Source organism: Streptomyces sp. NPDC096311 (assembly GCF_044763085.1).
Taxonomy (GTDB): Bacteria; Actinomycetota; Actinomycetes; order Streptomycetales; family Streptomycetaceae; genus Streptomyces.
The window spans coordinates 112808-342159 of sequence record NZ_JBIWFN010000014.1 but is presented as its reverse complement, the minus strand read 5'-3'; the positions used below and the strand labels follow the sequence as shown (position 1 = coordinate 342159).

The 229352-nt window shown below is 70.1% G+C and carries 207 protein-coding genes, 2 tRNA genes and 2 pseudogenes (1 of these 211 cut by a window edge); 77 read left to right on the top strand and 134 right to left on the bottom strand.

What is annotated here, in order from left to right; translation table 11 throughout:
• Positions 1-172 precede the first annotated feature (172 nt).
• From def to ACIRA5_RS33460, 8 genes are all read right to left on the bottom strand, one after another.
• Positions 173-823: a peptide deformylase gene (gene def, locus ACIRA5_RS33495; RefSeq protein ID WP_054228148.1), complete on the bottom strand. Its 651-nt coding sequence runs from the start codon at positions 821-823 to the stop codon at positions 173-175.
• 128 nt (positions 824-951) lie between these two features.
• Positions 952-1932 carry a hypothetical protein gene (locus ACIRA5_RS33490; RefSeq protein WP_054228149.1) on the bottom strand — a complete coding sequence of 327 codons (981 nt, stop codon included), beginning with the start codon at positions 1930-1932 and terminating at the stop codon, positions 952-954.
• Between the two features lie 153 nt (positions 1933-2085).
• The gene (locus ACIRA5_RS33485) at positions 2086-3366 is read right to left on the bottom strand and encodes an HD-GYP domain-containing protein (RefSeq protein WP_403697210.1); all 1281 of its coding nucleotides are present in this window, start codon (positions 3364-3366) and stop codon (positions 2086-2088) included.
• Entirely contained in the window at positions 3363-4799 is a 1437-nt protein-coding gene (locus tag ACIRA5_RS33480; protein ID WP_403697207.1) for an HD-GYP domain-containing protein, read from the bottom strand. Before ACIRA5_RS33480 ends, ACIRA5_RS33485 begins: the two co-directional genes overlap by 4 nt.
• A 155-nt stretch (positions 4800-4954) precedes the next feature.
• Positions 4955-5257, bottom strand: a complete 303-nt coding sequence (gene rsrA / locus ACIRA5_RS33475; RefSeq protein WP_054228151.1) for a mycothiol system anti-sigma-R factor — start codon at positions 5255-5257, stop codon at positions 4955-4957.
• Positions 5254-5937, bottom strand: coding sequence for an RNA polymerase sigma factor SigR (sigR, locus tag ACIRA5_RS33470; protein WP_054228152.1), 684 nt, complete (start codon positions 5935-5937; stop codon positions 5254-5256). Before sigR ends, rsrA begins: the two co-directional genes overlap by 4 nt.
• Before the next feature lie 255 nt (positions 5938-6192).
• On the bottom strand, positions 6193-6825 hold the full coding sequence (locus ACIRA5_RS33465) for an alpha/beta family hydrolase (RefSeq protein ID WP_403697254.1): 633 nt from the start codon (positions 6823-6825) through the stop codon (positions 6193-6195).
• Positions 6826-6838: 13 nt separating this feature from the next.
• The gene (locus ACIRA5_RS33460; RefSeq protein WP_351432272.1) at positions 6839-7654 is read right to left on the bottom strand and encodes an SOS response-associated peptidase; all 816 of its coding nucleotides are present in this window, start codon (positions 7652-7654) and stop codon (positions 6839-6841) included.
• A 50-nt stretch (positions 7655-7704) separates the two neighbouring features.
• Between ACIRA5_RS33460 and ACIRA5_RS33455 the strand changes: the two genes are divergently transcribed.
• The 5 genes from ACIRA5_RS33455 to ACIRA5_RS33435 all read left to right on the top strand — a co-directional run bounded on the left by ACIRA5_RS33455 (position 7705) and on the right by ACIRA5_RS33435 (position 11485).
• A complete protein-coding gene (locus ACIRA5_RS33455; RefSeq protein WP_352045971.1) occupies positions 7705-8427 on the top strand; it encodes a M50 family metallopeptidase in 723 nt (240 codons plus the stop codon).
• Positions 8424-8609, top strand: coding sequence for a hypothetical protein (locus ACIRA5_RS33450; protein ID WP_403697203.1), 186 nt, complete (start codon positions 8424-8426; stop codon positions 8607-8609). The genes ACIRA5_RS33455 and ACIRA5_RS33450 overlap by 4 nt, the downstream gene beginning before the upstream one ends.
• A 39-nt stretch (positions 8610-8648) precedes the next feature.
• Positions 8649-9989: a 3-phosphoshikimate 1-carboxyvinyltransferase gene (gene aroA / locus ACIRA5_RS33445; protein WP_054228155.1), complete on the top strand. Its 1341-nt coding sequence runs from the start codon at positions 8649-8651 to the stop codon at positions 9987-9989.
• Between the two features lie 16 nt (positions 9990-10005).
• On the top strand, positions 10006-11016 hold the full coding sequence (gene rsgA / locus ACIRA5_RS33440; protein WP_403697200.1) for a ribosome small subunit-dependent GTPase A: 1011 nt from the start codon (positions 10006-10008) through the stop codon (positions 11014-11016).
• Positions 11017-11161: 145 nt separating this feature from the next.
• Positions 11162-11485, top strand: a complete 324-nt coding sequence (locus ACIRA5_RS33435; RefSeq protein ID WP_352045968.1) for a multidrug efflux SMR transporter — start codon at positions 11162-11164, stop codon at positions 11483-11485.
• Between the two features lie 105 nt (positions 11486-11590).
• Here the strand turns inward: ACIRA5_RS33435 and ACIRA5_RS33430 are convergent, their stop codons facing one another.
• Positions 11591-12196: a TetR/AcrR family transcriptional regulator gene (locus ACIRA5_RS33430; RefSeq protein ID WP_403697196.1), complete on the bottom strand. Its 606-nt coding sequence runs from the start codon at positions 12194-12196 to the stop codon at positions 11591-11593.
• A gap of 232 nt (positions 12197-12428) precedes the next feature.
• Between ACIRA5_RS33430 and hisN the strand changes: the two genes are divergently transcribed.
• Positions 12429-13229, top strand: coding sequence for a histidinol-phosphatase (gene hisN, locus ACIRA5_RS33425; protein ID WP_403697193.1), 801 nt, complete (start codon positions 12429-12431; stop codon positions 13227-13229).
• Between the two features lie 37 nt (positions 13230-13266).
• Here hisN and ACIRA5_RS33420 read toward each other — a convergent pair whose 3' ends face one another.
• From ACIRA5_RS33420 to ACIRA5_RS33390, 7 genes are all read right to left on the bottom strand, one after another.
• Positions 13267-14502: a tyrosine-type recombinase/integrase gene (locus ACIRA5_RS33420; RefSeq protein ID WP_403697190.1), complete on the bottom strand. Its 1236-nt coding sequence runs from the start codon at positions 14500-14502 to the stop codon at positions 13267-13269.
• A gap of 180 nt (positions 14503-14682) precedes the next feature.
• On the bottom strand, positions 14683-14886 hold the full coding sequence (locus ACIRA5_RS33415; RefSeq protein WP_403697187.1) for a hypothetical protein: 204 nt from the start codon (positions 14884-14886) through the stop codon (positions 14683-14685).
• Between the two features lie 243 nt (positions 14887-15129).
• Positions 15130-15402, bottom strand: a complete 273-nt coding sequence (locus ACIRA5_RS33410; protein WP_403697184.1) for a helix-turn-helix transcriptional regulator — start codon at positions 15400-15402, stop codon at positions 15130-15132.
• A gap of 26 nt (positions 15403-15428) precedes the next feature.
• Entirely contained in the window at positions 15429-16892 is a 1464-nt protein-coding gene (locus ACIRA5_RS33405) for a phage/plasmid primase, P4 family (protein ID WP_403697181.1), read from the bottom strand.
• Positions 16889-17323: a hypothetical protein gene (locus tag ACIRA5_RS33400; protein ID WP_403697178.1), complete on the bottom strand. Its 435-nt coding sequence runs from the start codon at positions 17321-17323 to the stop codon at positions 16889-16891. The genes ACIRA5_RS33405 and ACIRA5_RS33400 overlap by 4 nt, the downstream gene beginning before the upstream one ends.
• Complete coding sequence (locus ACIRA5_RS33395) at positions 17320-18213, bottom strand: bifunctional DNA primase/polymerase (RefSeq protein ID WP_403697175.1); 894 nt, start codon at positions 18211-18213, stop codon at positions 17320-17322. The genes ACIRA5_RS33400 and ACIRA5_RS33395 overlap by 4 nt, the downstream gene beginning before the upstream one ends.
• Positions 18210-18908 (bottom strand): DNA methylase, encoded by a 699-nt coding sequence (locus tag ACIRA5_RS33390; RefSeq protein WP_403697251.1) that lies wholly within the window; start codon positions 18906-18908, stop codon positions 18210-18212. The genes ACIRA5_RS33395 and ACIRA5_RS33390 overlap by 4 nt, the downstream gene beginning before the upstream one ends.
• On the opposite strand from ACIRA5_RS33390, the gene ACIRA5_RS33385 reads away from it, so the two are divergent.
• The gene (locus ACIRA5_RS33385) at positions 18887-19411 is read left to right on the top strand and encodes a GNAT family N-acetyltransferase (RefSeq protein WP_403697172.1); all 525 of its coding nucleotides are present in this window, start codon (positions 18887-18889) and stop codon (positions 19409-19411) included. The two genes, ACIRA5_RS33390 and ACIRA5_RS33385, sit on opposite strands and share 22 nt — an antisense overlap.
• 79 nt (positions 19412-19490) lie before the next feature.
• On the opposite strand, the gene ACIRA5_RS33380 is transcribed toward ACIRA5_RS33385, so the two are convergent.
• Positions 19491-20174, bottom strand: a complete 684-nt coding sequence (locus tag ACIRA5_RS33380) for an alpha/beta hydrolase (RefSeq protein WP_403697169.1) — start codon at positions 20172-20174, stop codon at positions 19491-19493.
• A gap of 866 nt (positions 20175-21040) precedes the next feature.
• On the opposite strand from ACIRA5_RS33380, the gene ACIRA5_RS33375 reads away from it, so the two are divergent.
• The 4 genes from ACIRA5_RS33375 (at position 21041) to ACIRA5_RS33360 (ending at position 23567) form a co-directional block, all read left to right on the top strand.
• Entirely contained in the window at positions 21041-21553 is a 513-nt protein-coding gene (locus tag ACIRA5_RS33375) for a hypothetical protein (protein WP_403697166.1), read from the top strand.
• An 883-nt stretch (positions 21554-22436) separates the two neighbouring features.
• The gene (locus ACIRA5_RS33370) at positions 22437-22880 is read left to right on the top strand and encodes a hypothetical protein (RefSeq protein ID WP_403697163.1); all 444 of its coding nucleotides are present in this window, start codon (positions 22437-22439) and stop codon (positions 22878-22880) included.
• A gap of 4 nt (positions 22881-22884) precedes the next feature.
• Positions 22885-23181, top strand: coding sequence for a pentapeptide repeat-containing protein (locus ACIRA5_RS33365; protein WP_403697249.1), 297 nt, complete (start codon positions 22885-22887; stop codon positions 23179-23181).
• A 47-nt stretch (positions 23182-23228) separates the two neighbouring features.
• The gene (locus tag ACIRA5_RS33360) at positions 23229-23567 is read left to right on the top strand and encodes a pentapeptide repeat-containing protein (RefSeq protein WP_403697161.1); all 339 of its coding nucleotides are present in this window, start codon (positions 23229-23231) and stop codon (positions 23565-23567) included.
• A gap of 425 nt (positions 23568-23992) precedes the next feature.
• On the opposite strand, the gene ACIRA5_RS33355 is transcribed toward ACIRA5_RS33360, so the two are convergent.
• Both ACIRA5_RS33355 and ACIRA5_RS33350 read right to left on the bottom strand, forming a co-directional pair.
• Positions 23993-24772, bottom strand: coding sequence for a hypothetical protein (locus ACIRA5_RS33355; protein WP_403697158.1), 780 nt, complete (start codon positions 24770-24772; stop codon positions 23993-23995).
• Between the two features lie 111 nt (positions 24773-24883).
• On the bottom strand, positions 24884-26017 hold the full coding sequence (locus ACIRA5_RS33350; RefSeq protein WP_403697156.1) for a helix-turn-helix domain-containing protein: 1134 nt from the start codon (positions 26015-26017) through the stop codon (positions 24884-24886).
• Positions 26018-26795: 778 nt separating this feature from the next.
• Between ACIRA5_RS33350 and ACIRA5_RS33345 the strand changes: the two genes are divergently transcribed.
• Complete coding sequence (locus ACIRA5_RS33345) at positions 26796-27188, top strand: cyclic nucleotide-binding/CBS domain-containing protein (RefSeq protein WP_067368643.1); 393 nt, start codon at positions 26796-26798, stop codon at positions 27186-27188.
• 101 nt (positions 27189-27289) lie between these two features.
• Here ACIRA5_RS33345 and ACIRA5_RS33340 read toward each other — a convergent pair whose 3' ends face one another.
• Positions 27290-28759 (bottom strand): catalase, encoded by a 1470-nt coding sequence (locus ACIRA5_RS33340; protein WP_403697153.1) that lies wholly within the window; start codon positions 28757-28759, stop codon positions 27290-27292.
• A gap of 135 nt (positions 28760-28894) precedes the next feature.
• On the opposite strand from ACIRA5_RS33340, the gene ACIRA5_RS33335 reads away from it, so the two are divergent.
• On the top strand, positions 28895-29311 hold the full coding sequence (locus ACIRA5_RS33335) for a Fur family transcriptional regulator (RefSeq protein ID WP_352045944.1): 417 nt from the start codon (positions 28895-28897) through the stop codon (positions 29309-29311).
• Between the two features lie 110 nt (positions 29312-29421).
• On the opposite strand, the gene ACIRA5_RS33330 is transcribed toward ACIRA5_RS33335, so the two are convergent.
• From ACIRA5_RS33330 to ACIRA5_RS33315, 4 genes are all read right to left on the bottom strand, one after another.
• Positions 29422-29495, bottom strand: a tRNA-Met gene (locus ACIRA5_RS33330).
• Positions 29496-29733: 238 nt separating this feature from the next.
• Entirely contained in the window at positions 29734-31557 is a 1824-nt protein-coding gene (locus tag ACIRA5_RS33325; protein ID WP_403697150.1) for a sel1 repeat family protein, read from the bottom strand.
• Positions 31558-31822: 265 nt separating this feature from the next.
• A tRNA-Met gene (locus ACIRA5_RS33320) sits at positions 31823-31896 on the bottom strand.
• Between the two features lie 144 nt (positions 31897-32040).
• On the bottom strand, positions 32041-35022 hold the full coding sequence (locus tag ACIRA5_RS33315) for a UPF0182 family protein (protein ID WP_403697246.1): 2982 nt from the start codon (positions 35020-35022) through the stop codon (positions 32041-32043).
• A gap of 163 nt (positions 35023-35185) precedes the next feature.
• Between ACIRA5_RS33315 and ACIRA5_RS33310 the strand changes: the two genes are divergently transcribed.
• Positions 35186-35728, top strand: a complete 543-nt coding sequence (locus tag ACIRA5_RS33310) for a PPA1309 family protein (protein ID WP_403697147.1) — start codon at positions 35186-35188, stop codon at positions 35726-35728.
• A gap of 92 nt (positions 35729-35820) precedes the next feature.
• On the opposite strand, the gene ACIRA5_RS33305 is transcribed toward ACIRA5_RS33310, so the two are convergent.
• The 4 genes from ACIRA5_RS33305 to ACIRA5_RS33290 form a co-directional block, all read right to left on the bottom strand.
• On the bottom strand, positions 35821-36918 hold the full coding sequence (locus tag ACIRA5_RS33305; protein WP_403697144.1) for a PDZ domain-containing protein: 1098 nt from the start codon (positions 36916-36918) through the stop codon (positions 35821-35823).
• Positions 36919-37002: 84 nt separating this feature from the next.
• The gene (locus ACIRA5_RS33300) at positions 37003-37209 is read right to left on the bottom strand and encodes a hypothetical protein (protein ID WP_403697258.1); all 207 of its coding nucleotides are present in this window, start codon (positions 37207-37209) and stop codon (positions 37003-37005) included.
• A 150-nt stretch (positions 37210-37359) separates the two neighbouring features.
• Positions 37360-37821, bottom strand: coding sequence for a molybdenum cofactor biosynthesis protein MoaE (locus ACIRA5_RS33295; protein ID WP_403697142.1), 462 nt, complete (start codon positions 37819-37821; stop codon positions 37360-37362).
• A 586-nt stretch (positions 37822-38407) separates the two neighbouring features.
• Complete coding sequence (locus tag ACIRA5_RS33290; RefSeq protein ID WP_403697139.1) at positions 38408-39523, bottom strand: SDR family oxidoreductase; 1116 nt, start codon at positions 39521-39523, stop codon at positions 38408-38410.
• Between the two features lie 191 nt (positions 39524-39714).
• On the opposite strand from ACIRA5_RS33290, the gene ACIRA5_RS33285 reads away from it, so the two are divergent.
• A complete protein-coding gene (locus tag ACIRA5_RS33285) occupies positions 39715-41157 on the top strand; it encodes a zinc-dependent metalloprotease (RefSeq protein ID WP_403697137.1) in 1443 nt (480 codons plus the stop codon).
• Positions 41154-41681, top strand: a complete 528-nt coding sequence (locus tag ACIRA5_RS33280) for an NUDIX hydrolase (RefSeq protein ID WP_403697134.1) — start codon at positions 41154-41156, stop codon at positions 41679-41681. Before ACIRA5_RS33285 ends, ACIRA5_RS33280 begins: the two co-directional genes overlap by 4 nt.
• Before the next feature lie 150 nt (positions 41682-41831).
• Here ACIRA5_RS33280 and ACIRA5_RS33275 read toward each other — a convergent pair whose 3' ends face one another.
• The 4 genes from ACIRA5_RS33275 to ACIRA5_RS33260 all read right to left on the bottom strand — a co-directional run bounded on the left by ACIRA5_RS33275 (position 41832) and on the right by ACIRA5_RS33260 (position 45706).
• A complete protein-coding gene (locus ACIRA5_RS33275; protein ID WP_060900241.1) occupies positions 41832-42587 on the bottom strand; it encodes an AIM24 family protein in 756 nt (251 codons plus the stop codon).
• A 16-nt stretch (positions 42588-42603) separates the two neighbouring features.
• Complete coding sequence (locus ACIRA5_RS33270; RefSeq protein ID WP_403697131.1) at positions 42604-43284, bottom strand: AIM24 family protein; 681 nt, start codon at positions 43282-43284, stop codon at positions 42604-42606.
• An 11-nt stretch (positions 43285-43295) separates the two neighbouring features.
• The gene (locus ACIRA5_RS33265; protein WP_403697129.1) at positions 43296-44972 is read right to left on the bottom strand and encodes a TerD family protein; all 1677 of its coding nucleotides are present in this window, start codon (positions 44970-44972) and stop codon (positions 43296-43298) included.
• Between the two features lie 137 nt (positions 44973-45109).
• Positions 45110-45706, bottom strand: a complete 597-nt coding sequence (locus ACIRA5_RS33260) for a M48 family metallopeptidase (protein WP_352045935.1) — start codon at positions 45704-45706, stop codon at positions 45110-45112.
• A 217-nt stretch (positions 45707-45923) separates the two neighbouring features.
• Here ACIRA5_RS33260 and ACIRA5_RS33255 point away from each other — a divergent pair, with 217 nt between their 5' ends.
• Positions 45924-47105 (top strand): TOMM precursor leader peptide-binding protein, encoded by a 1182-nt coding sequence (locus ACIRA5_RS33255; protein ID WP_352045934.1) that lies wholly within the window; start codon positions 45924-45926, stop codon positions 47103-47105.
• On the top strand, positions 47098-48474 hold the full coding sequence (locus ACIRA5_RS33250) for an ABC1 kinase family protein (protein ID WP_403697123.1): 1377 nt from the start codon (positions 47098-47100) through the stop codon (positions 48472-48474). Before ACIRA5_RS33255 ends, ACIRA5_RS33250 begins: the two co-directional genes overlap by 8 nt.
• Before the next feature lie 30 nt (positions 48475-48504).
• Here ACIRA5_RS33250 and ACIRA5_RS33245 read toward each other — a convergent pair whose 3' ends face one another.
• The 5 genes from ACIRA5_RS33245 to ACIRA5_RS33225 form a co-directional block, all read right to left on the bottom strand.
• Entirely contained in the window at positions 48505-48729 is a 225-nt protein-coding gene (locus tag ACIRA5_RS33245; RefSeq protein WP_129592095.1) for a hypothetical protein, read from the bottom strand.
• A 118-nt stretch (positions 48730-48847) separates the two neighbouring features.
• Entirely contained in the window at positions 48848-49171 is a 324-nt protein-coding gene (locus tag ACIRA5_RS33240; RefSeq protein WP_054228177.1) for a hypothetical protein, read from the bottom strand.
• Positions 49168-49536: a WhiB family transcriptional regulator gene (locus ACIRA5_RS33235; RefSeq protein ID WP_054228178.1), complete on the bottom strand. Its 369-nt coding sequence runs from the start codon at positions 49534-49536 to the stop codon at positions 49168-49170. Before ACIRA5_RS33235 ends, ACIRA5_RS33240 begins: the two co-directional genes overlap by 4 nt.
• 175 nt (positions 49537-49711) lie before the next feature.
• On the bottom strand, positions 49712-50035 hold the full coding sequence (locus ACIRA5_RS33230) for a hypothetical protein (RefSeq protein WP_403697118.1): 324 nt from the start codon (positions 50033-50035) through the stop codon (positions 49712-49714).
• A gap of 164 nt (positions 50036-50199) precedes the next feature.
• Entirely contained in the window at positions 50200-52395 is a 2196-nt protein-coding gene (locus tag ACIRA5_RS33225; protein ID WP_403697115.1) for an ATP-dependent DNA helicase UvrD2, read from the bottom strand.
• A 226-nt stretch (positions 52396-52621) separates the two neighbouring features.
• On the opposite strand from ACIRA5_RS33225, the gene ACIRA5_RS33220 reads away from it, so the two are divergent.
• Positions 52622-52864 carry a mycoredoxin gene (locus ACIRA5_RS33220; protein ID WP_054228181.1) on the top strand — a complete coding sequence of 81 codons (243 nt, stop codon included), beginning with the start codon at positions 52622-52624 and terminating at the stop codon, positions 52862-52864.
• Between the two features lie 129 nt (positions 52865-52993).
• Here the strand turns inward: ACIRA5_RS33220 and nudC are convergent, their stop codons facing one another.
• From nudC to ACIRA5_RS33195, 5 genes are all read right to left on the bottom strand, one after another.
• Complete coding sequence (nudC, locus tag ACIRA5_RS33215; RefSeq protein ID WP_403697112.1) at positions 52994-53944, bottom strand: NAD(+) diphosphatase; 951 nt, start codon at positions 53942-53944, stop codon at positions 52994-52996.
• Between the two features lie 119 nt (positions 53945-54063).
• Positions 54064-55476 carry a dipeptidase gene (locus ACIRA5_RS33210; RefSeq protein ID WP_403697109.1) on the bottom strand — a complete coding sequence of 471 codons (1413 nt, stop codon included), beginning with the start codon at positions 55474-55476 and terminating at the stop codon, positions 54064-54066.
• Positions 55477-55486: 10 nt separating this feature from the next.
• Positions 55487-59122, bottom strand: a complete 3636-nt coding sequence (locus tag ACIRA5_RS33205) for a UvrD-helicase domain-containing protein (protein WP_403697106.1) — start codon at positions 59120-59122, stop codon at positions 55487-55489.
• 141 nt (positions 59123-59263) lie between these two features.
• Positions 59264-62659, bottom strand: coding sequence for an ATP-dependent helicase (locus ACIRA5_RS33200; RefSeq protein ID WP_403697103.1), 3396 nt, complete (start codon positions 62657-62659; stop codon positions 59264-59266).
• Between the two features lie 302 nt (positions 62660-62961).
• Positions 62962-63327: an MGMT family protein gene (locus tag ACIRA5_RS33195; RefSeq protein WP_403697100.1), complete on the bottom strand. Its 366-nt coding sequence runs from the start codon at positions 63325-63327 to the stop codon at positions 62962-62964.
• Positions 63328-63513: 186 nt separating this feature from the next.
• On the opposite strand from ACIRA5_RS33195, the gene ACIRA5_RS33190 reads away from it, so the two are divergent.
• The 3 genes from ACIRA5_RS33190 (at position 63514) to ACIRA5_RS33180 (ending at position 69639) form a co-directional block, all read left to right on the top strand.
• Positions 63514-66312 (top strand): YbhN family protein, encoded by a 2799-nt coding sequence (locus tag ACIRA5_RS33190; protein WP_403697098.1) that lies wholly within the window; start codon positions 63514-63516, stop codon positions 66310-66312.
• 99 nt (positions 66313-66411) lie between these two features.
• Complete coding sequence (locus ACIRA5_RS33185; protein ID WP_403697095.1) at positions 66412-67956, top strand: alpha/beta hydrolase; 1545 nt, start codon at positions 66412-66414, stop codon at positions 67954-67956.
• A 135-nt stretch (positions 67957-68091) separates the two neighbouring features.
• Positions 68092-69639: an alpha/beta hydrolase gene (locus tag ACIRA5_RS33180; RefSeq protein WP_403697092.1), complete on the top strand. Its 1548-nt coding sequence runs from the start codon at positions 68092-68094 to the stop codon at positions 69637-69639.
• Between the two features lie 239 nt (positions 69640-69878).
• On the opposite strand, the gene moeZ is transcribed toward ACIRA5_RS33180, so the two are convergent.
• From moeZ to ACIRA5_RS33120, 12 genes are all read right to left on the bottom strand, one after another.
• A complete protein-coding gene (gene moeZ / locus ACIRA5_RS33175) occupies positions 69879-71057 on the bottom strand; it encodes an adenylyltransferase/sulfurtransferase MoeZ (protein WP_403697089.1) in 1179 nt (392 codons plus the stop codon).
• 63 nt (positions 71058-71120) lie between these two features.
• A complete protein-coding gene (locus ACIRA5_RS33170) occupies positions 71121-71870 on the bottom strand; it encodes a spherulation-specific family 4 protein (RefSeq protein ID WP_403697086.1) in 750 nt (249 codons plus the stop codon).
• Positions 71858-72817, bottom strand: coding sequence for an NAD-dependent epimerase/dehydratase family protein (locus tag ACIRA5_RS33165; RefSeq protein ID WP_403697083.1), 960 nt, complete (start codon positions 72815-72817; stop codon positions 71858-71860). The genes ACIRA5_RS33170 and ACIRA5_RS33165 overlap by 13 nt, the downstream gene beginning before the upstream one ends.
• A 156-nt stretch (positions 72818-72973) precedes the next feature.
• Entirely contained in the window at positions 72974-74167 is a 1194-nt protein-coding gene (locus ACIRA5_RS33160) for a hypothetical protein (RefSeq protein ID WP_403697080.1), read from the bottom strand.
• Positions 74167-75909, bottom strand: a complete 1743-nt coding sequence (locus ACIRA5_RS33155) for a DUF3492 domain-containing protein (RefSeq protein WP_403697078.1) — start codon at positions 75907-75909, stop codon at positions 74167-74169. The genes ACIRA5_RS33160 and ACIRA5_RS33155 overlap by 1 nt, the downstream gene beginning before the upstream one ends.
• A 189-nt stretch (positions 75910-76098) precedes the next feature.
• A complete protein-coding gene (locus tag ACIRA5_RS33150) occupies positions 76099-77679 on the bottom strand; it encodes a dipeptide ABC transporter ATP-binding protein (protein WP_403697075.1) in 1581 nt (526 codons plus the stop codon).
• The gene (locus tag ACIRA5_RS33145; protein WP_403697072.1) at positions 77676-78674 is read right to left on the bottom strand and encodes an ABC transporter permease; all 999 of its coding nucleotides are present in this window, start codon (positions 78672-78674) and stop codon (positions 77676-77678) included. Before ACIRA5_RS33145 ends, ACIRA5_RS33150 begins: the two co-directional genes overlap by 4 nt.
• A complete protein-coding gene (locus ACIRA5_RS33140; protein ID WP_403697069.1) occupies positions 78671-79804 on the bottom strand; it encodes an ABC transporter permease subunit in 1134 nt (377 codons plus the stop codon). Before ACIRA5_RS33140 ends, ACIRA5_RS33145 begins: the two co-directional genes overlap by 4 nt.
• A gap of 4 nt (positions 79805-79808) precedes the next feature.
• Positions 79809-81527, bottom strand: a complete 1719-nt coding sequence (locus tag ACIRA5_RS33135) for an ABC transporter substrate-binding protein (protein ID WP_403697066.1) — start codon at positions 81525-81527, stop codon at positions 79809-79811.
• Positions 81528-81707: 180 nt separating this feature from the next.
• Positions 81708-81800, bottom strand: a complete 93-nt coding sequence (locus ACIRA5_RS33130; RefSeq protein WP_312639156.1) for an Ms4533A family Cys-rich leader peptide — start codon at positions 81798-81800, stop codon at positions 81708-81710.
• A 68-nt stretch (positions 81801-81868) separates the two neighbouring features.
• Positions 81869-83437: a DUF3152 domain-containing protein gene (locus ACIRA5_RS33125; protein ID WP_403697063.1), complete on the bottom strand. Its 1569-nt coding sequence runs from the start codon at positions 83435-83437 to the stop codon at positions 81869-81871.
• Between the two features lie 8 nt (positions 83438-83445).
• Entirely contained in the window at positions 83446-84435 is a 990-nt protein-coding gene (locus ACIRA5_RS33120; protein WP_403697060.1) for an alpha/beta fold hydrolase, read from the bottom strand.
• Positions 84436-84635: 200 nt separating this feature from the next.
• Between ACIRA5_RS33120 and ACIRA5_RS33115 the strand changes: the two genes are divergently transcribed.
• The 4 genes from ACIRA5_RS33115 (at position 84636) to ACIRA5_RS33100 (ending at position 86588) form a co-directional block, all read left to right on the top strand.
• A complete protein-coding gene (locus ACIRA5_RS33115; RefSeq protein ID WP_403697058.1) occupies positions 84636-84857 on the top strand; it encodes a hypothetical protein in 222 nt (73 codons plus the stop codon).
• A gap of 198 nt (positions 84858-85055) precedes the next feature.
• On the top strand, positions 85056-85697 hold the full coding sequence (locus tag ACIRA5_RS33110) for a TetR/AcrR family transcriptional regulator (protein WP_054228200.1): 642 nt from the start codon (positions 85056-85058) through the stop codon (positions 85695-85697).
• Positions 85698-85875: 178 nt separating this feature from the next.
• The gene (locus ACIRA5_RS33105) at positions 85876-86103 is read left to right on the top strand and encodes a DUF3107 domain-containing protein (RefSeq protein WP_028801993.1); all 228 of its coding nucleotides are present in this window, start codon (positions 85876-85878) and stop codon (positions 86101-86103) included.
• Positions 86104-86318: 215 nt separating this feature from the next.
• Complete coding sequence (locus tag ACIRA5_RS33100) at positions 86319-86588, top strand: hypothetical protein (protein ID WP_403697055.1); 270 nt, start codon at positions 86319-86321, stop codon at positions 86586-86588.
• A gap of 96 nt (positions 86589-86684) precedes the next feature.
• On the opposite strand, the gene ACIRA5_RS33095 is transcribed toward ACIRA5_RS33100, so the two are convergent.
• Positions 86685-87446, bottom strand: a complete 762-nt coding sequence (locus ACIRA5_RS33095) for a ferritin-like fold-containing protein (RefSeq protein WP_075028978.1) — start codon at positions 87444-87446, stop codon at positions 86685-86687.
• 472 nt (positions 87447-87918) lie between these two features.
• Here ACIRA5_RS33095 and ACIRA5_RS33090 point away from each other — a divergent pair, with 472 nt between their 5' ends.
• Both ACIRA5_RS33090 and ACIRA5_RS33085 read left to right on the top strand, forming a co-directional pair.
• Positions 87919-90375, top strand: a complete 2457-nt coding sequence (locus ACIRA5_RS33090; protein WP_403697052.1) for a DEAD/DEAH box helicase — start codon at positions 87919-87921, stop codon at positions 90373-90375.
• A 239-nt stretch (positions 90376-90614) separates the two neighbouring features.
• Positions 90615-91484 (top strand): alpha/beta fold hydrolase, encoded by an 870-nt coding sequence (locus ACIRA5_RS33085; RefSeq protein ID WP_403697049.1) that lies wholly within the window; start codon positions 90615-90617, stop codon positions 91482-91484.
• 31 nt (positions 91485-91515) lie between these two features.
• On the opposite strand, the gene ACIRA5_RS33080 is transcribed toward ACIRA5_RS33085, so the two are convergent.
• Positions 91516-92412 carry an NYN domain-containing protein gene (locus tag ACIRA5_RS33080; protein ID WP_403697046.1) on the bottom strand — a complete coding sequence of 299 codons (897 nt, stop codon included), beginning with the start codon at positions 92410-92412 and terminating at the stop codon, positions 91516-91518.
• Between the two features lie 226 nt (positions 92413-92638).
• Here ACIRA5_RS33080 and ACIRA5_RS33075 point away from each other — a divergent pair, with 226 nt between their 5' ends.
• Positions 92639-92791, top strand: coding sequence for a hypothetical protein (locus tag ACIRA5_RS33075; protein ID WP_095852725.1), 153 nt, complete (start codon positions 92639-92641; stop codon positions 92789-92791).
• Between the two features lie 120 nt (positions 92792-92911).
• Here ACIRA5_RS33075 and ACIRA5_RS33070 read toward each other — a convergent pair whose 3' ends face one another.
• The 3 genes from ACIRA5_RS33070 to ACIRA5_RS33060 all read right to left on the bottom strand — a co-directional run bounded on the left by ACIRA5_RS33070 (position 92912) and on the right by ACIRA5_RS33060 (position 95472).
• The gene (locus ACIRA5_RS33070) at positions 92912-93517 is read right to left on the bottom strand and encodes a MarC family protein (protein WP_403697043.1); all 606 of its coding nucleotides are present in this window, start codon (positions 93515-93517) and stop codon (positions 92912-92914) included.
• A 218-nt stretch (positions 93518-93735) separates the two neighbouring features.
• Positions 93736-94593 carry a PHP domain-containing protein gene (locus tag ACIRA5_RS33065; RefSeq protein ID WP_403697040.1) on the bottom strand — a complete coding sequence of 286 codons (858 nt, stop codon included), beginning with the start codon at positions 94591-94593 and terminating at the stop codon, positions 93736-93738.
• Positions 94594-94830: 237 nt separating this feature from the next.
• Positions 94831-95472, bottom strand: coding sequence for a DUF6758 family protein (locus ACIRA5_RS33060; RefSeq protein ID WP_403697037.1), 642 nt, complete (start codon positions 95470-95472; stop codon positions 94831-94833).
• Between the two features lie 189 nt (positions 95473-95661).
• On the opposite strand from ACIRA5_RS33060, the gene ACIRA5_RS33055 reads away from it, so the two are divergent.
• On the top strand, positions 95662-96915 hold the full coding sequence (locus ACIRA5_RS33055) for an MFS transporter (protein WP_403697034.1): 1254 nt from the start codon (positions 95662-95664) through the stop codon (positions 96913-96915).
• 96 nt (positions 96916-97011) lie between these two features.
• Here the strand turns inward: ACIRA5_RS33055 and ACIRA5_RS33050 are convergent, their stop codons facing one another.
• On the bottom strand, positions 97012-97596 hold the full coding sequence (locus tag ACIRA5_RS33050; RefSeq protein ID WP_067368516.1) for a suppressor of fused domain protein: 585 nt from the start codon (positions 97594-97596) through the stop codon (positions 97012-97014).
• A 549-nt stretch (positions 97597-98145) separates the two neighbouring features.
• On the opposite strand from ACIRA5_RS33050, the gene ACIRA5_RS33045 reads away from it, so the two are divergent.
• Together ACIRA5_RS33045 and ACIRA5_RS33040 are read left to right on the top strand one after the other, a co-directional pair.
• Positions 98146-99258 (top strand): magnesium and cobalt transport protein CorA, encoded by a 1113-nt coding sequence (locus tag ACIRA5_RS33045; protein WP_054228210.1) that lies wholly within the window; start codon positions 98146-98148, stop codon positions 99256-99258.
• A 43-nt stretch (positions 99259-99301) separates the two neighbouring features.
• Positions 99302-99847 (top strand): hypothetical protein, encoded by a 546-nt coding sequence (locus tag ACIRA5_RS33040; protein WP_403697030.1) that lies wholly within the window; start codon positions 99302-99304, stop codon positions 99845-99847.
• A gap of 28 nt (positions 99848-99875) precedes the next feature.
• Here the strand turns inward: ACIRA5_RS33040 and ACIRA5_RS33035 are convergent, their stop codons facing one another.
• Entirely contained in the window at positions 99876-100634 is a 759-nt protein-coding gene (locus ACIRA5_RS33035) for a hypothetical protein (RefSeq protein WP_403697027.1), read from the bottom strand.
• A gap of 341 nt (positions 100635-100975) precedes the next feature.
• Between ACIRA5_RS33035 and ACIRA5_RS33030 the strand changes: the two genes are divergently transcribed.
• The 3 genes from ACIRA5_RS33030 to ACIRA5_RS33020 are packed head-to-tail and all read left to right on the top strand — an operon-like array spanning position 100976 to position 104149.
• Entirely contained in the window at positions 100976-102397 is a 1422-nt protein-coding gene (locus ACIRA5_RS33030; RefSeq protein WP_403697024.1) for a magnesium transporter MgtE N-terminal domain-containing protein, read from the top strand.
• Positions 102387-102971, top strand: a complete 585-nt coding sequence (locus tag ACIRA5_RS33025; protein WP_403697021.1) for a DUF1003 domain-containing protein — start codon at positions 102387-102389, stop codon at positions 102969-102971. Before ACIRA5_RS33030 ends, ACIRA5_RS33025 begins: the two co-directional genes overlap by 11 nt.
• A gap of 44 nt (positions 102972-103015) precedes the next feature.
• The gene (locus tag ACIRA5_RS33020; protein WP_403697018.1) at positions 103016-104149 is read left to right on the top strand and encodes an Mrp/NBP35 family ATP-binding protein; all 1134 of its coding nucleotides are present in this window, start codon (positions 103016-103018) and stop codon (positions 104147-104149) included.
• A gap of 174 nt (positions 104150-104323) precedes the next feature.
• On the opposite strand, the gene ACIRA5_RS33015 is transcribed toward ACIRA5_RS33020, so the two are convergent.
• The 5 genes from ACIRA5_RS33015 to sigE all read right to left on the bottom strand — a co-directional run bounded on the left by ACIRA5_RS33015 (position 104324) and on the right by sigE (position 109482).
• Complete coding sequence (locus tag ACIRA5_RS33015; RefSeq protein WP_403697015.1) at positions 104324-104980, bottom strand: hypothetical protein; 657 nt, start codon at positions 104978-104980, stop codon at positions 104324-104326.
• 180 nt (positions 104981-105160) lie between these two features.
• Positions 105161-105619, bottom strand: a complete 459-nt coding sequence (locus tag ACIRA5_RS33010) for a sec-independent translocase (RefSeq protein WP_403697012.1) — start codon at positions 105617-105619, stop codon at positions 105161-105163.
• Between the two features lie 216 nt (positions 105620-105835).
• Positions 105836-107665 carry a trypsin-like peptidase domain-containing protein gene (locus tag ACIRA5_RS33005; RefSeq protein WP_403697010.1) on the bottom strand — a complete coding sequence of 610 codons (1830 nt, stop codon included), beginning with the start codon at positions 107663-107665 and terminating at the stop codon, positions 105836-105838.
• 138 nt (positions 107666-107803) lie between these two features.
• Positions 107804-108784: an anti-sigma factor family protein gene (locus ACIRA5_RS33000; RefSeq protein WP_403697007.1), complete on the bottom strand. Its 981-nt coding sequence runs from the start codon at positions 108782-108784 to the stop codon at positions 107804-107806.
• Positions 108781-109482, bottom strand: coding sequence for an RNA polymerase sigma factor SigE (gene sigE, locus ACIRA5_RS32995; RefSeq protein WP_054228218.1), 702 nt, complete (start codon positions 109480-109482; stop codon positions 108781-108783). Before sigE ends, ACIRA5_RS33000 begins: the two co-directional genes overlap by 4 nt.
• A 414-nt stretch (positions 109483-109896) precedes the next feature.
• On the opposite strand from sigE, the gene ACIRA5_RS32990 reads away from it, so the two are divergent.
• Complete coding sequence (locus tag ACIRA5_RS32990) at positions 109897-110421, top strand: O-methyltransferase (protein ID WP_403697243.1); 525 nt, start codon at positions 109897-109899, stop codon at positions 110419-110421.
• Between the two features lie 143 nt (positions 110422-110564).
• Here the strand turns inward: ACIRA5_RS32990 and ACIRA5_RS32985 are convergent, their stop codons facing one another.
• Positions 110565-110732 carry a DUF3117 domain-containing protein gene (locus ACIRA5_RS32985; protein WP_003966491.1) on the bottom strand — a complete coding sequence of 56 codons (168 nt, stop codon included), beginning with the start codon at positions 110730-110732 and terminating at the stop codon, positions 110565-110567.
• A gap of 144 nt (positions 110733-110876) precedes the next feature.
• Complete coding sequence (locus tag ACIRA5_RS32980) at positions 110877-111041, bottom strand: hypothetical protein (RefSeq protein ID WP_352045896.1); 165 nt, start codon at positions 111039-111041, stop codon at positions 110877-110879.
• Positions 111042-111106: 65 nt separating this feature from the next.
• Between ACIRA5_RS32980 and ACIRA5_RS32975 the strand changes: the two genes are divergently transcribed.
• On the top strand, positions 111107-111910 hold the full coding sequence (locus ACIRA5_RS32975) for an enoyl-CoA hydratase/isomerase family protein (RefSeq protein WP_403697004.1): 804 nt from the start codon (positions 111107-111109) through the stop codon (positions 111908-111910).
• An 81-nt stretch (positions 111911-111991) separates the two neighbouring features.
• On the opposite strand, the gene ACIRA5_RS32970 is transcribed toward ACIRA5_RS32975, so the two are convergent.
• Together ACIRA5_RS32970 and ACIRA5_RS32965 are read right to left on the bottom strand one after the other, a co-directional pair.
• Positions 111992-112573, bottom strand: a complete 582-nt coding sequence (locus ACIRA5_RS32970) for a DNA-3-methyladenine glycosylase I (RefSeq protein ID WP_403697001.1) — start codon at positions 112571-112573, stop codon at positions 111992-111994.
• The gene (locus ACIRA5_RS32965; protein WP_403696998.1) at positions 112570-112920 is read right to left on the bottom strand and encodes a DivIVA domain-containing protein; all 351 of its coding nucleotides are present in this window, start codon (positions 112918-112920) and stop codon (positions 112570-112572) included. The genes ACIRA5_RS32970 and ACIRA5_RS32965 overlap by 4 nt, the downstream gene beginning before the upstream one ends.
• A 192-nt stretch (positions 112921-113112) precedes the next feature.
• Here ACIRA5_RS32965 and folP point away from each other — a divergent pair, with 192 nt between their 5' ends.
• Positions 113113-113973 (top strand): dihydropteroate synthase, encoded by an 861-nt coding sequence (folP, locus tag ACIRA5_RS32960; protein ID WP_403696995.1) that lies wholly within the window; start codon positions 113113-113115, stop codon positions 113971-113973.
• A 30-nt stretch (positions 113974-114003) separates the two neighbouring features.
• Here folP and ACIRA5_RS32955 read toward each other — a convergent pair whose 3' ends face one another.
• Together ACIRA5_RS32955 and dapE are read right to left on the bottom strand one after the other, a co-directional pair.
• Positions 114004-114762 (bottom strand): TIGR00730 family Rossman fold protein, encoded by a 759-nt coding sequence (locus tag ACIRA5_RS32955; RefSeq protein ID WP_054228224.1) that lies wholly within the window; start codon positions 114760-114762, stop codon positions 114004-114006.
• Positions 114763-114871: 109 nt separating this feature from the next.
• A complete protein-coding gene (gene dapE, locus ACIRA5_RS32950; protein ID WP_403696992.1) occupies positions 114872-115951 on the bottom strand; it encodes a succinyl-diaminopimelate desuccinylase in 1080 nt (359 codons plus the stop codon).
• Between the two features lie 97 nt (positions 115952-116048).
• Here dapE and ACIRA5_RS32945 point away from each other — a divergent pair, with 97 nt between their 5' ends.
• The gene (locus tag ACIRA5_RS32945; RefSeq protein ID WP_352045890.1) at positions 116049-117035 is read left to right on the top strand and encodes a heavy metal transporter; all 987 of its coding nucleotides are present in this window, start codon (positions 116049-116051) and stop codon (positions 117033-117035) included.
• 350 nt (positions 117036-117385) lie between these two features.
• Entirely contained in the window at positions 117386-117829 is a 444-nt protein-coding gene (locus ACIRA5_RS32940) for an ATP-binding protein (RefSeq protein WP_403696989.1), read from the top strand.
• A gap of 188 nt (positions 117830-118017) precedes the next feature.
• On the opposite strand, the gene ACIRA5_RS32935 is transcribed toward ACIRA5_RS32940, so the two are convergent.
• Both ACIRA5_RS32935 and fdxA read right to left on the bottom strand, forming a co-directional pair.
• Positions 118018-119112 (bottom strand): bifunctional succinyldiaminopimelate transaminase/glutamate-prephenate aminotransferase, encoded by a 1095-nt coding sequence (locus ACIRA5_RS32935; RefSeq protein ID WP_403696986.1) that lies wholly within the window; start codon positions 119110-119112, stop codon positions 118018-118020.
• Between the two features lie 154 nt (positions 119113-119266).
• Positions 119267-119587 carry a ferredoxin gene (gene fdxA, locus ACIRA5_RS32930; RefSeq protein ID WP_018089397.1) on the bottom strand — a complete coding sequence of 107 codons (321 nt, stop codon included), beginning with the start codon at positions 119585-119587 and terminating at the stop codon, positions 119267-119269.
• Positions 119588-119727: 140 nt separating this feature from the next.
• Here fdxA and ACIRA5_RS32925 point away from each other — a divergent pair, with 140 nt between their 5' ends.
• Complete coding sequence (locus ACIRA5_RS32925) at positions 119728-120768, top strand: GNAT family N-acetyltransferase (RefSeq protein ID WP_403696984.1); 1041 nt, start codon at positions 119728-119730, stop codon at positions 120766-120768.
• 17 nt (positions 120769-120785) lie between these two features.
• On the top strand, positions 120786-121637 hold the full coding sequence (locus ACIRA5_RS32920) for a tetratricopeptide repeat protein (RefSeq protein WP_403696981.1): 852 nt from the start codon (positions 120786-120788) through the stop codon (positions 121635-121637).
• A gap of 109 nt (positions 121638-121746) precedes the next feature.
• Here the strand turns inward: ACIRA5_RS32920 and ACIRA5_RS32915 are convergent, their stop codons facing one another.
• The 8 genes from ACIRA5_RS32915 to ACIRA5_RS32880 all read right to left on the bottom strand — a co-directional run bounded on the left by ACIRA5_RS32915 (position 121747) and on the right by ACIRA5_RS32880 (position 129428).
• Positions 121747-122361, bottom strand: a complete 615-nt coding sequence (locus ACIRA5_RS32915) for a response regulator transcription factor (RefSeq protein WP_352045885.1) — start codon at positions 122359-122361, stop codon at positions 121747-121749.
• The gene (locus ACIRA5_RS32910; protein ID WP_403696979.1) at positions 122358-123533 is read right to left on the bottom strand and encodes a sensor histidine kinase; all 1176 of its coding nucleotides are present in this window, start codon (positions 123531-123533) and stop codon (positions 122358-122360) included. The genes ACIRA5_RS32915 and ACIRA5_RS32910 overlap by 4 nt, the downstream gene beginning before the upstream one ends.
• A complete protein-coding gene (locus ACIRA5_RS32905; RefSeq protein WP_403696975.1) occupies positions 123530-124270 on the bottom strand; it encodes an ABC transporter permease in 741 nt (246 codons plus the stop codon). The genes ACIRA5_RS32910 and ACIRA5_RS32905 overlap by 4 nt, the downstream gene beginning before the upstream one ends.
• The gene (locus tag ACIRA5_RS32900) at positions 124267-125193 is read right to left on the bottom strand and encodes an ABC transporter ATP-binding protein (protein ID WP_403696972.1); all 927 of its coding nucleotides are present in this window, start codon (positions 125191-125193) and stop codon (positions 124267-124269) included. Before ACIRA5_RS32900 ends, ACIRA5_RS32905 begins: the two co-directional genes overlap by 4 nt.
• Before the next feature lie 155 nt (positions 125194-125348).
• Complete coding sequence (locus tag ACIRA5_RS32895; RefSeq protein ID WP_403696970.1) at positions 125349-127613, bottom strand: peptidoglycan binding domain-containing protein; 2265 nt, start codon at positions 127611-127613, stop codon at positions 125349-125351.
• A gap of 160 nt (positions 127614-127773) precedes the next feature.
• Positions 127774-128193: a DUF6113 family protein gene (locus tag ACIRA5_RS32890; RefSeq protein ID WP_403696967.1), complete on the bottom strand. Its 420-nt coding sequence runs from the start codon at positions 128191-128193 to the stop codon at positions 127774-127776.
• A complete protein-coding gene (mshB, locus tag ACIRA5_RS32885; RefSeq protein ID WP_403696965.1) occupies positions 128193-129164 on the bottom strand; it encodes an N-acetyl-1-D-myo-inositol-2-amino-2-deoxy-alpha-D-glucopyranoside deacetylase in 972 nt (323 codons plus the stop codon). Before mshB ends, ACIRA5_RS32890 begins: the two co-directional genes overlap by 1 nt.
• Before the next feature lie 69 nt (positions 129165-129233).
• Positions 129234-129428 (bottom strand): hypothetical protein, encoded by a 195-nt coding sequence (locus ACIRA5_RS32880; RefSeq protein WP_054228237.1) that lies wholly within the window; start codon positions 129426-129428, stop codon positions 129234-129236.
• 176 nt (positions 129429-129604) lie between these two features.
• On the opposite strand from ACIRA5_RS32880, the gene ACIRA5_RS32875 reads away from it, so the two are divergent.
• Entirely contained in the window at positions 129605-131737 is a 2133-nt protein-coding gene (locus tag ACIRA5_RS32875) for a prolyl oligopeptidase family serine peptidase (RefSeq protein ID WP_403696962.1), read from the top strand.
• A 151-nt stretch (positions 131738-131888) separates the two neighbouring features.
• Here ACIRA5_RS32875 and ACIRA5_RS32870 read toward each other — a convergent pair whose 3' ends face one another.
• From ACIRA5_RS32870 to ACIRA5_RS32810, 13 genes are all read right to left on the bottom strand, one after another.
• On the bottom strand, positions 131889-132938 hold the full coding sequence (locus ACIRA5_RS32870) for an ABC transporter ATP-binding protein (RefSeq protein WP_403696959.1): 1050 nt from the start codon (positions 132936-132938) through the stop codon (positions 131889-131891).
• Complete coding sequence (locus ACIRA5_RS32865) at positions 132931-133944, bottom strand: ABC transporter ATP-binding protein (protein WP_403696957.1); 1014 nt, start codon at positions 133942-133944, stop codon at positions 132931-132933. Before ACIRA5_RS32865 ends, ACIRA5_RS32870 begins: the two co-directional genes overlap by 8 nt.
• 5 nt (positions 133945-133949) lie before the next feature.
• Positions 133950-134933 (bottom strand): ABC transporter permease, encoded by a 984-nt coding sequence (locus tag ACIRA5_RS32860; RefSeq protein WP_403696955.1) that lies wholly within the window; start codon positions 134931-134933, stop codon positions 133950-133952.
• Complete coding sequence (locus ACIRA5_RS32855) at positions 134926-135849, bottom strand: ABC transporter permease (RefSeq protein WP_403696952.1); 924 nt, start codon at positions 135847-135849, stop codon at positions 134926-134928. Before ACIRA5_RS32855 ends, ACIRA5_RS32860 begins: the two co-directional genes overlap by 8 nt.
• Before the next feature lie 74 nt (positions 135850-135923).
• The gene (locus ACIRA5_RS32850; protein WP_403696949.1) at positions 135924-137552 is read right to left on the bottom strand and encodes an ABC transporter substrate-binding protein; all 1629 of its coding nucleotides are present in this window, start codon (positions 137550-137552) and stop codon (positions 135924-135926) included.
• An 88-nt stretch (positions 137553-137640) separates the two neighbouring features.
• Positions 137641-138033, bottom strand: a complete 393-nt coding sequence (locus tag ACIRA5_RS32845; protein WP_403696947.1) for a VOC family protein — start codon at positions 138031-138033, stop codon at positions 137641-137643.
• Between the two features lie 83 nt (positions 138034-138116).
• Entirely contained in the window at positions 138117-139262 is a 1146-nt protein-coding gene (locus ACIRA5_RS32840; RefSeq protein ID WP_403696945.1) for an ABC transporter ATP-binding protein, read from the bottom strand.
• The gene (locus tag ACIRA5_RS32835; protein WP_054228245.1) at positions 139255-140316 is read right to left on the bottom strand and encodes an ABC transporter ATP-binding protein; all 1062 of its coding nucleotides are present in this window, start codon (positions 140314-140316) and stop codon (positions 139255-139257) included. The genes ACIRA5_RS32840 and ACIRA5_RS32835 overlap by 8 nt, the downstream gene beginning before the upstream one ends.
• Positions 140317-140327: 11 nt before the next feature.
• Complete coding sequence (locus ACIRA5_RS32830) at positions 140328-141275, bottom strand: ABC transporter permease (protein WP_403696942.1); 948 nt, start codon at positions 141273-141275, stop codon at positions 140328-140330.
• On the bottom strand, positions 141268-142200 hold the full coding sequence (locus tag ACIRA5_RS32825; protein ID WP_099920803.1) for an ABC transporter permease: 933 nt from the start codon (positions 142198-142200) through the stop codon (positions 141268-141270). Before ACIRA5_RS32825 ends, ACIRA5_RS32830 begins: the two co-directional genes overlap by 8 nt.
• A 154-nt stretch (positions 142201-142354) precedes the next feature.
• Complete coding sequence (locus ACIRA5_RS32820) at positions 142355-143980, bottom strand: ABC transporter substrate-binding protein (RefSeq protein ID WP_403696939.1); 1626 nt, start codon at positions 143978-143980, stop codon at positions 142355-142357.
• 720 nt (positions 143981-144700) lie between these two features.
• Complete coding sequence (gene typA / locus ACIRA5_RS32815; protein WP_403696936.1) at positions 144701-146608, bottom strand: translational GTPase TypA; 1908 nt, start codon at positions 146606-146608, stop codon at positions 144701-144703.
• Positions 146609-146802: 194 nt separating this feature from the next.
• A complete protein-coding gene (locus ACIRA5_RS32810) occupies positions 146803-149055 on the bottom strand; it encodes an ABC transporter family substrate-binding protein (protein ID WP_403696934.1) in 2253 nt (750 codons plus the stop codon).
• Between the two features lie 395 nt (positions 149056-149450).
• Between ACIRA5_RS32810 and ACIRA5_RS32805 the strand changes: the two genes are divergently transcribed.
• From ACIRA5_RS32805 to ACIRA5_RS32795, 3 genes are read left to right on the top strand one after another with little or no spacing between them, the layout of a single operon-like run.
• Positions 149451-149741: a hypothetical protein gene (locus ACIRA5_RS32805; RefSeq protein ID WP_099920808.1), complete on the top strand. Its 291-nt coding sequence runs from the start codon at positions 149451-149453 to the stop codon at positions 149739-149741.
• A gap of 24 nt (positions 149742-149765) precedes the next feature.
• The gene (locus ACIRA5_RS32800; RefSeq protein ID WP_403696931.1) at positions 149766-150587 is read left to right on the top strand and encodes a hypothetical protein; all 822 of its coding nucleotides are present in this window, start codon (positions 149766-149768) and stop codon (positions 150585-150587) included.
• Between the two features lie 18 nt (positions 150588-150605).
• Positions 150606-152549, top strand: a complete 1944-nt coding sequence (locus ACIRA5_RS32795; protein WP_403696929.1) for a fumarate reductase/succinate dehydrogenase flavoprotein subunit — start codon at positions 150606-150608, stop codon at positions 152547-152549.
• On the opposite strand, the gene ACIRA5_RS32790 is transcribed toward ACIRA5_RS32795, so the two are convergent.
• Positions 152515-153777, bottom strand: coding sequence for an RNA-guided endonuclease InsQ/TnpB family protein (locus ACIRA5_RS32790; RefSeq protein ID WP_403696927.1), 1263 nt, complete (start codon positions 153775-153777; stop codon positions 152515-152517). The two genes, ACIRA5_RS32795 and ACIRA5_RS32790, sit on opposite strands and share 35 nt — an antisense overlap.
• A gap of 78 nt (positions 153778-153855) precedes the next feature.
• Here ACIRA5_RS32790 and ACIRA5_RS32785 point away from each other — a divergent pair, with 78 nt between their 5' ends.
• Positions 153856-154647 (top strand): succinate dehydrogenase/fumarate reductase iron-sulfur subunit, encoded by a 792-nt coding sequence (locus tag ACIRA5_RS32785; RefSeq protein ID WP_403696924.1) that lies wholly within the window; start codon positions 153856-153858, stop codon positions 154645-154647.
• On the opposite strand, the gene ACIRA5_RS32780 is transcribed toward ACIRA5_RS32785, so the two are convergent.
• The 3 genes from ACIRA5_RS32780 to ACIRA5_RS32770 form a co-directional block, all read right to left on the bottom strand.
• A complete protein-coding gene (locus ACIRA5_RS32780) occupies positions 154622-154963 on the bottom strand; it encodes a hypothetical protein (protein WP_403696922.1) in 342 nt (113 codons plus the stop codon). The genes ACIRA5_RS32785 and ACIRA5_RS32780 overlap by 26 nt on opposite strands.
• On the bottom strand, positions 154960-155271 hold the full coding sequence (locus tag ACIRA5_RS32775; protein WP_403696919.1) for a hypothetical protein: 312 nt from the start codon (positions 155269-155271) through the stop codon (positions 154960-154962). The genes ACIRA5_RS32780 and ACIRA5_RS32775 overlap by 4 nt, the downstream gene beginning before the upstream one ends.
• 146 nt (positions 155272-155417) lie before the next feature.
• A complete protein-coding gene (locus ACIRA5_RS32770) occupies positions 155418-156629 on the bottom strand; it encodes a hypothetical protein (RefSeq protein WP_403696917.1) in 1212 nt (403 codons plus the stop codon).
• A gap of 106 nt (positions 156630-156735) precedes the next feature.
• Here ACIRA5_RS32770 and ACIRA5_RS32765 point away from each other — a divergent pair, with 106 nt between their 5' ends.
• Entirely contained in the window at positions 156736-158280 is a 1545-nt protein-coding gene (locus ACIRA5_RS32765) for a hypothetical protein (protein WP_403696915.1), read from the top strand.
• Between the two features lie 37 nt (positions 158281-158317).
• Here ACIRA5_RS32765 and ACIRA5_RS32760 read toward each other — a convergent pair whose 3' ends face one another.
• The 6 genes from ACIRA5_RS32760 to ACIRA5_RS32735 all read right to left on the bottom strand — a co-directional run bounded on the left by ACIRA5_RS32760 (position 158318) and on the right by ACIRA5_RS32735 (position 165390).
• Entirely contained in the window at positions 158318-161161 is a 2844-nt protein-coding gene (locus tag ACIRA5_RS32760) for a SpoIIE family protein phosphatase (protein WP_403696912.1), read from the bottom strand.
• A gap of 404 nt (positions 161162-161565) precedes the next feature.
• Positions 161566-161997: an ATP-binding protein gene (locus tag ACIRA5_RS32755; protein WP_099920816.1), complete on the bottom strand. Its 432-nt coding sequence runs from the start codon at positions 161995-161997 to the stop codon at positions 161566-161568.
• A gap of 259 nt (positions 161998-162256) precedes the next feature.
• On the bottom strand, positions 162257-162664 hold the full coding sequence (locus ACIRA5_RS32750) for a (deoxy)nucleoside triphosphate pyrophosphohydrolase (protein WP_403696909.1): 408 nt from the start codon (positions 162662-162664) through the stop codon (positions 162257-162259).
• 101 nt (positions 162665-162765) lie between these two features.
• On the bottom strand, positions 162766-162948 hold the full coding sequence (locus tag ACIRA5_RS32745; protein WP_101400465.1) for an SPOR domain-containing protein: 183 nt from the start codon (positions 162946-162948) through the stop codon (positions 162766-162768).
• A 339-nt stretch (positions 162949-163287) separates the two neighbouring features.
• Positions 163288-164040, bottom strand: a complete 753-nt coding sequence (locus ACIRA5_RS32740) for a GntR family transcriptional regulator (RefSeq protein WP_054228262.1) — start codon at positions 164038-164040, stop codon at positions 163288-163290.
• A 147-nt stretch (positions 164041-164187) separates the two neighbouring features.
• Positions 164188-165390 (bottom strand): DUF4190 domain-containing protein, encoded by a 1203-nt coding sequence (locus ACIRA5_RS32735; protein WP_403696905.1) that lies wholly within the window; start codon positions 165388-165390, stop codon positions 164188-164190.
• A 223-nt stretch (positions 165391-165613) separates the two neighbouring features.
• Between ACIRA5_RS32735 and ACIRA5_RS32730 the strand changes: the two genes are divergently transcribed.
• Positions 165614-166720 (top strand): pyridoxal-phosphate dependent enzyme, encoded by a 1107-nt coding sequence (locus ACIRA5_RS32730; RefSeq protein ID WP_403696903.1) that lies wholly within the window; start codon positions 165614-165616, stop codon positions 166718-166720.
• Positions 166721-166770: 50 nt separating this feature from the next.
• On the opposite strand, the gene ACIRA5_RS32725 is transcribed toward ACIRA5_RS32730, so the two are convergent.
• The gene (locus tag ACIRA5_RS32725) at positions 166771-168978 is read right to left on the bottom strand and encodes a DEAD/DEAH box helicase (RefSeq protein WP_403697242.1); all 2208 of its coding nucleotides are present in this window, start codon (positions 168976-168978) and stop codon (positions 166771-166773) included.
• Between the two features lie 45 nt (positions 168979-169023).
• Here ACIRA5_RS32725 and ACIRA5_RS32720 point away from each other — a divergent pair.
• A pseudogene (locus ACIRA5_RS32720) lies at positions 169024-169527 on the top strand (Uma2 family endonuclease); the annotation flags it as partial.
• 222 nt (positions 169528-169749) lie between these two features.
• Here the strand turns inward: ACIRA5_RS32720 and ACIRA5_RS32715 are convergent.
• From ACIRA5_RS32715 to ACIRA5_RS32700, 4 genes are all read right to left on the bottom strand, one after another.
• Positions 169750-170436 (bottom strand): DUF234 domain-containing protein, encoded by a 687-nt coding sequence (locus ACIRA5_RS32715; RefSeq protein WP_403696900.1) that lies wholly within the window; start codon positions 170434-170436, stop codon positions 169750-169752.
• A gap of 15 nt (positions 170437-170451) precedes the next feature.
• A complete protein-coding gene (locus tag ACIRA5_RS32710) occupies positions 170452-171231 on the bottom strand; it encodes an SDR family NAD(P)-dependent oxidoreductase (protein ID WP_403696898.1) in 780 nt (259 codons plus the stop codon).
• Between the two features lie 169 nt (positions 171232-171400).
• Positions 171401-171682, bottom strand: a complete 282-nt coding sequence (locus ACIRA5_RS32705; RefSeq protein ID WP_403696895.1) for a hypothetical protein — start codon at positions 171680-171682, stop codon at positions 171401-171403.
• Between the two features lie 134 nt (positions 171683-171816).
• Positions 171817-172770, bottom strand: coding sequence for a LysR family transcriptional regulator (locus ACIRA5_RS32700; protein WP_403696893.1), 954 nt, complete (start codon positions 172768-172770; stop codon positions 171817-171819).
• A gap of 213 nt (positions 172771-172983) precedes the next feature.
• Here ACIRA5_RS32700 and ACIRA5_RS32695 point away from each other — a divergent pair, with 213 nt between their 5' ends.
• Genes ACIRA5_RS32695 through ACIRA5_RS32685 form a run of 3 tightly spaced genes read left to right on the top strand, consistent with a single transcriptional unit; the run spans position 172984 to position 175798 of the window.
• Positions 172984-174018, top strand: coding sequence for an alcohol dehydrogenase catalytic domain-containing protein (locus ACIRA5_RS32695; RefSeq protein WP_403696890.1), 1035 nt, complete (start codon positions 172984-172986; stop codon positions 174016-174018).
• Positions 174015-175220: a flavin monoamine oxidase family protein gene (locus ACIRA5_RS32690; RefSeq protein WP_403697240.1), complete on the top strand. Its 1206-nt coding sequence runs from the start codon at positions 174015-174017 to the stop codon at positions 175218-175220. Before ACIRA5_RS32695 ends, ACIRA5_RS32690 begins: the two co-directional genes overlap by 4 nt.
• Before the next feature lie 44 nt (positions 175221-175264).
• The gene (locus ACIRA5_RS32685; RefSeq protein ID WP_403696888.1) at positions 175265-175798 is read left to right on the top strand and encodes a DinB family protein; all 534 of its coding nucleotides are present in this window, start codon (positions 175265-175267) and stop codon (positions 175796-175798) included.
• Positions 175799-175933: 135 nt separating this feature from the next.
• Here ACIRA5_RS32685 and ACIRA5_RS32680 read toward each other — a convergent pair whose 3' ends face one another.
• Both ACIRA5_RS32680 and ACIRA5_RS32675 read right to left on the bottom strand, forming a co-directional pair.
• Positions 175934-177352 carry an ATP-binding protein gene (locus ACIRA5_RS32680; protein ID WP_403696886.1) on the bottom strand — a complete coding sequence of 473 codons (1419 nt, stop codon included), beginning with the start codon at positions 177350-177352 and terminating at the stop codon, positions 175934-175936.
• 796 nt (positions 177353-178148) lie between these two features.
• The gene (locus ACIRA5_RS32675) at positions 178149-179117 is read right to left on the bottom strand and encodes a carboxylesterase family protein (protein WP_403696883.1); all 969 of its coding nucleotides are present in this window, start codon (positions 179115-179117) and stop codon (positions 178149-178151) included.
• Between ACIRA5_RS32675 and ACIRA5_RS32670 the strand changes: the two genes are divergently transcribed.
• On the top strand, positions 179094-179684 hold the full coding sequence (locus ACIRA5_RS32670) for a hypothetical protein (RefSeq protein WP_403696881.1): 591 nt from the start codon (positions 179094-179096) through the stop codon (positions 179682-179684). The genes ACIRA5_RS32675 and ACIRA5_RS32670 overlap by 24 nt on opposite strands.
• 220 nt (positions 179685-179904) lie before the next feature.
• On the opposite strand, the gene ychF is transcribed toward ACIRA5_RS32670, so the two are convergent.
• Positions 179905-180993, bottom strand: a complete 1089-nt coding sequence (gene ychF, locus ACIRA5_RS32665; protein WP_099920832.1) for a redox-regulated ATPase YchF — start codon at positions 180991-180993, stop codon at positions 179905-179907.
• A gap of 176 nt (positions 180994-181169) precedes the next feature.
• On the opposite strand from ychF, the gene ACIRA5_RS32660 reads away from it, so the two are divergent.
• Positions 181170-181754 (top strand): DUF6542 domain-containing protein, encoded by a 585-nt coding sequence (locus ACIRA5_RS32660; protein ID WP_403696878.1) that lies wholly within the window; start codon positions 181170-181172, stop codon positions 181752-181754.
• A gap of 225 nt (positions 181755-181979) precedes the next feature.
• Here the strand turns inward: ACIRA5_RS32660 and ppgK are convergent, their stop codons facing one another.
• Positions 181980-182726: a polyphosphate--glucose phosphotransferase gene (gene ppgK, locus ACIRA5_RS32655; protein ID WP_403696875.1), complete on the bottom strand. Its 747-nt coding sequence runs from the start codon at positions 182724-182726 to the stop codon at positions 181980-181982.
• Between the two features lie 29 nt (positions 182727-182755).
• Complete coding sequence (locus ACIRA5_RS32650; RefSeq protein ID WP_403696873.1) at positions 182756-183781, bottom strand: 4-hydroxy-3-methylbut-2-enyl diphosphate reductase; 1026 nt, start codon at positions 183779-183781, stop codon at positions 182756-182758.
• Positions 183782-183876: 95 nt separating this feature from the next.
• Here ACIRA5_RS32650 and ACIRA5_RS32645 point away from each other — a divergent pair.
• The 4 genes and pseudogenes from ACIRA5_RS32645 to ACIRA5_RS32630 all read left to right on the top strand — a co-directional run.
• A pseudogene (locus ACIRA5_RS32645) lies at positions 183877-184314 on the top strand (hypothetical protein); the annotation flags it as partial.
• Between the two features lie 193 nt (positions 184315-184507).
• Complete coding sequence (gene xseA / locus ACIRA5_RS32640; RefSeq protein ID WP_403696870.1) at positions 184508-185716, top strand: exodeoxyribonuclease VII large subunit; 1209 nt, start codon at positions 184508-184510, stop codon at positions 185714-185716.
• A gap of 9 nt (positions 185717-185725) precedes the next feature.
• On the top strand, positions 185726-185983 hold the full coding sequence (locus ACIRA5_RS32635; protein WP_067368332.1) for an exodeoxyribonuclease VII small subunit: 258 nt from the start codon (positions 185726-185728) through the stop codon (positions 185981-185983).
• A 260-nt stretch (positions 185984-186243) separates the two neighbouring features.
• A complete protein-coding gene (locus ACIRA5_RS32630; RefSeq protein ID WP_352045849.1) occupies positions 186244-186834 on the top strand; it encodes a malonic semialdehyde reductase in 591 nt (196 codons plus the stop codon).
• A 150-nt stretch (positions 186835-186984) separates the two neighbouring features.
• Here ACIRA5_RS32630 and ACIRA5_RS32625 read toward each other — a convergent pair whose 3' ends face one another.
• Positions 186985-187503 (bottom strand): DUF4245 domain-containing protein, encoded by a 519-nt coding sequence (locus ACIRA5_RS32625; protein ID WP_403696866.1) that lies wholly within the window; start codon positions 187501-187503, stop codon positions 186985-186987.
• A 125-nt stretch (positions 187504-187628) separates the two neighbouring features.
• Here ACIRA5_RS32625 and glpX point away from each other — a divergent pair, with 125 nt between their 5' ends.
• The gene (glpX, locus tag ACIRA5_RS32620) at positions 187629-188663 is read left to right on the top strand and encodes a class II fructose-bisphosphatase (RefSeq protein ID WP_403696864.1); all 1035 of its coding nucleotides are present in this window, start codon (positions 187629-187631) and stop codon (positions 188661-188663) included.
• Positions 188664-188868: 205 nt separating this feature from the next.
• Here glpX and ACIRA5_RS32615 read toward each other — a convergent pair whose 3' ends face one another.
• Positions 188869-189240: a WhiB family transcriptional regulator gene (locus ACIRA5_RS32615; RefSeq protein ID WP_075028724.1), complete on the bottom strand. Its 372-nt coding sequence runs from the start codon at positions 189238-189240 to the stop codon at positions 188869-188871.
• A gap of 199 nt (positions 189241-189439) precedes the next feature.
• Positions 189440-190132, bottom strand: a complete 693-nt coding sequence (locus ACIRA5_RS32610) for a DUF1707 domain-containing protein (RefSeq protein ID WP_403696860.1) — start codon at positions 190130-190132, stop codon at positions 189440-189442.
• A 177-nt stretch (positions 190133-190309) separates the two neighbouring features.
• On the opposite strand from ACIRA5_RS32610, the gene ACIRA5_RS32605 reads away from it, so the two are divergent.
• The 8 genes from ACIRA5_RS32605 (at position 190310) to ACIRA5_RS32570 (ending at position 201153) form a co-directional block, all read left to right on the top strand.
• Positions 190310-191980, top strand: a complete 1671-nt coding sequence (locus tag ACIRA5_RS32605; RefSeq protein ID WP_403696857.1) for a fumarate hydratase — start codon at positions 190310-190312, stop codon at positions 191978-191980.
• Between the two features lie 323 nt (positions 191981-192303).
• Complete coding sequence (locus tag ACIRA5_RS32600) at positions 192304-192819, top strand: SH3 domain-containing protein (protein ID WP_403696854.1); 516 nt, start codon at positions 192304-192306, stop codon at positions 192817-192819.
• Between the two features lie 325 nt (positions 192820-193144).
• Entirely contained in the window at positions 193145-193966 is an 822-nt protein-coding gene (locus tag ACIRA5_RS32595) for a DUF2690 domain-containing protein (RefSeq protein ID WP_403696851.1), read from the top strand.
• 109 nt (positions 193967-194075) lie between these two features.
• Positions 194076-195476: a class II fumarate hydratase gene (locus ACIRA5_RS32590; protein ID WP_403696849.1), complete on the top strand. Its 1401-nt coding sequence runs from the start codon at positions 194076-194078 to the stop codon at positions 195474-195476.
• A gap of 126 nt (positions 195477-195602) precedes the next feature.
• On the top strand, positions 195603-196295 hold the full coding sequence (locus ACIRA5_RS32585; RefSeq protein ID WP_403696846.1) for a DUF402 domain-containing protein: 693 nt from the start codon (positions 195603-195605) through the stop codon (positions 196293-196295).
• A gap of 378 nt (positions 196296-196673) precedes the next feature.
• Positions 196674-198839, top strand: coding sequence for a SpoIIE family protein phosphatase (locus tag ACIRA5_RS32580; protein WP_403696843.1), 2166 nt, complete (start codon positions 196674-196676; stop codon positions 198837-198839).
• Positions 198840-198973: 134 nt separating this feature from the next.
• Entirely contained in the window at positions 198974-200437 is a 1464-nt protein-coding gene (locus ACIRA5_RS32575) for a catalase (RefSeq protein ID WP_403696839.1), read from the top strand.
• 113 nt (positions 200438-200550) lie between these two features.
• Positions 200551-201153 carry a hypothetical protein gene (locus ACIRA5_RS32570; RefSeq protein WP_403696836.1) on the top strand — a complete coding sequence of 201 codons (603 nt, stop codon included), beginning with the start codon at positions 200551-200553 and terminating at the stop codon, positions 201151-201153.
• Positions 201154-201227: 74 nt separating this feature from the next.
• Here ACIRA5_RS32570 and ACIRA5_RS32565 read toward each other — a convergent pair whose 3' ends face one another.
• Positions 201228-205604 (bottom strand): hypothetical protein, encoded by a 4377-nt coding sequence (locus ACIRA5_RS32565; RefSeq protein WP_403696833.1) that lies wholly within the window; start codon positions 205602-205604, stop codon positions 201228-201230.
• Positions 205605-205948: 344 nt separating this feature from the next.
• Positions 205949-208249 carry a transglycosylase domain-containing protein gene (locus ACIRA5_RS32560; RefSeq protein WP_403696830.1) on the bottom strand — a complete coding sequence of 767 codons (2301 nt, stop codon included), beginning with the start codon at positions 208247-208249 and terminating at the stop codon, positions 205949-205951.
• 355 nt (positions 208250-208604) lie between these two features.
• Between ACIRA5_RS32560 and ACIRA5_RS32555 the strand changes: the two genes are divergently transcribed.
• The 5 genes from ACIRA5_RS32555 (at position 208605) to ACIRA5_RS32535 (ending at position 213997) form a co-directional block, all read left to right on the top strand.
• The gene (locus ACIRA5_RS32555; RefSeq protein WP_403696827.1) at positions 208605-209570 is read left to right on the top strand and encodes an SPFH domain-containing protein; all 966 of its coding nucleotides are present in this window, start codon (positions 208605-208607) and stop codon (positions 209568-209570) included.
• On the top strand, positions 209567-209827 hold the full coding sequence (locus ACIRA5_RS32550) for a hypothetical protein (protein WP_403696824.1): 261 nt from the start codon (positions 209567-209569) through the stop codon (positions 209825-209827). The genes ACIRA5_RS32555 and ACIRA5_RS32550 overlap by 4 nt, the downstream gene beginning before the upstream one ends.
• A 617-nt stretch (positions 209828-210444) precedes the next feature.
• Entirely contained in the window at positions 210445-210969 is a 525-nt protein-coding gene (locus tag ACIRA5_RS32545) for a PadR family transcriptional regulator (protein WP_067368291.1), read from the top strand.
• The gene (locus ACIRA5_RS32540; protein WP_403696821.1) at positions 210966-211652 is read left to right on the top strand and encodes an ABC transporter ATP-binding protein; all 687 of its coding nucleotides are present in this window, start codon (positions 210966-210968) and stop codon (positions 211650-211652) included. Before ACIRA5_RS32545 ends, ACIRA5_RS32540 begins: the two co-directional genes overlap by 4 nt.
• Positions 211649-213997: an ABC transporter permease gene (locus ACIRA5_RS32535; RefSeq protein WP_403696818.1), complete on the top strand. Its 2349-nt coding sequence runs from the start codon at positions 211649-211651 to the stop codon at positions 213995-213997. The genes ACIRA5_RS32540 and ACIRA5_RS32535 overlap by 4 nt, the downstream gene beginning before the upstream one ends.
• Before the next feature lie 22 nt (positions 213998-214019).
• On the opposite strand, the gene ACIRA5_RS32530 is transcribed toward ACIRA5_RS32535, so the two are convergent.
• Positions 214020-214973 carry a LysR substrate-binding domain-containing protein gene (locus tag ACIRA5_RS32530; protein WP_403697237.1) on the bottom strand — a complete coding sequence of 318 codons (954 nt, stop codon included), beginning with the start codon at positions 214971-214973 and terminating at the stop codon, positions 214020-214022.
• 215 nt (positions 214974-215188) lie between these two features.
• Between ACIRA5_RS32530 and ACIRA5_RS32525 the strand changes: the two genes are divergently transcribed.
• On the top strand, positions 215189-215743 hold the full coding sequence (locus ACIRA5_RS32525; protein WP_352045832.1) for a peroxiredoxin: 555 nt from the start codon (positions 215189-215191) through the stop codon (positions 215741-215743).
• 6 nt (positions 215744-215749) lie between these two features.
• A complete protein-coding gene (locus ACIRA5_RS32520; RefSeq protein ID WP_352045831.1) occupies positions 215750-216283 on the top strand; it encodes an alkyl hydroperoxide reductase in 534 nt (177 codons plus the stop codon).
• Between the two features lie 183 nt (positions 216284-216466).
• Here the strand turns inward: ACIRA5_RS32520 and ACIRA5_RS32515 are convergent, their stop codons facing one another.
• From ACIRA5_RS32515 to ACIRA5_RS32500, 4 genes are all read right to left on the bottom strand, one after another.
• The gene (locus ACIRA5_RS32515) at positions 216467-217912 is read right to left on the bottom strand and encodes an AI-2E family transporter (RefSeq protein WP_403696814.1); all 1446 of its coding nucleotides are present in this window, start codon (positions 217910-217912) and stop codon (positions 216467-216469) included.
• 134 nt (positions 217913-218046) lie between these two features.
• Positions 218047-218739 carry a transglycosylase SLT domain-containing protein gene (locus tag ACIRA5_RS32510; RefSeq protein WP_403696812.1) on the bottom strand — a complete coding sequence of 231 codons (693 nt, stop codon included), beginning with the start codon at positions 218737-218739 and terminating at the stop codon, positions 218047-218049.
• Between the two features lie 435 nt (positions 218740-219174).
• Positions 219175-220500, bottom strand: coding sequence for a PhoH family protein (locus ACIRA5_RS32505; RefSeq protein WP_403696810.1), 1326 nt, complete (start codon positions 220498-220500; stop codon positions 219175-219177).
• A 297-nt stretch (positions 220501-220797) separates the two neighbouring features.
• Positions 220798-221571, bottom strand: coding sequence for an isoprenyl transferase (locus ACIRA5_RS32500; protein WP_403696807.1), 774 nt, complete (start codon positions 221569-221571; stop codon positions 220798-220800).
• Positions 221572-222177: 606 nt separating this feature from the next.
• Between ACIRA5_RS32500 and ACIRA5_RS32495 the strand changes: the two genes are divergently transcribed.
• On the top strand, positions 222178-222513 hold the full coding sequence (locus tag ACIRA5_RS32495) for a DUF192 domain-containing protein (protein WP_403696804.1): 336 nt from the start codon (positions 222178-222180) through the stop codon (positions 222511-222513).
• 276 nt (positions 222514-222789) lie between these two features.
• Positions 222790-223938, top strand: coding sequence for a winged helix DNA-binding domain-containing protein (locus ACIRA5_RS32490; RefSeq protein WP_403696801.1), 1149 nt, complete (start codon positions 222790-222792; stop codon positions 223936-223938).
• Between the two features lie 8 nt (positions 223939-223946).
• Here ACIRA5_RS32490 and ACIRA5_RS32485 read toward each other — a convergent pair whose 3' ends face one another.
• The 9 genes from ACIRA5_RS32485 to ACIRA5_RS32445 all read right to left on the bottom strand — a co-directional run.
• Positions 223947-224717, bottom strand: coding sequence for a class I SAM-dependent methyltransferase (locus tag ACIRA5_RS32485; protein ID WP_403696799.1), 771 nt, complete (start codon positions 224715-224717; stop codon positions 223947-223949).
• 101 nt (positions 224718-224818) lie between these two features.
• Positions 224819-225280 carry a GNAT family N-acetyltransferase gene (locus ACIRA5_RS32480; RefSeq protein ID WP_403696796.1) on the bottom strand — a complete coding sequence of 154 codons (462 nt, stop codon included), beginning with the start codon at positions 225278-225280 and terminating at the stop codon, positions 224819-224821.
• Positions 225281-225318: 38 nt separating this feature from the next.
• Entirely contained in the window at positions 225319-226191 is an 873-nt protein-coding gene (locus ACIRA5_RS32475) for an LLM class flavin-dependent oxidoreductase (RefSeq protein WP_403696793.1), read from the bottom strand.
• Between the two features lie 41 nt (positions 226192-226232).
• Positions 226233-226859, bottom strand: coding sequence for a dihydrofolate reductase family protein (locus tag ACIRA5_RS32470; protein WP_403696790.1), 627 nt, complete (start codon positions 226857-226859; stop codon positions 226233-226235).
• Between the two features lie 12 nt (positions 226860-226871).
• Positions 226872-227528, bottom strand: a complete 657-nt coding sequence (locus ACIRA5_RS32465) for an OmpA family protein (protein ID WP_403696788.1) — start codon at positions 227526-227528, stop codon at positions 226872-226874.
• Between the two features lie 3 nt (positions 227529-227531).
• A complete protein-coding gene (locus ACIRA5_RS32460) occupies positions 227532-228122 on the bottom strand; it encodes a hypothetical protein (RefSeq protein WP_403696786.1) in 591 nt (196 codons plus the stop codon).
• A gap of 15 nt (positions 228123-228137) precedes the next feature.
• A complete protein-coding gene (locus ACIRA5_RS32455; protein WP_403696784.1) occupies positions 228138-228743 on the bottom strand; it encodes a pilus assembly protein TadG-related protein in 606 nt (201 codons plus the stop codon).
• Positions 228740-228946, bottom strand: a complete 207-nt coding sequence (locus ACIRA5_RS32450; RefSeq protein ID WP_403696781.1) for a hypothetical protein — start codon at positions 228944-228946, stop codon at positions 228740-228742. Before ACIRA5_RS32450 ends, ACIRA5_RS32455 begins: the two co-directional genes overlap by 4 nt.
• Before the next feature lie 144 nt (positions 228947-229090).
• Positions 229091-229352 carry the 3' end of a response regulator gene (locus ACIRA5_RS32445; protein ID WP_403696778.1) on the bottom strand. It continues 479 nt past the right edge of the window, so the window shows 262 of its 741 coding nt (coding positions 480-741); its start codon lies off the right edge, out of view — the gene reads right to left on this strand; the stop codon is at positions 229091-229093.

Sequence of the window (229352 nt, the reverse complement as noted above, 5' to 3'; positions counted from 1 at the left end):
CCCGCCCCCTCCAACCCTGGTGTTTTTAGTTATTCCTCAGACCTTTTGAACCCATTGTATACCCACTCCGCACACCCCGGGGGGGGGGGGGTGGGGGGGGGGCCCCCCCCCCCCCCCCCGCCGCTCGGGCCGACCCGCGCGTGCGCGCGGGCCCCAACTGTCCTGCCGCGACTCAGTCGTTCGCGACGATCGGGTAGCGGGGCTCGTTCTCGGCCATCTGCCGCAGGGCTTCCTTGCGCTCGCGCTTGGAGAGCCGGTCGATGTAGAGGTAGCCGTACAGATGGTCGGTCTCGTGCTGGAGGCAGCGCGCGAAGTAGCCGGTGCCGCGCACCTTGATCGGGTTGCCCTTCTCGTCCTGCCCGGTGACCTCCGCGTAGTCGGGGCGGGCCAGCGGCGCGTACGCGGTCGGCACCGAGAGGCAGCCCTCGTTGCTGTCGTCGAGGCGGCGCTGCTCGGCGGGCAGCTCGACGAGGACGGGGTTGCAGACGACACCGACGTGCCGCTTGCCCTCGTCGTCCTGGCAGTCGTAGACGAAGACCTTCAGGTCGACGCCGATCTGGTTGGCCGCCAGGCCCACGCCCTCGGCGGTGCGCTGGCTGGCGAACATGTCGGCGACCAGCTGGTCGAGCTCGGGCCCGAACTCGGTGACGTCCTTGCACTCCTTGTGCAGCACCGGGTTGCCGACGACCGTGATCGGCCGCGAGGTACCGCGCTCACGGTAGGCCGCCTCGCGCTCCTCACCGTCCTCGGTGTCGTTGACGAAGCCCTCGTCGTCCACGGGGAGCACTCCAGAGTGCTGCTGCTCGGTGTCCTGCTGCGCCATGACCGACGTACGCCTTCCTGAGTGCTTGGGAGTGTGGTGCTGTTACAGAGTACGGGGACAGGCGCCCCTTCAGGGGCGCGGGGAATTGCGCGACAAGCCCCCACCGGCCCGCGGCGAACCCGCAGCGCTCAGCAGACCTCTTCGAGATCCCGCCAGTCCCGGGAGTCGGGGCTGTCCGCGACCCACCCGTCCAGCAGTCCCCTGACCAGCGGAGCCGGCGCGGCCACCCCGCACTCCCGCTCCGGCACCCACAGCTGCCCGTCGGTGCGGTGACCGAGCGGCCCCGGATGCCCGGGCTCGCTGTGGTCGTGCGGGTCGAGATGCTCACCGTCGCCCTCGTCGGACGGCATCCGCGACTCGGAACACATCCGGCACAACAGCCGTACGGACGAGGACCAGTCCTCCGCGGCGAAGCCGGCGTCCGCCGCGAGCTGCTCCAGGGCGTCCCGGTCCTCCTCGGTGGCGGCCTCCAGGAGGACCACCCAGGTGGGCACCGGGGACGGCGCCCACAGCTCGATCTCGTCGAAGACGGGATAGGCGTGCCCGGCGGCGGTCGTCCGCTCCCCGTGCGGGACACCGTCGTGCAGGACGACCTCGCCCCAGCGCCGCCCCGAGGACGGCAGCGGAATAGACAGGACCTCCACCCGGGCCGGATCGAGCCTGCGCCCCCACACGACCTCGGCCTCGCCCTCCGGCGACAGCCGTACGGCCGCACTGCCGAGGTCCATGCCCACCGGTTCGCCGGAGACGGCGGCCCCGCCGGGCACCCGCAGCCCGTACGCCTGCCAGGCACGACGGGCCAGCGGCCAGTCCTGCAGGGCGGTGGCGGCGATCCCGACGTTCCACCAGTCGGGGGCGCCCGCCTCCCGTTCGAGAAGCGCGACGGCCCGGAGGCCCGCGGCCCGCGCCTGCTCCCAGTCGTGCCGGAACTTGTGCAGCAGGGCCAGGTTGAACCAGGACTCCGACAGCCAGGGCTCCAGGTCCGCGGCACGCGTCAACAGCGCTCCCGCGTCCTCGTACCGGCCGTCGCCGATCAGCGTGAACGCGCGATCGGTGGCCTGCCGCCATGAGGCGGAGGGCCGGTGCCGTCCCTTGCCGAAGATCCTCACGATTCCCGCCTGCCAGTTCCTTGCGTTTCCCGCCTGCCGGTCCCTTGAAGAGTTTCTTGAAGACAGCGCAGCCCCGGGCTGGCCCGTGCCCCCGAACACCCTCTTCCTCGCATCCAACCACGGACCGTTGGACGGGCGCTCATTACCCATGGGTTACCCAGCCTGGGGCAGGGTAAGGGTGCCCCGCAACAGGACCCTGGCCAGCGACTCCACCACCTCGGGCTGATAGTCGCGGGCCGTGGCCAGGCGCAGCTTCTCCAGGGCGGTGAGGGGCCCTCCCGGGCCTGCTTCCCTGGCCATCTCCTCGAACGCGTTGACGGCCCGCACGATCCGTGCCGTGACCGGCTGCTCCCGGTACGGATCGGCCTGCCGCTCCACGACCACGGCGACCTCGGCGTCCACGCCGGTCTGACGTACGACGGCGCCGCCGAGGAGAGCGATGCGCCGCTGCTCGTCGGCAGAGAGCACGGAGGTGGCTCCGGCCGGCACCGGGTCGACAAGGCTGAGCTGTCCGATGTCGTGCATGAGCGCCGCGTACTCCAGGACGGTCAGATCGGGCTCGGACAGGCCCAGCTCACGGCCGACGGCCCGGCTGAGCGCGGCGACCCGCCGGGCATGCCCGGTGGGGGTGTACCCGGCGATCTCGGTCGCCCGCGCGAGTGAGGCGATCGTCTGCCGATAGGTGACGCGCACGGCGGCGTACCGCCGGACGGAGAGTTGAGTGAGCAACAGGGGCAGCGAGAACACGGGCAGCGCCCACAGCCCGACGACCGCCACCGCGAGCGACATCACGGCCCCGGTCGCGCAGACCGCCGACCCGATGCCGAGTGTGGCCCGCAGCTCGTCCCGCAGCAGCGGTCCGAAGGGCCAGCGGGTCCGGGCGTGTGCCATCGCCGCCGCGAGCACGGCGTCGCACAGCGCGGTGAGCACCAGCAGGGAGACCAGCAGCAGGGCGTACGAGGGGCCGCCCCAGCCCATCAACCTGCCCTGGTTGTAGAGGGGTTGGAAGCAGACGGCGGCGAACCCGACGGTGAGGACGCGCCGGGTGAGGTGGTCGGCGGTGGGCCCGCGGCCCTGGGCGACGTGCGGTACGCAGCCGATGAGGGCCGCGGCCACGACGACGGCGACGATCTCGAGGACGCCGTGGGCGGCGCGGTGTCCGGCGTTCTCGCCGAGCAGCGCGTACGCGAGGGCGCCGGCTGCGGCGAGGGGCGCCGACTCCCGCTCCTCGGCCCCGCTCCAGCGGGTCAGCTCCCCCACGGCGATGAGGATCCCGAAGGCGACCGCGACGCCTCGTTCGTCGAGACCGTGCCAGAGGACGACGGCCAGCGAGACAACGGCGAGGAGCAGAGCGACCGCGTGCACGAGGGTGAGGGTGAACGGGGCTCGACCGACGATCCCGTACCCGGGAATCTCCACCCCGACGGCACTCATGACCGCCCCCGCCCGACGACGCCGCTCGACGGAGGGTCGACGCCCGTCGGGTCCCGGTCCGCGCCGGTCGACGGCCCGTCGGCGCCCGTCGAGCAGCCGTCCGTACTCGCCGAGGACCCGGTTGTGCCGGGCGGGCAGACCCCCGCTGTCACCGCAGGATGCCACCCGTGTCGGTTCAGCGCTCGCACCAGGGCCCGTACCATCCCCGGATCGAACTGCGCCCCCGCGCACCGCTCCAGTTCCTCCAGCGCCACCGGCACCGGTCGGGCCCGCCGGTAGGACCGGGTCGACGTCATCGCGTCGAACGCGTCGGCCACGGCCACCACGCGTGCGAACTCCGGGATCTGGCGTCCCACCAGCCCGTACGGGTACCCGCTCCCGTCGATCCGCTCATGGTGGTGCAGGATCGCCGACCGCGCCTCCCCGAGGAAGCCGATGCCACGCACCATCTCGTGCCCGTACTCGGGATGCAGCTCGATGATCCGCCGTTCCTCCGGCGTCAGCGGCCCGTCCTTGCGCAGGAGCCGCGTGGGCACGCCCAGTTTCCCCACGTCGTGCAGGATCCCGGCGAAGCGCAGTACTTCGACGCGCTCGTCGTCCATGCCCAGCTCACGGGCGATCATCATGGACGCCTGCCCGACCCGCTCACTGTGCCCGCGCGTGTACCCGTCCTTGATGTCGACGGCCTGCACGAGGGCCCGGATGGTGGCCTGGTGGGCGGCCCGCTCCCGGTGGTACTGCGCGAACGCCCAGCAGGACACGTACATCGGCAGCAGGACGAGCAACGCGGCGACGGGACCGTACGGACTGCGCCACAGCACCGCCATCATCAGCCCGGCGAGCCCGTGCACGGCGACGGAGGCGAGGGAGCGCGAGAAGAGCCCCCGCCAGGCACCCCGTACGGGCACCCGCTCGGCGAGCGCCAGGATCCCGCCGTCGAGCGCGGTCAGCACCACGCAGAAGGTGAGCACCGCGGCCCCGGCGGGCACGAGCGCGTAGGGGAAGTGCGGCAGGGCCACCGCGTCCCGGCCGCCCAGCGCCCAGTGCACCCGGGACGCCGCCCAGACCGCGACGGCGAGCTGGGCCGCGCGCCAGATCCGGCGCAGCCAGCGCGGCCGCTGCTCCACACGGGCGAGCAGCGCGCCCGGCAGCGCCACGAGCGCGGCGGCCGACGGCGGCAGCAGAAAGGCCCCGGCGAGCAGCACGGGCAGGAAGGTGCCCAGCCCTCTGGGGGCGCCCCGCTCGGCGACGCGGGCGGCGGCGCCCTTGGGGCTGTGCGGGAAGGGGATCCGCTCGCAGCCGGCGTACAGCGCGGCGAGCAGGGCGACGATCCACCAGGGAGCGTGAACGGCGGGCAGCGGAGCCAGGCAGGTCACGGCGGCCAGGACGACACAGACGACGTAGACACGGGCCCACGTCGGAATCGACCCCATCGCCTCGTTCCCTCCCCCGGACGTCCCCTGCCCCGATCAGGCTCCGGAGCCTAGGGCGGTGGGGACGGTACGGGGGCGGCAATAGCCGAATCCGCGGGCTCCAGGCCCGCGGATTAGCACGTTCGGGTGATAACCGGACGATCTCCCCGGGGAGTTCAGGACTCCTGGGGTGTCGCGGTGACGTCGTGCTCGGGCACGGTCTGACCGGAGCGGATCAGGTCGATGCGGCCCATGACCTTGGCGCGCAGATCGGTCGGCACGTCGTCCTGGCCACAGCACCGCTTGACCAGCTTCTTCACGGCCTGCTCGAGTCCGTACTTCTCCAGACACGGGGAGCACTCCTCGAAGTGCACCTCGAACTTGGTGCAGTCCGAGTCCGGCATCTCATGGTCGAGGAACTCGTACAGGTGGTCGAGTACCTCACTGCAATCCGTCTCGTGCGGCTCTCCGCAGCTCATGAGCCCGAGCCTTTCGCTTCGTTCGACTCTCCGGCGCCGGCCGGGACCAGCCCGCGGTCACGGGCGTAGTCCTCGAGCATGCCGCGCAGTTGGCGACGGCCCCGGTGCAGCCGGGACATCACCGTACCGATGGGTGTCCCCATAATGTCCGCGATCTCCTTGTACGCAAAGCCTTCTACATCAGCGAGATAGACCGCGATGCGGAATTCCTCGGGGATCGCCTGCAGCGCAGCCTTGACGTCCGAGTCGGGCAGGTGGTCGAGCGCCTGCGACTCCGCGGAGCGCAGACCGGTCGACATGTGCGACTCGGCACGCGCGAGCTGCCAGTCCTCGATCTCCTCGGCCGCACTGCGCTGGGGTTCGCGCTGCTTCTTGCGGTACGAGTTGATGAAGGTGTTGGTGAGAATGCGATACAGCCAAGCCTTGAGGTTGGTGCCCTCGCGGAACTGGTGGAAGGACGCGTACGCCTTCGCGTACGTCTCCTGCACCAGATCCTCGGCGTCGGCCGGGTTGCGCGTCATGCGCAGGGCGGCCGAGTACATCTGGTCGAGGAATTCGAGCGCGTCCCGCTCGAAGCGCGCGGTGCGCTCGGCGGACGACTCCGTGCTCGTGCCCTGGCCCTCGGGCTGCTCCGCCTGGCCGTGATCGGTCCCTGCGTCGGTCCCAGTGACCGGACCCACCTCCTCCAGCGACGTGGCAGGACCGAAACCGGTCCCACTCGAATCGGAGGATAGACGAACATCCACACCCGCCGCCGCTCGAACGGGGGCGGTCTTCGCCGCGTGCAGCACCGTCCAGTCCAGCTCAGGGCTACTGCTGCGGTTCGGGCAGATGGTCGAACCCATGCGGCGGACTTCCTCTCGTTCGAACGGTTCAGCACGCTCCGTGCTGTCTGCTCGGCACAACAGTGGTCCGCCGCCCGACATTCCCGTGCGTCACCCGAGTGACGCGATCCACCTCACAACGCCGTCGGTGATGATCTCCAGGGCCTCGTCCTGGTCGATCGGTGCCCGTTTCGGCACGGCGAAGCCATGATCTCCGTACGGCACCTCGATCAGCTCGTGCGAGCCCTTCGGGAACTCCGCCGGCTTGCCGAACGGGTCGTTGCCGCCCTGGACGACGAGGGTGGGCACCCCGGCGCCGAGGAGTTCGCCGGCGCGGGACTTCTCGGGCTTGCCGGGCGGGTGCAGCGGGAAACTGAGGGCGAGGACGGCGGCGGCGCCGAGTTCCGTCGCCGTACGGCACGCGACGCGGGCTCCGGCGCTGCGTCCGCCCGCGACCACCGGCAGTCCGGGCTTCGCGACCGTGGGCCACAGGCCCCGCCATCCCACGTCCAGGGTCTTGGGCGCGGGCGCCACTTTCTTCCCCGCCACCCGCCAGGGCTGTTCGATGAGCGCGACGCTCACGCCGTGCCCGGGCAGCACCGCGGCCAGCGCCTGGAGATCGCGCGCCTCGATACCGCCACCCGCGCCGTGACTCACAGCGAGCACAAGGTGTGGCTTCTTGGCCCGGTGCCAGGTGACGCGGGCTGTACCGGCGTCCGTCTCGATCGTCTCGATCGCGTCCATGATCTCCGTCACGTCAGAAGAGTGTGCCCTCTTCGGGGCCCTCCAGCTCCTTCAGCAGCTCCGGCCCGTTGTTGCGGACGTTGCTGACGGCCGTGGAGACGGGATAGGCGCGCATCAGCCCGGCGGGCGGCGGCGCGAGCAGCTCGCGCAGGCCGTCGACGTCCGTACGGGCCGGGTCGAGCCAGGCGTCCCAGCGGTCCGGGGTGAGCATCAGAGGCATCCGGGGGTGGATGTCGGCGAGGGCGTACGGCCCCTCGGCGGGCGCGACCGCGAGCGGCGAGGTCTCCGCCTCGGTCGTGATCACCGAGCACGTCACCCACCAGGCCCGGGGGTGGTCGTCGGGGAGCGTCCGGTCGCGCCAGAACTCGTACAGCCCTGCCATCGCGAAGACCGAGCCGTCCGCCGGGAGCACGAAGTACGGCTGCTTGCGCGGCCGCTTCTTCTTGCCCTCGACCTCGAGATCGCGCTCGGTGGACCCGGTGACCCACTCGTAGTAGCCGTCGGCGGGGACGATGCAGCGCCGGGCGGCGAAGGCACGGCGGTACGAGGGCTTCTCGTGCACGGTCTCCGCGCGGGCGTTGATCATCCGGGCGCCACCCTCGGGCGTCTTGGCCCAGGACGGGACGAGACCCCACTTGAGCCTGCGCAGCTGGCGAACCGGCTTCGGGCTCTCCGCGTCCTTAAGGGGGCGGTCGAGGACGGCATAGACGTCCTTGGTCGGGGCCACGTTGTAGTCGGGGTCCAAGGTCTCCTCGGGCTCCCACTTCTCGACCTCAAAGATTCCTGCGAGATCCTCGGGCCTACGACTCGCTGCATACCGTCCGCACATACGTGCCACACTGCCAGATTCCGCGACACCAGAGGGAGCCACCACAGCCAATGGACAGCACCGCATCCACCTCGCTGGCCTCGCTCTGGGACCAGGTCTCCGGCACCCAGCCGGACCCCGATCTGTGGGTGGTGATAGCCACCATCGTCGCCGCTCTCGCGGTGATCGTCCCGCACGGCGTATGGCGCGTCTCGCGCAACGCCATCACCATCGCGCACGAGGGCGGCCACGGGCTGGTGGCGCTGCTGACCGGGCGGAGCCTCAGTGGTATCCGGCTGCACTCCGACACCAGCGGCCTCACCGTCAGCCGCGGCAAGCCCACCGGCCTCGGCATGATCCTCACCGCGGCGGCCGGCTACACCGCTCCCCCGCTGCTCGGCCTCGGCGGCGCCGCGCTGCTGGGCCTGGGCCGCATCACCCTCCTGCTGTGGCTGGCCACCGGCCTGCTCGTCGCGATGCTGGTGATGATCCGCAACGCCTACGGGGCGCTCACGGTGGTCCTCACCGGCGGTACGTTCCTGGTGGTCTCGTGGCTCGCCGGACCCCAGGTACAGGCGGCCTTCGCGTACGCCGTGGTGTGGTTCCTGCTGCTCGGCGGCGTCCGTCCGGCCTTCGAGCTCCAGGCCAAGCGCAGCCGCGGCGGCGCCGGCGACTCCGACGCCGACCAGCTGTCCCGGCTCACCCATGTCCCGGCGGGGCTGTGGCTGTTCCTGTTCCACGCGGTGTCCCTGTGCTCTCTGCTGGGCGGCGGCCGCTGGCTGCTCGGGCTTTGAGTGCCGGCTGCCGGAACGTCGAGTACGGGGACGTCGAGTACGGGGACACCGAGTGCCGGAACGTCGAGTGCTGGGACGTCGAGTGCTGGGACGTCGAGTGCTGGGGCGTCGAGTGCTGGGGCGTCGAGTGCTGGGGCGTCGAGGCGTCCCTGAATCTTTCGCTCACATTCCGTCACTTTTGATCAAGATCTACCCCCACCCTCACCCACTAAAGTGGGCGCATGACCGCGAACCCCGCCCACACCGCCCTCTGGCCCGCCCCGCACGCGAGCGGAGCCGTCGACGCGACGGTCCACGTGCCGGGGTCCAAGTCGGTCACCAACCGCGCCCTCGTCCTCGCCGCGCTCGCCTCGGAGCCGGGCTGGCTGCGCCGCCCGCTGCGCTCGCGCGACACGCTGCTGATGGCGGGCGCGCTGCGCGCGATGGGCGTCGGCATCGAGGAGACGGTGGCGTCCAGCTCCACGGTCGCCGCGGGCCCGGACGCCTCCGGCGAGGCCTGGCGGGTCATCCCCTCGGGGCTCCAGGGCCCGGCCACGGTCGACGTCGGCAACGCCGGCACCGTGATGCGCTTCCTGCCCCCGGTCGCCGCCCTCGCTGACGGCCCCATCCGCTTCGACGGCGACCCCCGGTCGTACGAGCGCCCGCTGAACGGCGTGATCGACGCGCTGCGTCTGCTCGGCGCCCGCATCGACGACGACGGCCGCGGCGCACTGCCGCTGACCGTGCACGGCGGCGGCGCCCTGGACGGCGGCCCGGTGGAGATCGACGCGTCCTCGTCGTCCCAGTTCGTGAGCGCCCTCCTCCTGTCCGGCCCACGCTTCAACCAGGGCGTGGAGGTCCGCCACATCGGCTCGACGCTGCCCTCGATGCCGCACATCCGGATGACGGTCGACATGCTGCGCGCGGTCGGCGCGCAGGTGGACACCCCGGAGTCGGGCGGCGAGCCCAACGTCTGGCGGGTCACACCCGGCGCGCTGCTCGGCCGCGACCTGATCATCGAGCCGGACCTGTCGAACGCCCAGCCGTTCCTGGCGGCGGCCCTGGTGACCGGCGGCACGGTCGTCGTCCCCGACTGGCCCGCGCACACCACCCAGCCCGGTGACCGGCTGCGGGAGATCTTCACCGAGATGGGTGGTTCCTGTGAACTGAACGACAGCGGTCTGGAGTTCACCGGTTCGGGTGCGATCCACGGCATCGACGTGGACCTGAGCGAGGTCGGTGAGCTGACCCCGGGCATCGCGGCGGTCGCGGCCCTCGCCGACTCCCCGTCCACCCTGCGGGGGGTGGCCCATCTGCGCCTGCACGAGACGGACCGGCTGGCCGCGCTCACCAAGGAGATCAACGAACTCGGCGGTGACGTCACCGAGACCGCCGACGGCCTGCACATCCGCCCGCGTCGACTGCACGGCGGCATCTTCCACACCTACGACGACCACCGCATGGCGACCGCCGGCGCGATCATCGGGCTGGCGGTGGAGGGCGTACAGATCGAGAACGTGGCGACGACAGCGAAGACCCTGCCGGACTTCCCCGATCTGTGGACCGGAATGCTCGGGAACTGACGGGCGGACCGGGATCATGCGCCGCTACGGCAAGCACACCGACGAGGACGACATCCGCCAGCGCCCCAATCGCAAGGGCAACCGTCCGCGTACGAACATCCGCCCCAAGCACGAGGAGGCGGTCGAGGGCATGGTCGTCACCGTCGACCGAGGCCGTCTGACCTGCCTCGTCGAGGACCGCCTCGTGATGGCGATGAAGGCCCGCGAGCTGGGCCGCAAGGCCGCCGTCGTCGGTGACCGCGTCGCGATCGTCGGTGACCTGTCCGGCGAGAAGGACACCCTCGCCCGCATCGTCCGCATCGAGCCGCGCAGCTCGGTACTGCGCCGCACGGCCGACGACGACGATCCCTACGAGCGCGTGGTCGTCGCCAACGCCGACCAGCTCGCCATCGTCACCGCCCTCGCCGACCCCGAGCCGCGCCCGCGCCTGATCGACCGCTGCCTGGTCGCGGCGTACGACGCCGGTCTGGAGCCCCTCCTGGTACTGACCAAGTCGGACCTCGCCCCGCCCGACGAACTCCTCGAGCTGTACGGGGCTTTGGGCGTCCCCTACGTCGTGACGAGCCGTGCGGAGCTGGAGAGCGGCGCGGCGGTGGACCGGGTGCGCAAGCAACTGGACGGCAAGATCACGGCGTTCGTCGGGCACTCCGGCGTCGGCAAGACGACCCTGGTCAACGCGCTGGTCTCGCAGGAGCGCCGGCGCAGCACCGGCCACGTGAACGCCGTCACGGGCCGGGGCCGGCACACCACGACCTCGGCACGCGCGATCCCGCTGCCGGGCAGTGAGGGCTGGGTCATCGACACTCCCGGCGTCCGCTCCTTCGGCCTGCACCACGTCAACCCGTCCCGGGTCATCCACGCCTTCCCCGACCTCGAACCCGGGACCGAGGGCTGTCCGCGCGCGTGCAGTCACGACGAGCCGGACTGCGCGCTGGACCAGTGGGTGGCGGACGGCCACGCGGACCCGCAACGGCTCTACTCCCTGCGCCGGCTGCTGGCGACGCGGGAACGCACGGAGGGCGACTGAGTCCCCTGAGCCCCCTTGTGACCTCCGCGTTGTTTGCGTGGGCGGCCCGTCGGTAAGTGCTTAGCCGGTCGGCAAATGCATAATCGCACCAAGCCGGACCCAGGCCAGGCGAAGCAGTCGACGTGCGGACACGGGAGGACGACACATGGCGTGGCTGCTGGTCGTTGTGGCGGGACTGCTCGAAACCGGCTTCGCCGTCTGCCTGAAGCTCTCGCACGGCTTCACCAGACTCTGGCCGACGGTCGCCTTCTGCGTCTTCGCGCTGGGCAGCTTCGGTCTCCTGACTCTCGCCCTGCGCAAACTCGACGTCGGTCCGGCGTACGCGGTGTGGACCGGCATCGGCGCGGCCGGCACCGCCGTCTACGGCATGATCTTCCTCGGCGACCTGGTGTCGACGCTCAAGATCGTCTCCATCAGCTTCGTCATCATCGGCGTCATCGGCCTCCAACTCTCGGGCTCCGCCCACTGAGGCGCCCCCTGAGGGACGCGGGCTGAGGGACGCGGGGAACTGCGCGACCAGTCACAACGACGCCGCACCCGCCGACGCACGCTCCCCGGCACCCCAGCAGGCGAGTCATCTCCACTGCCGCGGCAGCACGCCCCGCACCAGCTCCGTCACTCCCCCCTCCCCCGGCGGAGCCGCCACACACGACAACGACAACCGCACCACCAACTCACAGGCCCCCGTCAACTCCCCCACGTCCCCCCGCATCGCCCCGGGCCCGGACAACGCCGCGACGGCCCGATCCCGTACGAGCGCCACGAAGTCCGCCGGCGAGGGCAACGGCCCGTCCGCCCTGCGCTGCGCGGGCACCGCGGACGACGACGGCACCGCCGAGAGCGTCGGCGACGGCAGCCGCTCACTCCAGCACCCGGTCAGCATGGCCCGTACGAGCGCGTTGCCCCGAGCCGCCGACGTGGTCCACTCGGCGGTCGCGACCAACCGCTCGCGCGCGTCCGCGTGGGCGGCCAGCGCGCGCTCGACACCGGCGAGATAGCCGTCGGCCTCCCTCCGTACGAGGGCGCGTGCGAGCCCCTCCTTGCTTCCGAACTCGTTGTAGAGCGTCTGGCGGGACACACCGGCCACGGCGGCGACGTCGACCATCCGCACCGTGGACCACGGGCGGTGTGCGAGCGCCGTATAGGCGGCATCCAGAAGGGATTCCCGCGCTGCAGGCATCTTTTCGCCTCCCTGGGGGCGAGCGGGCGGCACTGCAGCTCAGATTTGACGCGCACAGGGGCACTGTCAAGGGTTCGCGGCGGCGTCGAGGGGCGTACGCCACCCCCGCACGCCGTGATGATCAATCCGGCCGTGCGGCCCGCGCCCCGAGGCGCCCCGAGCCCCATGACCGTGCCCGATGATCCCCCGGGCCGTATGGCTGTGGCCCGAGTGGGCCATATACGGTGCAGTCATGCCCGACTATCGCGATGACCTGCGCCTGGCCCATGTCCTGGCGGACGCCGCCGACGCGGCGACGATGGACCGGTTCAAGGCGCTCGACCTCAAGGTCGAGACCAAGCCGGACATGACACCGGTCAGCGAGGCGGACAAGGCCGCCGAGGAGCTGATCCGCGGCCACCTCCAGCGGGCACGGCCACGCGACGCGATCCTCGGCGAGGAGTACGGCATCGAGGGCACCGGCCCGCGCCGCTGGGTGATCGACCCGATCGACGGCACCAAGAACTACGTCCGCGGGGTGCCCGTCTGGGCCACGCTGATCTCCCTGATGGAAGCGGGCGAGGGCGGCTACCAGCCGGTGGTCGGAGTGGTCTCCGCGCCCGCGCTGGGCCGCCGCTGGTGGGCGGCGAAGGGGCACGGCGCGTTCACCGGCCGCAGCCTGTCCTCGGCCACGCGTCTGAAGGTCTCCCAGGTCTCGCGGATGGCCGACGCGTCCTTCGCGTACTCCTCGCTGTCCGGCTGGGAGGACCAGGGCCGCCTCGACGGCTTCCTGGACCTGACGAAGGCGGTCTGGCGCACGCGCGGGTACGGCGACTTCTGGCCGTACATGATGGTGGCGGAGGGCTCGGTGGACATCTGCGCGGAGCCCGAGCTGTCGCTGTGGGACATGGCGGCGAACGCGATCGTGGTGACCGAGGCGGGCGGATCCTTCACGGGTCTCGACGGCCGCCCGGGCCCGCACAGCGGCAACGCGGCCGCGTCGAACGGCGTTCTCCACGACGAGCTGCTGGGTTATCTGAACCAGCGTTACTGAGGGCACTTGCGGCTTGACCAGCACGTTTCCCCTGGTCTCAGACCCCCTGGGCCGTCGTGGGGCCGTCATCGGAGTCCGGGCCGCCCTCAAAGGCCCGGTTCACCGCCTCACGCGTCCGCTTCTCGCTGCTCGGCATCAGGTGCGTGTACGTCCGTAGGGTGAAGCCCGGGTCATGGTGCCCCAGGTACTCCGACAGAGCCTTGATACTCTCCCCCGCGTCCAGCAGAACGGACGCGTAGAAGTGCCTTAGCGCGTGCATCCCGTTCTCCCTGCCACGCGGGACGTCCGCCCTGTCGAGAGCGGGCCGCCACGCCTTCTCGTTGAAGGCAATGCGGTGTACCGCGCGTCCCTCGGCATTGCGGAAGAGCACCGGAGCCGCGACCGGTGAGCCGTCGACCGTCCGCCACGGCAGTGTGATGGCCGCGGGCGGGTATTGCACGATGTGCGCCTCAAGCGCGCGAGCGACGCTCCCCGGCAACGGGATGGTGCGCGTCTTACCGCCCTTCGGCAGCGCGAATACCTGCCGCCCGGCGATGAGTTTGACCTGCCGGACGACGTGAACGACTCCTTCGACGAAGTCCACATCGTCAACGGCCAGGCCAAGCACTTCGCCCTGGCGCATGCCGCACCCACCGGCCAGGTCCACCGTGGCGCGGTACCGCTCTGGCAGTGCCGAGCGCACCGCCAGCACTCGCTCAGGCCGCCATGGCTTGATCCGGCGAGGTTCCGGCTTGGGCGCCTTTACGGACGACGATCGGCATGGGTTGTGCGGGATCAGGCGGTCGTCGACGGCAGCCGCCAACATCGCGCTGAGGTTCGCGAAGATGACCCGCTGATAGGCAGGGGCCAGTCCCCCGTCATCGAGCTTCCGCAGCCACTCACGGATGTGGATCGGCCGCAGCGAGTCGAGCGATCGGCTGCCCAGATGCGGCAGGGCGTGCAGGCGGATGCGCGTCTCGGTGCTCACGAACGTACTGGGGTCCATGGTGAGGGAGGCCAACCACCGTTCAGCGTGCTGCCGCACGGTGAGACGGCCGGCCCGCGGGTCGATGTACTGCCCTCGCGTCATGTCCGCTTCGATCCCGGACAGCCATTTCTCGGCGAGGCGCTTCTGTCCGTCGGGGAAGCTCTTGGACTTCTCGGTGCCGTCGGGGCCGATGTACCGGGCCCTGTAGCGCAGGCCGCTTCCGTGGCGGTCGCTCTTGATACGTACGGTCTTGCCTTCGGAGCTGGTCTCGGTCTTGAACCAGCGGTCTTGGATGTGGCCTGCCATGTGGCGGTGGTCCTCTCAACACGCAGCAGGGAGAGCCGCTGGTTAGCGGCTCTCCCTGCTGTCTGTGGTGGGTGTTGGGCTAGGGCGTGTCCGACGGGTCGGCACAGTCCCTGCGACTCTCCCGGCTACGCTCGCGCGGGAGCGCCCCGCGGCGCGTGGCTGCGGGGCGCCTTGTGGGGTTTAGTCGATGACGTACCCGTCGTACTTACCGCCCCAGCATTTGACGGTGTTGTGCAGATAGGGCTCTCCGCCGCCCTCCCTGCACTTAGCAGCGGTGGTGTAGTGATCACCACCCTGTGCGGTGGCGGTGGCGGCGCCTGTGAGGCCGAGTCCGGCGAAGGCTGCCGTGGCGATGACGGCGGCGAGGATTCGTCGAATGCGCATTTGGTTCCCCTTTCACGGATTGCCTCGATTGCGGCACTAGCCATCTTGATCTTCACCCATACGGGTGGCACATCATGTTGCGCCATTCGGGTGACATGGCTGTCGGGAGCGGGGCCGCTGCCCCGGCCCGCCCAAGGCCTTCGCGGCCGACTGGGAAGGCGGGACGGACGGCGGAGCGATGGCAGCTCTGGCGGTGGGGACGGTCTGCACGACGCGACCCGTCAGGCGCGCTCTAGGCGTGCTCTAGGCCCCGTCTCGGTGGGTGCTCTTGCGTTCGGCTACGTGGGCGAGCACGTCGGCGGGGTCGTAACGGATGTACTTGCCGATGCGGAATCCGGGCGGGCCGATGCGCTTCTTACGCCACTGGTAGACGGTCTCTTTCGGTACTTCGAAGATCTCGGCGATGTCGTCGGGGGTGAGGTAGCGGTCGGGGAGACCGCTCCGGAGGGTGGCGCGGGGGTCGGCTCGGACGGTGGCGGTCGTGCTCACTGAGTCCTCCGCACGTTGGAAATACATTCCTCTGAGTCGCGACTCATCGGCACTCATCGGCACTCAGAGGGGTCTTGAGACGCGATGAGTCGCGACTCAGGCAAATGTGGTTCGCACTGGGCGAGGGTGATCCCGTTGTAGGTGACCACCTGCCGGCCGTACTCGTCTCGGGGCCGCGTCCGGTTGAGCTGGGGGACGACGGAGAGCAGGTTGCGGCCGAATACCTGCTTCGTGCCGGGGCGGACGCCGTTGTCTTCTGCCCAGTCGCGCCAGACGCTCCACAGTGCATCGACGGGCACGCTGCATGCGGGTCCGGTGGTGCAGCGTTCGCGGATGAATGCGCTGGTGGGTGAGGCGGTGTCCTGCATGGTGGTGATCGCGTCGCGGCTGGACGGCGGCTGTGTGATGCGGCCGTTGCGTTGGAGACGGGCAAGTCCTTCCAGGGCCCAGTTGAGGATGCCGGGCATTTCCGCGGTGAGGCGGTCAGTGAGGGTGGGGTCTTCCTTGCCGAGCCACGACACGCGCATGCTGAGCAGGATGAACCGGTTGGCGATGACGCCGGATGAGTCGCCGAAGTGCGGCAGTTCGTTGGACAGGATCATCAGCCGTGAGGGCAGCTTGCCCGTCCACGGTTCGCGGTACTTGCGGTCGATGTCGATCGTGTCGTCACCGGAGATCGTCAACAGCCGTTCCACGACCTGGCTGTTGTCGTTGCCGGACAGCCGGGCGTCCGAGATGATCGCGAGGGATTTGCCGACCAGCGTGGACAGGCCGAAGTTCGTCCCGAGTCCGGCCAGGGTCGGGCCGGCCAGATTCTCCTTGCCGACCAGCGCTTTCAGCACGCGGGCGATGGTGCCCTTGCCGGAGCGGGAGGGGCCGACGATGAGCAGGATTTTCTGCTGGTCGGTGCGCCCGGACAGGACGTAGCCGAACCATTCCTGAAGTGCGGCGATGGTGTCGGGGTCGTCGGGCCAGACCTGCGCGAGGAACCGTTCCCACGTCGGCGCACTCGCGTCGGGGTCGTAGGCGAACGGCACGGAGACAAGGTTGAAAAACTCCGGACCGTGCGGCAGAAGCGCACGATCCTGAATCCGGAGCAGCCCGTTCTCACAGGCCACGATGGGCCCCTCATCCTGCCCCGTGGCGCCCTGGCCATCGATCCACGCCGGCGCGTCGGTGTCGGTGGGCAACAGGGTGATCGCCCCGAGCGCATCGAGTAGGTTGCCGATCTTCTGCTTCGTGGGTGCCCAGTCACGTTCCTCGGTCTGCCCGTCCTTGCCCGGCGCCTGGTAGACGGCGTGTTCGAGGCGGGTGTACATGCTGGCGCGGATCTGCGCTTCGTCCATCTCGCGCCAGCAGGAGCCGTTCCAGCGCATCCACGATGCCCGCCAGCGCCGGCACACGAGCCGTCCGTCCTCGGTCTGCCAGTCGGGCAGCAGCCGGCGGGCGACGGCCAGGGGGTTGGCGGGCGGGGGCAGTTCCTCAGTCTCGGTTGCAGTGGCGGGGCGGTTCATCATGCGGCCGTCCTCCCTTCGGTGAGCGGAGCTGGTGTTCCGGTGCAGGCGGCTTTGTGGGCGCCGTAGTCGGCGACCAGGTCGGCCACGCCGTGGGCTCCGGTGGCCGTTCGGGTCTGGCCGCAGGCGCAGGCGTAGGCGGCGTTCGGGGTGGCGCCGTGCCGTTTGGACCAGCGGACCCCGTCGTCGTGGGAGCGGTAGACCGGCGAGGCGTAGACACGGATACCGGGCCGATCCGGCGTGGGGTTGTCGCTGTTGTGGCGTCCCTGGTCGGCGGGGAATCGCTTCGAACGAGGAAGAGCAGAAACGACGCCCTGACGGGCGGCGCCTTTCGGTTCGCCCACGGCCGTCGTGTTCACAGGCTGTGGAGCGGCGTGCGGCGTGGTCGTGGTGGGGGCGATGCTCTTCAGAGGGGGGCGGGAGGGGGCGGTCATGCCGCGTCCCGCCGGCGCTGGTTGTGGGCGATGGACCAGTTGAGGGCGCTGCGGAGGGTGGAGCGGCACTCGGACGCGGAGAGTCCGGACGCCTCGCCCCCCTCCTGAAGAGCCTGTTCAACCACGTGCCGGGGGAGGTCGCCCCACGCCACGAACCGCCCCAGGGCCCGCGCGGCACGGAACAACTTCGCCTCGCGTTCGCCGACTTGGGCCGTAGCCACGTTCCGCGTCTCTGTAGCGAGCGCTACATCCGTATATCGACGGGATTGCCCCGCTACGGCCACTGACGGCGCCGTAGAGGTTTTGGGGGCGGGTTGCAGGATGCTTTGGAGCCAGGAGGGCAGACAGGCCACCACAGGGCCGCACAGCGGCTCGTAGGCTCCCGCCGGGGTGGTGCTACCGGCGGCGACGACGTAGCCGCCCCAGGCACGGGTGTCGACCGAATCGGCAACGGTGCCCTGCGTGTTGGTCATCCGGGCGCCGGACGGGGTCGTGAAGTACAGGTGCGTTCCACCGCTCGCGGTCCGCACCCGGTAGGTGTCGGGGACGGCGTGCCCGGCGCGCTCGCAGAGCGCCCCGAAGGTTGCCGCGCCGTCAGGCGTGTCCGAACTGCCCTTGTGCTCCGGGGTGTCCAGGTCGACGACCAGGAGCCCGGAAGGGCCGGTGGCGATGCCGACGTTGAACGGCGCGCGGGTCCAGGCGGCGCGGATGCGGTCGGGGTCGGTCGTGGCTCGCTGCTCCCACTTCCGGTGTCCTCCCGCGCATGGGCCCGTACGGGTGCACGTCCTCTCACCGTGCAGTGCCGGCAGCTTGATGCCGGGGCGGAGGGGGAAGACGTGCCAGCCGCGAGCGGCGGCGGCCAGAGCCGCGTTCAGCAGGTGCTCGCTCACGCTGCCACTTCCAGCGCGCGAGAGGCGAGGAACGCGCGGCCGATCCACTCGCTGTAGGCGGGCGGGATGGCTTCGGTGAGTTCCTCGCGGACGTCGGTCCACGTGATCCCCATCGCCGCTTGCAGCTCGGGGACGCTTGGCTTGCCCCCGCCGTTGCCGTACGCGGCGACGTACGGGCCGTCGTAGTAGGCGCCGTGTCGGTAGCCGCGTACGCGGCCCCGGTTCGGGACGTGCGCCGGCCGGGCGGCGGTCCACCCGCCCAACTCGAAGTTGCGGTGGCGGATGACTCCGAGCCCGAACATCTCGCCGCACAGAGTCAGGTCTTTGCGGATCTTCGCGCGGCCGTTGGGCTGCTCGATGACGTACGGCAGGCCGGTCTGTTCGAGCAGGTCACGGGTGGGCGCCACGAGGTCCTCATGGGTGCCGCCCCATCCGCGCGAGCGGTTGGTGCCCACGGTCAGGGAGCACTTGTCCTGGCACGGCGGGGACGCGTGGACGAACGCGTACCGGCGGATCTCGCCGGTGGTGATCAGGTGGGCGAGATATTCGAGCGCGTCACCCCGGTGGTACGGGAAGGGGTAGTTCGGGCGGTCGGCGATGTCTGCGCCGTCCACGTCGAACCCTGCCCGCTGGTAGCCGGTACCGGCGCCGCCAGCGCAGGAGAACAGGTCCAGTGCTCGCGGCCGAGGCGGCAGCCTGGTTGCGGGGTCTGGGGTCCGACCAGTGGAGCCGTCCGTATCCCGCCGACAGGCTGTTGGCCACGATCGAAGCGGGCACTGTGTTCATGCTCCGAGACGGGCATACGACTGCTGGCACGATCACGCTCACCCCAGACGCCGAAGAAGGGCTGTGGACGGACGACGAACTGAACGAACCGTCGATGTTCGTAAACAAGCTCACCATTGCTCGTGAATACGCTGGCCAGGACCTCGGGGGGCGGCTGCTTGACTGGGCCGGCGCCCGCGCACATCGTGCGGGCGCACGGTGGCTCCGCCTGGATGCCTGGACGGCGAACGAGGGGCTCCAGCGGTACTACCTCACGCACGGCTTCACGCACGTGCGTACCGTCCGCGAGGGCACAGCGGTGAACGGCGGCCCCCGGGTTTCCGGCTGGCTCGCGCAGCGGGCGGCACAGCCAGCCGATCACGGATTCGCGGACCGTACGCCCGCGCCCGAGAGGCTTAGGTTCGCGGCTTGAGGATCGTGCATCAGACCCGACCGCGGGATGGCGGCGGCGCGAACGGATGTCCAGAGAGCGTGCCGCGTGGTCCTCGGTCCTACTCCAGGCTCTTCGCAGCGTTGCGGATCACGTCGAGGACAGCGTTGGGCTGAGAGAGCATCGGAACGTGGCTGCTGTCGAGGCTGACGGTCGTGGCCTTCATCCGTTCGGCGGAGGCGCGCTCCCGGTCCGGATTCACCGTTCGGTCCTGAGTGCCCACGATGTACCAGCTCGGCTTCTGTCGCCAGGCGTTGCCGGGTACCTGCTGATCGAAGAGGTCCGCGATCGGCGGGTTAGCGGTCGCCAGCACGACTTTCTGTTCCTCCGGCGACAGGTCGCCGCAGAAGTGGCCGATGCCCGACTCCTTGAGGTAGATGCGGTTGTCGGCGACCTCGAGGTGCTCGAAAATCGGCGAGCTGGGAAACGCGCCGAGGTGCTGTGTCGAGGTCTCGTCGTCGTCCGGGGCGAGCGCACAGATGTATACCAAAGCGCCTACCCGGTCGTGCACGCCCGCCTTGGTGATCAGCGTGCCGCCGTAGGAGTGGCCCACGAGGACGACCGGGCCGGGCACGTGGTTGATCGCGCGGGTGACGCAGGCGACGTCGCCCTCAAGAGAGTCGAGGCCGTGCTGCGAGACGAAAACCTCACGGCCCTCGGCCTGGAGTGCGGGGATCAGCTTTGCGAAGCACGAGCCATCCGCCCACAAGCCGTGGGCAAACACGATGCTTGCCTTGCCAGCCATGCTTTCCTCTTTCGTTGCTACCGGGAGTGGGGTTCCATTTTGCGGGATCCTCAATGCCCCACTTTAGGTGGGAATGACGGGTGCGCTTGCCGACGCGTCCAGCGGCTCCGCCATAGATCTTGCATCGACGCTCCTGACGGCAACATGTCTGCACGTTGCCGTCCAACGAAACGCGTCTGTGCGTCCCACAGGCCATGTTCGAGGGCCGGGTGCCTGGCCTGAGGGGCGCTGGGTTGAGCAGAGTCCATCCGAGACCTCTACGGCCATCCTCTGGCCAACAGGAGACAGCAGGTGCCGCTAGAAAGCCGAAAGTTGCAGGTCACGGGCTGCTTCCTCACGGGAATCCGGCCGGTCTTGAAAGCCGTCGCTGCCTCGGCGCGGTAGAACTTTCCTTACTGCATCAAGGCCCGCGCACGGCGCGGGCGCGCGCCGCCTCTGCGGCGCGGCCTGCCTCCTGTCTGCGCCCGGGCTGGCCGCGCCCGGCGACGCGCTGCGTGCATGCGGGCGGAAGGTAGGAAACCCTCTGTGGCTGGGGCGGTCGGCTCCGCGACTTTAGCCAGCCACTTTGGCGCGAGCCTCGAAGATCATGGCCCCAACGTCGTGCTTTACCGGGCAGGTCCACAGACTGCCCGACGCGCCGGAAGCTTACGGGGCCATGATCACTCGCGCCAAAGCAGCTCCCGGCCAAAGTCGCTACGCCGACCTCGTCTTTCCAGTTACGCCTGACAGCGACACGGTTACGGGGCAAAATCCTCTTCATGGACGCTGGAGTGGCAGCCGTGTTGGGCGCAGTCGCGGGTGGCCTAGGCGCAATCGGTGCCGGGTGGATATCGACTTGGGGAACCAGAGAGCAAACAAGAACGCAAGTGCGTGCGGACACTGCACGTTGGCATCTGCAAGAACGCCAGAAGGTCTACACCGACTTCATGCGAGCAGCGGTGGCCACGGGTGCCACCCTGAGCGGAATAACCAATACCTTTGAGGAATTGGATTTGGATTCAGCCGCCGAAAAACTGCAGGCATGCCGGGACCGGACTAGCGACTTAACCGGCGCTTGCGCCCTTGTGCTGCTGCAGGGCCCACGAGAAGTAGCAAACAAGGCCCTCACGCTAGATGACAATTTCAGCGAGCTACTGAATTTGGGTAAGCAATGGAAGAAGGCAATCATTGCCGATGACCAAGAAAAGATAGAGAGCGTAGCACCAAAGTTCAGAGATGCACTTGAAGCCGTCAATGATCAGGGCACCGAATTCGCGAGATCGGCACACGCTGTCCTAGTTAAAGAGGAATCATCGCTCGAAACACCAGAGACAGGCGCTACCGCGCGTCCGGGCCGTCTCTGGGCTGCCCACGCACGACGTCGCCTTCGACGGCAGTGACGGCAGTGCTGACGGCAACGACAACAGACGGCAGCGGCACTGAGCGGCCCGGCACGGTAGCAGCAGGGTGCTGTCTGGCTGCCCCACCAAGGCGTGCCCGCATCTTCTAAGCGCCTGGTCGGGGTGGGCGGCTGAGTGTCTAACTGCGTGACAACGCCGACAGACAGCGGCGGACGAGCGCGGACGCCTGCGGACCGTCCCAGCAGGTGAGAGGCACACCAGCCCAAGGTCGAGCGCCTAGGAGAGTTGCTTCGGGACGAAGCGGTCCCCGTGCCATAGCCGTGCCACATGGTGCGGTCATTCACGGTCAACGACGGCTCGCCACAGTCGAGATGCGCCGTTCACCTGGGGTGCCGCTACAGCCGGAGTGACCTGGAGAACTCCGTCGTCGACCACGGCCGCCCTTACAAGGCGGCGGTTGACGAGTCTCCGGCGGACACACTCAACGCTCCCATGGGCGATCACGGCCACGTCCGCGGTCGCACGAATTTTCAAGATCAGGGCGAGATGCGGACGGGGATCGAGCGCCCCGTTCATGCATCCCATAAATGGCGTGGTCAAGCGGGATTTGAGGGCCCGATCTTGAGGGGACTGTAAATCTGCTGCCCTTCAAATGGGCGTCGTCCGTCCGCCGACCCGATCAACCACTCCATGGCCTCCGACTCGGGCTGGCGGGCTCCGTGATGTCGTTGAGCTGGGGGCGCCCGGGTGGCAGGCCCTGCCTGCGTGGGGTGCCATAGGAGGGATGGCGCGGACCCTGGGATCTGGAAGGCTCCGCCGGACCACGCGGCGGAGGCCGGCGCGGCGGCGTCAGCAAAGCCGTCACCAGCGGCTCCAGGCGCCGGGGCCACCGAACACCGGTCGAGTCCATTGGGGCGGACTGGTGGCGGCCAGCCTGCCAGGACTTGCTGCCCTGCTCGCGCTGCTGTTCACCTGGATGCAGGTCACGCAGACCGGGAAGGAAGTGGGGATCAGCGAGCAGGGGCAGATCACCAACCGATTCAACGCCGCGATCAACAACCTGGGGTCGACGTCCCTGGATATACGACTCGGGGGAATCTACGCGCTGGAACGGATCATGCACGACTCGGCCCGCGACCAACCCGCTATCATATCAGTCCTGTCCGCATATCTACGGCAACACGCTTCCGTTCCAGTCGGCAGCGCCAAGAAGGCACCCACCGAGTCGAGTGACAAGCCATCGTCCCGAGCTGACGTCCAGGCGGTGATGACCGTGTTGGGTAACCGCCACCCCGATCACGACCAGGGGGCACCCATTGACCTCAGCCGCACCGCTCTGCGTGGGGTGACGTTCCCGCGCCCCTAACGAAATCCCCTTCCGCGGGGCCGACCTGTCAAAAGCAGATCTCCGTGACTCCTCCCTCCCCAACGCGGACCTCCGAGAAGCATCGTTGGTACAAGCGAACTTCTCGGGGGCGGTGCTGAGCGGATCACGGTTCGACCTTGCACATCTGACGAACGCGAACCTCACAGACGCAGACCTGTCCGGCTCACACTTGAACGACGCGGATCTGGAAGGAGCAAACCTCACAGGCGCGTCTCTCTGCAGCGAAGTGTTCTTTCAGACCGCACAGGGAGGACGAGGGTCTCCGTGGCAGCACTTCTGAGTCGGGCTCGACCAACCGACCAAGCCGGACAGGGAGACTGCGCAGACTTGGCCGACGCAAACCTAGTCAACGCGAATCTAACCGACGCGGCGCTCTTCGGCATGAATCTTACGAGCACGATGTTCTGCCCTCCCCTGGAAATCGGCTTCGCCAGTGACACCTGTGCGGATCTGGCTGGTGCCACACTCAGCGAGTCGAATCTCAAAGGCGCGCACCTGTCAAGGGCAAACCTCAAGGGCGCTGACTTGGCCCACGCCGACCTGGCTGGCGCGGACCTCACGAATGCGGACCTCACGAACGCGGACCTCACCGGGGCCAAGGTCGCCGGGGCGAAGTTCGAGGGGGCCAAGCTGAAGGGGGTGCGCGGGTTGCCGCCGTCCCTGTGACACGCCGTAGGGCCACAGAGGGGTGAGAAGCCCCGCTCAGGTGGGTTGCGTCACGCGGTCTGTAAATCTGCTGTGAGGCGTAGCTGGGGCCGTCTCCGGGCCGTACGAGGGTGGCCAACAGCAGCCGACAACGACCGTCAACAACCACGATGGCGCGGCAGTCCGCCGCGCCATCGTTGTGTGTCTGCCCAGCTAGACCCAGGTGTCCAGCCACATCCGCGAGCGCCACTGGTCTATGGGGATCGCCGTGCCCGTGTACAGGGGCCAGAAGTAGATGAAGTTCCACGCGATGAGCAGCATGAGACGCATACGCCAGAGCGCAGGGATGCTGTGGTCCTGAGTTAGATCAGGGGCGTGGATCAGCCGTCTACCGGCTGATGCGCGCGCCTACGGATCTCGACCGCATGGCAGTTGGAGACAACTGGCTACAGCATCCGGCCGACGAATGCCGGGGCCAGGGCGCGGATGCGCTCTTCGGGTACGTCACCCCGCAGGGCGCTAACGGCCATCTCCACTCCAGGAGTGGCAGCCGCGCCGAAAAGTTCGCGGAGCTTTTCGAGTCCTTGACCAGCGGTGCCACCTACTCGCGAGTCAGCGAGGAGACTGGCGAACGTGGCAGACACATCCCTTGCCGACGTCGTCATCATGATGCGCAGTACGTCGCCTGCGTCCTTGTCTGTGAGCCGGTCCGGGTGGGTCGCAGCCTGCTTGAGGCGGTCGCTGATCTTGAAAACCTTGGCGACAAGGAGCGCGGCTGGGCCAGCGACGTTCACGGTGACGCTTCGCTCGTCTGTGGATTCGAGGCTGCCGATGACCATTGGCGAGCGATCTACAGCAGCCACCTCAAGCCCCTCAATCCAGCGTGCGGACATGTTCCCGTGCGGAGGGACCTTCGCGCTGCGCTTGCCGTTCTTGGGTGAAAGTTGCTTGGGGATCAAGAGGTCTAGCTCCACGGGGACGATCTTGTCGCCGATGGACTCTGAGCGTTCCCATAGGCCGGGTTGACGCTCGTCTTTCAAGTCGAAACCAGCCGCACGCAGGGCCGCATCCAGGTGGGGCTGATCTCCCAGCAGCATTGGGTCGATACTCAAATCGCCGTCAGAGGTGAACGGTGCGTTACTGATCGCTGCGTCGGGCGTGCGTAGATAGACAGCCTGGGCACCGACGACGGTCAACGCAGGCAGGTGCTCGCTCAGAGCGTCCAAGCCGTCTAGAAGGACACGTCGGGCCACCACGGTGAGCTGGGTGGGGTCGACGCCTTCTGGGACCTTTGCCACGGTGCCTCGCGTTCGTCAGTGATTGCTGAGAAGGCGATCCTAGAAGCGTGGTCTGCGTCGCAGGTCTGAAATAGCGAAACCGCGCCATTGACCCTCATCGCGGGACATGTACTCCAGCACCGCTTCCCCTTCGGCCGGCATGCGCCCAGGTCCGGAGAGGCAGTCCAGCGCCAACTGGCTCAAGGCCACGTGTTGGATGCCCATGACATCCCTCGTGCCTTCAAAGACGACGTCGTCTGGCGGACGCAGCAGCAGGACATCAGCATTCTCCTGCACTCTCAGAAGACCGAGGTCATCGGAAAGATCATCAACGGCCAGCCTGGGGGCGACGTAGAGCATGAGCTGACCACCTGCGGACAGCGGAGCGACGTCGTGGGCGGCGTAGGAGCCAGTCACGGCTACGCCGTCGAACTCGGATGGCGGGAGCGTCCGCAGACGCATTAGTACCGATTCAACCCCGTTGGGGGCCAGCATCCCCGTATAAGTGTTGCTCTTGAGGAGAACAGCTTGCTCGGCTCTGGCTCGGAGAAGGTTGGGCCAGTCGACGTCTGTGATGGTCCGTCCATCCCTGCGGATGAGCAGCTGGTCACCCAGGGTGTCCAGGAGTCGAGACACGTAGGCCAGGCTCAGTCCTGATGCCTGGGCAAGCTCGCCTGCACGGTAGGGCGGGCGGACTTCGGCGAGCAGGCGCACCAAGCGTCCGGCTTTGGGGCCGGCCAGGGTTGTTCTACTCTGCCCCGACGTCATCGCGCGAGGTGCTCTCGTCGCTCCCTCGGTATAGATCACGATGGCTGGGCGTGTTACTCGGAGTGACACGTTTCCTGTCAGGTCCAGGTAACTGATGTCGTGCTGCCTCAGCATCTGCTGAGTCTTTAGCGAGAGCCAAGGCGCCATGACTAGGAGATTTGTGTAGTGGTTGACCTGTCTGAGTAGATCAACCCTCGGCAGCAAGACCTCTTCAATCATGCGGGGAGTGACCGATCTCTTCAGCTCCACCAGAAGCTGAGTGAACGTGCCGTCTCCCTCTGGCTTCAGCTCAACGAGGGCATCGACGCCACGTGCCCCCTCATGAACGGGCCGGAGACTGACGTTCCACGTGGGTCCGAGCAGGTCAGCCAGCCGCCGCAGTCCTTCCTGCAGTAGCGCATCCGGGGTGTAGTCCTCAGTGTCCACGCTGGAATCCTCACACGAGGAAGTCTCTCAACCAAGCAAACTTGCCTAAGTGCGCCGCTTCACTGGCTCAGTGAAGTTAGCAAAATAAGCAAGTTTTTCTAATATCTCAGCTTGCCTCAGGTGGGCAAGCTAGCTTTCTGGGCAAGTGGAGGCTTGACCTCCTGCTCTTGCAGCGCAGGCGTCCGACAGCGTAGAGCTGCTTGCACGCTTCTGCGCCCATGCCCCGGCAGGGACTGCCGCCAGCGCACTGGCACGGAATATCGGCAGCGCCTCAGGACACCCCTTCGGTTGCCGGCAGCGCCTCAGAGCGCCCCTGCCGTATCGGGAGAACCAACCGCGCACCTTGCAAGCCAGGCTGGACGGCTGCACCCCTGGTCATTGGACTGTTGGGGCGAACTTGTAAGGCGAGGGTCATGGGCTGGGCTTGCCAGCAGAGTGCCCTCCTCGGGGACCTTATACCGGGCTCTCGTCACCGGTGGCGGCATCCACCGCTGGGCCGTCCGAGGGCGGCCCACGACGACCAACAACGACCAATGACACCGGCTACCAGGCAGCTCAACAGGGGATGCCGGGCAGCATTGCACCTCGCCGCAAGGACGGTTCAATACCAGCGTTACTGAAGAGCCGGTTGCGCGCCCCTGTGACCCATGGGCGCCCCCGAAACTCACCGCACGCCCCCTTGTTGACCCTCCCTTTAACTGCGACTCTGAGAGTCCCCCCACTTGTGAACTTGTGAATCGCTTCTCTTGGCGCTTCACCAAGGAGGTGGCTCCAGCCCATGCTCGTCCGCGACGCCATGAGCACGGTGGTCCTCACCATCGGCCCGGCACACACACTCCGTCAGGCGGCCTGCCTGATGTCCTCCCGCCGCGTAGGCGCGGCCGTCGTCCACGACGAGGACTCCTCCGGCCTCGGCATCCTCACCGAACGCGACATCCTCAACTCGATCGCCCTCGGACAGAACCCGGACACCGAGACCGCGGGCACCCACACCACGACCGACGTCGTCTTCGCCGCCCCCGTCTGGACCCTGGAGGAAGCCGCGGCGGCGATGGCACACGGCGGTTTCCGACACCTGATCGTGCTCGACGACAACGGCCCGGTCGGCATCGTCTCGGTCCGCGACATCATCCGCTGCTGGGCTCCGAAGCGGCAGCGGGTACCCGCGTAGGGGCCCCGACATCACTGCCACGCACATGCCGACGGGCCGGACCCCCCATCGCTCAGAGGGATCCGGCCCACCGCCCACGACAAGCGATCCAGTGCTGGTTGTCAGCCGCGCAGGGCCTGGACCGCGGCCTCCAGCCGCTTGCCGAAGTCTTCGTCAGCCTGACGGAAGTTGTTGATCGCGCGCTCGGCGATGTCGTCACGGGAGACCTTGGCGAGGAAACCCGCCAGGTTCGCGATCAGACGCCCCTGCTCGTCCTCCGACATCAGGCGGTACAGACTGCCCGCCTGCACGAAGTCGTCGTCCTCGGAGTGGGACGGCGCCTCGGTCTCACCGGTGTGACCGTTCACCGTGATCGGCTGCCACAGCGGCCGGTCCGTCTGGAACGGACCGCCGAAGCTGTTCGGCTCGTAGTTCTTCGCACCCTTGTGGCGACCGTCGTACAGGGAGCCGTCACGGGAGTGCGTGCGCGCCTCGGCGGCGTGCGGACGGTTCACCGGCAGGTGGTCGGCGTTGATGCCGACGCGGTAACGGTGCGCGTCGCCATAGGCGAAGAGCCGCCCCTGAAGCATCTTGTCGGGGGAAGGCCCGATACCCGGCACGAAGTGCGCCGGCGAGAAGATGGACTGCTCGACCTCGGCGAAGATGTTCTCCGGGTTGCGGTTGAGCTCCAGCCTGCCGATCTCGATCGGCGGGTAGTCCTCGTGCGGCCACACCTTGGTGAGGTCGAACGGGTTGAACCGGTAGGTCGCCGCGTCGGCCTCCGGCATGATCTGCACCTGCACGGTCCAGGACGGGAACTCACCGCGCTCGATGGCCTCGCGCAGGTCGCGCTGGTGGGAGTCGGGGTCCTCACCGGCGAGCTTGCCGGCCTCCGCCTGGGTGAGGTTCTTGATGCCCTGGTCGGTCTTGAAGTGGTACTTGACCCAGAAGACCTCGCCGGCCTCGTTGTTCCACTGGTATGTGTGCGAGCCGTACCCGTTGAGATGCCGGTAGGAGGCAGGGATCCCCCGGTCGCCGAAGAGCCAGGTCACCTGGTGCGTGCTCTCGGGGCTGAGGCCCCAGAAATCCCACACGTTGTCGGCCTCCTGCGAACCGGTGTACGGGTCGCGCTTCTGCGTGTGGATGAAGTCGGGGAACTTGATGGCGTCCTTGATGAAGAACACCGGGGTGTTGTTGCCGACGAGGTCGTAGTTGCCCTCCTCGGTGTAGAACTTCAGCGCGAACCCGCGGGGGTCACGGACCGCGTCCGCGGAGCCGAGGTTGCCGGCCACCGTCGAGAACCGAAGAAGGGTCTCGGTCTGCTTGCCGACCTCGGAGAGGAACGCGGCGCGGGTGTACTGGGTGACATCCGCGGTGACCGTGAAGGTGCCGTAGGCGGCGGCGCCACGGGCGTGCACGACACGCTCCGGGATGCGCTCACGGTTGAAGTGGGCGAGCTTCTCGAGAAGCAACTGGTCCTGAACGAGCACCGGGCCACCGACACCCGCGGTCTCGCTGTTCTGATTGTCGGCCACCGGCGCGCCGGCCTCCGTCGTAAGCGGTCCCTGCGTCACGTGCGCCTCCTGCGTCATTCCGGACCGGTCCTGCCCGGTCCCACCCATGGCCCGATGCCGAACCGATCCTACATTAGACAATATCTAACTCAAGCATCCATCCAAATTCACACCCATTCAGGATCTGGTCACCTTGCTGTTAAGCTGGCCCGCATGAGTGACCTGTTGGAACGACTGCGCGGACGCGGATGGCGAATGACCGCGCAGCGGCGCGTCGTGGCCGAGGTCCTCGACGGCGATCACGTCCATCTGACGGCCGACGAGGTGCATGCCCGGGCCGTCGTCAAGCTGCCCGAGATCTCCCGGGCGACCGTCTACAACACGTTGGGTGAACTGGTCTCGCTCGGCGAGGTGCTGGAAGTCGCGACGGACAAGCGCGCCAAGCGCTACGACCCGAACGCGCACCGTCCGCACCACCACCTGGTCTGCGCCCAGTGCGGCTCGATCCGCGACGTCCACCCGAGCGGCAACCCGCTCGCCGACCTCCCCGACTCGGAGCGCTTCGGCTTCACGGTCTCGGACGTAGAGGTGACATACCGGGGCCTGTGCCCCAACTGCGCCTCAGCCTGACTTCCCCGAAGCCCCGGCCTCCACGGACGCCGGGGCTTCCCCGTGCCCCCACACCCCGGTCAAACGCCGAAGGACCCAGATCTAAATGATCTGGGTCCTTCGCCTTCAAGTAGCGGGGACAGGATTTGAACCTGCGACCTCTGGGTTATGAGCCCAGCGAGCTACCGAGCTGCTCCACCCCGCGTCGATGAACTGAACATTACGTCAACCAGGTGGACCAGCGCAAATCCCTTAGACGTTCCCTTGAACAGGGGCGAGGGAAGCTCCAGGTCGCCCCCCGGGATACGAGGAGAAGAGCAGCACCCACGGGGGGGGGCGGGACGGGAACCCACGGGTACGAGGGCGGGAGCCCCGGGGATGGGTCGGGTAGGGGCGGCGGGGGCGAGGGCAACCCGAGCTCAGCCCCACCCACCGCCACAACCTCACGCAGACAACTCCTGCCGCAACGCATCCCGCAACCGAGCCGCCCGCTCAGCCACCTCCGCCGGCCCCAGCGCAACCGCCCGATCAGCCCACCGCTGCCCCTCCGCCAACTCCCCCCGCCGCGCATACACGAGCGCAAGCCGAAGCGCCGCCCGCCCATGCCCCGCATCCGCCGCCCGGGTCCACCACAACGCGGCCTCCGGCTCACTCCCCTCCCGAGCCAACAGCAGCCCCAGATTGAAGGCCCCGTTCCGAGACCCGGCCTCCGCGGCCGATCGGTACCACCGAGCCGCCTCCACCACATCACCCCGCGCCGCGGCGAGCATCCCGACCCGCACCTGCGCCCGCCGATGCCCCAGGGATGCCGCCCGCTCGTACCACTCCTCGCACTCACTCTTCTCCTGCGTCGGCTCCCCGAGCTCATGCGCGGGCGCCGGCGGCCGCCGAGCGTCGAGCACGGCGGCCAGCCGGTACGCGGCCTCCGCGCTACCGCCCCCCGCCGCACACCTCAGATGCCGCTCCGCCTCCAGCTCGTCCCCGTCCCGCAGCCGCGCGATCCCGACCTGCAGCGCCGCCTCGGTGTGCCCGGCGGAAGCCGCCCGCTCGTACCACCGCAGCGCCGCCTCCTCGTCGTCCTCACTCCCCCGCCCGGCATGCAGGATCCCGAGATTGAACGCGGCGTCCACACTCCCGGCCTCCGCGGCCTTGGAGAACCACGGCTCGGCCCCGGCCGAGTCCCCGACCTGAAGCAACAGGATCGCCAGCGCGTTCGCGGCCTCACGGTGCCCCGCGTACGCGGCCCGCCGGTACCACTGCTCGGCCTGCGCGGTCCGCCCCTGCTCGGCGCAGAGCAGCCCGAGGTTGTACGCGCCGTTCACATCACCGGCGTCCATGGCGGCCCGGTACCACCGCTCCGCGGTCTGCGTCTCACCGCGCTCGGCGTGCAGCGCCCCCAGCGCGTTCGCGGCGTTCCCGTCCCCGTCCTGCGCCGCCCGCAGCCACCACACGGCCGCGCTCTGCGTGTCCCCCGCGTCCCGCAGCAGGAATCCGAGCGCGCAGGCTGCCCGCGCCTCTCCGTCCTTGGCGGACGTCAGATACCAGCGCCCCGCCTCCTTGAGGTGCCCCCGCTTCTCCAGGATCGCCCCGAGGTGCAGCGCGGCCCGCCGGTGCCCGCGCGCGGCGGCCTGCCGGTACCACTGCTCGGCCTCTTCACCGGCGGCTCCTATGACCCCCATGACACCGTTGTCGCCCCTGCCCTCGCCCGCGTCCGCGGCCTTGCGGTCGAGCGTGCGCGCGAGCCGGTACGCCGCCTCGCGGTGCCCCCGCTCAGCGGCCGCCCGCATCCACTGCTCCGCGCCGACGTCACTGCGGTGCTCCAGGAGATCGGCGAGCGCGTACGCCCCGAGGGCATGCCCCTGCTCGGCGGACTGGCGCAGCCAGTACTCGGCGGCAGGCTCGTCCCCCCGCTCCCGGTGATAGCGCCCGAGCGCGTGCGCGGCGGCCGCGGACCCCGCGACGGCGGCGATCCGCCACCACCCGGCGGCGTCGTCGGCGTACCCGCGCTGATGCAGGAGGACACCAAGGTTGTTGGCGGCGGCACGGTCACCGGCGGCGGTGGCAGCGCGCAACTGAGGCTCGGCTCCGTCGAGATCGCCACGGCGCAGCAGCATCGCTCCGAGGACACTCATCGCCTCGACGTCGCCGGCCTCGGCGGCGAGCCGCTGACGTGCCTCCTCGGCAGCCTCGCCGGTTTCGTCCCGGTCTGAAGGCTGCGCAAAACGCCCTGTATCCAACAGAGTTGCCTTGTCCCCCATAACGTCCATCGTCGCACCACCTGCAACCCGGGTACACCTGGTATACCGCAGTCAGTGAGGTCACTTCAGCGTTTTGTCGACATGCCCACAGAGAGACAAGTCAAACACAGTTTTCCCAACTCCCCACGGATGGCGCAGCCTTCGGCGCGTCGCCCATGGTCGCCGCACGCACCCCGCGCACGCGTCCTACTCAGGTCGTCATACGGGTGCAGTACACGTGTGCGCACACAGCGAAGGCCCGGATCCTGTGAGGATCCGGGCCTTCGCTTTTCAGTAGCGGGGACAGGATTTGAACCTGCGACCTCTGGGTTATGAGCCCAGCGAGCTACCGAGCTGCTCCACCCCGCGCCGTTGTGTTGCAACCGTACCACGGCGCGGAGGGGGCCTCTGACCAGCAGCGGAGGCTGCCTCTGACCAGCGGCTGAGCCAAGAACCGGACCAGCCGCCGACCGGCCCGACGGACCGGTCGGCGCCCTGGCCCGTACTGCCGCCCTAGGTCGTACCGCCGCTGGGACTGCCGCTGGGGCTCGGACTGCTGCTGCCACTCGGGCTCGGACTACTGCTCGGGCTGCTGCCCTTGTCGTTGCTCTTGCTGCTGCCGCTGCCACCGGTGGCGCTCTTGTCGGCCTTGGCCTGAGCGTCCTCGGCCCGCTTCAGCGCGTCCTGAAGATCCTTCTGCGCCTGCCCGTACGCCGTCCAGTCGCCCTTCTTGAGGGCGTCCTGGCCCTCGTCGAAGGCCTTCTGGGCGTCGGTGAGCGCCTGCTGGACCGTCGGGTTGCTCGACGTCGGCGGTGGGGTGGTCCCCGTGCCGGCCGGCGGACTGGTCGTACTGTCCGTCCCGAAGATCTTGTTGAGCGCCTGGTCGAGCGTGTCCTCGAAGGCGGTGTTGCCTCCGTAGGTCACCAACACCTTGCGCAACAAGGGGTACTTGAGGTCGCCACCGCGTACGTAGACGGGCTCCACGTAGAGCAGTCCTCCGTCGAGCGGAACCGTCAGCAGATTGCCGTACTCGACCTCCGAGTCCCCGCCCTTCAGAAGTCTGATCGACTCGGCGATGTCCTGTTGGGAGTTGAACTGGCTCTGGACCTGTTTGGGCCCGTCGACGGGTTCGCTGGTCGGCAGTTTCAGGATTCTGATCTTGCCGTAGTCGGGCGTGCCCGCCTCGGAGTCGACCGCCATGAACGCGCTGAGGTTGTCCCGGCCGTTGGGCGTGAAGGTCGTCGTCAGAGAGAACGCCTGCGCCGACTGGTCGGGCATCTTCATGCTCAGGTAGTACGGCGGCACCGCGTCGCCCGACTTGTTGGTCGGCTCGTCGGGGACCTGCCACACCTCGCTGCCGCTGAGGAACGTCTGCGCGTCCTTCACGTGGTAGCGGGTGAGCAGCTCGCGCTGGACCTTGAACAGGTCCTGCGGGTACCGCAGATGGTCCATGAGCGACTGCGAGATGGCCGTCTTCGGCTCCACCGTGTTCGGGAACGCCTTCATCCAGGTCTTGAGGACCGGGTCCTTGGTGTCCCACTGGTAGAGCTTGACCTCACCGGTGTACGCGTCGACGGTCGCCTTCACCGAGTTGCGGATGTAGTTGACCTGGTTCTGCTGGGCCACCACCGCGCGCTGGTTGTTGGTCGCGGTGAGCGAGTCCGCCGTCGTGTCACCGAGGGTGGTGCGGGAGGCGTACGGGTAGCCGTTGGTCGTGGTGTAGGCGTCGACGATCCACTGGATCTTGCCGTCGACCACGGCCGGGTAGGCGTCGCCGTCGATGGTCAGCCAGGGGGCCACCGCCTCGACGCGGTCCTTGGGGGTTCGGTTGTAGAGGATCCGGGAACCCTCGCCGATCGCACCCGAGTAGAGGATCTGCGGCTCGCCGAACGCCACGGCGTACGCGGCACGGTTGATCGGGCTGGAGAGGCTGACCCCGCTCTTGCCCTGGTAGCTGGTGGTCTTCTCACCGCTGTCGTCGGAGTAGTCGATCTCCTTCTGGGGACCGCCGACGATCGAGTACTGCGAGGTCTTCTCGCCGTAGTAGACCCGCTGCTCGTACGTCCCCAGGTCGCCGTTGGACGGCAGGTCGGACTCGGTGAAGACGGGCCGGCCACCGGAGGTCGCCGTGGTGCCCTTGGCGGCCACCACGCCGTATCCGTGCGTGTAGCGGAAGTGGTCGTTGATCCAGTTGTTCTTCGGAATGCCGTTCAGGTTCAGCTCGCGCAGCCCGATGACCGTGTCCTGGTCCTTGCCGTCCTTGCTGTACCGGTCGACGTCCAGGTTGGTCGGGAACGCGTAGTAGTTCTTCATCTGCTGCAACTGCTGGAACGTCGGCGAGACGATGTTCGGGTCCAGCAGACGGATGCTCGCCGTGGTGTCGGCGTCGTCGCGCTGCTTGGTCTTGTCCTTGGTGTCGCTCTTGCCCGCGTACTCCGAGACCTGGGTTCCGTCGATGCCGTAGGCCTCGCGGGTCGCCTTCAGGTTCTTCTCGACGTACGGCGCTTCCTTGGCCTGCTCGTTCGGCTGGACCTGGAACTTCTGCACGATGGCCGGGTAGAGACCGCCGATGAGGATCGCCGAGAGCACCATCAGGCCGAAGCCGATGACGGGCAGCTGCCAGGTGCGCCGCCACAGGGTGGCGAAGAACAGCAGCGCGCAGATGACGGCGATGCAGAACAGGATCGTCTTGGCGGGCAGATACGCGTTGGCGTCGACGTACCTGAGACCCGTCCAGTTGCCGGTCGCCTTGAAGTCGCTGGACTTCACGGCGAGTCCGTAGCGGTCGAGCCAGTAGGCGACCGCCTTCAGGGCGACGAAGATGCCCAGCAGCACCGACAGGTGCCCGGTCGCCGCGGCCGTGGCGCGCGCCCCCGGGGAGGTGATCCTGAGCCCTCCGTAGAGGTAGTGCGTGAGCGCGGCGGCGATCAGCGAGAGCACGGCGGCGGCGAAGCCGAAGCCGAGCAGGAACCGGTACCAGGGCAGGTCGAAGGCATAGAAGGAGACGTCGAGGTGGAACTGGGGGTCCTTCTGGTGGAAGGGGACCCCGTTCACCCACATCAGCCATGTACGCCACTGGCCCGACGCCGACGCGCCGGCGATCAGCCCCACCAGGGAGGTGATGCCGAGCAGCAGCCACCTCTTGTAGGGCGCGATCCCCATCCGATACCGGTCGAGGCTCTGCTGCTCCATCGACATCGCGCTCAGCGGCGGTCGCAGCCGATGTGCCAGCCAGATGTTCACGCCGACCGAGGCCGCCATGATCAGGCCGAAGACGAAGAACAGCCCGATCTTGGTCCACAGGGTCGTCGTGAAAACGGACGAGTAGTGAACCGACCGGTACCAGAGCCAGTCCGTCCAGAACCCCGCGAACATGACGAACGCCATGGCCAGCACGGCCAGCACGCCCAGTGTCATGAGCAGGGTCCGGACCCGCCGGGACGGTCGGCCCACTCTGATCCGTGGCCCCGTCGGGCCTCCGCCGCGGTCCGGCATCTGGAAAGCCAAGGTGCGCACCTCGAAGTTCGCTGTTGATCCGTCAGGTCCCCGTGAAGCGGACCATCCGTCAGGCTCCGTGATCGTGGAGCCTCATCTATGCAACTTACTCACGCTTTACTCGGTTCCCGGATCCGGGTACGAACGAGGCAGGATTGTGACCATGTCCAACACTCCCATGGCAGCGAGCCCGCTCACCCGGGCCGTACTCGAGATCGACGAGTACGCCTCCAGCCTCGGCTGGGACCAGCCCGCTCGCCTCTTCGCCCTCGTAGACACCGCGCGACTGCGGGCCCAGGAGCCCGGTCTCGCGGCCCAGCTCGGCCTCCAGGACGAGCCCGAGACCACCGGTCTCACCCCCATCGAGCAGGACGAGATCCCTGCCGACAAGCCGCTGGACGAGTTCCTCGGCACCATCGCCTGGCCCGACGCCGTGGTCGGCTGCGCGCTCACCGTGGAGCGGCTGATGCTGCCGCCGTCCGCGGAGGCCTCCGTCCCGGAGGGCCTGAGCGACAAGAAGCTCGCGAAGTGGGTCGCCGAGCACCCGGACCGCCAGGAGGTCCGTATGACGGTCGGCGTCCTGCGCGACGGCACCCGCGACTCAGCACTGCGTCTGCGCGAGAAGGACGCGCCGACCGAGGTCCTCACGGGCGCGGGCCTGGTGCCGGGCCTGGCGGAGGCGCTGTCGGCGACGTTCGCGGACTGACGTCCTGGTGTACGCGGATGGGGGCACCCCCGGACTTCCGGGGGCGCCCCATCACGCCGTACGGCCCATGTGTACCGCCGCCGGTCGGTCCCTCAGCCCTTGGTGGTGCACTTCGGCAGGTCGGCGGTCTTGCCGGAGCTGATGTCCTTCAGGGCGTTCATCGCGTCGTCGATGGTGTTGACCTTGACGAGGGTGAGCCCCTTGGGGGTGTCCTTGGCGGCGGCCGCGCAGTTGTCCTTGGGCGTCAGGAAGTACTGGGCGCCCTTCTCGCGCGCTCCGATCGTCTTCAACTCGATGCCGCCGATCGGACCGACGGTTCCGCTGTCGTCGATGGTGCCGGTGCCGGCCACGAACTTGCCGCCGGTGAGGTCGCCGGGGGTCAGCTTGTCCACGATGCCCAGCGCGAACATCAGCCCGGCGCTCGGACCGCCGACGTCGGCGAGCTTGATGTCGATGCTGAACGGGAACGTGTGATCGGTCCCGGCCGAGATGCCGACGATGGCGCGGGACGCGCCGCTGTCGCTGGACTTCGCCGTGGTGATGGTCACGTCCGTGGTCGCGGTGGCCGTCTTGCCCGCCTTCTCGGCGGCGGCCTGCTCCTTGGCGGGCACCACCGTGAAGACGACCTTCTCGCCGGGCTTGTGCTTCGTGACCAGCTTGGCGACGTCCTCGGGTGCCTTGACGGCCGTACCGTCGACGCTCTTGATCACGTCACCGGCGTGCAGCCGGCCCTCGGCCGGGGAGTCCTTGACGACGGTCGACACGATCACCCAGGACTTCACCGGGATGCCCAGCTCCTTCAGAGCGGCCACCTTGGCGCTCTCCTGGGACTGACTGAACTCCTCGGCGTTCTCCTGTGTCGACTGCTGCTCGGTCTTGCCGTCCGGGTAGAGGGTGTCGTGCGGCACGACCTTGTTGTCATGCGCGAGCCACCCGTACACGGCCTCTACGAGGTTCATGTTGTAGTCGGCGCTGGTGACCCGGACCGTGGTCATGTTCAGGTGCCCGGTGGCCTGGTACGTCTTGCGTCCGGAGATCTGCAGCACCGGCTCGCCGTCGTGCTCGCCCAGTGTGTTCACCGTCGGCCCCGGTGACATCTCCGAGTACGGCACTTTGATGAACACTCCCGCGCACAGGAGCGCGATCAGGATCAAGGTAGAGGCGAGCATCGTCGCGGTGCGGCGTGGCATGCCACGACAGTACGGGACGGTGCTGTCAGCACACTGTCGGGGCCGTCCGTACGGGGCCCGGGCGGCCTCTGCGGGGCCCTGGCCTCAGACCGCGTCGGGGTGCGGCTTCTCCCCGGCACCGGGCCGCACCATGACGGCCTCGGAGCGCTCCATGGCCGCGCGGAAGCGCGCGTACCCCTCGAGCTCGATGCCGTCTCCCACAGTCTTGCGGTTCCGGCTGGCCCAACTGCCCCACAGTCCGGCACCGATCGCAGCCAAAAGCGGAATCAGCAACCAGGCGAGCGACGCCATGCCGACCTCCCAACCCCACGAGCGACCGCAACTGACTGATCAGCAGATTAACCATCCGCCTTGTTAACGCTCATACCAGGGGGTCGGTTACGCAACCGCAGCAAGGGTGAGAACTCGGTGAGGCCGGACTCACACGTCCGGCCGACTCCCTCAACAGGCTCCGACCCACTCCTCCGTGCCGTCGGAGAACTTCTGGTGCTTCCAGATGGGCACCTCGTGCTTGAGGTCGTCGATCAGCTTGCGACACGCCTCGAAGGCCTCACCGCGGTGCGGACACGACACGGCGACGATCACCGCGAGATCACCGACGGCCAGGTCACCGACCCGGTGCACGGCGGCCAGCGCCCGCACCGGATACCCGGCGACCACCTTCTCGGCGATCCGCCGCATCTCGGTCTCCGCGCTGGGGTGACACGAATACCCCAGCCCGTCGACGTCGGCGCCCCCGTCGTGATTGCGCACGGTCCCCACGAAGAGCGCGGTCCCTCCGGCGGCGTCGTCCCCGACGGCCCGGAAGACCTCGTCCAAGGAGAGCGGCTCGTCCCGAATCGCCAAGAGCCGAATCGGATCCTGCGCCCCCAACTCACCCGGATGCTCAAAGGTAGGTGCCATGGCCCCATCGTGCCGCACCCCACGGCACCGACGAAATACGCCGTTCACCCCGCACACCCGCGTGACCTTTTGGAGCCTCCTACAGGGCGAACAAGCCAGCACCCCACCCACCCCGCCCCGTCCACCATCCGACGACGAGCCCCTTCAGCCCACAACCGGGGTCGGGGGCGAAGCCCCGGGGGCAGCGGGGGCAGCGGGGGCAGCGGGGGCACGAACCTGCCGAGATGCCGGGGGGGCACTCTCACCGGGGGTCCAGGGGCGCAGCCCCGCCAAGGTCCTGGGGCGGAGCCCCGCCGGGGGTCCAGGGGCGCAGCCCCGCCGGGGTCCAGGGGCGCAGCCCCGCCGGGGGTCCAGGGGCGCAGCCCCGCCGGGGTCCAGGGGCGCAGCCCCGCCGGGGGTCCAGGGGCGCAGCCCCGCCGGGGTCCAGGGGCGCAGCCCCGCCGGGGTCCAGGGGCGCAGCCCCGCCGGGGTCCAGGGGCGCAGCCCCGCCGGGGGTTCGGGGGATGGGACGGGTAGGGGCGGCGGGGGCGGAACACCGGCCCCCAGCCACGACGCACCCGCACCCGCACCCGCCCCCCAAAAAGACTCAGATCCGCCGCCGAGCCTTCCGAGCCCGCCGAACCAACGCGGCCGTACCCAGAAGAGCAACCGTCGCCCCCGCGGCCCCCGCCGCCGTCGCATCCTTCCGCCCCAGCCGCCGCCCAGCCACGGTGTGCCGCCCGGCAACCTCCTCCAGCAGCTCCGCGAGAACCTCCTCGTTGGTCCACTGCGGCCGCCACCCGGCGTCATGCATCCGGCTCCCACTCACCACCCAGGGGTACATCGTGTACGCCAGATCCCCGGCGGGCGAAGGAGTGAGCCCAATCCGGTGAAGTCGCGCGGCAGCCCCCAGCGCGACGGCGGACGGCAACTCCATCCGCCGAATCCCGCTGAGCTCCTCGACCTCCTCCTGCTCCAGCCACCCGTCGCACCCGACGGCCAGCTCCCCCTCCACCTTCTCCAGGACGGCGTACTCCAGAGCACTGCACAGATCCTCGACGTGGCAGAACTGCCAGGCAGGCCGCGACCCCGCCACCACAAGGAGTCGAGGAGACTCGAAGTACCTGGTCAGGGCGGTGTCGGTACCGCCACCGACCAGGACCCCCGGCCGTACGACGGTGACATTGAGCCCCGGATGCGCGCGCGGCGCCCGCCGGGCGAGCCGCTCGATCTCCAGCAGGTCCCCGACCCCCGTGGCCTCGGCGGTCGCCCGCAGTTCGGCGTCTTCGGAGAGGGGCAGTTCGTTGTCGGGCAGCGCTCCGTAGACCATCGCGGAGGTGCACAGCACGACCCGGTGCACCCCGGCCGCGGCGGCGGCCGTCAGCACGGTCTGCGTCCCCCGGACGTTGTACGCCGTGCGCGCCGCCGCGTCCGTCTCCAGGTCGAGGTCGAGCGCGAGATGCACCACGACGTCCGCGCCGCGCAGCTTCTCGGCGATCGCCGGGTCCCGCACGTCGAGGATCTGCCACTGGGCGCCCTCGCACTCGCCGCGACGCTCGTCGATGGCGATGACCTGCTTGATCTCCGCGCTGGCGGCGAGCCGCTCGGTCAGCATCGCGCCCACGCCGGACGCGGCGCCGGTGACCGCGACGACGGGCCCGCGCAAGGGCGGGCTGGTTGAGTGGTTTCGCGCTGCGCGAACCTGTGGATCTGGGGAACTCACCGGGCGTCTCCAGCGGTTGTCTTCAGTAACGGACACGCGTGACGCGTCCGTACCAGGTGGCATCCATCCTGCCGCAGGCCAAGAGTCGGCGAAGCACCGAGGCCCGATCGGGTTCGGGTGTCTACGCTGGGTGGTGTTGTCGGGCAGTCGCCGTCGGAACGAACCGGCGGCCTTACCAGCCGAGGAATCCCGTGAGTGACACCCCATTCGGATTCGGCCTTCCGCCGGAGGAGCCGGAGAACGGCGACGAGGGCAAGAAGAAGGACCAGCAGAGCGGCGGTGGACAGGGACCGTTCGGTTTCGGGCCGCCCGGAGCCGGCGGCCCCGGCGCCGACAATCCGCTCGCAGCGATGTTCGGTTCCATGAACCCCAACGATCTGGGTGCCGCGTTCCAGCAGCTGGGCCAGATGCTCTCGTACGAGGGCGGCCCGGTGAATTGGGACATGGCCAAGCAGATCGCCCGCCAGACGGTCGCCCAGGGCACTTCTGACGGCACCAAGGACGCGAGCGTCGGTCCCGCCGAGCGCACCGCGGTTCAGGATGCCGTACGCCTGGCCGATTTGTGGCTGGACGACGCGACGTCCCTGCCCTCCGGCGCCGCTTCCGCCGTGGCCTGGAGCCGCGCGGAGTGGGTCGAGGCGACCCTGCCGGTGTGGAAGGAGCTCGTCGACCCGGTCGCCGAGCGCGTCGGCGCGGCCATGGGCGATGTCCTGCCGGAGGAGATGCAGGCCATGGCGGGCCCGCTCATCGGCATGATGCGCTCCATGGGCGGCGCCATGTTCGGTACGCAGATCGGGCAGGCCGTCGGCGTGCTCGCGGGCGAGGTCGTCGGCTCCACCGACATCGGCCTGCCGCTCGGCCCGGCCGGCAAGGCCGCGCTGCTGCCGCTGAACATCGCGTCGTTCGGCAAGGACCTGGGCATCCCCCTGGAGGAGGTGCGGCTCTACCTCGCCCTGCGCGAGTCCGCCCACCAGCGTCTCTTCTCGCACGTGCCGTGGCTGCGCTCGCACCTGTTCGGCGCGGTCGAGGGTTACGCGCGCGGGATCAAGGTCGACACGGCCAAGCTGGAAGACGTGGTCGGCCAGCTCGACCCGCAGAACCCCGAGCAGCTGCAGGACGCCCTCCAGCAGGGCATGTTCCAGCCGGAGGACACGCCGGAGCAGAAGGCCGCGCTGGCCCGTCTGGAGACGGCGCTCGCGCTCGTGGAGGGCTGGGTGGACGCGGTCGTGCACGCGGCCGCGAAGCCGCGTCTTTCCTCCGCGGACGCGCTGCGCGAGACGCTGCGCCGACGCCGCGCCACGGGCGGTCCCGCCGAGCAGACGTTCGCCACGCTGATCGGCCTGGAGCTGCGCCCGCGCCGGCTGCGGGACGCCTCGCGCCTGTGGGCTTCGCTCACCGACGCGCGCGGTGTCGACGGCCGCGACGGCCTGTGGGCCCACCCGGACATGCTGCCGACCGCGTCCGACCTCGACGACCCGGACGGCTTCGTGCACCGTGAGCAGCTGGACTTCTCCGAACTCGACAAGATGCTCGGCGAGGCGGCGAGCGGCTCCGCCGAGAAGACGAACCTGAAGAAGGACGACGCTCTCGCGGACGACGACAAGGGCGACGACAAGGGTGACGGCACCGAGTGACCCTTCACGACGACGCCGTCCTCGTACTGAAGCAGTACGAGGACCAGGGAGAGCTGCGCCAGGTCTATCTGGACCATCTGTCCGAGCATCCGGACGGCATGTGGAAGGCGTGCACGGCGGGGCATGTCACGGCCAGCGCCCTGGTCATCGACCCGGTCGGCGGCCGCGTCCTGCTGACGCTGCACCGCAAGCTGCGGATGTGGCTGCAGATGGGCGGCCACTGCGAGCCGGGCGATCCGACGCTGGCGGCGGCCGCGCTGCGCGAGGCGACCGAGGAGTCGGGCATCGAGGGTCTGGTCCTGCTGCCGGGCGGCCCCGTGACCCTGGACCGGCACGCCATCCCGGCGCCGTGCAACTGGCATCTGGACGTCCAGTACGCCGCGCTCGCCCCGGCCGAGGCCGTGGCGGCGATCAGCGACGAGTCCCTGGATCTGCGCTGGTTCCTCTACGAGGAGGTCGCGGATGTGGCGGACGCCTCGGTCGTACGGCTCCTGGAAGCAACCCGCGAACGGCTCGCGGCCTGAGGCACGTGTCTCGCGGCCCCAGGGCACGTGTAAGGGGCGACCGCCATGGCGATCGCCCCTTACGTTCGTTTCCCGGACCGTCACCCGGTCAACTGACCGGCGGTCGATCAACCGACCTCGGGTACGGCCGATCAACCGACCATCGGCCGGTCAGCTCCAGACGTTGCCCTGGTTCTGCGCCCGGGCGCCCTGCTGCCCCATGCCGTACTGGGCGCGCAGCCCCTGGCCGATCACCGCGTTCTGCGGCGGCAGCAGTTCGCTGGGCTGGACGAGCGCGAAGCCCTGGCCCAGGAAGCTGAGCTCCCAGCCCTCACCGGTGTTGCCCCGCCGCCGCCACACCCCGGAGGAGTGCGTCTGGGCCTGCATCTGGACACGCAGGCCGGTGGACCAGGCGACGATCGCGTCGGCATCACAGTTGACGTACTTGTCCGGCGTGACCTGCATCATCAGCGGCATGCCCGAGGTCATCAGGGCGACCTTGCCACGGCCGGTGATGTTGAGCTGGTACTTGCCGGAGCCGGAGATGCCGTACTGGCTGTCCACGGCGATGACCTCGTGGTGCAGCGAGGAGTCCATCGCCAGGACGTAGCTGCTGTCGACGGTCAGCCCGTCCTGCTCCACATCGACCACGTGCACGTGCTGGGCGAGATTGGCCAGATAGACCGTTCCCTGCCCGTGGCACCGCATCAGGTCGAGGCCTTCACCGGTGTACGCACGTGCGCGGTGCTGGCTGTTGTTCTGGTACTCGGCGTCGAACTCCACAAGCCCCTGGTACGCGACCATGGTGCCCTTGCGAGCCAGGATGTCGTCGTGCCCCTCCATGACGACTCGCAGCATCTGCGAGTTCTGGAGGCTGTAGCGCTCCTGGGTCTGCTGCTCGTTGTAGCCGAAAAGCGGGCTCTGCATGATGTGGTGCTCCCCCTCAGCCCCGGATCCGGAGGCGGTCGGTGCTGTCCTCGCTGGGCTGGACGACGACGATGCCCTGTCCGGAGAACGCCATCTGGTACGCCTCGCCGCTGCCGCGTCCGATCAGCGACTGCGCCTTGAAGCTGCGCTTGCCCTTCACCTTGAGGTTCGGGGACCAGGCGACGAGCGCGTCCGGGTCGACGTACGTCTCGTCCTCACCGCCGCCGCAGTCGACCACGATCGGATTGCCGCGCGAGGTCAGCGCGACCCAGCCCTGACCGGAGATCTTGGTGTTCCACAGGCCCTGTCCGGCGAACTTGGCGAGCCCCTTCACCCGCTCGACGCCCCACTGGAGATGGGCGTCGAAGGCGAGCAGGTTGGTGGCGTTGACGGAGATCGCGTCCCCGTTGAGGTTGATGACGACGACGTTCGCCCCGTAGTCGGCCAGGTAGAGCAGGCCGTCGCCGGTGCACTTCATGAGGGGCGCGCCCTCACCGGTCATCCAGTCCCGCGCGATCTGGCGTACGGCGGGCGGGTTGGGCTCGTACTGGACGAACCCTTCGTAGGCGACCATCGAGCCCACGCGCGCGAAGAGGTCGTTTCCGGTCTGCATGGCGACCTTGAGCATGTGGTTGCCGTGGTTCTCCATGCGGGCGGTGACAGGTGCCGGGGCGAAGCCCGCGAGTGGCTGGTTCATGACGGACTCCCTCAGACCTCGTACGGCTGGACGACGATGAAATTGCCGGGCGCGCCGCGGAACTGGAGGTTCACGCTCTCCCCGGTGTCGCCGGGGTAGGCGTTGCGGCGCATCCGCACCTGGCTGGAGACGATCACCTGGGAGGCCGCGGACCAGGCGACGACGGCGTTGCAGTCGGCGAAGGTCGTCGGCGTCACGGGCAGCACGACGGGAGCGCCGTGCGTCTTCACGACGATCGTTCCGGTCCCCTGGAACTGCATGGTGAACAGCGCGCCTCCGGGGATGCCATGCCCCTCGATACGCCGGACCTCGTGCTGGAGGGACTCGTCGAAGGCGAGCACGCTCTCCGCGGAGACGCAGATCGCGTCACCCTGGAGTTCGATGGGATGCACGTGGGTGGCGTTCTCGGCGAGGAATACCTGCCCCTGGCCGGTACAGCGCATGAGCTGCATCTCCTGGCCGGTCGCGTTGCCCACGATCCGCCCGGCGAAGCCGGCGCCCTTGTAGCTGAAGTCGACCTTGCCCTGGTAGAGCACCATGCTGCCCTGGCGGGCCAGCACGGGCTGGCCGCCGATACCGAGGTCGACGCGGATGAGCTTCTTGTTCTGCTGGGTCCACCGCTGACCGGTGGGCGTCTCCTTGTAGGCCCCCAGCGCTGCCGCCACACCGGCACCGCCCTGCGGGGCGCCCTGCGGAACGCCGTACGGGGACGGCGCGCCGGGCTGGCCCGGCGCCTGGCCCGGAACCTGGCCGTACGGCGGCTGCTGGCCGTAGCCCGGAGGCGCCGTCGGGGCCTGCTGCCCGTAGCCGGGGGGCGCGGGCGGTGCCTGCTGGCCGTAACCGGGCGGCATGGGAGCCGTCTGACCAGGAGGCTGCTGTCCGTAGCCCGGCGGCGGTCCGGGCGGGCCGGGCGGGCGGATGTACGGAGCGGGGCCCGGCGGCGGCACGGTGCCGCCCGGCGGGGTGTGCAGCGGAGCGATGATGGTCGGCGCGGCGTGCACCGAGGGCGCCGGGGCGGGCGACGGCGTGAACCCCTGCGCGGCGGGCGCCGGCGCGGGAGCCGGAGCCGGGGCACCGAACGCGGGGGGTGCGGTGGCCTGGGCGGGCGGAGCGAAGGACGGCGCGGCAGTGGCCTGCGGCTCCTGCGCGACGGGCTGCTCGTCGGCGACCTCACCACCGAAGTTCTTCAGCAGCGCGTCGAGTCCGCCGTCGAAGCCCTGCCCCACGGCGGCGAACCGCCAGACGTCCTTCAGGTAGAAGTCGCCCAGCATCACGGCACGCTCGGTGGAGAACTCCGCGCCACTGAACGAGTACCGGGCCACCTCCTCGCCGCCCGCGACAACACGGAGGTATCCGGGGGCGATCTGCGACATCTGTCCGGCGCCGTCGATCGTCGCCGTGAACGACAGCTTCTGGATCTGCGCCGGGATCCGGTCGAGCGTGACGCGGAAGGACTCCGTGTCACCCGACTGGGCGCCGAGGAGCTGGATGGATTCTTCGGGGGTCTTCGGCTGGTTGAAGAAGACGAAGTACCGGTCGTCCGAAAGCCTTTCGTCGGCGTCCAGACCGAAGCAGCTGATGTCGAAGGTCAGTCCGGGACCGGTGATCTGCACACCTACGTACAGATCCGTGCCCGCGGTGAGGTCACTGATCCTGGCCTTGTGGCCGCGTTGGAATTCCCTGGCCATGCGTAACGACCGTCCCCCATCCCGTGTGCGATTGCGTCGCGTCAGGCTAACGGGAAACTCTGGGAGTGAACGCCGCCGGTACAGACCCGGTACACAATCACCCCCGGGCGGGGACGGTCCGCCGCCGCCCGCGCCCGCTACTCGTCGCTCGCCACGGGCAGATGCGGCAGCCGTTCGGCCGCGACCACCCCTTCGAGATAGCCGCGGGCACGCTCCGTACGCGGATACGCCTCCAGCAGCCGCCAGAAGCGGGGCCCGTGACCGGGCACCAGAAGGTGCGCGAGTTCGTGGACGAGGACGTAGTCGACGACATACTCGGGCATGCCCTGCAGGCGATGCGAAAGACGGATACTGCCCTCAGCCGGGGTGCAGGACCCCCAGCGCGTGTTCTGATTGGTGACCCAGCGGACCGAGGCGGGGCGGGCCCGGCCGTCGAAGTACTGCTCCGACAGCCGCGCGGCGCGCTCGGTCAGCTCGGCGTCGCCGAGCACCCGTTTGCTCTCCTGGGCGGCCAGCTTGTCGAGCATGACGGTGACCCAGCGCTGTTCCTCCGCCTCGGACATCCGGGCGGGGATGAGCACGACGGTGCGATCGCCCTCGCGGTACGCGGAGACCGTTCTGCGCCGGCGCGCGCTCCTGCGAACCTCGATCGCGCTCGCCCCCGAGCCGCTTGGCGGCAGGCTCGTCGTGCTGCGCTGTGGCTTTCCGGCGCGGTGCAGTGGGTCGGCGGGCACGCCCCGACGTTACCCGCTGCACATGGGGGAAGTCCCGTCCCCTGGACGGTTCGATGCCGATCCGCACACCGCGCGCTTGATTTATACGACGAACACCACCGCCTGTGGACAACTTTCGGCACGGTTCGGCCGGGCGGGGCATGCTGGCATTCGATCGGCGGGCCCGGGACGGACCCCGCCGACACACGGGGATGTTCTACGGGTACGGGGGTCGGTCATGCATCCGATGGTGAAGCCCGCGCTGCGGCGCGGCTGGCGGGATCTCAACACGGTGCAGTTCGGGATGGCGCCCGCGCACGCGATGGTGCTGGGCCCGGTGGACACGGCGACAGGCAGCTTTCTCGACCTGCTCAACGGAACACGCGGGCTGCCGCTCCTTCGCGACCTGGGTCGCGCGATGGGCCTGCCCGACGGTCATGTCGACGCACTTGTGGAGCGGCTGGCCCGTTCGGGTCTGCTGGACGACGCGACGGGCGGCGGCCGGGCCGCGGACGCCCTGCGCGAGAAGAAGGCGGTCCTGGACCGGCTCCGCCCCGACCTCGCGTCCCTGTCCCTCGTCGCCCGCGCGCCGGGCGACGCCCTGAAGCATCTGGCCGCCCGTCGCTCCCTGCGGGTGCAGGTGAGGGGCGCCGGCCGGGTAGGAGTCGTCCTGGCCTCCCTCCTGGCCGGCGCCGGTGTCGGCCAGGTCGAGGTGCGCGACATCGGCAGCGTCGAACCCTGGGACGTGGCACCGGGCGGACTGCCCTCGGCGTCCATCGGCGAGCGCCGGGAGGAAGCCGCCCGGCGCGCGGTGCGCCGAGCGGCACCGGATCGGCCACCACGGCCCGCTGCCGAAGGCGAGGAGCTCGGTCTCTCCCTGGTGATCCTCGCGCCCCGGGACGGCCTGGCGGTGCACGCCCCCGATCCCGCCGTCGCCGAGCCCCTGATCACCTCCGGCACCCCCCATCTCTACGCGGGGGTCGTGGAGGGAACGGGTGTCGTCGGCCCCTTGGTGCTGCCCGGCGACACCGGCTGCGCGGGCTGCCTGGATCAGCAGCGCGTCGACCGGGACCCGACCTGGCCACGCCTGATCGCCCAGTGGCGCTCCGGCGCCTCGCACCAGGTCCCGGCCTGCGACCTCGCGCTGGCGACCGGGGTCGCCGGACTCGCGGCGGGACACGCCCTCACCTTCCTCGACGGACGGCTGCCCTCCAGCGCCGGAGCACGCTGGGAGTCCTCCGTGCCGGGCTTCGACTGGCATGCGAAGCCGGTGTGGTCCCATCCCGCATGCCCGTGCGGCGCGGCGGAGAAAAGTAAGAAGGGGGAGCGCGCCGCCGAGGACGGGCAGCCGCACGAGACAATGGCGGGGCAACAGCCGCACGCGGCACGGCTGTCTGGGACTTGGAGGGCGCATGTCTGATCTTCCCCGGAAGGCAGTCACCCGAACTGCCAAACTCGCCGCACTACCGCTCGGCTTCGCCGGGCGAGCGACCTGGGGGCTGGGCAAGAGGATCGGCGGGAAGTCCGCGGAGATCGTCGGCCGCGAGCTGCAGCAGCGCACGGCGGAGCAGCTCTTCAAGGTCCTCGGCGAGTTGAAGGGGGGTGCCATGAAGTTCGGACAAGCCCTGTCCGTCTTCGAGTCGGCGCTGCCCGAGGAGGTCGCGGGACCCTATCGCGCGGCGCTGACGAAGCTCCAGGAGGCGGCGCCGCCGATGCCGACGCGCACGGTGCACTCCGTTCTGCGGGAGCGCCTCGGCGAGGACTGGTCCGAGCTGTTCCAGAAGTTCGAGGACAAGCCGTCCGCGGCGGCCTCGATCGGCCAGGTGCACCGGGCGGTGTGGCACGACGGACGCGAGGTCGCCGTCAAGGTGCAGTACCCGGGTGCAGGCGAGGCCCTGCTGTCCGACCTGACCCAGCTCAGCCGATTCGCCAGGCTCCTGGGTCCTCTGATCCCCGGCATGGACATCAAGCCGCTGATCGCGGAGCTGCGCGACCGGGTGTCCGAGGAACTCGACTACGCGCTGGAGGCAGAGGCCCAGGAGACGCATGCCACGGAGTTCGCGGGCGATCCGGACGTGCTCGTCCCGGCGGTGGTCCACCAGTGCGACCAAGTCCTGGTGACCGAGTGGATCGACGGGATACCGCTGTCGGAGGTGATCGCCGAGGGCACCCAGGAGCAGCGGGACCGCGCGGGCCAGTTGCTGGCCCGGTTCCTCTTCTCGGGTCCCGCCCGTACCGGACTGCTGCACGCCGATCCGCACCCGGGCAACTTCCGCCTCCTGCCGGACGAGAAGACCGGCTGGCGGCTGGGCGTCCTGGACTTCGGCACGGTCGACCGTCTTCCCGGCGGTCTGCCCTCGACGATCGGCTACTCCCTCCGGATGACTCTCGAGGACGAGGCCGAAGCGGTCTACGAGCTGCTGCGTGAGGAGGGCTTCGTCAAGGAGTCCATAGAGCTCGAACCCGACGCGGTCCTGGACTATCTCCTGCCGATCATCGAACCGGCCCAGGCCGACGAGTTCACGTTCACCCGCGGCTGGATGCGCAGTCAGGCCGCCCGCATCGCCGACCCCCGCTCCCCCGCACACCAGTTGGGCAGGCTCCTCAACCTGCCGCCGTCGTATCTCCTGATACATCGTGTGACTTTGAGCACTATCGGAGTCCTGTGTCAGCTGGGCGCGACGGTGCGGCTGCGCGACGAACTGGAGGAGTGGCTGCCGGGGTTCGTACCGGGAGAGGACCCGACGGCGGAGCTGCTGGACGAGGAGGGATCCGCGGCCGGAGCATGACTCGGGCCGCCTTCGGCCCCCGGGCTCGGCCTACCACCAGGCCGAGTCCAGCCGCCCCTCGATCGCCCTGAGGTTGCTGCGGGCGCAGTTGTCGCAGAAGTAGTGGCGGGTGCCGTTCTCCATGGAGCAGGTCCACGTCAGCGGAGGGCCGTCGGCCGGGGTGCCGCAGCGGGCGCACACGATGTGCCGGGCCTCGGCCGTATCGGGCCGCGGCATGGAGCCGGTGCTGTCACTGTCCCCGGGAAGACTCGTCACTCGGCGACGATAACGCCGTGATCGGCGGTTCGCCCGGCACAACGCACCGCGGGGGCCGGTCCGTTCGGACCGACCCCCGCGAGGAACTGCTTACTGGTACTGCAGCGACTGCCTTCGGCTAGTGCATGACCGCCATGGCCAGCGCGCGCCGGGCGCGCATGGAGGCGCGCTCGGCCCGACGCTGCATCCGACGGGCGGAGGCCAGGCGCACGGCCAGGCGTTCCCGCTCGGCCTCGTGCAGTCGCTCGTGCATATGCGCACGAGCCAGGGCTTCTGGGATGAGTTGCATCTCGCGGGTCCTGTTCTGACGCGAGTCGTTCGCGCCGGTGGTGGTGAAGTCTGGGATGGCGGAGCCTGCGGGCTCGCTGGTGGACGGCTTCATCGGGGCCTGTTTCTTGGGGTCGTGCGTCAGGGGGCGATCGATCGTTCCTACGGTGTTCATGCCGCAACCGGGTTCTTGCGCGGGCGGCCACGCGGCCGCTTGCGGGCCACGACAACACCCTGGACGAAGAGCTCGCCGCCCCAGACACCCCAGGGCTCGCGCCGCTCCTTGGCACCGGCGAGGCAAGCCTCGATCAGCGGGCAGGTGCGGCAGAGGGACTTGGCGTACTCGACGTCGGCCGGCGACTCGGCGAAGAAGACCTCCGGGTCGTAGGAGCGGCAGGGGACGGGTACGCCGAGGTTCTCGATGGCGTCGTCGAGCGCGGTGAGCGCAGTGAGCGGGATCAAGGTGGAGTCCTCCGTGAGGCCGGGCGGGGGGATCGTTTCGGAAGGCGGTACGGACGGGGCGTGCGCTTCGAGTTGCACGGTTGGTCTTCCTCGTCTGGTCGTGCCGGCCGGGTGGGCCGGTTGGCGGCTGGTACCGGGTTCTTTTCTTGTCCCGAGGCCCCTTCGCTCTGCCGTCCCCGGTCGGGGACAAACAGAAGGGCCGCGGATCCCGGATGGGGTTCCGCGGCCCTGAAGGCGCCGGCCTGATCGAAGATCAGGCTGGATCACTCCAGGGTTCAGGCCCACGGAAGGCCCACATCGTGTGGTGCTGCTTCGTCTGCTTCAGGGATCCGGCACCGGCTGCCGCAAAGGCATAGGCCTGGGCCTCTGCCACTACTGCCGCTTCCAGTGCCTTCATCGGTCGCTCATTGCGCTCACGGATGGGAAGAACCGCGAGAGACAGAGGGGAGGCCGGCCGGACGGCAGCGATGCCGGACAGACCGGTACCCAGGTTCGAGACGCCGAGCAGGCACGTGGAGACGACCGAGGGATCGGTCATTTTGGCGGTGCTGATGGAGCTGATGTTGATGCTGATCACTGGAATCGCCTCCTCTCGGCGTCTTGGGGGACTGGGGTGAGCCAGTCCGACGGCTATTAAGTACAGCACGGAACCAGGGCCTCGGAGAAGGCCGCTGCTGCCGTGGTTAAGAACCTATGGGGATTGCTGGGGCATGCGCAAACTATTTTTTCGACGAGTTTGCATCAGTCGCCCTCGCCGCCCTCCGGGGGCTCTTGACCAGCGCAGATGGCCAGAACATCGGCCCCGAACCGGTTGAACTTGCGCACGCCGACCCCGGGGATCCGCGCCAACTCGCCCTCGTCGTCCGGCGCGGCCTCGGCGATCGCCATAAGTGTCTTGTCGGTGAAGACGCAGAACGCGGGCTGCCCACTGCGCTGCGCCTGTACCGCCCGCCACTCCCGCAGCCGCTCGTAGAGGCCTTCGTCCATGTCGGAAGGGCAGTCCTCACAACGCATCAGTTTCATCTCGCCGGCGTCGGTCAGCGTGCGCCCGCAGACCCGGCAGCGGGCCGGGGTCCGGCTCGTCCGCCGTACGACCGTGCCTCCGCTGCTTCCGATGCCGCGCTCGATGCCTCCTGGACCGCCGCCGGCGCTGCGGCCAGCGGTGGCGACGGAGCCGGGGCGCAGCCCGTCGAGGAAGCGGCTGGGCCGACGGTTGGGTCTGCCGCCGGGTGAGCGGGACAGGGCCCAGGAGACGAGGAGGTGTTCTCTGGCGCGGGTGACTCCGACGTAGAGGAGTCGGCGTTCTTCCTCGATCTGCTCGTCGGTCTTTGCGTAGGTGATCGGCATCATGCCCTCCGCGACGCCGACCAGGAAGACGACGTCCCACTCCAGTCCCTTGGCGGAGTGCAGGGAGGCGAGGGTGACGCCCTGGACGGTCGGGGCGTGCTGGGCGCTCGCGCGCTCGTCGAGCTCGGCCACGAGGTCACCGAGGGTGGCGCCCTGTTTGGCGGCGGCGAAGTCCACGGCGAGATGGACGAGGGCGGCCAGTGACTCCCAGCGCTCTCTGACGGCGCCGGATCCGGCCGGGGGTTGGCTGGTCCAGCCCTCGCCGGAGAGCACCGCCCGGACCTGGGAGGGCAGGCCGACGGCGTCGTCGAGGAGGGAGTCGTTGGCGCCGAAGCGGGCGGCCGCGCGCAGGGCGGCGCCTGCTTTGCGCACCTCAGGGCGGTCGAAGAACCGCTCGGCGCCGCGCAGTTGGTAGGGCACTCCGGCGTCGGCGAGGGCCTGTTCGTAGATCTCGGACTGGGAGTTCGTGCGGAAGAGGATGGCGATCTCGCCCGCGGGGATGCCGGAGGCGATGAGGTCGCGGATGCGGCGGGCGGCACCCTCGGCCTCGGCGGGTTCGTCTGTGTATTCGGCGTAGACGGGCTCGGGGCCCGGGGCACGCTGGGAGATCAGTTCCAGGCGGTGGTCGGCGGCCCGGCCGCGGGCCTGGGAGAGCAGGCCGTTGGCGAGGTGCACCACTTGGGGTGAGGAGCGGTAGTCGCGGACGAGCTTGACGACGGTGGCTCCGGGGTGGCGGGTGCGGAAGTCGAGCAGGTGGTCGGGAGTTGCACCGGTGAACGAATAGATCGTCTGGCTGGCGTCGCCGACGACGCAGAGGCTGTCGCGCTCGCCGAGCCACAGTTCCAGGAGTCGCTGCTGGAGGGGGCTGACGTCCTGGTACTCGTCGACCACGAAGTGCTGGTACTGGGAGCGGACCTGCTCGGCGATGTCGTGACGGTCCTGGAGGATCGCGACGGTCAGCAGCAGGACGTCCTCGAAGTCGATGACGGCGCGGTCGCGCTTGAGGTCCTCGTACGTGGCGTAGAGCTGGGCGATCTCGGCCGGGTCGCGGGGCGAGAGACGGCCGGTCTTGGCCGCGACGGCCGCGTAGTCGGCCGGTACGGTCTGGGTGACCTTGGACCATTCGATCTCGGCTGTGACATCGCGCAGCTCGCCCCGGTCGAGGCGGATGCGGCAGGCGGCTGCCGCGTCGGCGACGAGCTGGATCTTGCGGTCGATGAGCCGGGGCAGGCCGCCACCGACCGCTTTCGGCCAGAAGTACTGGAGTTGGCGCAGCGCGGCGGAGTGGAACGTACGGGCCTGGACACCACCAGCGCCCAGCTGGCGGAGCCGGCCGCGCATCTCGCCCGCGGCCCTGTTGGTGAAGGTGACGGCGAGCACACTGGAGGGCTGGAGGATCCCGGCACGCACCCCGTAGGCGATGCGGTGGGTGATCGCTCGTGTCTTGCCCGTGCCGGCGCCTGCCAGCACGCACACCGGACCGTGCAGGGCGGTGGCGACCTCGCGCTGCTCGGGGTCGAGCCCGTCGAGCACCGCGTCGGCCGTGTCCGGTGCCTGCGGGAAGAGGGTGGAGTGCGTTGCTGCTGTCACCCCGCCATGCTGCCAGGTCCGCGGAGACGCATGAGCCGGTTGTCCACAGGGAGGCCCTCGCAGTCGTACTAATGCGGCAGGCGCTGGGCGTGCTCTTGCTCACCCGTCTGCCGCGAGGTGCACCCATGTACCGGGCCGGGGTACCCGGGCACGGGAATGGTGGCCCGCTCGCGTACGTTCCACCTCTGCGACAACGCACCCCCAGCAGCAAAGGAGCGCGAGACACATGCCGGGCACTGTGACGATGTACAGCACCACGTGGTGCGGCTACTGCACGCGACTGAAGGGCCAGATGGACCGCGCGGGCATCGCGTACAACGAGATCAACATCGAGCAGGACCCGGAGTCCGCGGCCTTCGTGGAGAAGGCGAATGGCGGAAACCAGACGGTTCCGACCGTGCTGTTCGCGGACGGCTCGACGCTCACCAACCCTTCGCTGGCGCAGGTCAAGCAGAAGATCGGCGCGTAAGCGGTTCACCATCGGTGCGCCCCCGGCGGTTGCCGAGGGCAAAAACAGGGGCGGTCCTTGAATCTGACTCAAGGACCGCCCCTGTTGTGTGACTTGCGCCACTCGCGCGAGCGGTGTCGTGTGTGCCGGTCAGGCAGCTACCGCTCCTGGGCGCGGCAGGGGCTTGCCGTACCAGAGTTCGATCAGGCGGGCGGCGATGGAAATGCCGAACGGAGGCAGTACCTCGCCGGACTCGAAGGCGATACGCAGGTCCTCGCGGGAGAACCAGCGGGCCTCGTGGATCTCCTCGCCGTCGACGTTGATCTCGGACGAGGTGGCGCGGGCCATGAAGCCGAGCATGAGGCTGGAGGGGAACGGCCAGGGCTGGCTGGCGACGTAGTCGACCTCGCCGACGGTGACGCCCGCCTCCTCGAAGACCTCGCGGCGCACGGACTGCTCGATGGACTCGCCGGGTTCGACGAAGCCGGCGAGCGTGGAGAAGCGGCCCTCGGGCCAGTGCACCTGGCGGCCGAGCAGGATGCGGTCCTCGTCGTCCGTGACCGCCATGATCACGGCCGGGTCGGTGCGCGGGTAGTGCTCGGCCCCGCAGGCGGGGCAGCGGCGGATGTGTCCGGCCGCCGCGATCACGGTGCGCTCGCCGCAGCGTGAGCAGAAGCGGTGCAGCCGCTGCCAGTTCTCCAGGGCGACGGCGTGCACCATCAGACCCGCGTCGCGGGGTGAGAGCAGGAGTCCCGCCTCGCGCAGACCCGCCGAGCGGGCGGACTGGTCGATGCGGCCGGGCAGTGCGTCCTTCTGGAGTGCGAAATAGCTCACACCGTCGTCGTCCGTGCCGAGGAAGTAGCGGTGCGCCTCGGTGAGCGGGGCCTCGAAGGAGGGGGTCATGACGAGTTCGGTGGTGCCGTCCGCCGTCTCGTCGATGAGCACCTGACCGCCGGAGACCACGAAGACGCGGGTGGTGGGGTGGCTCCAGGCCGCCGCGAGCCAGGCCTCGTCGAGCCGGTGGTGGGCGGCCCTGTCGATGCCGCTCGGGGCGGTGAGCGAGATGGGACGGTCGGCGGTTCGGTCGGTCCAGGTGGTCACGGGTGCTTCCAACTCCCCCGGTGGAACGGTTATTTCGGCGGGCGGTTCAGCAGGGCGGGTGCGAAGGGCGCTGTTCGGGGTGGGGACGGACTTTTCAGGAAGGGTGGAGGCGGGCTCTTTCAGTGTGCCTCGCGCCAGTTCTCGGCCAGGTCGCCCCACAGGTAGGCGCTGGTTTCGACGCCCTTCATGAGGAGGTCGAGTTCGACCTTCTCGTTGGGGGCGTGCCAGCCGTCGGAGGGGACGGAGATACCCAGGAAGAGCACGGGGGCGCCGAGGACTTCCTGGAGGTCGGCCGCGGGTCCCGAGCCACCCTCGCGGGTGAAACGGATCGGCTGTTCGAAGGCGCGGCCCATGGCGCGCACCACGGACTGCAGGGCGGGGTGGTCCAGCGGTGTGAGGCAGGGGCGGGTGGCGGCGCCGAACGTGATCTCGTGCCGGATGCCGGCGGGCAGCCGGTCGGCGGCCCAGGCGCGGACCGCCTTCTCGATGTGGTCCGGGTCCTGACCCGCCACCAGCCGGAACGAGAGTTTCACGGTCGCCGAGGACGGGATGATCGTCTTGCTGCCAGGGCCTTGGTAACCGCCGCCGATGCCGTTGACCTCGGCGGTGGGGCGGGCCCAGATGCGCTCCAGGGTGGTGTGTCCGGCCTCTCCGTAGGTAGCCGTCGACTTGGCTGTGCTCAGCCAGCGTTCCTCGTCGAAGGGCAGTTCGGCGAAGAGCTCACGCTCGCGTTCGGTGAGTTCGGTGATGCCTTCGTAGAAGCCGGGGACGGCTACGCGCGCGTGCTCGTCGTGCAGGGCGGCGACAAGGCGGGCGGCTGCGGTGGCCGGGTTGGGCACGGCACCGCCGAAGGAGCCGGAGTGGATGTCCTGCCGCGGCCCGTACAGCTCGATCTCGCACTCGGCGAGGCCACGCATGCCGGTGCACACGGTGGGGGTGTCCTCGGACCACATGCCGGTGTCGGAGACGATCACCGCGTCGGCGGTGAGCCGGTCGGCGTGGCTTTCGACGAGGTCGCGGAAGTGCGGGGAGCCGGACTCCTCCTCACCCTCGATCAGGAGCTTGAGGTTCACGGCCGGTGCGCCGCGCCCGGTGGCGGCGAGGTGGGCGCGGACGCCGAGTGTGTGGAAGAACACTTGGCCCTTGTCGTCGGCGGCACCGCGCGCGTGGAGGCGGTTTCCGCGGAGCACCGGTTCGAAGGGGTCGGTGTCCCAGCCGTCCTCGCGGGCCGCGGGCTGCACGTCGTGGTGTCCGTAGACGAGAACCGTGGGAGCCCCGGGGTCCTCGGCGGGCCATTCGGCGAAGACGGCGGGGGCGCCCTCGGTCGCCCAGACCTCGGTGGTCGGGAAGCCGGTCTCCTGCAACTTGGCGGCGAGCCAGTCGGCGCTGCGTGCCACGTCCGCGGCGTGGTCGGGCTGGGCCGACACCGAAGGGATGCGCAGCCACTCCGCGAGGTCGTCGAGGAAGGCCGTGCGGTGGTTCTGGATGTACGTGCGGACGGTGCTGACGGCGTTGTCAACGGGCTTGCTCATGCTCACGAGCCTATCCGCCCACGGAGGCGTGTTCGTCCGGCGGATCCCCGGCCGACGCTTCCTGTGGGTCCGCCGGGTCCTGTGTGAGCAGTCGTTCCAGTGCCGCGCGGTCCGGGAGCTCCTCCGGGTGGACCACCTCACCGCTGCGGACGTACAGGAACGCGGCCTTGACGGACTCCAGGGGCACGCCTTGCTGTTCGGCCCAGGCAAGGCGGTACAGGGCGAGCTGGAGGGGGTCGGCGGTGCCGGTGCGGCTTGTCTTCCAGTCGACGATCTCGTACGTCGTGCCGGCGTCGCCCTCCGCCCGGTAGACGGCGTCCATCCGGCCCCGTACGACGCGTCCCGCGATGGCGAGCTGGAACGGTGCCTCGACGCGGTGGGGGGTGCGGTGCGCGTAGGGAGTGCGCTCGAAGGCGTCCTTGAGCTCCTCCAGGTCGCGTTCGTCGGCGATCTCGGCGTCGCTGCCGGGGAGGTCCTCCGGTTCCAGCATCGGCAGCCGCAGCTCTTCGAAGCGGGACTCCAGCCAGGCGTGGAAGCGCGTTCCGCGGCGCGCGGCGGGCTGCGGGGGGCGTGGCATGGGGCGCGCGAGCTCCTGCGCGAAGCCGTCCGGGTCAGCGGCCAGGCGCATGAGCTGCGTCACGGTGAGCGAGGCCGGCAGGGGGACGTCGGTGACGCTCGCGCGGGCGCGCAGGAGCTCTCCGGTCAGGGCGTCGAGGTCGCGGTCCCAGGAGGCGAGGGTGCGGGCCTCCTCCGGGGTGAGGTGCGCGGGTTCCTCCGGATGCGGTTCCTCAGGGTGCGGTTTCGCAGGGTGCGGTTTCGCAGGGTGCGGTTTCGCGGGGTGCGACTTCGCAGGGTGCGGGCGAGCCCCCGGAGCCGATGCCTGGTGCGGGACCGTCGGGCGGTCCTGCGCGGGTCGCGTCGGCCGGTCCTCTGGGCGGTCGGTCGACCAGGAGTCCCAGTCGGACTCGTCCCCGTCGGGGAAGCCGTCGTGGGGGAGGTCGTCGTCCCCGTAGGCCACGTCGTCGTACGCGGGGTCGCCGTCCTCGGGCGGGGGTGGCCAGTCCGGATCGTCGTACGAGGTGGGGTCGTGGTCGGCCGTGTGCCGGGCTCCCTCCGCCCCGGGGTGGGGCTCTTCGTGGGACGCCACGCGCTCCAGGTGGGCGAGTACGGTCTCGGCGGCGGCGCGACGCCGGGCCAGTGCCGCGTCGTCGAGCGGGAGCGGCCACGCGTGGTCGGCGGCCGCCTCGCGCAGGGCGGGGTTCTCCTCGTCCTCGGCGGGTTCCTCGGCCCAGACCTCGATCTCGCCGTGTCCGGCGGCGCAGTGCTCGTAGAGGGCGTCGAGGAAGTCCGAGGGGCCGCGCGGCTTCTTCTGGGAGGGGCCCCACCAGTGGCCGGAACCGAGCAGGAGTGAGCGGGGGCGGGTGAAGGTGACGTAGCCGAGGCGGAGCTCTTCGGTGTGCTGGTGGTCTTTCATGGCCTCGTGGAAGGCCTTGATGCCCTTGGCGTCCCAGGTGGCGATCTCGGGGAGCGTGTCGGCGTCGCCGCGCAGCTCGTGCGGCAGGACCTTGCCCTGGGCGGTCCACTTCTCGCGGCCCTGGCCGCTGGGAAAGGTGCCGGTGACGAGTCCGGGGACCGCGACGACGTCCCACTCCAGGCCCTTGGACTTGTGCGCGGTGAGCACCTTGACGGTGTTCTCGCCGCCGGGCAGGGCGTTGTCGAGGCCCTTCTCGTACTGGGCGGCGGTGCGCAAGAAGCCGAGGAAGGCCAGCAGTGTGGCCTCGCCGTCGCCCGCGGCGAAGGACGCGGCGACGTCGAGGAAGTTCGACAGGGTCTCTCGGCGGCGGGCCGCCAGCGCGTGCGGGGAGGCGGACAGCTCGACCTCGAGGCCGGTGACGGCGAGCACCCGGTGCATGACGTCCATCAGCGGGTCGGCGAGCGAGCGGCGCAGGTCGCGTAGCTCGGCGGCGAGCCGCGCGAACCGCACCCGCGCGTCCGGCGAGAAGGGCAGCTCGTCGTCGTCCCCTTCGGCCTCGATGGGCATCTCCAGGAACGTGTCGAGGGCGTCCGCGAGGGATATCACCTCGGCCGGGTCGACCCCCTCCACGGCCGCGGCGAGCCGGCGGTCCGGGTCCTCGTCGGCGCCCACCCGCGCGTGGGACACGAGCAGGCGGGCGCGCCGCCCCAGGAGGGCGAGGTCGCGCGGGCCGATCCGCCAGCGGGGGCCGGTGAGCAGGCGGACCAGGGAGGCGTTCGCCCCGGGGTCCTGGAGGACTTCGCAGACGGCGACGAGGTCGGCGACCTCGGGCAGGTGCAGCAGCCCGGAGAGGCCCACCACCTCGACCGGGATGTCCCGGGCGACGAGCGCGCCCTGGATCTCGGCGAAGTCGCCCGCCGTACGGCACAGCACGGCGATCTCGCCGGGTGCCTTTCCGATGCGTACGAGGTGGGCGATGGAATCGGCGAGCCAGTCGATCTCCTCGGCGTGGGTGCGCAGCAGCGCGCAGCGGACCTGGCCGTCGTGCTCGGCTCCGAGGGCCGGGCGGAGGGCCTCCACGCCCTCGTGCATGGCGCGCAGGGGCTCCGCGAGGCCGTTGGCGAGGTCGAGGAGGCGACCGCCGCTGCGACGGTTCTCGCTGAGCGCCTGGCGGGCCGCGGGGCGGCCGTCGGCGTGTGCGAAGTGTTCGGGGAAGTCGTCGAGGTTGGCGACGGAGGCGCCGCGCCAGCCGTAGATGGCCTGGCAGGGGTCGCCGACCGCGGTCACGGGGTGGCCGGTGCCGCCGCCGAAGAGTCCGGCGAGCAGGATGCGCTGGGCCACCGAGGTGTCCTGGTACTCGTCCAGCAGCACCACCCGGAACTCGTCGCGGAGGATCTCACCGACCTCGGGGCGGGTGCGGGCCAAAGTGGCCGAGAGGGCGATCTGGTCGCCGAAGTCGAGGAGGTCGCGCTCACGTTTGGCCGATCGGTAGCGGCCCACCAGCTCGGCCAGTTCACGCCGGGCCGCGGCCGCCTCGGGGACCTTGCGCAGGTCGGCGTTGGTGAGTTTGGCGCCCTCCAGGGAGCGCAGCAGCTCGGCGTCGTAGGCGCGCAGGTCCTCGGGCCGTACGAGGTGTTCGGCGAGCTCGGAGTCGAGTGTGAGGAGGTCGCCGACAAGGTCCGGGAAGGAGCGGGTCAGCGCCGGGTACGGTCCCGGGGCCTCGCGCAGTACGCGGGCGGCGAGCTGATAGCGGGTGGCGTCGGCGAGCAGGCGGGAGGTCGGTTCGAGTCCGATGCGCAGGCCGTGGTCGGTCAGCAGGCGGCCCGCGAAGGCGTGGTAGGTGGAGATCACCGGCTCGCCCGGCGGGTTGTCGGGGTCGATCACGTCCGGGTCGGTGACTCCGGCCTTGATCAGCGCCTTGCGGACGCGCTCGGCGAGTTCGCCCGCCGCCTTGTTGGTGAACGTGAGACCAAGGACCTGCTCGGGGGCGACCTGTCCGGTGCCGACGAGCCACACCACGCGTGCCGCCATCACCGTGGTCTTGCCCGATCCGGCTCCGGCCACGATCACCTGCGGGGCGGGCGGTGCGGTGATGCAGACCGTCTGCTCCGGGGTGAACGGGATGCCGAGGAGCTCCTTGAGCTGCTCGGGGTCGGTGATACGGGCGGGCATGTCGGAGAGGCTAGCGGCGCCCACTGACAGCGGAGGCCACATCGGCCACCGGGACGGAAGAAGTGCTGGTCAACACGTGTGGTGCCGTACGTCACTCGCTGACGTGACGTCCACTTGAGCCCCTCACTCGACTTGAGCCCCTCACTCGACCACGTGGCGTCCCTCGGGCCGAGCGCTGCACGACGCCCGGAAAGCGCAGTGTGTGCAGTGTTGTCCCGTGGTCGGAGAGAACCGCTCGTCGAGGACCTTCCCGGCCGCGGTGGCGAGCAGGTCGCCGACCCACTCGCCCTCGAGGGGCTCCTGGGCCTGCACCTTGGGGAGGGTCTCGCCGCCGTTCTTCTTGGCGGCGCCCTGGCGGAGCTGGACGAGTTCCGCCCCTCCCGGCTCGGGGCGTACGCCGTCGAAGGTGTCGTCGACGGCCCCCTCGCGGACGGCGAGCTGGTAGACGGCGAGCTGCGGGTGGTGCGCCACCTCCGCGGCGCTGGGCGCGTGTTTGCCGGTCTTGAAGTCGACCACGTAGGCGCGGCCCTCGGTGTCCGTCTCGACACGGTCCATGGAGCCCCGGATGCGCACCTCGTAGTCGCCCGCCTCCAGGGTCACGTCGAAGTCGTGCTCACTGGCCACCGGCACACGTCCCGCACGAACGCCGTTGGAGTCGACGTGCCACTTCAGGAAGCGTTCGAGCGCCACACGCGCGTGCTCCTTCTCCTGCGCGGACTTCCAGGGCGCGTCGAAGGCGAGCGCGTTCCACACGGAGTCCAGGCGTTCCATGAGGACGGCGAGGTCGGCGGGGGTGCGTCCGGAGGCGACCTCGTCGGCGAGGACGTGCACCACGTTGCCGAAGCCCTGGGCGGCGGTCGCGGGCGCGTCGGCCTTGACCTCGCGGCCCAAAAACCACTGCAGGGCGCAGGTGTTGGCGAGCTGGTCGAGGGCGCTTCCGGAGAGCACGACGGGCTGGTCGCGGTCGCGCAGCGGCACCTTGCTCTCGGTCGGCTCGTACATGCCCCACCAGCGGTAGGGGTGCGCGGACGGCACGAGAGGGCGGCCGTCCTCGTCGCCGAGTGCGGCGAGCTTGGCCAGGCGGTGGGCCGCGGCCTGCCGGAGGGTGTCCGAGACCCGCGGGTCGACCGTGGTGGCGCGCAGTTCGGCGACCAGGGCGGCGACGGACAGCGGGCGGCGGGGGCGGCCGGTGACATCCCTGGGTTCGACGCCGAGTTCGGTAAGAAAGCGGGACGGCTGGTCGCCGTCGTCGGCGGGGGCCTTCACTGCGGTGACGATCAGGCGTTCACGCGCGCGTGTGGCGGCCACGTAGAACAGACGGCGCTCTTCGGAGAGGAGCGCTCCGGGGGTGAGGGGTTCGGCGAGGCCGTCGCGTCCGATGCGGTCTGCCTCCAGCAGGGAGCCGCGGCGGCGGAGGTCCGGCCACAGGCCCTCCTGGACGCCCGCGACGACGACGAGGCGCCATTCCAGGCCCTTGGAGCGGTGCGCGGTCATCAGGCGTACGGCGGCCGGGCGCACCGCCCTGCGGGTGAGCGTGTCGGCGGCGATGTCCTGGGCCTCGATCTCCTCCAGGAAGTTGAGGGCGCCGCGCCCGCCCGTGCGTTCCTCGGCGCGGGCCGCGGTCGCGAACAGCGCGCAGACGGCGTCGAGGTCACGGTCGGCGTTGCGGCCGGCCGCGCCACCGCGTCGGGCGGCCCGCTCCAGGCGCTGCGGCCACGGTGTTCCCTCCCAGAGGTCCCAGAGCGCCTCCTCGGCCGTCCCACCGCCCGCCAGGCGCTCCCGCGCCTTGCGCAGCAGCGCGCCGAGGCGCTGGGCTCCCCGGGCGTACGCCGGGTCGTGCGCGACGAGCCGCTCCGGCTCGGCCAGCGCGAGGGTGAGCAGTTCGTCGGAGGGCGGCGGTACGTGGTTGCCCGCGGCGCGCTCCTCCTCGCGCAGCGCACGCCCCAGACGCCGCAGATCGGCCGCGTCCATGCTCGCGAGAGGCGAGGCGAGCAGGGTGAGCGCGGTTTCGGTGTCGAGCCAGGGCGCGGCTTGCGCATCGGCATCCTCAGAGACGTCGATGTCTTCGGGTGCATCGGCATCCTCAGGTACGTCGGCGTCTTCAGGTATGTCGCTGTCGCCGCCGGAGGGCGCGGCCGTACCCGACTCCGCGCGCGCCACCGCCCGCAGTGCCGTCAGCAAGGGCGTGACCGCCGGTTCGTGCCGCAGCGGCAGGTCGTCGCCGTCGATGTCGAGCGGCACGCCCGCCGCGGTGAGCGCCCGCCTGATCGTCGGGATCGTGCGGGAGCCGGCGCGCACCAGGACGGCCATGTCGCCCCAGGGGACGCCGTCCTCCAGATGAGCGCGACGCAGGATGTCCGCGATGTTGTCCAGCTCCGTGCCCGCCGTCGGGTACGTGTAGACCTCGACGGCGCCGCCGTCCCGTACCGGAGACAGCTCGCGGTGGGCGCGTACCTTCTCCGCCGGAAGGCGGGTCAGCGGCATGCGCTGGGTGATCAGACGGGTGGCGGTCAGCAGGGCGGCGCCGGAGCGGCGGGAGGTGCGCAGCACCTCGACCGGCGCGGGGCGGCCGTCCGCGCGAGGGAAGGCGTCGGGGAAGTCCAGGATGCCGTTCACGTCCGCGCCCCGGAAGGCGTAGATCGACTGGTCGGGGTCACCGAAGGCGACCAGGTTACGGCCGCCGCCGGCGAGAGCGTGCAGCAGCCGGACCTGCGCGGGATCGGTGTCCTGGTACTCGTCCACGTAGACGGCGTCGTACTGCGCGGCGAGGCGTTCGGCGACGCCCGGACGCCCGGCGAGCAGCACCGCGCGGTGGACGAGTTCCGCGTAGTCGAGCACTCCTTGGAGGTCGAGAACGTCCAGGTACTCGGCGAGGAAGGCGGCGGCCGCGCCCCAGTCGGGGCGGCCGATGCGCCGGGCGAAGGCGGTCAGGGCGTCGGGGCTCAGGCCCAGCTCGCGGCTGCGCGCCAGCACCGCGCGGACCTCGTCGGCGAAGCCGCGCGTGGTCAGGCAGGCGCGCAGCTCGTCCGGCCAGCGGACATGGGCGAGACCGAGCCGCTCCAGGTCGGGCTGGCCCGCGAGCAGTTCGCGCACCGCCACGTCCTGCTCGGGTCCGGACAGCAGCCGCAGGGGCTCCACGAACAGGTCGCTGTCCTGGTGGGCGCGGACCAGGGCGTAGCAGAACGAGTGGAAGGTGGTCGCCCGGGGAGCGCGGGCGGCCCCTATGCGCAGCGCCATGCGGTCGCGCAGTTCGACGGCCGCCTTGCGGCTGAAGGTCAGCACCAGGATGCGTTCCGGGTCGCCGCCCCGCGCGATTCGCGCTGCGACGGACTCGACGAGCGTGGTCGTCTTGCCGGTGCCGGGGCCGGCCAGCACGAGCAGCGGTCCCGCGTCATGGTCAACCACCGCGCGCTGCTCTGCGTCCAGACGAGGGGGCCCCACTCGGACCGGCGCGGTACGTACCAGTCGGTACGCGCCGCGGGTCCCCTGCCGCACCTGGGGGTGCGACAGGCGCCTGGTGGAAGAAGAGGAGCTCACGTGGTTCGCCGGTCCTGGAGGTTGTGCGGGATATCACTGCCGGCGCGGAGCGCCGTCGTTGAGGGGTGGTGGTCGGGCGACGGGTGGGAGGAGCGCCGCGCGTTCAGGGCGGTGGCCGCGGGGTGAAGCGGATGCGTGCCGTCGACGCTACGCCGGTGAGCATCGTGGAAGGAGGGCTTCCCCTTCTTCCCTCGCACCACGTGCGTCCCCCGGCTCTCGAACGTACGGCATGTCACGGGCGTGCCCCGTTTCCCCCGTACGGGCCACAGGTTCCCCATCGCCCCGTCCGATGCCGGAAGCTGTCAGGTGTGACCCTGCGCGCGTTCGCCGCCGTCCCATCGCGCCCGCCTCATGTCGATGCGCGGCAGATGCCCCCCGGAGGCCCTGCTCGCCTCCTTCAGGGGCGTGCCCTCGTCGCGGTAGTGACCCAGCGCATCGAGTTCGTGGCCCGGGAGCAGCGCGCCGTCCGCGCGGACGACCCGCCACCACGGGACCGCTCCTCCGTAGAGGGCCATCACCCGGCCCACCTGGCGCGGTCCGCCCTCCTCCAGCCACTCGGCGACGTCCCCGTACGTCATCACGTGCCCGGGCGGGATCGACTCGGCGACCTCAAGGACCCGCTCCGCGTACTCCGGCAGGGCATCCGCCGGCAGGCTCTCCTCGCTCATCCGCCCCATCCTGCCCCATCCCACCGACAGTGCGACGATGCGGTGACTGTGCGTATCCCTCGCCACGAAGGCGCACTTGGGGCAGACTGTGCGCCCCCGTATTTGCACCCTGATGCCCCCGTGTGTCGGTGGGGCATGCCACCATCGTGCGGGCGGTGACTGGTGATACGAGATCAAGAAGAGACGATGAGGCAGCAGGGCGTGCACCCCGAAGACGCGGAGAGCACCTCCGCGGCCTCGTCGCGTCCGGACACCGGCGATACCGGCCCGATGGACCCGGGCGAGGCGGCGGACGAGCCGACCACGACGGTGGACGAAGAACCCGTTCCTGACACCCACGGACGAGCCCAGAAGCGACTCGATCCGGCGGACGACTGCGGCGACGAGGTCCACAACGACGAGGTCGAGGGCGACGAACCGCTGCTGCCCGCGCGCGTGCACCGTCCGTCGGATCTGATGCGGCTCATGGTCGGCGTCCTCGCCATCGCCGTGCTGCTGGCCATCGCCGCGTTCGCGCACGGCACCACCTCGGGGCTCGAACAGGACATCAACAAGGGCACCGGCCAGGCACCCGATCTGCTGATCAAGATCGCGGGTCTGGCGTCGAGCATCGCGATCCTCCTGGTGCCGGTCGCCTTCGCGATCGAGCGGCTGATCAAGCGGGACGGGCTGCGCATCGCCGACGGCGTGCTGGCCGCGGTGCTCGCGCACGGAGTGACACTCGCCACGGACCTGTGGGTCGCCAAGGGCGCCCCGAACTCCATCCAGGAGGCGCTCACCCAGCCCTCGCCGGGTGACATCCACGCCCTGACCGACCCGGTACACGGCTATCTGGCGCCGGTCATCGCGTACATGACTGCCGTCGGGATGTCCCGCAGACCGCGCTGGCGCGCGGTGCTGTGGGTGGTGCTGCTCCTCGACGCCTTCTCCATGCTGGTCACCGGCTACACCACACCGTTCTCGATCATCCTGACGGTGCTGATCGGCTGGAGCGTCGCGTACGGGACGCTGTACGCGGTCGGCTCACCGAACGTGCGTCCGACCGGGCGGACGCTGATGGCCGGCCTGCGGCACGTCGGCTTCCACCCCGTCAGCGCGGCCCGCGAGGACACGCCCGACACCACGGAGAACGGCGATCGCGGGCGGCGCTACTTCGTCACCCTGGAGGACGGCCCGCCGCTGGACGTCACCGTGGTCGACCGCGAGCAGCAGGCGCAGGGCTTCTTCTACCGAGTGTGGCGCAACCTGACGCTGCGTGGTCTCGCCACCCGTCGCAGTCTCCAGTCGCTGCGCCAGGCCCTGGAGCAGGAGGCGCTCCTCGCCTACGCGGCCATCGCGGCCGGGGCCAACGCCCCGAAGCTGATCGCGACCTCCGAGCTCGGCCCGGACGCCGTGATGCTCGTCTACGAGCACACCGGCGGGCGCACACTGGACTCGCTGCCCGACGAACTCATCACCGACGATCTCCTGCGCGACACCTGGCATCAGGTGCAGGCCTTGCAGTCGCGACGCATCGCACACCGCAGGCTCGCGGGTGACGCGATTTTGGTGGATCGTTCCGGCATGGTGATCCTCACCGACCTTCGCGGCGGTGAGATCGCGGCCGGCGATCTGCTGCTGCGCATGGACATCGCCCAGTTGCTGACCACGCTGGGGCTGCGCGTGGGCGCCGAGCGGACGGTGGCGTCGGCCGTCGGTGTGCTCGGCCCGGACGCGATCGCCGACTGCCTGCCGCTGCTGCAGCCCATCGCGCTGACGCGCTCCACGCGCGCGACGCTGCGCAGGCTGGCCCGGGAGCGCGCCCAGCGCGAACGCGACGCGGTCCTGGAGGCCTCCCGGCAGAACAAGCTCGCCCGCGCGGAACAGGCCCAGCACGCCGAGGCCGCGGTGGAAAAGCCCGGCAAGAAGGCCGTACGCGCGGAACAGCGGGCCGAGAAGCGGGCGATAGACGAGGCACTGGACGAAGCGCGCGAGGAGGATCTCCTCACCCAGATCCGCCACCAGGTGCTGCGGATCCGCCCACAGGCGCCGGTCGAACCGGCCCGCCTGGAGCGGGTGCGGCCACGCACACTGATCAGTTTCATCGCCGGCGCCATCGGCGGGTACTTCCTGCTGACGCAGCTCACCCACATCGAGTTCGGAACCCTCTTCGACAACGCCCAGTGGGGCTGGGTCGCGGCGGCCGTGCTGTTCTCCGCGGTGAGCTACTTCGCGGCGGCGATGGCGCTGCTCGGCTTCGTACCGGAGCGGGTGCCGTTCATGCGGGCTGTTGCGGCACAGGTCGCCGGCTCGTTCGTGAAGATCGTGGCGCCCGCCGCGGTCGGCGGTGTGGCCCTCAACACGCGCTTCCTGCAGCGTGCGGGGGTGCGTCCGGGGCTCGCGGTGGCGAGTGTCGGCGCGTCCCAGCTGTTCGGGCTCGGCTGCCACATCCTGATGCTGCTGTCCTTCGGCTATCTGACCGGCACCGAGAAAACGCCGTCCCTGTCGCCCTCCCGCACGGTCATCGCCGGTCTGCTGACGGTCGCCGTACTGGTGCTCGTCGTCACATCGGTGCCGTTCCTGCGTAAATTCGTCAGCACGCGCGTGAGGTCGCTGTTCGCGGGCGTCGTACCGCGCATGCTCGACGTGCTCCAGCGGCCCCAGAAGCTGATCACCGGCATCGGCGGCATGCTGCTGCTGACCGCCTGCTTCGTGATGTGCCTGGACGCGTCGATCCGCGCCTTCGGCCACCAGCAGCCCACCACGCTCAGCCTCGCCAGCGTCGCCGTCGTCTTCCTCGCCGGTAACGCGCTCGGCTCCGCGGCGCCGACCCCCGGTGGGGTCGGCGCCGTCGAGGCGACCCTCACGGTCGGTCTGATCGCCGTGGGGCTCCCCAAGGAGGTCGCCGCTCCCGCGGTGCTGCTGTACCGGCTGCTGACGCTGTGGCTTCCGGTGCTTCCGGGCTGGCTGTTCTTCAACCACCTGACCCGCAAGGGCGCCCTCTAGAGCCCCGCGCCGACCCTCCCGTACGAGCCCCCCGCGCGCCCTCACCCGCACGGCCCGTGTCCCGAGCGCCCCGCCCCGCACGACCGCAGGATGGGGAGCATGCCGAACCCGTCTCCGCCGCGCGCCGCTGCGCTGGCGCTCTCCGTCGCTGTGCTGTCCGCCGTGCTGACGGGCTGCAGCGACAACTCGAACAGCGAGGACCTGCCGGCCCAGAAGCTGAGCTGGAAGGACTGCCCGGCCCCCGCCGAGTCCGAGGGCGGCGGCAACGCTCCCTCTCCCCTGCCGGGCGGCACACAGTGGCAGTGCGCCACCATGAAGGCACCCCTCGACTGGGCCGACCCCAAGGGCGACACCATCGGGATCGCGCTGATCCGGGCGCGGACGAGCGGCGACCAGAGCAAACGTATCGGCTCCCTCATCTTCAACTTCGGCGGCCCCGGCGGCTCCGGCGTCACCACGCTGCCCGCCTTCGGCGAGGACTACGCGAAGCTGCGCACCCGCTACGACCTGGTGAGCTTCGACCCGCGCGGGGTCGGCCGCAGCGCGGGCGTGAAGTGCGAGGACGACAGCCGACTCGACGTGTTCTTCCAGCAGGACGCCACCCCCGACGACGCCGCCGAGCAGAAGAACCTCCTCAGCAACACGAAGACGTTCAACGCGGCCTGCGAGAAGAACTCCGGGCGGACCCTCCCCCACGTGGGCACCACCGACGCGGCCCGCGACATCGACCTCATGCGCCAGGTGCTCGGCGACGCCAAACTGCACTACTTCGGCATCTCGTACGGCACCGAACTCGGCGGCGTCTACGCCCACTTGTTCCCCAAGAACGTAGGACGCGCCGTCTTCGACGCGGTCGTCGACCCGACGCAGAACCCGGAACAGAGCGCGCTCGGACAGGCCAGGGGCTTCCAGCTCGCACTCGACAACTTCGCCAACGACTGCACCTCGAAGGCCGAGCCCTGCCCGATCGGCGACACCCCGCAGGACGTCAAGAACCGCATCGCCAAACTCCTCAAGGACCTGGACAGCAAGCCCATCCCCGGCGTCTTCCCACGCCAGCTCACCCAGACCGAGGCCACCAACGGCATCGCGCAGGCGCTGTACTCCAAGGACTTCTGGGAGTACCTGACGGAGGGCCTGGACCAGGCGTACAGCGGTGACGGCAAGGTACTGATGCTGCTGTCCGACTCGATGAACGGGCGCAGCCAGAACGGCCAGTACAGCAACCTCTACGCGGCCAACGTCTCCATCAGCTGCGCCGACGACAAACCGCGGTACACGATCCCCGACGTGCAAGCCGTTCTGCCGGCGTTCCGGGGCGCCTCACCGCTCTTCGGCGACTTTCTGGCCTGGGGCATGCTCAGCTGCACCAACTGGGCCGTCCCGGGCGCCGCCGACCACCCGGACGTCAGCGCCACCGGTGCGGCGCCGATCCTCGTGGTCGGCAACACCGGCGACCCGGCCACGCCGTACCAGGGCGCGAAGAAGATGGTGGACGCGCTGGGCAAGGGCGTCGGCGTCGAGGTGACCTACAAGGGCCAGGGGCACGGCGCCTACGACAGCGGGAACAAGTGCGTGCACAACGCGGTGAACGGCTATCTGCTGGACGGGACCGTACCGCCCGCGGGAACCGTCTGCACCTAGAACCGACGCCATCCCAACCGAGAAAGTGCAGGTCAAAGGGTTATCCACAGGCCTCCGCGGCGTCGGCCGCGGGCGCCTACCATGGCCTGCATGTGATCCGCGACATCCGGCGGACCACGGGCGAGGGGGAAGTTCATGACGCGTTTCGCACGGTGGACGGCCGCGGCGGCCGCCGCGTTGCTGGTGGCAGGCTGCGGCAGCGGCTCGTCGGGGGACGGGAAGAACGAGGGGAAGAACAGCGACCGGCCGTCGGCCGGGGCGCCTTCCTCCAGCACCGCCTCGGGGCTGCCCGCCTCGCTCACCTCACAGAAGCTCGACTGGGGCCACTGCAAGAGCTCCTCCGCGTCGGGCAGCGGCTGGCAGTGCGCGACACTCAAGGTGCCGCTGGACTACGCGAAGCCGGACGGCGAGACGATCGGCCTGGCGCTGATCCGCTCGAAGGCGACCGGTGGCCAGAACAAGCGCATCGGCTCACTCCTGTTCAACTTCGGCGGCCCCGGCGGCTCGGGCGTCGACACGATGCCGTCGTACGAGAGCGCCGTCGGCCCGCTCCACGAGCGCTATGACCTGGTGAGCTGGGACCCGCGCGGCGTCGCCGCCAGCGAGGGCGTGCGCTGCCGCAGTGACAAGGCGATCCAGGCAGCCGAGTCCGTGGACGCCACCCCGGACGACGCGGCCGAGGAGAGCGCGTACTTCAAGGACGCCGCCGACTTCGGCAAGGGCTGCGCGAAGGCCGCCGGAAAGCTGCTGTCGCACGTCTCCACGACCGACACCGCCCGCGACATGGACCTGATGCGCCAGGTCCTCGGCGACGGGACGATGCACTATCTCGGCTTTTCCTACGGGACCGAACTCGGCGGCGTGTACGCCCACTTGTTCCCCAAGAACGTGGGCCGTCTGGTGCTGGACGCCGTCGTCGACCCGAGCGCCGACACGGTCGGCCACGCCAAGAACCAGACCCTGGGCTTCCAGCGCGCCCTGGACGACTACCTCAAGTCCACCGGCCAGGACCCCAAGCAGGGCTCCCAGAAGATCGTGGACCTGCTGAACCGCATCGACGCGAACCCCCTGCCGACGGCCGACGGCCGCAAGCTCACCCAGACGCTGGCGCTCACCGGCATCGTCCTGCCCCTGTACAGCAAGGCGGGCTGGCCGCGCCTGACCAGCGCGCTCAAGGGCGCCGAGGGCGGTGACGGTTCGGGCCTGCTGGCCCTCGCCGACGGCTACAACGACCGCGATTCCTCGGGGCACTACGGCACGACGACCCACTCCCAACGGGTCATATCGTGCTTGGACGACAAGCAGCGGCCGACTCCCGCGGAGACGAAGAAGCTGCTGCCCGAGTTCGAGAAGATCTCACCCGTCTTCGGGGACTTCATGGGCTGGGACACCGCGGGTTGGTGCCACGACTGGCCGGTCGCCGGCCAGTACGACAACCCGGAGGTCAGCGCGCCGGGCGCCGCGCCCATCTTGATCGTAGGCAACACCGGGGACCCCGCGACTCCGTACGAGGGCGCCCGCAGAATGGCCGACGAGCTGGGCAAGGGCGTCGGTGTGGAGCTCACCTGGAAGGGCGAGGGCCATGGCGCCTACGGGAGTGGGAGCGAGTGTGTCGACTCCACGGTGAACAGCTATCTGCTGGACGGGACGGTGCCGAAGGACGGGAAGGTCTGCGCGTCGTAGTGGCGGGTGCGGCCGACGGGCGCGGACCTGTGCCCGGACCGACCCGGCCGGTCAGCACCCGGCCGGCGAACCCCCGCTGGGCGAGCACCCTGCCGACGAGCACCCGGCCGACGAAGACCCGGTGCACGGATGCCCGGTCGGCGAACCCCCGGCCCGCGAGTGACCGGTCAACGGAAAGGGGCCCGGCACGCACGGTGCCGAGCCCCTCCCGAAAAGCCGTTCGCCTGGTGCACCGGCGCCTAGTACACCGGCTTCTCCGGCTCGATCTGGTTGACCCAGCCGATCACACCGCCGCCGACGTGCACCGCGTCCGAGAAGCCCGCGGACTTCAGCACGGCGAGCACCTCCGCGCTGCGGACGCCCGTCTTGCAGTGCAGGACGATCTTCTTGTCCTGCGGCAGAGTCTCCAGGGCGGTGCCCATGAGGAACTCGTTCTTCGGGATCAGCTTGGCGCCGGGGATCGAGACGATCTCGTATTCGTTGATCTCGCGGACGTCGATGATCTCGATGTTCTCGCCGTCGTCGATCCACTCCTTGAGCTGCTTGGGAGTGATCGTCGAGCCGGCCGCCGCCGCCTGGGCCTCCTCGGACACGACACCGCAGAAGGCCTCGTAGTCGATGAGCTCGGTGACGGTCGGGTTCTCGCCGCAGACCGCGCAGTCCGGGTCCTTGCGGACCTTGACCTGGCGGTACTGCATCTCGAGGGCGTCGTAGATCATCAGGCGGCCGACGAGCGGCTCACCGATGCCCGCGAGAAGCTTGATCGCCTCGTTGACCTGGATGGAGCCGATGGACGCGCACAGCACGCCCAGCACGCCGCCCTCGGCGCAGGAGGGGACCATGCCCGGCGGCGGGGGCTCCGGGTAGAGGCAGCGGTAGCAGGGACCGTGCTCGGACCAGAAGACGGAGGCCTGGCCGTCGAAGCGGTAGATCGAGCCCCACACGTACGGCTTGTTGAGCAGGACGCACGCGTCGTTGACCAGGTAGCGGGTCGCGAAGTTGTCCGTGCCGTCGACGATCAGGTCGTACTGGCTGAAGATCTCCATCACGTTCTCGGCCTCGAGCCGCTCTTCGTGAAGGACCACGTCCACGTACGGGTTGATGCCCAGCACGGAGTCACGGGCCGACTCGGCCTTGGAGCGGCCGATGTCCGCCTGACTGTGGATGATCTGGCGCTGCAGGTTCGACTCGTCGACCTCGTCGAACTCCACGATGCCGAGCGTGCCCACGCCCGCGGCGGCCAGGTACATCAGCGCCGGCGATCCGAGGCCGCCGGCGCCCACACACAGCACCTTGGCGTTCTTCAGCCGCTTCTGCCCGTCCATGCCCACATCGGGGATGATCAGGTGGCGGGAGTACCTGCGGACCTCGTCTACGGTGAGCTCAGCAGCTGGCTCAACCAGGGGTGGCAGCGACACGGGGACTCCGTTGGTCGGTCAATCACTACAGTTGTTCTCCCCGTAACACTGCCACGCCCTTCTTCATTCCGAGACACCCGTTCCGATCCGCGAGACGATATCGTCCCAGTAGCCGGGCATCGTCTCCCAGGGGTCGGCCCGTCCACCGTGATCCGTGCGGTCGGTGAAGTAGATCGTGGCGGCGCCCTGCCAGCGGGCGATGCGGAGCGCTTCGTCGAGATGACCGCGCGGTACCCCGTGCACGAAGTGGCAGAAGCGCTCGGGCGGATAGTCGGCGGTCCACTCGGCCACCTGCGACCAGCGGTAGTCGCTCCAGGAGCCGGAGAAGGTCACCAGCTGATCGGCGCTTTCGGCATAGCCGGGGTAGGGGTGGGTGCCGTGGCCGAAGACGAGGTGCGCGTCGTCGAGAAGCGTGCGCAGCGTGGTGACCGCCTGGCGGACCTCGGGGAGCGCGGCACGCTCGGTGGGGCAGCGGTGCAGGAGGAAGCCACCGACCCGGTACCAGTCGAGATACCGGTGTGCGTCGGAGATCACCTCGGCGAAGGCGCGTGCGCCGTACGTCACGTCCAGATGTCCCAGGACGCGCACGCCCGCGTTGCGGAGTCGGCCGGCGGCCTCCAGGCAGTGCGGGTCGGGGCGGGTGCCGGGACCGTTGGCCACGTTCAGGGCGGCCCAGTGCACGGGGGTACCGGGGCGGGTGAGTTCGCCCCACTCGGCCGGAGCGACGAGGGGGTGCGCATAGCCGGGGACGCCGAGGCCGATCCTTAAGTCCGTGCTCGCGATATCCGTCGCGGCGCTGGTCAGATGCGGCATGCGGCCTCCATCCAGATATCGGCGAGGGATTCCTCGAGGTTGATGCGGGGCCGCCAGCCGAGCCGGTCGCGTGCGGTGCGCACATCGGCCTGCTGCCAGCTGCCGCAGCCGTCCGGGTAGGGGTACGCGACCGGCGCCCCGTGGTCCGCTTCGGTGCGGGGAGGGCCGATGGCCGACCTCATCGGTCCGGGTGGACCGTCGAGTTCGTGCAGCGTGCCTCCGTAGCCGGCCACACGGGCGAGGACGGCGGCGGCGTCGCGCAGGCGGACGGCGCGGCCCGAGCCGATGTTGATCACGCCCTGCGCGGCGGAGAGGGAGGCGGCGTGCACGGCGCGGGCGACATCGCGGACGTCGATGAAGTCGCGCTGGACGCCGAGTCCGCCGAGTTTGAGTTCGCCGTCGCCGGACTGCATGGCGCGGCGCAGGGCCTCGGCGAGGCGGCCGAGCGGGGATCCGGCGGGGGTGCCGGGGCCCGCGGGCGAGAAGACGCGCAGGACGACGGCGTCGAGGCCGGAGCCGAGGACCAGTTCGGTGGCGGCGAGCTTACTGACGCCGTACGGGCCGCCGGGGCGCGGTACGGCGTCCTCGGCCGTGGAGGAGCCGGGCTGGCTGGGCCCGTACTCGGCGCCGCAGCCGATCTGCACCAGGCGGGCACCGCAGCCGCTGCGGCGAAGGGCCTCGCAGACGGTGGCGACGGCGACGGTGTTGTGCCGGGTCAGTTCGCGGGCTCCGCCGCGGGTGGCGCCCGCGCAGTTGATGACGACCCCGGGGTGCACCGCGTCCAGGAAGCGGGTGAGGGCGCCGGGGCTGCCCGAGGCGAGGTCGAACCGTACGTCGGCGTCGTCACCCCGGCCGAGCGCGGTGAGCTGCACGGCCGGATCGGCGAGCAGTCTGTCGGCGACGAAACGGCCGAGGTATCCGTTGGCTCCGATCAGCAGGACCCTCATCGGGCGGCTCCCGGGGCGGATTCTCCGGTTCGGGAGGTGATCATCTGGCGTTCTCCTTCGGGGTGGTGCCGTGGGTCGGACGGAGCGCCCGCGGTGTCGGCCCCGCGGGAGGGTGCGCCCGGCACGAGGGCTGGACCCTCGGGCGCCGGTCGCGGCTCATGGCGTCCCGCCCGGTGCGGCGTGGGCCGAGGCCCGGGTCAGGGTGCGGGTCGCGTGGATCAGGAGGACGAGCGCCGCCGCGCCGCACACCAGGGCCGGGACGGCACCCGGACCCCAGGCGTCGGCGACGGTCTCGACGGGGGTGGCGACGAACGAGCAGCCGGGCAGGCGGGCCGCGAAGACCGTGGTGAGGGCGGTCACTTCGGCCGCGCCCGCGGCGCCGAGGACGATGGCCGGGGCGTGGGTGAAGCCGCGCGTCGTGAGCAGGCGCGCGAGCAGGAGCAGCGCGCCGAGGGCGCCCGCTCCGGCGTATGCGCCGGGCCCGTTGTAGGCACCGGGCTCGCTCGGCGCCTCCCGGCACAGTGCGAGCAGCGCGCCCAGGGCGCAGAGGAACAGGGCGAACGCTCCCAGGAGCAGGGGCCGCACGGAGACGGCGAACTCCTCCAGGCCCCGGCTCGCGGTCAGTTTGCGGCGGGCGCCCGCGGTGAAGAGGTGGGCGCACCAGACCGCGGGGGCGCACGCCAGGGCGAGGGCCAGCACAGGTGCGGTGGCCGGGGGCCAGGGGCCGTCGGGGCCGCCTTCGATGCCGACGCTCAGCAGTCCGTCGCCGAGCAGGGCGTACGCGATCAGCCAGCACGTCCAGGCAAGGGTGCCGCTCGTCGTGCGGTGCGTAGTGCTGAGGGGACCTCGGCGCAGCGCGGCGCGCAGGCCGAGCGTCACCGCGAGGGTGCCGCCGGCGGCGACCGCGAGGCGCGGCTGCCCTTCGGTGAGCCGCAGCCCGGCCACGGTCGCCGCGCAGAGAGCGCCCGGCAGCAGGGAGAGCAGGGCCCAGTCGGCGCGCACGCCGGGGTGTTCGGGGGTCGCGGGCCGGGGTGCCGGGTCCGAGTCGCGGGCCACGCGCGCGTACATCTCCTCGGCGAGCGAGAACACGTCCCGGTGCCGGAACCGTGCGGCGGTGCGGTCGGTCACGCCGTGCGCCTCCAGGCCCGCCGCGATGTCCAGGGGGTCGACGGCACGCTCGCAGAGTTCACGATGCCGGTGCATCAGCGCCTTCACGGGGTCCACGGCACCGCGACGACCACCGCCGAGAGAGGTGCGGGCACCCCCCGAGTCGCCCACCGAGTCGTTCCCCGGATCACCCCCGGCGTCGCCGCGCGCACCACCGGAGCCGTCCCGTACGAGTTCGCTCATCACGCGCCCTCCCCCGCGGGCAGCGGAGCTGTGGCACGTACCGGCGCCCCCGCCGCCCAGCGCGGTCGTCCCATGGCCATGAGGCGGGCCTCGGTCCAGCGGCCGGGTACGTGGGCCTCGGCCGGCACGCCGAACGGCAGGGGATCCCCCGCGTCGTCCACGACGAGCCGCCGGGCCGGGGAGCGCGAGACGATCTCCAGGTAAATGCCGTGAAATGCCGTGATGTTCTGCTCGACCGTGAAGAGTTCGAGGGCTCGCGCGCGGGCCGCCGCGCCGAGGCGCGCACGCCGTTCGGGGTCGCGCAGCAGTGCCACGCACGCCTCGGCGAGCGCCCGCGGATTGCGCGGCGGCACCACCAGCCCCGTACCGCCGATGACTTCGACGACCGCGCCGACGTCCGTGGACACGGTGGCGCGGCCACAGAACATGGCCTCGACCAGGCTGATCGGGAAGCCTTCGACGACGCTGGAGAGGACGACCACGGCACCGGACGCGTACGCCTCCGCGAGGCTCGGGACCTCCGGGCTGCCGATCTCCTCGAAGGACACCGGGTTGTCGCCGACCGCGTGCACGCCCTCCGCCTCGTCGGGAAAGAGCTGGGCGGCCAGCGCCTTGCAGTGGGCCAGGTACAGCGCGCCCTCCGGCCCGTCGGCGGGCGCGCCGACGATGCGCAGCCGGGTCTTCGGTGCCTCCTTGCGGACCTCGGCGAAGGAGTGCAGCAGTGAGATCAGGTCCTTGGCCGGTTCGATGCGGCCGACCCAGACCAAGGTGTCCGGGTCCGCGCATCCGGAGCCGTCGGCCCGCTCGCCCACCTCCGCGAAGCGGGCGGCCTCCATGCCGGGGTAGACGGTGCGCAGTTTGGCGCGCTCGGCGCCGCAGCGCTCCTGCCAGCGGCGCGCGTGGGTGTTGCCGGGCGTGATGAGCGCGGCCCTGCGGTAGACCTCGGCGGCCAGCGCGCCATGGAAGGCCGCGAGCAGCGCCCGTACCGCGGGGGACTCCTCGGCGGCGGAGGAGGCGAGGTAGTGCGCCCGCAGCTGCACGCCGTACTCCGTCACCAGCAGGGGCACCCCGGCGAAGTGCAGCGCGAGCAGGCCGGGCAGGGCGGCCTCGCCGCCGGCCGCGGCGTGGCAGAGGTCGACCGAGCCGAGCCCGTCGTCCTCGTACCAGTCCAGCGAGAGGGGGCGCAGAGCGCGCTCGACGTGAGCGGCGACGGACAGCAGGTCGGGCACACGCGCAGTACGCGCGGCGCGCAGTGCGCCGGGCGCACGGCAGGCGCGCTCCAAGGCGCGCACTGCCCCCTCGGAGCGCAGCGCCCCGACCAGCCCGCCCTCGTCACGGGCCAGTTCCGCGAGCCCGTACAGCGCACTGCCGAAACGGTCCGCCACCACTCCGCGAGAGGCCTCCGACGCCGTCACACCGCCAGAGACCTCCGAGCCGTCGAGGACCACAGGCGTGGCACACACGGCCGCCGCCAACTCCCCGAAGCACTCGGCGAACCGCCGGCGCGCTCGTCGCCCGTGTACCACGCCGTCGTTCTCGGCCGTCCACAGCGGAGCCGTCCGCACCCGGCTGACCTGCGGCGGCAGCGGGATCCAGCCCTCGTCCTCCTGCCGCTCGCTGCGACTGAGCGCGTAGATGTCGAACTCGTGCTGCCCGAGCCCGCGCACGAGCCGGTCGCACCAGAGTCTGGCGTCACCGCTCACATACGGATAGCCACCCTCCGTAAGCAGTCCGATGCGCACCAGTGCACCCCCGATCTCCCTATGGGGAGCCGCCGTTGACCCGGCGGCTCGCAGCGGGAAGAACGTATGCGCACATGGCGGTGGCGCGACGGACGGTTGTCCATCGCGCCACCAAAAGGGGTGAACGGTCGTAACTTTCCCGTGCGGGTCGCGTTCTGTCGCGCTACGAGATCAACCAGTCACGTTGCATCACACCGCCGTCAGCTGTCTCCGGGCCGTCCGCCGCCGCGCCGCGACCTCCGGATCCAGCGCCGGTACGGCGGCCAGCAGCTGCTGGGTGTACGGGTCGCGCGGCGACTCGTACACCTCGTCGGCGGGCCCGTACTCGACGATCCGGCCGCGTCGCATCACCGCGACCCGGTCGCTGACCTGGCGGACGACCGCGAGGTCGTGCGCCACGAACACGAGAGCGAGCCCGAGTTCCCGTTGCAGTTCGGCGAGCAGGGCGATCACCTGGGCCTGGGTGGTGACGTCGAGCGCGGAGACCGGTTCGTCGCAGACGATGACGCGTGGGTCGGCGGCGAGCGCCCGGGCGATGCCGACGCGCTGGCGCTGTCCGCCGCTGAACTCGTGCGGGTAGCGGTCGTAGTGCGCCGCTTCGAGCCCCACGCGCTCCAGGAGTTCCCGTACGCGCCCCCGGATGCGCCCCTCCTCGTGTTCCCCGCGGGCGCGCAGGGGATCGGCGATCGACTCGCCCACGCTGCGGCGCGGGTTGAGGGAGGAGACAGGGTCCTGGAAGACCATCTGGACGTCCGGGCGCACGCCTCCGCCGGGCTTGATCTCCCCCGCCGAGGGCTCCAGCAACCCCACGAGCATCCGTCCCAGGGTGGTCTTGCCGCTGCCGCTCTCGCCGACGATCCCGAGGGTCTCGCCCCGGTGGATCGTCAGCGACACGTCGTCGACGGCGGCGAACGCCTTCTTCCCGCGTCCGAATTCGCGCCGCAGGCCGCTCGCCTCGAGAACGACCTCCTCCGTCACCGCGGAGGCGGTGCGCGGCGCGTCCACACGGGGCACCGCGCCGAGAAGTTCCTGGGTGTACGCCTGCGCGGGCGCCCCCAGGACGGCACCGACGCGGCCGTGCTCGACGGCCCGCCCGTGCCGCATGACCAGGATCTCGTCGACGCTCTCGGCGGCGACGCCCACGTCGTGCGTGACGAGGAGCAGGCCCATTCCGGTCTCCTCGCGCAGGGTGTGCAGCAGGTCGAGGATCTGGGCCTGGACGGTCACGTCGAGGGCCGTGGTCGGCTCGTCGGCGATCAGCAGGTCGGGTTCGCAGGCCAGCGCCATCGCGATCAGCGCGCGCTGGCGCATACCGCCGCTGAACTCGTGCGGGCGGGAGCGCGCCCGGCGCGCTGCGTCCGGGATGCCGACGCGGTCGAGCACCTCGACGGCACGCGCGCGTGCGGCACGCCGGGAGGCCTTCACGTGCACCCGGTACACCTCGGCGATCTGGTCACCGACCGCGTAGTACGGGTCGAGGGACGACAGGGGGTCCTGGAAGACCATGGCGGCCTTCCCGCCGCGCAGCCGCCGCAGTTCGGTGTCGGACGCCTCCTGTACGTCGATGCCGGCCACGCGCACCGAGCCGCCGACGTCGGCTCCCGTGCCGCGGTGCAGCCCCAGGAGGGCCGAGGCGACCGTGGACTTGCCCGAGCCGGACTCTCCGACCAGGCCCAGCGCGGCGCCCTTCTCCAGCCGGAAGGACAGGCCGTCGACGGCGCGCAGCGATCCGAACCCGACCGTCAGGTCGGTGACTTCCACCAAGCTCATACGAGCACCACCCGTCGGTCGGCCACCGCGTACAGCACGTCCGCGACGGCGTTGGCGATGACCACGAAGAAGCCGATGACGAGGACCATGCCGACGACCACCGGCAGGTCGACGACGTTCACCGCGTGCACCAGCTCCTGTCCGATGCCGGGCAGTCCGAAGAGTGTCTCGGTGAGCACCGCGCCGCCGACCGCCGAGCCGACGTTGTTGGCGTTCAGCGCGATGATCGGCGCGAACGCCCCGCGCAGGGCGTGCCGCCCGATGATCGACCGCTCGCCGACGCCGTACGCCCGGAAGGTCCGGATGTGGTCCTCGGCGAGGGTCTCCAACATTGCGGCCCTGGTCAGCCGGGCGAACGCGGCGGCCTCGATGAGGGCGAGGGAGAACCAGGGCAGCAGCAGGTTCCAGGCCCACTGTTCGGGGTCGTCGGTGAGGCCGACGTACTGCGGGAAGGGCAGCAGTTGCAGCTGCCCGCAGACGACGATCATGAGCACCAGGCCGATCACGAAGACCGGCGTGGCGACGCCCACGAGGGTGATGCCGGTCAGCACGCGCTCGGTGAGCCGGCCGCGCCGCCACGCGGACAGGATGCCGGTGCCGACGCCGAGGATCAGCCACAGCACCATCGCGCCGAACACGAGGGACAGGCTGACCGGCAGCTTCGCCAGGATCAGCTGGGTGACCTGGGTGTCGCCCTGGTACGACAGGCCGAGACAGGGCGCCGAGCAGTGCGCCACCGAGGTGCCGGTGGAGAAGTCCTGGCCGACGAGGATGCCCTGCAGGAAGTGCCAGTAGCGCACGTACAGCGGGTCGTCGAGCCGCAACTGCTGGGCGACCTGGTGCACTTGTTCCGGAGAGCAGCGCGGGCCGCAGGTGATCTGGGCGACGTTCCCCGGGGTGGCGTAGAAGACGACGTAGACGATCACCGAGATGGCGAGCAGGGTGATCACGGTGCCGACGGCGCGGCGCAGGACGAATCCTCCGAAGCCGCTCATGCCTTGGCCTCCTTCTCGGCGCTCGCGTCCGTCGTGGCCTTCTTGGAGTCCACGTCCGTCGTGGCCTTCTCGGAGTCCGCATCCGCCGCGGCTTTCTTGGAGTCCACGTCCGTAGCAGCCTTCTTGGAGTCCGCGTCCGCCTTGGCCTCCCGTTTGCGGCCCGTGCCGACGCGCAGGCGCGAGGCCGCGCGCGGGTCCAGAGCCGTGCGGACGCCGTCGCCGAGGACGGTCAGGGCCAGCACGGTCACCAAGAGCGCCCCGGCGGGCAGCAGCAGGTACTGCGGGGCCGCCTGGTACCAGACGTTGGCGGCCGTGAGCATCTGCCCCCAGGACGGCGTCGGGGGCTTCACTCCGACGCCGAGGAAGGACAGCGCGGCCTCGGCGGAGATGTTCATCGGCACGAGGAGCGCGGCATAGGTGATGACGGGGGCGGCCAGTCCGGGCAGGAGTTCGCGGCGCGCGATGCGCCAGGTGTTCCAGCCGCTGAGCCGCGCGGCGGAGACGTAGTCGAGCCCCTTGAGGGTGAGGGTCTGGGCGCGCACGATCTTCGCGGTGTTGCCCCAGGCGATCAGGCCGATGACGAGCGCGACCAGCAGGGGCCGCGGGAAACTGCTGGGCACGATCGCCAGCAGGGCCAACGACATGATCATCAACGGCATCGCGACGAAGATGTCGGTGATCCGGCTCAACAGTTGATCGATCCATCGGTTGCCGAGTGCGGCCGCGACGCCCACCACGACACCGACGAGGACCTGTACGACGGTCGCACCCAGCGCGACTCCCAGCGAGACCCGGGCGCCGTACGCGAGCCGGGCGAAGAGGTCGCGGCCGGTCTGCGGTTCGACGCCGAGCCAGTGGTCGCCGCTGACGCCGCCGAACGAGCCCACGGGCACACCGCCGCGCGCCGAGTCGATGAGGGACGGGTGGTAGGTGGTCGGGTCCTGGCCCTCGATCGCGGTGAGCAGCGGCGCGGCGAGCGCGAGCAGGACGAGCAGCGCGACGACGCCCGCCGCGACGACGGCGGCGCGCTGCGTGCGCAGCCGCCGCCAGAACTGACGGGCCCCCGAGGCCCCCGGGGCGGACGCGAGGTCCGTCCCGGGGACCTGAGAGGCGACGATTGCCTCGCTCACGGCGCTACTTCACCGCGACCTGGGAGATGTCCAGCACGCCGGTCCAGTCGCTGATCACGATGTTCTTGACCGCGCTGCCGTACAGGCGCTTGTAGACGGGGTGGAACAGCGGCACGGTCAGGGCCTGCTCGCCGATCTTCTTGTCCAGCGCGCCCCAGCGCTTCGCGGCCTCGTCAAGATTCGTCAACTTGTTGATCGCGTCGATCTCGTCATTGACGGACTTGTCGTCGAGGAAGCCGGTGTTGAAGTTCGCGCCGTCCTTGACGATCTGGCGGCCGTCGAAGATCGGGGCCAGGAAGGGTCCGCCGGAGGGCCAGTCGGCACCCCAGTGGGCGAGGAAGAAGCCGGGCTCGGTCTTCACGCCGTGGATCTTGTCCCGGTAGTCGTTGTCCTCCAGGCCCTGGAGCTTGACCGTGATGCCGGCCTTCTTCAGGGCGTCCTGGAGCGCGGTCGCGATCTCCGGGCTGGTCTCGAAGTTCTTGTCGTTGGAGTGCGTGAGGGTGACGGTGATCCCGTTCGGGTGACCGGCCTCCTTCAGCAGTTCCTTGGCCTTGGCCGGGTTGCCGGACGCGCCCGCCGGGAAGTGGTCGTAGGGCGTGTAGCCGAAGGACTTCTGGTTCGGCAGGTACGTGGTCGCGGCCTCGGCCAGCGACGAACCACCGGCCGCGTTGATCACCGACGAACGGTCGACGGCGTACGCGATCGCCTGCCGCACCTTCGGGTCGTCGAACGGCTTCACCTTCGGGTTGAAGGCGATGTAGTTGGTGTAGCCGAAGTGGCCGGTGCCGACGCGTGCCGCCAGCGCCTTGTCACCCGTCACCTTGGCCAGCTCGGCCGGGCCGAGGTTGGTGTCCGTGGTGACGGCGGCGGCATCGGTGCCCTGGGACGCCGACAGCCGCTGGTTGATCACGGAGGAGTCCAGGCCCGACCGTACGTCGATCTTGTCCGGGTAGGCCTTGCGCTCGGCGTCGGTCGCCGCGGACCAGTACGGGTTGCGCTCCAGGGTGATCCGCTCGCCGTCGTTCTCGTTCTTGACGACCTTGTACGGGCCGGAGGAGATCGGGTGCTCCTCGTACTTCGTGCCGTTGTCCTTGGCCTTCGGGACGGGCGTGAACTGGGTCTGCGTGGCGAGGAAGGGGAACTCGCCCTCGGGCTTGTCCAGGTGGAAGACGAGGGTCAGGTCGTCCGGGGTCTCGATCGAGGCGAGGCCCTTCTTGTCCTTGTACGGCCCCTGGTAGTCGGCTCCGCCGATGAGCCAGTCCCGCAGGTAGGGCGCGCCGCCGGAGAGCTCGGCCGCGAAGGAACGCTCGATGCCGTACTTGATGTCGGCGGAGGTGATCGGCGAACCGTCCTCGTACTTGAGGCCCTTCTTCAGGGTGTACGTCCACACGGTCGCGTTCTCGCTCGGGCGGCCGGTGTCGGTGGCGAGGTCGGGGACGACCTTGGCGCCCGCGGCCCCGTTCTCGCGGTTGCGCGTGGTCAGCGTACGGAAGACGAGGGAGGGGACGTTGCCGCCGCCGGAGGTGTAGAGGCGCGCCGGGTCGAAGTCCTCCTGCGGGCTCGCGTTGAGGACGGTGAGCGTGCCTCCCTTCTGCGGCTTGGAGTCGCCACCGGCGCCCTTGGCATCGTTGTCCTTCGGCCCGCAGGCGGCCGCGCCCGCTGCCACGACCAGGGTGACGGATGCCGCGGCCACGCGGCGGGCTATGACGGACGGTTGACGCATCGGAAGACGACCTCTCGAATGATGAGACAGATTGACGAGGAGTGAGACGGAAGTGAACGGACGTCTGCCCCGGCGTCAGGTCGTCAAGAAAAGGTCGCGAAGCCGGAAGCCCAGGGACCGATACGGTCACCCAGGGTCACGACGGAAGCGGAAGCACGACGCACACGCCAAGGGCGGGCGTCAGCGACAGTGGATGTCTGCGACGCAGAGCGCGGTCACGCCAATCAGCGCCAGCTCGATGGCGGCGCGACGGACGGCATGACTAGACCACATGCGCAGAAATATGAACGAACTTTCGGAGCATGTCAACGTGGCCCCAGTGGTCCCCCGCTACCGCTCCGTCAACTCCCCGGATAGGGCCAGGGGTTGGCCCGACAGTGGATTCCGTCATGGTCGAGGAATTTGGTCTGCTGCTGCATGACGGGCGCGAGCTCGCCGTCCTTGTCGCAGGTGACATGGCCGTATCCGAGGCGGTGGCCGACCTCGTGGTTGATGAGCATCTGCCGGTACGGGTGAATTGCGTCACCGTAGGTCTTGGAGCCCTGCGCCCAGCGGTACGCGTTGATCATCACGCGCTCGGTGGAGGCCGAGTCGCACGACACGTTGTCCTCGGTCGTGTCCAGCCCGGACTTGGCGCACCACTCGGCGGTGGTGCCGGGGCTGGCCAGCGTGATCACGAAGTCGGGCTTGCCGGAGGAGATCCGCTCGAAGGTACGGGCGCCGTTGTGGGCCCAACTCCGTTTGTCGTTCAGCGTCTTCTGGACGGCCTGCGCGAAGAGGGCGGCGTCGAGGCCGAGGCCCTTCTCCACGTCCACCCGATATGTGTACTTCCGCCCCTTACCGGGCGCCTTGTCGAACCCGGGGACGGCGTCGAACTTCCCCGAGGCCTTGAGGGTGGCACTGAGCGCGTACGTCACACCCATCTTCTGGTCGTACGTCAGCGGTGTCGCGCTCGGCGCCGCGGACGGGGTCGACCCGGTGCCCCCGGGCGAGGCGGACGCGCGGGCGTCCAGTCCGCCACCGGTCGCGGACTGCGTCTGCGCGGTGGCGTGGTGCCGCCCGGCGGCCACCTGTCCGGCCACCACTACGGCGAGCACGGTGGTGACGGCGGCCGCGGCGATTCCGGTGAACGCCCGCCCCTTGACGCCCTTGCCCTTCTCCGCCTCCTCGGTCCCCGGCTCTTCGGTCCCGGTCCTGCCCCTGTTGTCGCTCTCGCTCTCGTCGAAGGCGTCGACGTAGGCCTGCCGGAGCCCCGGGCCTGGCCCGAGCCCGGCGTCGGCCTCCTGCCGCTGCCGAGGGATGCGCGGTCCGGGTGCCCCCTGGGGCATGCCTTGGGGCGCCCTCTGCGGCATGGCCTGCGGCCCGCCGTCCGTGGTCCCCGCCGTCCGCGGGCCACCCCTGAACGCGCCCCAGCCACCGCCGGGTTCACGCTGCTCGGGATGTCCCGCACGCGCCTGGGGCACACCACGCGCGGGGGTGCCGTGCGCGGGAGTCCCCTCGGCGAACCGCGGAACACCGTGGGCCGGCGTGCCGTCGGGGAGGCGCGGGAAGCCGTGCGCGGGGGTCCCGTCGGGGAGGCGCGGGAAGCCGTGGACCGGCGTCCCGTCGGGGAGGCGCGGGAAGCCGTGCGCCGGAGTCCCGTCCGGATAACGCGGCACACCATGCACCGGCGTGCCGTCCTGGGGGCGGGGAGTTCGGGGCAGCGGAGGGCCGGCCGGCGCGGGGCGACGAGGTCCCGGCGGTTGTGGGCCCAGGGGGCCGCGCGTGGCCCCCTGCGGCGAGGTCGCCGCCGGGCCCGTACCCGGCGCCCCCCCTTGAGCCGTGCCCGGTGCGGCACCGGGTGCCGGAACCCTGGGCAGCTCCCCCGTGTCGCTCTTACCGGCCCGCCCCCGGCGACTGTGACGTCCCACGCCCCGCCTCAGCTCCCCGCGTCCGCGCCGGCCGGAGAGGCCAACTCGCCTGTTTCCGCGAGGAGTTCGCGGAACGCCGAGGCCACCGTCTCCGGGTACTCCATCATCGCGACATGCCCCGCGTCCGGCAACGACAGCAGCCGGGAGTCGCGGAAGGCGCGCGCCGCGCGCCGGGCCATGCGGTAGGCGACGAGCTGGTCACGGCCGCCGTAGACGAGCAGCGTCGGCGCTAGCACCCGCTCGGCCTGGCGCCACAGCCCGTGCTGGCCGCCCAGCGTGTACGCGTTCACCAGACCACGCGACGAACGCGCCATGGCGTCCCAGAAGTAGGGCAGCGCGAGCCGCCGCTCCATCTCCTCGACCGCGTCGCGGAACCCCTCGGGCGTCACCATGCCGGGATCGCCGTAGCAGAGCGCCATGACCCCGCGGACACGCTGCTCGGCACTCCAGTCCTTGGTGAGCCGGGTGAACAGCCGCGCCACCCCCGGCACCGAGAGCAGCGCCGTCGGCCACGCGGTGCGCTGCGCGCGGATCTCCGGGAGCGCGGGCGAGATCAGGGTGAGCGTCTCGACCAGGTCGGGCCGTACGGCGGCGACGCGCGTGGCGACCGCTCCGCCGAGCGAGTTCCCGAAGAGGTGCACGGGGCCGCGCTCGGCCGCGTCGAGATAACGGATGACCGCGCGCGCATGCCCGGTCACCGAGTAGTTACCGTCGTCGGGCGGCGGCGAGTCCCCGAAGCCGGGCAGATCGAGCGCCTCGCTGTCCACGAGCCCGTCGAGCAGCGGCATCAGCGCCGACCAGTTCTGCGAAGAACCGCCCAGCCCATGGACGTACAGGGCGGGCGGCAGTCCCTCGCGCGCGGGCGGTCTCGAACGCACGGTCAGGGTGATCCCGGGCAGTCCGACCGATCGCAGGCGCTCCCCCTCCGCGACCCGTACGGTTCCGACCCTCGGCGTGACGGTGGTGGCCAGCGCGGCGGGCAGCTCGGTCGAAGACATGCGGCAATGTTACGAGACGATCACGCAGTGGTTCATGTGTTCGCTGTCACAGATCGTGCGCGGATCGTCTAGCGCCTCGATCGGGTGTCTCCTAGGCTTCGATCGAGGGCACTCGTACGTACACCAGGATCCGTACCAGGGATCCATACCCAGGGATCCGTACATCAGGAGCGCACTCGCACCGCTCGGGAAGAGGAATCATGACAGTCGACCCGACAGACCCCGAGACCTTCAACGACCGGTTCCGGGAGATCCTTGACCCGGAAGCCGCGGAGGCGGACCTCGCCGAGCAGCTCAGCGAACTGGATCCGGTGGACGACATCGACCCCGAACCCCCCGGTGACCCCCTCAACGCCAACGAGGCCGACCTCGCCGAGCAGGCCAGGGTCGTCCGGCTCAACGAGGACGACTACAGGGGATGACCCCATGTGACCGGACCCCGCCGACCAGCGGTATCCGGTGTGGCGTCATGCCCTTCTCACCCCGTTCGTCACCCTCTGTGTCGTTATCGCACGCGTCCGGTCCGTGAAATTCTGCGCTCGCACCGCGCACAGTGGGGTTACCGAAAAGTACGATGGCGGCGCGGCGCACACCGCATGTGGACAATTTTGGGAGGCGGCGTGACAGCCATCGAGCAGACAGAGGCGGCACGCCCGCGGGGCACTCGCCTGCCGCGCCGTGCCCGACGCAACCAGCTCCTCGGCGCCGCCCAGGAAGTATTCGTTGCGCAGGGGTATCACTCGGCCGCCATGGACGACATCGCCGAGCGCGCGGGCGTCAGCAAGCCGGTTCTCTATCAGCACTTCCCGGGCAAGCTCGACCTGTATCTCGCGCTGCTGGACCAGCACTGCGAGTCCCTGCTGCATGCGGTACGGACGGCGCTCGCGTCCACCACGGACAACTCGCTGCGCGTCCGCGCCACGATGGACGCCTACTTCGCGTACGTCGAGGACGACGGCGGCGCCTTCCGGCTCGTCTTCGAGTCCGACCTGACGAACGAGCCCGCGGTCCGCGAGCGCGTCGACAAGGTCACGCACGAGTGCGCGGAAGCGATCTGCGAGGTCATCGCGGAGGACACCGGTCTCTCACGCGCCGAGTCGATGCTCCTCGCCTCTGGGCTGGGCGGCCTCGCACAGGTGGTGGCCCGCTCCTGGCTGCACAGCGACCGCAGCGTCCCGCGCGACCAGGCGGTGCAGCTGCTGACGTCACTGGCCTGGCGGGGTATCGCGGGCTTCCCGCTGCACGGCACCGATCACCACTGACTCACGCCTGACGCCCGACGACTCACGCCCGACCGCCCCTGATCCGTCTCTTTGTTCCCGTCCGCTGTTCGCTCTTGGCGTTCTCGGCCGGAACGTGCACGTCCCCTCACCGGGCTAATGTGTGCAGCGTACGGCGCGGAGAGACGCGCACATGACTGACCGTCGGAGGGACAAAGCCGTGGAGGTCAAGATCGGCGTGCAGCACGCGCCCCGCGAGATCGTTCTGGAGAGCGGTCAGACCCCGGAAGAGGTCGAGCGCGCGGTGTCCGAGGCGCTGGCCGGCAAGTCGCAGCTGCTGAGCCTCGTGGACGACCACGGCCGCAAGGTCCTGGTTCCGGCCGACCGCCTCGCGTACGTGGAGCTCGGCGAGCCCACCCAGCGCAAGGTGGGATTCAGCGCGCTGTAGTTCAGGCGAGCGGAAGGGGCCCGGTGACGCTGTCGCCGGGCCCCTTCGCATGCACCGGAACCGGATCCTCCGCGCACGTCGTGCCAAGCCCGTACCCGCGGTCTCACCACCACCAATGGAGCACAGAACATCCACAGGGGAGGATTGCGTTCCGCACCTCGGGGGTAAACCCGCTACGACCGATTTGCACCGGCCGTGCGGGAGGGACCCTCACCATGTTCTTGGAAACGCTCGGCGCCGCGCTGCTCGGTCTCGCGCTGGCATGGGGGGCGGCGTACCGCCTGCCGCACCGACTGCCGAGCCGCGGTCTGGTCCTGTCGACCGGTGTCGCCGGAGCCCTGTTCGGGGCCTTCCTGACGCACACGGCACTGGGCTCCGGCCACTTCCTGGTCATCCTCGCCGGCGCCGTGATCGTCTCCGCCGCGCTGCTGTCGCTTCTGCTGCGCCCCGCGGAAAGATTTCGCCGCCGCTCGGCGACGGCGTGACCGAAGCGGGCGACGGCTTTCTGAGACCGACAAGCCCCACGGAATCCGAGGAAACCAAGGAATCCGAGGGAACCGGGGGAACCGGGGGAACCGGGTCTAGGCCGCCAGGCCCAGCGCCGCCATCCGCTTGGTGTGGGCTTCGGTGATCCGCGAGAACATCCGGCCGACCTCCGCGAGGTCGAACCCGTCCGCCACGCCGCCCACGAGCATCGTCGACAGCGCGTCACGGTCCGCGACGACCCGCTGCGACTGCGACAGCGCCTCGCCCATCAGCCGGCGCGCCCACAGCGCGAGCCGGCCGCCCACGCGCGGGTCCGCGTCGATGGCGGCGCGCACCTTCTCGACGGCGAAGCTCGCGTGGCCGGTGTCGTCGAGGACACTGAGCACGAGCCCGCGCGTGTCGGCGTCGAGGCGCGCGGCGACCTCACGGTAGAAGTCGCTGGCGATCGAGTCGCCGACGAACGCCTTGACGAGGCCCTCCAGCCAGTCCGAGGGAGCCGTCTGCCGGTGGAAGCCGTCGAGCGCGGCGACGAACGGTTCCATCGCCTCGGTCGGCTCCGCGCCGACCGCGGCGAGCCGGTCCCGCAGCCGCTCGAAGTGGTGGAACTCGGCCGACGCCATCTTCGCCAGCTCGGCCTTGTCACTGAGCGTCGGGGCCAGCTTGGCGTCCTCCGCGAGCCGCTCGAACGCCGCCAACTCGCCGTACGCGAGCGCTCCGAGCAGGTCCACGACCGCGGCGCGGTACTGGGGGTCGGCGGCGGCCGTGTCCCAGTTCTGCGCGGCGACTCCGGTGGCCGCGGGGGTGGTCTTGTCGGTGGCCTCGGCGGAAGGGTCAGCGGCGTTGTCAGGCGTCGTCATGAAGCGCACAATAGCCCGCTCGACGCAACAGGGAAGTCCCTGGTCAATCAGTGTGACGACGACTACGTGACCAAATCGGCCATCGCATATGCGCGATTCCGGGGTATGGTGGTAATGCGCCCGGCGAGTATTCGACGGGCCGCACGAATGAGGATGCCCGGTCGGTGGCCCGATCGGCTCCGACCCGACAGCCCTCCTCGTCCGTACGGCACATTGCGTACGACATCCGGAGGGAACCCTCAGCGGTACGAGAGCTCGAGCGTCGGCAGTGGTCCCGTGCCACTCGGCCCGCCCGTCAAGAGCGGCCGACGTCCCCGGCACGGTCCCCGACACGACCCCCGCGCTCGCCTCGCACCGCGTACACAGAAGAGGCAGCACCCTGACTACGACTTTCCGAGAGCTCGGAATCCTTCCCGAGACGGCCGAAGCCCTTGAAGCCGTCGGCATCATCACCCCCTTCCCCATCCAGGAGATGACGCTCCCCGTAGCCCTTTCGGGCTCCGACGTCATCGGCCAGGCCAAGACCGGCACCGGCAAGACGCTGGGCTTCGGCCTCCCGCTCCTCGAGCGTGTCACCGTCCCCGCGGACGTCGAGGCGGGCCGGGCCCAGCCCGAGCAGCTCACCGACGCCCCGCAGGCCCTCGTCGTCGTCCCGACGCGCGAGCTGTGCACCCAGGTGACCAACGACCTGCTGACCGCCGGCAAGGTCCGCAACGTACGCGTTCTCGCCATTTACGGCGGCCGGGCGTACGAGCCGCAGGTCGAGGCCCTCAAGAAGGGCGTCGACGTCATCGTCGGCACCCCGGGCCGACTGCTGGACCTCGCGGGCCAGAAGAAGCTCAACCTCAAGCACATCAAGGCGCTCGTCCTCGACGAGGCCGACGAGATGCTCGACCTGGGCTTCCTGCCCGACGTCGAGAAGATCATGAACATGCTGCCGGCCCGCCGTCAGACCATGCTGTTCTCGGCGACCATGCCGGGTGCGGTCATCGGTCTCGCGCGCCGCTACATGTCGCAGCCCACGCACATCCGCGCCACGGCGCCGGACGACGAGGGCGCGACGGTCCGTAACACCGCGCAGTTCATCTACCGCGCGCACAACATGGACAAGCCCGAGCTGGTGGCACGCATACTGCAGGCCGACGGCCGCGGGCTCGCGATGGTGTTCTGCCGCACCAAGCGGACGGCGGCGGACCTCGCCGACCAGCTCCAGCAGCGCGGCTTCGCCTCCGGCGCGGTCCACGGCGACCTCGGCCAGGGCGCCCGCGAGCAGGCACTGCGCGCGTTCCGCAACGGCAAGGTCGACGTCCTCGTCTGCACCGACGTCGCCGCCCGCGGCATCGACGTCGAGGGTGTCACCCACGTCATCAACTACCAGTCCCCCGAGGACGAGAAGACGTACCTGCACCGCATCGGCCGTACGGGCCGCGCGGGCGCCAAGGGCATCGCGATCACCCTCGTCGACTGGGACGACATCCCGCGCTGGCAGCTCATCAACAAGGCGCTGGACCTCGGCTTCAGCAACCCGCCGGAGACGTACTCCACGTCCCCGCACCTCTTCGAGGAGCTGAACATCCCGGCCGGCACCAAGGGTGTCCTGCCGCGTTCCGAGCGCACCCGCGCCGGCCTCGCGGCCGAAGAGGTCGAGGACCTCGGCGAGACCGGCGGGCGTGGCGGTCCGCGCGGCCGCGGTGGCCGTTCGTCGGCGCCTGCGCCCGTGGAGCGCGAGCGCCCGGCGCGCACGCCCCGCCGCCGTCGCCGTACGCGCAACGGTTCCGCGCTGGAGGAGACGGCCACGACGCCGACTCCGGAGGCGACCACCGAGCCCGCCGCCGCGGAGGCCACCGAGCCCCGCACCCCGCGCCGCCGTCGCCGTACGCGCGCCGGGGGTACGGGGGAGACGGTGGCGGCCGCCACCACCGCCGCCGAGCCGTCGGTGAGCGAGGCCCCGCAGGCAGCGGAGACCGCGGTCGCCACGGCCGAGGGCGTGGTCGAGGCCACGCCGGAGGACGCGGTCGCGAAGCCGCGTCGCCGTCGGACCCGTAAGACGGCGGAGGCCGCTCCCGCCCCGGTCGAGACCGTGGCGGTCGTCGCGGAAGCCGCGCCCGTCGTGGAAGCCGTCGCCGAGGCCGTCGCGGAGGCTCCGGCCAAGCCGGTTCGTCGCCGTACCCGCAAGGCCGCCGAGGCCGTCGTCGACACGGCCGAGGGCGTGGTCGAGGCCGCGCCGGAGGCCGCCGCCACCAAGCCGCGGCGTACGCGGGCCAAGGCCACGGCCGAGGCGCCCGCCGAAGCCGCCGCGGACAGCGCCGAAGCCACGGCCAAGCCCGTCCGTCGCCGGACCCGCAAGGCCGTCGCGGAGACCGTCGCGACTGTCGAGGCCGTCGCGCCCGTCGAGGCCGAGATTCCGGCGCAGACCGCCGCCGTCGTCGCCGAGGCCGTCGCGGAGGCTCCGGCCAAGCCGGTTCGTCGCCGTACCCGCAAGGCCGCGGAGCCCGCGGAGGTCGCGGTCGACACGGCGGAGGGTGTCGCCGAGGCGCCGGTCACCAAGCCTCGGCGTACGCGCAAGGCGGCGGTGGCCGTGGTGGACGCGGTCGAGGCCGCGCCGGAGGCCCCCGCCACGAAGCCGCGGCGTACGCGGGCCAAGGCCACGGCCGAGGCGCCCGCCGAAGCCGCCGCGGACAGCGCCGAAGCCACGGCCAAGCCCGTCCGTCGCCGGACCCGCAAGGCCGTCGCGGAGACGGTCACGGAAACCGTCGAGGCGGCGATTCCCGCCCAGTCGGCCGCCGTTGACGAGCCGGAGGCCAAGCCGCGTCGACGTGCCCGCAAGGTCGCGGAGCCCGCGGTCGCCGCGGAGGCGGCGCCCGAGGCGGCAGCGCCGCGTCGGCGTACGCGCAAGGCGGCGGCTGCCGCGGAGCCCGCGGAGAGCTGATCCTCAGCCCGATGGCCCGGTCCCCCATGCAGTGGGGCCGGGCCATCGGCGTTCTCCCACCCCCCGGGTGTGTCTGTTGCCCGCGGGCCGGTGGGGGCCGGGCGCGCAGTTCCCCGCGCCCCTGGGCACGGGGCTGCGCCCCTGCCCCCCCATCGGCCTAATCGGCCTCGTTCTCGAACGCCGGACAACTACAGGTGGGCGGGGAGCCGGGGCTCAGCCCCGCCCGATAGCCTCGGGGCATGAGCAGGCCCCCCTCCTTCGCGCCGCCCGCCGGTGTCCGTGCCTACCGTCTCCGCACCGCCCGCGGCGAGTTCGCCGCGCTCGACGCCGCGCCGCAGGCGCAGCTGAAGGGAACCGTGCTGCTGCTGCCGGGTTTCACCGGCAGCAAGGAAGACTTCATCGCGCTGCACGGGCCGCTCGCGGCGCGCGGGTACCGTACCGTCGCCGTGGACGGCCGCGGGCAGTACGAGAGCGACGGTCCCGAGCACGACGAATCGGCGTACGCTCAGCCCGAGTTGGCGAACGACGTGCTCGCCCAGGCGGCAGCCGTCGGCACCCCCGTGCACCTCGTCGGCCACTCCCTCGGCGGACTGGTCGCCCGCGCCGCCGTCCTCCTCGACCCGGCCCCCTTCGCCTCGCTCACTCTCATGGCCTCGGGCCCCGCCCAGATCTCCACCTCCCAGCAACAGCGCGTCAAACTGCTCCGGGACGCCCTCGCCGTGATGGACATGGCCCAGGTGTGGGACGCCATCCAGGCGATGGAACCGCCGGAGGAGATCGACACCGCCGATCTCGACGGTGGACTGGACGACCGCGAGGACCTGCGGCGCCGCTGGCTGCTCACCCGACCGGCCCAGCTGATCGCGACCGGCCGTCAGCTGTGCACGGAGCCCGACCGCGTCGCCGAGCTGGCCGCCGTGCCCCTGCCCAAGCATGTGCTGTCCGGTGCGTTCGACGACACCTGGCCGGTGCCCCTGCTGGACGACATGGCCGTGCGTCTCAAGGCCCGGCGCACGGTCGTACGAGGAGCCGAGCACTCCCCGAACACGGACCAGCCCGAGCAGACGGCCCTCGCCCTCGCCAAGTTCTGGGATCAGACGCAGGAGTGATCCGGGGGCGGACCCCGGTGGAGGCCAGCACCTAGTACTGCGCTTGCAAGTGCTCCCAGAAGCCGTCCCGGAGCGCGCGGCGCAGGTCCGCCTGGCCCCGCAGGGAGTACTGCAGCAGCCCCTCGGCCTCGACCAGCAGATCCTGGTCGACCGAGCCGGGCAGGTAGGGGTGGCCGGGCAGCAGCTCCGCCAGCGCCTCGCGCCCCCGCGCTGCCAGCCATTTCGCGGCGATCTGGGCGCCCACGAACCGCACGTCCTCACGGGTGGGCCTGCTCGCCGCAGTCGCGTCGTAGGTCGCGGAGGTGCGCCGGGACACATAGGGCTTGAAGAATTCGAGGTCGAACGTGCGCTGGCTGTCGACCTCCCACAGCAGCGGCTCGGCCTGGTTGCGGCCCTCGGGCGCCTCGATGCCCCAGAGGTGGACCCGCGCCCCGTACCCCTGCGCCGCCTCGACCGCCGACACCAGGTCCTCGTCGCCGCCGAGCAGCGCGGCGTCGCTGATGGCGCGGTGCCGGGCGAGGGACTCCAGGTCGGAGCGGATGAGGGAATCGACGCCCTTTTGCTGGTTGTTGGCGTTGAGGTTGCCCAACCGGACCTTCACGTCCGGGAGTTCGGCGATCGACTGCTGTTCCGCGGTGTGGATACGGCGCCGTGCGCCGTCGTACCAGTAGACGCGCAGCAGCCTGCTGTCGGCGAAGATGGTGCGGGCCCTGTCGATGAGCGCGTCGATGAGGCCTTCGGCGTCGAGGTCGAAGGCGCGGCGGTCCTCGGTCCCGGAGACGAGCCGCCCCGCGGCCGCGTACAGGTATCCGGCGTCGACGAAGATCGCATGGGTCGAGGGCGTCTTCGCCACCTCGGCGAGCATGCGCTGGAGCAGCTCGTTCGTGCGGTCGATGCGGGCGCCGAGCGCCGCGTGGTCGTCGTTCATCACCTCCATTGTCCCGGCGGTCACGCTGCGAACACAACCGGTCCCGTTCAGTCTCCTTGAGACTTCTTACCCGACGGTAATTAGGTTCTCGAAAAATTTCCTTAGCGTAGGGAATGTTTGTAACACGCACCCCGTTGAATACGAACGGAAGCGTGAGCACCGACGTCTCGCGCACCACACACCAGTAGTTCTCCTCAGGAGGATGACCAGACGAAGGGAGAAGCCCATGCGCTTCGAAATCATGCGACTCGACGATGTCGACGGCACGCCCGTGGACACCACCGTTGTAGACGCCGCCTCCGTCAACCGGATCGTTCAGCAGGCCGCCGCCATCGGGCAGCGACTGTGGATCCGCCCGGCCGAATCGTCCGCTTCATAACATTTCAGAGCAGTTCGAAGCATCACGGAGCAGTTCACCTCCGGGCGGACGCCTTCAGATTTCAAAGCCCCGTACGGCACGACGCCGTACGGGGCTTTGCGCGTTCTCACCGGCTCACGGTCAGCTCGCCCGGATCACCTGGGTGATCCCGTTGATGATCTGCTGCACGGCGATCGCGGACAGCATCATGCCCGCGAGCCGGGTCACCAGCACGACACCGCCGTCCTTGATGACGCGGATGATCAGCAGCGAGTAGCGCATGACCAGCCACAGGACGACGTGGATGGCGAGGATCGCGACCCACACGGACACCTGGGTGGCGACGGTGTCGGCCTTCTGGACCGCGAGGATCACCGACACAATCGCGCCGGGGCCCGCCAGCAGCGGCATGCCGAGCGGTACGAGGGCGACGTTGACGTCCTTGGTCTGCTTGGGCTCGTCGGTCTTGCCGGTCAGCAGGTCGAGGGCGATCAGCAGGAGCAGCAGCCCGCCCGCGATCATCAGCGCGGGCACGGACACATGCAGGTAGTCGAGGATCTGGTGGCCGAGGAGGCCGAAGACGGCGATCACTCCGCCGGCCACACAGACGGCCTGGAGGGCCATCCGCTTCTGGATCTTGGCGGGGCGTCCCGCGGTGAGCGCGAGGAAGATCGGGGTGATCCCGGGGGGATCCATGATGACGAAGAGGGTGAGGAAGAGGGAGCCGAAGACGGCGACGTCGAACATGAGTGAGTGAGGCCTTGCGGAGGTGGGGAGATCGGCGCGGCGAGATCTGCCGCCACCGCTGGGGAAAGGCGTTCCGCCGGGCGGAACGGAGGCACACGACGGCCGGCGTGGGGCACAGTGCCGGGCACTTACCGGTGCGCTATGCAGTGCGCTTTGTCGGGTGCTCTGTCAGGTGCTGTGTCGGGTGCTTCCAGGAACCTGGGGCGCGAAGGCGGGTGTCAGGCTCCGCCGGTGCCCGGGACGGGGAACGCCCCGGTCGCACGCCGGGTGATCTCGCCGTACACCTCGGGGTCGGTGGTGAACTCCCCGAGCACGCAGGTCTTGCGGCTGCCGTGGTAGTCGCTGGACCCGGTGGCGAGCAGCCCCAGGTCGGCGGCGAGGCCGCGCAGCCGGGCGCGGGTGGCAGGCTCGTGGTCCATGTGGTCCACCTCGATGCCGTCGAGCCCGGCGGCGGCCAGGTCGGCGATCGCGGACTCCGGCACCGTCCGGCCGCGCTTGGCGGCGGCCGGGTGCGCGAACACGGTCACGCCGCCCGCGGCCTTGACGAGGCGGATCGCCTCGAAGGGGTCGGTCTCGTGCTTGGGGACGTAAGCCCGCCCGCCGTCGGCCAGCCAGTCCTGTGTGAAGGCGTCGGAGACGCTGTCCACGACCCCCAGCTCGACCAGGGCGGAGGCGACGTGCGGTCGCCCGACGGATCCGTCGCCCGCGATGCGCGCGACCTGTTCCCAAGTGACCGGCACACCGAGCTCCTGGAGCTTGGCAACCATGGCCCGGGCACGCGGCACGCGGTCGTCGCGCACGAGCTCGCGCTCGGCGAGCAGCCCTGGCTCCTCGGGGTCGAAGAGGTAGGCCAGCATGTGCATGCTGATGCCGTCGAGGCGGCAGGAGAGCTCGGCGCCCGTGACGAGGGTGAGCCCCTCGGGCAGCGCGGCCAGCGCCTCCGCGTACCCGCGGGTCGTGTCGTGATCGGTCAGCGCGACGACGTCGAGACCAGCGGCGCCGGCGTTGCGCACCAGCTCGGCGGGGGTGTCCGTACCGTCGGAGGCGGTGGAGTGGGTGTGCAGATCGATGCGCACGACGCGGACTCCAGGCGATGACGGGGTGACAGGGGACGCTCAAGCATAACGGGAGTTCCGAGCGCCTTGTCACACCCGCAAGTACCGGGCGCCCCCTACAACCACCCCGCGCGAAGCACCCCGTCAGGGGCGCGGGGAACCGCGCGCTCAGCCCAGAACAACCCGCACGCGCCCCACGCAACCGCCCAAAGACCCATGGGCCCAAGGGCCCATGGCGCCGCTCACCACAGCGGAGCGCTACGGCTCCAGGATCCGTGGCGACAACGCCCCGCACGGCAGCAGATCCACCTCCGCCCCCGCGTCCCGCAGATCCGTCAGCACCAGCTCGTCGTACATCAGCAGCCCCGACTGCTCGGGCCACACCACCGCCCACACCCACAGCCCCAGCGCCTCGCCCGCGAAGACGGCACGGTCGTCGGGACTGCCGGTCACATGCCAGAGCGGGGTCGGCCGACCGGCCGCGAGGACCTTCGCCTGGGGTGGTTTCTCGACGTTCATGTACGGCCCCGGGTCGGGTCCGTCGACGCCCGCGTACCGCGCGCCGAGGCCGACGCCGAGCTCCTCGGCGACGAGGATCAGCTCCCCTATGCCGCCGAGCGGTCCGGGGCCCGAGCAGGCCACGGCCGTCGCACGCCCTCCGCTGCGATCGTCACCGGCGAAGGCCGCGCCGGTGAACAGCCAGCCGACCGGCAGCGGCCACGGCATCCACACCGGCACCTGGGCACGGTGCACCACCACACCGAGGGCCTCGACGCTGGGCGGGATCACGGGCTGCAGCGGATGCACGGTCCCGTGCACATCGCACTGCCAGGAGTCGGCAAAGAGGCCGGGAGCCCTGACCCGGCCACCACACTTCGGGCAACTGGGTTCGCCCCTCATAGGGCCCCACGGTCCTCCCCGTATTTCGCCGCGTCAAGGACGATCACCCGTCCGGAGCGTGGCGGTCACCCGATAGAACTAGATGCAGCTTGCATTAATTAGCCCTTCTAACTTATTATGTGTATACGCCAACGATCTAGCCGTCGATCCATGGCCACCGATCTCTCCCTACGCAGTCGAGGAGCGAGCATGACCAACACCACGGGAGGTCCCGCCGAGGGGGACACATTCGACGTCGGCGCGGGCAGCATCCTGCGGCAGCCGAAGGCCGTCTGGGCGACCGCCGGCGCATCCGTCGTCGCCTTCATGGGCATCGGGCTCGTCGACCCGATCCTGCCCTCCATCGCCAAGGGCCTGGACGCCACCCCGAGCCAGGTCTCGCTGCTGTTCACCTCGTACTTCCTGATCACCGCGGTCGCGATGCTGGTGACCGGCTTCGTCTCCAGCCGTATCGGCGGCAAGAAGACCCTGCTGCTCGGCCTCGCGCTCGTCGTGGTCTTCGCGGGGCTCGCGGGCACGTCGGGCTCGGTCGGCGAACTCGTCGGCTTCCGGGCCGGCTGGGGCCTGGGCAACGCGCTGTTCGTCTCCACCGCCCTCGCCGTCATCGTCGGCGCGGCGGCCGGCGGCAGCGCCGCGGCGATCCTGCTCTACGAGTCCGCGCTCGGCCTCGGCATGGCGTGCGGGCCGCTGCTCGGCGCCCTGCTCGGCAACGCCAGCTGGCGCTACCCCTTCTTCGGCACCGCGTTCCTGATGGCGGTCGGCTTCCTGTGCATCACGGCGTTCCTCAAGGAGCAGCCGAGGCCCGCGAAGAAGACCTCACTGCTCGACCCGATCAAGGCGCTCGGCCACGGCGGCCTCGCCTCGGCGGCCGTGTCGGCGTTCTTCTACAACTACACGTTCTTCACCGTGCTGGCCTTCACCCCGTTCGTGCTGAACATGACCCCCTACAAGTCGGGCGCGGTGTTCTTCTGCTGGGGCCTGCTGCTCGCCGTCTTCTCGGTGATCGTGGCGCCGCGGATGCAGGCACGGTTCGGCTCGCTCAAGGTGCTGGGCGGCTCCCTGGTCCTGCTCGCCGCCGACGTGCTCGTGCTCGGGTACGGCAACCACACCACGGCCGTGGTCTGCACGATCCTGTCGGGCGCCTTCATCGGCGTGAACAACACCGTCTACACCGAACTGGCGCTCGGCGTGTCGAACGCGCCGCGCCCGGTGGCGAGCGCCGGCTACAACTTCGTCCGGTGGTTCGCCGCCGCGGCGGCGCCCTACTTCGCGCCGAAGATCGAGGAGTGGAGCGACATCCACATCCCGTTCGTGGTCGCCGCGGTCACCGCCGTGATCGGAGCGGTCGTGGTCTTCGTACGCCGCAACGCGCTCTCCCACGAGGCCGAGGAGCTCCAGCCGAAGCACGCCACCGAGGACAATGTGACCGTGTTCGCCAACTGACCGAGTTCGCCGACCGATCGAGTTCGCCAACTGACTGTTCTCGGCCAGGAAACCGGCCTGGTCCCCGGTCGGCGGAAAAGACTGGGCAAGAAGTACTCAATCCAGCGGAACGGATCTGCGTGAGGGATCGCGCAGGTCCGTTCCGCCGTTCAGCCAGCGTTCCTGAAGGGCCCCGGCCCCGTGCACACGCTTCCACGCGGCCTCGTTCGGCGTCATCGGGAGCAGCGGCAGGAACCGTACGGGATCGGCCGGCGCGTCCAGCTCCAGGTCCTCGACCAGGCCACCGGACTCCGCGACCAGGACCGAGGTGAACGGCGCGCCGGGCCACAGCGCCCCGCCCACGTCGAGCGAGGCACCAGGGGCCACGATCAGCCCCTCGACCTGCGGGGACGCGGCGAGCACGGCGAGCGGGCGGAGCACCTTGTCGGTGTCGGCGGCGCCGGGGCGGACCGACAGGACCAGCTCCGCGCGCGGGCCCTTCACCGGGTCGGCGAGGACCGCCGTGGGGTCCGCCATCGGCTGGGCGGACATACCGAGCGTGGCGTAGCGGACGACGTCACCCTCTGTGAAGCGCAGCACTTCGATACGGTCGGTGCCGAGGAAGGTGACCGCGGCCCGGGCGTCGGGTTCGCCCAGCGCAGAGCGCAACCGGGCCTCGACCAAAGGAAGAACATCAGCCATGAGCCGAGCATAGAACTCGTCAGTAACGGGCAAAGCGGCGGCTTGACGCTTCAGTGCGCTGATAGTCTTGGCCGCTGGTCGGGGCAGCACGCAGAAGCGTCGCTCTCAAGCTCCGACGCACTGAGACTGACTGTCTTCCCCACGGGGGGAGCCAGCTCCCCCACGGGGGATGGATCGTCCCTCACGGGGGACCGACCGGAGGAGGTGGGGCTGCAATGGACCGAAGTCGACCTGGCAGTACCACCCGCTCTTCCGGTCGCTGAAGTTCTGTAGCTGGTTCCAGCCGCTCCCCGGCTCCCGTAGCTCTGTCGGCTGCTTCCTCCTGCAAACGTGTGCATACGTGTCAACGTTGTCCCGGTGCACCACGGAAGAGCGCTTCGTTTCCGCCTGATCCATCCGATCTGTCTGATCTGAATCAGTAGCGAAGCTGCCACCGCGACGGTGCGGTGCTCCCCGCTTTGTGGACGTACCAAACATCCGCAGTCAGGACGTCCCCATTCCGGGTAGTTTCAACCGTCGTCGGTCGCCTCCGTTGCGAAGGAGCCCGTCATGTCGATGATTCGTGACCTGCGTGCCGCGGTCCGTCCCCGTCCCTCGCTGCGCAAGGACAGTGGCTCGTACGACCACACCCGCGCCCCCGGGACCAACTCCGCCGTGGTCGACTGCGCCGTCTACCGCGACGGCGCCCGCGTCCAGACCCCCGAGCCGCTGACGCCCCAGGAGGCGATGCGGCTGGTGCACCGCGACGGCGGTTTCGTGTGGATCGGTCTGCACGAGCCCACGGAGGCCGAATTCGCCGGTATCGCGGGCGAGTTCGGACTGCACCCGCTGGCCGTCGAGGACGCCGTCCAGGCCCACCAGCGACCCAAGCTGGAGCGCTACGACGACTCCCTGTTCACCGTCTTCAAGACCATCCACTACGTCGAGCACGACGAACTCACCGCCACCAGCGAGATCGTGGAGACCGGCGAGGTCATGTGCTTCACCGGGCGGGACTTCTTCATCACCGTCCGGCACGGCGGGCAGGGCTCGCTGCGGGCGCTGCGGCACCGGCTGCAGGACGACCCCGAGCTGCTCGCCAAGGGCCCCTCCGCCGTGCTGCACGCCATCGCCGACCACGTCGTCGACGGGTACATCGCGGTCGCGGACGCCGTGCAGGACGACATCGACGAGGTGGAGACCGAGGTCTTCTCGCCGGGCCGCAAGGGCACCCCGCGCGGCACGGACGCCGGCCGCATCTACCAACTCAAGCGCGAGGTACTGGAGTTCAAGCGGGCCGTGTCCCCGCTGCTGCGCCCCATGCAGCTGCTGAGCGAGCGCCCGATGCGGCTGATCGACCCGGACATCCAGAAGTACTTCCGCGACGTCGCCGACCACCTCGCCCGCGTCCAGGAGCAGGTCCTCGGCTTCGACGAACTGCTCAACTCCATCCTCCAGGCCAACCTCGCGCAGGCGTCCGTGACGCAGAACGAGGACATGCGCAAGATCACTTCCTGGGCCGCGATCATCGCCGTACCGACGATGGTCTGTGGCGTGTACGGCATGAACTTCGACTACATGCCGGAGCTGCACTGGAAGTTCGGCTACCCGCTGGTACTGGGCGCCACGGTCGGGATGTGTCTGTCGATCCACCGGATCCTGAAGCGCAACGGCTGGCTCTGAGCGCACCGGGTGACCGCCTGGTGCCCCTGGATAGGCTGGGCCCATGACGGAACAGCTGCTCGACCGGGCCCTCGTCGAGGAGGCCACGAAGAAGTCCGGGCTGATCTGGGTGCGGAGCGGCGGCGTGCCGGCGCATGAGGCGCCGGGCGCCGAGGCTCCCACCCGGGCCCTGTGGCACGTGTGGCACGACGGCGCGGCCTGCCTGGTCGGCGACGGGCCCGGAGAGCAGCCGCTGCCCGGCCTCGTCGACGGGGGCGACGCGGTCGTCGTCGTCCGCAGCAAGGACAAGGGCGGGCGGCTGGCCGCGTGGACCGCGAAGGTGGTCGAACTCGCGCCCGGCTCCCCCGCGTGGGAGGCGACGGTCGCCGAGCTCAAGGGCAAGCGTCTGAACGCGCCCGACGGCGAGGAGATGCCGGCCCGCTGGGCCCGCGAGTGCCGGGTGCTGCGTCTGGAGCCCCGGGCGGGCACCCTCCCGCTGCCGGACGGCTCGCTGGCCGCCACGCCGGTCCCGTCCCCCGCGACCACCCGCCAACCGATCCCGGCCGCCGTACCGCGCCTGCTCTTCAGGAAGCGGGGACGCCGCCGCTAGGACCTCTCCGGCGGAGAGGCCCCCGGAGCTACGACGTCGGCAGCTGCTGGCCGTAGTCCACGGTCTCGTCCTTGGCGGGTTCCGCGAGGGCGAAGTTCTTGCCCCAGTCGGTGAGGGTGAGCGTGCCCGCGTCGCCCGCGCGGACCAGCAGCAGCGGGTACGGGGTTCCCTTCAGGGAGACGTCCAGGGTGCCGCCCGCGCCCTTGTCGCCGGTGATACGGATGGTGCGGACGCCGGACTGCTCGTGGTGCCCGTCCGTGGCGAGGGAGCCGTGCAGGGTCAGCAGACCGTCGAGCAGGACGTCCTTGTCCGTGAAGCTGATGAAGCGCTTGTAGGCCGGGTCGCCGCTCGGGACCTTCACGTACTTGCCGTCGAGCTTGTCGGCGGCCGCGGTGTCCGCCGAAGTGGCACCGCTCTTGCCGCCCTGGTGGTTCCAGAACTCGGCGTCGGCCTTGAGGAAGAGATGCCGGCCGACCCGGAGCAGATGGAAACTCGCCCCCTCCGAGGTGACCGAACCGGTGCCGCCGTCGGACCTCAGCCGCATGTCGAGCTTGTACGTGCGCCCGTTCGACACCACGGTCCCGGCGAGTCGCACCGCCTCGGCCGACGTGGCGGCCTTGCGTGTCTTCGACTGGATCTCGGTGGCGGACAGCTTCCCCACCCCGTTCGTGCCCGCGTCCGGATCCTCACTACTGCACCCCGTCAGCGCCGTCCCCGTCACGACCAGTGCGCACATCGCGCCCACCAGTGCGGCCCTGCGGGTACGGCCCTGGGAAATCGCAGTCACAGGTAGGGCTGCCTTTCATACGGGTGTCCATGCGGGTGTCCAAGCGCGTGTCCGTGCGCGTGTCCGTGAGGGTGCCCATGCCGGGGTGGCCGTGCCGGGTGTCCCCAACGGCGTACGGCAGCGTACCGGTGCCGTGCGTGCCCGGCGGAGCCAGTCCGTCCGGACCGCTCACCAGGGCGTATCCGACCGGGACGGGCTAGCCTGAAGCCCACCTGAGCGGACAGGTCGGGACCAAACGCCCGTACGGAGAATGCCGGCACGCGTCCGGAGCGACACGCAACGAGCACCACGCGACCAGCGACACGGAAGAAAGAGCACCACGGAAAGAAGGAGGCGCGGGCATGGCCGCAGCCGCCCCCCGGATCTTCGTCTCGCACCTCGCCGGTGTCGCCGTCTTCGACCCCAGCGGCGACCAGGTGGGCCGCGTGCGGGACCTGGTGGCCATGCTCCGCGTCGGACGCCGCCCGCCCCGGTTGCTCGGGCTGGTCGTGGAACTCTCCACCCGGCGGCGCATCTTCCTGCCCATGACCCGTGTCATCGGCATCGAGTCCGGCCAGGTCATCACCACCGGTGTCCTGAACGTGCGCCGCTTCGAGCAGCGGCCCACCGAGCGGCTCGTCTTCGGCGAGCTGCTCGACCGGCGGGTCCAGCTCGTCGAGACCGACGAGGAGGTGACCGTGCTCGACGTGTCCGTCCAGCAGCTGCCCGCGCGCCGGGAGTGGGAGATCGGCCGCGTCTTCGTGCGCAAGGGCCGCAGCGGGACCTTCCGGCGCACCAAGGGCGAGACCATGACCGTCGACTGGTCCGCCGTCACCGGGTTCTCGCTGGAGGAGCACGGACAGGGCGCCGAGAGCCTCCTCGCCACCTTCGAACAGCTGCGCGCCGCCGACCTGGCCAACGTCCTGCACCACCTGTCACCGAAGCGGCGCGGGGAGGTGGCCGCCGCCCTGGACGACGACCGCCTCGCCGACGTCCTGGAGGAGCTCCCCGAGGACGACCAGATCGAGATCCTGGGCAAGCTCAAGGAGGAGCGCGCCGCCGACGTCCTGGAGGCGATGGACCCCGACGACGCGGCCGACCTGCTCGCCGAACTCCCCGAGGACGACGTGGAGCGACTGCTGAGGCTGATGCGTCCCGACGAGGCGGCCGACGTACGACGGCTGATGGCCTACGAGGAGCGCACCGCCGGCGGCCTGATGACGACCGAGCCCATCGTGCTGCGGCCCGACGCCACGGTCGCCGACGCGCTCGCCCGGGTCCGCAATCCCGACCTGTCCCCCGCGCTCGCCGCCCAGGTGTACGTGTGCCGCCCGCCGGACGAGACGCCGACCGGGAAGTACCTCGGTGCGGCGCACTTCCAGCGACTGCTGCGCGACCCGCCGTACACGCTGGTCAGTTCGATCCTCGACGACAATCTTCAGCCCCTCGCGCCGGACGCCGCGCTGCCCGTCGTCGCCGGGTTCTTCGCCACGTACGACATGGTCGCCGCGCCCGTCGTCGACGAGAGCGGCTCGCTGCTCGGCGCGGTGACCGTGGACGACGTACTGGACCACATGCTGCCGGAGGACTGGCGCGAGACCGAGTTCCATCTGCACGAGGACGAACCGCAGCACGAACCTCTGGACGAACCCCAGGACGAGCGCCCGCATGACCGCGACGACGACCTCGGCGACGACCTCGCGGACGACCGGGGGGACGACAAGGAAGGCGACCAGCGGGACGGCCGCGAAGGCGTGGACGAAGGGGGGCGCGATGGGGCCTGACCGCGAGACCCGCGAACGGGCCGCCACCGGGGCGACCGCCACCACCCGGCCCCGCACCCGCCTCGACCAGCCGCTGCCGCCGCGCCGCCGACTGGTGCCCGAGTGGGACCCGGAGGCCTTCGGGCGGCTCTCGGAGCGGATCGCGCGTTTCCTCGGCACCGGACGATTCATCGTCTGGATGACGGTCGTCATCATCGTCTGGCTGGTGTGGAACGTCGCGGCACCGCGCCACCTGCGCTTCGACCCGTACCCGTTCATCTTCCTGACCCTGATGCTCTCGCTCCAGGCCTCCTACGCCGCCCCGCTGATCCTCCTCGCGCAGAACCGCCAGGCCGACCGCGACCGGGTCAACCTCGAACAGGACCGCAAGCAGAACGAGCGCTCGATCGCGGACACCGAGTACCTCACCCGCGAGATCGCCTCCCTGCGCATGGGCCTCGGCGAGGTCGCCACCCGCGACTGGATCCGCTCCGAATTCCAGGACCTGATCAGGGAGCTGGAGGAACACCGCACCGAAGGCCGGGTCGTATTCCCGGCAGAACGGCCGCCGCGACGTGACGTAGACGACCGCTGACGGGGCTTTCCGGGCCCCGGGCCCGGCGCCGTACCATCGTCCTTATGGCTACGGAAGACGCGGTGCGCGAAGCACTGGCGACGGTGAACGACCCCGAGATCCAGCGACCCATCACCGAGCTGGGGATGGTCAAATCGGTGGAGATCGGTGCGGATGGCGCGGTCGCGGTCACCGTGTATCTGACCGTCTCCGGCTGCCCGATGCGCGAGACCATCACGAAGAGCGTGACGGAGGCGGTCTCGGCGGTCGAGGGTGTCACCCGCGTCGAGGTGACCCTGGACGTGATGAGCGACGAGCAGCGCAAGGAACTGGCGACCGCGCTGCGCGGCGGCCAGACCGAGCGCGAGGTGCCCTTCGCCAAGCCGGGCTCACTCACGCGCGTGTACGCGGTCGCCTCCGGCAAGGGTGGTGTCGGCAAGTCCTCGGTGACCGTGAACCTCGCGGCGGCGATGGCGGCCGACGGCCTCAAGGTCGGCGTGGTCGACGCGGACATCTATGGCCACTCGGTGCCCCGCATGCTCGGCGCGCACGGCCGTCCGACCCAGGTCGAGAACATGATCATGCCGCCGTCCGCGAACGGCGTGAAGGTCATCTCCATCGGCATGTTCACCCCGGGCAACGCACCGGTGGTCTGGCGCGGCCCGATGCTCCACCGCGCCCTCCAGCAGTTCCTGGCGGACGTCTTCTGGGGCGACCTGGACGTCCTGCTCCTCGACCTCCCGCCGGGTACGGGCGACATCGCGATCTCGGTGGCCCAGCTGGTCCCGAACGCGGAGATCCTGGTCGTCACCACCCCGCAGCAGGCGGCGGCCGAGGTCGCCGAGCGCGCGGGCTCCATCGCCGTCCAGACCCACCAGAAGATCGTGGGCGTGGTCGAGAACATGTCGGGCCTGCCGTGCCCGCACTGCGGTGAGATGGTCGACGTCTTCGGCACGGGTGGCGGTCAGACGGTCGCCGACGGCCTGACCCGCACCACCGGCGCGAGCGTTCCCGTCCTCGGCTCCATCCCGATCGACGTCCGCCTGCGCGAGGGCGGCGACGAGGGCAAGCCGGTCGTCCTGACCGACCCGGAGTCCCCCGCGGGCTCCGCCCTGCGCGCCATCGCCGGCAAGCTCGGCGGCCGCCAGCGCGGCCTGTCCGGCATGTCCCTGGGCATCACCCCGAGGAACAAGTTCTAGATTCCCGTCAGTACGTCGACAGGGGCGCCCCGCCGAGGAGCGCCCCAAAGGGGCGCGGGGCCCTGCCATGTGGGGCTCCGCCGCGTGGGCGCGACAAGCCACAGACGCCCCGCCGCCGAACGACCCGGAGCCGCGCATCGGCCCGCGTCCCCGGCCCCTTCCAGGAGGGCACCGTCACGCGTACGCCGCGATGTCCTTGATCATGGCGAAGCCCAGCCCGTAGGCGCTCATTCCCCGCCCGTACGCCCCCACATGGACCCCCTCCTGGGTGGAGCCCGCGAGGACCCAGCCGAACTCGGACTCGCGGTAGTGGAACGGCGTGGGGACGCCGTCCACGGGGAGGGACAGCGAGGACCAGTCGGGCCCGTCCAGGTCGTCCGCGAGCACCCACGCCGTCTCGGTCTGCTGGTCCAGCCAGTCGTCCCGCAGGGTGTGGTCCATCTGGCCGGGCCAGGTGAAGGACAGCAGCCCCACACCGGCCAGCCAGGCCGCCGAGGACACCGACGTGGCCTCGAGGAGCCCGGTACCGTCCGCACTCCGGCGCGAGGGGCTGGCCGCGACGGTCACCACGACCGCGAACCGCTCCTTGTCCTCCGTCGACTCGCTGCGCACCGAGGGCTCTTCCCCGTGCCCGATCGAACCGTGCTCGACGGCACCGTCCGCCGACGTACCCACCTGCATCAGCCAGCGCGGCCCCGTGAAGGCCTCGTCGAGGCCGTACCACGGGAAGGGCGCCAGCAGGTAACCGTCTACCGTGCGGCGGGCGGAGGGGACCTGCTGTCCGTCTTCCGCGGCCGGCGCCTGCGCGCCTACCCGACTTGTCGTCTCCATCTGCCCGGACGCCTCCTTGCTCTCGTCGGACCGGGTGGCCCGCCCCCCTCGGGCGTCCTCAGCGGTCCGCACAACAACTGGGCAGCATAGCCACACCGCTCCGAGCAGCAGGGAAAGCACCCGGCGCGTGAGACGCGCACACGCCGTTTTCAGGCCGTGTCACGCGCCTGCGGGTACGGCTCAGGTGGCGTCCGCGTCGAAGGGCGGGCGCTCGTCCGGATCGGTCTTCTCGGGCTTCTTGGTCATGTCGATCGAGCCACCGGAGGAACCGGAGGACGAGGACGACGACGAAGACGAAGACGAAGAGGAGTCCGTGTCGCGGCTGTGGACCGCGTCCGTGACCTCGGCCATCTCCTTCTTCAGGTCGAAGCCGTTGCGGATCTCCTTGAGCCCCAGCTCGTCGTTGTCCAGCTGCTTGCGGATGAACGTCTTGGGGTTGAGGTCCTCGAACTCGAAGTCCTTGAACTCCGGGCCGAGTTCCTCACGGATGTCCGCCTTGGCGCTCTCCGAGAACTCGCGGATCTTGCGGATGGTGCGGGTGACGTCCTGGATCATCTTCGGGAGCTTTTCCGGACCGAAGACGAGCACGGCAAGGACAACGAGCGTCACCAGCTCGAGCGGTCCTATGTCATTGAACACCTGAAGCTCCTTGCGATGTCCTCAGTCCTCGACCCTCGGCCCTCGGGATTCTTCCGTGGTCCGGGCCGGGTCCACGGTACCCGTCGATCCCGTCCGTCCGGAACTGTCCCGGGGCTTCCGGGTTCGTGTACACGACGAGTTTCCCCGGATGTACGCCGCTCAGCACGGGCGCCGGGCCCCTCCTGTGAAGTTCATGTCAGTTGCTGTCGAAAGAGGTCAGCCGCCGCTCGCGGAGCCGAGGACCAGGGTGACTGTCCGCTGTGAGCCGCCCCGCCGGAGGGTCAGCCGGAGCCTGTCGCCGGGACGGTGTGCGCGTGTCTTCACGATCAGCTCCTCACCGGAGTGGACGCGCTGGCCGTCGACCTCGGTGATGACGTCGCCGGCCTTGATGCCCGCCTTGGCCCCGGGGCCGCCCGCGGTGACCGGCGCGCCGCCGCCCTTCGTGCCGACCCGGGCGCCGTCGCCCGTGTAGTCCATGTCGAGCATGACCCCGATCACCGGGTGGGTCGCCCGGCCGGTGTTGATCAGCTCCTCGGCGACGCGCCTGGCCTGGTTGACGGGGATGGCGAAGCCGAGCCCGATGGAACCGGCCTGGCCGCCCTGGAGGTCGGTGCCGCCGTCGGCCGAGCGGATGGCGCTGTTGATGCCGATGACGCGGGCCCGTGCGTCGAGGAGGGGGCCGCCGGAGTTGCCGGGGTTGATGGGCGCGTCGGTCTGCAGCGCGTCGACGTACGAGACGTCGCTCCCGTCGCCCTTCTCGCCGCCCGCCGTGATGGGCCGCTCCTTGGCGCTGATGATCCCGGAGGTGACGGTGTTGGCGAGGTCGAAGGGCGCGCCGATGGCGACGACGGGGTCGCCCACCTGGACGCTGTCGGAGTTGCCCAGCGCCATGGGCCGCAGCCCGCCGACTCCCGACACCTTGACCACGGCGAGGTCGTAGCCGCTGTCACGCCCGACGACGGTGGCCTTGGCGCTCTCGCCGCCGCTGAACGTCACGGTTATCTCGCCGCCGCTGCCGGCCGGCTCGACCACGTGGTTGTTGGTGAGGATGTGACCCCGGGTGTCGAGCACGAACCCGGTGCCGGTGTCCTCTTCGCTGGAGCCGCGCACGTGCAGGGTGACCACGCTGGGCAGCGCGCGGGCCGCTATCCCGGCCACGCTGTCCGTGGGCCGCCCGGGCGCCTCCTTGGCGGCCTGCGGCAGTGTGACGTCACCGACCCCGCCGTTGCGCTCCAGATAGGCCCCTACGGCGCCTCCGACGCCTCCGGAGACGAGGGCGAGCGCCACGGCCCCGAGGACCAGCGCCTTCCTCGCCCGCTTGCGCCGCTGGGTCTTCGTCTCGACAGCCGCCCCGTTCTGCTGGAGCGGTCCCGGGGCGGCCCAGGGGTCGTAGTTCTGCCACGGGGCGGGGGCCGGGTGGGGGTTGCTCGGGTACGGGGCCGGGGCCGGAAGCGGCGCCGGGGCCGGAAGCGGGAGCGGGCCCGGGGGCATGGCGGTGCCGTGCGCGGGGGTGGCCGCCGGGTGCTGGACGGGCGGGGCGGGCGCCCAGGGGCCCGGCTCGCCGTACGGCGGGGTGCTGTAGGGGTCGGGGTCGTGCAGGGGCCGGGGGCGGTCGACGGGGGCCTGCTGCGCCGGTACGGCGGCGACCTGGGCCCGGCCCGCGGGCACGGCGTCGGAGGGACCCCCGACCGCCTCCGCATCCGGCGCGCTTCCCTGAAGGGCAGGACGCTCCCACTCGAAGTCACCGCCGCCGACACCGCTCCCGGCGCCGGGCCCCGCCGGTGCGACGTACGGCGAAGCCGCATCGACCGCACCGGCCACACCCGTCGGAGCCGTGGCCGTCGCCGGCCGGTCCAGTTCGTAGTCCCCGTCGGAGTGGTGGTCCCTCTCGGACCGGTGGTCCCTGTCGAAGTCGTGGTTCGCGTCGGAGTCGCGGTCCGCCTCGGGTCCGGGGATGTCCTCGACCGGGCCCACCTCGCCGACCCCCGGAGGGACCTGGCGGGGCCGACTCCACCACTTCGCCTTCGTGGGCTTCCCCTCGTTCATGCTCTCCCCACACCTGGCCCGCGGCACAACACGCCGACGGTCACCGCAGATTGCCGACTCCGCGTCCGGGAATCCCTCCGGCGGACGCGGCCCACCCTGGATTCAACCAGGTTCCGGGGCCGGGGCGCAGAGGACCGGTCAGTGGGCGGTACGGGAAGAGGGGGACGATGAGGAAGAGGGGGACGGGGTGGTGGCCGGGGCGGCGAGCAGGCGCGGGGGCGTGAGGCCGGGCGGCGTCGACCAGGAGGTCTGCGCGATCGGCTGTGCCTCGGTGAGCGGATGTATGAGCGGGGACATCACGGCGGCACCGGCCACCACGGGGGTGGTCAGCGTGTGCATGAGGTCGTCTGCCCGGGGCACCGGAGCGGGGACTCCGGGGAGGAGGGGTGCGGACACCGAGGTCGGCACCGCGGGCGCCACACCGAGCGAACGCTCGCCCTGGGCGAGCAGCGGCCCGTCGGAGCGGCGACGCTGTGTCTCGGGAGCCGTCGCGGGCCCCGAGCCCGGCGTACGCGCCGGCGTCACATTGCTGCCGCCGGAGCCGCCGCGCGCGTCCGTGGTGTCGGCCGGCACTCCGGTCGACACCCCGCCGAGCGCGACCGCGGCCAGCGACACCGCACCGGCGGCGGCGAAGGCGAAGCGCAGCCCGCGCGAGGCCGATCGGTCGGTCTCGTGACGGCTGACGTCATGGATACGGAAACCGCGCCCGGGGGCGGGCGGCAGCACGTCGCCGTGCGGCGCGGCGGGCACGTACCCGAAGGGCTCTCCGCGCACTCCGAAGACGCCGGTCACCGGGGCGCCGGAGGGGAGTCCTCCGCCGAATCCGCCCCCGCCGAACGGTGAGCCATCACCGCCGTCGAAGTCACCTCCCCCGGGCAGTCCCTGGAGACGGGCCAGGAAGCTCTCGGAGGGGGGCGGAGCGGCGACTTCCGCGAAGACGTTCTTCAGTCGGCGCTGGGCGTCCGCCTCGGCCTTGCACTTCGCGCAGGTGACGAGGTGGGCCAGGACGCGATCGCGCGACTCATGACCGAGCTCTCCGTCCACCAGGGCGGAGAGTCGGTCCCCAAGATGCTGGTCGGCAACACGCCGCTCCGTAGAGTCGGGCCGGGATCCACTCACGCGGTCGCGCCCCCTCCTCCCAGCGCGGGAACTCCCGTGATCGCGAAGCCGCGGCGCTCGGCACGGGCCTCGGGAGACCGGTGCGCGAGGGCCTTGCGCAGCTGCGAACGGCCACGGTGGATCCGGCTGCGGACCGTACCGAGCTTGACGCCCAGGGTCGCGGCGATCTCCTCGTACGAAAGTCCCTCGATGTCACAGAGGACGACGGCGGCGCGGAACTCGGGCGCGAGGGTGTCCAGCGCCTGCTGGACGTCCGCGTCGAAGTGCGCGTCGTTGAAGACCTGCTGCGGGGAGGGCTCGCGGCTGGGCAGGCGCTCGGCCGCGTCGTCACCGAGGGCGTCGAAGCGGATGCGCTGCTTGCGGCGCACCATGTCGAGGAAGAGGTTCGTGGTGATGCGGTGCAGCCAGCCCTCGAAGGTGCCGGGCGTGTAGGTCGACAGGGAGCGGAAGACGCGCACGAAGACTTCCTGTGTGAGGTCCTCGGCGTCGTGCTGGTTGCCCGTCAGGCGGTAGGCGAGCCGGTAGACCCGGCCGCTGTGCGTGCTGACGATCTCCTCCCAGGTGGGCGGAGTCCACGCCTGCGACTCCGCGTCGGTGGTGAACGTCGCGGTCTGCGCGGGGGCAGCAGCATGGAACTTGTCAGCGATGTCGGTCACGGATTTCGGCTCACCCGCCGATCTGAGGAGGCGCCGCAGCACCCCGCCCCGATCCACAGGCGCAGCCGCACCTCCCCTGTCGGCTCTGGTGGTGTCCAGTGGAGCCCCTACCATAGCCACCTCGCCCGTTAGCTCCGGATAAGCGGTTTTACGAGAATTTGATACGTGCTCATATGCCTGCGTCAGCATGTGCTCGCCACCCCGCTCCACACCCCGCTCCACGCACTGTTCCATCGACTTCCCCCCGCTCTGTTTCCGCACCCTTCTAAACGCCTGGTCCCATCTGCGGGTTCCCGGCACCAACGGATACAGTCACGCCCAGGCAACCACGGGGACAGGGAGAGGGTCATTACCGGCAACCGGCAGACGAGCTGGGCGTTCGCCGACGCCTTTGTCGCCGAGGACGAAGCGCTGCGCTGGGCCCGCGACCGGGCCCACGAGGCAGGGCTGCGCCCGGTGTCGCCCGGCACGGGCGCCGCGCTGCGGTTGCTCGCCGCCACCGTGGACGCGAAAGCAGTGGCGGAGATCGGGACCGGGACCGGCGTCTCCGGAATTCATCTGCTGCACGGCATGCGGCCGGACGGGGTACTGACCACCGTCGATCCGGAACCGGACCGCCAGCAGTTCGCCCGCCAGGCCTTCCGCGCGGCCGGCTTCGCCAGCAACCGCGCCCGCTTCATCCCCGGCCGCGCACTGGACGTCCTGCCCCGGCTCGCGGACGCGGGCTACGACCTCGTCTTCTGCGACGGCGACCGTCTGGAGTGCCTGGACTACCTCGCTGAATCGTTGCGCCTGCTGCGTCCGGGCGGGCTGGTCGTCTTCGAGGGGGTCTTCGCGGACGGCCGCACGGTCGAATCGGGCCCGCAGCCCGCCGAGGTCGGCCGGCTGCGCGAACTGCTGCGCGCGGTGCGCGAGAGCCAGGAACTGGTGCCCTCGCTGCTGCCGGTGGGCGACGGGTTGCTGTGCGGGGTCAAGCGCTGACCGCACGCTCGACCCCGTACCCGCACTGCATGCCTGACCTGCGTCGATGCATACAGGCGCACCGCTGCCGCACCCCAGGAACACCACCGCCCCGGCACCGAATGCGGTGCCGGGGCAGCTGAAAGGTATGGTCGCGTTCCGCGTCAGCCGACGACCTTCTTGAGGGCGTCGCCGAGCGCGTCGGCCTCGTCAGGGGTCAGCTCGACGACGAGCCGACCGCCGCCTTCGAGCGGAACGCGCATGACGATGCCCCGCCCCTCCTTGGTCACCTCGAGCGGGCCATCGCCCGTCCGCGGCTTCATGGCCGCCATGCTCGTTCCCCTTCCTGAAACCAGCTCATCGTCGCCGACGGCCCCTTGAAGGGCACGCACGTCCCCTCATAGGACACACGTCACCGGCATCGAACACATTGCTTCCAGGCCATTATCCCGCATCTCAGGACCCGATGACCAACATCAGTCGGCATCGCTTGCGCAACGCGCTTGAGCAAAACCACTCAATTCGGCGATGTGACTGCGATACTGCGCCGCTGCATCGACTTCCACGGCACGGAATTCTTTGACGCAGGTCACATGTCCTGTCCACGCCCCGGCCGTGATCTCCGCCATGCTGTCCTGCATGCTGTCCTCGCACGCAGGACGTACCGACCGGTACGTCGGAGCCGCGAAACCGGAGGAGACCCACCATGGCCGACACCGTGCTCTACGAGGTGAGCGACGGACTCGCGACGATCACGCTGAACCGCCCCGAGGCGATGAACGCGATGAACACCGAGACCAAGGCCGCCCTCCGGGACGCGGCCCAGGCCGCCGCGGCGGACGGCGGCGTACGGGCGATCCTGCTCACCGCCGCAGGTGACCGGGCGTTCTGCGTCGGGCAGGACCTCAAGGAGCACATCGGGCTGCTGGCCGCCGACAAGGAGTCGGGGTCGCGGCACACGATGAGCACCGTGCGCGAGCACTACAACCCGATCGTGCGCGCCCTGACCGGGGCCCCGAAGCCCGTGGTGGCCGCGGTGAACGGCGTCGCCGCGGGGGCCGGCTTCGGCTTCGCCCTCTGCGCGGACTACCGGATCGTCGCCGACACCGCCGCCTTCAACACGTCCTTCGCCGGGGTCGCGCTGACCGCCGACTCGGGCACGTCATGGACCCTGCCGCGGCTGATCGGACCGGGCCGCGCCGCCGATCTGCTGCTCTTCCCGCGCAGTATCAGCGCGCAGGAGGCCTTCGAGCTCGGGATCGCCAACCGGCTCGTCCCGTCGTCCGAGCTGCGCGGCGAGGCGGAGAAGGTGGCGCGGACGCTGGCGGCGGGGCCGACGGTCGCGTACGCCGCGCTGAAGGAGTCCGTGGCGTACGGGCTCACTCATTCTCTGGACGAGACGCTGGAGAAGGAGGACGAGCTGCAGGCGCGGGCCGGGGCGTCCGAGGACCATGTGATCGCGGTGCAGGCGTTCGTCAACAAGGAGAAGCCGAAGTACTTGGGGCGGTGACGCTCCGCTGGATTCGGCGGTCGGAGGTCGGTACGGGAACTGCGGGCCGTCCGTGGCCGGTCGCGCAGTTCCCCGCGCCCCTCAGGGGGCGCTCCTGGCCGCGCAATCCTCCAAGTGGTCGTTGACCAGGCCGCACGCCTGCATGAGCGCGTAGGCCGTGGTCGGGCCCACGAAGCGGATGCCGCGCTTCTTGAGGGTCTTGGAGAGGGCTGTCGACCCGTCGGTGACGGCCGGGACGTCGGCCAGCCGCTTCGGGGCCGGGCGGATGGCCGGGTCGGGGGCGAAGGACCAGATCAGCTCGTCCAGCTCGCCCGGCGACCAGTCGGCCAGCACGCGCGCGTTGGCGACGGTCGCCTCGATCTTGGCGCGGTTGCGGATGATGCCCGGGTCGCCGAGGAGGCGCTCCTTGTCGGCGTCCGTGAACGCGGCCACCGAGGCGATCTCGAAGTCGGCGAAGGCGGCACGGAAACCCGGCCGGCGGCGCAGGATCGTGATCCAGGACAGGCCCGACTGAAAGGCCTCCAGGCAGAGCCGCTCGTAGAGCGCGTCGTCACCGTGGACCGGGCGGCCCCACTCCTTGTCGTGGTACGAGACGTAGTCCTCGGTGGACAGGGCCCAGGGGCAGCGCAGCGCGCCGTCGGGCCCGGCCAGCGCGTCGCTCACTGCTGCTCCCCCTCGGCCGGCTTGCGCAGCGACATGGTCGCGGTGGCGCGGGCGCCGGCCAGCGCGGCCTCCAGGTCGGCGATCCTGGCGTCGCGCTCGGCGAGCTCGGCGCCGAGCCGGCCGAGGGTGTCGTCCACGTCCGCCATGCGGTAGCCGCGGGCGGCGAGCGGGAAGCGCACGGACTCCACGTCCGCGCGGTTCACCGGCCGGTCCTGGGGCAGCGAATCCACCAGCCGATCGGGCTCGGCGTCGGGAAGGGGGGCGCTCTCGCCGCCGCCCACCACGGACAGTGTCACCGCGGCGACCACGACGGCGAGCGCGACGACCAGGAACAAGAACATGAACATCGCTGAGGTCCCCACGCTCTGGTGCCGACGCGTTGGGCGCCGGCGCGAAAGTACTGAAGCTACTGAAAATGTCTGACGAGTGCCGAAGCGGTCCGGCCCTGAAAGTGTCAGGGTCCGATCGTGCCATGCGAGTCTGACAGTTAAGGTCGCAGGCGGCTAAGCAGCGGGACTTACTAGGAGAGGTCACAGGGGATGCTCAGGCTGGGCAGGCACGAATTCGACCCGCACGAGCCGGTGATCATGGCCATCGTGAACCGGACCCCTGACTCCTTCTACGACCAGGGAGCCACCTTCCGCGACGAGCCCGCGCTCTCGCGCGTGGAGCGGGCGGTGGCCGAGGGCGCCGTCATCATCGACATCGGCGGGGTCAAGGCCGGGCCCGGGGAAGAAGTGACCGCCGAGGAGGAGGCGCGCCGTACGGTCGGTTTCGTCGCCGAGGTGCGGCGGCGGTTCCCGGACGTGATCATCAGCGTCGACACCTGGCGGCACGAGGTCGGGGAGGCGGTCTGCGAGGCGGGGGCGGATCTGCTCAACGACGCGTGGGGTGGCGTGGATCCGCGGCTCGCGGAGGTGGCCGCGCGGTACGGGGTGGGGCTGGTGTGCACCCATGCCGGGGGCGCCGAGCCTCGTACGCGGCCGCATCGGATCGCCTACGACGACGTCGTGGCCGACATTCTGCGGGTGACCGTGGGGCTGGCCGAGCGGGCGGTGGCCCTGGGGGTGCCCCGGGAGTCCGTGCTGATCGACCCCGGGCACGACTTCGGGAAGAACACGCGGCACAGCCTGGAGGCGACTCGGCGGCTGGGCGAGATGGTGGAGACGGGGTGGCCCGTGCTTGTCTCCCTCTCCAACAAGGACTTCGTCGGGGAGACGCTCGACAAGCCGGTGAAGGAGCGGGTGGTCGGGACGCTGGCCACGACGGCGGTGTCGGCGTGGCTGGGGGCGCAGGTGTATCGCGTCCACGAGGTCGCCGAGACGCGTCAGGTCCTGGACATGGTGGCGTCGATCGCGGGCCACCGCCCTCCGGCGGTGGCCCGCCGGGGCCTGGCGTAGACCACCCGCGCCCCTTGCGGAGACGCTCCGCTACCGGCCCGCCTCCTTCGAGACCAGGGCCACCGCTTCCTCCACCTCGTCCGTGAGGTGGAACAGGAGGAGGTCCTTTTCGGAAGCCTTGCCCTGGGCGATCAGGGTGTTCTTGAGCCAGTCGACGAGACCGCCCCAGTACGCCGTGCCGAACAGGACGATCGGGAAGCGGGTGACCTTCTGGGTCTGGACGAGGGTGAGTGCCTCGAAGAGTTCGTCGAGGGTGCCGAGGCCGCCGGGCAGGACCACGAAGCCCTGGGCGTACTTGACGAACATCATCTTGCGGACGAAGAAGTACCGGAAGTTGAGGCCGATGTCGACGTAGGGGTTGAGGCCCTGTTCGAAGGGGAGCTCGATGCCCAGGCCGACCGAGATGCCCTTGGCCTCGCAGGCGCCCTTGTTGGCGGCTTCCATCGCGCCGGGCCCGCCGCCCGTGATGACGGCGAAGCCGGCTTCGACCAGGCCTCGGCCGAGCGCGACTCCCGCCTCGTACTCGGGCGAGTCCACCGGCGTACGGGCGGAGCCGAAGACGCTGATCGCGGGCGGGAGTTCGGCGAGCGTGCCGAAGCCTTCGATGAACTCCGACTGGATGCGCAGGACCCGCCATGGGTCGGTGTGCACCCAGTCGGAGGGGCCGCCCGCGTCGAGCAGCCGCTGGTCCGTGGTACTCGCCTGCACCTGGCCCCGCCTGCGCAGTACCGGCCCCAGCCGCTGCTCCTCCGGTGGCTGCTTCTTGCCCTCGGGGTTGCCAGTAGCCATGTGCGCTCCCTCCGCTTGCAAGTGGTTCAGCCCCAGCGTAGATCTACGCGGGTTACGGAGGGGGGACATGCGCATGTCCGCCGTGCACCACGAAGGTTCGGGCGGGTCCTCAGGACGTCAGCCAGGCGCGCAGGCGCTCCTCGGCCTCGGGGATCTCCGACGCCCGCACCCGCTCGTCCACCTTGTGGGCGAGGAGCGGCGCGCCGGGCCCGTAGTTCACCGCGGGCACCCCGAGCGCGCTGAAGCGGGCGACGTCCGTCCAGCCGAACTTGGGGCGGGCCTCGCCGCCGACGGCCGCCAGGAAGGCCGCGGCGGCCGGGTGCGTCAGGCCGGGCCGGGCCCCGCCGGTGTGGTCGTCGACGATGAACTCGTCGATGTCGCAGTCGGCGAAGAAGTCACGGACGAAGGCCTCGGCCTCCGCCTCGCTCCGGTCGGGCGCGTAGCGGAAGTTGACGACGACGGTGCAGGCGTCGGGGATGACGTTGGTGGCCACGCCCCCTTCGATGCGGACGGCGTTGAGGCCTTCGTGGAACCGGAGGCCGTCCACGACCGGCGTGCGCGGCTCGTAGGCGGCGAGCCTGGCGAGGATCGGCGCCGTCGCGTGGATCGCGTTGGAGCCCATCCACGCGCGCGCGGAGTGGGCACGCTCCCCCTTGGTCTTCAGGAGCACCCGGAGCGTGCCCTGGCAGCCGCCCTCCACCTGGCCGTCCGTCGGCTCCAGGAGGATCGCGAAGTCGCCCGCCAGCCAGTCGGGGTGGGCCTCGGCGACGTGCTTCAGGCCGTTCAGGTGGGCGGCGACCTCTTCGTTGTCGTAGAACACGAAGGTGAGGTCGCGGTTGGGTGCCGGGACCGTGGCCGCGATGCGCAGCTGCACGGCGACGCCGGACTTCATGTCGCAGGTGCCGCAGCCCCACAGGACGCCGTCCTCGTCGAGGCGCGAGGGCACGTTGCCGGCGATGGGGACCGTGTCGATGTGGCCGGCGAGGATCACGCGCTCGGCCCGCCCCAGGTTCGTACGCGCCACGACGTTGTTGCCGTACCGGTCGACCGTCAGATGCGGCAGGGCGCGCAGCGCGGCCTCGACGGCGTCCGCGAGCGGCTTCTCGTTGCCGCTCTCCGAGGGGAAGTCGACGAGCCGCGCGGTGAGCTCGGCGGCGTCCAGCGTGAGGTCAAGGGTGGTGTCGGCCATGCCCTCGACCCTAGCGCCCCCTGCTCGGCGCTCCGGCGCGCACGGGTTGTCCACAACCCCATACGTCACCAACAGTCGCCTCCAGTACCTTGTACGCGTGCCAGAGCCGTCCCCCACTCCTGTCCGGCGCGGCCGCCTCTTCCGTTTCGGAGCGGCCGTCGTAGTCATGCTCGCGCTCGCGGGGTACCTCGCGGTGCAGTACCTCACAGGAGGGACGGGTGCGCCGCGCTGCAGAGTCGTCTCGGGCAAGAGCGACGGCGCGTCGTACGAGTTCACCCCGGAGCAGGCGGTGAACGCGGCGACGATCTCGGCGGTCGGCACCACCCGCGGGCTGCCGGAGCGCGCCGTGGCCATCGCGCTCGCGACCGCGCTCCAGGAGTCGGGGCTGCGCAACATCCAGCACGGCGACCGGGACTCGCTCGGTCTGTTCCAGCAGCGCCCCTCGCAGGGCTGGGGGACGACGAAACAGATCATGGACCCGACGTACGCGGCCGGCATGTTCTACGAACACCTGGCCAAGGTGCCGGGCTACACGCGGCTGCCGCTCACCGTCGCCGCGCAGCGCGTGCAGCGCAGCGGCTATCCGCAGGCGTACGCGAAGCACGAGCCGGACGCGACGCTGCTGGCCGCGGCCCTGACCGGCCGCGCGGCGGCCACGCTGACCTGCGAGGGCCGCCCGGGGGCGACCCCGGTCGGCGGCCCGGACTCGGTGCGCGCCGCGCTCGTGCGGGACTTCGGGCGCGAGGTGCTGCAGGAGGCGGGAGCCGATGTGAGCACCGCCGGCTCCCCCGCCTCCTCGACGGCCTCGCCGACGCTCGCCCCCTCGCCGAGCGTCTCCGGCCGGACCGTGACCGTGCCCGTGCGCAAGGACCCCACCGGCGACTCCACCGTCCGCCAGCGTGGCTGGGAGCTGGCCCACTGGGCGGTGGCCAACTCCTCGACGCTGCACATCCAACGGGTCTCCTACGCGGGGCGGGAGTGGACGGCCGGGGAAAGGAACGGCGAGTGGCGCGCGCCGGTCGCCAAGGGCGGTTCGACGACGACGCAGTCCGCCGACGAGGTCCGCATCGTCACCGCGCAGTAGTACGGGGCCTCACCTGTACGGGGGACGCGCGGCGTGGCGCGTTGCCGCTGCGAGCGGGTTTTCGCGTCCTCACCCCGGAATCCGCCGGACCCCTTGAAAACAAAGGGCCGTAAGGATTCGGCAGACTTTCCGACCGGATGCCCTTTGCCCGTTTTTATCCACAACCGATAATGCGACGCATTGCCAACTCTTTACGTCGGGCCACCGCAACCTTCGCGGGTCTCGAGCGGTAGTCACTGCGTCCGAGCCCGGAACGATCAACGGGTCGCCCGACAGCCGGTCGGCGGCCGGACGTTCAACTCCCGGGCACGGGTGGACACTTCACCGTTCTCTTCCGTCTAAGGAGCATCATGTCCCTCCCCCTGACCCGCCGGATCGCCCGTGCCGCGCTGCTCATCGCAGCGGGAGCGGCGCCCGTGGTCGGTGCGGCCGGCTCCGCCAGCGCGGCGGCCGAACTCCCGGCCACCCCCAACCTCGGCGGCCTGACCGCTCTGGACGGCGCGCACGTCGGCAACACGGTCGACGGTGCGACGCAGAACGTCACCGGGCTCGCGGGCACGACCGGCGGCAACGCCCTCAAGAAGGCCGTCCCGGCCGCGGGCAAGACGGGTGGCAGTGTCGCCAGGACGGCGACGCCGGCCGCGCAGAAGGTGGCCGGGGACACGACGGGGCAGGCCGGGGGTCTGCTCGGTGACACCGCGAAGACCGCCGGTGGTGGTCTTCCGACGGACGCGGTGACCAAGGGTGGTCTGCCGACGGGGCAGCTGCCGCTGAAGGGGCTGCCGCTCGGCTAGCCGCCGGGGCCGTACGGATCTTGTACGGATGCTGTACGGCGAAGGGGTCCAGGGAGTTTCCCTGGACCCCTTCGCGTGCGTCGGTTCCCGGCGTGCGGGCCGGTGGGGGCTGGGCGCGCCCACGCGGCGGAGCCGCAAAATGTCAGGGCCCCGCGCCCCTGTCGGGGCGCTCCCCGCCGGGGCGTCTCTCAGCCCAGGCGTCGCACCGCCGCCGCCACCCGCTCGTCCGTTGCCGTCAGGGCCACGCGGACGAAGTTTTCGCCCGCCTCGCCGTAGAAGTCGCCCGGGGCGACGAGGATGCCCAGTTCGGCCAGATGGGCGACGGTGTCCCAGCAGGACTCGCCGCGGGTGGCCCACAGGTACAGGCTCGCCTCGCTGTGCTCGATGCGGAAGCCGTGGCGCAGCAGGGCCTCGCGCAGGGCGGTGCGGCGGGCCGCGTAGCGCTCGCGCTGTTCGCGGACGTGGACGTCGTCCGCGAGGGCGGCTACCACCGCGGCCTGGGTCGGCGCGGACGTCATCATGCCGCCGTGCTTGCGGATCTGGAGCAGGTCGCCGAGGACGGCGGGGTCACCGGCGAGGAACGCGGCGCGGTAGCCGGCCAGGTTCGAGCGCTTCGAGAGCGAGTGGACCGAGACGATCCCCTCGTACGAGCCGCCGCAGACGTCCGGGTGCAGGACCGAGACCGGGTCGGCCTCCCAGCCCAGCTCGAGGTAGCACTCGTCGGAGAACACGAGGATGTCGTGCTCGCGGGCCCACGCGACGATCCGGGCGAGTTCGGGGGCGGACAGGACCCTGCCCGTCGGGTTCGACGGGGAGTTCAGCCACAGGAGCTTCAGGCCGGTCGGGTCCAGCTCCGTGGGGTCGTCGTAGACCACGTAGTCCGCGCGGGCCAGGCGCGCGCCGACCTCGTACGTCGGGTACGCGAGGCGCGGGTACGCCACCTTGTCGCCGGGGCCCAGGCCCAGCTGGGTGGGGAGCCAGGCGACGAGTTCCTTGGAGCCGACGACCGGGAGCACGTGCTGGTGGGTGACGTCGCGTGCGCCGAGCCGCCGCTCGACCCAGCCGGTGAGCGCGTCGCGCAGTTCGGGCGTGCCCCACACCGTGGGATAGCCCGGCGAGTCCGCGGCCGCGACCAGAGCTTTCTGGATCAGCTCGGGCACCGGGTCGACCGGGGTGCCGACGGACAGGTCGACGATGCCACCCGGATGAGCGGCGGCCGTCGCCTTGAAGGGCTCCAGCTTGTCCCAGGGGAAGACGGGAAGCCGGTCGGAGACTGCGGACACGGGATCGGGCTCACTTTCTCGTTCGTACGACCCGTACACACACGGCCTGCGCGCCTGTGGCCGGTACGGGCCGCTACGGCAAACGCCTCGGCCCCGCACGGCGATCGAGGGGATCGGGCCGTACGGGACCGAGGCGGCGCGTAGGTGCGGCCGCTTACTGGTTCTGCGGCGGCAGCGCTGCGATGAAGGGGTGGTCGCGCTCGATCAGACCGAGCTTGCTGGCGCCGCCGGGCGAGCCGAGCTCGTCGAAGAACTCGACGTTCGCCTTGTAGTAGTCCTTCCACTCTTCAGGAGTGTCGTCTTCGTAGAAGATCGCCTCGACCGGGCACACCGGCTCACAGGCTCCACAGTCGACGCATTCGTCCGGGTGGATGTACAAGGACCGGGAGCCCTCGTAGATGCAGTCGACCGGGCACTCCTCGATGCACGCCTTGTCCTTGACGTCGACACAAGGCTGCGCGATGACGTAGGTCACGCTGTCGTTCCTCCTCGATAGGGCGCTGGCGGGCCTCCGTAGGCTCCGCCGCCTGGCGCGCGGGAGCGCGGCGTCGTCGATGCCCGCACCTAGTATCTCCGTTCCGGGGCGTGATCCATACAGGAGGGGTGAACTGACCTGTGGAAATCTCTGCGGCCGGACGTCTCGAGGTCCGAATCACCGCCGCTGACGTGGGCAAACGTGTCTCTGTTCGGCGGATGATCGTAGATATCGAAGGTGCCGCCAGCGGTGAGAAATTCACTGACACGGTCGGTGTTCTCACATCATGGGACGAGAGTGTGCTGCTGATCACACGGCGCGACGGCGAAATCGTCCGGATTCCGGAATCCTCGCTGGTCGCGGGCAAGGTCGTACCGGCCGCCCCGGCGCGTCGGCGGGGCCCCGCGGCCTCGTACGAGGAGCTGGCGCGGGTCGCCGCGCGGGCCTGGCAGCCGGTGGAGAGCGAGCGGCTCGGCGACTGGGAGCTGCGGGCGGCCTCCGGGTTCACCCGGCGCGCGAATTCCGTGCTGCCGCTCGGCGACCCGGGCGTGCCGCTCGACGAGGCGCTGACGTACGTACGCGACTGGTACGCGGCCCGTGAGCTGCCCGCCTACGTCCAGACCGCCACCGGGGCCGAGGGCACGCAGGAGGTGCTGTGCGCGGAGCTGGAGGCGCGCGGCTGGGCGCGTGAGGTGAGTGCCGGGCTGTGGATCGGCGCGCTCGCGCCGCTCGCCGACCGCGAGGCCGCACAGGCCTCCGGGGTGGTCCTCGCCCGCGCGGCCGACGAGGCCTGGCTGGGCCGCTACCAGCGCAAGGGGCTGAGCGAGGTCGCGCTGCGCGTCCTGGGCAGCGGGCCCTCGGTGTGGTTCGCGACGGTGCCCGGCGCCGAGGGGGAGCCTCCGGCCGCGATCGGGCGGTGTGTCGTCGACGGGCGGTGGGCCGGTTTCGCCGCCGTCGAGGTCGACCCCGCCCAGCGCCGTCGGGGCCTCGCCACCGCCGTCATGGCCGCGCTCGCCCGCCGCGCCCTGGACGAGGGCGCCTCGGCGGCCTGGCTCCAGGTGGAGGCGGACAACGCGGGGGCGCGGGCGCTGTACGCCGGGATGGGCTTCGCGGCGCATCACGCCTACCACCACTACCGCGCGCCTGAGGCGTCCGCCGACGACCGCCGTCGACCGGCGTGAAGGGGTACCAGACCGCCATGCCTTCCCCCCATCCCCCGGAGCCGGAGCGAGCCGCCGAGGTGCGGCGGAGGTTCGCCGAGCAGGCACGGTCCGAGCGGCCCGACCTGGCGGCGCTGTGTCTGCTGATCGGGGCGGCGGCGGACGGCACGCTGGACGAGGCGGGGACGGACGCGGCCCAGATCGAACTCGACCGGCTCGCCGGACAGCTGCCGTTCCGGCCCGGTGGGGCGCTGTCCTGGGCGACCGCGCTCGCCGAGCTGCTCGGCGGGCGGTGCGGGTTCCGGGGCTCGCCCGGGGACTATCAACGGCTGGAGTCGTCGCTGCTGCACGCGGTGCTGCGGCGGCGGCGCGGGCTGCCCATCCTGCTCTCCGTGGTGTGGATGGAGGTGGCCAGACGGGCCGGCGCGCCGGTGTACGGGGTCGCCCTGCCCGGGCATTTCGTGGTGGGCTTCGGGCCGGCCGAGCAGCAGGTGCTCGCCGATCCCTTCGACGGGGGGCGGGTGCTGAGCGGCTCCGATGCCGAGCTGCTCGTGCAGGGCGCCACCGGGGCGCCGCTCGATCCCTCGATGCTCGTCCCCGCCCCTCCCCTCGACGTGGTCGTGCGGATCCTGAACAACGTCCGGGCGTGGGCGGCGGCGCGGCCGGAGCGGTCGGATGTCGGCCTGTGGGCCGTGGAGTTGGCGCTGCTGTTGCCGTCGCATCCTGCGCGGTTGCGGTACGAGCGGGCTCAGCTGCTGGTGCAGCGTGGGGATTTCCTGGGTGGGGCGGCGGAGTTGGATGTCTACGCCGATGTGGTCGCCGCGGTGGATCCGCCTTCGGCGGAGAAGGTTCGGGGGCAGGCTCGGGCGGCTCGGGCGAGGTTGAACTGAGTTCGCCCAAGCGCCGTGAAGGGAGCTGACTTCGGGCGACTGCGGGCTCGTCGTGGCTGGTCGCGCAGTTCCCCGCACCCCCTGTCAGGGGCGCCTGCCTCGACGGCGATTACAACCAGCCCTTTTCCCTTGCTATCCGGACCGCCTCTGCTCTGTTGCGGGCCGCCAGTTTTTGGATGGCTGTCGAGAGGTAGTTGCGGACCGTGCCCTGGGAGAGGTGGAGGGTGGTGGCCAGTTCGGCGTTGGTGGAGCCGTCGGCCGCCGCGCGGAGGATCTCGCGCTCGCGGTCGGTCAGGGGGTTGGCGCCCTCGGCGAGGGCGGCGGCCGCGAGGGTGGGGTCGATGACCCGTTCGCCGGCGAGCACCTTGCGTACCGCCGCCGCGAGTTGGGCGGCCGGGGCGTCCTTGACGAGGAAGGCGTCGGCGCCGGACTCCATGGCGCTGCGCAGATAGCCGGGGCGGCCGAAGGTCGTGAGGATGAGCAGTTTGATGCCGGGGAGTTCCTTGTGGACTTCGGCGGCCGCCTCGATGCCCGTCTTGCCCGGCATCTCGATGTCGAGGAGCGCCACGTCCACGTCGTGGGCGCGGGCCGCGGCCAGCACCTCGTCACCGCGCGCCACCTGGGCGACCACCTCGATGTCGGGCTCCAGGCCCAGCAACGCGGCCAGCGCCTCGCGGACCATCGACTGGTCCTCGGCGAGCAGGACCTTGATCGTGCGGCTCATGCACCGGATCCTACGGGGTGATCGGCGGCCTCGAAGGGGGCCTGCGCCGGTACCCGTGCGACGAGCCGGAAGCCGTGCCGCACCCGGCCCGCCTCCAGGGCTCCGCCCGCCTTCTCCAGCCGCTCGGTCAGGCCCGTCAGACCGTTGCCCGGACCATGGCCCGAGCCGCCCGAACCGTCGTCCTCCACGCTCAGTTCGAGCACCGGGCCGTCCAGTGTCTGGCGGCGGACGAGCTCGACGGTGCAGCGCCGGGCCCCGCTGTGCCGTACGACATTGGTGATCGCCTCCCGCAGCGCCCAGGCGAGCGCGGACTCACTCTCCTCGGCGACGTCGGTGAGGTCCGGCTCCGCGGGCAGGTCCGCGGTGACGCCCGCCGCCGTCAACGCGACCTGTGCGCCAGCGAGTTCGCCGGACAGCCGGGGGCGCCGGTAACCGGAGACCGCCTCGCGCACGTCGACGAGGGCCTGCCGGCTGACCTGTTCGATGTCGGCGACCTGCTGGGCCGCCTTCTCGGGGTGGTCGGGGAGCATCCGGCCGGCCAGCTCGCTCTTGAGGGTGATCAGGGAGAGCGAGTGGCCCAGCAGGTCGTGCAGATCGCGGGCCAGGCGCAGGCGCTCCTCGTTCGCGGCCAGTTGGGCGACCGTCGCACGGGCCTCGCGCAGCGCGATCGTCGTGCGGATCAGTTCGCGGACGCCGGTCATGGCGAACCCGCCGAGGAACGCCGGGATGAGCAGCCCCGCCAGATACGCCTTGCCGCCCGAAACGATCAGGGCGATCCCCGTCAGCACGGCGGCGACGGCCGGGATGGCCCAGCGCGCCAACCGCAGCGGAAGCACCGCGCCGCACGCGATCGAGACGTACACGAACAGGACGAGCCACTCCCGCCCCAGCGTGAAGGAGAGCAGGGCCGCCTCGGCCGCGAGGACCACGAGAGAGACGAACACGAAGGGCGTCGTGTCACCGCTGCCGGTACGGAAGACCAGGGCCCCGTACCACCCGACGAAGGCCACCAGGCCGCACCAGCCGAGCACGACGACCGCGGTGCTGTGCCCGCCGTGCACCAAATCGCTGACGGGCGCGCTCAGATAGACGAGCCAGATGCCGGTCCAGATGGCCTTGACCATCTTCTGCCTGCGATTCTTCGGGCGTTGCCCGATGCCGACGCTGCTCACGCCTTCAGCGTGTCCTTCCGGTACAGCCATGCCGCGCCGCCCGCGAACAGGAGGAAGGAGACGGCGAGGATGACGAGGTCCTTCGCGTGTGGGGCGTCGCCCAGTTCGATGGACCGCCCGAGGGCAGCGTACGCGTGCGTGGGCAGCCAGGACGCGATCTTCTGGAGCCAGTCGGGGAAGGTGGTCGTGGGCATCCACAGGCCGCCGAGCACCGAGAGCCCGAAGTACAGGATCATCGTGATGGGGCGGACCGCGTCGCCGCTCGCGAGATAGCCGATGGCCACGCCGAGCGCGGCGAAGACGAGGCTGCCGGCCCAGATCGCGCCGGTGAGCGCGAGCCACTGCCAGGCGTCCAGCCGTACGTGCTTCACGGCGGCGGCGACCGCGAAGACGACCACGATCGACGGCAGGCTGATCACGGCGGCGCTGGCGGTCTTCGCCAGAACATAGCCGCGGCCCGGCAGGGTGGTGAGCCTGAGCTGCCGTACCCAGCCGCTCTCGCGCTCCTTCGCGATGCGCTCGCTGTTGCCCATCAGGACCGCGGTCAGGGCGCCGAAGGAGGCCATGGAGACCATGAAGAAGGTCGGCAGGGTCAGCCCGGTGCCGTCCACCTTGGTGGTGCTGTCCGCGCTGCCCGCGATCAGCAGGAACAGGGCCGAGGGGTAGATCACCGAGAAGAACAGGAACTTCTTGTTGCGCAGGGCGCGGGTGATTTCGAGCTTGATGAGGCTGTTCACTGCGACTTCGCCTCCTCGGCGGCCGTGATGGCGACGAAGGCCTGCTCGAGCCCGAGCCCGGCGACTTCGAGATTGCGGGGGTAGAGGCCGAGCCCGTACAGCGCGTGTACGGTCGCGTCGGCGTCGGAGGACTGGATGCGGACGGTGTGCCCTGACACGTCGATCGAGGTCAGGAAAGGCAAGGTGCGCAGCGGGGCCTCGTCTATGGGGCCTTCCAGGTCGAAGGCGATGCGGCGGGCGCCGGCCTTCGCCTTGATCTCGGCGGCGGTGCCGTCGGCCAGCAGGCGGCCCCGGTGCAGGACGAGGACGCGGTCCGCGATGGCGTCGGCCTCCTCCAGGTAGTGCGTGGCGAACAGGACGGTCCTGCCCTGGTCGGCCTGCTCGCGCATGGTGGCCCAGAAGGCCTGGCGGGCGGAGACGTCCATGCCGGTGGTGGGCTCGTCCAGGACGATCAGGTCGTTGGCGCCGGCGGTGGCGAGCGCGAAGCGGACGCGCTGTTCCTGGCCTCCGGAGAGCTTGTTGACCTTGCGGTCGGCGATCCCCGAGATGCCCGCGCGGGCCAGCACGTCAGTGACCTTGTACGGCTTCGGGTGCAGACCGCAGGCCAGCTTCACCAGCTCGCCGACCGTCACCTCGTCCATCAGGCCGCCGCTCTGCAGCATGGCGCCCACCCGGCCGCCGACGATCGCCTCGCGGGGGCCCGTGCCGAACACCCGGACCGCGCCGGTGTCGGGGCGCTTGAGGCCGAGGAGCAGGTCCAGCGTGGTCGACTTGCCCGCGCCGTTGGGACCCAGCAGGGCGACGGTCTCGCCCGGGTGCAGGTCGAGCGTCAGCCCGTCGACAGCCCGTACGTTCCCGTAGCTCTTGCTCACCTGATCGAACCCGACCACCGGGGTGGTGGCGGGCGCCGCTGTTGTCGTCATGGGGACCATCGTGGCCGCGCGGGCCCGGTGCCCGGCAGTGTCGGCGGTCCTGAGTGCCGGATGACAGATGTCATGCACCGCTTGTGGCTCGCCCTGCGACAACGGAGCCCCTGCCCGGTGCGGGCAGGGGCTCCGTTCATCCGGCCGACCGGAGATCAGCTCGGTTTGGTGTCGATGACCCCGACGCGCTCCGCCGTCGTCTTGCCGCGCAGGGCCTTGCCCAGTGCGGTGACGACGTCCTGCGGCGTGACAGCGCGCTTCCCGCTCGCGGTCTGGATCTGCACGCCGTCGAAGGTGTTGCCGTACGCCGCCTTGAGCGCCGTGAGGTCGTACGTCTCCACGAGCTTGCCGTTGACGGCCTTGACGCCGAGGATCTTCGGCAGTGACAGGGCGCCGAACGGGATGCTGTGTGCCGCGTCGGTCTGAATGGTGACGCGGGCGGACATCGCGGGCTCGGCGAACTCCTTCATCATCCGGTCGACCTCGGCGTTCGAGACGGTCGGCTGACGGGTCGTGGTGGCGACCTTCACCGGGGTGGTGGTGCCGGTCTCGACCTGGGCGCGGTAGGCGTCCTCGACGGCCTTGGTCGAGGCCGCCACATCGATGCCCTTGCCCGCCTTGCCGTACACGGCGACGGCCTTGCCGGACTGGAACTTGATGGTGCCGTCGCTCGCCGAACCGGAGCCGCTCGCGGTGCGCTCCAGGGCGGCCTGCAGCTTCTCCGCGTCGACGGGCATCGCCGGCTCGACGACCCGCTGCTGACCGAACAGCGAGCCGATCACGGAGACCGGGTTGTAGTCGCTGCCCGCGGCGGCGCGGACCGTGTCCTGGGCGTTGAACTGGAGCCCGGCCTGGTCCGGCTTCAGCGAGACGGTGGTGCCGTCCACCGACAGCTTGAGCGCCGTGTTCATACGGGCCCCGAAGGCGTCGTCAAGCTTCTTGACGGCCTCGTCGCGGGTGCCGCCGCCGATGTCGACGCCCAGCACCGTGGTGCCCTTGGGGACGTCCGAGCGGTTCATCAGCAGCCCCGCGCCGTAGACGCCACCGCCGATGAACACCACGCCGACGACCAGGAGCGTCAGCTTGCTGCGGCCCTTCTTCTTGGCCGGCTTCTTCGAGGAGGCGGCGGGCTTCGGGGCCGGCTCGGGCGCCTTCGGCGGGGTGTGCGGCAGCGGTCCGTCGGTGTGCGCGCCCGGCCCGAACGGGGAGTTCTGGGCGGCCGGTACGACGGGGATGCCGCTGGTCAGGGTGTGCCCGGAGACGTTGTCCACGGGGCCGCCGTAGCCCTGGCCGCCCGGATCGGGCGCGGGCTTCTGCGGGGTGAGGATCGCGGTGTCGTCGCTGAGGCCGCCACCGGGGTATCCCGCGCCGAGGCCGGCCGCGCCGTGCCCGCCGGGGACGCCATGACCACCGGGGCCACCCGGCCCACCGGGTCCCGCGGCCAGGCTGCCCGGAGCCACGCCCGGGCCGGCCGGCGGCACCAACGGGCCGTCACCGGTGACCGGACCGCCGGTCGGGCCCGCGGGACCGCCTCGGCCGTTCTCCGAGAAGTTCTCCGCGAAGTACGGGAGGTCGTCACGGCGCGGTTCGCCACCGGGCCCCGCAGGGCCACCCGGGCCACCGGGCCTGCCCGGGCCGTCGCTTCCTATGGCCGGGAACGAGGCCGTGTTGCCCAGCGCCGCGGAGACGTCGAAGGAACCGGTGCCGCCGCCGTGACCGGGGGCCACGGGTCCGGCGCCGGTGGCACCGGGCAGCCCGGCACCGTTCGTACCGCCGCTCCCGGGGCGGGGCGCGTTCGCCCCGCCTGGCCGGGCACCGCCCGCGCCGCCCAGGGGGCCGGCACCGTTCGCGCCACCAGGGGCGCCCGGACGCGCACCGCCGTTGCCGTTACCGCCCGGCGCACCCGCGCCCTGCGGCGCCGCGGGACCCGCGGGTCCCGAACCGCCGGGCAGACCCGCCCCGTTGGTGGACCCGCCGCCCGGAGCGCCGCCCGGCGCACCGGACTTGCGGGGCGCGAACCAGTCGCTGGTCTTCTCTCTGGCCGGAGCACCACCCGCGGCGGCGGCTTCGGCCGAGGTCTCGGTGGCCGTGGCCGCTGCCACGGGCGCACTCACGGCACGCTGCGTCTCCGCCGGGGCTCCCGCGGAACCGGCGGACTCGGCAGGCGACTCGGCGTCCCCGACCGGTGTGCGCACGACGACCGGCGGGATGGGCCGCGATCCGGGGATGTTGATCCGGATCCGTGTCGTCAGCGTGGTCTCGGTCTTGCGTTCCTCCGGCGGGGTGCCGCCGGCCGAACGGCCCGCGTCGGCACCGTTTTCGGAAGCCATGGGGGTCCCGTAGGGGGGCGTCCCGGACGGGTACGCGGCTCCACCGCGCCCGTTGGGCCCGGAGGACGAACTGTCAGTTTCACGACTCAAGGCAGGTTCTCCCGGTTGGCTCCGCCGCCCGTTTACTCGACCTCATCTCGGGCAGCTCGGCGGCGCGCACCACCATACTGGCCGCATTCGGCGCGCAAACCTCGCCCGCCCAGGAAATTCGCACGGGACCCGCACCTGTCCGGTACCGCGAAGTGGTACGTCACTTCCCAAGTCGGACGGCGGAGTCATGCGGTTGCCGCCCCAGACCAAGCGTGGCGCACATCACAGCCACAGCCATCCCGCCGAGCAGGAAGAGGTAGGAACCGAATCCCGCGCCGAAGAAGAAGTCCCCTTCCGGGCGGGTGGAGGTGAGCAGGATGACCGCGATCATCCAGCCCGCGGCAGGCGCGACGGCGCCGGCCCGGGAGCCGGTCGCCCGCGATCCGCCCAGGAAGAGCCCGGCCGCGCCGGCCAGGGCGAGCAGCAACCCACCCGGGAACCAGGCGGCTTGCACCAGCGTTCCGGCGGCCCCGACCACCGCGCCGAGCAGGAACAGGCCCAGGTGGGCCACGGTCCGCCCGGCCGAGGGCCGCGGCAGCGGCCGGGTGAGCGTGCTCCCCCGCTGTCCCGACATGCTCATCACGCGTCCGCCTTTCCCTGCTCGGTCTCTTCGGTCTGTGTGGAACCCTGCCCGGTCCCCGTGGAACCCTGATCGACCCCCTCGATCCCCTCGATCCCCGCGAAGAGGTCGGTCTCACGACCGGGTCCCGCGCGCTCACCTCGCACCAACTCGTAGTACTCGGTGGTGAACAGCGGTTGTGCGCGTGCGTTCGACAGCGCGAACCAGGGTTCGGCCACCTCGATCTGGGTGGCGTGCGCCCGCATGGCGGCGGCCTTCGAGGCGGCGTACGCGGTCCCGTCGATCGCGGTGGTGACCACCGTGTCGTCGACCACGCCGGGTACGTCGGCCACGGCGGCGGAGTGCTCGAAGGGCAGTCCGGGCAGGGCCTCGCGCAGCCGCCGGAAGCCCTCCTCGACGACGGAGCGCGGGGCGCGGTTCCAGTAGACCTTGGTGATCTCCCAGGGCGCGCCGAGGCCGGGGTGGACGGCGGGGTCCGCGGCCAGCTCGACGGCGCGCACGGCGACGCGGTGGGCCTGGATGTGGTCCGGGTGTCCGTAGCCCCCGTCGGGGTCGTAGGTGACGAGCACCTGGGGGCGGACCTCGCGGATCACCTCGACCAAGTACGCGGCGGCCTCGTCGACGTCGGCGGACCAGAAGGCGCCCGCGCGGTGGTTCTGCTCCAGGCCCATCATCCCGGAGTCGCCGAAGCGCCCAGGACCGCCGAGGAAGCGGTGGTCGGTGACCCCGAGCTCCTTCATGGCGGCGGCCAGCTCGCCGATCCGGTGCGGGCCGAGCCCGCCCTCGCGGTCGGGCGCGAGATGCGCCAGCTCGGGCGGGATGACCTCGCCCTCCTCGCCGAGGGTGCAGGTCACCAGCGTCACATGGGCGCCCTCGGCCGTGTACCTGGCCATGGTCGCGCCATTGTTGATCGACTCGTCGTCCGGGTGCGCGTGCACCAGGAGCAGACGCCGGTCGGGCAGTTCCGTCATGGAACCCACCCTACGAGGCGCCCGGCCCACCGCCGAGGCGGGCACGGGTCGCGGCGCCGAAGCCCCCCGTCAGAACTTGAAGCTGCCGATCATGTCCGCGACGTTCGTCGTCAGGTCGCTGATCGTGGGGGCCATCGTCGAAGAGGCGAGATAGAAGCCGAACAGGACACACACGACCGCATGGCCGGCCTTCAACCCGGACTTCCTGACCAGGATGACGACGATGATCGCCAGCAGCACCACCGCCGAAATCGAGAGTGCCACGGCGGCTCACCTCCAAAGATCCCAGGGACATGGGGGGTCGGACATGGGGGTCGGTAAATCCATACAGCGGCCAGCAGGTTCATACCCACACACCGCCAGTGATCATAACTATCCATACGCGCGCATCGATCGGCGCACGGCCGCACAAGGGGGCGCATGGCCAATATGGTCAAGGCATGACGACCGAGCCTCTTTCCTTCCCCCGCCGGTACGCCCGGACGCAGCGCTTCACCCTCGGCGCGCCCCGCGCGTTCAGCGTCTCCCCGGACGGTTCCCGGGTGGTGTTTCTGAGGTCCTCCTCCGGTACGGACCGGGCGAATCAACTGTGGGTCCTCGATGTCGCGGAGGGGCAGGAGCGCGTCGCGGCCGACCCGCGGGCGCTGCTCGGCGGCGCCACGGAGCGCCTGTCGGCGGCGGAGCGGGCGCGCCGCGAGCGCAGTCGCGAGGGGGGCGCGGGGATCGTCGGGTATGCCACGGACACGGCGGTCGAGCTGGCCTCTTTCGCCTTGTCAGGGCGGCTTTTCACGGCGGAGCTGCGAGCCGGTACGGCGCGTGAACTCCGGGTCCCTGGACCGGTGATCGACCCGCGCCCCTCACCCGACGGACGGCTCGTCGCGTATGTCCGCGGGGGCGCCCTGCGGGTCGTCGGCGCCGAGGGGGACGGCGACCGGGCACTGGTGGAGCCGGAGTCCGATGCGGATCCAGGGACGGTTTCCTATGGATTGGCTGAGTTCATCGCGGCCGAGGAGATGGGGCGTTCGCGCGGTTTCTGGTGGTCCCCGGAAGGGGACCGGCTGCTGGTCGCGCGGGTCGACGACGCGCCCGTGCGGCGCTGGTGGATTTCCGATCCCGCACAACCGGAACGCGCTCCACAGCAGGTCGGCTACCCGGCCGCCGGAACGGACAATGCGGACGTAAGGCTCTTCGTGGTCAGCCTCGACGGGGTGCGCACGGAGGTGGTCTGGGACCGGGCGCACTACCCGTATCTGGCGCATGTGCACTGGTCAGCGGCGGGCGCGCCATTGATTCTGGTGCAGGCGCGGGATCAGCGCAGTCAGCTGTTCCTGGCCGTCGACCCGGACACCGGGGCGACCCGGATGGTGCACGCCGACGAAGATCGACAATGGCTGGATCTTTTCCCTGGTGCGCCGTGCTGGAGTCCCGCGGGACAGCTCGTACGGATCGCCGACGAGGGCGGGGCACGGGTCCTGGCCTTCGGCGAACGCCCGTTCACGGGACCGCAGTTGCATGTGCGCGCGGTGCTGGACGTCTCGGACGACGACGTGCTGATCTCGGCGTCGGCCGGCGAGGCGGCGACCGCCCCGGAGACGGGCGAGGTGCATGTCTACCGCGTCAACGAGCTCGGTGTCGAGCGTCTCTCCCAAGCACCCGGCGTGCACGCGGCGGTGCGCGGCGGGGGCGTGACCGTGCTGGTCTCCTCGGTGCCGGACCGGCCGGGAGCCCAGGTGCAGGTACTGCGGGGCGGAAAGCGGACGGCGACTGTCACGTCGTATGCAGAAAGTCCCGGTCTGTCCCCGCGCGCGACGCTCACCGAGGGGGGCGCACGGAAAATCTCATGCGCCCTGCTTATGCCTACTGACTACGACGGTGTCACTCCCCTCCCCGTCCTCATGGACCCCTACGGCGGTCCGCACGGCCCCCGGGTGCTGGCCGCGCACAACGCGCACCTCACCTCGCAGTGGTTCGCCGACCAGGGCTTCGCGGTGGTCGTCGCCGACGGCCGCGGCACCCCCGGCCGCTCCCCCGCCTGGGAGAAGGCGGTCCGCGACGACTTCACGCTCGCCCTCGACGACCAGATCGACGCGCTGCACGGCCTCGCGGAGAAGTTCCCGCTGGATCTGTCCCGGGTGGCGATCCGGGGCTGGTCGTTCGGCGGCTGGCTCGCGGGGCTCGCCGTGCTGCGCCGCCCCGACGTCTTCCACGCGGGCATCGCGGGCGCCCCGGTCACCGACTGGCGGCTGTACGACACCCACTACACGGAGCGCTACCTCGGTGATCCGGCGGCGGCCGCTGAGGCGTACGCGAAGAGCTCGCTGATCACGGACGACGGACTGTCCGCGCCCGCCGAACCCCACCGGCCGCTGATGATCGTGCACGGCCTCGCGGACGACAACGTGGTGGTCGCGCACGCCCTGCGGCTCTCCTCGGCGCTGCTGGCCGCGGGCCGCCCGCACGAGGTGCTGCCCCTGTCGGGCGTCACCCACATGACCCCGCAGGAACAGGTCGCGGAGAACCTCCTGCTGCTCCAGGTGGACTTCCTGAAGCGATCACTGGGCATGACCGGCTGAACACATGCGACAGGCCGGGGCGACATGGCGCGCCCCGGCCCGTCTACGGCACCCGCACGGCCGTACGATGATTACCTTGACGCGTCCGTATATCGGTGCCGCTTCGGCCAAGTTGCCTGCGTGTTAACGAAGTTCGCCAGCATTTGCGGGGTTATGTCGCCCGCTCGGGCGGTTCCTCCGGCGGTACGACCCGCTTCTCCTCGGCGAAATGACAGGCCGAGTCGTGGGCGGCCGGACCCTCCACGAGGCGGAACTCCATGGGCACCGCGAGCGGCGGCACCTCCAGCGCGCAGCGCTCCTGGGCCTTCCAGCAGCGGGTGCGGAAGCGGCAGCCGGAGGGGATGTTCGCCGGGGAGGGCACGTCTCCGGCGAGGATGATCCGCTCCCGGCGTTCGCGGGCCTCCGGGTCGGGGACGGGCACGGCGGAGAGCAGGGCCTGGGTGTACGGGTGCGTCGGGTGGTCGTAGATCTCGGCGTCCCTGCCGGTCTCCACGATCCGTCCGAGGTACATCACGCCGACCCGGTCGGAGATGTGCCGCACGATGGAGAGGTCGTGCGCGATGAAGACGTAGCTCAGGTCGAACTCGTCCTGGAGCCGCTCCATCAGGTTGATCACCTGCGCCTGCACCGAGACGTCGAGCGCCGAGACGGGCTCGTCGGCGACGATGATCTCGGGGCGCAGCGCCAACCCCCGTGCGATGCCGATGCGTTGACGCTGACCGCCGGAGAACTGGTGCGGGTAGCGGTTGATGTACTCGGGGTTGAGGCCGACCACGTCCAGCAGGTCCTGGACCCGTCTCCTGCGGTCGCCCTTGGGCGCGACCTCGGGGTGGATCTCGTAGGGCTCCCCGATGATGTCGCCGACGGTCATGCGCGGGTTGAGCGAGGTGTACGGGTCCTGGAAGACCATCTGGATGTTGCGGCGTACGGCCTTGAGCGCCCTGCCGGACAGTTTGGTGATGTCCTCGCCCTTGTACTTGATCGTCCCGTCCGTCGGTTTCTCCAGGTTGACCAGCATCCTGGCGACCGTCGACTTGCCGCAGCCGGACTCGCCGACGATGCCGAGGGTCTCGCCCGCGGCGAGTTCGAAGTCGACTCCGTCGACGGCCCTGACCGCGCCGATCTGCTTCTTGAAGAGAATCCCCCGCGTCAGCGGGTAGTGCTTGACCAGGCCGCTGACCTCCAGAATCGCCTCAGCCATCGAGGCACTCCCGCCAGAAGAAGCAGGCGCTGGTGCTGGCCCCGGCCTCCGGGTCCGCCTCCGCACGGCCCACCCCTTCACGGTCCACCTCGAACAGCGGCGGCACCTCGGTGCGGCAGATGTCCTGGGCCATCGGACAGCGCGGGTTGAAGGCGCAGCCGGGCGGGATGTGCATCAGGTTGGGCGGCAGGCCCTTGATCGCGTAGAGCTCCTGGCCCTTCTGGTCGAGGCGCGGGATCGACTCCAGGAGGCCCTTGGTGTACGGGTGGGCGGGGGCCTTGTAGATGTCGTGGACCGGCGCGGACTCGACGATCCGGCCCGCGTACATGACGGCGATCCGGTCGGCGACGTCCGCGACGACGCCGAGGTCGTGGGTGATGAGGATGAGCCCCATGTCGAGCTCGCGCTGCAGCTCGGCGAGCAAATCCATGACCTGGGCCTGGACGGTGACGTCGAGGGCGGTGGTCGGCTCGTCGGCGATGATCAGGGCGGGCTCCAGGGCCAGCGCCATCGCGATCATGATGCGCTGGCGCATACCGCCGGAGAACTGGTGCGGATAGTCGCGCACCCGGTCGGCGGCGGCCGGGATGCGCACCCGGTCCATCAGCTCGATCGCCTTGGCGCGGGCGTCCTTGCGGGACATCCCGCGGTGCACGGTGAACATCTCGCCGAGCTGGTCGCCGACGCTGAGCACGGGGTTGAGGGAGGACAGCGCGTCCTGGAAGATCATCGCCATCTCGGCGCCGCGGACCTTGCGCCGCTCGTCCTCCTTGAGCTTCAGCAGGTCCCGGCCCTGGAAGAGGATCTCGCCGCCGGTGATCCTGCCGGGCGGCATGTCGAGGATGCCCATCACGGCCTGCGCGGTGACGGACTTGCCGGAACCGGACTCACCGAGGACGGCGAGCGTCTCGCCCTCGTCCACGCCGTAGTCGACCCCGTTGACGGCCTTGGCGACTCCGTCCCGGGTGCGGAACTCCACGTGCAGATCGCGTACTTCGAGCAGCACGGCCGTCACCTCAGCTTCGGGTCGAGGGCGTCGCGCACCGCGTCGCCGAGCATGATGAACGCGAGCACGGTGATCGCGAGGGCGCCGGCGGGCCACAGCAGCATGTGCGGGGCCGTGCGGATGTAGGCGGAGGCCGAGGAGATGTCGATGCCCCAGCTGACCGTGGGGGGCTTCAGGCCCACGCCGAGGTAGGAGAGCGTCGCCTCCAGCGCGATATAGGTGCCGAGCGCGATGGTGGCGACGACGATGACCGGCGCGACGGCGTTGGGGGTGATGTGCCGGAGCATCAGGCGGGAGTTCGAGGCACCGAGGGCGCGGGCGGCCTGGACGTAGTCGTTCTGCTTGATGGTGATGACGGAGCCGCGCGCGATGCGCGAGATCTGGGGCCAGCCGAGCAGCACCATGAACCCGATGACGGGCCAGATGGTGTTGCTGGTCACCACGGAGAGGAGGACCAGGCCGCCGAGCACGACGGGGATCGCGAAGAAGATGTCGGTGATCCGGGACAGGACCGAGTCGCCCACTCCGCCGAAGAACCCCGCGAGCCCGCCGAGCACCGAGCCGAGGATCGCGACGCCGAGAGTGGCGCAGACGCCGACGCTGATCGACACACGGGTCCCGTACACCACCCGTGTGTAGACGTCGCAGCCCTGCCCGTCGAACCCGAAGGGATGTCCCGGCTGCGAGCCCTCCTGGGCCTTGGCGAGGTCGCACTTGAGGGGGTTCTGGGTGGCGATCAGCGAGGGCCACAGGGAGATGACGACCAGGAAGAGGATGAGGAGCCCGGAGACGATGAAGACGGGGTTGCGCCGCAGATCGCGCCAGGCGTCGGACCACAGGCTCCTGGGCTTCTCCTGAGGGCCCGCGCCCTCGGGGCCGCCGGGCGTCCGCTCCAGGGTGGCGCCCTCGCTCGTGGCGAGGTCCATGGCGCCGCCCGCGCCGGTCGCGGCGATGGCGCCCTCCCGCTGGTACGGCGGCTGCTCAGGCATAGCGGATCCTCGGGTCGAGTACGGCGTAGAGGAGGTCGACGAGCAGGTTGGCGACCAGGAAGACGAGCACGAGGACGGTCACGAAGCCGACCACGGTCTGGGTGTTCTGCCGCACGATCCCCTGGTAGAGCTGGTAGCCGACGCCGTGGATGTTGAAGATCCGCTCGGTGACGATCGCGCCGCCCATGAGCGCGCCGATGTCCGTGCCGATGAAGGTGACCACGGGGATCAGCGAGTTGCGCAGCAGGTGCTTGGTGATCACCCGGTGCCGGGGCAGGCCCTTGGCGACGGCTGTCCGGACGTAGTCGGACCGCTTGTTCTCGGCGATGGAGGTCCGGGTGAGCCGGGTGACGTAGGCGAGGGAGACGGAGGCGAGGACCAGTCCGGGAACGATCAGTTCGCCGAAGGTGGCGTCCGTGGAGACCGAGGGTCTGATCCAGCCCCACTCGACACCGAGAAGTAGTTGCAACAGCAATCCGGTGACGAAGGTCGGGATCGAGATGACGACGAGGGTCAGCAGCAGGACACCGGTGTCGACGGGCCGGCCGCGGCGCAGCCCGGTGACGACGCCCAGCAGGATGCCGATGACGATCTCGAAGAGGATCGCGACGATCGTCAATCGGATGGTGACGGGGAAGGAGTCGGCCATCAGCTCGGTCACCGGCTGCCCGGTGAAGGCGGTGCCGAAGTCGCCGGTGAAGACATTGCCCATGTACGTGAGGTATTGCTGCCACACCGGCTTGTCGAGGCCGAAGTCCTTGCGCAGCTGGGCGGCGGTGGCGGGGTCGCACTGCCGCTCGCCGCACAGACCCGCGATGGGGTCGCCCATCACGTTCACCATCAGGAAGATCAAGAGCGTGGCGCCGATGAAGACCGGGATCATCTGGAGCAGACGCCGGATCACATACCGTCCCATGAGGGCTCCGGAGGTAGTACGGGGCCCATGCCCGGATTCGCTTCAGCAACCCGGACGTTCACCCCGTGGACGGCTCAGCTGACCTTGATCTCGTCGTAGACGGGCACGCTGAACTGGTTGAGCGCCACGCCCGAGATCCTGTCCGAGTAGCCCGCGCTGCCGTTCTGGTACCAGAGCGGGATGGCGGCCATGTTGTCCCGTACGACCCCTTCGGCCTGCTGGAAGAGCTTGATGGCCTTGGCCTTGTCGGTCTCGGCGTTCGCCTGGTCGACGAGCTTGTCGAAGTCCTTGTTGGACCACTTGCCGTCGTTGGAGGAGGCGTTCGTGTAGTACAGCGGCTGAAGGAAGTTCTGGATCAGCGGGTAGTCCATCTGCCAGCCGGCCCGGAACGGACCCGGCATCTTGTGCTGCCCGATCTGGTTGCGGAAGTCGGCGAAGGTGCCGATCGGGTTGCCGACGCAGGCCTTGTCGTTGCCCAGCGCGTTGTTGATGGAGTTGCAGACGGCGTCGATCCACTCCTTGTGGGAGCCGCTGTCCGCGTTGTACGAGATCTTGATCTGGCCGCCGGGCAGTCCACCGCTGGCCTGGATCAGCTTCTTCGCCTGCGCGGGGTCGTACCGGCAGGAGGCGCCGCACAGTCCGTCCTGGAAGCCGCCGGCCGCGCCGAGCACCGGTGAGGTCCAGTCGGAGGCCGGGGTGCGGGTCTTCTGGAAGATCGTGCTGGTGATCTGGTCCCGGTTGATCGCCATGGACAGGCCCTTGCGGACGTTCTCCATGCCGCTCTTGTCCCAGGCCTGGTCGTAGAACGGGAAGGCGATGGTCTGGATGATGCCGGCCGGGCTGTTGATGTACCGGCCGCCGAGATCGTTCTTCACGTTCTTGAGCTGGGCGGCGGGCACATCGTCGACGAGGTCGAGGTTGCCCGCCAACAGGTCGGTGTAGGCGGTGTTGCTGTCGGTGTAGACCTTCAGGTCCACCCCGCCGTTCTGTGCCTTGTCCGTCCCCGGGTACGCGTCCCACTTCCGCAGGGACATCATCGAGCCCTTGGCGTACGAGTCGACGGTGTAGGGCCCGTTGCCGATCGGTTTCTTCAGCCAGGCCGCGTGGTCGCTGAAGAACGCCTTGGGCAGCGGTGCGAAGGCGACGTAGCCGAGGGTGTCGGGGAAGGTCGAGAACTTCTGGTTGAGCTTGACGGTGAAGGTGTGCGCGCCGGTGACCTTCAGCCCCGACAGCGTGTCCGCGCTCTGCGTTCCCGTCTCGGGGTGGACCTTGTCGTAGCCCTCGATGTACCCGAAGAAGTACGCGTTCTTCTGGTTGTTCTTGAGACTGGCCCCGTAGTTCCAGGCGTCCACGAAGGACTGCGCGGTGACGGGCTCTCCGTTGCTGAACGTCCAGCCGTCCTTGACGGTGATCGTGAAGTTCTGCGAGTCCGAGGTGTCGATCTTCTGCGCCAGCATGTTCTGGGCCGCGCCGGTCCTGGCGTCGTACCGCTTCAGACCCCGGAAGATCATGTCGAGGACCTTGCCGCCCTGCACCTCGTTGGTGTTGGACGGCTCCAGCGGGTTCTGCGGGTCCCCCCAGGAGGAACTGAGCACGCCGGACGCGCCGCCGCCGCTGCCGCCGCCTCCGCCGCCACAGGCCGTCGCCACGAGGGCCACCGCCGCCGCGCCCACGGCCCATGTGGCATGCGTCGCTCCACGCATGGAGTGCCTCCCAGAGTGCGCTGCCGCCAGCGCCGCGGCGCTGTTCCATTACCGGCCAATATCAACCGGTAACGCGCATACCGCACATTCAGGCCACCCGTACGTGGACGACCAACTCCACCTCGAAGCCGTCCGCGTCCTCCAGATACGCGGCGCAGTGCTGCGGACCGCCCGCGTGCGGATAGCGGTCCGAAAAGAGAGGTGACCAGCCGTGGCGGGGTGCTTCGGCCACGAGCCGGTCGAGTTCGGTGCGGTCCGGCACGTGGAAGGCGAGGTGGTTCAGGCCGGGGCGCAGACGGTCGTGGGAGTCCGCCTTCAGCGCGGGCGACTGCTCGACGACGAGATAGGTCTCGCCCCGGCGCCAACTGCGGCCGTGCGGCCACTCCTGGTACGGCTCACAGCCCAGGCGCTCCAGCAGCCATCCCCAGGAGCGGACCGCGCGCTCCAGGTCCGGCACCCACAGTTCGACGTGATGCAGCATCTTCCCTCACATGAAAGAGCCGGTTCCCGGCACCGCGGTGGCGGTGCCGGGAACCGGCCTGTCGATCACGGGACGCGTGGCGCTCAGGCCGCCTGCACGACGTTCTTCTCCTCGGCGAAGTGGCACGCCGACTCATGGGCCGCCGGCGAGTCCACGCCCATGAACACCTCGGGCACCGCGAGGATCGGGGTCTCCACGGAGCACTTGTCCTGGGCCTTCCAGCAGCGGGTGCGGAAGCTGCAGCCCGACGGCGGGTTGGCCGGGGACGGCACGTCACCGGTCAGGATGATCCGCTCGCGGTGCTCACGGGCCTCCGGGTCCGGCACCGGCACGGCCGACAGCAGCGCCTGGGTGTAGGGGTGCGTCGGGTGGTCGTAGATCTGCTCGTCGCTGCCGATCTCCGCCATCTTGCCGAGGTACATGACGCCGACACGGTCCGAGATGTGCCGGACGATCGACAGGTCGTGCGCGATGAAGAGGTAGGACAGGTTGAACTCGTCCTGCAGCTTCTCCATCAGGTTGATGACCTGCGCCTGCACCGACACGTCGAGCGCCGACACCGGCTCGTCGCAGATGATGATCTCGGGGTTGAGCGCGAGACCGCGGGCGATGCCGATGCGCTGACGCTGACCGCCGGAGAACTGGTGCGGGTAGCGGTTGATGTACTCGGGGTTGAGGCCGACCACGTCCAGCAGTTCCTGGACCTTGCGCCGCCGGTCGCCCTTCGGAGCCACCTCGGGGTGGATGTCGAAGGGCTCACCGATGATGTCGCCCACCGTCATACGGGGGTTGAGCGAGGTGTACGGGTCCTGGAAGACCATCTGGATGTTGCGGCGCACGGCCTTCAGGGCGCGCCCGGACAGCTTGGTGATGTCCTGGCCCTTGTAGAAGATCTCGCCCGCGGTGGCCCGCTCCAGGTTCATCAGGAGCTTGGCCACGGTGGACTTGCCACAGCCGGACTCGCCCACGATGCCCAGCGTCTCGCCCTGGTGCAGATCGAAGGAGACACCGTCGACGGCCTTCACCGCGCCGATCTGCCGCCTGAACAGGATGCCCTGGGTGAGCGGGAAGTGCTTTTTCAGGTTGCGCACCTGCAGGATCGGCTCGCCGCGGTCCACCGGCGCCTCGATCGCGGCGACCGCCTCCGTCTCGGAGTGGGCGTCGACGACCTCCACGTCGGAGACGTTCGGGGTGGCCTCCTGCTCGTCGTTCTTGCTGAGCTCAGCCATGGATCGTCTCCTTCCAGAAGTGGCAGGCCGAACCGCGGCCGACCAGCTCGGTGCCGTCCTGCTCGCTCACCGGGAGCAGCGCCGGCACGTCGGTGCGGCAGATGTCCTGGGCCTTGGGGCAGCGCGGGTTGAAGGCGCAACCGGTCGGAATGCGCAGCAGGTTGGGCGGCAGCCCCTTGATCGCGTACAGCTCCTGGCCCTTCTGGTCCAGGCGCGGGATCGAGTCCAGCAGACCCCGCGTGTACGGGTGCGCGGGGCGCTTGTACAGCTCGTGGACCGGGGCACGCTCCACGATCCGGCCCGCGTACATCACGGCGATCTTGTCCGCGACGTCGGCGACGACGCCGAGGTCGTGGGTGATCAGGATCAGGCCCATGTTGTACTCGCGCTGAAGGTCCGCGAGCAGGTCCATGACCTGGGCCTGGACCGTCACGTCGAGCGCCGTGGTGGGCTCGTCCGCGATGATCAGGTCCGGCTCCAGGGCCAGCGCCATCGCGATCATGATGCGCTGGCGCATACCGCCCGAGAACTGGTGCGGGTAGTCGTTCACGCGGGCCGCGGAGGCCGGGATCTTCACCCGGTCCATCAGCTCGATCGCCTTGGCCTTGGCCTCCTTCTTGGAGAGGCCCTGGTGCACCCGGAACATCTCGCCGAGCTGGTAGCCGACGGACAGGACCGGGTTGAGCGAGCTGAGCGCGTCCTGGAAGATCATGGCGATCTTCTGGCCGCGGATCTTGCGGCGCTCCTCGCCGGACATCTTGAGCATGTCCTGGCCGCGGAAGAGGATCTCGCCCTGCGGGATCCTCGCCGGCGGCATGTCGAGGATGCCCATGATCGCCTGCGCGGTCACGGACTTGCCGGAGCCGGACTCGCCGAGCACGGCGAGGGTCTCGCCCGCGCTGACGCTGTAGTTGACGCCGTTGACCGCCTTGGCCACGCCCTCGCGGGTGTGGAACTCGACGTGCAGGTCACGCACTTCGAGCAGCGGCCCGTCGTCGGCGCCGCCCTTACGCGGGGCGGGCACCGGGACGGAGTCTTCTTCGATGATGGTCACGTACGCCTCCCTCAGCGCAGCTTCGGGTCGAGGGCGTTGCGGACGGCCTCACCGAGCATGATGAACGCCAGCACCGTGATGCTGAGCATGATCGACGGGTAGAGCATGATCCACTGCGCCACGCGGATCTGGTTGCCGCCGTCCGAGATGTCGTTGCCCCAGGACACGCCGTTGAGGCCGAGTCCGAGGAAGGACAGGGTCGCCTCGGCGGAGATGTAGACACCGAGCGAGATGGTGGAGACGACGATCACGGGGGCGAGGGTGTTCGGCAGGATGTGCCGGAACATGATCCGCGGGGTGCTCGCGCCCAGGGCCTTGGCCGCGTGTACGTAGTCGGCCTGCTTGGTGGTGATCACCGCGCCGCGCATCACTCGGGCGATCTGCGTCCAGCCGAAGGCGGCCAGCGCGCCGATGACGACCCAGGTCGTGCGGTCCGGGAAGGAGGTCAGCACGACCATGGTGGCGAGCAGGAACGGGATGCCGAAGAAGACGTCCGTCAGGCGCGACAGGATCGAGTCGACGATGCCGCCGAAGTATCCGGCGATCATGCCCATCAGGCCACCCACGACCGTCACCGCGAGGGTGGTGCCGAAGCCCACGGCCACGGAGGCCCGGGTGCCGTAGATGGTACGGGCGTAGACACTGCGGCCCTGCTGGTCGTAGCCCAGCCAGTCCGCGGAGAACACATGGCCCAGCTTCGGCTTCTGCAGGAAGTGCTTGGCCAGATCGCCCTTGATCGGGTCGGTGTCGGTGAACAGCCCCGGGAAGAAGGTGATCGTCAGCAGCAGCAGGATCAGCACCGCCGAGACACCGAAGATCCAGCTGTGCCGGAGGTCGTTCCAGGCGTCGCCCCACAGGCTGCGGGACTTCTCCGGCTTGGCCGCGGGGACCGCCACCGGGGTGGCCGCGCCGTCGGTCGCCACCGCCGTCTGGACGTCGGTCTTGGTCACGTCAGGCATAGCGAATCCTCGGGTCCAGGACCGCGTACAGCAGGTCGACGAGCAGGCTGGCGAGGAGATAGACCAGCACCAGGATGGTCACCAGGCCGACGAGCGTGGTGCCTTCACGCCGCACGATGGACTGGTAGATCGTGCCGCCGATGCCCTGGATGTTGAACAGGCCCTCGGTGACGACGGCTCCGCCCATCAGCGCGCCGATGTCGGTGCCCAGGTAGGTGATCACGGGGATCAGCGAGTTGCGCATGAGGTGGACGCCCACCACACGACGCCGGGGCAGGCCCTTGGCGATGGCCGTACGGATGTAGTCGGCGCGCAGGTTCTCGGCGACCGACGTACGGGTGAGCCGGGTCACATAGGCCAGCGAGGCGGTCGCGAGGACGAACGCCGGCATCAGCAACTCGTTGTAGTTCGTGGAGTCGTTCACGTTCGGCGGCAGCCAGTTGAGCTGGAAGGCGAAGACGACCTTCAGGATGAAGCCGAGAACGAACACCGGAACGGAGATCAGCAGCAGCGAGACCAGCAGGATCGCGTTGTCCGCGAACCGCCCGGCGCGCATGCCCGCCCAGACGCCCAGGGCGATGCCCAGGACGACCTCGATGGCGAAGGACAGCGAGGCCAGACGAAGGGTCACCGGGAACGCCTCGCCGAGGACGTCCGTGACGGGGCGGCCGCTCGCGATCTGCGTGCCGAAGTCGAAGTGAAGGATCATGTCCTTCATGTAGTGGTAGTACTGCACCAGGATCGGCTGGTCCAGGCCGTACTGATGTCTCAGTGAGGCGATGACGGCAGGGCTTCCGCCCTTGTCGCCGAACAGGCCTCGCACGGGGTCGCCGGGCAGGGCGTAGACCATGAGAAAGATCAGCAGGGTTGTCCCGATGAAGACCGGGATCATCTGGAGCAGTCGTCGTGCGACGTAGCGCCCCATCGTGCCTCCATGTAGTTACTACGACGACAGCCGACGGGCCCTTTCCCTGCGCACCCCTGAACGATGCGCATGGAAAGGGCCCCCCGGCCGCTGCCGTCCCCCCGGGCGCGGCGCACGAGGCGGCGCCGCACCCGGGATCACGGGCTGATTGCGGTTACTTCTTGACCTGAACGCCGGTCAGGATCGGGTCGCCGTCCTGGGCGTACTCGACGCCGGTGACCTTGTCCGAGTAGCCCGCGTTGACCTTGTAGTACCAGAGCGGAATGCTCGGCATGTAGTTGACGAGCTCCTTCTCGATGGCCTGGTACTTCTTCTCCGAGTCCGCGAGCGAGCTGGCGCTGTCGGCCGCGGCGATATCGGCGTCGATCTTCTTGTTCGAGAAGCCGCTCGTGTTGCCGTCCGACTTGGTGCCGAACAGGTCACGGATGAAGTTGGCGTTCATCGGGAAGTCGAGCACCCAGCCACTGCGGTACATGGACTTGACCGCGTGCGCGTCACGCGCGTCCAGGTCGGCCTGGAAGTCGGCCTTGGAGTCGCCGGAGCACTTGACACCGGTGGCGTTGGTGATCGAGTTGCAGACCGCCTCCACCCACTCCTTGTGACCGCCGTCGGCGTTGTACTGGATGGTCATGGCGTTGCCCGGGACGCCGCCGCCGTCCTTGATGAGCTGCTTCGCCTTGGTCGGGTTGTACGTGAAGACGTCACCGCCGACGTTCGGCTCGTAGCCGAGCACACCCTTCGCGACCCAGCCGGTGGCGGGCTCGCGGGTGCCCTGGAGCACCGTCTTGGTGATGGTGGCGCGGTCGATCGCCATCGACAGGCCCTGCAGGACCTTCGGGTTGATGTCCTTCCACTGCTTGGTGTAGAAGGCCGGCGTGATCGTCTGGATCGCCGAGTACGCCTTGTCCACCGCGCGGCTGCCGAGGTCCGACTTGTAGACCGGCAGGTCCTTCGGGGCGACCTGACGCAGAACGTCGACGTTGCCCGACTTCAGGTCCTCGTAGGCCGTCTCCAGGTTGGTGTAGTTCTTGAAGAGCACACCACCGTTCTTGGCCTTGTCCGGACCCTGGTAGCCGTCGAACTTGGCGACCTCGATCTGCTTCTTGTGCGCCCAGCTGACGAACTTGTACGGGCCGTTGCCGATCGGGTGCTCGCCCGCGGCCTTCGGGTCCTTGTAGAAGGACTCGGGCAGCGGCGAGAAGACCTCGTAGCCGAGCTTGTAGACGTAGTAGGGGATCGCCTTGGAGAGCGTGATCGTGAAGGTGTTGTCGTCGACGACCTTCAGACCGGACATCTCCGTGGCCTTCGGCTTGCCCTTCGCCGGGGCGACGTCGTCGTAGCCCGCGATGTCGGAGAACCAGAAGCTGTTGGTCTGCTTGTTCGCCGGGGCGGCAGCCCAGTTCCACGCCTTGACGTAGGACGTGGCGGTCACCGGGGTGCCGTCGTGGAACTTCCAGCCCGACTTCAGCTTGACCGTGTACGTCTTGTTGTCCTTCGTGTCCACCGACTGGGCGTTCACGTAGACGATGTTGCCCTTGTCGTCGTAGCTCACGAGCTGCGAGAAGAGCGACTTGATGACGATGCTGCCGTTGGACTCCATGGTGTTGGCCGGCTGCAGCGGGTTCTGCGGCTCGCCCACCTCGACCGAGAACTTACCGGCCGGGTCGACGGCGGCCTTGCTGTCGCTGCCCTTGTCGCTACCGCCACCACCACAGGCGGTCGCTCCCAGCGCCACAACCGCGGCTATCGCGACCCACTTGGCGCTCTTGGCACCGCGCATGGGTTCCTCCTCATGAGTCCATTGGTTCACCGCAAAAGGGAGCACTAGTCACACTGCCGACACTTGGGACGGAGAAAGTGCTGGTGCCCCCTGCGCTCGCAAGCCGACGCCACCTGAAGGCGTATGGCCCGTTGATCCGAGCTCTACGCGCCTAACTATCTGCCATGGGCCAGAGCCCGACCACACTCACAAGGTCTCGGTTCGATCACACCTGTCGCCTACTTCTTCCAAAATCCGGACAAAGGGTTTGCTGAAAGATCCCTCCGAAACGGACTTGTTACACATCTATCGGTCTCGACCGTCCGCATTGCGGACGCACGGAGCGAAAAAAGAGGTTGCGGCTATCGTGGCCGTCATGCGGGGGTGCCATCGGCGTGCCCACCCACCCCGGACCGGCGGAGGCAGCTGCCCCGTTTCGCGGTCAACGGGCTTGCATGACAAGGCCGTTCGCTGATCAAGCGGGTACGTCCCCGACGGTGTGATCACGGCGCCGAGACACGCCGCGCGGCCGGGACCCACGTGATTGCAGGGTAGTGGGAACCGGCCAATTTGGAGGGCTCCTCCTCCGTAATGAAGGGTTTTCCCTACCGTCCCCTCGCTCTCCGCCCTATCGCAGCCACGTACCGCGGCGCAAACCGCGTGTCGCGCTCGGCACGCCCCCCAACGCAACGGGCACCCCGCGGATGCGAGGTGCCCGAAATCACTGCGGAAGGGTCGAGGTCAGCCGTGCTTGGCCCGGCTGGCGGTGCGACCGCGCTCCTTCTGGTCGAGGACGACCTTGCGGATGCGCACGGCCTCCGGGGTCACCTCGACGCACTCGTCGTCGCGGCAGAACTCCAGGGACTGCTCCAGGGAGAGCTTGCGCGGCGGGACGATCGCCTCGAACGAGTCGGCCGAGGACGACCGCATGTTCGTGAGCTTCTTCTCCTTGGTGATGTTCACGTCCATGTCGTCGGCGCGCGAGTTCTCGCCGACGATCATGCCCTCGTACACCTCGGTGCCGGGGTCGGTGAACAGCACACCGCGCTCCTGGAGGTTCGTCATCGCGAAGGCGGTGACGGCGCCGGAGCGGTCGGCGACCAGCGAGCCGTTGTTACGGGTGGTCAGCGTGCCGAACCACGGCTCGTGACCCTCGTGGATGGAGTGGGCGATGCCCGTGCCGCGCGTGCCGGTCAGGAACTCGGTCCGGAAGCCGATGAGGCCGCGGGAGGGCACGACGAACTCCAGGCGGACCCAGCCGGAGCCGTGGTTCGACATGTTGTCCATACGGCCCTTGCGGACGCCCATGAGCTGCGTGACCGCGCCCATGTGCTCCTCGGGCACGTCGATCGTCATGCGCTCGACCGGCTCGTGCACCTTGCCGTCGACGATCTGGGTGACCACCTGGGGCTTGCCGATGGTCAGCTCGAAGCCCTCGCGGCGCATCTGCTCGACCAGGATGGCGAGCGCGAGCTCACCACGGCCCTGGACCTCCCAGGCGTCCGGACGCTCGGTGTCCAGCACCCGCAGCGAGACGTTACCGACCAGCTCGCGGTCGAGACGGTCCTTGACCTGGCGGGCGGTGACCTTGCGGTCCTTGACCGCGGACTTGGCGTCCGCGCCCTTGCCGGTGCCGCCACGGCCGACCAGCGGCGAGGTGTTCGTACCGATCGTCATCGAGATCGCCGGCTCGTCCACCGTGATCAGCGGCAGCGCGATCGGGTTCTCGGGGTCGGCGAGGGTCTCGCCGATCATGATCTCCGGGATACCGGCGACGGCGCAGATGTCACCGGGGCCGGCCACCTCGGCGGGCTTGCGGGTGAGCGCCTCGGTCATCAGCAGCTCGGTGATGCGAACGTTGGACATCGTGCCGTCGCGCTTGATCCACGTGACGGTCTGGCCCTTGCGCAGCTCGCCCTGCTCGACGCGGAGCAGCGCGATACGGCCGAGGAAGTTGTCGGCGTCCAGGTTGGTGACGTGCGCCTGGAGCGGGGCGGACTCGTCGTAGGACGGGGCCGGGACGGACTCCAGGATCGTGGTGAAGAACGGCTCCAGGCTGTCGCTGTCCTGCGGGACCGTGCCGTCGTCCGGCTTGGTCAGGGAGGCGACGCCGTCACGCGCACACGCGTAGACGATCGGGAACTCGATCTGGTCCTCGTCGGCGTCCAGGTCGAGGAAGAGGTCGTACGCCTCGTTCACGACCTCGTCGATGCGCGAGTCGGGACGGTCCGTCTTGTTGATGCACAGGATGACGGGCAGGCGGGCCTGCAGCGCCTTGCGCAGCACGAAGCGGGTCTGCGGCAGCGGGCCCTCGGAGGCGTCGACGAGGAGGACGACCGCGTCCACCATCGACAGACCGCGCTCGACCTCGCCACCGAAGTCGGCGTGGCCCGGGGTGTCGATGATGTTGATGGTGATGACCTCACCACCATCCTTCGGGTGGTACTTCACGGCCGTGTTCTTGGCCAGGATCGTGATGCCCTTCTCACGCTCCAGGTCGTTCGAGTCCATCATGCGGTCGTCAAGCGACTCGGCGGCGTGCGCGGCGAAGGCACCGGCCTGCTTGAGCATGGCATCGACCAGGGTGGTCTTGCCGTGGTCGACGTGGGCGACGATGGCGACGTTGCGGATGTCGTGGCGCGTGGCCATATTGAGGCGCTTCTCCCGGAGTGAGTGGACGGCCTGCGCGTACGTCAGTGCTACGCGGACCCTGCCGGGCTGGACACGCCACGGCCTTACCCCATGGTACGTGGCCTTGACGGGCACGGCCTCCGCGGGCTAGTCCGCGGAGGCCGTGGGCGGCGTTGATCGCCCTTCCTGCTTGCCCTTCCTACCTGTCCTTCCTACCTGTCCTTCTTGGTTGCCGTTCCCCCCTGCGCACCCTTCTTCAGAAATCCCATGTCCTCATAGAGGGGGGTCTGGAACCCGAAGGCGCCGGCGTTGGCGAGGTTCAGGCGGGTGGCCGCGAGCTGGGGGCGCTGATAGAGGGGAATCGATCCGGCGGCGGCCCAGATCCGGGCGTCGGCCTTGCGGACCAGGGAACGCGACTCGTCCTCGTCCAGCGTCGCGATGGCCTGGTCGAACAGCTGGTCGACCTGGTCGGTGCCGACCCGGGTGTAGTTCTGCTCGACGGCGAGGGAGCCGTCGGCTGCCGGGACCGGCTTCGCGTAGATCGGGCGGGCGTCAGTGGCGGGGAAGGCCGAGGCGGGCCAGGAGTACAGCGCCAGGTCGTACTGGCCCGAGGCGATGTGGTCCTTGAAATAGCTGTCGTCCGGCACCCTGGACGTCTCGGTACGGATGCCGATGTGCTCCAGCATCCGAGAGATCTGGTCGGCCACCGTGCGCAGCGCGTCCGAACCGGGACCCGAGGGCAGGACGAAGCGCAGCGTCAGCGCCTTGCCGTCCTTGGCGAGCGCGCCTGCCGCGGCGCCCGCCGGGGCGGCCGTGCCCTTGGGCGCGTAGGCGCCGGGCGCCCCGCCCTGCCGATTGTCCTTGGGGACGTACTGCCTGCCGTCGAGATGCTTGCCGGCCTCCTCGTCCCCGTGCTGCTTCCCGTTCTTCCCGTGCTTCTCGGCGTGATCCTTCGGATCCTTCTTGTCCCGGTCGGCCTCACCGTTCTTGTCGTCCTCGCCGACGATGAACGTTCCGTCGTCCGAGTCCGCGTCGGAGTCCGCCTTCTTGCCCTCGGGCCCGGCCGCCTTGCCCTTGTCCTTGTCCTTCTTCTGCGGCTGTTGCTGCTCGTTCACCGGTCCCCCGGGCACCCATCCGGCATCCGCCAGCAGCGCCTGCGCCTCCTTGGTGTCCTGACCGCCGAGCGCGCCGCTGTTGTCGGCGTAGTCCGGCTGGCCGGAGAGCGCGAGGTGGCTGCCGACCGGGACGGCGGGCAGGCCCAGCGGGCCCAGGACGGCCTGGGCGAGTTCGTCGCGGTTGATCGCGCGGGCGACGGCGCGGCGGACGCGCTCGTCGGCGAGCGGGCCCTCGGAGCCGTTCAGGGCCAGCTGGGTGTAGGCGGGCTCGAGGGACTTGCGGACCACGAAGTCGCGCAGGGACGTCTGCTGACGGGCGTACGTCGCGATCGCCGTGCGCTGCTTCTTGCGGGCCTTGATCTCGTCGGACGCGGCCTCCTCGTCGGAGCCGTGCGCGACCGCCCAGGAACGCAGCGCCTTCGCGGGCGTGAGCGCGGAGCCCGGTCCCTGCAGCCGGACGGTCCCCTTTTCGCGGGCGGCGAGCGTGATCCGGCCGGCCTCTTCGGGGTCGATCTCGGCCAGGTCGACCTTGTCGGCGGCGAGCGCCTCGGCCCGCTTGTCGCGCGGGACGGCGATCAGCGCGATCTCGGAGAGCTTGGCAGGGCGGCCCCACCAGCGCGGGTTGCGGGCGAGGAGGACCTCGCCGCTCTTGTGGTCGATCTTCTGGAGGGCGAACGGGCCCGCGGTGGCCTGGAGCTTGGTGCGCGCCCCGTCGTTGAAGGCGTCCGCGGTACCCATCACGTCCTTGGGGTACAGCGGTGAGAAGAGCGACTTCCAGTCGGCGTAGGGGCGACTGAAGGTGACGCGGACCTCCAGGTTGCTCTTGCCGCGCTCGATCTTCTCGATGCGGTCGTAGCCGGCGTTGCGGGCCGTCCAGTACGCGCTGTCCTTGCCGGACAGGGCGCGCCACTGGGCGGCGAAGTCGGCGGCGCCGATCTCGCGGCCGTCGCTCCAGACCGCCTGCTGGTTGAGCTTGTAGAGCACGACCTGCTTGGGCTCGGTCTCGACGATCTTGGCCGATTCGAGGTAGTCGGGGTTGAGCTGCGGGGTGCCGTTGGAGTCGAGGCGGTACAGGGCGGGCAGTACGGCGCCGGCGATCCGGGAGGTGCCGGCGTCGGCGTCCGCCTGGAAGGTGTTGAGGGTCTCCGGTACGGCGTCCACCGCCCAGCGCAGGGTGCCGCCGTCCGCGATCCGGTCGCGGGTCGCAGGTGCGATGTCCTGCGCGGCGAGGGGCTTGGCGACCTCCTCGTCGGCGCTGCACGCGGCGAGGGCGGGTACCGCGAGCGCGCCCGCGGTGAGGAACGCGACCGAGCGCATCACCGCGCGCAGTCCGACGCCGTCGTGGGTCATCTCTGCTACCTCCGGGACAAGCCGCTCCGCGGGCGAACAGGGGTTCTGATCATGTTTGGCGGTATATTTACCGATATAAGGAGTTGATCAGATCTACGGACCCACTAAAGAGGAAAGGGTTCGCCTGCCGGCGGCGACACGCGAGGAGCAAGAGCAAGCACACCCGTGCGGCGTAACGCCGGCCGACTCGATTCAGCCTGTGCAGCATGTGAGGACGAGTCCGTTCAGGCCGAAGCGGGGGTCTGGGGGCGCAACCTCCAGGGGACGGCGCCCCCAGCGCACGCCCGCCAATTGGTGCACGTCCCTTCACACCGGCAGGTGTGACGCGCAACACTCGCAGGCGCATGAACGTTGCCACCCAGGGCCCCGAAGGCCCACGGAAGTGAGGTCACGTCATGTCCGTGCAAGACGACCTGATGTCAGTCCAGCGCTGCCTCGACGACCTGAACCGGTCAGTGGGCCGCCTGGAGCAGCAAATCGGCAGCGGCGGGCTCGAAATGCGCCGCGTCCGTGCCGACGCCGACCATCTGCGCGAGAGCGTCGCGCTGCTGCGCGAGACGGCCCCCGGCGTCGCCTCGCCGCGGCGCCCCGATCTCGTGGCCATCCCCGACACCCCGTACGACAACGCCTTGTGGACCGACTCGGACGACGAGGGTCTCGGCGCCCGCGACCGGCACGCCCCCTGACCCGACCCCGACCGGAGCTCTCCCTTGACCACTGGTACGGAACCCCATCCGAACAGCGGCGGCGTACGGTCCAGCACGCGCGCCGCGATCACCGCCCCGCATCTGCGCACCGACCGCTGGTGGCTGGCGCCCGCCGTCACCGCGGCCGGGCTGCTGGCCTTCGTCGTGTACTCGACCTGGCGCGCGTTCGCGGACACGAACTACTACTCGGCGCCGTACGTCTCGCCGTTCTACTCGCCCTGTCTGGCCGAGCGGTGCCGGACGATGCGCGCGGGCCCGAACGCGGACCTCTTCGGGAGCTGGTGGGGCATCTCCCCCGCCATCATCATCCTGATCTTCCCGCTCGGCTTCCGGCTGACCTGCTACTACTACCGCAAGGCGTACTACCGCGGCTTCTGGCTGTCGCCCCCGGCCTGCGCGGTGGCGGAACCGCACAAGGAGTACACCGGCGAGACCCGCTTCCCGCTCATCCTGCAGAACATCCACCGGTACTTCTTCTACGCCGCGATCGTCGTCGCCGGGATCCTGACCTACGACACCGTGCTCTCCTTCCGCGACGAGCACTACCGCTGGGGCCACATGGGCCTGGGCACCCTGGTCTTCCTGCTCAACATCACGCTGATCTGGGCGTACACCCTGTCCTGCCACTCCTGCCGGCACATCGTCGGCGGCAAGCTCAAGCACTTCTCCAAACATCCTGTGCGCTACCGGATGTGGCAGTGGGTCGGGAAGCTGAACGCCCGCCACATGCTGCTCGCCTGGGCGTCGCTGATCAGCGTGGCGCTCGCCGACTTCTACGTGTATCTGCTCGCGTCCGGCGCCTTCGACGATCCGCGCTTCTTCTAGATTGGGTGGGGCCTTCTGATGTCCGTGGTTGACAGGCAGGAGTGGGACGTTGTCGTGGTCGGTGCCGGGGGCGCCGGACTGCGCGCCGCCATCGAGGCGCGCGAACGTGGCGCCCGTACGGCCGTGATCTGCAAGTCGCTGTTCGGCAAGGCGCACACCGTGATGGCCGAGGGCGGCATCGCGGCGGCGATGGCCAATGTCAACGAGCACGACAACTGGCAGGTCCACTTCCGCGACACCATGCGGGGCGGGAAGTTCCTGAACCAGTGGCGGATGGCCGAGCTGCATGCCAAGGAAGCCCCGGACCGGGTGTGGGAGCTGGAGACCTGGGGCGCCCTGTTCGACCGTACGAAGGACGGGCGGATCTCGCAGCGCAACTTCGGCGGCCACGAGTATCCGCGCCTCGCGCACGTCGGCGACCGGACCGGCCTCGAGCTCATCCGGACCCTCCAGCAGAAGATCGTGTCGCTCCAGCAGGAGGACATGAAGGAGACCGGGGACTACGAGAGCCGCCTGAAGGTGTATCAGGAGTGCACCGTCACCCGGATCCTGAAGGACGGGAACCGGGTCTCGGGCGTCTTCTGCTACGAGCGCGAGTCCGGCCGCTTCTTCGTGCTCGAAGCTCCCTCCGTCGTCATCGCCACCGGCGGTATCGGCAAGTCGTTCAAGGTGACGTCGAACTCGTGGGAGTACACGGGCGACGGGCACGCCCTGGCGCTGCTCGCCGGAGCGCCGCTGCTCAACATGGAGTTCGTGCAGTTCCATCCGACGGGCATGGTCTGGCCGCCGTCGGTGAAGGGGATCCTGGTCACCGAGTCGGTGCGCGGGGACGGCGGGGTGCTCAGGAACTCCGACGGCAAGCGGTTCATGTTCGACTACATCCCGGACGTCTTCAAGGAGAAGTACGCGCAGTCCGAGGAGGAGGGCGACCGCTGGTACGAGGACCCGGACCACAACCGGCGTCCCCCGGAGCTGCTGCCTCGCGACGAGGTCGCCCGCGCCATCAACTCCGAGGTGAAGGCGGGTCGCGGGTCGCCGCACGGTGGGGTCTTCCTCGATGTGTCGACCCGGATGCCCGCCGAGGTGATCCGGCGCCGCCTTCCCTCCATGTACCACCAGTTCAAGGAGCTCGCGGACGTCGACATCACGGCGGAGGCGATGGAGGTCGGGCCCACCTGTCACTACGTGATGGGCGGCATCGCGGTCGAATCGGACTCGGCGTCCGCGCGCGGCGTACCGGGGCTGTTCGCCGCCGGTGAGGTCGCGGGCGGCATGCACGGTTCCAACCGGCTCGGCGGCAACTCCCTGTCCGACCTGCTGGTCTTCGGGCGGCGGGCGGGACTGCACGCCGCCGGGTACGCCGCCGACCTGACCGGGGACCGCCCGCCCGTGGACGACATCCAGATCGACACGGCGGCGGCCGAGGCCCTGCGGCCCTTCTCGGCCGAGGGTCCGGAGCCCGGTACGGAGAGCGGACGCCCGCCCGAGAACCCGTACACCCTTCACCAGGAACTCCAGCAGACCATGAACGACCTGGTCGGCATCATCCGCCGCGAGGCCGAGATGGAACAGGCCCTGGAGAAACTCGCGGAGCTGCGGGTACGCGCACGGCGGGCCGGAGTCGAGGGCCACCGGCAGTTCAACCCCGGCTGGCACCTCGCCCTCGACCTGCGCAACATGCTCCTGGTCAGCGAATGCGTGGCCCGCGCCGCCCTGGAGCGCACGGAGTCACGCGGCGGCCACACCCGCGAGGACCATCCGACGATGGAGCGGACCTGGCGTCGCGTGAACCTCCTGTGCCAACTCACCGATCCCACCGGCGGGTTGGCGGCCACCGACCCGGTGCACGGCCAGATCGACCTCAGCCGCGAGACCACCGAACCCATTCGTCCCGACCTGCTCGCCCTCTTCGAGAAGGAGGAGCTGGTCAAGTACCTCGCCGAAGAGGAGCTTTACGATTGACCTTCTTTCCGCCTCGAAAGGCGGGAAGTGCCGCGGCTCGCGCCGCAGCATTTCCTGCTTCACCGCCGACTGCCTCATTTGGATTGAACTTCCGCTGAGGTCTTACACCGGCTCCACAGGCTGCAACCGCCAGCCCGGCGGCCAAGATGTTCTTCGCGGCGTTGTGGTCCCGATCATGTCGGGTACCGCAGCCCTTGCACGTCCATTCCCGGACGCGCAAGGGAAGGCTCTCGCAGATCCGACCGCACGCAGAGCACGCCTTCGAGGAGGGGTACCAGCGGTCGATGACGACAAGTTCACGCCCGTACCAGGCGCACTTGTACTCGAGCATGGAACGCAGCCGTGTCCACGACGCGTCGCTGATGGCACGCGCCAGGCTGCCGTTCTTGAGCATGTTTCGGACGGTCAGGTCCTCGATCACGACCAGTTGGTTCTCCTGGACGAGTCGGGTGGTCAGCTTGTGCAGAAAATCCCGGCGCCGGTCGGCGATCCGGACGTGGATCTTCGCTACCTTGGCGCAGGCCTTGGCCCTGTTGTTCGACCCCTTCTGTTTACGGGCGAGTTCCCGCTGCGCCTTCGTGAGCCGGGCACGCTCCCGTTGCCCCTGCTTCGGGTTGGCGATCTTCTCTCCGGTCGACAAGGTCACCAGGCTGGATACACCCGCATCGATACCTACGGCAGTACGCGTTCTGCGCAGTGGCTTGACCATGTCCTCCACCAACAGGGACACAAACCAGCGTCCCGCCCCATCTCGGGACACGGTCACCGTGGTCGGCTCCACACCTTTGGGCAGCGGACGCGACAAGGCGATGTCCAGCGGGCCGGTCATCTTCGCCAGGAACAGCTCTCCACCGCGCCAGCGAAAAGCGGAACGGGTGTATGTCGCCGACGGTCTGGCCTTCTTCTTCGACTTGAACCGCGGGTATCGGGCACGCTTGTCGAAGAAGGCCTGAAACGCACCCTGGAGGTGTCGCAGCGCCTGCTGAAGCGGCACAGAGGACACCTCCCGCAGAAACGCGGCCTCCTCACTGGATTTGAGGGCGGTGAGCGCCTTGTCCGTTGCGGGATAGCCGATCTTCTCCCCGCGCAGGGTGTACGCCTCGGAGCGCAGTTGCAGCGCCCAGTTGTACACGTAGCGGACGCACCCGAACGTGCGCGACAGCTCCGCCGCCTGCTCGTCCGTGGGATAGAAGCGATACATGAAAGCCCGCTTCACCTGCTGTGCCATGTTTACACGCTAACCGCCATCCGATGTAAGGGAGATGCTTTTCATGAATTCCACCGAGCTGCCGCGGGATGGAAGTCGATGAGCACAGCCGCGTCCACCACATACGAGGCGCACTTCCGGGTTTGGCGGGGGGACATCAAGGGCGGCGGCCTGGAGGACTTCGCGGTCGAGGTCAACGACGGTGAGGTGGTGCTGGACATCATCCACCGGCTCCAGGCGACCCAGGCCCCGGACCTGGCCGTCCGCTGGAACTGCAAGGCGGGCAAGTGCGGTTCGTGCTCGGCGGAGATCAACGGGCGTCCCCGGCTGATGTGCATGACGCGCATGTCGGTGTTCACGCGGGAGGAGACGATCACCGTCACACCGCTGCGCGCCTTCCCGGTCGTACGGGATCTCGTCACGGACGTCGGCTTCAACTACGCCAAGGCGCGGCAGGTCCCCGCCTTCGTCCCGCCGGCCGGTCTCGGCCCCGGCGAGTACCGCATGCAGCAGGAGGACGTGGACCGCTCGCAGGAGTTCCGCAAGTGCATCGAGTGCTTCCTGTGCCAGGACACCTGCCATGTCGTGCGTGACCACGAGGAGAACAAACCGGCGTTCGCGGGCCCGCGCTTCCTGATGCGCGTCGCCGAACTCGACATGCACCCGCTGGACGCGGCCGCCGACACCGGCCTGGACCGCAAGCGCACCGCCCAGGACGAGCACGGCCTCGGCTACTGCAACATCACCAAGTGCTGCACGGAGGTCTGCCCCGAAGGCATCAAGATCACGGACAACGCCCTGATCCCGCTGAAGGAACGGGCGGTCGACCGCAAGTACGACCCGCTGGTGTGGCTTGGGTCGAAGATCAGGAGGCGGGATCCGTCGTCGTAGGAGTGGTGGGGCCGCGGCGGCGGTCGCGGGTCGCGCGGTGCATCAGGGCGGCGCCGGTGATCAGGCCCGCGCCGCTCACGACGGCGACGGCGAACTGGAGGAAGCCGGGGCCCGAGAAGGCCAGGCTCAGCGACTCGAGGGCAAGAGCCGCCGTCAGTACCAGCGCGCCCTGGCCCCACAGACGGCGCCGGACGACGGGGCGGCGCTCCCATCCCGGCACCCGGCCGCCGCGCACGGCGACGATCCCGACGGCCGCGGCGAGTCCGAGGACCACGCCCTCGCCGAGGCCGGCCGCGAAGAGCCAGGGCCCTGTCATCGGCGTGCGGGGACGCTGGGACGACCGGGGCGTTGCGAGAGGATCTGCAGCACGAGCCCCGCGAAGAAGACGGCCATGCCGGTCATCGCGTAGGGCGCCATGTCGAGGTCGGGCCCTCGGAACGGGCCGATGAACATGAACAGGGACATCCCGGCAACCCCCACCACGGAGCCGTACCCCCACAGCGTCGGCCGCACGACACGCCTGCGCAGCCAGGGCGGCACCCAGCCCGTGACGATCCCGGCGACCCCCATCAGCGCCGCGCCGGTCATCGCCAGCGCGGCGAAGCCCACCAGATACGGGTGCACGGACTTTCCTCTCCCCCAGAGCGCGCCGAACCGGCGCGCGCCCTCAGATCATGGCACGGGGTTCTCCAACAGCGTGAGGGTCTGCCCGACGCTGTGTTCCGCGAGGGGCGCGAGCTCGTCCCTCGTGAGCGGCGTGCGCGTGGCGGTCATCGGACCCAGCCCTCCTCGTACGCCGTCCAGTCCTTCTCCCGGGCGGCGAAGTCCACGTACAGGGCGACGCCGAAGTGTTCCCGGGTGCGGTCGGTGCGGGAGAGGCCGAGGCGGGTGCCACGGACGGCCGCCGCGACCGTCTCCGCGGAGCCGTGGTGGTCCATGTTGTCCTCGTAGTAGAAGGGCAGGCCCATCAGCAGATCGGTCGACTTCGGGGTGACTTCGAGGGCGAGGGAGGTCTGCTCGGCGACGTAACCCCCGTACAGGCTCTCCAGCGGAAGCGCCGTGTCGTACGACATCACGGCGATCTGGTCGACCCGGCGGGCGACCTGTCCGAAGAACGACTGGGACCACCACTTGGGGTGCGCGGTGAAGGCGCCGAAGACGGAGTGGAGGTTCGGGAGCGGGTCGATCTGGTGGGCGGCGACGGAGAGCTGGGCGTCGTGGGCGCGGGTGACGTGGCGCAGATCGTCGAGCAGGGAAAGGTAGTTCGAGTCGCCGGAGTGCAGGGGCTCCAGGTCGAAGTGGGCGCCCTCGAAACCGGCGTCGAGGATCTGCCCGGCGGAGCGGACGACGGCGGCCCGGGTCGCCGCCCGTTCCAGGCGCATCCCGACCTCCCCCTCGGTGGCGAGCACATCGCCGAGCCAGGCCTGGACACGGACACCGGGCAGTTCGCGGTGCACGGCCTCGACCAGCCAACGCGCCTTCGGGTACGCCGACTCGGGCAGGGTCCCGTCGTGCTCCAGCGGTCCCGCGTGCACATACAGATCCCGGATCCCGGTGGTCCGCAGCCGCTTCGCGAGCGCCTTGACGTCCGCGTCCTTCTTCCGGCCGTCCACCCAGGCGTGGCCCATCCAGAGGGCGTCACGGTCCCTGGTCCGGGTACCGGAGGCGGGGTCTCCGGCGTAGTTGGCCCGCAGGGCGATGCCCGCGGTGAGCAGGGAGAGGACCACCGTCACCACGAGCGCGAGCGCGACCCGTTTGGGCCAGCGGAGGCGGGGGTGTCGCCAGCCCCGTCCCACCGTGCGAAGCCAGGCGGGGACCCGGCTCGGGGAGGGACGGCCCTCGTCGCCCTCCGGCCCGCCCGCTCCCCCGCCCGCTTCCCTGCCCTCTTTCCTGCCCTCTTTCCTGCCGGTCCCCGCCCCGACCGGTGTCGCCGGCGGCTCCGCCCCCGTGTCCACCCCGGTCCCCGTGCGCTGCTCGTCCATCCCCCGTGCCCCCTCCGTATGCCCCCGTATCCCCGGTACCTTAAGCGGCCCCGCCTCGGCGCACCCCCGGTCGCGCCCCTGCGCAAGCGGTCATACGCTCCCAAATGTGACGTCGCCCCTGAGCCGAAGCCGGTCTCGCCGAGCCACGTCCCACATAGCCGTACGGGTGGCGCATGCCGTGCTCGGGGGGCTGTTGGCGGTGGGGTGGCTGCTGCTGCCCGTCGCACGGGCGGGAGCCGACGAGGTGCGGGCCGCGCCCGGGCGGGGTGGGACGAGCACCGGCGATCTCGTGCTGCCCCTCGTCGCGGTGGTCGCCGCGGGGGCGCTGGCGGCGTACTCGTACGCGCGGCGGACACGACGGGCCCGGACCCGTACGACGCCCGGCGGCGGCACCCCGCACCCCGTGCCGTTCGCCGAACTCGACCGGCAGGCAGGGAGGTTGCTCGTCGGGATCGACGACTGCGTGCGCACCGGAACGGAGGAACTCGGCTGGGCCGCGGCCCGGTTCGGGGAGGAGGCCGTCGCGACCTACACGGAGGCACTGGCGTTCGCGCGCTCCGAGCTGACGGCTTCCTTCCGGCTGTGGCAGCGGCTGGACGACACCCTGACGGACGACAGCCTCGTGAGACGGCAGCTGCTGGAGGAGATCGTCGCCCGCTGCACGGAGGCAGGGCGGCGGCTGGACGCGGAGGCGCCCGGGTTCGACCTGCTGCGCGCCCTGGAACGGACGTTGCCTGCCGCACTGGAGTCGGCGGAGGCCCGTTTCCGGGAGCTCACCGCGCGCACCCCGGCCGCGGAGGCGACGCTCACCGAACTGCGCGAGCGGTACGCGCCCTCCGCGTCCCTGTCCGTCGCGGGCAACGTCGAACAGGCCAAGGACCGGCTCGTCTTCGCCACCACCCGCCTGGACCGGGCCCGGCAGTCCCTGGACCGGGGGGAGGGCGCGCGGGCGACGGCGCATCTGCGGGCCGCCGAGGCCGCCGTCGACCAGGCGGACCTCTTCGTGGCCGGTATCGACCGGCTGGCCCGCGAACTCACCTCCACGACGGCCCTGTTGCCCGGCGCGCTGCGTGACGCGGACGCCGAGCTCGTGGCCGCGCGCGGCCTCCCGGCCGTCGGTGCGCTGCCCGGTCGGATCACGCACGCCGCGTCGGCTGTCGCCGACGTGCGGCGGGAGATCACGGGCGGCGTCCGTCCGTACGACCCCCTCGGCGCCCTCCGTCGCCTCGTCGCCGCCGGGGCACCGCTCCTGGCCGAGGACCGCGTGCCCGTCGACCGGACCTTCCTCGACCGGGCCTTCTTCGACCACGTGCTCCTTCCGGCCCGCAGTGTCGTCGCCCTCGCCTCCGAGTTCGTCACGACACACCGGGGAGCGGTCGGGGTCGAGGCCCGGACCCGGCTGTCGGAGGCGGAGCGGCACCTCGCGCTCACGCCCCGCACCCTCCTCGACGTCCGGCGCGCCGACGGGCTGGCTCTGGAGGCCCAGCAGCTCGCGGAGCGGGACGTGCGGACGTACGGGAATCCGTACGCCGGGCCCCAAGGTGCGGGCGTCGGCGGCGCGGTGCTCGGCGGGATCCTGCTCGACGACACGCCCGATGCCCCCGCGGCGAGCTTCGGCGGCCCGAGGACACGCGGGCGCAGGGGCCTTTAGGAGCGTGAAACTTTCAGGGGTGCGGGGAACTGTGCCGTCAGAACAGGCTCAGCAACGCCTCCGCCGGGTCCGTGAGGGGCGTGCCGCCGTCCGGGAGGGGGAGTTCGAACCAGACCGTCTTGCCGCGCGGCGTCCGCCGCGAGCCCCATGAGGCGGAGAGCAGACCGACGAGCTGCAGCCCCCGGCCCCCCTCGTCCGTGTCGCGGGCGCGGCGTCGGCGCGGCTGGACGAGGCCCGCGTCCCAGACCTCGCACACGAGGGTCCGGTCCAGCAGCAGACGCAGCCTGATCTCACCCTCGCCGTAGCGCAGCGCGTTGGTGACGAGTTCGCTGACCAGGAGCTCGGCGGTGTCGACGAGCGGCTCCAGGTCCCAGGCGGTGAGCTGGGTGCGCGCGTACTCACGGGCGCGCCCCACGCTGCGCGGCTCGCGCGGCAGCGTCCAGTCGCCGACGGAATCGGCGGGCAGCCCCTGGACGCGAGCCATCAGCAGCGCGATGTCATCCTCGCCGTGGTGGGTGTCGAGGGTGTTGAGGACGTGGTCGCACACGTCCTCCAGGGGGCGGGAGGGGTCGGTGAGCGCGCCGACGAAAGCCTGCAGACCCTCGTCGAGGGGGTGATCGCGCGATTCGACCAGTCCATCCGTGTAGAGCGCCAACAGTGCGCCTTCGGGTAGTTCGACCTCCACCTCCTCGAAGGGCTCGCCGCCCACCCCGAGGGGCATGCCCGGCGGCACGTCGAGCATCAGCGCGCTCTCGCCGGGTTCGACCAGCACCGGCGGCAGATGGCCCGCGTTGGCGAAGGTGCAGCGGCGGGTCACGGAGTCGTACACCGCGTACACGCAGGTCGCCAGGTACACCTCGGAGAGGTCGGCGTCGCGGGGCTGGCGGGCCGCGCGGGTGGCCTGCTGGACTCCGCCGGGGGTGCCGAGGCCACGGGCGATCTCGTCCAACGCCGAGAGGACTTCGGCGGGTTCGAGGTCGAGGAGGGCCAGGGTACGGACCGCGGTGCGCAGTTCACCCATGGCGACCGCCGCCCGCAGACCGCGCCCCATGACGTCGCCGACGACCAACGCCGTGCGGTGTCCGGGGAGTTCGATGACATCGAACCAGTCGCCGCCGACCTCGGTGGCCGCGTTGCCGGGCAGGTACCGGCACGCGATGTCCAGACCGGAGGCCTCCGGGTCGCCCGGCGGGAGGAGCGAGCGCTGCAGGATCAACGCGCGTTCGTGCTCACGGCGGTACAGCCGGGCGTTGTCGATACAGACCGCGGCGCGCGCCGCGAGTTCCACCGCGAGCGCCCGGTCGCGGTCGCCGAAGGGCTCGCTGCCCTTCGTACGGGAGAACTGGGCGAGGCCGACCACCGTGTCGTGGGCGACCATCGGGACCGCCAGCGTGGACTGGATGAGCCCGCCGTCCTCGGCGGGGACGTGCTGGGGGCGGGCGGTGCGCAGGGCGTCCGCGCAGGGCGAGTTGAACGGGTAGTGGTGGACGGCGCCCACGGCCACGGGGGCCGGTCCGCCGATGAACGGCGCGTCGGACACGGCGCTGGCGAAGGCGACCCGGCGCAGTTCCGCGCTGCCGTCGGCGAGCGCCCGCGGGGTCTCGTCGCCCGCCAGCAGGCCCTGGTACAGGTCGACGGTGGCGAGGTCGCAGAAACCGGGCACGACGACGTCGAGAAGTTCGCGCGCGGTGGTCTCCAGGTCGAGGGAGTTACCGATGCGGGCGCCCGCCTCGTTCAGAAGAGCGAGATTGCGCCGGGCGGCGGCCGCTTCCCGGGCCGCGGCGCGTCGGCTGGTGATGTCGGTTCCGAGCCAGGCGATACCGATGGGGCGGCCGGTGCCACTGTGCACGCGGTAGAGGTTGACCGACCAGTGCCGGCGCTCGTCGGAGCCAGGTATGAAACCGGTGACGTGCATGTCCGTGATGGAGTCGCCGGTTTCGAGGACGCGGCGCAGTGTCGCGGCGACCCGATCGGCCTCGGAACGCGGCAGATAGTCGTGGACCGTACCGCCACGGTGACTCTCCACGTTTCCGCCGAACACCGAGGCGAACCGCTTGTTGGCGCGCCGGACCCGCAGATCCGTGTCGATGAGCAGGAAGCCGAACGGAGATTGACCGAAAATCGCCTGCGAGGCGGCGAGGTCCGTCTCGATGCTGCGGAGGGTCCGGACATCCACGACGATGCACACGGCGGCCCGCTCGCCGTCCTCCGTCGTGGTGGGCATCACATAGACCTCGGCGAGGCCCTCGGTGCCCGGCTCGCCGTCCTCGGTGGCCGGCACGCGGAAGGGGACCACACCGGTCCACTCGCGGCCGTCCAGGATCTCCGCCATCTTGCGCTGCCCGCGCTCGCGCTGATCGGGTTCGAAGAACGCCTCGATGGGGTCCATGCCGAGGGCACGCTCGGGGGATATCCCGAAGAGCTGCTCGGCACGCAGGCTCCACTGGTCGACGAGGCCGTCGGCGCCGATGGAGAACGAGGCGACCTTGATGTAGTCGTAGATCGAACCGGGCGGGCTGCTCTGCCACATCGCGTCGCCCATGGGCTCGCCGGACGGTTCGGCGGGCGCTTGGCCCTGCGGTCCACCAGGCGACTTGGCCATGGCCTGGTACGGGTCCGCGCCGATGTCCGTGCCCGCGTCCGTCGGTTCGCCCGTCGAGGCGCCCGCCGTCCGGGGCCTCGCGGCGTCGCTCGGTCCGGAGGGCGCGCCGCCCCATGGCGTGTTCGTCGGCTCGGTTCTCGCGTCACCTCGCGGTGGGCTCATGGCGTCGCCCATCGCCCCGCCCGTCGCTCCGGCCACGGCGGAATCACCCGCGGCCCCCGCCCTCGCGCCGTCCGACGGGTCCTCGGACTCCGTGGCCTTCGCTGGTATCTCGCTCACGCGAACCGTCCCCTCCAGCTCACCGCGTCCGGCACCGGTCACCGGGGGCGGCTGCCCGCAGTATCCAGCACTACGGCGCCGCACAACACGGTGTTCACGATCACAGCACGGTCCCGATGGTTTTTGGACCGGCCGCGACATACTCCCAGTCTTCTAACCAGGTGGCGCCCCATCGAATCAAAGACTCCGGACAACTCTGATGGCCTGAACCAATCGGTCGCCCCACCCTCCGCCCGACGCACCCTCAGCACGACAGCCGACGCACCCTCAGCTGGGCACCGTCCGCACCCTCAACCGACTACCGTCCACATCCTCAACCGGGCACCGTCCGCACCCTCAACCGACTACCGTCCACATCCTCAACCGGGCACCGTCCGCACCCTCAACCGGCACCGCCGGCACCCTCAGCCGGGCACCCCCAGCTCGAACCACACCGTCTTTCCAGTGTCCCCGGGCCGGGTACCCCAACGCCGCGACGACCCCGCCACCAGTTGCAGCCCTCGACCACTCTCGTCGTCCGCGTCGGCGGACCGCTCACGGGGTGGGTCGGGCAACGGGTCGGAGACCTCCACGAGGAGAGCGCCCGGCAGTCCCCCGGGTCTGACCAGACGGACACCGATGGGCCCTGCCGCGTGCCGCAGCGAGTTGGTCACCAGCTCACTGACCAGCAGCGCGGTCACATCACCGAGGGAATCCAGCCCCCAGGTGCGCAGCTGGCCCCGGACGACGGCACGGGCGGTACGGACGGCACCGGGCTCCGCGGGAAAGCTCCACTCGGCACAGTCGCCTTCGGTGTCGATCACGCCGATCACTTCCCAGGCCAGGAACCCACCCATGTCCGGTTTCGTGGGGTTAATGGGCACATACCCGATATCCGGGACGCTTTACCGCACATGTGGGCGCACTGTGGCACGAACGGCGTACGGGACTTCGGGCCGCGGACACGGCTCGCGCTGTCCCGCTCCCGAAAGCCGTACACGCAGCGCCGTGCACCGGCGCCCACGCCCGCACCTCGCACGTCACCGGTGTCCCCCAAAGAGAGGAGCCGGCGCACGGCACCCGGTACTGCGGCCTGCCGGCGTCCAGGCGGGGGTCCTAGGCCCCGTCGCCCCAGCGCCGCAGCACCGCCTTCACGGCGGGGACGTCCTGGTCCAGCCAGTCCACGTCCCAGAGCTCGTCCGGACTCAGCCAGCGCAGGTCGTCGTGATCCTCGAGGGGCGTGGGGTCGGTCGAGCCCGGGAGCAGCCGCGCGGTCCACACATGCAGGACGTACGGCGCCCGCAGGGGCCACTCCCCCGGGACACGCTCGACGGACTCCGCCGTGACGCCGAGTTCCTCGCGCAGTTCGCGTACGAGGGCGGCTTCGGGGGCCTCGCCCGGTTCCACCTTGCCGCCGGGCAGCTCCCACCGTCCGGCCAGTTCGGGGGGTGCGCTGCGGCGCGCGGCGAGGAGGCGTCCGTCGTGCAGCAGGGCGCCGCCCACCACCACGACCGTTTCGTCCATGCGCCGGAGCCTACGGCAGGGCACACCGGACACGGACAGGACGTCGGACCGAAGCCGAGGCCGAGGCGGGGGCCGAAGTCGGAACCGGGGCCGTCACACCGTCACCTGGATCCGTTCTGCGCGATCCGCTCGACCCAGTAGAGCTGCTTGTGGCCGCGGTCGTCGAGGCTGTCCGCGATCTTCTGGGCCTCGGCCCGGGTCGCGTACCTGCCGACGCGGTAGCGATTGCCGTTGTCGTCCTGCCGTATGACGAGCCAGGGAAGAGTGATCGTGCCGTCGTTCATCGAGCCCCTCCACTTCCCGCCCCCGGCCCGCGCCGTGCCCCGCACCCTAACGAAACCGCAATCCGCATATGCCCGAGCCTACGCCTAACCTTCACGCAGCGAATACGCCTTTACACAAAGAGGTACGCAACCAGCCAAGACGGAGGGGGCGCACGGGTACGAACGCGCCGTCGCGCGCCCTCCGTGCGCCCGTCAGGCAGCGCGAACTCCGCCCGGGGCAGGGCATTTGAGAAAGGCCAGATTGCAACCGACGTCGCGTGCGGGGCACTTGGCGGTCGGCTCGCCCGGGAACGAGGGGGCCCCGCCCCGCGGACGCCGACCGCCCATGAACTCCTACGTCTACTTCACCGGCAGGTGGTACGCGATGCGATACCGGTCCGCCGGTACGACGACGTCGGCCGTCTCCACCGGACGGCCCGAGGCGAAGTACGTCCGCTGGATGACGACGACCACGTGCCCGGGGACACCGCCGAGCGCGAGGAGTTCCTCCGCGAGGCCGGGACGGGCGCCCACTTCCTCCGTGACGTTGTCCACGATCACGTCGATGGCCGCCATCCGCTCGACGACACCCATGCCCCCGAGCGGGCCCTCTTCGGGGAGCATCACCGGGGTGCGGCCCGTGACGGCGAGGGGCTCCCAGGAGGTGGAGAGCATCATCGCCTCGCCGGCGTCCCGGAAGACGTAGTTCGTGCACATCACGCGGTCGCCGGGCCGGATCGAGAGGCGCTCGGCGATCGCGCCGCTCGCCTCGGCCTGCTCACTGTGCGACTCCCAGGTGCCGCGCACGGCCAGGTCGGCCTGCTCCTGGCGGAAGGGGGTCGCTCCACTGTCCGGGCGGTACCCGGAGCGGGCCACCCGGCGCGGCACCGGCCGCTCCCGCACATACGTCCCCGAGCCGGAGCGGCCCTCGACCAGGCCTTCGGCCATCAGCACCTTGCGCGCTTCCAGGGCGACCGTGTCCGAGACGCCGTACTCCTCGCGGATCCTGGCCTGGGAGGGGAGGCGGGTGTGCGGTGGCAGCGAACCGTCGACGATCTTCTTGCGGAGATCACCCGCGACACGCAGATACGCCGGCTGCTCACCGAAAGTCACTGGCCGCTCCCATCAGGTTGTACAGACAGCTACAGCCTGGCAACCCTGGGTTGTGCCATGCAAGCGAAGGCCAAAGAATCACTCGATGTGATTACCTATCCCCGCCGTGGGCTTTACCCAGGCACTTTCTCCCCGCTATAGCCCGCGTCACACCTCCAGACCGCCACCGCTTCCCCCGTTGCCCCGGCTGCCCCCGCCCCCGCCGTTCGACGGCGGGGTGGTGGTGAGGCCCAGAACCTTGCGTGCGGTGACCGTCCTCATCGGGTCGATGAGCTTCAGGCCCTTCTGGTAGGGAGCGGAGAAGGTGTCCGCGTCCGTGGCGGCCGCCGCCTTCGCCCACTCCTTCCGCGCGGCCTCGGCATCGTCGACGAGGGTGGCGACGGGCTTCTGGGCGGCGGGGAACCAGCCGTGTCCGCGCAGCAGATGCGCCTCGTCGTCGAGCGCGGCGGACACGCCGGCCGCCCACTCCTTGTAACCCCGCAGGTCGTCGTCGACGTACTTCGCGGCGGGCGCCGCGCGCAGGGCCTCGTCGAGCGTGTCCACGGCCTGCAGATACGCGAACTGGTCCGCGTTCAGGGTGAAGCCGTCCCTGCGCAGCGAACCCGTCAGGACGCTTTTGCCGTCCCCGTTCTCGAGCATGCAGATGATCGAGTGACGGCCGAGGTTCCAGCTGTCGCGGGTCGGGATGAAGTGGTACAGCCGGACGTCGTCCGGGACGGCCCAGGCGTCCATCGTGTACGCGCGCTCGAACGTGCGGCACTTGGTGTCGGCGACGTCGCGCAGACTGCCGCGGCCGGGGTAACCCGCGCCGCTCATGGCGAAGTTCGCGATCACCTCGGCGTGGTGGCTCCCGGCGCACGGCACCTTGTCGACGTGGACGGTCACGCTCTTCGACGAGTGGCCCGGCTCGTCGAAGCAGTCCCCCTTCCTGAGCGAGAAGACCGTGCCCGTGCGCGCCGAGTCGTTCATCCCGCCCTTGAAGCCGTCCCAGAAGTCGCTCGCGCCGCCGGTGGCGACGGTCAGGACGAGCAGCGCGACACCGAGCGAGGACATCACCATGCCGCCCACCGCCAGCCCCTTGCCCCGCTCGCCCCGCTTCCTGATCTGCGCGAGCGCGACGATCCCGAGGACCAGCCCGACGGCGGGCAGGAAGCAGAGGATGCCGAACACGAGCGCGACGATCGCGAGCCCGTTGACGGGCGCGGGACGGTTGTACGGGGAGTAACCCTGACCCCAGACCTGGTACGGCCCCTGATACGGCCCTTGGTACGGCCCCTGATACGACCCCTGAACGGGGGGCGGGTACGGGCCTTCGGGCCGCTCGGGCCCGGGTGGCGGGGGTATGGCCACGAGTGCTCTGCTCCTAGTCCGGACGGGCTCGGCCGTACGGAAAACCAGTACGGAACCGACGTACGACGGGCATGTGTTCGCCGCACAGTTGGGCGCATCGTAAGGGCGGCACGGTAGGGCGGCGGGGCCGGGGCGGGGGCAGGGACGGAATGCGGCGGCGGGGTGGGTCACGGACCCGGAGCCGTTCCCCGAGGACGTCGAGGCACCCGCATAGCCTGCGCACATGACACCTTTGCCGGATCGCTTCTGCCCGGCGGACGGTACGCGCGTCCCCGGCGGCTCGCTCGACTGGTGCTGCCGGGTCTGCCGCGGCCCGCTCGACCTGGACTTCGCACCGACCCCCGCGCCCCTCACCTCCCTGACCGGGCGGGTGAACTCACTGTGGCGGTACACGGAGTGCCTGCCGCTGGCCGCGCCCACGGTCAGCCTGGGCGAGGGCCGCACCCCGCTGGTGGAGCTGCGCGGGAGCATCTCGGCCAAGCTGGACTTCCTGATGCCGACCCTGTCCTTCAAGGACCGCGGCGCCGTCCTGCTGGCCGAGCTGGCACTGCGGCTGGGGCCACGGCAGGTGATCGCGGACAGCAGCGGAAACGCGGGGACGGCGATCGCCGCGTACTGCGCGCGGGCCGCTCTGCCCTGCACGGTGTACGTCCCCGAGGGCACGTCGCCGAAGAAGCTGGAGCAGATCGAGGCGCACGGGGCGCGGGTGCACGTCGTGGACGGGGACCGAGAGGCGACGGCGCGGGCGGCGCGCGAGGCCGCGGACCTCCCGGGCACCTTCTACGCCTCGCACGTCTTCAACCCGTACTTCCTGCACGGTACGAAGACGTACGTGCACGAGCTCTGGGAGGATCTGGGCGGGCGCCTGCCCGATGTCATCGTCGTCCCCGTCGGCAACGGCACGCTGCTCCTCGGCGCCGCCCTCGCCGTCGCAGAACTGCACGGGGCGGGGCTCATCGACCGGCGGCCCGCGCTGTACGCCGTCCAGGCCGCCGCGGTGGCGCCGCTCGCGCACGCCTGGGCCGAGGGCGCGGACGACCTGGTCGGCGTCACCCCTTCGGCCCCCACCTTCGCCGAGGGCATCGCCATCCCGCGCCCGCCCCGGGCCCGTCAGATCCTGCGCGCCGTACGCGACTCCGGTGGCACGTTTCTCACGGTGACGGAGGACCAGATCCGCCACGCCCAGAGGGACTTGGCGTCGCGGGGCCTGTACGTCGAGTCGACGGGAGTGGCGTGCTGGGCGGCCGTACGGGAGGGGGTGCTCGGAGGACGTACGGCGGTGGTGCCGTTGTGCGGCGCGGGCGTGAAGACGGGGCTGGCCCGGGGGTAGGCGGGGCGCCGATGCCCCGGGCGGCGCTCACTCGTCGAAAGACGTGTCCCTCACGGCTCCCGCGCACCGCCCTGCCCCGGCCCCACGGCGCCCGCCAGGCGTAGTTGCTCCTCCTCCACGATGCGGCGGGCGAGGGCGCTGTCGGAGATGTCGACCGCGTCCGGGCTCTGTTCGGCGGTGTCGCTGCGGCGGGCGTAGGCGTCGAAGAGGCGGGTCTTGTTCTTGAGGATGTGCAGCAGGCGCTGGTCGACGCTGTCGGTGGCGAGGAGGCGGTGCACCTGGACGGGGCGGACCTGGCCCATACGGTGGGCGCGGGCCACGGCCTGGTGTTCCATCGTGGGCTTGACCTGCGGTTCGCACAGGACGACCACGGACGCGGCCTGAAGGTTGAGGCCGATACCGGCGGCCTCGATCTGGCAGAGGAGGACCGCGTGACCGGGAGCGGCCGTGAAGTCGTCGACGAGACGCTGCCGGCGCGCGGCCTGCACGGCACCGGAGAGCGGCCCGAACACGCCCTCTCCCAAGGCTTGTCCGACCAGTGCCAGCACATCGCGGAAGTAGGAGAACACCACCACCTTCAGGCCGTTCTCCGCCGCTTCGGCCACCAGTTCGCGCAGTCGCCCCAGCTTCGCGGACTTCTCCGCGTCGGCGTACGCGGCCCGGCGCATCGCCATGAAGTTCCCGTCCGCGACCGCTTTGACATACGCCTCCCGGTCCGCGGCGCTGAACTCCTCCCACTCGTCGACCTCCACCAGCGCGGGCAGTTCGGTGAGGACGTCGCGCTGGTTGCGGCGCAGATAGGCGGGGGCGACGGACTTACGGAAGGCGTGCGGGCCGGCGGCCGCGGTGGTGTGCCGTATCGCGGGAAGAAGGGCCGGCTGGAGGTAGCGGACGAGGGTGCGGAACTCCTCGACCCGGTTCTCCATCGGCGTCCCGGTGAGGAACAGGACGCGCTCGCAGTGCCCCGTCCAGGCCGCGACCGCCCTGGAGCGGCGAGTGTCCGGATTCTTCACGTAGTGCGCCTCGTCGACGACCACCATCCCCGGCTTCGCCCCTTCACCGTCCGGGGCGGGCAGCCGGTGCAGCATGTCGTACGTGGTGATCGCGACGCCCCCGCGCTCCCGCCACTCCTCGTAGGCGTCCAGCCGCTCCGCGCCGTGCACCGGCAGGGCCCGCAGTGTGCTGCGCGCGCCGATCTCGCGCGTCCAGTTGATCAGTACGCTCGCGGGGCAGACGACCAGGAAGTGGCGGTGCCCGTCCGCCGCGAGATGCGCGAGTACGGCGATGGCCTGCACGGTCTTGCCGAGCCCCATCTCGTCGCCGAGGACGACCCGGCGCTGGGCGAGCGCGAACCGGGCGCCGAAGTCCTGGTAGCCGCGCAGCGAGACCCGGCGCCGGGTGTCGTCCAGCGTCTGGGCGTGCACCCGCTCGGCGACCTCCGACGGCAGGAAGCCCTCGGCGGCCGCCACGTCCGAACGGTGCTCGGAGACGTCGGCGAGCTGGCTGTAGTACTCCGCGGAGCGCAACTCGAAGTCGACCCACGCCTCGATCTCGGAGGCGGGCGTCCGCAGCAGGTCGGTCGAGGCCTGCGCGAGCAGCAGGCGTACGTCACGGGCGCCGGCGTCGGCGGTCAGCTCGCGCAGTTCGGAGATCGCGTCGAGCGCGCTCCGTCGCCGCTCCCGCCCCGCGAGCGCCATCCCCAGCCGTCCGCCGGCGGGCCGGGCCGCGGGCAGCAGCGCCCCGAGCCGCTCGTCGAGCCGCGTCGCCGCGTCCACGGCCCGGCGCAGCTCGGGACCGGCCTCGACGAGGGTGCGCAGCGCGATCACCAGGGCGGTCGTACGGGGCTCGGGCCGGTCGACGTCCATCCGTACGGAGACGGTCTCCTCCACCGCCCTCGCGAGCTGCCGGGCCGCCGCGAGGGCGCGGTCGGCGGTCTGCGCGCCCACCCCCGGCAGCCGGCGCAACTCGTACCGCCCCGCCTCGTACACCGCCCGTACCGACGCGAACCCGGCCGTCTCCAGCGCCCCGAGCCGCAGCCGCCCCTCGGTGACGTCCTTCAGCCGGGAGACGGGGATGGACTCCAGCTCCTTGCCGACGAGTTCGGCGTGGATCGGTGCCAGCGCCGCGCGCACCGCTTCGAGCGCGCGGGCGTGATCGGCGAGCACACCCCGCGCGGCCTCGTGCAGTCCGACGCCCTCGGCGAGCAGACTCCGTTCACGTTTCCCCACCGGCCCGACACTACTGCCCACCACCGACAGCCCGACCCGGCTCCGAGCACGCCGTTCGCGGAGGACCTCGACCGCCTGCCCGAGGCACCGCGCCATACCGAGCTGATCGACGGAGCCCTCGTCTTCATGGTGTCGCCCCAGCGGTGGTGGCGCGGCCACCTCGTCACCATGCTCACCGTCGCCCTCATGGAGCAGGCGCCCGTCGATGTCAGGGTCGGCCGCGCGATGACCATAAAGCTCGACGAGCGCAACCGGCCCGAACCGGACCTGCTGCTGACGACGGCCGAGTACGACGGAGACCGCACCTGGTTCACGCCGGACGAGGTACGACTCGTCGTCGAGGTCGTCTCGCCCGAGTCCGCGCACCGGGACCGCACGGTCAAGCTCCGCAAGTACGCGGAAGCAGGCATCCCGCACTACTGGTGCATCGAGGACGAGGAAGGGGCACCCGTCGTCCACGTCTACGAATTCGACGACCCGACCCGCTCCTACGCACCCGCCGCCATCTTCCGGGGCACCCTGGAGCGCCCCGTCCCCTGCGAGATCAGCCTGGACCTCGACACGCTCACCCCGCCCCGCCCGAAGGGGCTGGTTCCAGTTGCTGGAGCCGCTCACCGAGACGTTGAGGTTGTACCGGTCCCCCCGCTGCCGGCCGGCCGGCAGGGTCGCGGTGCAGTGCCGCCGCTGCCGCCGCCACCGCCCGAACCCGCGTCGCCCACCGTGATGTTGGAGTTCCCGCTGCTCTGGTAACCCTCGGTGGCGAGGATCATGTCGTAGTTGAAGCACATCGTTGCTCCGCGGCTATCGGGGCTGCCACGCCCGCACGAGATCCTCCGGCCCCCAGTACGCGGAGAGCGGCAGATCATCCGCCACCCCGCAGCGGGAGACCGCGACCAGTGGAGTACCCGGTGCGGTACCGAGCACGGCGAGCATGCCACGTACCAAGGCGTCGTACTCGTGACGGCCGAAGGGCTGGGTCTCCAGCCACTTGACCGACCCGACAAAGTGCACCTGCCGGGCCACCGGCTCGCGGTCCGGCCCGACGAGATCGATCTCCGGGTTGTTCTGACGGTTCCACCAACCGCCGATGGCCTCGGTCTCGGGCCACTCGTCATTGGGCATCAGCCGCAGCAAGGACTCGCGGATCAGTGGCTCGACGGCTCGACCGCGCCAAGTGGTCCACGACCGCTCGATGCGTGCCAGTGCCAAGTCACCCCGACCGCGCTCGATGAGTGGGATCGCGCGCGCCAAGAAGGCCAGCCAGAACCGCACATACGGGTCAGCGATCCGGTAGCGCTTGTTCTTACTGTCCGACTTGGCGGACAGGGGGAGATCAGCGGCCAGGACTCGCTTGGCCTGCAGCATGGCCAACAGCGGGGAGAGCGTGCCGGACGGCAGCGCGTTGGCGCCTCCGGCCCGGGCTGCGATCGCACTGAACGTGCGCCGACTGCGGACTGCGTCCGCTGCACCGGTGACGCCGTCCTGCAAGGCTCGTAAGGGTGGTCAGTTCCGTCCGGCCATGACGCCGCCGTCGACGTCCCAGACCGCACCGGTGACCCAGTCCGTCTGGTCGGAGAGCAGGAACACCACCGTGGTGGCGATGTCATCGGGAGTGCCGGTACGGCCCAGCGGGTGGAAGTCGTTGAAGCCGTCCAGCGTGCTGTCCATGTCCGCCTTGGGGATGAACTCCTCGTAGATGGGGGTGCGCACGACCGCCGGGGCGACGGCGTTGACACGGATGCCGTACGGCGCCAGCTCCATGCCCAGGTGCTGGGTGAGGGAGTGCAGACCGGCCTTGGCCATGGAGTACGCCGAGGACGGCGTCGCGGCGACGGCCTGGTGGGCCCACATGGAGCCGACGTTGACGATGGCGCCCTTGCTGCCGCGCTCGACCATGTTGGCAGCGACGGTCTGGGTGATGAGGAAGAAGGCCCGGTTGATGGCCTGGTAGCGGTCGTAGTCCTCGGGCGTGTGCTCCAGGAACGGCTTCGGCGCGAACACGCCGGCCGCGTTGACCAGGAGGCTCGCGTCGGCGTGGTCGCGGGACAGCTCGGTGCGCAGGCGCTCTACGGCCGCGGGGTCGTTCAGGTCGGCGGCGAGACCGCTCGCCTGGGGGCTGGCCAGCTCGGCCACAGCCTTCGCCGCGCTGGAGTCGGACCGGCCGGTGACGACGACACTGCCGCCGGCATCGAGGATGTGCCGGGCGATGGACAGGCCCATGCCGCTGGTGCCGCCAATGATGACGGCCTTCTTGCCGGTGAGGTCGATGATGGTGCGGGACATGCCGTGCTCCTGACGAAAAGGGGTGAGGGTGATCCGCTCGGGCGCCTCTGAAACATGCCCATGGATGAGCAAACTGCCGCGAGAGCGCAAAGTGTGCTCTCTGGTGCAGGTGGCCGTGCGGCGGAAGGCGGGGGCCACCGCGTGAGGTGCGGCGGCCCGTCCGGGGCCGTCAGACGGTGTCGTAGATCCGGACCTCGGGGTCGGCGGCCAGCAGCGGCGCCAGGCCGCCGACGACGTCCTGCTTGAACAGGGTGCTGTCGAGATAGGCGCGGGCCTCGCCGACACCGGTGAAGCCGTGCAGCACCTGCACGTCCTCGTCGCGTACGAGCAGTTCCTTGGACTCGGCGCCCGGAACGGTGTCGAGGAACGGCTGCTTGTACTTCTGGTACACCCCGGCCGCCGCGACGCGGTTTTCCTCCGCCACCTTCAGGATGATTTCCAGGTAGGCCATGACGCATCCTTTCCCGTCGTAATTAGCTCGCGGGGATTTCCGCGGGCGGTTCGGACGAGACAAAGGTAAGTCCCTGTGAAGGCGTCCGGTAGAGGATCTTTTGTAATGCGGATATAACCAACTCGCATTGCTCGTCATGGGGCCGCCGGGGAAGGGTCCGCTGCCTGGCCTGCAGGGGCCTCGCCGTCCGGCTGGGGAGCAGGCAGTCGGCATCCGGCGGAGTCGGCGAGGAAGCCGACGAACTCCTCCAGATCGGCGCCGAGCGGATTGTCGCGGCCCCAGACCGCCTCGTAGGAGATCTCCACCGGAGTGCCGCCGCGCACCAGCGGACGGCAGCTGGCGTGGTCCGGCGTCACCTTGGAACTCGGCAGCAGGGCGGCCCCCACCCCGAGGCGGGCCCACTCGTCCAGGACCCGGTAGCTGGCGGCCTCGCCCGGATAGGTGCGCAGCGGCAGGTCGTTGTCCCGGAACAGCCGCGTGGTGAAGGTGGTCAGGCCGCAGGTGTCGGGGACGAGGATGAAATCGGCGCCGGCGGCGTCGTTCAGTTCCACCGGACCGTCGGTGCCGGTGACGACGGCCGGGTCGATCACGACGACCGGCTCGGTGAAGATGGTGCGGTGCCGATAAGCGGGCATGGCCTCCACCTCGGGCACCAGCAACACGTCCAGCTCGCCGTCCTTCAGGGCGGCGCGCAGCAGGTCCAGGTCGGCCTCGCGCAGCACCAGGTCACGCGGGTGGGTCAGGCCGCGGGCGGCGCTGAAGGCGCAGCCCACCAGATCCGCCCCGATCAGCGGCGACACGCCCATACGGATCGCCCCGGTGACCGGGCTGGTGAGCCGCCGCGCCTCGGCCGTGACCGAGTCCAGCGCCTCCAGGGCCCGGTCGATCATCGGCAGCACGCGAGCGCCGTGCGCCGTGGGCTTGACGCCGCGCGGCGAGCGGTCGAACAGCTTGACGCCGAGCTCCTCCTCCAAGCGCGCCACCCCGTTCGACAGCGCCGGCTGGGTGACGCCGTAGTCGCGTGCCGCGGCGCTGAACGACTTGGTCCGGGACACGGCCTGCGCGTACCGGAGCCCTTCGATGTTCATCGTGAACCCCTCTCAGCTACAGCGTCAGGCTATAGCCGCATTCATGATCGTCGTCTACCGGATGGCGGACATTCGCCCTACGGTTGGCAAAGCACGCTCCACGGATCGGCAGGGCAGGAAATATCCAGGATCTTTTCTCGTCCGGCCTTTTCACAGTACCGGGGAATTTCCCGTACAGAATCCGCCCCTTATTTCCCGTCAGGAGTGATGAACGTGTCCCAGGAAAACCTCCCCACGCACCGGGCCGCCCAAGTGACCGAATCCGGCGGGCCGGTGCGCGTCGCCGCCGTGCGGCCGCGCGAGCCAGGACCGGGCGAAGTACGCCTGAACGTCAAGGCGTCCGGCATCTGCGGGGCCGACGCAGGCATGGCCACGAACCCGTCACCCTCCTACGGCTTCCCGATCACACCCGGGCACGAGGTGGCCGGAGTCGTCGCCGAGGTAGGCGAGGGGGTCGCGGGCTGGGAGGCAGGCGAGCGGGCCGGGGTCGGCTGGTTCGGCGGCTCCTGCGGACACTGCACGGCCTGCCGGTCGGGCGACGTGGTCCACTGTGCCGAGCGCCGGATTCCCGGACTCGGCTACGCGGGCGGCTGGGCCACCACCATCACCGTCCCCGCCGCCGCACTCATCCGCCTCCCTGACGGGCTCTCCTTCGAGGAGGCCGCGCCGTTCGGCTGCGCGGGCGTGACCACCTTCAACGCGCTGCGGCGCAGCGGAGCCGAGCCCGGCGACCGGGTCGCCGTCCTCGGTATCGGCGGCCTGGGCCACCTCGCACTGCAGTTCGCCACAGCCATGGGCTTCGAGACGGTCGCCATCGGTCGCGGCGAGGACAAGCGGGCAACCGCGCTCGGCCTCGGCGCGCACCACTACATCGACGGCTCCGCCGAGGACGCCGGCAAGGCGCTGCACGCCATGGGCGGCGCCCGGCTGATCCTGTCCACGGCCTCCCGCAGCAAGCCGCTGGCCGGTCTCATCGACGGTCTCACGCCGCACGGCCGGCTCACCGTCGTCGGCTTCGACGGCACCCCGCTCCAACTCCCGCTGGACAAACTGGTGATGCACGCCCGGCACGTCACCGGGCACGTCACCGGCAGCCCGGTCGACACCGAGCAGGCCATGCGCTTCGCCCTGGCCGCCGGGGTGCGCCCGCAGGTGCAGACCGCGCCGCTGGAGCAGGCCGCCGAGGCGCTCAAGATCCAGCAGGCCGGACAGGCCCGCTTCCGCATGGTCCTCACCGCGGGCGACTGACTGTCCCTCTCCCCTCTCCCCTCACCCCCACCGCCCCCGAGCAATGCAGGGCCGACGTCACCGGCCCTGAGCAGGAATGGAGTCCGCGCATGTCGCAGAGCACACGCCGGTCCGTCGTCGTGATCGGAGCGGGTGCGTCGGGCCTCGCCGCAGCAAGCATCCTCACGCGGGCCGGGCACGACGTCGTCGTCCTGGAGTCGCGCGAGCGGATCGGAGGCCGCCTGCTGAGCGCCCCGGCCACAGCGGAACGCTCGCTCGATCTCGGGGCCACCTGGTTCTGGGACGACGAGCGGCACGTCCGCACCCTCCTCGCCGACTCCGGGCTCGGCAGCTTCCCGCAGCACACCACCGGCGACGCCGTCCACCAGGACGCGGGCGGCGTGCAGCGGCTTGCGGGCAACCCGATCGACGCCCGCTCCAACCGGTTCACCGGGAGCGCGGCAGCTCTCACCGACGCACTGGCCGCCTCACTGCCCCCAGGCACGCTCCGCCTCGGCACCCCGGTCACCGCGATCCGGACCACCCCGTCCGGCCTGACCGTGCACACCCCCGACTCCGTCATCGAGGCCGAGCACGTCGTCCTCGCCGTACCGCCCGCACTCGCCCTGGCCCGCATCGACTTCGACGGCCAACTGCCCGCCGACCTCGTCCGCGTAGCCGAGCAGACTCCGATATGGATGGGCGCCGTGGTGAAGGTCGTCGCTGAGTATCCCAAGGCGTTCTGGCGCCGGGACGGCCTGGCCGGTGCCGCCTTCAGCCGGACCGGCCCGCTGCAGGAAATCCACGACATGTCCGGCCCCGGCGGACAGCCGGCCGCCCTGTTCGGCTTCGCCCACGCGAGCACCGCCCGCAGCGCAGGACCCGGCTTCCGCGCAGCCGTCACCGGGCAGTTGGCACAGCTCTTCGGTCCGCAGGCGGCCCAGCCCCTCGCTCTGCACGTCCAGGACTGGAGCGCCGAGCAGTGGACGTCCCCCGCGCAGGTGGCGCAGCTGGACGACTACTCCCTCTTCGGGCACCGCCTCTACCAGCGCCCGGCCCTGGACGGGCGGCTCCACTGGGCCTCCACCGAGACCGCCCGCGGCTACGCCGGCCACATCGAAGGAGCGCTGGCAGGCGGCGAACGAGCCGCCCACGCCATCCTCCACGCGCTGCCCGACCCGAACCCGGAGCCCGCGACGGCAGCCTCCGCCCCCGCTGCCTGAACACCCTCATCCCCGCCCCGCCCCGGTCCTACAGAGGTGATCTGATGTACGACGTGACAGCCCTGTTGCGCGAGTACGACCGTGCCCGCGCCTACACCGACGACCTGTGGAAGGACCTCAGCCCCGACGAGATCACCTGGCGCCCGCACGAGAACTCCAGCGCGATCGGCTGGCACCTGGGCCACCAAGCCCACGTCGCCCACTTCATGGTCCGCAACCTCACCGCCGCCGAGCCCAGTCCCGCCCCCGAGCTGGACGGGCTCATGGACTCCGCGAACCCGGAGAAGTTCCGCGGAGCCCTGCCCACCGTCGAACGGCTCGGCGCGTTCCGGGACACCGTCGCCGAACGCGTCCACGACCGTATGAACGACATCGCGGGCGGCCGCGTCGCCGCCCCGGACCAGCTCACCGTCGTCGCCCGGCACCTCCTGGTCGCGCTGATCAACCACGAGTACCAGCACGACCAGTGGATCGGCGAAGTCCGTGCGAACAGCCTCGGCCATCCCGTCCCCGCCGACCCGGACACCGATCAGGTCTCCCGCCTGGACGGCTACCTCGTCCTCAACCCGCTCGCCTGAGCCGACACCACGCCCCAGTCCCCGCGCGCACGTCCCACCGAACAACAAGCAAACTCTTCAACCTGATGGCGCGTGCCAAGTCCGTCATCCCGATCTTCCGCAAGCAGCGCACATCGCCTCGCTGCCATCCGCCACTCACAGCGGCCATGCGGTCAGCAAGTCGCCGGGGCCGTAGGCGGCATCGAGCCCCGGACAGTCGAATCCGCTGCGCGAAACCGCCACGACTGGAACAGGTTCGTCGGTGAGCGCGGCCCTGTGTCGGTGGAGAGCTGCCAGGTCGTGCCGGTCGAAGGGCGACTGCTCCAGCCACTTGATGGAGCCGACAAACAGCAGCTCCTTGGCGATGGGGCCGCGGTCCGCCCCGACGATGTCGATCTCGACGTCATTGGTGCGGTTCCAGTAGCCGCCCACCGCCGGCGCCGCCGGCAACTGGTCGTCGGGCAAGATCCGGGCGAGCGCATCGCGGATGAGCGGCTCGACGGCCCGGCCACGCCAACTGGTCCAGTTCTCCCGGATCCGCACCAAGGTCAGATCGCCCCGCCCTCGCTCGATCTCCCCCATGGCCGGGCCGAGCAGGTGCAGCCAAAACCGCAGGTAAGGATCTGTCACCCGGTAGCGACGATCCTTCGACGGCCGCCGGGAAACCGGCAGCTCCGCCGCAACGATCCGCTTGCCCGTGAGCAGCTCCAGCGCTCGCTGCAGTGGCGTCGCCCCGATCCCGCCAGCCGCGCGGGCGATGTTGGTGAAGGTCCGCTCGCCACTGCCGATCGCGGCCAGCACCGTACGCGCCTGAGCCTGCGGCGGGAATTCCGCGGCCAGTGAGCGCTCGGCCGAAACCAGCAGTGGCGAGACCGGATCATTCAGCGCCTCACCGAGGAACTCCCACACCCCCGCGCCCCGCGGCCATTCCGCGCAGATCAGCGGCAGCCCACCGGTGATCAGTGCGGCATCGAAGGTTTCCGCCGGGTCCAAGCCCAGCATCCGGCCTACTTCGGCGGGACTCAGCGGCCCGAGGACCATCTCCCGGCCGCGCTGGTGGAAGGGGCGCCCGTAGCTGTTCAGAGCCTCCATCATCGACAGGTCCGAGCCAATGAGGACCAGCAGTACGGGCTTGCTCTCCAAGACCCGGTCCCAGGCCCGCTGCAGCATCCCCTCGAAAGCGCCGTCGGCATCCATCAGGTACGGCACCTCGTCGATGACCAGTACACTCGCTCGGTCGGCGGGCAGGGCCGCAGCCAGCACATCGAAAGCGGCATCCCAGCTCTCCGGACGCGCGGCGGCCACCAGCTGTGCCAGCGGCAGCGTCGATGCCTGGGCGTCTCGGGCCAGCCGTGCCAGATCATCTCCAGGGGACGCACCGGTTGCCGCGTAGAACAAGAACGGTGCCCCGGAGCGGTCCACAAACCTCTCGACCAACCGCGACTTGCCCACCCGGCGCCGCCCACGCAGCATCACGCACCGACCGGGCCGCTCCCTCCCGACCTCTGCGGCGACCTTCTGCAGCTCGCGCTCCAGCATCGCCAGCTCCTGCCGCCGACCGACGAAATCCACCATGCCTGCCGACCTCCACGCATGAGACTAACGACAATGTTAGTAACATAGTTGTTAGTAGGCTGTCTTCGCCAGTTTTCGCTCACGATCACGAGTCGTGGAACCGTGTCGCTCGCGGCCCGAGGAAGGGGTAACGGGTCCAGGTCGCAAGCCAGTCGAACGCGACGTCACCGAAGCCCACGCCGGTCGAAGGCGAAGTTCCACTCTTTCGCCGTCCGGGCGGATTTCGAGGAACTTCGCCGGCCCGACCCACGGGGTCGGGCTGCTGGCGATTCAGCCGACGCACGGTGAGGTATCTGCCTGGAGCAGCAGGTGGACACGGCAGCCGGAGCGGCCGCCGTGTCGATGAACGCCGGACCAGTCCGGTTCCTGCGCTACCCCTAACTTGGCGCCCCACCTCGCACTTCTCATGGTCGATGCGCATCCGCGATCCCGCCCACCCGGGGAAACTCCACCACGCGCCCGGTCAACCGCTGCAACACCCACCCTCGCCGGCCAGTCGCAGGCCCCTGCCTCCGAGCCCGGTCGACCAGCATGGCGATCAACCGCTCGTCCGCCGTGCCGCACCGACGCGCCGGGCGGGGGCGCTTCGGTGTACTGCACGTCCAGCTGCCACTGCTCGGAGGTGACGGCTGCGAACAGCGCAGCCTTGGAGGGGTACCGCTTGAAGAGGGCCGACCGCGGACCGTTCTTCGACCGGCGAAGCCGGTGCCGACGATGTCGGCGAGTTCCGGCATCTGGGGAAGTTCCTTCTCCTGTTCGCCCCCGTGGTGCGCGGTTCCGGATCGCTCGATGACCGTCAGGGGCGGTCGATGCCCTCCCACAGGTCGAGCGCCGCCTGGTAGTGGGCATCGGCCTCGAAGGGCGGGTTGCCGACGCTCCCCGAGGTGGGCCGGTCCGTGACGGCGGGCCACAGACGGGTCTGCTCGCCGGTGGCGAAGTCGAGCACGATGTCGCGGACACGCGTGTCACGCTCGGCCTGTTCGGGACTGCGGCCCGGCTTCTCCTGGCCAACCAGGGCGTACATCTCGGTGCCGTGCACGGCAGGTGCGCCCTCGGCGGGCCCGATCATGAGGAGATGGGCGTTGCCGCCCGCGGCGGCGTGGGCCAGGGCGCCGCGGCCTGCGGGGAGCGCGAAGAGGTAGTCCGCCATGAGCGCGGCGCGGACCTCGGCCGGGGTGCGGCCGCCCTGGTCGTGGGCATCGACGATCTTCCTTGCGTGGGAGCGGGGAATGCGCCACCCCGCGACCTCGTCGGTGACACGGTCGAGCGTGTGCGGGTCGAACCGTTCGAGGTCGTTCGCCACCCACCAGCCCATGCCGTCGCCGGCCATACTCAGCAGCACCTCGACATCGCGGTGCGCCCCCGAGGCAAGGACGTCCATGGGGTGGGCGTGCACCACCGCGCCGGGCTGTCCGGTGTCCAGGACGACGCCGGTGGCCTGGTTGTCCACCCCGCCGCGGACTCCGAGATCTGTCGGACAGACCTTGCGCAGGGCGGCCATCAGGGAAGTCGCGTCGAGGTCGAGCAGCTTGTCGGGGTTGCCCGCGACGCCGAGTTCGGTGACGAACCGGTGCGCGAGCTCCTCGGCCCACCATGCCGGGACGATACGAGCGGGCCCGCCGGAGAACCCGGCCAGTCGCCGGTACAGGCCGTTGGCGGAGGAGGCGCCGAGCAGACCCAAGGTGGAGTAGGCGCCGGCGCTGTGGCCGTAGACCGTGACCTGGTCGGGGTCGCCGCCGAAGTGGGCGATGTTCAGGAGGGCCACTACAACCTGATCTCCGCGCTGCACAAGTCGATGCGCGGCTCCGATCCGGACGCGGCCCTGTACTGGCTCGCCCGCATGCTCGACGGCGGCGAGGACCCGCTGTTCGTGGCCCGCCGTCTGGTCCGCTTCGCGAACGAGGACATCGGCATGGCCGACCCGCACGCCGTCCAGCAAACACTCGCCGCCTGGGACGTGTACGAGCGACTCGGCTCCCCCGAGGGCGAGTTGGCGATCGCCCAGGCCGTCGTCTACCTCGCCACCGCCCCCAAGTCCATCGCCGTCTACCGCGGCTTCAACGCCGCACACCGTGCCGCCCGGCACACCGGCTCGCTCATGCCACCCGCCCACAGCCTCAACGCCCCGACCCGGCTGATGAAGAACCTCGGCTACGGCAAGGACTACCAGTACGACCCCGACAGCGCCGACGGCTTCTCCGGCGCCGACTACTTCCCCGACGGCATGGGCCGCGAGACGTACTACCAGCCCACCCGCAACGGCTACGAAGCCCAGATCAGCGAACGCCTGCGCCACTGGGCCGCTCTGCGTGCCCGCAGGCAACGCGGCTGACCGGGCTCTGAACAGTGCACGGTCCAGCACGAGCGCTCTCACGTCATCCCAGCACGAACCCAGCACGGTAGGGATGAGCAGGGGTGATGACAGGTGACGACGGATCAGGTTTCCCCGCACCATCCCAGCACGGGAAAAAACCAGGGGCCCGACTCCTAAGAGTCGGACCCCTCCTGACCTGCATATTTGCCAGATCAGCGACGTGGTGGTGTGTCAGCGGCTACACGTTGAAGCGGAACTCCACCACGTCGCCGTCCTGCATGACATAGTCCTTGCCCTCCATGCGGGCCTTGCCCTTGGCGCGGGCCTCGGCGACCGAGCCCGTGTCGACGAGGTCCTCGAAGGAGATGACCTCCGCCTTGATGAAGCCCTTCTGGAAGTCGGTGTGGATGACTCCGGCGGCCTCGGGGGCGGTGTCGCCCTTCTTGATGGTCCAGGCGCGGGATTCCTTGGGGCCGGCCGTCAGATAGGTCTGCAGGCCGAGGGTGTCGAAGCCGACGCGGGCGAGGGTGGCGAGGCCCGGCTCCTCGGCGCCCACCGACTCCAGGAGCTCCATGGCGTCCTCCTCGTCGAGCTCGGCGAGGTCCTGCTCCAGCTTGGCGTTGAGGAAGATCGCCTCGGCGGGGGCCACCAGGGTGCGCTGCTCGGCCTTGAAGTCCTCGTCGACCAGCTCGTCCTCGTCCACGTTGAAGACGTAGAGGAACGGCTTGGTGGTCAGGAGGTGGAGGTCGTGCAGGAGCTCCTCGTTGCCGGAGCCCTGGACGATGCCCTGCGAGAAGAGCGTGTCGCCCTTCTCCAGGATCTCCTTCGCCGCCTCGACCGCCGCGACCTTGGGAGCGATGTCCTTCTTGATGCGCGACTCCTTCTGGAGGCGCGGCAGGACCTTCTCGATGGTCTGGAGGTCCGCGAGGATCAGCTCGGTGTTGATCGTCTCGATGTCGTCCTTGGGCGAGACCTTGCCGTCGACGTGCACGACGTTCTCGTCCTTGAAGGCACGGATGACCTGGCAGATCGCGTCCGACTCACGGATGTTCGCGAGGAACTTGTTGCCCAGGCCCTCGCCCTCCGAGGCGCCCTTCACGATGCCCGCGATGTCGACGAAGTCGACCGTCGCCGGAAGCACGCGCTGCGAGCCGAAGATCTCGGCCAGCTTGGTCAGCCGGGCGTCGGGGACACCGACCACGCCCACATTGGGCTCGATCGTGGCGAACGGGTAGTTGGCCGCGAGCACGTCGTTCTTGGTCAGGGCGTTGAACAGGGTCGACTTGCCGACATTGGGCAGACCGACGATTCCGATCGTGAGCGACACGTTGCGACTTCCCGTACGTGAGGGTGGGCGACAGGTCCGCGAAGGTGCGCGGGCCGATCCACCAGTCTACGGGGTGCGAGGTCCCTTACCGGCGACGCATCGAACGCATGGCCAAGGCCGGCCCATCGGCGTGTCTGAGGGGCTATTGCGCACATAAACCGACCTAAGTTGGTCCAGTGGAGCAACACAGGACGCGTCCCCCTCAGTACCGACCGCGACGCGGCGCACCTCTTCCCGCCCAGACCGGGCGCGCCGCGGCCGACCGTGTACGCAGGAGTGCGCCTCCCGCGCAGCGACCCGCGCCCGTGCCCACTCCGGCGCGACGGCGGATGCCGAACCCCCGGCTCACCGGGCTCGGCGGCGGACTGTTCTGCGGGGCGACGATGTTCGCGCTCGCCTGTCTCGACCAGCTGCTCTTCGGGGCGTCGCTGGTGGTCTACGGGGTGCTGTTCCTGCCGGTGTGCGCGCTGACCGCGCTGTGGGTGCGCCGGGGAGACATCGTCACCGCGCCCGTCGTCGTGCCCATCGCCTTCGCGTTCGGACTGCTGCCCGTCGCCGACGGAGGCGGCGGGATCGGGGGCGAACTGATGGGGCTCGTCACCGCGCTGGCGACCCAGGCGGGATGGCTGTACGGGGGGACGCTGGTCGCGGGGGTCATCACCACCGTACGGAAGATCCACCTGATGAGCCGCCGGGCCGCCCGGCGCAGGGCGGCCCAGAGGCCCCGCCCGGAGATCCGGCCGCGCCGCCGACCGGCCTGACCGACACGAGGGGCCCGACGGACACGAGGGGCCCGACGGACACGAGGGGCCCGAGGGACACAACCGGGGGCGACCGGACACAACCGGGGGCGACCGGACACAACCGGGGGCGACCGGACACAACCGGGGGCGACGGAGGCGACGGGGCCGACGAACTCGACGGGGGCGACGGCCACGGCCACACCAGCGCCGGGCTCCCGGCCCCGCCCCGCGCGCCCGGAGGGCCTACGCGGACTTCGCCGCCCGCATCGCCGCCCCCACGATCCCCGCGTTGTTCTGCAGCTGCGCCGGGACGATCTCCGCCTTGATGCCCTCGATCAGCGGCAGGAACTTGTCGGCCTTGCGGCTGACGCCGCCGCCGATGATGAAGAGCTCGGGCGAGAAGAGCATCTCCACATGGGCGAGGTACTTCTGCACCCGGTGGGCCCACTGCTCCCAGGTCAGCTCGTGGTCCTCCTTGGCCTTGGTGGAGGCGCGCTTCTCCGCGTCGTGGCCGTTCAACTCGAGGTGTCCCAGCTCCGTGTTCGTCACCAGCTCGCCGTCGACGAAGAGCGCGCTGCCGATGCCCGTGCCGAAGGTGAGCAGGAGGACCGTGCCCCGGCGGTCGCGCCCGGCTCCGAACTGCATCTCGGCGACGCCCGCCGCGTCCGCGTCGTTCAGCACCGTCACCGGGAGGCCGCCCAGCCGCTCGCCCAGCAGAGCACGCGCGTCGGTGTCGATCCACGCCTTGTCGACATTGGCAGCCGTACGAATGGTGGCGCCGCCGGTGACCACCCCGGGGAAGGTGATGCCGACGGGTCCCGTCCAGCCGAAGTGACCGACGACCTCCTTCACGCCGTCGGCCACCGCGTCCGGAGTCGCCGGATGGGGAGTGAGCACTTTGTGGCGCTCCTCCGTCAGTTCGCCGCGGTCCAGGTCCACAGGGGCACCCTTGATCCCGGATCCGCCGATGTCCACGCCGAAGATCTGCATGGCCCTACGCTACGTCGTACGACTGACAGTCACTTCTCGGAGGGGGCGGAAGCACCGGCAGCCGTGCGCTGCTCCACCAGCGCCGCCGCCTCCGCGCGCAGGTCGCGGCGCAGCTCCTTGGGCAGCGAGAAGGTGATGGACTCCTCGGCCGCCTTGACGATCTCGACGTCCTCGAAGCCACGGGCGGAGAGCCACTCCAGGACCTGCTCCACCAGGACCTCCGGGACGGAGGCGCCCGAGGTGATACCGACCGTCGTCACACCCTCCAGCCAGCCCTCCTCGATCTCGTCGGCGAAGTCCACGAGGTACGCCGCCCGCGCCCCCGCGAGCTTGGCGACCTCGACGAGACGCACGGAGTTGGAGGAGTTGCGCGAGCCGACCACGATGACCAGGTCCGCTTCCTCTCCCATCCGCTTCACGGCCAGCTGGCGATTCTGCGTGGCGTAGCAGATGTCGTCGCTGGGCGGGGAGATGAGCTGCGGGAACTTCTCCTTCAGCGCGTCGACCGTCTCCATCGTCTCGTCGACCGACAGCGTGGTCTGGGAGAGCCAGACGACCTTGGACGGGTCGCGGACCTCGACCTTGGCGACGTCCTCGGGACCGTCCACGAGGGTGATGTGGTCGGGCGCCTCGCCGGAGGTGCCGATGACCTCCTCGTGGCCCTCGTGGCCGATCAGCAGGATGTCGAAGTCCTCGTTCGCGAACCGGACGGCTTCCTTGTGGACCTTGGTGACCAGCGGGCAGGTCGCGTCGATGGTGGCGAGCTTGCCGGCCGCGGCCTCGTCGTGGACGACCGGGGCGACGCCGTGCGCCGAGAACATGACGATGGACCCCTCGGGGACCTCGGCCGTCTGCTCGACGAAGATCGCGCCCTTTTTCTCCAGGGTCTGCACGACGTACTTGTTGTGGACGATCTCGTGGCGGACATAGATCGGGGCCCCGTACTGCTCAAGGGCCTTCTCGACGGCGATCACGGCGCGGTCCACGCCCGCGCAGTAGCCACGGGGGGCGGCGAGCAGGACACGGCGGCCAGGCGAAGCAGTCATGGCACCCATCGTAAGGCCGCGCCCGACGCGTCAAAGATCGCCTCCTTGGGGAGACTGAGGGGGAGCCGGACGGGGCGAGCGGGACGCGACCCTCGGGAGGCACGATGTCCGACACGCAGACCACCGCCGCAGCGGCCGACGAGACCGGTGCCGGGTACGGACTGCGGCGCGGCCCCGGCTTCCGGGACCTGGTCGTCTACGGGCTGTTGTTGGCGGGGTTCATCGCCGGGTGGATGGCGATGCTGGACTCCGTCCTCATCCCGGCGGCGGCGTACCTGTTCTCGGGGATCGCGATGAACTCGCTGGTCCCGGAGGTCTCCCGATGGGAGTGGACCGCGCTCGCGGTGGTCGTCACGACGGTGCTCAACCTCTGGGGCGTACGGGCCGCCGCCCGGGTGGGCTTCCTGGTGCTCGCGATGGAGATCGTGGTCCTCCTTGTCTTCGCCGTGTCCGCGGTCGTCGTCCTCGCGCGCGACGGGGCGCAGCGCGGCCCGCTGTCCCCGCTGACCGGCGACGGCTCGCAGGGAGCGTTCGCGCTGTCGGGGTCCCCGTGGTCGGGGCCGCGGTCACCGTTGCCGTGATCGTGGCGGCGTCCGGGCTTGCTCAGGTGGTCGGTGCGGTGTGGCCGGCCTTGGGGGTGGGGGTGCTGCTCGCCCAACGGGGACGCGTCCGCGGGTAGCGGCGGGCTGCTTCGGTGCGGGCTGTGTGTCAGTGGGGGCCGTTACTCTCGGGCGCATGGCTCTCAACACGTCCGCGGACGCCCCACTGCCGGTCGGCGAGGTGTCGCGGCTCATCGGAGGGTGGATCGACCGGCTCGGCGCGGTGTGGGTCGAGGGACAGATCACCCAGTTGTCGCGGCGCCCCGGCGCGGGCGTCGTCTTCCTGACCCTGCGCGACCCGTCGTACGACATCTCGGTGAGCGTCACCTGCTACCGGCAGGTGTTCGACGCGGTGGCGGACGTGGTGAGCGAGGGCGCCCGCGTCGTCGTCCTGGCGAAGCCCGAGTGGTACGCGCCGCGCGGGCAGCTGTCACTGCGGGCCACCGAGATCAAACCGGTCGGCGTGGGGGAACTCCTCGCGCGACTCGAGCAGTTGAAGAAGTCCCTGGCGAGCGAGGGGCTGTTCGCGGCCGATCGCAAGAAGGCCCTGCCGTTCCTGCCGCAGCTCATCGGGCTGGTGTGCGGGCGGGCGTCCGCGGCCGAGCGGGACGTGCTGGAGAACGCGCGGCACCGCTGGCCGGCCGTCCGCTTCGAGGTGCGCAACGTCCCCGTGCAGGGGGTGCACGCGGTGCCGCAGGTCGTGCAGGCCGTGAAGGAGCTGGACGCGCTCGACACCGTGGACGTGATCATCGTGGCGCGCGGCGGCGGCAGCGTGGAGGATCTGCTGCCGTTCTCGGACGAGCAACTCGTACGGGCGGTCGCGGCCTGTCGTACGCCGGTCGTGTCGGCCATCGGGCACGAGCCCGACCACCCGTTGCTGGACTTCGTGGCCGACCTGCGCGCGTCCACGCCGACGGACGCGGCCAAGAAGGTCGTGCCGGACGTCGGGGAGGAGTACGAGCGGGTGCGGTTCCTGCGGGACCGGGCGCGGCGGAGTGTCCAGTCCTTCATCGACCGGGAGGAGCGCGGGCTCGCGCACGCGCTGGCCCGGCCCTCGATAGAGGATCCGCACCGGATGGTCGACGAGCGCGCCGACCAGGTCGCCGCGCTGCTGGACCGCGGGCGGCGCACGCTCGGGCATCTGCTCGACCGCGCCGACTCGGAGCTGACGCACACCCACGCGCGTGTGGTGGCCCTCTCCCCCGCCGCGACCCTCCAACGGGGATATGCGGTGCTCCAGAACGCCGACGGTCATGTGGTCCGGGATCCGGACGAGGTGGCGGCGGGCGAGGCGCTGCGGGCGCGGGTCGCCGAGGGTGAATTCACGGTACGAGTCGATGCATAGGGTGGGCGCATGACCAGCAAGGTGGACGAGGCGCTCGGGTACGAGCAGGCGCGGGACGAGCTGATCGAGGTCGTACGCCGACTGGAGGCGGGCGGCACGACGCTCGAGGAGTCACTGGCGCTCTGGGAGCGGGGCGAGGAGCTGGCGAAGGTCTGCCGCCGCTGGCTGGAGGGCGCACGGGCCCGCCTGGACGCGGCGCTGGCCGAGGAGGAGTCGGAGAGCGGAGACGGAGACGGGCACGGGGACGGGGGCCGCGACTCCGAGTGACGTCATGACGTCCGCTCCCTTCCGCGGCCGGTGACACCCGGCGACATCCCCAGTGACACCCGGCCGCCGTCCCGCTCGGTGACGGCGGCCTCGTCGTTCCCCCGGAACCCTGGCGCCCGGAAGCGACCTCGTTCCCCCTCACTCCCTGTGAAGCGGATCACCTCACCCCGCTTTTGGTTGAACTTTAAACCTCCTCCCCCTACTGTTGACCTCGCCAACCGATCCCCCCGGATCCACCGCACATTCCGAGAAGGTTTCTGATGTCTCTCGTTCTTGACCCCGCCGCCCAGGACCTGCTGTTCCGCGAGGCCCGTACCGCCAACACGTTCACCGACGAGCCGGTGACCGACGAGCAGGTGCAGGCGATCTACGACCTGGTCAAGTACGGCCCGACCGCCTTCAACCAGTCGCCGCTGCGCATCACCCTGGTCCGCTCCGCCGAGGCCCGCGAGCGCCTCGTGCAGCACATGGCCGAGGGCAACCAGCCCAAGACCGCCACCGCCCCGCTGGTCGCGATCCTCTCCGCGGACAACGAGTTCCACGAGGAGCTCCCCACGCTGTTCCCGCACTTCCCGCAGGCCAAGGACGTCTTCTTCGCCGAGCGCCCGGCCCGTGAGGGTGCCGCCACGCTGAACGCCGCCCTGCAGGCCGCGTACTTCATCATCGGCATCCGCGCCGCCGGCCTCGCCGCCGGCCCGATGACCGGTCTCGACTTCGCGGGCGTCCAGAAGGAGTTCCTGGACGACGACCACACCCCGCTGATGGTCGTCAACATCGGCAAGCCGGGCGAGGACGCCTGGTTCCCGCGCTCCCCGCGCCTGGAGTTCGACCAGGTCATCACGACCGTCTGAGCCCCCGCGTACGCCCCGGCGTGTACGTGCATGAGAAGGGCCCCCGGCAATGGCGCCGGGGGCCCTTCTCATGCACGTACACGGACGTATTACGCGGACGCGTCACGACGTCACAGCGTCACGAGGTCACAGCATCACGGCGTCACAGCGTCACGACGTCTTCAGCGCCTCCGCCATCTTCGTCAGCTGCCCGAACGACGCCGTCCCGGTCACCACGGTGGTCGCCCCCTTGGCCTTGAGCACAAGGGCGTCGTACTTGTCACCCTCGTACCGCTGCCACGTCGCGTCACCGATCCGCTGGGTGCCCTTCGTCTCCTTGGCGCCCTGGCTGGCCGAGTCGATGAAGACGGCCGCGGGCTGAGTCGACTGCTCGATCGCCACGTACTGACCGTCGGGGTCGTGGAAGCCCAGGTGCCAGGCATCGAACTCGGTGCCGTCGTACCGCACCGAGGTCGCCTTCCACGCCGTCGGCAGACCCACGGGTGCCGCCACGGGATACGACGCCGCGCGGCGCGCCGTGAGCAGCTCGACGCGGTAGTCGACGCGCTTGAGAGGAGGCGCGGAGTCGTCATGCGGGATGAAGATATAGATCACGCCCGCCATGAGCCCGATCAGACCCAGGGAGAGAAGCATGTCCCGGACGCTCTGCTTGCCTTTCGTACCTGCCACGCCCCTATCGTCGCAGGTACCCTGGCCTGCTCATCCGTGGGGCCCCCTGCTCATTCTGTCAGCCTGACGATAGAGTCGGGGCACACCCTCATCCGGCCGTCGTCGTATCAGAAAGGTGCGTCTCGATGACCGAGAATCATCAACTGCCGTCCGAGCTCGAGGTCCCTTCCGAGGCCCCCGACCGAAATCTCGCCCTGGAACTCGTCCGGGTCACCGAGGCCGCCGCGATGGCCGCGGGCCGCTGGGTCGGCCGCGGCGACAAGATCGGCGCCGACGGCGCCGCCGTCCGGGCCATGCGGACCCTCGTCTCCACCGTCTCGATGAACGGCGTCGTCGTCATCGGTGAAGGCGAGAAGGACGAGGCCCCGATGCTCTTCAACGGGGAGCGCGTGGGCGACGGGACCGGCCCCGAGTGCGACATCGCCGTCGACCCGATCGACGGCACCACGCTGACCGCCAAGGGCATGAGCAACGCGATCGCGGTGCTGGCCGCCGCCGACCGCGGCACCATGTTCGACCCGTCCGCGGTCTTCTACATGGACAAGCTGGTCACCGGGCCGGAGGCCGCCGACTTCGTCGACATCAACGCGCCCGTCTCGGTGAACATCCGCCGGGTCGCCAAGGCCAAGAAGTCCTCGCCCGAGGACGTCACCGTCGTGATCCTCGACCGGCCGCGCCACGAGGGGATCATCAAGGAGATCCGCGAGACCGGCGCCCGGATCAAGCTGATCTCCGACGGCGACGTCGCGGGCTCGATCCTCGCGCTGCGCGAGGGCACGGGCATCGACCTGCTCCTCGGCGTCGGCGGTACGCCCGAGGGCATCATCTCCGCCTGCGCCGTGAAGTGCCTGGGCGGCACCATCCAGGGCAAGCTGTGGCCCAAGGACGACGAGGAGCGGCAGCGCGCGCTGGACGCCGGGCACGACCTCGACCGTGTGCTGCTCACCGATGACCTGGTCTCCGGCGAGAACGTGTTCTTCGTCGCCACCGGGATCACGGACGGGGAACTGCTGCGCGGGGTCCGGTACCGGGCGGAGACCGCGACCACCGAGTCGATCGTGATGCGGTCCAAGTCGGGTACGGTGCGCCAGATTCGGTCGGAGCATCGGCTGAGCAAGTTGCGGGCGTACAGCGCGATCGACTTCGACCGGGCGAAGTAGCTCCGCGGGGTCAGCCGGGGAACTGCCGGTTACGGGGCACTGCGGGCCCGTTGCGGCTGGTCGCGCAGTTCCCCGCGCCCCTTCGGGACGCGTGCCTACGGGACGCGTGCCTACGGGACGCGTGCCTACAGGGTGCGTGAAGAAGTGTGTACGGCGAAGGGGCCGCCCCCGTGCGGAGGGGTGGCCCCTTCGGTGTCTGCGTGGGTCAGCCGGCTGCGGCTATCGTGCCGCGGGCGGCCTTCTTGAGTTCCAGGTCGCGGCGGCGGCGCCGGGCGAGCACCACGCGGCGCTCGGCGGCGGTGAGGCCGCCCCACACTCCGTACGGCTCGGGTTGCAGCAGCGCGTGTTCGCGGCACTCCACCATCACGGGACAGCGGGCGCAGACGCGCTTCGCCGCCTCCTCGCGGGACAGCCGGGCCGCCGTGGGCTCCTTGGAGGGCGCGAAGAACAGGCCGGCCTCGTCCCTGCGGCACACCGCCTCCGTGTGCCATGGGGCTTCCTGGTCCCTGTCCCGCACTGGCGCCCGCTGGGCCGGAACGGCAGCTACCTGCAGGGACTGATGCGGCGGTTGCAGCACGGTCTACTCCTGACGACGGCTTCGCGGGCGTGCCGGGCACCGCGGGAAGTCCCACAGCGCCCTCCAAGAGGCGATGCAGCAAGCCCTACCCGCTGTGCGCGCGCCTATGCACTGAGTTCCCGAGAGCGGAGCCGGTCGTTCGAAACGGGGCGCGGACAAGTGGACCGATGCGCCCCGCGCGCCGTCGCGTTCACAGGCGTCAACGGTCGAGGTGCTTGCGCAAAGTCCTGTCCACCCGGTCCATCGTGCGGTCGAGGATGTCGGCGACGAGCTTGCCGCGCTTGGGCCGCGCCTCGATGTTCCCCAGCACCGCGAAGCCTTCGACGTAGACCACGGGGGCGTCGGGGTCGGCCGCGTCCGTGGTGTGCGTCTCGAAGTTGCCGAGGACTCCGCCGCCGCTGCCGCGCAGCGAGACGTTCTCCGGGACCTTGATCTCGACGTTGCCGAAGACCGAGATCGCCTTGATCACGACCTGTTGGTACTCGAAGATCGCCTCGCTGAGGTCGATGTCGACGCTACCGAAGACGGCGTACGCGTGGATGCGGCGTCCGGCGCGCCGGCGGCCCTTGCGCACGGCGGCACTGAACACCGCCACCACGTTCTCGTCGGCCTCCGCCGGGATGCCGCCCGGCTGGGGGCGGTCCGGCACGGACGCGTACGCGGGGGTCGCGCGGCCCGCGCGTGCCGCGGGCAGGTCCTGGACGAACCGGTCGAGCTCTCCCACCGTCTTCGTGGCCAGCACCCCCTCGATCCGCTCGGCGTGCTCGTCGGCGGTGAGGCGCCCCTCGGCGAGGGCATCGCGCAGAATGTCGGCGATCCGGTCACGGTCGGCGTCGGAGGCCCGGAGTTCGGCATCGGAGGCCCGGGTTTCGGTGCGCTTCTGAAGGTCCACGACAGCAGCGTACCCAAACGCGATAGATCGCGACTACCCCTTCTCGCGACCTGTGGAAAACCGCCCCTTCACGCCAACTGAGCCTTACCTCACAGACTCACCGTCCGCGCCAGGTTCTACGCTGGTGGATGCTGCCAATGGAGGCATGCCGCTGTCTGCCGAGTGAGGAATGGGCTAGTGCCTGAGTTCGCGTACACCGATCTGCTCCCCCAGGGAGAGGACACCACTCCGTACCGGCTGGTGACCTCCGAGGGTGTCTCCACCTTCAAGGCCGACGGGCGCACGTTCCTCAAGGTCGAGCCGGAGGCGCTGCGCAAGCTCGCCGCGGAGGCCGTCCACGACATCCAGCACTATCTGCGGCCCGCGCACCTGGCGCAGCTGCGGCGCATCATCGACGACCCCGAGGCGTCCGGCAACGACAAGTTCGTCGCCCTGGACCTGCTGAAGAACGCGAACATCGCAGCCGCCGGCGTGCTGCCCATGTGCCAGGACACCGGCACCGCGATCGTGATGGGCAAGCGCGGACAGAACGTGCTCACCGAGGGCGGCGACGAGGAGGCCCTCTCGCGGGGCATCTACGACGCGTACACCAAGCTGAACCTGCGCTACTCGCAGATGGCTCCGCTCACCATGTGGGAGGAGAAGAACACCGGGTCCAACCTTCCGGCACAGATCGAGCTGTACGCGACCGACGGCGGCGCCTACAAGTTCCTGTTCATGGCCAAGGGCGGCGGTTCGGCGAACAAGAGCTTCCTGTACCAGGAGACGAAGGCCGTTCTGAACGAGGCCTCCATGATGAAGTTCCTGGAGGAGAAGATCCGTTCACTGGGCACGGCCGCCTGCCCGCCGTACCACCTGGCGATCGTGGTCGGCGGCACGAGCGCCGAGTACGCCCTGAAGACCGCGAAGTACGCCTCCGCGCACTACCTGGACGAGATTCCGGCCGAGGGCTCGGAGCTCGGTCACGGCTTCCGGGACAAGGACCTGGAGGAGAAGGTCTTCGAGCTGACCCAGAAGATCGGCATCGGCGCGCAGTTCGGCGGCAAGTACTTCTGTCACGACGTGCGCGTGGTGCGTCTGCCGCGGCACGGCGCGTCCTGCCCCGTCGCGATCGCGGTGTCCTGCTCCGCGGACCGTCAGGCCGTCGCGAAGATCACGGCCGAGGGCGTGTTCCTGGAGCAGCTGGAGACCGACCCCGCGCGCTTCCTGCCGGAGACCACGGACGAGCACCTGGACTCCGCCGGGGACGACGTCGTCCGGATCGACCTGAACCAGCCGATGGACGACATCCTCGCCGAACTGACGAAGTACCCGGTCAAGACCCGGCTCTCGCTCTCCGGCCCGCTCGTCGTGGCGCGCGACATCGCGCACGCCAAGATCAAGGAGCGGCTGGACGCGGGCGAGGAGATGCCGCAGTACCTCAAGGACCACCCGGTGTACTACGCCGGTCCGGCCAAGACCCCCGAGGGTTACGCGTCGGGTTCGTTCGGCCCCACCACCGCCGGCCGCATGGACTCCTACGTGGAACAGTTCCAGGCCGCGGGCGGCTCCAAGGTGATGCTCGCGAAGGGCAACCGTTCCGCGCAGGTCACAGGCGCCTGTGACGCGCACGGCGGCTTCTACCTCGGCTCCATCGGCGGCCCCGCCGCGCGGCTCGCCCAGGACTGCATCAAGAAGGTCGAGGTCGTCGAGTACGAGGAGCTCGGCATGGAAGCCGTCTGGAAGATCGAGGTCGAGGACTTCCCGGCGTTCATCGTCGTCGACGACAAGGGCAACGACTTCTTCCAGGACCCGGCACCGGCTCCGACGTTCACGTCGATTCCGGTACGGGGACCTGGGCTCGCGTAGTGCCTTTCGGGGCGGCCGGGATGACATTCGCCCCCGCCGCCCCTACCCGTCCCATCCCCAGGGGCTCCGCCCCTTCGCCCCCGCTGGGGCCGCGCCCCAGACCCCGGTTCACGTCGATTCCGGTATGGGGACCTGGGCCGGCGTAGCGTCCCGGGACGCCAGAGGCAGCTGTTCGCTGCCTGGACGCGTCCCGCCACGCCCCGATGCTGTCCCACTTCGTCCCAGGAACGAGCGGGACAGCATTTTTGTGAGCTTTGCCGGAAACCCTCCGTGATGACCGGATCACAGCCTGTGGTCCGCAGGTCATCTCGGAGGGAAATCCCATGATTGGTCGCACCTTGCGCAACGGCCTGGTGGCCGCGATCGCGGCTGTCGCCGTCTTCCCGGTGACAGCCGTCGCCTCCGCCGCCCCGGCCGCCCCGCACGTTCCCAGCCGGGGCGCCGCGTCCTCGCCGGTCGCGTCGTCGAGCTGGTACCCGGCGTCCCCGCAGTCCTCGATCCCCGGCCTCCAGCGCGCCGCGCGCACCCTGTCCCTGGCTCCGAGGCACCACTACAGGCACTACGCGATCACCCACGCGCGCCACCACGCCCGGCACCACCTCACCCGGCACGTCCTGGGCCGGGTGACGACCCACCACACGCGTCTGCGCGTCCGGTCCGGTCCGGGTACCGGTTACCGGATCGTCGGCTCGCGGCGGGCCGGCCGTGTGGTGACCCTCGTCTGCAAGAAGAGCGGTTCCTCCGTCATGGGCAACTCGCGCTGGTACAAGCTCGCCCACGGCCGGGGCTACGTCTCCGCCCACTACGTCCGCAACAGCCGCGCCGTCCGCTGGTGCTGACGAACACCTCGCCGCTCGCCTCCTGAGGTCCGGCGCCGGCCGGCGGGGCGAGGTCCGCCCCGCCGGCCGGTAGGACAAGTCGATCAGCCGACGACCCCACTCCCCTGACGAAACAGCAGGTCAACTCCCCTTCATATTCGGTTCGCATTCGGGCGATCGGGGTGTGCCCGGGCACCGTGCGAGGGAACACATCAGGGCGGTCACCCCGGCAGGGCGAGGGAGCGAGAGGAAGAGCCACGTGAGGGTCAAGAGACAGCCGCTGCCCGACTCGTTGGACGAGACAGAACACAGCAAGGCAGTACGTACGAAAACAGAGCATATCGACATGGAGCACATCGGTACTGAGCGCATCCATACCGAAGGCATCGGCACGGAGGACATCGACGAGGAGCGGCTGCTGATGGAGCGGCTCCGGTGCCTCAAGCAGCGGACGGGGCTGAGTCTGGCCGCGCTGGCCTCCGTCACCCCGTTCAGCAAGTCGACCTGGCACCGCTACCTGAGCGGTGATCAGTTTCCGCCGCGCTCGGCGGTCGAGTCGCTCGGCCGTCTGGCGGACACCGACCCGGGTCCCCTTCTCTCCCTGTGGGACGCCGCGTCCCGGGCCCAGTCCAGGGCGGCGACCCCGCCCCTGGGGGCCTCGGTCCCACAGGCCGCGGTTCCGGACGCGCCGGTTCGGGGCCGGCGCGTCCGGGGGTCCAACCGGGCCGTCATCGCCCTCGCGGCGATGGCGGCCACGGTGGTGGTCACCGCGGGCGCCGCCGACGTCCTCGACCCCGACCAGCCCGTGGCCCCCGCCAGCGCCTCCTGCCGGGGCCGCGACTGCCAGGGGCAGATCCCGACCTCCGAGGCCTGCGGCCGTGACGCGCGTACGGAGAGCACCGTCACGCGCGCCGGGCAGGTCGTGCTGCTGCGTTTCTCCCCCTCGTGCGCGACGGTCTGGTCGGAGGTCCGCACCAGGACCGGCGGGGCGCGGGAGATCTCGATCAGATCCGACCATGACGAGCTGTCCGCCGCCTACCGGGGCGACCCCTCGGACGGCTACAGCAGCCCGATGCTGGCCGCGTCGAGCCCTCGTGGGGCGGAGGCCTGCGCCACGGTCGGCGGGACGTCGGCGTGCACCGGCCCGCTCGGCGGCTCACGGAGCTGACTCCCCGGGAGAGCCGTTCACCGAGCCGACTCTCCGGGAGAAACGGGAGCCGCCTTGCCGGGAACACGGGGCACGTCCGCGATGCTGTCCCCACTGGAGGTGATCGTCGATGGCCGACGAACAGGCAGCCCCGTACCGGATCGAGCACGACTCCATGGGTGAGGTCAGGGTGCCCGCGGACGCGAAGTGGCGGGCCCAGACCCAACGGGCCGTGGAAAATTTCCCCATCTCGGGTCAGCGTCTGGAGCGCGCGCACATCGAGGCGCTGGCGCTGATCAAGGGCGCGGCGGCCAGGGTCAACGCGAAGCTGGGGGTGGTCGACAAGGACGTGGCCGAGGCCATCCAGGAGGCGGCGGGCGAGGTCGCCGAGGGTCGCTGGGACGCGCACTTCCCGGTGGACGTCTTCCAGACGGGTTCCGGAACGTCCTCCAACATGAACACCAACGAGGTCATCGCCACGCTCGCGACCGAGCGGCTCGGCAGGGACGTACACCCCAATGACCATGTGAACGCCTCGCAGTCGTCGAACGACGTGTTCCCGTCCTCGCTCCACATCGCCGCCACCGCCGCCGTGACCAGGGATCTCGTCCCTGCTCTGGAACACCTCGCCGCCGCCCTGGAGCGGAAGGCCGAGGAGTTCGCGGACGTCGTGAAGTCGGGGCGTACGCATCTCATGGACGCCACGCCGGTGACGCTCGGGCAGGAGTTCGGGGGGTACGCGGCGCAGGTGCGGTACGGCGTCGAGCGCCTCCGGGCCTCGCTGCCCCGGCTCGCCGAACTGCCGCTCGGTGGGACCGCTGTGGGCACCGGGATCAACACGCCGCCCGGGTTCTCCGCGGCCGTCATCGCCGAGGTGGCGCGGGCCACCGGGCTGCCGCTCACCGAGGCCCGTGACCACTTCGAGGCACAGGGCGCGCGGGACGGGATCGTCGAGACGAGCGGGCAGCTGCGGACCATCGCGGTCGGGCTGACGAAGATCGCCAACGATCTGCGGTGGATGGCGTCCGGTCCGCGCACCGGGCTGGCCGAGATCAGCCTGCCCGACCTCCAGCCCGGCTCCTCGATCATGCCCGGCAAGGTGAATCCGGTCATTCCCGAGGCGGTGCTGATGGTCGCGGCCCAGGTGATGGGCAACGACGCGACGGTCGCCGTCGCCGGGGCCGCCGGCAACTTCGAGCTGAACGTCATGCTTCCGGTCATCGCGAAGAACGTCCTGGAGTCGATCCGTCTCCTCACCAACGTCTCGCGCCTGCTCGCCGACCGCACGGTCGACGGGATCGTCGCCCACCGCGAACGGGCCCGCGAGTACGCCGAGTCCTCGCCGTCGGTCGTGACACCGCTCAACAAGTACATCGGCTACGAGGAGGCCGCCAAGGTGGCCAAGAAGGCACTGGCGGAACGCCGGACGATCCGCCAGGTCGTTCTGGATTCCGGGTACGTCGAGCGCGGTGACCTCACCCTGGAGCAGCTGGACGAGGCGCTCGATGTCCTGAGGATGACGCATCCGTAAACGGCGTTCGCTCCCCGGATGACCTTGGAAGCCATTGAATGACGCCTCCGTTACGTCATTCGCTCCATCGCGCGAACCGTGACGCGCACCGCAGCGTCGTATGCCTGGGGCACCTAATATCTGGTCATGGCAGAGGGCGGAGCGGTGAGGCGAGTGGCGGCGGGCGGGTCGACGGTGTACTGGGCCCCCGGGAGTCACATTCTGTGGCGGTACCGGGAGAACGCCGGTGAGCACTTCCACATCTGCCGCCCCGTGACCGTAGTACGGGACGACGAGGAACTGCTCGCGGTGTGGATGGCGCCCGGCACCGAGTGCGTGAAGCCCGTGCTCGCCGACGGCACACCCGTGCACGGAGAACCGCTGGAGTCCCGCTACACCAAGGCGCGAACGGTGCAGCGGGGCCGCTGGTTCGGCACCGGAGTGCTGAAGCTGGCGCGGCCCGGCGAGCCCTGGTCGGTGTGGCTGTTCTGGGAACCGGGCTGGCGGTTCAAGAACTGGTACGTGAACCTGGAGGCGCCGCTCGCCCGTTGGGAGGGCGGGGTCGACTCCGAGGATCACTTCCTGGACATCTCCGTGCACCCGGACCGCAGTTGGCACTGGCTCGACGAAGACGAGTTCGCACAGGCGCAAAGAGCCGGATTGATGGATACTCAACTGGCCGCACAGGTAAGAGAGGCAGGGCACTGCGCGGTGGAGGTGATCCGTGCCTGGGGCGCGCCGTTCTCGGACGGCTGGCAGCACTGGCGCCCGGATCCCGCCTGGCCGGTTCCTTCCCTGCCGGATGACTGGGACCGTACGCCCGCGCACGTGTCCTCATGAGACCCTTGATGCGCCCCCGTGGTACAACCGTAGGATCGTCCTCCGCATCAAATAATGAAGGCCGGTGCGCAGCACCGTCGTTGAGGGGTGGTGGCCGAGTGGCGGGTGGGAGCACAGCAGCAACTCCCGCAGCATGCGCTGGGCTTGACCATACGTCACCGAGGGGCGGCAGGACGTGAGCGAGGGGTACGAGGGCCACGACGGTACGGTCGGCGGACGGCCCGCCGGGCCGCACAGGGCGTTCGGCCCGACGACGGCGTTCACGTCGGCGACGGGCAGGCCCCGTCCTGACGACGCGCAGATTCCGTTCCCGGGACACACATTCCGGGTATCGGGGCTGCGGGACGAACTGCACGCACGGCGCGCAGCCCCGGACGGATGGATTCGACACGCGTGACGGAGCACCCCACCTCGCACGAGCGCCGCCAGAGCGGCGCCGGCCGGCCCTCCACCCCCGCGGACCCCCGCGGGGCGCTCCTGCGTACCCCGGAGCCGCAGCGCGCGCCCGGCGCATTACCCGCACAACCCGCCCGCACCGGCGACGCCCCCACCGGTTCCGCTCCGGGCACGCCCTACGGCCAGCACGGATCGTCCGCCACCCAGGCGTCGGCGAGCACCGACACACCGTCTCCCTCGGGCACCGGCGCGCCCACGCCGCCGCCCGCCTCCCCCGGCCCCGAGCACTCCCAGCCCTCGGCCAGCGAGCCCGACGCGCACCGCCCGCGCCCGGCACCCGAGGGCATCCCGGCCCAGCCGGGCATGGAAGGCGACCGGCCGTCCGGGAACACCACGGGCACGGACCGGCGTACCGGGCAGGGGCTGCCGCACGCGGGCCCGATGCCGATGCGGCGTGACGGGGACCGGCTACGCTTCGTGGGTGCGGCGACCCGGCGGATCGCCCGCGGCATCGACCTGGACGAGATCGTCATGGGTCTGTGCCGGGCCACCGTGCCGACCTTCTCGGACGCGATCCTCGTCTATCTGCGGGACCCGCTGCCGGTCGGCGACGAGCGGCCCACCGGGCCCCTCGTGCTGCGGTTGCGGCGCACCGACCGGATCCCCGAGGAGCGGGACACCGAGAACGGCTTCATGCCCGCACTGCGGCCCGAGCCGAACGAACTTTCGGCGATGACGGCCGAGCTGTGCGAGGTGCGCCCCGGCGGCGCCCTCGCCGAGGTGCTGCGCGGCGTGCGCCCGGTCTTCGCGGACGCACCCGCCGCCCGGGCCGCGCTGCCCGAGCTGCTCGGCGACGAGCTGATCGTGCCCACCGGCCAGCGCGCGATCCTCGCCCCACTGCGCGGACGGCGCCGGGTGATCGGGGCGGCGCTCTTCGTGCGCCGCCCCGAGCGGATGGCGTTCGAGACGGACGATCTGCTGGTCGCGGCCCAGCTCGCCACGCACAGCGCGCTCGGCATCGACAAGGCGGTGCTCTACGGCCGCGAGGCGTACATCGCCGACGAGCTGCAGCGCACCATGCTGCCCGAGACGCTGCCGCGCCCCACCGGAGTGCGGCTGGCCTCGCGCTATCTGCCGGCCGCGGAGACCGCGCGGGTCGGCGGCGACTGGTACGACGCGATCCCGCTGCCGGGCAGCCGCGTCGCCCTCGTCGTCGGTGACGTCATGGGCCACTCGATGACCTCGGCCGCGATCATGGGCCAGCTGCGCACCACCGCGCAGACCCTCGCCGGGCTCGACCTGCCCCCGCAGGAGGTGCTGCACCACCTGGACGAGCAGGCCCAGCGCCTGGGCACCGACCGCATGGCGACCTGCCTGTACGCCGTCTACGACCCGGTCGCGCACCGGATCACCATCGCCAACGCGGGCCATCCGCCGCCGGTGCTGCTGCACCTGGGCGGCCGGGCCGAGGTGCTGCGGGTGCCGCCGGGCGCCCCCATCGGCGTAGGAGGAGTGGATTTCGAGGCGGTCGAGCTGGACGCGCCCGCCGGGGCGACGCTCCTGCTGTACACGGACGGCCTGGTCGAGTCGCGCCTGAGGGACGTGTGGACCGGCATAGAGCAGCTGCGCGAGAAGCTCGCCGCCACCGCGCAGCTCACCGGCCCGGACCATCCGCCGCCGCTGGAAGCGCTCTGCGACGAGGTGCTGGACATGCTCGGTCCGGGCGACCGGGACGACGACATCGCGCTGCTCGCCGCCCGCTTCGACGGGATCGCGCCGAGCGATGTGGCGTACTGGTTCCTGGAGCCGGAGGACGCGGCCCCCGGGCGGGCCCGGCGCCTGGCCCGCCGGGCGCTGTCCCGCTGGGGCCTTGAGGACATGAGCGATTCCGTGGAGCTGCTGGTCAGCGAGGTCGTCACCAACGCCGTGCGCTATGCGTCACGCCCGGTCACCCTCCGTCTGCTGCGCACGGACGTGCTGCGCTGCGAGGTGGGCGACGACGTGCCACAGCTGCCCAGGCTGCGGCAGGCGCGCGCCACGGACGAGGGCGGGCGTGGCCTGTATCTGGTCAACAAACTGGCCAGACGGTGGGGCGCCACGCGTCTGAGCACCGGAAAGGTGGTCTGGTTCGAACTGAACCGGGGCTGAATGGACCGGGGGGCCGAGGGGTACGCGATCCGCCTCGCCCCACGGCGGCCCGGTTGCCGACATCCTGTCGGCAGAGTTGACTGCTGAGGTGAGCGAAGCGATCTGAAGACTCTCTTCTTGACGGGAGGACGCTCGTGACGCAGGCACCCCAGAAGGCTCCGTACACCACGAACAACGCCGGCATTCCGGTGGAGAGCGACGAACACTCGCTGACCGTCGGTCCCGACGGCCCCATCCTGCTCCAGGACCACTACCTCATCGAGAAGATGGCCCAGTTCAACCGGGAGCGGGTCCCCGAGCGGGTGGTGCACGCCAAGGGCAGTGGCGCATACGGATTCTTCGAAGTAACGAATGATGTCAGTCAGTTCACCAAGGCCGACCTTTTCCAGCCGGGCAAACGCACCGAGATGCTGGCCCGTTTCTCCACCGTGGCCGGCGAGCAGGGTTCGCCCGACACCTGGCGCGACCCGCGCGGATTCGCGCTGAAGTTCTACACCGAGCAGGGCAATTACGACCTGGTGGGCAACAACACCCCGGTCTTCTTCGTCCGTGACACGATCAAGTTCCAGGACTTCATCCGCTCGCAGAAGCGCCACCCGGCGACCGGGCTGCGCAGCAACGACATGCAGTGGGATTTCTGGACCCTCTCGCCCGAGTCGGCACACCAGGTGACCTGGCTGATGGGCGACCGGGGCATCCCGAAGACGTACCGCAACATGAACGGCTACGGCTCCCACACCTACATGTGGATCAACGGCGCTGGTGAGAAGTTCTGGGTGAAGTACCACTTCAAGACCGACCAGGGCATCGACTTCCTCACCCAGGCGGAGGCCGACGAGCTGGCCGGGTCGGACGCGGACAAGCACCGCCGGGACCTGTACGAGTCGATCGAGTCCGGGAACGCGCCGAGCTGGAGCCTGAAGGTCCAGATCATGCCGTTCGAGGACGCGGCGGACTACCGCTTCAACCCCTTCGACCTGACCAAGGTCTGGCCGCACGGGGACTATCCCCTGATCGACGTCGGCAGGATGACCCTCGACAGGAACCCCGAGGACTACTTCATCCACATCGAGCAGGCCGCCTTCGAGCCGTCCAACCTGGTGCCGGGCATCGGCCCCTCGCCGGACAAGATGCTGCTCGGCCGGCTGTTCTCCTATCCGGACACTCACCGGTACCGGATCGGCCCGAACTACGCCCAGCTGCCGCCGAACCGTCCGCACGCCCCGGTGAACTCGTACGCCAAGGACGGCCCGATGCGCTACGAGCCGTCGCTCGCGGCGCGCCCGTACGCGCCCAACTCCTACGGCGGCCCCGCGGCCGACTTCTCCCGCTTCGGCGACCCGGTGAGCTGGCAGGCCACGGGCGAGCTGGTGCGCGAGGCGTACAAGCTGCACCGCGAGGACGACGACTGGGGCCAGCCGGGCACGATGGTCCGCCAGGTCCTCGACGACGCGGCCCGCGACCGCCTGGTCTCGAACGTCAGCGGCCACCTGAAGGCCGACGTCTCCCGCCCGGTCCTGGACCGCGCCCTGCAGTACTGGCGCAACATCGACAAGGAACTGGGCGACCGGATCGCCCACGACGTCAACGGAGGCTGAGCGCCCGGGTATACGGGGCGTGGCGCCCGAGGTGGAATCGATTCGACTCCACCTCGGGCGCCACGCGCTTGTGGTGTTGTAGGGGAGGCAGCATCCAGACGTGAGGACGAACCGTGCAGCTTCAAGACGTACTGAACCGTCTCGACCGGTGGCTGGAAGTCAACGCGCCGGATGATTTCGGCACGTTGAACCCGCCCGCGACGGCGTCGGAAATCGATGCGATCACCGAGGACAGGTTCTCGCTCGTCCCCGAGATCCGGACGTGGCTGGAGCATCACAACGGCGTGTCGACCCACTTCCGGCACAGCGGCCCCGGCGGCTTCCTTCCGGGCGGCCACTATCCGGTCGACGCCGAGCGCATGCTGCTCGGCCAGCGGGACATGGAGCAGGACGTGGCGTGGAGCCAGGAGGACGACAACGCGGACTTCGTCGTGGGCCGGACGGCTCATGTGAAATGGGTGCCCCTCAGCAGTACGCACGTCGGCACGCAGCTGATCGTGGACCATCGCGAGGGGCCGACGTACGGCGCCGTCCTGGAGATCGACCAGGATCTGGAACTGTGGGGGGTCGTGCGCTGGAAGAGCCTGTCCGAGATGTTCCAGGAGACACTCGAATCCCTGGAGACCGGACGGCCCGTCGTCACGGCGATCGGCAGGGAGATCCGTCCCGAGACGGTCCGCGAGTCGGACGGTACGAGCAACGTCGTCTGGACGTGACGCGGGAGGGCCCACCGTGGGGGACCGGCCGTACCGGCGGCCCCCCACGTCCATCGCCCTAGAAGGGCGGTGATTCAGGGACGGATGACGCAGACGTCATCGGGATTGCATCCCTCCATCTGCGGAACCTCCATGTAGAACGCCCCGCCGTTCTGCACCCGTGCCTTCGTGAAGAAGCCCGACAGTCCCGGGCCTCTTCCCGCGTCTCCGTTCTGCTTGCCCGGCATGGAAGCACGCCCGCAGATCTCCTTCCACGTGGGTGGGTCGTACCCGTCGTCGTCGAAGAGGCGCCAGGTGCCGTCGTCCTGCTTCTGCGCGAAGAGCTGCGCGCAGATCCCTCCGTTGACGACCGGTGTGGGTATTCCTCCGCTCTCCTGGGTGGCGGCGAAGGGGAACTCGTCGCACTGCACTCCCTGGGTGTCCCCGGTGGCGTCCGGGTGGGCCGTCCACTTGCCGACGCCGGTTTTGTTGCAAATCGTGTTGCGGTTGTGTTCCTGCTGGACCTTGTCCGTCATGCGGTGCATCGGTTTGTTGTACTTCTTGCTGCCCGGATGGTCCGCAAGCTTCTCCCGCAGCACCCAGTAGTAGGCGGCAGCGGCCGGATAGCGCTTGGTGTTGGTCTGCCACGTCGGTGTGTTCTTGGCGAAGACGCAGCCGGTCGAATTGGTTACAGCGACGCTGTTGTCACATTCGACCTCTCCCCAGAAGGTCCAGGACGGCTTGATGGTCGCGGCCGCGCCGGCCGCCTCGGGGGCAGCCGCCTTGAAGTTGAGGAACGTGCCCCGATCGAACTTCTGGGACGTACCGGACACAGCGTTGTTCCAGGTGAACGTCCTGGTCGCCGACGCCCAGTGCGTGTCCACAATGGGTTCCCACATGGTGAGACCGTCCCAGGTGCCCTGGTAGGCCTCGTCGCAGTCCGGTGTGCAGATCGCGTCCCAGTAGTCCAGGGACACGGTGCCCAACGAGGCGTCGAGGGACAGCGGGCTCATGAACATCCGCTCGCGGAACACGGCCTTGTTCTCCAGCAGCATCTCCTCGCGAACCGCGAAGATGGCCGTCCCCACCGTCTCGCCGTTGTGCTCCCACCTGATCACGACGGCCAGCTTGTTGCAGCCCTCGCGGCGCGTGATGGTGTAGCCGGAGACGGTGGGGTCGTCGCACCACGACACCAGCGGAGCGGCGGCTGCGGCGACGCCGCTCCTGGCGCTCTTGGACTGCTGCCACTTCCCGGCGCCGTACTTCTTGATGTCGTAGTCGAGCTTCACGCACTGGCGTGTGCCCTCGTGGTCCGTGGCGACGCAGCGCTCCTTGTTCGCCGCCAGCGTCGTGCCCTCGGGATTCGGCTGCTTCTGCCGGTCCGTGTCCTCCCACACCGGGTCGGGCGCGTCGGGGTCGCCCTCCGGGATGACGATATCGGGTACGAAGTCCCAGTCGCCGGGCTCGAACGCCACGGCGTCGAAGGCGATGTCCTCGTCACCCGTGCCGTCGGACGTGATCGTGTTCAGCTTGACCTCGGGCACGATGCCCTTGGTACGGAAGATCCCGAGCTTCACCCACCGGTTGCTGTCACCCGGCTGGGAGACGGTCCTGGTGCGCCAGCCGTTGCGGGTCTTGATCTGATACTTGGCGAGCTTGGTCTGCGCGCCGTGGTCGGGAAGGTGCACCCAGACCCGGGCGTCCTTGTCGAGCTCCCTGTTGAGCTTCCAGTCACCGGTGATCTTCAGCCGCTGGCCCTTGGTGTCGTCCGCGCGTGTGTGGCCGAACCAGAAGTGGCCGCCGAAGCCCGCGCCCAGTTGGTGGAGGTCGACCTTGGCCGGGTAGACGGTCTCGACCGCGTTGTTGGCGAAGTCGAAGCTGAAGGTGCCGGAGTTCGTCCAGGAGTTGCTGCAGCCCGCCCGGACGACGGGGGTGTCGGCCGGGACGTCGTCGACGATGAGAGCCCCGTCCGGGAGTCCGCTGGTGCTGCAGCTCGGCGGATATGCCGTGCCGTCGGCCTCTTCAGGCGCGGTGTCACCGAAGCGGACGAACTCGTATCCGCAGGTGTCGACGCAGTCGGTCTTCCACGTCACCGGCTTGTTCCACCAGCACTTGACGTCGTCACGGCCGCAGGGACCGCTGCTCGCGCTGTCGTTGGAGGCGCCGTCGGAGATCCGGCTCGGGTCGCAGCTGTTGGAGGAGTCGCAGAAGGCGTCCTCGGGCGCCTTGAGGTGGGCCCGGTTGTAGAGCGCGCTGCCCTTGACGGTGACGGCCGAGCTGGTGCCGTTCCAGGTGGCGGGGCGGAACGCGGGGACCAGCGTGCCGGGCGACTCCAGGAAGGAGGGCGGGTGGGCGGCGAAGCCGAGGACCTTCTCCTGGTAGGGCCAGTTCTGCGGGCGGGCCGCGGCGCTGGCGTCCTCGCCGCCGGCCGCGTTCTCCATGAACGGCAGCCGACCGGCGTCCCATTCGGGATTGGCGGGGTTGTTGGCCCAGCCCAGGCCCCACGGCGAGCCGTCACCGGCGTTGGCGTGGAAGCCGGAGTTGTACGCCCACAGGGCGAAGTACCAGTTCTCCGGCCGGCCGCTGGTGCCGTGGTTGGCGATCATGCCGGCGGCGCGGGTCTCGTTCCACTTGGAGACGAGGGTCTGCAGGCCCGCGGCGATGTTGGCGGTGTAGTCCAGCGCGGCGGCCCGCTGCTTCTGGTAGTCCCAGGCCGCACCGCCGTGACCGTCCTCGCGGCCGGCCATCCGCATGTGGTCGGTGATCTGCGTGATGCCGTAACCGCAGTCCGCCTTGGCGAAGTCGACGTCCCAGTCGTTGCTGGGATCCCCGTCGTAGAGGTTGATGCCGTAGTAGTTGCCGATCAGCGGGCTGGCGGTGACCCCGGGCACGGCCTCCCGGCCGGCCTGCCACATGTTCGATTCCTGGGTGGTCACCCCGAGCATGACCTGCGCCATGGCACGGCCGCCCCCGTCGAGCGGCGGGTTCAGGAAGAGTGACTGCGGCATGTAGGCGGGCATGCCCAGGTTCTTCCAGTTGGCAGGGCGCGAGATGTGCGTGTTCAGCAAGCCCTTGACCGCCATGTCGACCGCCCACTCCACCTGGCGCGGCTTGGGCTGCATGGCCTGGTTGCGCACATCGTTGCGCGGCACGGAGCAGGTGCGCTCCGCCTCCACCGGGTCGCTCGGGTCGCCCGCGGCCGTCGCGGCCACCGACGCCTTGGCACTGCCTCCGGAGCCGGACAGCAGCCCCGGGGACGCGTCACGGCCCTGGCTCGCGTACGCCGACACCCGATGTGCCGGATCGACGGTGAAGGAGGCCTTGCGTCCGGTGGCGCGGGTGGTCAGGGACATCTTCAGCGTACGGGCCCTGGTGGCCTCGCCGGGCTGCAGCAGCGTGCCCTTGCCGTCGGCCCAGGCCGTGTGGGTCAGGACGGCCTCGCCACGTGTGGAGACGGTGACGTCCTTCGGCGTCGACGCGAGCCTCTTCACCGTGGTCGGCGTTCGGGCGGCTGTCGGCCTGGTCGTGCCGGTCACATACACGGTCCCGGCGCTGCGGGTCAGTCCGGTCTCGGTGGCGAGGCCCCGGGCCAGCACGGTCGCCCGCGTGGTGCGTACGTCGGGGTGCGCGACGGCACCGGCCGTGATGCGCTTCACCTGGGACGTGGCACCGCGCTTGTCGAGGAAGGCGATCCCTCCGTCGCCGTCGGGCGTCAGGCGGTAGGGCACACCGTCGGTACGGGCGAGAGCCGTGCGCCCGCCCCTGGCGTCGACCTTGACGACCTCCGCGCCGGAGGCCGCGGCTATGGAACCGTCGGCAGCCGGGACGGCCGAGGTGACCTGCCCCTTGACCGGGATCGGCTTGCCGATCCCGCCTGTCGAGGCGTCCAGCCGGAACAGCCGGGTGCCGGGCCTGTCCTCACCGCCGGACTGGGTCAGGATCACCGTCTCACCAGGTCCGCAGCCCGGGTTGTAGTAGGACAGCGACGCCTTGAGGTCCAGCTTCGTCACCCGGCCGGAAGCCAGATCGACCACCGCGGTGAACCCGCCCCGAGCCATCAGCTGGGGCTTGTTGGTGAAGGTACGAGGCGCATAGACCACAACCGCCCGCTTGCCCGAACCGGTGACGCAGGTGTTGCCGATCCAGGCGTCGGCGTCGAATCCCGGCTCGGAAAGCGACGCAAGGGTGCGCCAGCTGTATCCGTCCTTCTTCCTGGCGGTCAAGAGATGGAAGCCGTCCGCGTCCCCCGAGGTCGTCCACGCCACGTCACCGGACGCCTGCCACCCCTTGCCCAGCACCGCGGCCCGCTCGGCCGACGGCACCGCGTCACGCTGAGCCTCGGCCGCCGTCTTCGTGGCGGAAGACGCCGGTGCCGGTGGATCGGCCCAGGCCACGGGCTGCGTAAGTCCGGCGAGTAACGCACCGGTCGCCAACGCGGCCAGCCGTACCCGCATTCGTCTGTAGAGTCGCAAAATATCCCCTTCTCACATGGCTCCCGCACTACGAGAGCCCTGAAAAGGAAAGGGCACCTTGACCACAATCCGGGCATGCCTGATGGGCCGCGCATCGAGTTCGGAGTTCGCGGATTCAGACATGAATTGAGCGCAGTCAGCCGGTCAACGCGCAGCGCAAGGTGTCGCCAAGATCCCCTCCCCGTTGACGGGAGAATGGTCCAGGCACCCAACCCGAGTCAATGAATTTCTCATAGAACTTTAAAGTTTCGGCCTTTGTGGCCGATAATCACCCAGCAAAAAGGGCACCCGGTGAGCCACCGGGCGCCCTTTTTCGCTCAGGCCCTGGTGGGCCTTTTTGACGGTTACTGCTGGTTGTCCGGATTGAATGGGTCCGGTGGTGTGATCTCGTCGGTCGGGGTCCCCGCCGGGGTGGTCGGGGGTGTCGTCGCCGGGGTGCTCGGGGGCTCCGACGTCGGGGTCGGCGGCGCGCTGGTGGTGGGCGGCTCGCTGGTCGGCGGCTCGGTGGTCGGGGTCTGCGACGCCGTCTCGCTCGGCGTGTCGCTGATCGTCGGCGTGGTGGTGGGCGCCATCGCCGCACCCTGGGTGGTGTCCAGGTCGAAGGTGGTGACGCTGCCCATCGCGTTGAAGGTGTACGCCGCCCATATCTGGGCCGGGAAGCCGCCGCCGTTGACACGGCCGCCGCCCGCGGCGCCCTTCAGGGAGACCTGCGTACCCTGCTTGACCACCTTGCCACCGCTGTCCTTGCGGTCCTTGGGGACCTCTCCGAACAGACCGACCGAGGTGACCAGGTTCGGCGTGTACCCGGTGAACCAGGCCGACTTGTTGTTGTCGGACGTACCCGTCTTGCCCGCGACCTGCTGGTCGTTGCGGTCGACCGCCTGGGCCACCGAGACCTGGGCCGTACCGTCGTTGACCACGCCGGTGAGCACCGAGGTGACCGTGTCGGCCGCCTGGGAGCTGATGACCTGGTCGCCGATCGGGGTCGGGAAGTCGACCGTACGGTCCTTGTGCTCGGCCGAGGCGACGATGGCCGGGGTGACCTTCCGACCGTGGTTGTCGAGGGTCGCGTAGATGCCCGCCATCTCCAGCGGGCTCGCGCCCATGGTGCCGAGGGTCTGCGCGGGCACCGCCTGCATGCCCTTGGTGTCCATGCCGAGCTTGCCGGCGACCTTGAGGACCTCGTCCATGCCGACGTCGACGCCCATCTGCGCGAAGACGGAGTTGATGGACTTGTTCATCGCGGTCTGGACCGTGACGTCGCCGTAGTTCTGGTCGTCCTCGTTGGGCGGCGCGAAGCCGATGCTGCTGCCCTTGACGGAGCGACCGCTGGTGCCGTCGTAGACCGTGTCCGCCGTGATGCCCTGGCCGTCCTGCGTCTTGGCCTGCTCGTCCAGGGCCGCCGCGAAGATCAGCGGCTTGAAGGTGGAGGCGGGCTGGTAGTCGCGGCGGGTCGCGTTGTTCACGTAGTGCTTGAAGTAGTCCTCGCCGCCGTACATCGCCACGACCTTGCCGGTCTTGGGGTCGACGGACGCGGCACCGGCCTCGACGTCACCGTCGACCTTGCGCTTCTTGGTGTCCAGCTTGCCGGTGAGCTTCGTCTTGACGGCGACTTCCAGCTGCGTCTGCTTCTTCTTGTCGATGTTGAGCGTGATCGTCCAGCCGCCCGCGTCGACCAGCGCCTTGGCGTCCTCGTAGTTGGCGGCGGCGCCCTGGGTCACGAGCCGCTTGGCCAGCGCGCCGTTGGCCGCGTCCACCAGGTAGCCGGTCTGGCCCTCCATGCCGGGCACGCCCTTGGGGTCCTGCGGGACCGGGAACTTCATGGTCGCGCGCTTGGCGGCGGGCAGCCAGCCCTCCTCGACCATGTTGTCGAGGGTGTAGTTCCAGCGGGCCGTGACCAGCCGCTTGCCGGTGTCCGTGGCGGCACCCCAGTCGTACTGGCTCGGGGCCTGGAGCAGCGAGGCGAGGTACGCACCCTGCTCGACCGTGAGTTCACTCGCGTCCTTGCCGTAGTACGCCTGGGCCGCCGCCTGGATGCCGTAGGAGTTGCGGCCGTAGTAGCTGGTGTTGATGTAGCCCGCGAGGATGTCGTCCTTGGACTGCTGACGGTCCAGCTTCAGCGAGATGACCAGTTCCTTCAGCTTGCGCGTGACGGTCTGGTCCTGGGTGAGGTAGTAGTTCTTGACGTACTGCTGGGTGATCGTCGAACCACCCTGTTTGCCCTTGCCGGACAGGGTGTTGATCAGACCTCGGGCCGTGCCCTTGAGGTCGACGCCGGAGTCCTTGTAGAAGGACTTGTTCTCCGCGGCGACGAAGGTCTTCTGGACGTCCTTGGGCACCTTGTCCAGGCCGACGATCTCACGGTTGACCTTGCCGGTTCGGGCGAGCGTGCTGCCGTCGCTGTACTTGTAGATGTTGCTCTGCTGCGTGGCAGCCGCGTTGCCCTGGGGTATGGACACCACCATGTAGAGCACGATGAAGGCGCCCATACCGAGCAGACAGAAGCCCAGGAAGGTGCCGACAATCGTCTTCCAGTTCACGAACCGGCGTATGCCGGTGCGCCGGGGCTTTCCTCCGGACGAGGGCATGGCCGCCGCGCGGCGGCCACCGTGCTGCCGCGCTCGTCTCTCTTCCGCTCGTCCCATGGCTGCGTCCGCTCCGCTCGCTCTCGTGTCGCGCTCTCTTGTACGCGTGTCCTGCCGCGTTCACTCACGCGCTCGGGTGTCGCGTTCGTGTTCGCGCGTCACACAGGTCCACCGCTGAGGTCAGCTCAGCAAACTAACACCACGCGCTATGACAAAGGGCTATCGATCCGGTCTTTTGCGGACGTGACAATCAGCACGTACCACTCAGGACATCGCATCCGTCCCACCTCAACCGACGTGCGAGAGGAGTGGAAGGTTGCCGTGGCGGGTAAAGTGATATCACTTAGATAGGCCTGGTTGGCCATGGACGGGTGGGAGTCATACGGGCTTCCGCCCTACGAAAACGGGGGCACCTATGCCGGAACACGACTCGACTCCCCACGGCTCGGATCCCAGTGACTCCTCGGCTCCCGCCGATGTGCCGCGGATGCCCGATCCGCGGGTACGGGAGTTCGCCGCGCACAGCATCGGCGGGGGGCTCGCGCTGCTGTTCGGGCTGGTCGGGCTGCTGCTCGGCGCCGGCATGGTCGCGGCCGCCACGACGGTCGACGCCGGCGGGGCCAAGGCCGCGCTGATCGTCCCCGGCATCCTGATCGGCCTCGCCGCGTTCATCGCGATGTGCGGGCTGAACACGGTGGCGCCCGGTGAGGCGCGGGTCGTCCAGCTCTTCGGGCGGTACCGGGGGACGATCCGCCAGGACGGGCTGCGCTGGGTGAACCCCTTCACCTCCCGCACCAAGATCTCGACCCGGGTACGCAACCACGAGACCGCCGTCCTCAAGGTCAACGACGCCTACGGCAATCCGATAGAGCTCGCCGCGGTCGTGGTCTGGAGGGTCGAGGACACCGCGCAGGCCACCTTCGAGGTCGACGACTTCCTCGAGTTCGTCGCCACACAGACCGAGGCGGCCGTACGGCACATCGCGATCGAGTACCCCTACGACGCCCACGACGCGGACGGTCTCTCACTGCGCGGCAACGCCGAGGAGATCACCGAGAAGCTCGCCGTCGAACTGCACGCGCGAGTGGAGGCGGCCGGGGTCTCGATCATCGAGTCGCGCTTCACGCATCTCGCGTACGCTCCCGAGATCGCCTCCGCGATGCTTCAGCGCCAGCAGGCCGGGGCGGTGGTCGCGGCGCGGCGGGAGATCGTGGACGGGGCGGTCGGGATGGTCGAGGCCGCGCTCGCCCGGATCACCGAGCGGGACATTGTGGAGCTGGACCCCGAGCGGAAGGCGGCGATGGTGTCGAACCTGTTGGTGGTGTTGTGCGGTGACCGGGCTCCGCAGCCCGTCCTGAACACGGGGTCCCTCTACCAGTGACGGATCCCTCCGGGGGGTCGGTCCCCGAGCGTCGGCCGCAGCCGCAGCCGCGTAAGCAGGTCCTGCTGCGGCTGGATCCGCTGGTCCATGAAGCGCTGGCCCGGTGGGCGACGGATGAGCTGCGCTCGGCCAACGCGCAGATCGAGTATCTGTTGCGGCGGGCGCTTGCGGAGGCGGGGCGGTTGCCGGGTGGGGCGGGGCCGATTCCTCGACGGGGGCGACCGTCCGCTTCCGCGACGGACGCGACGGAGGAGTAGGCACCGCCAGGTTCCGCTCCCGCCGCGTCCGCCTGCCTGCCGCCTGCGGGTCCGTGGGGGCCGGTCGCGCAGTTCCCCGCGCCCCTGAACGCCGGGGTCGTCCGTCGACTGCCGGCCCGTCGGGGCCGGTCGCGCAGTTCCCCGCGCCCCTGAACTCCAGGCCGTTCGTCGACTGCGGGACGGCGGGGGCCGGTCGCGCAGTTCCCCGCGCCCCTGAACGCCAGGGCCGTCCATCGACTGCGGGCCCGTGGGGGCCGGTCGCGCAGTTCCCCGCGCCCCTGAAGGCCAGGGTCGTTCTTCGGCTGCGGGACGGGCTCGCAGTTTCTCGCGGGCCTGGGAGGCTCGGTTCGTGCGGTGCTCGGGGACGGGGCGGTGACCCGGCCGGTGCGGCCCGCTTCTTTCAGGCTGTCCGGCGGTCGAGGACGAGGCCGTTCTGGCTGATGCGGGGGGCCGGGGGCGGAGCCCCCTGGGAGGGGACGGGTAGGGGCGGCGGGGGCGAGGAAACGTGGTGACGGAACCGTGACAATCGGGCGTGACCTGCACGGACGTGGCGTCCACCATGATCTATTCGCGGTGTGTATACGTGCGGTGTATACGCCGTGTGTAGAGTGCTCGGCATGTCCATCGGTCACACCCTCCTAGGACTCCTGGAGTCCGGGCCCCGCCACGGTTACGACCTGAAGCGGGCCTTCGACGAGAAGTTCGGTCACGACAGGCCGCTGCACTACGGCCAGGTCTACTCGACGATGTCCCGGCTGCTCAAGCACGGACTCGTCGAGGTCGACGGGATAGAAGCGGGCGGCGGCCCGGAGCGGAAGCGGTACGCGATCACCGACGCCGGGATCACCGACGTACAGCAGTGGCTCGCGACGCCGGAGAAGCCCGAGCCGTATCTGCAGTCGACCCTGTACACGAAGGTCGTTCTCGCGCTGCTCACCCACCGGGACGCGTCCGAGATCCTCGACACGCAGCGCTCCGAGCACCTGCGGATGATGCGCATCCTGACGGACCGCAAACGCAAGGGCGACCTGGCCGACCAGCTGATCTGCGACCACGCCCTCTTCCATCTGGAGGCCGACCTGCGGTGGCTGGAGCTCACCGCCGCGCGCCTCGAAAAACTCGCCGAGGCGGTAACCCGATGACCCCCGCAGGCTCCCTGCTCACGGCCCACGACCTGCGCAAGGCGTACGGCCCCACCAGCGCCCTCGACGGCGCCGAGTTCTCCATCCACCCGGGCGAGGTCGTCGCCGTGATGGGCCCCTCCGGCTCCGGCAAGTCGACCCTCCTGCACTGCCTGGCCGGCATCGTGACTCCGGACTCCGGTTCCATCGTCTACAACGGCCAGGAGATGGCGACCATGAACGACGCCCAGCGCAGCGCGCTGCGGCGCAGCGAGTTCGGGTTCGTGTTCCAGTTCGGGCAGCTCGTTCCCGAACTGACCTGTGTCGAGAACGTCGCCCTCCCGCTGCGGCTCAACGGCACCGGGCGCAAGGAGGCCGAGCGAACCGCCCTGTCCTGGATGGAACGGCTGGAGGTCCACGACCTCAAGAGCAAGCGGCCGGGTGAGATATCCGGCGGCCAGGGACAGCGGGTCGCCGTCGCCCGGGCCCTGGTCACCAGCCCACGCGTACTCTTCGCGGACGAGCCCACCGGAGCACTCGACTCCTTCAACGGCGAACGCGTGATGGATCTGCTCACCGAGGCGGCCCGCTCGACCAACGCCGCCGTCGTCCTCGTCACGCACGAGGCGCGGGTGGCCGCCTACTCGGACCGCGAGATCGTCGTACGCGACGGAAAGTCCCGCGACATGGAGCGGGTCGTATGAGCGCCGCTCCCAGCGTCCGGCAGTGGTCCAGAGACCTGGCCATGGGCGCCAAGTTCGCCTTCACCGGCGGACGCGAGGGCTGGATGCGTGCGGTCCTCACGGCCGTCGGGGTCGGGCTCGGCGTCGCGCTGCTGCTGCTCACCACGGCGCTGCCGAATGCGCTCCAGGCCCGCAGCGACCGCGAGAAGGCCCGTACGGACATCACGTTCAGCGATGTGGACATACCCAAGGCGTCCGATCGGACCCTGCTCGTCGCGGCCGTCGACGACACCTACCGCGACAAGGACATCCGCGGACGCGAGCTGCAGCCCGAGGGGACCCGGGCGCCGCTGCCGCCGGGGGTGAAGAAGATCCCGGCGCCGGGCGAGATGGTGGTCTCCCCCGCGCTGGCGGACCTGCTGAAGTCCGGCGGCGGGAAACTGCTGCGCGAGCGGCTGCCGTACCGCACCATCGGGACCATCGGGGAGCCCGGTCTCGTCGGCGCGAACGAACTCAGCTACTACGCGGGCGCCGACAACCTCGCCCCGAGGATCGACGGCTCCAGAGTGACCCGTATCGACCACTTCGGGCAGCCCCTCGGACCGCCCGACGCACTGGACCCGGTACTCCTCCTCCTGATCATCGTCGTCTTCGTGGTACTGCTGCTGCCGGTCGGCGTCTTCATCGCCGCGGCCGTGCGCTTCGGCGGCGAGCGGCGCGACCGGCGGCTCGCGGCACTGCGCCTGGTCGGCTCCGACAGCCGGATGACCCGGCGGATCGCCGCGGGCGAGGCCCTCTCGGGCGCCGTCCTCGGGCTCGCCTTCGGCACGGTCTTCTTCCTGCTGGCCCGTCAACTGGCGGGATCCGTCGAGATCTTCGGCAAGAGCGTGTTCCCGAGCTATCTGAACCCCACGCCCGCACTGGCCGCCCTGGTCGCCGTCGCGGTGCCCGCGGCCGCGGTCCTCGTCACCCTGCTCGCACTGCGCGGGGTCGTCATCGAGCCGCTCGGCGTGGTCCGTGCGGCCAAGCCCGCGCGGCGCCGGCTGTGGTGGCGGCTGCTGCTGCCGATCGGCGGGCTCGCGATGCTCTACCCGATGATCGGCAAGGGCAACTCCAACGGAAACTTCAACCAGTACCTGGTGATCGGCGGTGTCCTGCTGCTCCTGATCGGCATCACGGCGCTGCTGCCCTGGATCGTCGAAACGGTCGTCGCCCGGCTCGGCTCCGGCTCGGTGTCCTGGCAACTCGCCATCCGCAGACTCCAGTTGAGCAGCGGAACGGCGGCCCGCATGGTCAACGGCATCGCGGTCGCGGTGGCCGGCGCCATCGCCCTGCAAATGCTGTTCGCCGGAGTCGAGGGCGACTACACCAAGGAAACGTCGAACGACCTCCAGCGGGCGCAGATGCAGGTCCGCCTGCCCTACGACACCCCGCTCGACCAGGCCCGCGAGCAGTTCGCGCGGACCAAGGGCGTACGACACGTCATCGCGATCGGCTCCGGTTCGCTGGGCGACCGGAAGCTGGACCCCAACACGTCCACGAGCGTGACCGTCGGCAACTGCGCGTCGCTGCGCGAGGTGGCCACGCTGCCGACGTGCCGCGACGGCGACGTCTTCCTCGTCAAGGGCTCCGACAGCGACCTGGACGCGCTGAAGCTCGGCAAGCCCGGCCGAACCCTCTACATCGACCCCTCCTACGCCGAGAGCTTCAGGGGCAGGCAGGCCGCCTGGACCGTGCCGCAGGACATCAAGGCAGCCCGGACCCGCACGGATGCGACGAACGGTCTGACCGGCGGCATCCTGTTCACCCCGAGCGCACTGCCGGCCGGGGCCGCACAGGCGATCGAGGGCGACGCCTACCTGCAGCTCGACCAGTCAACACCGGACGTCTACGACATCGTTCGCAACACCACGGCGAAGCTCAGCCCGCTGGCCCACGCCTGGACCTGGGCGTCGACCGAGCAGGACAACCGCTACACCTCCATCCGCACCGGCCTGTCCGTCGGCGCGGCCTGCGTCCTGTTCCTGATCGGCGCGAGCCTGCTGGTCTCCCAGCTGGAACAGCTGCGCGAGCGAAAGAAACTGCTCTCCGTCCTGGTTGCCTTCGGCACTCGACGCCGCACGTTGAGCCTGTCGGTGCTCTGGCAGACCGCGATCCCGATCGCGCTGGGTCTGTTGCTCGCTTCCGTGGTCGGCGTGACCCTGGGCGTGGTCCTGCAGAAGATGACGAGCGTCTCGGTGCGGGTGGACTGGCCGAGCCTGCTGTCGATGACCGGCATCGGCGCGGGAGTCGTCCTGCTGGTGACCGCACTCAGCCTGCCACCGCTACTGCGCCTGATGCGGCCGGACGGCCTGCGCACCGAGTGACGGGGCCCGTGGGCCGGGGCGCTCAGGCGTCCCGGTCCCACACCCGTACCGGCAGTGGCCGCAGCGCTTCCCGGAGCGCTGCGGCCAGTTCCTCGTACTCGCCGCCCCGCGCGGCCCCGGCGCGCATCGCCAGCGCGATCCGCCGGGTCGGCGCCGGGTCCGCGAAGTAGCCGGTGAGGAGCTGGTTGCTGCGGGTCGTCTCGACCTTGACGGCGGTGCGCGGCAGCAGGGTGCAGCCGAGGCCGCCGGCGACGAGCTGGACCAAGGTGGACAAGCCCGCGGCCGTGGTGGTGACCGGCGCGTCCTCCCGGCCCGCCTCGCGGCAGATGTCGAGGGCCTGATCACGCAGACAGTGCCCCTCGTCGAGCAGGAGCAGGTTGAGCTCGCGCAGGGCCTCGCGGGGGATTCCCTCCCGGCCGCCGAGCGAGTGGTCGAGCGGGGTGACGAGCACGAAGTCCTCGTCGAACAGCGGGAGTTCGGTCATGCCGGGCACACCGAGGGGGACGGCGAGCAGCAGCAGGTCGAGACGGCCGGAGGTCAGCCCGTCGAGGAGGTTGGCGGTCTGCTCCTCGTGGACCTGGAGGTCGAGGTCCGGGTAGCGGTCGTGGACCAGGTTGAGGACGGTGGGCAGGAGGTAGGGCGCGACGGTGGGGATGACGCCGAGGCGCAGCGCCCCGGTGAACGGCGCCCGTACCGCCTCCGCCTCCTCCATGAGCGCGCCGACCTCGTCCAGTACCGCCTTCGCGCGTACGGCGAGCCGCTCGCCGGCGGGTGAGAGCAGCACCTTGCGGGTCGTACGCTCCAGGAGGGTCACGCCGAGCGTCTCCTCCAGGACGGATACCGCGCCCGACAGCGCGGGCTGGCTCATGCCGATCGCGGCGGCCGCGTCACGGAAGTGCAGGTGCTCGGCCACGGCGGCGAAGGCGCGCAGTTGGGCGAGGCTCGGCTGACGGCGCCCGTTCCCCTTGGGGTTCATGGCTCCCTTGCCGCTCATGGGGCCCTTGGAGCTTGCGTTGCCCATCGGGCTGGCCATGGCCGTACCTCTTACTCATAGTCACTGATAGCTGCACTCGATCAACACGACCGATTGTAGCTATTTCCGTAATCAATGCAGCGTGTGCCAACATCAGCTTCGTCCAACCCCCGGGAAACGCCCCCACGAAGGGCTTCTCCCTGCTGCAAGGAGAGCGCGTGCTCACTGTCGGTGACAAGTTCCCCGAGTTCGATCTGACTGCCTGTGTCTCGCTGGAGAAGGGCGAGGAGTTCCTGCAGATCAACCACAAGACCTACGAGGGTCAGTGGAAGGTGATCTTCGCATGGCCCAAGGACTTCACCTTCGTGTGCCCGACCGAGATCGCGGCCTTCGGCAAGCTGAACGGCGAGTTCGCCGACCGTGACGCTCAGGTGCTCGGCTTCTCCGGCGACTCCGAGTTCGTGCACCACGCCTGGCGCAAGGACCACGACGACCTGCGTGACCTGCCCTTCCCGATGATGGCCGACTCCAAGCACGAGCTCATGCGGGACCTCGGTATCGAGGGCGAGGACGGCTTCGCCAAGCGTGCGGTGTTCATCGTCGACCAGAACAACGAGATCCAGTTCTCCATGGTGACCGCCGGTTCCGTCGGCCGTAACCCCAAGGAGGTCCTCCGGGTCCTCGACGCGCTCCAGACGGACGAGCTCTGCCCGTGCAACTGGACCAAGGGCGAGAACACCCTCGACCCGGTGGCGCTCCTGGCGGGTGAGTAACCCTCCATGTCCCTCGACGAACTGAAGTCCGCCCTGCCGGACTACGCGAAGGACCTGCGTCTCAACCTCGGCTCGGTCATCGGCAACTCGGACCTTCCCCAGCAGCAGCTGTGGGGGACGGTGCTGGCGTGCGCGATCGCGGCGCGGTCGCCGCGGGTGCTGCGGGAGCTGGAGCCGGAGGCGAAGGCTCAGCTGTCGCCGGAGGCGTACACCGCCGCCAAGTCGGCTGCCGCGATCATGGCGATGAACAACGTCTTCTACCGCACGCGGCACCTGCTGTCGGACCCCGAGTACGGGACCCTGCGGGCCGGTCTGCGGATGAACGTCATCGGCAATCCCGGTGTCGAGAAGGTCGACTTCGAGCTGTGGTCGCTGGCGGTGTCCGCGGTGAACGGCTGCGGGCAGTGTCTTGACTCCCATGAGCAGGTGCTCCGCAAGGCGGGCGTCGACCGGGAGACGATCCAGGAGGCGTTCAAGATCGCTTCCGTGATCCAGGCGGTCGCCACGACCCTGGACGCCGAAGCCGTTCTCTCGGAGTAACCCTCCGCGTCTTCTCTCAGGCCCCGTTCACCCTGGCCGGGTGGGCGGGGCCTCGGCATCACCTGGGGGCTCCGCGCCCCAGACCCCCCGGGTGAGCTCTTCGGCTGCGGGCCCGGCGGGGGCCGGTCGCGCAGTTCCGACTCGCCCGCGGACAAAGGACCCGCACGCAGTGGGGTGGGATCGTCACGGAGATGGGGGGCGTACCGGGGCCACATCCATCGCTGTGGCGCCCCGCGGCTCCGGCGCGTGGCGGAGTCCCGGCTCGCGGGAGTACGAACGCAGGTATCCCACCACCGTGTTGGTGACCGCCACCAGCGGCACCGCCACCACGGCCCCGCCGATCCCCGCGACCAGCCCACCCGCGGCGACGGAGAGGACCACCGCCAGCGGATGGACCCGGACCGCGCGGCCCAGGATGAACGGCTGGAGGATGTGGCCTTCGATCTGCTGGACCGCGAGGACCACGACGAGGGTCATGACCGCGGTGAACACGCCCTGGGTGACCAGGGCGACGACGACCGCGAGCGCGCCCGAGGCCACCGCGCCGACCAGGGGGATGAAGGAGAAGAGGAAGATGAACACGGCCAGCGGGACGGCCATCGGGACGTCGAGGAAGTAGATGCCCAGGCCGATGAAGATCGCGTCGATCAACGCCACTATCACCGTGCCCCGGACGTAGGCGGTGAGCGTCCGCCAGGCGCGCGGTCCGGCACCGGCGACGCCCGGCCGGGCCGCCGCCGGCACCAGCTTCAGCGTCCACTCCCAGATCCGCTTGCCGTCGTAGAGAAGGAAGAGCGTCGAGAACATCGTCAGGAGGATGCCGGTCAGGGCTTCCACTATGACGGTCACGCCCTCCAGCCCCGCCGACGTGATCTGGTCCGTGTTCGCGCCGATCGCGTCCCGCAGGTTCTTGGCGATCTCGTTGATCTGCTTGTCCGTCACATGGAACGGGCTGTTGAGGAGCCACTTGCGCAACTCGTCGATGCCGTCCTGGATCTGGTTCGAGAGGTTGTCGATGTTCTCCTGGACCTGCCAGACCACGAACCAGCCGACCAGCCCCATGATGACGAAGCCGAGGATCGCGGTGAGCGCGGTGGCGAGGCCCCTGGGGAATCCCAGTCTCTTCAGGCGCGCCACGGCGGGCTGAAGGAGCGCGGTGATGAGCAGCGCGGCGACGAAGGCCAGTACGACCAGTTGTACGGCGCTGATCACCCGCATCAACACCCAGAGGGTGCCCGCGAGAACGAGCAGCCGCCAGCCGGCCTCGGCCGCGACCCGTACGCCCCACGGCACGGCCAGGACGGGATCGGGCCGGGTGTCCGTCTCCGGCCCACGGGTGTAGTGGGGGACGGGGTCGGAAACGGCGGAGGGCTCCGCATCGGAATCGGATCCCGGTTCACGTTCGTCGGGCGTGGGTTCGGGAGCGGCGTCGGCAGGGGGAGCGGCAGGCTTCGCGTCCGTTCGCACCTGCGTCGTGGAGCCGCGCGGCGACCGGTCGTCGGTCTCGTCGATCAGGTCGAGCGAGCCCCCCGACTCCTTCTCCACCTCGACGCGGCGCTCGTCCAGCCGCGCACCCAGCTCGGTCAGCCCGGCCCCGAGCCGGCCGAGCAACCCTGGCACTCTCGACATGATCCGTCCTCTTCCCCCGCTTCTCCCCACCACTCCCCCCTGGAGTCGTCGGTTCCGACCGTACATGGCCGAAGCCCCTCACCCTAGGACGGGGAGGGGCTTCGAAAGGTTGAGCGGCCGGAGGTGACGACGGCTCAGTAGTTGCCGTGAGCCTGCCAGTACGACCAGGCGCCGCAGGGGCTGCCGTAGCGGTCGTTCATGTAGTTGAGGCCCCACTTGATCTGCGTGGCCGGGTTGGTCTGCCAGTCGGCACCGACGGACGCCATCTTGTTGCCGGGCAGCGACTGCACGAGACCGTAGGCGCCGGAAGAGGGGTTCTGCGCCCGGTAGTTCCAGGTGGACTCGTGGTCCACGATGTTGCTGAAGCACTGGAACTGACCGCTGGGGATGATCTGGCGCGCGATGGCCTGGACCTCAGCGACGGTGTACGAGGACTGCGGGGCCAGGCTGACAGCGGTGGTCCGCGTCTCGGAGCGGCTGGCCGCTTCCGCGGCTTCCTTGCGCGCCTTCGCGTCCGCCGCGGCCTTCTTCTGCTTCGCGACCGCGTCCTTGGCCGCCTGCTTGCGGGCAGCCTCCTCCGCGTCCTTCTTGGCGCTCGCGTCCGCGGCGATGGCCTGTGCGTCGGCCTGCTGCGTCAGGGACGCGGTCTGCACCTGGGCCTGCTGGCCCGCAGGTATGTCCGCGAGCAGAGTCGAGTCGCTCGCCGTAGCCTCGGCGTCGTTCGACGGCTGGCCGGTGTTGCCCGAGGCAACACCACTCACGGCGCCGACAGCGGTGACCGCGGTGGCCGAGGCCACTGCGAGTCCCCGGACCGAAATCCGGCTCACACGGTTTCCTTCCAGCATCGCCCGCTTAGGTGACCCTCGCGGACGCAATCGTGCCCCTGAACGCTGGCCTCCCAACTGCGGGGTCACGGGAGGCACGGGCCCGGTGGGCAACTCCCTTGACGGAAGTGCCGCGTGGTGCGCGGGCGGCATACGACGACTCTATGGAGTTCTGGTGTTCCTGAGGTGCGGTACCGCTGGGGGTACACGTGTGTCGTATGCGGGGCCTGACAGGACTGAGACTCTGCCGTAACCCGACGCCGCGAGGCAATTCTCCGTTGCGTGTGAAAGCTCACACCCCGTTTACCCCAGGAGTTTCGCGGAAACAAGCGCGCACGAAGACGCTGCCCGGCTAGGCTCTTCGCCTTTTGCCGGGCAGCGTCAACTACCGTGCATCCACCACGTTTTGACCAATCAGGTCAAGTGGCCGCAGACGGGTCAGATCTGTCCGTCCTCCAGCATTTCGGTCACAAGCGCCGCGATCTGGGACCTCTCGGAACGGTTCAACGTCACGTGCGCGAAGAGCGGATGACCCTTCAGCTTCTCCACGACGGCGACCACACCGTCGTAGCGGCCGACGCGCAGATTGTCCCGCTGTGCCACGTCATGGGTGAGAACCACCCGCGAGTTGGCGCCGATGCGGGACAGAACGGTCAGCAGCACGTTCCGTTCCAGTGACTGGGCCTCGTCCACGATCACGAAAGCGTCGTGCAGGGAGCGGCCGCGGATATGGGTGAGCGGCAGGACCTCCAGCATGCCGCGCGCGGTGACCTCCTCGATGACGTCGCGCGAGGTGACCGCCGACAGCGTGTCGAAGACCGCCTGCGCCCAGGGGCCCATCTTCTCGGCCTCGGAGCCGGGCAGATAGCCGAGCTCCTGCCCGCCCACCGCGTACAGCGGCCGGAAGACCATCACCTTCTGGTGCTGGCGTCGCTCCAGCACCGCCTCCAGACCCGCGCAGAGCGCGAGCGCCGACTTGCCGGTGCCGGCCCGGCCGCCCATCGACAGGATGCCGATGTCCGGGTCGAGCAGCAGATCGAGCGCGATGCGCTGCTCGGCACTGCGGCCCTTGATGCCGAAGGCCTCCCGATCGCCCCGCACCAGCCGGACGTTGCCCTCGGCGGTGACACGGCCGAGGGCCTTGCCGCGCTCCGACTGGATCGTCAGACCGGTGTGCACCGGAAGGTCGGCCGCTTCGGGGACGTACGCGTGTCCCTCCTCGAAGAGGATGTCCACCTGCTCGCCGGACAGGGTCAGTTCGGACATTCCGGTCCAGCCGGAGGAGCCCGTGATGGCCAGTTCCGCGCGGTACTCCTCGGCGAGGAGGCCGACGGACGAGGCCTTGATCCTGAGCGGCAGGTCCTTCGAGACGACGGTGACGTCGTACCCCTCGGCCTGCAGGTTGCGGGCGACCGCGAGGATGCGGGAGTCGTTGTCCCCCAGGCGGTACCCGCTGGGCAGGACGCTGGGGTCCGAGTGGTTGAGCTCGACGCGTACGGTCCCACCGAGTTCCCCGATCGGGATGGGGGCGTCGAGACGACCGAACCGCACCCGGAACTCGTCGAGCAGGCGCAGGGCCTGCCGGGCGAAGTAGCCGAGTTCCGGATGGTGCCTCTTGGCCTCCAGTTCCGTCACCACGACGATCGGAAGCACTACCTCGTGCTCGTCGAAGCGGCTCAGGGCGTTCGGGTCGGCCAGCAGGACGCTGGTGTCGAGAACATAGGTGCGCCGGTCTGGCATACGGCGCTTTGTGCTGGTCACCACGGAAGGACGTACCCCCTCGGATGAGGTCGGGGAGCGACGGAGAAGAGCTGGACCGGTCCTGGCCGCATTGCGCGGGCCGGAGACCGGCCCTCCGTCTCGTCCGTACGGACCGCACGGTCGGGCTGGTGCAAAGGGCCTCCCGGGCGGACGGCCCCGTGCCGTCCGCTGAGATACGACACCCGTGGTTCGGGCGTCGACCTGCATGGCTTATGCCCTCGAACATGCGAGGCCATGCAAGAGCATGTGGCCACGCGTTCGTTAACTCCGGATGACGCGCACCCCTCGCATCCCTCTGGGTCAGCCTCCGTAGCGGCGGTGTCGCGCCGCGTAGTCGCGCAGGGCGCGCAGGAAGTCGACCTTGCGGAACGCCGGCCAGAAGACTTCGCAGAAGTAGTACTCCGAGTGGGCGGTCTGCCACAGCATGAATCCGGACAGCCGCTGCTCGCCGCTGGTGCGGATCACCAGGTCGGGGTCGGGCTGGTCACTCGTATAGAGGTGCTTGCCGATGAGGTCGATGTCCACCGACTCGGCGACGTCCTCGATCGAGGAGCCCTTGTCGGCGGCGTCGAGGAGCATGGAGCGCACGGCGTCGGCGATCTCCTGGCGGCCGCCGTAGCCGATGGCGACGTTGACCAGTATCCCGTCGACGTGCGCCGTGGTCTCCTCGGCCTCCTTCAGCGCGGTCTGCATCTGGGAGGGCAGGATGTCCGGCGTGCCCACGTGGTGCACGCGCCAGCGGCCGTCGGCGGCGAGGGTGCGTACGACGCCCTCGACGATGCCGAGCAGGGGGACGAGCTCCTCCTCGGGGCGGTCGAAGTTGTCCGTCGACAGCAGCCAGAGGGTGACGACCTCGACGTCGGTCTCCGAGCACCAGCCGAGGAACTCCTCGATCTTGTCGGCACCGGCGCGGTGCCCCTGGGCGGCCGTGCTGCCCGCCGCCTTCGCCCAGCGCCGGTTGCCGTCCATGATGACGCCGATGTGCTTGGGCACCTGGTCGTGGTCGAGGTGGCCCTCCACCCTGCGTGTGTAGAACCTGAGCAGCAGCCGGCGCAGGTTGTCCCGCAGGTTCACGTGTTGTCAGCCCCTCCGTGCGGATCGGACGGGCGCGGCAGAGCGGCCTCGCTCAGCGCAACCCCTGTCCATATGACGGTCCCCGGGGGCGAAGCCTACCCCCGCGAAACCAACGGCCCGGCAAGGGCCTGTCCGGTCGATCACGCGGGAGGAAGGCAACGGCGCCTCGTCGATACCGGTGAACGGGGTGAGGGCGCTGCGTCACCAAGGCCGGTCGCCGAGGTCAGGGGGGCGCACGGGGGCGCAGGCCGGGGCGGCGGCGGGGTGGGGTGTGGGGGCACAAAAAACGGGCCGGTCCGTGGGGGGGAGACGGACCGGCCCGAGGGGGGGTTTCCACCATAACCCTTCGTAAGTGATGCTGCGTGCATCGGCGTGCCACAACTACTCTCCGAAATCGGACGACGACGCCACGGTGGCCCCGGAACCTCTCATTCAGGGCGCGACCATGGCCGAATCACAGCGGATTCAAAGGGAATGGAGAGGCGAACGGAGAGATCCGGAGGGTTTGCGACCAACTGGGTCTTCCCTGCCGACTCGCCGCACGTACTCCGGGAGAGTGACGCGCCGCCGTGTCGCCCGCTTGACGGCGCCGCTAACTTCGCACCCATGGCCATGCTCACCACGCCGGGGACCTCCGCACCGGTGCCGCTGGAGGTCGCCGCGTCGGCCCGCGCCCGGCGCCGTGGGCTGCTCGGGCGCGACCGGATCGACGGGGCCCTGCTGCTCTCGCCGGCCGGTGCGGTGCACACCCTGGGGATGCGGTTCGCGATCGACGTCGCCTATTTGGACCGGACATTCCGCGTCCTGGCGGTGCGGACGATGAAGCCGGGGCGCATGGGGCGCCCCCGTCCACGCTCCCGCCACATCCTGGAGGCGGAGGCCGGGGCGATGGAGCGATGGGGCGTACGGCGCGGGGCGCAGATCACGGTGCACGACCGGTGATGCGGCGTCAGACGGGGCGCAGCACCGCGCAGCCCCCTCCACTGCGCGGTGCGACACGCGCAGCTTTGCTCACGCGAATTACCTTGGTCTGAACTTACGTGAGGCGAACAGCCCGGACGACCCACCCCCGATAACGATGTGGAAACCCTGTGCAGAAGTGCGTCACGCGGACGGACATCTCCCCCATGACCGGTTGCATCAGGGTGTTTTCGGTCAATCGGTTCCCGGGCGCTCCAGCGGACAGGATCTGACCTCATTCCCGTCTACCTTCGCCGCATGACCCTGAAGATCACATGGAACGAGGCGAGCGCGCGCCGCCTGGAGCGCCAGTCCCTGGCCGCCGCGGCGCGCGGCGGGACCCCGGTCGCCGACGTCGTCGGCGCGATGCTCGGCGCGCACGCACAAGTCCTGTCGGCGGCCGAGGTGTCCGTGGGCGTACGCGCCGATGGGGTCACACGGGCAGATGTACGCGCCGCGCTCTGGGAGGACGGCTCGCTGGTGAAGACGTACGGACCGCGCGGCACCGTTCATCTGCTCCCCACCGCGGAACTCCCCCTCTGGACGGCGGCGTTGACGGCGATCCCGTCCGGCCGCAGCCCCCTCGCGCCTGCCGCGCGGCTCACCGAGGAGCAGGCGGACGAGGTCGTGGCGGCGATCGGGGACGCCCTGGACGGCGCGCGGCTGACCATCGACGAGTTGAGCGACGAGGTGGTGGCGCGCACCGGGTCCTGGGCCGGGGACCTGGTGCTGCCCGCGTTCCAGGGCATGTGGCCGCGCTGGCGGCAGGTCATGCACCGGGCGGGTCAGCGCGGCACGCTGTGCTTCGCCCCGAACCGGGGCCGCAAGGTGACGTACACCCGGCCCCCGCACTTCGAGCCGCTCGCCGCCGACGAGGGGCTCGCCCTGCTCGTGGAGCGCTATCTGCGCGCGTACGGACCGGCGACGCCGGGGCAGTTCGCCAAGTGGGCGGCGGCTCCGCGCGGTTGGGCCACCGAGCTCTTCGCCTCGCTGGCGGGTACGGGGGGCATCGAGGAGGTCGACTTCGAGGGACCGGCGTGGGTCGCGGCGGGCGACACGGAGTTTCCGGGGACGCCGGTGAGCGGGGTACGGCTGCTTCCGTACTTCGACGCGTACGCCATCGCCGCGGGGCCCCGCGAGGTGCTCTTCCCCGGGCCGGCGTACGCACGTGCCCTCGCGGGCGGCCAGGCCGGGAACTTCCCCGTGCTGCTGGTCGACGGCGTGGTGGCCGGGGTCTGGCACCAGCGGCGCCGGGGACGGCGTACGACGGTCACCGTGGAGCCGTTGGAAGGGCTGACGGCGGAACGGGAACGGGAGTTGGCGCAGCAGGTGGAACGGGTGGGTGACATCCTGGAGGCGAAGGCGGAGTTGGTGGTGGGGAAAGTGACGGCGGGCCCGCACGCCTGACGCTTCGCCTATCCCCGCGGCTTGCGCGCCTCGATCAGGAAGCGGGCGCTGTGGGCGACGAACGGGCCCTTCGCCCCGATCCGCTCGTGCAGGGCACGCAGCTCGGTCCGGTACCGGTCGACGGTGAAGCCGGGGACCATCCAGATCACCTTGCGCAGGAAGTGGACGACGGCACCGATGTCGTGGAACTCGATGCGCAGCCGCTCCGCGCGCAGGTCGACGACGTCGAGCCCGGCGGACTCGGCGGCGGTGCGGGCGCGGTCCGGGTGCCGGCCGTTCCTGCCGTCCTCCGGCAGCGGGCCGAGGAAGTACTCGACGAGTTCGAAGACGCTCGCCGGGCCGACCTGCTGGGAGAAGTACGTGCCGCCGGGGCGCAGGACGCGCGCGATCTCGGACCAGTGCGTCGTGACCGGGTGCCGGCTGGTGACCAGGTCGAAGGCGCCGTCCGCGAAGGGCAGCGGGGCGTCCTCCGGAGAGGCGACGACCACGGCGCCACGGGGGTGCAGCAGGGCGGTGGCCTTCGCGACGTTCGGGGGCCAGCCCTCGGTGGCGACGGTGAGCGGGGGCAGCGTCGGCGCGGAGGCGAGCACCTCACCGCCACCGGTCTGGATGTCCAGCGCGGCGGACGCCTGCGCCAGCCGCTCCCCCATCGCCCGCGCATACCCCCACGAGGGCCGCTCCTCGGTGGCGCGCCCCTCGAACCAGGAGAAGTCCCAGCCCTCGACGGGCGCGGCCACGGCCTCGTCAACGAGGGCTTCGAAGGTACGGGTGGTGGTCATGGGGGGATCTTCTCAACGGGGCGGTGGGGACGCGAGGCGTTTTGCACCGGGCAACGGGGGTTCCGGGGGCCAGGGGTCCAGGGCGCTCGTCGCCGGTGCCTTCACTCCCCCGGGAGTACGAGCAGGGTGTGGTCGTCGTCGCCGTGGTGGACGGTGCCGTGGTGTTGGAAGCCCTGGCGTTCCAGGAGGCGTATGGACGCGGTGTTGCCGGTGAAGGGGTCGGCGTACAGGGGGCGGTTCCTCTCCAGGTCGAGGAAGCGGGCCAGGGCCTTGGTGCCGATCCCCCGGCCCCAGTACGGGCGGCCGAACCAGTAGCCGATGAAGCGCCGCTCGTTCTCCCACCAGGAGACGAGGTTCCCCGCCGGCACGCCGTCCACAGTCACCGTCTGGACGAGGACGGTGTCGTCGCCGAGGATCCTGGTCCTCCAGTGGGACATGAACGCGTCCCGCTGCCGGGGCTCGAACCTCGACCGCCGGGCCGCCTCGGGATCGTGCTCGTAGGCCAGGAACAGGTCGAGGTCGGCTTCGACCACATCCCTCAGTCGTACGTCGTCTTCGCTCATACCGACGAGTGTGGCAGCGGGCACCGACAACGACCGGCCTACATGACGAGCGGCCGTACTTCCTCCGCCGCGAACCGCACGAGGGCCTCGGGGTCCGGTTCGTCGGCGGTCGGCTGGAGGACGACGGTGTCGGCGCCCGCCTCCGCGAGGCGCTGTACGGCCTTGGCGACCGCGTCCGCGTCCCCGGCGACGCCGTGCTCCGGCAGCGGATCCTCACCGTTCGCCTCGATCTCGGCGCGCAACCGTGCCGCCGCGTCCGGTCCGGTGGCCGTGTGGAGGTAGACGACCACCCGGTGGCGGTCGATCCGGCCCGCCGACTCCCGCCCCTCGTCGATGAGTTGCCGAGCCCGCCGTACCCCTTCCGGCGCGGTGGCGGCGGTGAGGACGGTGCCGTCGGCGGCGGCCCCGGAGAGCCGGAGCGACCTCGGCCCGGTGGCGCCCGCGAGCACCTCCGGTGCCCCCGCCGGCGGCCAGTCGAGGGCCACGCCGTCCAGCTTCACGTACCGGCCGTCCGTGCTGACCCGCTCGCCCCGCAGCAGCGCCCGCAGCGCGTCGAGGTGCTCGCGCAGCAGCGTCACGGGCGACTCCGCACGCGCCCCGACCTGTCCCATCCAGTCCTGTACGCCGTGGCCGACGCCCAGGATCGCGCGCCCCGGGAACATCCGGTGCAGCGTGGCGGCCTCCATCGCGGTGACGGCGACGTTGCGCAGCGGGACGGGCAGCAGGCCCACGCCGACCCGGACCCGTTCGGTCCAGGCGAGGGCCGCCGCCGCGGCCGAGATGCCCCCTTCGAGGAAGCAGTCCTCCCACAGCCACAGCTCCTCCAGACCCGCGTCGTCCGCCGCGCGCGCGACGGCCCGCAGACGCTCGGGGGGCAGTTGGGGCCGGAACACGACGCCGAGAACAGTCATGGGGGCCTTCCTACCGATCCCGTGGCGCGCGGACAACATCTTTACGCGTCGGCGGTACCGGGATCGGTGACAGTGACGGTGACGGTGGTCGTGTCGGCGTCGTCGCGTTCGTACCGCAGGAGTACGACCCCGTTGCCGAAGGCCCGTGACTCGGCGAGCCTCAGACCGGTCGGGGTGTACGACTCCGGGAACAGGGGTTTGCCGCGGCCGATCAGCACCGGATGGACGTACACCCGGAACTCGTCGACCAGGTCGTGCCGCAGGAACGCGGCCGCGAGGTCGGCGCCGCCGAGGCCGAGGTCCCCGCCGGGCTGTTCCTTGAGCGCCCTGACCTCGTCCGGTACGACGTCCCGGACGATCGTGGTGTTCCAGTCGGCCCGCTCCAGCGTCCGCGAGTACACGTACTTGGGGATGTCCCGCCAGATCCCCGCGAACTCGACCACCTCGGCCGTACTGTCCGGACTGTCCGGATCCTGGTCGGCCGTCGGCCAGAACCCCGCCATCAGCTCGTGCGTCACGCGGCCTTCCAGCAGGCCACCGAGCTTGCTGACCTCCTCGTTGAAGTGGCGGTGCAGCTCCGCGTCGACGCGGTGCCAGTCGATCTCACGGTTCGGTCCCTCGATGAATCCGTCCAGGGACACCGACATCATCAGGACGATTCTTCTCATGCCACCAGGTTCTCAGCTCTGGGCTCCCGAGGAGCCGCCGTTCACCGCGCCGCGTGGGAACGTCACCTCCACCCGGCGGTTCTTCCGGCGGCCCTCCTCCGAGGTGTTGTCCGCGATCGGGTAGTCCTCGCTGTAGCCGCGCACCTCGAACGTGACGTCCGTCGAACCGAGTGCCGCCGCCAGTTCGTCGTGGACGATCTCCGCGCGTTTCTTGGAGAGGACCAGGCCGTGGGCGTACGAGCCGAGGTTGTCGGTGAACCCGAACACCCTGACCGTCGTCGCCTTCTGGTTCTTGATCTCGTCCGCGATCGCCTGGATACGAGAATGGGCGTCGGGGTTCAGCTTCGAACTGTCCTTGGGGAACAACACCTCGGCCTGCAACGCGAACGTCACGTCCGAGTTCGTGTCCTCCCGCCGCTCCTCGCCCCCCAGATCCTCGACGACCGACTTGATGTCCAACACCTTGGCCGGCGCGAGCGTGGCGCCGTCGGCGAGCTTCAGGCCGGGGCTGGTGGGGTCGACGGTGGGGGGTGGGGAGGTGGTCAGACTGCCTGGGGGCGCGCTCGGGTTCCCGTCGTCCGCGTACGCCTGGGTACCGCTGAGAGTCAGAGTGGCCAGAACGGCGAAGGTCGTGAACATGGTGGCCGCGGTGCGGGAGGTGAGGGCCATGGGTCACTCGCCGTCGGAGAGTGTGAGGGTGGCCGGGGGCATGGTCGGTACCTGGAACTGCACGCTGGTAGTTCCGGCGGGCGGCGCAGGGAACTGGGCGAACCAGTCGACGGTGGCGCCCTGGGAGACACCGCCCTGGAACTTCGTGCAGAGGCAGTGCCCTTCGGTGTCCCGGAGGATGAGGTACTTCTTCTTGCCCTTCTCGTCGACCAGACTGGCTCCGGCCAGGGATCCGCCGTTGCTCTTCAGCTCGGTTTCGTCGCTGATCCATTCGGCGCCGATCCAGATGCCGGAGGTGCCGTTGGTCACCGTGCCGTTGACAGTGACGAACCCGCCCTGGTCGCGCTTGGCCGAAGTGATCGTCAGCGTGATTCCGTTGCTCTTCACTTCGGCGATCGCTTGATTCACGGCGGGTGAGCCACTTTCCTTCGCCTTGCCGTCGCCGCCGTTCCGGGCAGGAGACGAAGTCGACGCCTGCTTGCCCGACTTGGCGTCTCCGCCCCCTCCGCAACCGGCCACCGTGAGGAGCAACCCAGCCGTGATCGCCAGTGCGCTCAGCGCCCTGCGGCCCTTCATGGTGTGCCGAAAGTCCATCGGTACGGCTTCCTCTCACTCGGCCAGATGCACAGAGAACAGCACGGACGGGTCCGGAAGGTCGACCGGATCGAACTTTCCGGGGTCGATGTTGACGGTCTGCCCGTCACAGTTCAGTTCCACGGGCTTCTTGGGATCCGCGGCCGGATCGAAGTCGCAGCGCGGCTGGATGACAGCGGTGGCATGGGCCGTCGCATGCTTGTCCTCTGTACCGGGAATGATCGACTTGCCAACCGTGTACCGGGTCTCGATATCTACTCGGTAGCCCGGAAATCCGTTCACGGCGGTTGGGTCAAACCCGTGCAAGGTCGAGTTGTTCTCGGCGGCCAACCGACCGGCCGCAGCCGCGGCTCCGCTGCCCTTGAACAGGTCGCCCTTGAGCCAGTCCAGCCAGTGGTCATCCGTGCCCACGGCTCCCGCCAGGCCCGTCATCAGCTCGTCGCGGGAGTCCCGTGCGGCCGCCAACGCCGCAGCGTCCGCCGCGGATTGAGCTCCATTCCGGGCGGACGCTGCTTGGGCGAACACGAAGAAGGCGATCGCGGCGAAGAGCAGAATCCCTGTCATCCAGATGTAGATGGGGAGAGTCTGCCCTCGGTCGCTGTGCGGTGGGCCGCCGATCAAGCTCCGCCAATGACTCTGTTCACCGCGTTGCCGATCGCCTGCGAAATCTTTCCGTTCAGGCCGAGTTGATCGATGAGGGTGTAGATCCCCGCGATCAGAATCATCAGACCCGCATACTCCACGAACCCGGCTCCCGCATCCCGCCCGCGTCCGCGCATCCGGGTGGAAACCGTCTCCGTCCAGTCCCGCAGAGCGCGCTCCATCCGGACCCCCGCCCTCAGCGTCCAGTCCCTCGTCACCATGGCCCCTGTCCTCCCACCCGACACCACCACTACCGACCCGAGCACCGTACGTGAGAGCGCGCCTACTCCGGGTGGGCCCAGGGGCCCAACTTGGCGTCGGTGGAGTCATCGGCTCCACCCCTCGCGTGCCGTGCCCAGCCAGTGGGCGATCGCTTCGCTGCGCGAGGAACTGTGCAGCTTTGCGAAGATGCGGTTGATGTGGTTCTTGACGGTCTTCTCGCTGATGAAGCAGGCGGCGGCGATCTGCCGATTGCTCATGCCGGACGCGATGTGATCCATGACCTCCACCTCCCGTGAACTCAGGCCGAAGTTGAGCCGGTTGGGCACGCGGCGGTGGAGCCTCGCCGCGAAGCCGGACCGGGCCTTT

What these genes read in the sequence shown, in the direction of transcription:
- ACIRA5_RS32875 (WP_403696962.1), top strand. Translation starts at nt 129,605, where the DNA reads ATGACGACCGAGCCTCTTTCCTTCCCCCGCCGGTACGCCCGGACGCAG.
- ACIRA5_RS33055 (WP_403697034.1), top strand. Translation starts at nt 95,662, where the DNA reads ATGACCAACACCACGGGAGGTCCCGCCGAGGGGGACACATTCGACGTC.
- ACIRA5_RS32830 (WP_403696942.1), bottom strand. Translation starts at nt 141,275, where the DNA reads ATGCCTGACGTGACCAAGACCGACGTCCAGACGGCGGTGGCGACCGAC.
- ACIRA5_RS33305 (WP_403697144.1), bottom strand. Translation starts at nt 36,918, where the DNA reads ATGCCACGCCGCACCGCGACGATGCTCGCCTCTACCTTGATCCTGATC.
- ACIRA5_RS33130 (WP_312639156.1), bottom strand. Translation starts at nt 81,800, where the DNA reads ATGTGGTCTAGTCATGCCGTCCGTCGCGCCGCCATCGAGCTGGCGCTG.
- ACIRA5_RS32985 (WP_003966491.1), bottom strand. Translation starts at nt 110,732, where the DNA reads ATGGCGGCCATGAAGCCGCGGACGGGCGATGGCCCGCTCGAGGTGACC.
- ppgK (WP_403696875.1), bottom strand. Translation starts at nt 182,726, where the DNA reads ATGCAGATCTTCGGCGTGGACATCGGCGGATCCGGGATCAAGGGTGCC.
- ACIRA5_RS33025 (WP_403697021.1), top strand. Translation starts at nt 102,387, where the DNA reads ATGGGGCCTGACCGCGAGACCCGCGAACGGGCCGCCACCGGGGCGACC.
- ACIRA5_RS32900 (WP_403696972.1), bottom strand. Translation starts at nt 125,193, where the DNA reads ATGACGACAACAGCGGCGCCCGCCACCACCCCGGTGGTCGGGTTCGAT.
- ACIRA5_RS33335 (WP_352045944.1), top strand. Translation starts at nt 28,895, where the DNA reads ATGAGTGACCTGTTGGAACGACTGCGCGGACGCGGATGGCGAATGACC.
- ACIRA5_RS33180 (WP_403697092.1), top strand. Translation starts at nt 68,092, where the DNA reads ATGACGCGTTTCGCACGGTGGACGGCCGCGGCGGCCGCCGCGTTGCTG.
- ACIRA5_RS32825 (WP_099920803.1), bottom strand. Translation starts at nt 142,200, where the DNA reads ATGGGGCGCTACGTCGCACGACGACTGCTCCAGATGATCCCGGTCTTC.
- ACIRA5_RS32475 (WP_403696793.1), bottom strand. Translation starts at nt 226,191, where the DNA reads ATGACTGTTCTCGGCGTCGTGTTCCGGCCCCAACTGCCCCCCGAGCGT.
- ACIRA5_RS32890 (WP_403696967.1), bottom strand. Translation starts at nt 128,193, where the DNA reads ATGAGCATGTCGGGACAGCGGGGGAGCACGCTCACCCGGCCGCTGCCG.
- ACIRA5_RS33040 (WP_403697030.1), top strand. Translation starts at nt 99,302, where the DNA reads ATGACGGAACAGCTGCTCGACCGGGCCCTCGTCGAGGAGGCCACGAAG.
- ACIRA5_RS33070 (WP_403697043.1), bottom strand. Translation starts at nt 93,517, where the DNA reads ATGTTCGACGTCGCCGTCTTCGGCTCCCTCTTCCTCACCCTCTTCGTC.
- ACIRA5_RS33205 (WP_403697106.1), bottom strand. Translation starts at nt 59,122, where the DNA reads ATGCCCGCCCGTATCACCGACCCCGAGCAGCTCAAGGAGCTCCTCGGC.
- ACIRA5_RS33115 (WP_403697058.1), top strand. Translation starts at nt 84,636, where the DNA reads ATGACAGTCGACCCGACAGACCCCGAGACCTTCAACGACCGGTTCCGG.
- ACIRA5_RS32515 (WP_403696814.1), bottom strand. Translation starts at nt 217,912, where the DNA reads ATGTCGAGAGTGCCAGGGTTGCTCGGCCGGCTCGGGGCCGGGCTGACC.
- ACIRA5_RS33460 (WP_351432272.1), bottom strand. Translation starts at nt 7,654, where the DNA reads ATGTGCGGACGGTATGCAGCGAGTCGTAGGCCCGAGGATCTCGCAGGA.
- xseA (WP_403696870.1), top strand. Translation starts at nt 184,508, where the DNA reads ATGGCTCTCAACACGTCCGCGGACGCCCCACTGCCGGTCGGCGAGGTG.
- ACIRA5_RS32790 (WP_403696927.1), bottom strand. Translation starts at nt 153,777, where the DNA reads ATGGCACAGCAGGTGAAGCGGGCTTTCATGTATCGCTTCTATCCCACG.
- ACIRA5_RS33300 (WP_403697258.1), bottom strand. Translation starts at nt 37,209, where the DNA reads ATGGCGTCGCTCGCCTGGTTGCTGATTCCGCTTTTGGCTGCGATCGGT.
- ACIRA5_RS33265 (WP_403697129.1), bottom strand. Translation starts at nt 44,972, where the DNA reads ATGGCCAGGGAATTCCAACGCGGCCACAAGGCCAGGATCAGTGACCTC.
- ACIRA5_RS32555 (WP_403696827.1), top strand. Translation starts at nt 208,605, where the DNA reads ATGCCGGAACACGACTCGACTCCCCACGGCTCGGATCCCAGTGACTCC.
- ACIRA5_RS32635 (WP_067368332.1), top strand. Translation starts at nt 185,726, where the DNA reads ATGACCAGCAAGGTGGACGAGGCGCTCGGGTACGAGCAGGCGCGGGAC.
- ACIRA5_RS33465 (WP_403697254.1), bottom strand. Translation starts at nt 6,825, where the DNA reads ATGGACGCGATCGAGACGATCGAGACGGACGCCGGTACAGCCCGCGTC.
- ACIRA5_RS32920 (WP_403696981.1), top strand. Translation starts at nt 120,786, where the DNA reads ATGCCTTCCCCCCATCCCCCGGAGCCGGAGCGAGCCGCCGAGGTGCGG.
- ACIRA5_RS32980 (WP_352045896.1), bottom strand. Translation starts at nt 111,041, where the DNA reads ATGCAGGACAGCATGGCGGAGATCACGGCCGGGGCGTGGACAGGACAT.
- ACIRA5_RS32955 (WP_054228224.1), bottom strand. Translation starts at nt 114,762, where the DNA reads ATGGCTACTGGCAACCCCGAGGGCAAGAAGCAGCCACCGGAGGAGCAG.
- ACIRA5_RS33030 (WP_403697024.1), top strand. Translation starts at nt 100,976, where the DNA reads ATGGCCGCAGCCGCCCCCCGGATCTTCGTCTCGCACCTCGCCGGTGTC.
- ACIRA5_RS32540 (WP_403696821.1), top strand. Translation starts at nt 210,966, where the DNA reads ATGACCCCCGCAGGCTCCCTGCTCACGGCCCACGACCTGCGCAAGGCG.
- ACIRA5_RS33085 (WP_403697049.1), top strand. Translation starts at nt 90,615, where the DNA reads ATGAGCAGGCCCCCCTCCTTCGCGCCGCCCGCCGGTGTCCGTGCCTAC.
- ACIRA5_RS33310 (WP_403697147.1), top strand. Translation starts at nt 35,186, where the DNA reads ATGTCCAACACTCCCATGGCAGCGAGCCCGCTCACCCGGGCCGTACTC.
- ACIRA5_RS33295 (WP_403697142.1), bottom strand. Translation starts at nt 37,821, where the DNA reads ATGGCACCTACCTTTGAGCATCCGGGTGAGTTGGGGGCGCAGGATCCG.
- ACIRA5_RS33005 (WP_403697010.1), bottom strand. Translation starts at nt 107,665, where the DNA reads ATGAACGAGGGGAAGCCCACGAAGGCGAAGTGGTGGAGTCGGCCCCGC.
- ACIRA5_RS33165 (WP_403697083.1), bottom strand. Translation starts at nt 72,817, where the DNA reads ATGAGGGTCCTGCTGATCGGAGCCAACGGATACCTCGGCCGTTTCGTC.
- ACIRA5_RS32580 (WP_403696843.1), top strand. Translation starts at nt 196,674, where the DNA reads ATGGATTCGACACGCGTGACGGAGCACCCCACCTCGCACGAGCGCCGC.
- ACIRA5_RS32820 (WP_403696939.1), bottom strand. Translation starts at nt 143,980, where the DNA reads ATGCGCGGTGCCAAGAGCGCCAAGTGGGTCGCGATAGCCGCGGTTGTG.
- ACIRA5_RS32785 (WP_403696924.1), top strand. Translation starts at nt 153,856, where the DNA reads ATGAGCACAGCCGCGTCCACCACATACGAGGCGCACTTCCGGGTTTGG.
- ACIRA5_RS33315 (WP_403697246.1), bottom strand. Translation starts at nt 35,022, where the DNA reads ATGCCGGACCGCGGCGGAGGCCCGACGGGGCCACGGATCAGAGTGGGC.
- ACIRA5_RS33270 (WP_403697131.1), bottom strand. Translation starts at nt 43,284, where the DNA reads ATGAACCAGCCACTCGCGGGCTTCGCCCCGGCACCTGTCACCGCCCGC.
- ACIRA5_RS32465 (WP_403696788.1), bottom strand. Translation starts at nt 227,528, where the DNA reads ATGGCCCTCACCTCCCGCACCGCGGCCACCATGTTCACGACCTTCGCC.
- ACIRA5_RS33050 (WP_067368516.1), bottom strand. Translation starts at nt 97,596, where the DNA reads ATGGCTGATGTTCTTCCTTTGGTCGAGGCCCGGTTGCGCTCTGCGCTG.
- typA (WP_403696936.1), bottom strand. Translation starts at nt 146,608, where the DNA reads ATGGCCACGCGCCACGACATCCGCAACGTCGCCATCGTCGCCCACGTC.
- ACIRA5_RS33195 (WP_403697100.1), bottom strand. Translation starts at nt 63,327, where the DNA reads ATGAGCGAGGAGAGCCTGCCGGCGGATGCCCTGCCGGAGTACGCGGAG.
- ACIRA5_RS32730 (WP_403696903.1), top strand. Translation starts at nt 165,614, where the DNA reads ATGACACCTTTGCCGGATCGCTTCTGCCCGGCGGACGGTACGCGCGTC.
- ACIRA5_RS32850 (WP_403696949.1), bottom strand. Translation starts at nt 137,552, where the DNA reads ATGCGTGGAGCGACGCATGCCACATGGGCCGTGGGCGCGGCGGCGGTG.
- ACIRA5_RS33430 (WP_403697196.1), bottom strand. Translation starts at nt 12,196, where the DNA reads ATGCCTGCAGCGCGGGAATCCCTTCTGGATGCCGCCTATACGGCGCTC.
- ACIRA5_RS33455 (WP_352045971.1), top strand. Translation starts at nt 7,705, where the DNA reads ATGGACAGCACCGCATCCACCTCGCTGGCCTCGCTCTGGGACCAGGTC.
- ACIRA5_RS33095 (WP_075028978.1), bottom strand. Translation starts at nt 87,446, where the DNA reads ATGACGACGCCTGACAACGCCGCTGACCCTTCCGCCGAGGCCACCGAC.
- ACIRA5_RS32460 (WP_403696786.1), bottom strand. Translation starts at nt 228,122, where the DNA reads ATGGACTTTCGGCACACCATGAAGGGCCGCAGGGCGCTGAGCGCACTG.
- ACIRA5_RS32755 (WP_099920816.1), bottom strand. Translation starts at nt 161,997, where the DNA reads ATGGGTGGGTTCCTGGCCTGGGAAGTGATCGGCGTGATCGACACCGAA.
- ACIRA5_RS33250 (WP_403697123.1), top strand. Translation starts at nt 47,098, where the DNA reads ATGTCTGATCTTCCCCGGAAGGCAGTCACCCGAACTGCCAAACTCGCC.
- ACIRA5_RS33045 (WP_054228210.1), top strand. Translation starts at nt 98,146, where the DNA reads ATGTCGATGATTCGTGACCTGCGTGCCGCGGTCCGTCCCCGTCCCTCG.
- aroA (WP_054228155.1), top strand. Translation starts at nt 8,649, where the DNA reads ATGACCGCGAACCCCGCCCACACCGCCCTCTGGCCCGCCCCGCACGCG.
- ACIRA5_RS32840 (WP_403696945.1), bottom strand. Translation starts at nt 139,262, where the DNA reads ATGGCTGAGCTCAGCAAGAACGACGAGCAGGAGGCCACCCCGAACGTC.
- ACIRA5_RS32545 (WP_067368291.1), top strand. Translation starts at nt 210,445, where the DNA reads ATGTCCATCGGTCACACCCTCCTAGGACTCCTGGAGTCCGGGCCCCGC.
- ACIRA5_RS33135 (WP_403697066.1), bottom strand. Translation starts at nt 81,527, where the DNA reads ATGCGTCAACCGTCCGTCATAGCCCGCCGCGTGGCCGCGGCATCCGTC.
- ACIRA5_RS33275 (WP_060900241.1), bottom strand. Translation starts at nt 42,587, where the DNA reads ATGCAGAGCCCGCTTTTCGGCTACAACGAGCAGCAGACCCAGGAGCGC.
- ACIRA5_RS33210 (WP_403697109.1), bottom strand. Translation starts at nt 55,476, where the DNA reads ATGAGCAAGCCCGTTGACAACGCCGTCAGCACCGTCCGCACGTACATC.
- ACIRA5_RS32530 (WP_403697237.1), bottom strand. Translation starts at nt 214,973, where the DNA reads ATGAACCCCAAGGGGAACGGGCGCCGTCAGCCGAGCCTCGCCCAACTG.
- ACIRA5_RS33015 (WP_403697015.1), bottom strand. Translation starts at nt 104,980, where the DNA reads ATGGAGACGACAAGTCGGGTAGGCGCGCAGGCGCCGGCCGCGGAAGAC.
- ACIRA5_RS33485 (WP_403697210.1), bottom strand. Translation starts at nt 3,366, where the DNA reads ATGAGTGCCGTCGGGGTGGAGATTCCCGGGTACGGGATCGTCGGTCGA.
- ACIRA5_RS32490 (WP_403696801.1), top strand. Translation starts at nt 222,790, where the DNA reads ATGACCCTGAAGATCACATGGAACGAGGCGAGCGCGCGCCGCCTGGAG.
- ACIRA5_RS33150 (WP_403697075.1), bottom strand. Translation starts at nt 77,679, where the DNA reads ATGAGCTTGGTGGAAGTCACCGACCTGACGGTCGGGTTCGGATCGCTG.
- ACIRA5_RS33240 (WP_054228177.1), bottom strand. Translation starts at nt 49,171, where the DNA reads ATGAACACCGTAGGAACGATCGATCGCCCCCTGACGCACGACCCCAAG.
- ACIRA5_RS33075 (WP_095852725.1), top strand. Translation starts at nt 92,639, where the DNA reads ATGCGCTTCGAAATCATGCGACTCGACGATGTCGACGGCACGCCCGTG.
- ACIRA5_RS33145 (WP_403697072.1), bottom strand. Translation starts at nt 78,674, where the DNA reads ATGAGCGGCTTCGGAGGATTCGTCCTGCGCCGCGCCGTCGGCACCGTG.
- ACIRA5_RS32520 (WP_352045831.1), top strand. Translation starts at nt 215,750, where the DNA reads ATGTCCCTCGACGAACTGAAGTCCGCCCTGCCGGACTACGCGAAGGAC.
- ACIRA5_RS32700 (WP_403696893.1), bottom strand. Translation starts at nt 172,770, where the DNA reads ATGAACATCGAAGGGCTCCGGTACGCGCAGGCCGTGTCCCGGACCAAG.
- ACIRA5_RS33410 (WP_403697184.1), bottom strand. Translation starts at nt 15,402, where the DNA reads ATGTATTTCCAACGTGCGGAGGACTCAGTGAGCACGACCGCCACCGTC.
- ACIRA5_RS33060 (WP_403697037.1), bottom strand. Translation starts at nt 95,472, where the DNA reads ATGAGGGGCGAACCCAGTTGCCCGAAGTGTGGTGGCCGGGTCAGGGCT.
- ACIRA5_RS32685 (WP_403696888.1), top strand. Translation starts at nt 175,265, where the DNA reads ATGTACGACGTGACAGCCCTGTTGCGCGAGTACGACCGTGCCCGCGCC.
- ACIRA5_RS32485 (WP_403696799.1), bottom strand. Translation starts at nt 224,717, where the DNA reads ATGACCACCACCCGTACCTTCGAAGCCCTCGTTGACGAGGCCGTGGCC.
- ACIRA5_RS33415 (WP_403697187.1), bottom strand. Translation starts at nt 14,886, where the DNA reads ATGCGCATTCGACGAATCCTCGCCGCCGTCATCGCCACGGCAGCCTTC.
- ACIRA5_RS33255 (WP_352045934.1), top strand. Translation starts at nt 45,924, where the DNA reads ATGCATCCGATGGTGAAGCCCGCGCTGCGGCGCGGCTGGCGGGATCTC.
- ACIRA5_RS32650 (WP_403696873.1), bottom strand. Translation starts at nt 183,781, where the DNA reads ATGGGTGCCATGACTGCTTCGCCTGGCCGCCGTGTCCTGCTCGCCGCC.
- ACIRA5_RS32585 (WP_403696846.1), top strand. Translation starts at nt 195,603, where the DNA reads ATGGCAGAGGGCGGAGCGGTGAGGCGAGTGGCGGCGGGCGGGTCGACG.
- ACIRA5_RS33400 (WP_403697178.1), bottom strand. Translation starts at nt 17,323, where the DNA reads ATGACCGCCCCCTCCCGCCCCCCTCTGAAGAGCATCGCCCCCACCACG.
- folP (WP_403696995.1), top strand. Translation starts at nt 113,113, where the DNA reads ATGCTCAGGCTGGGCAGGCACGAATTCGACCCGCACGAGCCGGTGATC.
- ACIRA5_RS32855 (WP_403696952.1), bottom strand. Translation starts at nt 135,849, where the DNA reads ATGGGACGGTATGTGATCCGGCGTCTGCTCCAGATGATCCCGGTCTTC.
- glpX (WP_403696864.1), top strand. Translation starts at nt 187,629, where the DNA reads ATGACCGAGAATCATCAACTGCCGTCCGAGCTCGAGGTCCCTTCCGAG.
- ACIRA5_RS33345 (WP_067368643.1), top strand. Translation starts at nt 26,796, where the DNA reads ATGCTCGTCCGCGACGCCATGAGCACGGTGGTCCTCACCATCGGCCCG.
- ACIRA5_RS32705 (WP_403696895.1), bottom strand. Translation starts at nt 171,682, where the DNA reads ATGGCCTACCTGGAAATCATCCTGAAGGTGGCGGAGGAAAACCGCGTC.
- ACIRA5_RS32480 (WP_403696796.1), bottom strand. Translation starts at nt 225,280, where the DNA reads ATGAGCGAAGACGACGTACGACTGAGGGATGTGGTCGAAGCCGACCTC.
- ACIRA5_RS33100 (WP_403697055.1), top strand. Translation starts at nt 86,319, where the DNA reads ATGTTCTTGGAAACGCTCGGCGCCGCGCTGCTCGGTCTCGCGCTGGCA.
- ACIRA5_RS32750 (WP_403696909.1), bottom strand. Translation starts at nt 162,664, where the DNA reads ATGGACGAAACGGTCGTGGTGGTGGGCGGCGCCCTGCTGCACGACGGA.
- ACIRA5_RS32745 (WP_101400465.1), bottom strand. Translation starts at nt 162,948, where the DNA reads ATGAACGACGGCACGATCACTCTTCCCTGGCTCGTCATACGGCAGGAC.
- ACIRA5_RS33340 (WP_403697153.1), bottom strand. Translation starts at nt 28,759, where the DNA reads ATGACGCAGGAGGCGCACGTGACGCAGGGACCGCTTACGACGGAGGCC.
- ACIRA5_RS33020 (WP_403697018.1), top strand. Translation starts at nt 103,016, where the DNA reads ATGGCTACGGAAGACGCGGTGCGCGAAGCACTGGCGACGGTGAACGAC.
- ACIRA5_RS33380 (WP_403697169.1), bottom strand. Translation starts at nt 20,174, where the DNA reads ATGGCTGGCAAGGCAAGCATCGTGTTTGCCCACGGCTTGTGGGCGGAT.
- ACIRA5_RS32940 (WP_403696989.1), top strand. Translation starts at nt 117,386, where the DNA reads ATGTCCCTCCCCCTGACCCGCCGGATCGCCCGTGCCGCGCTGCTCATC.
- ACIRA5_RS33220 (WP_054228181.1), top strand. Translation starts at nt 52,622, where the DNA reads ATGCCGGGCACTGTGACGATGTACAGCACCACGTGGTGCGGCTACTGC.
- ACIRA5_RS32770 (WP_403696917.1), bottom strand. Translation starts at nt 156,629, where the DNA reads ATGGACGAGCAGCGCACGGGGACCGGGGTGGACACGGGGGCGGAGCCG.
- ACIRA5_RS32805 (WP_099920808.1), top strand. Translation starts at nt 149,451, where the DNA reads ATGTCCGTGCAAGACGACCTGATGTCAGTCCAGCGCTGCCTCGACGAC.
- ACIRA5_RS32560 (WP_403696830.1), bottom strand. Translation starts at nt 208,249, where the DNA reads ATGGGACGAGCGGAAGAGAGACGAGCGCGGCAGCACGGTGGCCGCCGC.
- ACIRA5_RS32590 (WP_403696849.1), top strand. Translation starts at nt 194,076, where the DNA reads ATGGCCGACGAACAGGCAGCCCCGTACCGGATCGAGCACGACTCCATG.
- ACIRA5_RS33090 (WP_403697052.1), top strand. Translation starts at nt 87,919, where the DNA reads ATGACGCTCCCCGTAGCCCTTTCGGGCTCCGACGTCATCGGCCAGGCC.
- ACIRA5_RS32495 (WP_403696804.1), top strand. Translation starts at nt 222,178, where the DNA reads ATGGCCATGCTCACCACGCCGGGGACCTCCGCACCGGTGCCGCTGGAG.
- ACIRA5_RS33405 (WP_403697181.1), bottom strand. Translation starts at nt 16,892, where the DNA reads ATGATGAACCGCCCCGCCACTGCAACCGAGACTGAGGAACTGCCCCCG.
- hisN (WP_403697193.1), top strand. Translation starts at nt 12,429, where the DNA reads ATGCCCGACTATCGCGATGACCTGCGCCTGGCCCATGTCCTGGCGGAC.
- ACIRA5_RS32845 (WP_403696947.1), bottom strand. Translation starts at nt 138,033, where the DNA reads ATGCTGCATCACGTCGAACTGTGGGTGCCGGACCTGGAGCGCGCGGTC.
- ACIRA5_RS32810 (WP_403696934.1), bottom strand. Translation starts at nt 149,055, where the DNA reads ATGACCCACGACGGCGTCGGACTGCGCGCGGTGATGCGCTCGGTCGCG.
- ACIRA5_RS33160 (WP_403697080.1), bottom strand. Translation starts at nt 74,167, where the DNA reads ATGAGCGAACTCGTACGGGACGGCTCCGGTGGTGCGCGCGGCGACGCC.
- ACIRA5_RS32535 (WP_403696818.1), top strand. Translation starts at nt 211,649, where the DNA reads ATGAGCGCCGCTCCCAGCGTCCGGCAGTGGTCCAGAGACCTGGCCATG.
- ACIRA5_RS32600 (WP_403696854.1), top strand. Translation starts at nt 192,304, where the DNA reads ATGATTGGTCGCACCTTGCGCAACGGCCTGGTGGCCGCGATCGCGGCT.
- ACIRA5_RS33170 (WP_403697086.1), bottom strand. Translation starts at nt 71,870, where the DNA reads ATGCCGCATCTGACCAGCGCCGCGACGGATATCGCGAGCACGGACTTA.
- ACIRA5_RS33480 (WP_403697207.1), bottom strand. Translation starts at nt 4,799, where the DNA reads ATGGGGTCGATTCCGACGTGGGCCCGTGTCTACGTCGTCTGTGTCGTC.
- ACIRA5_RS33185 (WP_403697095.1), top strand. Translation starts at nt 66,412, where the DNA reads ATGCCGAACCCGTCTCCGCCGCGCGCCGCTGCGCTGGCGCTCTCCGTC.
- def (WP_054228148.1), bottom strand. Translation starts at nt 823, where the DNA reads ATGGCGCAGCAGGACACCGAGCAGCAGCACTCTGGAGTGCTCCCCGTG.
- ACIRA5_RS32975 (WP_403697004.1), top strand. Translation starts at nt 111,107, where the DNA reads ATGGCCGACACCGTGCTCTACGAGGTGAGCGACGGACTCGCGACGATC.
- ACIRA5_RS33325 (WP_403697150.1), bottom strand. Translation starts at nt 31,557, where the DNA reads ATGGACGTTATGGGGGACAAGGCAACTCTGTTGGATACAGGGCGTTTT.
- rsgA (WP_403697200.1), top strand. Translation starts at nt 10,006, where the DNA reads ATGCGCCGCTACGGCAAGCACACCGACGAGGACGACATCCGCCAGCGC.
- ACIRA5_RS32710 (WP_403696898.1), bottom strand. Translation starts at nt 171,231, where the DNA reads ATGTCCCGCACCATCATCGACCTCACCGGCAAGAAGGCCGTCATCATT.
- mshB (WP_403696965.1), bottom strand. Translation starts at nt 129,164, where the DNA reads ATGACGGAACTGCCCGACCGGCGTCTGCTCCTGGTGCACGCGCACCCG.
- ACIRA5_RS32680 (WP_403696886.1), bottom strand. Translation starts at nt 177,352, where the DNA reads ATGGTGGATTTCGTCGGTCGGCGGCAGGAGCTGGCGATGCTGGAGCGC.
- ACIRA5_RS33120 (WP_403697060.1), bottom strand. Translation starts at nt 84,435, where the DNA reads ATGTCTTCGACCGAGCTGCCCGCCGCGCTGGCCACCACCGTCACGCCG.
- ACIRA5_RS32630 (WP_352045849.1), top strand. Translation starts at nt 186,244, where the DNA reads ATGTCTCTCGTTCTTGACCCCGCCGCCCAGGACCTGCTGTTCCGCGAG.
- ACIRA5_RS33420 (WP_403697190.1), bottom strand. Translation starts at nt 14,502, where the DNA reads ATGGCAGGCCACATCCAAGACCGCTGGTTCAAGACCGAGACCAGCTCC.
- ACIRA5_RS33080 (WP_403697046.1), bottom strand. Translation starts at nt 92,412, where the DNA reads ATGAACGACGACCACGCGGCGCTCGGCGCCCGCATCGACCGCACGAAC.
- ACIRA5_RS32870 (WP_403696959.1), bottom strand. Translation starts at nt 132,938, where the DNA reads ATGGCTGAGGCGATTCTGGAGGTCAGCGGCCTGGTCAAGCACTACCCG.
- ACIRA5_RS33435 (WP_352045968.1), top strand. Translation starts at nt 11,162, where the DNA reads ATGGCGTGGCTGCTGGTCGTTGTGGCGGGACTGCTCGAAACCGGCTTC.
- ACIRA5_RS32965 (WP_403696998.1), bottom strand. Translation starts at nt 112,920, where the DNA reads ATGTTCATGTTCTTGTTCCTGGTCGTCGCGCTCGCCGTCGTGGTCGCC.
- dapE (WP_403696992.1), bottom strand. Translation starts at nt 115,951, where the DNA reads ATGGCCGACACCACCCTTGACCTCACGCTGGACGCCGCCGAGCTCACC.
- ACIRA5_RS32450 (WP_403696781.1), bottom strand. Translation starts at nt 228,946, where the DNA reads ATGGAGCGCGCTCTGCGGGACTGGACGGAGACGGTTTCCACCCGGATG.
- ACIRA5_RS32780 (WP_403696922.1), bottom strand. Translation starts at nt 154,963, where the DNA reads ATGACAGGGCCCTGGCTCTTCGCGGCCGGCCTCGGCGAGGGCGTGGTC.
- ACIRA5_RS32595 (WP_403696851.1), top strand. Translation starts at nt 193,145, where the DNA reads ATGGAGCACATCGGTACTGAGCGCATCCATACCGAAGGCATCGGCACG.
- ACIRA5_RS32915 (WP_352045885.1), bottom strand. Translation starts at nt 122,361, where the DNA reads ATGAGCCGCACGATCAAGGTCCTGCTCGCCGAGGACCAGTCGATGGTC.
- rsrA (WP_054228151.1), bottom strand. Translation starts at nt 5,257, where the DNA reads ATGAGCTGCGGAGAGCCGCACGAGACGGATTGCAGTGAGGTACTCGAC.
- ACIRA5_RS32470 (WP_403696790.1), bottom strand. Translation starts at nt 226,859, where the DNA reads ATGAGAAGAATCGTCCTGATGATGTCGGTGTCCCTGGACGGATTCATC.
- ACIRA5_RS33190 (WP_403697098.1), top strand. Translation starts at nt 63,514, where the DNA reads ATGAGGCAGCAGGGCGTGCACCCCGAAGACGCGGAGAGCACCTCCGCG.
- ACIRA5_RS32860 (WP_403696955.1), bottom strand. Translation starts at nt 134,933, where the DNA reads ATGCCTGAGCAGCCGCCGTACCAGCGGGAGGGCGCCATCGCCGCGACC.
- ACIRA5_RS32795 (WP_403696929.1), top strand. Translation starts at nt 150,606, where the DNA reads ATGTCCGTGGTTGACAGGCAGGAGTGGGACGTTGTCGTGGTCGGTGCC.